Genomic DNA, 230,686 nt, shown 5'->3' on the forward strand with positions numbered 1-230,686 from the left:
CATTGTAAAACAACCTGAAGGTAGTATCAATTTACCTTTGCGAGTCGATTTAGATAATCGTCCGAATCAATTGGTTTGTTACGAATATGGAAAACCTGCCGAAACGCATTTTAAAGTCATTGAAATTAAAAATAAAAAAACACGCATTCACTTCTTTCCTATTACGGGACGAACGCATCAATTACGCGTTCATGCTTCGCATAGTTTAGGTTTAAATTGTCCAATTGTTGGCGATGATTTATATGGCATAAAAGCAAATAGATTACATCTTCATGCAGAAGAAATTACTTTTACCCATCCTGTTTCAAAAGAAATAATGACTATCTTTAAAGAAGCTGAGTTTTAACTTTTTATTTGAAAGTTTCATAGGTTTTAATTTGTTATTTTTGTTTTATTACATTTCGTTTAGTTGAAAATATCTCATAATATTTATAAAAATGACAAAAATATTTTATTTACTATTTTTTGTTTTCTCATTTAGCAGTTGTTCTTCTCAAAAAGAGAATGTAAATGAAAATTGGGGTGGAGGAGTTAATTGGCCTTACCCAAATGCTAGTCATAACTTAAAGGGACCTATTAAAAGAATAATACAGTATAAAGTAATTAATAGAACAGGAAGGCCTGAAGAGCGAAGGTATAGAAAGTTTTTTTTATGGGGTGAATATGATAATCAGTATTTATTAGCAGGAATTCAATTGCGATATGATAGAAAGGGGATGGTACCAGGAAAATTAAATACTTATTCAAATGACACAATATCGAATAATATTGAATATGATTCTTTGGTGCCAAAATTTTTAAAAAGTATAGACACTACGGTTTCTCCATTTCCAGATAATTGGCTTAGAGATACTATTGATATACAAGAAAAATATAATTATAAGCCTAAATACAGTTACAAACATTTTTTTGGAGGTGATTTGTATAAGTTAGAATTGAATCAATATCAAATTTATGAATGGGAGGAATTTGATCGTACCGATTTTGATGAGTATGTGAATTGGTACATAATAGATGATAAGGGAAGAATAAAAGAACATAGGAATTATATGTGTGATTCTATATATAGGCGAAAATGGAAAAAATTTCCTTTGCAACAAGAAAAAACTAAATATAAAGATTTAAAAGATGAAGATTGGAAAGAAACAACTTTTTATAAATATGATAATAAAGATCGTATCATAGAATTAACCTATGCCATGGCTGAGCAAAGTTTAAGATACCAATCTTTCGATTATGTGATTTTGGGTATTTCTAGAGAGCCTAAGGTTAATTTTAAGTACAACGATAATAATAGAGTAACTGAAGAAATAGTAAGTTGTATAGACCCAGAAGATGAAACTAAAAGAATTGCAGTACAAACAAAGAAGTTTACCTATCACCCTACCAAAGGGTATTTAGAAAAGCAAGAAATTTTTATAGATAATAGATTTAAAGACGAATTGTATCGACGTTTTTTAAACGATACAACAATAATAACTTACAACGAGCACGAAGATATAACGAGTAAAAAATATAAACACCCTCTATTAGGACCTCCAGAAGAGAGAAGTTTAGTTAATGGTAATAATGATAAATATTATAAGTATGAGTATGACAAGTATGGTAACTGGACAAAATGCAATATGTACTTAACTACTGATATAGAAACACCAACAATAATCGCAACAAGAATTTTTGAATATTATAAAGATTAATTGTAACGTATCTTTACAATTGACAACTAATATTTGAATTCATTTTTCGTCAGTTTGAGTGATTTTCAGAATGAAAATTGTATCGAAAACAAGAAAATTAATTCTCGATACATTTTTTGTAAACAAAAAACACTCGACACAAGTAAAGCGACTGAACGAAGTTAATTGACGAATTAAATAATTTATTTTTAATAATATGAAAAAACTAATCTACATATCAATATTACTACTTGTTTTCCAACAAATTTCTGCTCAAAACTTCACGCGAAGAGATTCTTTACACGGCGGTCTTCGATATGAGAGAGTTTGTTACGATGTTCTACGATACGATTTAAACATTACAATAAATCCAACGGAAAGGAGTATTGTGGGTTATAACGATATAACCTTCAAAATTGAAGAGGCTACTCAAAAAATACAAGTTGACTTATTCGAAAACATGAAAGTCGATTCTATTAAATGGAATGATAAAAGTTTAAAATATACTAGAGAGTTTGATGCTGTTTTTATTGATTTTGATCATTTATTACCTTTAAATTCAACTGAAAAAATTCGTTTTTATTACTCAGGAAATCCATTAGTAGCAAAATATGCTCCGTGGGATGGTGGATTTGTATTTTCAAAAGATAAAAATAATAAAGATTTTATTGCAGTTGCTGTACAAGGAACAGGTGCTAGTTTATGGTACCCTGTAAAAGATTCACAAACCGATGAACCTAACAATGGTGCTTCTATAAAAGTTGCAGTTCCAAATGGATTAATAAATGTTTCTAACGGTAGATTTAAGGGTTCTCAAGATTTAGGAAATGGTTATACACGATGGGATTGGGAAGTTAAAAATCCAATTAATAATTATGATATCACTGTAAATATAGCTGATTATGTTCATTTTCATGATACTTTTAATGGACTCGATTTAGATTACTATGTTTTACGTGAAAATGAAGAAACAGCTAAAAAACATTTTGATGAAGATGTTAAAACAATGTTTCAATGTTTTAATTCAAAGTTTGGAAAATATCCATTTTGGGAAGATGGCTATAAATTAGTAGAGACACCATATTTAGGCATGGAACATCAAAGTGCAGTTGCTTACGGAAATAAATACAGAAAAGGTTATTTAGGTAACGACTTATCAGGAAGTGGTATAGGCATGGGGTTTGATTACATTATTATTCATGAAACGGGTCACGAATGGTTTGGAAATAGTATTACAAGTAAAGACATTGCTGATATGTGGATTCATGAAGGTTTTACAACTTATTCGGAAACTGTTTTTGTAGAATGTACAAAAGGTTATGAAGCGGCTTTAAAATATGTTAATGGTCAAGCAAGAAGAGTTAGTAACGACAAACCTATTATTGGTCATTTTGGAGTAAATAATGAAGGAAGTGGCGATATGTATTACAAAGGTTCATTAATGCTAAACACACTTCGTCATGTTATTAACGACGATGAAAAATGGTGGGAATTAATATTAAAATACTCTGAAACTTTTAAAAAGAAAATTATTGATACCCCAACAGTAATTCAGTTTTTTAATAAAGAATCGGGAATGGATTTAACACCAATTTTCAAACAATATTTAGAAACAACTACTATCCCTACATTGGCATATAAAACTGAAAAAGATAATTTTTACTATTATTGGAAAGATGTAAATCCTGATTTTAATATGCCAATCGATATTGAATATGGCAATAAAATAGTGAGATTATATCCTACAACTAAAGAGCAAAAGATTAAATTAAAAAGACTAAAAAAATCGGATAGTTATCAAATAAACGACAATAAGTTCTTTATCAATATTGTTAAAATAGATTAAAAAAGGTAAAAATTTAGTTTAATTGTTTAATTTTTAGTAACTTAGAATAAATTTTAAACCATTTATTATGGCTACTATTAAACAGTTAAATAAATGGGCAAATGCAAACACTACGCTATCTTTAGACATTTTGCGTATTGCTTTTGGTGTATTTTTATTTATTAAAGGTATTTCATTTTTTACCGAACGTAAATATTTACATCAAATTTTCGATTCTTTAGGTGGTTTTGCTAGTGAGATGCTTTTAATACACTATGTAGCATTTGCTCATATGGTAGGTGGAGTTATGATTGTTATTGGACTCTTAACTCGTTGGTCGGTTTGGGCGCAATTACCCATTATTATTTGTGCGTTTCTAATTAATTTTATTGGAGATTTTAATGCAAACAACACATTTCAATCAGGTATTGCACTTATTTTATGTGTGTTCTTTATTTTCTTCGGTAGCGGAAAACACTCAGCAGATTATTATCTTAAAATGGAACAATAAGAAAATCCCATCAAATGATGGGATTTTCTTTTATTCTAATTTTCTTCTTTCTCTTTCTTTCTTAATAAGCGTTAGCTCTCTACTTGTTTGTCCAGCAACTGAAGTATTCTCTTCGGCTCTACGAATCAAATAGGGCATAACATCTCTAACTGGTCCAAAAGGTAAATATTTGGCTACATTGTATCCATTAGCTGCTAAATTGTAGCTAATATTATCGCTCATTCCATATAATTGACCAAAAAAGACTCTAATGTCATTCTTAGCAATTCCTTTTTCATGCATCAATTGCATTAATTGGTACGAACTATTTTCATTGTGTGTTCCAGCAAAAACTGCCATCATATCAATATTATCTAGCATGTAACTTACAGCAGCATCATAATTTTCATCTGTTGCTTGTTTAGAAGCGCAAATTGGAGTTGGATAACCTTTTTCTTCAGCTCTTTTATTTTCTTTTTCCATATAAGCACCACGAACTAATTTCATTCCAATATGAAAACCTTCAACTTTTGCTTCAGCATGTAATTTTTTTAAATAATCTAAACGATCCCAACGATACATTTGCAATGTATTAAAAATAACTGCTTTTTCTTTATTGAATTTCTTCATCATTTTAGCAACCAAATCATCCGCAGCATCTTGCATCCAACTTTCTTCTCCATCAATTAATAAAGCAACATCTTTATCATGAGCAATTTGACAAACTTTTTCAAAACGAGCCACTACTCTATTCCATTCTTCTTGTTCAGAAGCTGTCAATGTTTTTCCTTCGCCTAATTTTTCATACAAAGCAAAACGACCAAAACCAGTTGGCTTAAACACTGCAAATGGAATTGCAAGGCGTTCTTTAGCAAAATCTATCGTTCTAATTGTCATTTCTAAAGCAGCATCAAATTGCGCTTCTTCTTCTTTTCCTTCAACAGAATAATCTAGAACCGATGAAACACCTTTTGTAAACATCCTATCAACTACTGATAAACAATCTACTTCGTTTACACCACCACAAAAATGATCGAAAACAGTTGAACGAATTAAACCTTCTACAGGTAAATGTGCTTTTAAAGCGAAATTTGTAACGGCAGTACCAATTTTTACAAGCGGTTCACTTTCAATAAGTTTAAATAAAAAATAAGCTCTTTCAAGCTCTGTGTCACTTTTTAATGAAAAAGCAACGGCTGTGTTGTTAAATATTTTTTCCATGTGAGGATTATCAAAAAACTAGTGCAAATATACTTCAGAACTAGCAATTTTTAAATAAAATTTACCTTATTTTGCATAAAATTCATAGAAAGCCATGCAAACTATTCAAGCAATTAATTACAGTATCCATTTTAACGAATCTTGTTATAATTATTTGAACGAAATACTACAACCAAATGTATATTCTAAACTATTTATTTTAGTTGATGAAAATACATCAAGTTATTGTTTGCCAAATTTTATTGCTCAAATTGCAACAGAAGTTGAAATTGAAATTATTGAACTTGAAGCTGGTGAAGAATTTAAAAATATTGAAACTTGTGTTCAAGTATGGCAAAGTCTAATAGAACTTGGTGGCGATAGAAAAAGTATCATCATAAATCTTGGCGGCGGCGTAGTAACCGATTTAGGTGGATTTGTTGCTTGTACTTTTAAAAGAGGAATTGATTTTGTTAATGTACCTACAACATTACTTTCTATGGTCGATGCTTCTGTAGGTGGAAAAAACGGTGTTGACTTAGGTCATTTAAAAAACCAAATAGGTGTGATTAAAGAACCAAAAGCTGTTTTAATTGATACACAATTTTTAGAAACTTTACCCCAAAGTGAAATGCTGTCTGGTTTAGCTGAAATGATGAAACACGGATTGATTAGCGATAAGTCATATTGGGATAAATTCAAAAACCTAAACAACTTAAAATCAGAAGATTTAGATGGTTTAATTTACGAATCGGTTTTAATTAAAAATAAAATTGTTTCAGAAGATTTAACTGAAAACGGTATTCGAAAAGCTTTAAATTTTGGTCACACTCTTGGTCATGCAATCGAAAGTTACTGTTTAGAAAACACTTCAAAGCAAAACCTACTTCATGGTCATGCTGTAGCAATAGGTATGATTTTAGAGAGTTATATTTCTAAAGAAAAAGGGCTCATTACAAACGATGAATATCAAGAAATTAAATATTTCATCAACGAATATTTCGAAAAAGTCAATTTTGATGAAAACGACATCAATGAAATTATAGATTTAATGATTTTTGACAAGAAAAATGAGTTTGGCAAAGTTCAATTTGCACTTTTAAAAGGAATTGGAAACATACAAATCAACGAAACTTCTAGTAACGAATTGATATTCAAAGCATTTGAAGACTATAATTTATAATAATATTTTTTAGAAGTATTATATTATTTTATAATTTTGCTTCTAGATGAAAGAACAACTTATTGTAATCGATGAAAGCATACCTCCATCTGCTATTGGGAATAGCATTTTGGAGTCAAGTTCTATTAATTTAAAAATTGAGTTCATCGATTTATTTATGCTTTTTAAAGCTTTTCACGAAAAACTTCTAATCATTTTTGCTAATATTAGAGTTTGAAAATAAGACTTTTATAATGTTTACTTGACTAATAAAACTTATTTCAAACAAAAAAATATCAATATCTAAATGAAAACAAGCTATTCAGATCTAATAAACCAAACTTTTTATTTTCCACAAGAAGAATTTACGCTTAATAAAGATAATTTACAATTTCATGGTATCGACTTAATGAAATTAGTGGAAGAGTATGGAACACCATTAAAATTTACTTATTTACCTAAGATTTCTAAAAATATTCGTCAAGCGAAATTGTGGTTTAGAAATTCAATGGAAAAATTAGACTACGATGCTAATTACTATTATTGTTATTGTACTAAAAGTTCACATTTTAAATTTGTATTAGACGAAGCTTTAAAAAATAATATTCATATTGAAACTTCTTCTGCTTTTGACATCAACATTGTAGAAAGCTTAATTGAAGAAGGAAAAATCAATAAAAATACATTTGTTGTTTGTAACGGATTTAAACGCGATGCTTATATAGAAAACATTGCTCGTTTAATTAATAACGGACACAAAAACACTATTCCAGTAATTGACAACTACGAAGAGTTAGATTTACTTCAAGAAAAAATCAAGAGTAAAATCAAAATCGGAATTCGTATTGCAGCTGAAGAAGAGCCAAAATTTGAGTTCTATACTTCTCGATTAGGAATTGGATACAAAAACATTGTTCCTTTTTACAGAAAACAAATTCAAGAGAACAAGAAAGTGGAATTAAAAATGCTTCACTTCTTTATTAATACTGGAATTCGTGATACTGCCTACTATTGGAACGAATTATTAAAGTGTATGAAAGTGTATATTGCTTTGAAAAAAGAATGTCCTACACTTGATAGTTTAAATATTGGTGGTGGTTTCCCTATCAAAAATTCATTAGCTTTTGATTATGATTATCAATACATGATAGAAGAAATCTTAAATCAAATCAAAATTGCATGCGATGAAGCTGAAGTTGATGTGCCCAACATTTTTACTGAATTTGGTTCATTTACAGTTGGAGAATCTGGTGGGGCTATCTACGAAGTTTTATATCAAAAACAACAAAACGACCGTGAAAACTGGAATATGATTGATTCTTCTTTCATTACAACTCTTCCAGATACTTGGGCAATAAACAAACGCTTTGTAATGATGGCAGTTAACCGATGGAATGATACTTACGAAAGAGTTTTATTAGGTGGTTTAACTTGTGATTCTGATGATTATTACAATTCAGAACAACACATGAACGCGGTTTATTTACCTAAATATAATAAAGAAAAACCTTTATATATCGGTTTCTTTAACACAGGTGCTTACCAAGAAACAATTGGAGGTTTTGGAGGTTTACATCACTGTTTAATTCCACAACCAAAACACATTTTAATTGATCGCGACAAAAACGGTATTATTGCTACAGAAGTATTTTCTGAACAACAAAATGCTGATGATGTATTAAATATTTTAGGATATAATAAAAAATAATGAGTCATTTTGGCAATATGCCAATGAGTCAATTTTAAAAACAAAAGAAAATGAAAGGACCAATTAGTCAATTTGTAGAAAAACATTATTTACATTTCAATGCTGCTGCTTTAGTTGATGCTGCTAAAGGATATGAAGAGCATTTATTAGACAACGGTAAAATGATGGTAACTTTAGCTGGTGCAATGTCAACTGCTGAATTAGGAAAATCATTAGCTGAAATGATTCGCCAAGATAAAATTCATATCATTTCTTGTACAGGCGCGAACTTAGAAGAAGATATTATGAATTTAGTGGCACACAATTCATACAAAAGAGTTCCTAACTATAGAGATTTATCGCCACAAGAAGAATGGGATTTATTAGAAAACCATTACAATCGTGTAACCGATACTTGTATTCCAGAAGAAGAAGCTTTCCGTCGTTTACAATCTCATTTATTTGATATTTGGAACAAAGCTGATAAATCAGGTGAAAGATATTTTCCTCATGAATTTATGTACCAAATGATTAATTCTGGTGTTTTAGAACAATACTATGAAATTGATCCTAAAGATTCTTGGATGGTTGCTGCAGCTGAAAAAAACTTACCAATTGTAGTTCCTGGTTGGGAAGATAGTACAATGGGTAATATTTTTGCTTCATACTGTATTAAACAAGAATTCAAAGCTACTACTATGAAAAGTGGTATCGAATACATGATGTGGTTAGCAGATTGGTATAGAGATAATTGTGAAGGAAAAGGAATTGGTTTCTTCCAAATTGGTGGTGGTATCGCTGGAGATTTCCCTATTTGTGTGGTTCCAATGTTGTACCAAGATATGGAAATGCATGATGTTCCTTTCTGGGCTTATTTCTGTCAAATTTCTGATTCAACAACAAGTTATGGTTCTTATTCAGGAGCAGTTCCTAATGAAAAAATTACTTGGGGAAAACTAGATATTACAACACCTAAATTTATTGTAGAATCAGATGCAACAATTGTTGCTCCGTTGATTTTTGCTTACATTTTAGGTTGGTAATTTTTTTTGAAAAAAAAATTAAAAAGTGTTTGATTATATCGTTTTGGATATTACATTTGAAAAAAAAACAATACTAAAATAAACCCAATGAAAAGAGTAATTGTTGATTATGCTAAATTAACAAATGAAATCTTAACACTACTAGTTGAGAAGTTTCCTGACGGATATGACGAAACAGATATCATCCGTTTTAAAAACGCTAAAAATGAAACAATTGAAGCTGTAGAAGTTCGTACAGAAGATACTATTTACTTAGTAAAAGTTAGTACAAAACTTGCAGATAGAATTGAAAACTATGATGAAGATGATATCGATGAAACATCGGCAGACGACGATTCATTGGATGCATTAAAAGATTTAGAAATAGCTGATGAATCTCCTGAGGAAGATGAATAAAGCTTTAAAATAAAAAAAGTCCCGCAAATTGCGGGACTTTTTTTATTTTATTCTAATCGTTAAATTATTTAAGATACGTCATAACATTATCAAAAATTCTTTTTTCAATATTATGTATATCTGCTTTAACAAACTTTTCTCCAATAATATTTTCATAAAGTTCAATATATCTTTCCGAAACAGATGCTATATATTCTTCACTCATTTCTGGAATTTGTTGGCCTTCTTTTCCTTGAAAACCATTAGCAATTAACCATTGACGAACAAATTCTTTTGATAATTGTTTTTGAGCTTCTCCTCTATCTTGTCTTTCTTGGTAACCATCAGCATAAAAATAACGAGAAGAATCAGGAGTATGAATTTCATCAATTAATACAATTTTTCCATCTTTAGTTTTTCCAAATTCATATTTTGTATCTACTAAAATTAATCCTCTAGAAGCTGCAATTTCTGAACCTCTTTGAAATAAAGCTCTGGTATATTGTTCTAAAACAGCATAATCTTCTGGAGATACAATTCCATTTTCAAGAATAGCTTCTTTTGAAATATCTTCGTCATGAACTCCAAAATCAGCTTTAGTAGTAGGAGTTATTATTGGTTCCGGAAATTTATCATTTTCTTTTAAACCTTCAGGTAAATCTACTCCACATAAAATTCTTTTACCAGCATTATATTCACGTGCAGCATGTCCTGAAAGGTAACCTCTAATTACCATTTCTACTTTAAATGGTGTACATAAATGTCCTATTGCTACATTTGGATCTGGAGTAGCTATTAACCAGTTAGGAACAATGTCATCTGTTAATTGCATAAATTTTGTTGCAATTTGATTTAACATTTGCCCTTTAAATGGAATTCCTTTTGGCATTACAACATCAAAAGCTGATAATCTATCAGTAGCGATCATAACTAATATTTCATCATTAATATTGTATACTTCACGCACTTTACCTTTGTAAACTGATTTTTGACCGGGAAAGTTAAAATTGGTCGATGTAATTGTGTTCATTAATTGTCGTGTTGTTGATGTGCAAATGTAATTCGTTTACAAATGCTAAGCAATATTAAAAATAAAAAAGGAGAAATTACTTTCTCCTTTTTTATATGCATTTATAAATTTTATTTAAATCTAATATTATAGGTTACACCTACACCAACACTTTGTAGATTAAGATCATTCTCTGTGAAAGTATTTTGGTAATAACCATAAATATTCCAATCTCTATTATGGTAACCAATTTGAGGATTTACATATAATCCGCCTTCATTATTGTCAACATTTGTTAAGAAACCATAACCTAAATCAGAGCCAAAGAACAATCCACTTGGTGTGAAATAATATCTTACAAATCCTGCTAAAGGAATCATTCCAAAATCATCTACACCATCTTTTCCAAAATAATGATTATATCCTGATGCAACTCCTACTCCCCAATTTGGAGTAAATAGATGTTGAGCACGAACATCAGCTCCAACATTAAAACTTGCAAAATCACTTGCATCTCCTACAGGAACTCCTGCTGTTAATCCAGCCTTTAGCCATGAATTATCTGGAGTAATTTCTACATTTACTTCTTCTTGTGCGTTAACTGTGTTAAAACCAATAACACTAATACCTAAAATTAAAAATAACTTTTTCATAAGATTCTTTTTATTTGTTTACATGACAAAGTTCTTAAAGAATCATAAGAATAGTTTTATAAAATTTATTATAAGTTTTACAGAATTTAAATTAATCGTGATTTTCTATACTCTTGTAAGCATCAATAATTTTCTTAACTAATTTATGACGAACAATATCTTTATCATCAAGGTAAATTATACCAACACCCTCAACATCTTTTAATATTAAAATAGCTTCTTTTAGCCCTGAAATAGTTCTTCTTGGCAAATCTACCTGTCCAGGGTCACCAGTAATCATAAATTTTGCATTTCTACCCATGCGCGTCAAAAACATTTTCATTTGACTGTGGGTTGTGTTTTGCGCTTCATCTAGAATTACAAAGGCATTATCTAGAGTTCGTCCTCTCATAAATGCTAATGGCGCAATTTGAATTATTCCTTTTAAAATATAATCTTCTAATTTTTCAGGAGGAATCATATCACGAAGTGCATCATATAAGGGTTGCATATAAGGATCTAATTTTTCCTTCATATCACCCGGTAGAAAACCTAAATTTTCACCAGCCTCTACTGCTGGCCTAGTTAATATAATTCTTTTAACTTGTTTCTCCTTTAAAGCTTTTACGGCCATTGCAACACCAGTATAAGTTTTACCAGTACCTGCAGGACCAATGGCAAAAACCATGTCGTTTTTAATTACTGTATCAACTAATTTTTGTTGATTCAGCGTCATTGCTTTAATAAGTTTACCTCCTACACCATGCACTAAAATTTTATCTCTATCGTGCATGTGTTCTGTTGCATTTTGAGCATCGCTTTCAAGAACTCTCAAAATTACATTTTCATCGATACTATTATATCTCGAAAAATGAAACATTAAACGTCGGAATTTTGTTTCAAATTCATCCAGAATTTCTTCTTCTCCATAAGCTTTTAAAGTCGCTCCTCTAGCCACTATTTTTAGTTTTGGATAATACTTTTTAATTTCTTCTAAATGAACATCTTGGGCTCCCCAAAAATCTTTAGGAGTAATGTCTGTTAATTCTATAATTCTCTCGTTCAAACGCAGTAGTTTTTAAATTAATAGAAAGAAAATTCAACCTTCAGTATTCTTATGCTTTGAGCATGAATTAAAATTATGTAGGTTTGTATTCAAATTTAGCAAAAACAAGCTTTCGATTTAAATTAAGTTATAAACAAAATTATGTCAATAATTACCTTAACTACAGATTTTGGACACAAAGATTATTTTGTAGGCGCAACAAAAGGTAAAATTATTTCTGAATTTAAAGAGGCTACAATTATTGATATTTCCCACGATATTGATAAGTTTAATACTACAGAAGCTAGTTATTGTATTTCGGCTGCTTATAATAGTTTTCCAAAAGGAAGTATTCACATTATTTCAGTAGATAGCGAACGTGTTAATAACACGCAACATATTGCTATGCAATGGGATGATCATTATTTTATTTGTGCAGATAATGGCATTTTATCTTCCTTATTACAAAAGAAAATAGCCCAAAAAATTGTAGCTATAAATATTCATGATAGATTAAAGGGTAATGCAACCGATATGGATGTTTTTGTTACAGTTGCTTGTCATATTGCTAGAGGTGGATTACTAAATGTTATAGGAAAAGAAATTGACACGATTAAATTCACTCAAGAATTAACGCCGCAAACAATAAGTAATACAACTATAAGAGGAAATATTATTTACATTGATGATTTTGGAAACTGTGTAACCAATATTTCCAAAAAAATGGTAGAAGATATGGCAAAAGGAAGAAAACCTGTTGTTCAATTTTCTAATAAAACATTTGACCGAATTCATCGTTATTATGGTGATTTCATTTCGCAAGATGCAGAAGCATTAAAATTGAACGAAGGAAAAGGATTGGTAATTTTTAATGAAAACGGTCTTTTAGAAATTGCTATTTATAAAAGTAATAGCAATACAGTAGGTTCAGCCACAACGCTATTTGGGTTAAAATACAGAGATGTAGTAAGTATAACATTTACAGAATAAATTATGTTTATAAGAATAGTAAAAATGCGTTTTCAAGAAGATAAAATTGACGCATTTCTTAAAAATTTTAATGAAGTAAAAGAAAAAATTAGAGGTTTTGAAGGTAATCAACACTTAGAATTATATCAAGACAAAAACGATTCGCGTATATTTTTTACTTACAGTTTCTGGGAAACAGAAGAACATTTAGAGATATATAGAAAATCTGAATTATTTGGTGAGGTTTGGACCTATACTAAAACGCTTTTTAGCGATAAACCAGAAGCTTGGAGTGTTGATAGACTAGCAATACTTTAACAAATCTATTTTAATTGTATATTTTAACTTTTTAAAAAAATACAATACTTTTATCCAAAATTTACTTTAATTTATATGAAAGCATTATTGCTACGTGAAATAAAATCTTTCTTTGGTTCAACCATTGGCTATTTAGTAATAGGAATTTTCCTCTTATTAAATGGTTTATTTTTATGGGTCTTCGAAGGAGAATATAATATTTTAAATTCAGGTTTTGCTGATTTAAGTCCGTTTTTTAAAATTTCCCCGTGGATTTTATTATTCTTAATTCCTGCTGTAACCATGCGCAGTTTTTCAGATGAAAAAAAGCAAGGTACTTTAGAATTACTATTTACTAAACCACTTTCTATATGGGAAATGGTTAACGGAAAATTCTTTGGAGCTTTTATATTAATTGTAATTGCCTTATTACCAACTTTAGTTTATGTTTGGGTTATTTCATATTTTGGAAACCCAACTGGTAATATTGATCTTGGAAGTACGATGGGTTCCTATTTTGGTTTATTATTTTTAGTAGCCGCTTATTGCTCTATTGGTGTTTTTACTTCAACTTTATCTGATAATCAAATAGTTGCATTTATTGTAGCTGTACTAATTTGTTTTATTATTTACTACGGCTTTGAAGGTGTTGCAACGGCATTAAAACAAAATAATTCAATTGTATCAAAAATAGGTATGGATTATCACTTTAAGAGTATGAGTCGTGGCGTACTCGATACTCGCGATATTATTTACTTTGTAAGTGTAACAATTACCTTTTTATCTCTAACTGTATTTCAACTTAAAACTACTAAAGGTTAATGAAAAAAACAGCTTTAAAACAACTGCTTTTTACTATTGTAGTTTTAATCGCAATTAACTATGGTAGTCAATATATATTTAAACGTTTCGATTTAACTCAAGATAAACGTTATACGCTTTCACCTACTACACTAAATATTATTAAAAGTGTAGAAAGTCCGTTAGTAATTAAAGTTTATTTAGAAGGAAATTTCCCTGGAGAGTTTAGAAAATTACAGGATGAAACCAAGCAACTCTTAGAAGAATTTGCCGCATATAATTCTAATGTAAATTTTGAATTTATTAATCCTATAGAAAAGGAAGAAGAGCGAGTAGAAATAATGAAACAGTTTTATGAAAAAGGGATGCAACCTTTAAGTATTACTGTTGATGATAAAGGAAAACAATCGCAAGAAGTAGTTTTTCCTTGGGCAATTGCGAGTTACGGAGAAAAAGAAACCAAAGTAGCTTTACTAAAAAATTTAATGGGAGCTTCTACTGAACAAAAAGTAATTAGTTCTGTTCAGCATTTAGAATTTGCATTTGCGGAAGCTTTATCTAAAATTACGAAAGAGAAACAAAAGAAAATTGCTGTTATTAAAGGAAATGGTGAGTTAGAAGATCGTTATCTAGCAGATTTCCTACAAACTGTAAAAGAAAGTTATTATATAGGTCCATTTACATTAGATTCAGTTGGGAAACAACAACCAAATGAAACTCTAGAAGCCTTAAAAAAATATGATTTAGCTATTATTGCTAAACCAACAGAAGCTTTTAGTGAGGAAGAAAAGCAAGTTTTAGATCAATACATCATTAACGGAGGAAAAACTTTGTGGCTAGTAGATAACGCTTTAGTCGATTTTGAAGACCTAAATAACGAATATGGACAAACTGTTGCATTACCTAGAGAGCTTAATCTTACCGATATGTTTTTTAGTTACGGCTTCCGTTTAAATCCTTTGTTAATTAAAGACGAACAAGGAACTCCAATAAAATTGGCTTCTGGCAGACAAGGAAGTGAAACTCAATACGAACAATATATTTGGAAGTTTTCACCTTATATTTATTCTACTTCAAATCATCCATTAGTTAAAAACATGGAAGGTATAAAGTTTGAATTTGCTTCGCCAATTGAACTTTTAAATAACAAAATTAATAAAACAGTCTTACTTTCTACTTCTCAATACTCTAGAACAATAGGCTTACCTGCTGCAATTTCGTTAGAAATGGTTAACGAAGAAACCAAACCAGAAGATTACACAGGCAAAGGACTTTTACCAGTGGGTGTATTACTTGAAGGTAAGTTTAAATCAATGTATACAAACCGCGTGTTGCCTTTTACAGAAAAAGATTTTAAAGCAGAAGGTGTTGAAAATAAAATGATTGTTATTTCGGATGGTGATGTAATTAAAAATCAATTAGAAAAAGGTGTTCCGCTAGAATTAGGTTTCGATAAATGGACCAATAATCTCTATGGAAATAAAGAATTTTTAATGAATTGCGTAAATTATCTGCTTGATGATACCGGACTTATTAACATTCGTAATAAAGATGTAGAGCTGCCACTTTTAGATAAAGAAAAGGTTTATCAAAATTACAGTTGGGCTCAAATGCTAACTATCGGATTACCAATAGCTCTTTTATTAGTTTTCGGAATCGTATTTACCTACTTAAGAAAACGTATTTACAGCAAATAGATGTTAATAAATAACTTTTTGATTTTGGATAGATTTAAGATATATTTGTATTTCAAAATCATTAAAGATTTTAAATTATAGTGATAATGAAATGCTTTGCTTTCGTTTGACCAATAAAAAAACATAGAAAGAAGAACAAATGAAATTTATTGTATCAAGTTCGTACTTATTAAAACAATTACAAGTTTTAGGTAGTGTTATTAACAGTAGTAATACTTTACCTATTTTAGATAACTTTTTATTTGAATTAGATAATTCAAATTTAGTAGTTTCTGCTTCAGATTTAGAAACCACTATGTCGGCTACTTTAGAAATCGATTCTACAAGCCAAGGTAGTGTTGCTGTTCCTGCTAAATTATTATTAGATATTTTAAAAACTTTTCCAGAGCAACCTTTAACTTTTACGGTAGAAGATAATAACACTATCGAAATTAGTTCAAATTCTGGTAAATATGCTATTGCTTATGCTGTTGGAGAAGAATTTCCAAAAGCTGTAGTCTTAGACGAACCTTCTTCTACTCTAGTTCCTGCAGATGTTTTAGCAACTGCAATTAGCAAAACTATTTTTGCTGCTGGAAACGACGATTTACGTCCGGTAATGAGTGGTGTGTTTTTTCAATTTTCTCCAGAAGGTTTAATTTTTGTTGCAACTGATGCGCACAAATTAGTAAAATATGCACGTGCTGATGTTAAAGCATCTCAAGTGGCAGATTTTATTATGCCTAAAAAACCTTTAAACATTTTAAAAGGAATTTTAGGAGCTTCTGATGCTGAAGTTAAAATTGAATACAACGATTCTAATGCAACATTTTCTTTTGAAAACTATGTATTAACTTGCCGTTTAATTGATGGAAAATATCCTAATTATGAAGCAGTTATTCCAAAAGAGAATCCTAATAAATTATTGATTAACAGAACACAATTTTTAAGTTCTGTTCGTCGTGTAGCTATTTTCGCTAATAAAACAACGCACCAAATACGTTTAAAAATAGCTGGAACTGAATTAAATATTTCTGCAGAAGATATTGATTACTCTAACAAAGCAGATGAGCGTTTAACTTGTGATTATCAAGGAGACGATATTCAAATTGGCTTTAACTCTCGTTTCTTAACTGAAATGTTGAGCAACTTAACAAGTGACGAAATACAATTAGAAATGTCTATGCCAAATCGTGCTGGAATTTTAACACCAGTTGATGGTCTTGACGAAGGAGAAACAGTTACAATGCTTGTAATGCCAGTAATGTTAAGTAACTAATTAATAGTTTACAGTCGCAGTTTACAGTCGCAGTTTACAGTTTTCAGAATTACTGTTAACTAAAAACTGACTACTGTTTACTTAAGAACTATAACCAACCCTTAACCTAAAAACCGTAAGAACTGTAAAGTGATTACGGTTTTTTATTTGTAATTTCTTTTTATTATTTTATGGTTTGTGGTTGATGGTTTGTGGTTGATGGTTTATGGTTGATTGTTAGATTCTAAATTTCAACTGCGTGAAGGATGGAAACGGTATCCTTTTTGTTTGTTTTAAGATTGCCACGTCGTTCCGACTCGCAATGACAAACAAAAAGATAAAGTGGACAGCCTGACCGAATAAAATGAGGGCACGCCCAAAGTATAACTTTTGTATCTTTGCAATCGAATAAAATAAATCATATGATTCCACAAGAAACTATTGTTGCTTTAGCTACGCCTTCAGGTGCTGGTGCCATTGCTGTTATTCGTCTTTCGGGTAAAGACGCTATTACTATTGCTTCGCAAGTATTTCAATCGGTTTCTGGGAAAGATTTAAGTAAACAAAAAACGCATACCATTCACTTAGGACATATTGTTGACCCTTCGACAGGCTCAGGGCAAGTTGGAAAAGTTATTGACCAAGTTTTAGTTTCTATTTTTAAAGGTCCGAATTCGTATACAGGTGAAAATGTAGTGGAAATTTCGTGCCACGGTTCTACTTTTATTCAGCAACAAATTATTCAGTTATTGCTTCGTAAAGGAGCGAAAATGGCTCAGGCTGGTGAATTTACCTTGCGTGCTTTTTTGAACGGGAAATTAGATTTATCGCAAGCGGAAGCTGTTGCTGATTTGATTGCGAGTGATAATGAAGCTTCTCATCAAATTGCGATGCAGCAAATGCGTGGCGGTTTTAGTAATGAAATTGCGAAATTGCGTGAAGAATTGTTGAATTTTGCTTCGTTAATTGAGTTGGAGCTCGATTTTAGTGAAGAAGATGTGGAATTTGCAGATAGAACGGCTTTTCACGATTTATTAAACCGAATTGAGTTTGTTTTAAAACGTTTGATTGATTCGTTTGCTGTAGGTAATGTGATTAAAAACGGAATTCCGGTAGCGATTGTAGGCGAACCCAATGTAGGAAAATCGACTTTATTAAATGCATTATTGAACGAAGAACGAGCGATTGTAAGTGATATTGCTGGAACTACACGTGATACTATTGAAGACGAATTGGTAATTAACGGAATTGGTTTCCGATTTATTGATACGGCAGGAATTAGAGATACAGAAGATCATGTAGAAAGCATTGGTATTAAAAAGACTTTTGAGAAGATTGAACAAGCGCAAGTGGTTTTATATTTGGTTGACGGTTTACAGTTAACAGTTAACAGTCAATTAGATAATTTTATTACTGAAATTGGAAAAATTCAAAATCAATATCCGCAGAAATCTTTAATTGTTATTATTAATAAAAGGGATTTGTTATCTGAAGAAACATTTACTGCAATAAATACTCGAATTGATAATTATAAAGCTGAACTTTCAACAGTAAACCGAAAACTATTTACTCTGTTTATTTCTGCTAAACAAAATATTGGTATTGAGGATTTGAAAAACACTTTACTTTCGTTTGTAAATACTGGCGCTTTACGTAATAATGAAACTATTGTAACCAATACACGTCATTATGATTCTTTATTGAAAGCTTTAGAGGAAATTCAAAAAGTTAAATGGGGATTAGATGCGGGCATTTCTTCGGATTTAATGGCTATTGATATTCGCTCTGCTTTGTATTACTTTGGTGAGATTACAGGCGAAGTTACTAATGATGAGCTTTTAGGTAATATTTTTGCTAATTTTTGTATCGGGAAATAGAAAGAAAATTCTTGCTTTTTTACTTTACATAAATATTATCTTTAGTTCTAAAAAATAGCAACATTTTTGCAATATGTAAACAAATTTGTTTACATTTGTACTATGAGTTTTCAATTAGAAAAATATAAAGGCATTCATCCAGGAATTATTTTAGAGCGTTTATTAGCTAAAAAAGAGATTTCTCAGCGTCCTTTTGCCCTTTCTATAGGAGAGCATCCACAAACCATTAATGCCATTACAAAAGGAAGAAGAAGCCTCACTACTGCATTGGCTTTAAAAATAGAAGCTGCTCTGGGTTTAGAAGAAGGTTCATTAGCTTTTCTTCAAACCTATTACGAAATTGCTCAGGAAAAAAAGAAAGTACTTCACACTCCTAACCTATCTAATTTACGAAAATCACTTTTTTGGGATACTGATATTTCTAAAATTAATTGGGACAAACAATATAGAGCGATTATTCAACGTGTTTATGAAAGAGGTAATGAAGCTGAAAAAAAAGAGTTAAAAGCTTTTTATGGAGAAGATAAAATTAAAACAGCTCTTCGTAATACTAGAAGAAAACCTTACACTATCTATAAAAACAAACAAAAAGCATAATGCTCTATTATAATACCGTAAATGATTTACTAAAAAATAGTCTCATTACTTTAATGAATGCACCTATTTTTGAAAATTTCAGACTAGTAGGCGGAACTGCTTTGAGTTTACAAATTGGGCATAGAGAATCCATTGACATTGATTTATTTAGTGATGCTGATTATGGTACAATTAATTTTGAAGGAATTGAAAATTTTTTGAGAACTACTTTCAATCATGTTAATTCGTTAAATGCTCCACCTGCATTGGGGAAATCTTATTTCATTGGTGATGATGAAAACAATACTATTAAACTAGATGTTTTTTATACAGATACTTTTATCCAACCTTGTATGGAAGAAGAAGGAATAAGAATGGCTACCATTGAAGAGATTATTGCTATGAAGGTTGATGTCATTCAAAGAGGTGGAAGAAAAAAAGATTTTTGGGATTTACATGATTTGCTTGATTCTTATTCTATTAGTCAAATGATAGAACTACATGAAAAGAGATATCCTTATGACCATAATGAAGAATTAATTATTAAAAACTTCACTCTTTTTGACCAAGCAGATGATGATTTTGATCCAATTTGTTTCAAAGGTAAATACTGGGAATTTATAAAAGAAGATTTTGAAGAAATAATAAATAATAATTTTTAGGCTTTTTAATACCTATTTGTAACACCTTTTGTACACTTTTACCCTTTCAAACCCTTATAAATAACGATAAAAAAGATATTGTATCGGTAAATAGAAAGAAAATTCTTACTTTTTTTATTTGTGAAATTTAAAAGACAAATAAAATTTAAATTAATCGCTTTTTTCTAGCGAGTGCAATGGCTTCGGTTTTAGAGTGTACTTGTAATTTATGATAGATATTTTCGATGTGTCTTCGAATAGTTGACGGAGCAACGATTAAGTTTTCTGCTATTGAAGTGTAGGGAAGCCCTGTTGCTAATTGTTCCAACACTTCAATTTCACGGTTGGTGAGTTTAATAGTTTCATCCTCTTCTTCGGTTTTTGTTTCTAAAGGTAAACGAAGTAGATTAAGCGTTTTGAGTGCAATGGACGGCGTCATTACTGCACCTCCTTCTCTAGTTTGTAAATTAGCATTATATAATTCTTTTGGCTCGGTATCTTTTAGTAAATAGCCATCAGCTCCTGCTTGAATAGCATTAAAGATATTTTCATCATCGTCAAAAACAGTGAGTACAATAATCTTTATTTGCGGGTATTTTTGTTTGACTAAAGCAGTAGTTTCAATTCCGTTTAACTTTGGCATTTCAATATCCATTAAGATGAGATCAATTAGACGATTATCTGCTAATTTTTCCAAACATTCAATGCCGTTATTAGCGGTAAAGGAAATAGTTATTTCATCAAAAAATGAAAGTTTATCTCTAACACTTTTTATTAGAAAATTATTATCGTCTATTACAGCTATTTTTGTTTTCATAGCCATTTTATGTTGTTAAGCGATAGTCAAAATTATGGATTAAACTTCGAATTTAATTGATGTTCCTTTTCCTTTTTCAGAATTTATGATGAGTTCGTTACCTAATTCTAAGGCACGTTTTCTCATATTCAGTAATCCGTTTCCTGGTTCTACTTCTTGTTCTACAAACCCGTTTCCATTGTCGATAATTTCAAAATAAATTTGATTATTGGTTTTACTAATGTTAATTTTTATCTCAGTTGCTTCCGAATATTTTACGGCGTTGTTAGTTGCTTCTTGAATAATGCGAAAGATGTTTAATCCTTGTAGACCAGAAAAGGATTGCTCATCTGCAATATTAGCGTCTGATTTTAACAAGATTTGTATGTTTTGATGCGATCGTTTTGCTTTTTCCATGAAATTGGCAATACGACTTTTTAAATCATTTATGGTAATTGTTGGTTTATTCATGGCCCAAATAGTGTCGCGAAGCTCTTGAATGGTTTCTTTTGCAAATGTTCCAATACTAGTTAATTTATTACTTACTGGTTCGTTTGTGTCTGAAATATAGTATTTAATAGTATCGATTGCCGAAACGATAAATGATAATTGTGCGCCAATATTATCATGCAAATCTCTTGAGATGGTAAGACGTTGTTCTTGTAACTGGTTTTGACTTTCAATTTTTTCTAAAGCTAAAAGTAGTTCGTTGTCTTTTTGTTGTTTTATGTTTTTTAAGACTTGTTGCTTGTAAAGAATAAAACCTAACAAACCAATAATGATAGCTAATGCAATCAGTCCGAAAATCCATTGATTACGAATTTCAAGTGCTAGTTCTTTTTCAACAATTTTTTTTTCTTTTTCAGCTGTTTCGTATTTGGTTGCAATTTCTTCTACATCTTTGAGTTTTTGTACCGTATACAAACTATCGTTTAAGACGTTGAAATTTTTTAAACTTTCGAATGCTTTTTCGTAATTTCCTTGTGCCTGATAGTTGCCCGTGATTTGCTCGTAGTTGTATTTTTGAATATCAAGAAAGTTGATTTTCTTGGCAACAGCATTACTTTTAAGAAAATAGTCGTTTGAAGTTTTGTATTGTTTTGTCTCTTTGTAATATTCGCCAAGTGCTGTATAATTCAACATCGTAGCAAAATCGTCTTTTAATTTTTCCCGAATTTTTAACGCTTCTAATAAGTAGTTTTCTGATTTTTTGTAATCTTTGATTAATAGTTGATTGTATCCCAAAAATTCAAGAGCATAACCGATTCCTACACTATCCTTTCTTTCTTGTTGAATGCGTAATGACTTTTGAAAACGCATGTTTGCTTCTTTGTAATCTTGAAAATCATCTCTATAAACAACGCCGCTTTCGTTGTTAATACGAGCGATTCCTTCTAAATTGTTTTCAGCTTCATAGAGTTTTAATGCTTTATCATAAAATTCTAAAGCTCGCTTGGGTTGACGAAGTTTACGATACATACGAGCCATATCGTCGTACAGCAAGCCTAATTTTTCAACATTTTTAGTTGGTTCCAAGATCTTTAAAGCACGATAATAATATATAGAGGCACTATCAATTTTTCCTTTTTTAGCTAATGAAAGCCCAATAGTTCGTAAAAAATCACCTTTGTTTATGTTATCATTTTTTTTATAGGCAATGCTATATCCAAATTTTGCTAATTCAATAGTTTCGTCAAATTTGGTTGCATAGATTTCTTTAATGTTTTTTTGAAGTAAATCGATTTTTTGGTTGTAATCATTTTTCTTATTAACCAATTCTATTATACTATCTGATAAAGTTTGTTTTTGAGCAGTTGCATGTAATGAAAGTAATATTACACAAATTATCATTATAATTTGCTTAATTCTCATAAGGTACTGTTTTTGAATAAAAAATAATAGGCATAAATATATTAAAATTATCCAAGATTTTTCTTAGTACTATTTCATTTGATTAGATGTAAGGAAGTAGTAATTGCTTTTTTTAGTATGCTCTATAAATTTTAAAGGAATTTCATTTTCATTTGAACCTGAAGGAAATTTACGTTCAAATTCTGTTAAGCGATTGTGAATAACAGAATTAATTTCCTTTTGTATATCGATATTATTTTGGGCTTTACATTGCATTTGATTTCTTATTTCAATGGCTTTATTAAGTTCACTATTATCTAAATTAGCATAAGCTTCAAAATATTTTTGAATTAGATGTATCATTAGGAAAAGAAATCCTATTATAATTAAGTAAAAAATAGCTATAGCAATCATATTAGTTGATTTTCTTTTTTAATCGAATCCATTTAACAATTACCCAAATTGCAATTCCAATGCCAATAAACCCAATGATGAATGGTGCAAAAATCACAAATAGTGTCAGTAATCCAGGTAAAGTTCCTTCAATAGTACTTTCTACTTCATAAGGATTGCCCAATTCAATATTGGAATAAGTTAATGATTCAAATGATAATTGACTCATTTGATCGATTTTGGCAAACAGCTCATTGGTTTGTTTTATTACATTTTCAAAGGAAAAATTTTCGTTGAATTCTGAATAGTTGATAATAAGATTGTCTTTTGGTGTTGGTGAGAAATTTGTTTTTTGTCCTACAAAAATTTGATATTGCGTATTGAATTTAAAACCAAATCCGTTAGAAATACCTTGTACATTTTCAGGTGTTAAGCCATCCATTAATTGAATATAAAATTCCCCTTTTTCAATATTGTTTTTCCAAACACTTCCACTTTCTAATAAGTAAATGAAAGCGTTTCTTTTTTCAATGTTATATCCTTTTCTAATTCTGGCTTCATTTGTATTAACTATGAAATAAACTTCGACCTTTTGGATTTCATTGGGAGCAAACTGCATTTGCCATACTTTCCAATTGTCACTAAAAGCATTGATATTTTGAGTATTTGTATTTATTTCGGGATGATTTTCTTGTTCTAACAAAAGCCACTTGTTATTAGCTTTTATTTTAAACTGACTTAAAGAGTCTAAAATAATTTGGTTTAGATCGTTTTCTCCACCAGAATAAATTCCATTAATAGGATAGCCCATTTTGAATTGTAAATGTTCATTCGTTGTATTTTTAAAAACATAGGTCCCTTTTACAACTGCAAAACCTTTGTACAACTGAATAAAAATGCGCTCTTGTTGCATTTGTACTTTTTTAAAAGTGTTTGCATCTTCAGGATATAACATCGTATAAACTGTTCCTCCTGCATTCCATATTCCTGGTTGGGCTGCATTGGCGAAGGTTTTTTGAGCTAAGGTAATTGTAATCAGCAAAAATGCTGTACATAGAATTTTATGTAGTGTCATTTTCATACCCCTATTGTATTAAGGTAAAAATTGTTGTAAAAGTGCTTCAAATATGTGTATCTTTTTATGAAGAAAGTTTGTTGTACCAGTTGTACTTCCATCGACATATTCAATTTTAAAAAAACCAATTCCTACTATTGTTTTAGTTTTAACATCCACTTCGGCTTCGGTAATAATATTGTTGTGCTCATCTCTTAAAAACAATTTCATGTTGAAAGGAATGAGTTCGTCTTTGTTTTTATCATAAGCCTGAAAAGTCTGTTCGATATATTGTTTCAATCCAAATGGCAAGCTGTCTGTTGGTGCTTCCTTTTCAAACCGCTGAATACCTTTCATTAGCTTGCTTTGAGTTTTGCTGTTTTCAATTAACTTAAATTTTATTTCGCTAAACTCATTTCCCATTGCATCTTTAAGGTAAACAGTTGCATAAAAATAGCTTTGTGGCTCTACGTAAGATATAATTTCGCGGTCTTCGAGATAGAAATAGTTGGTTATAATATCGGCTTCGCCCGGAACTTTTTGTCGATGCATTTCTTTGTATAAATTTCCTTTTTGGCTGTAATGACGTTCCGTAATGGATTGTGTACCGTCAATATCGGCCTCTATTTCATTAAGTAAATTTTTCTTGTAATGGAATTTGATATGGCTTTTGCTTCCATCTTTAAATCGAATTTTTTCTTCAGTAATTTTTCCCTGTTTGTCGTAACGATACGAATATTTTCTGTTTAGATACGGATTGCTATGTTCCCAAATTTCTTGATGCAAGCGATTATTTTTATATACTGCTTTTGATTTTGCCCAACTTTCATCAAGAAAACTCTGGTTTTCATAAGAACTGATATTTCCGTCAGAGTTAAAACGATGTATTACTTTTTCTACTTTTTCAATACTATCGCCATCAATACTGTAGAAAATTTGTTCTACTTGTGACACCTGTTTTTTAAAGCCATAATCTTGATAAGTGATATTAGGTAACGATTGTCCTTTACTTCCCACAAAAGCAAAAAATATTAGGATTGAAAATACTGTTTTACATTTCATTTTCTATGGTTTATTGTTGTTGTTTATTGCTTGCTGAAATTCTTCCTTAGTAAATGTTTTCAGTGGATTTATTTTTTTGATTAATTCCATCACAAACCATTGGTACATCTTTTCGTATTGATTTTTAATGGTTGGATTGGAAAGATTTTCTGTATAATTTAACACATCGCCATTAGCTAAAATAACCTCCATTTTTTCTATTTTTATTCTAAAATAGGATTTCATGAATTGGTAATGAATTTGAATTTTAAGTGCGAACCCGTCTTCATATTTTTTTGAAAAAATCAATTTGTAATCTTGTTCCGAAACTTTTTCTGTTCTTGAGAAAATAAAGCCATTCCATGCCATTAAAGCTTCATAGTCCTCAATTTTAGGGTGAATTGTTTTAAAATTTTGCCCTTTTTGATAATAACCGTATAATTCGGTTGTAGACGAATAGTTTGATTTTTGTCCGTAAGAAAAAATGCTAATTAAATGTAAAAGAAGAAATACTATTATTAAGTTTTTATTCATTTTAACACGTTTCCTTTTTTGTCAAATTTTACTATTGTACCGTCCGGTTTTCTTGCGTGGATTGTGTTATCGTCTGCCCAATAGGTTTCCTCAAATTTTAACGGAATAATTTCTTTTCCGGTAGTATCTATATAGCCCCAGTTATCTCCAATGCCTACACACGCCAGCCCTCTATTAAAATCGTGAATGTCGTCATATTTTACCGCAATGATTTCTTTGCCTGTTTTGTCTATTGTACCCCATTTTCCTGCTAACGATACTTTTGCAAATCCGTCTTTGAATCGTCGTACATCATCGTATTTTGCAGGAACAATTTCTTTTCCGTTTTTATTCACAAAACCAAATTTATCCTCAAGTCTAATGCTTGCTAAACCATCACTAAATTCTCCAATAGAATGATACTTAAAAGGGACAATCTCTTTCCCGGTTTTATCTATGACACCGCATTTATAGCCAATGGAAACTACGGCTATTCCGTCATAAAAATCATATCCCAGACCATATACACCGTAAGGAGATGGCTCATCGTATTTTAAAGGAAAGACTTCCTTACCGTTTTTATCTATAAATCCCCATTTAAAATCGAGAAGCACACCAGCCAATCCGTCAGAAAAAGCGTTTATTTTTTCGTATTTCAGCGGCGTTAGCTCTTTGCCTGTTTTGCCGTCTATTAGTCCCCATTTCTCGTTAATGGCAACCCGGTACACTTCTTCATCTTTGGTTCGGGAAGCGTCTTTAGTTCTGTAATCATCATATTTTGGTTTTATGATAACTTTTCCATTTTGGTCTTTAAAGCCTGCTTTTCCGTTTTCTTTAAATATTACTAATTGCTGTGCCTGTACGGCTGTGGCTATAAACGTACATATAGCGATAGCTGTTGTTTTTAAGATTGTTTTCATTTTATGTTATTTATCGTTATAAAGTCTGTCGTATGCCTGATTTGCGAAAGTCTGATACTCTTCTTTCGTCATTAAAGATTTTACAATTTTTGTGATAGGAGCTGCGGCAGTAAGCTCTGTTAGAGGTAATAAATAAACCAATTCAAATGACATTTTTACATCTTTAGGGTAGAGATAATGGTACAATTGATAAAAATAGGTGGCAATTTGGGCATCATTTTTATTTAGATTCCGTTGTGCTTTCATTAGACTGTACAGTTGCTGTTGCCCTTCGGATTTACCTTTTTGAACGCTTCACTAAAAGAATTGGCGTCTGCTACATATTGACTGTTGGCATTTGAGCCTGTGGCTGGTGTGGTTTGCTTGGAAGTGGTGTTATTTTTTATCTCTAAATATTTAAAAAGGTCTAAAATGAAGTTTTCGATTGCAACATTGTATAAATTTCTTAATTCTTCTTTTGGATGTTTTTTTGAAATAGCCTGTGAACCAACCGTGAGGTATTTGAGTTTTATTGTTAAACTTTTGTCACCGATTTCATAATCCAAGCCTAAAACAATATTTCCTTGTGCCGACTTAACAGTCCAAGTTCCTGAAAGAAAGTCGGGTTTCTCTTCAAGTTTTAAAAAAGAGGCTCCAGCTTTACTTTTGATGTCGATGTAACTTTTTATTTTGTGTAAAACGACTTCTTTACTGCTCAATCCATTGGTGTAATCATATCGTCCGTTATAATATCTGGTTTCGGTAGTTTGCTCTGAAGTGGTTGATTTAGTTTGAGTGGTGGTTTTGGGGGAAGAAGTTGTTTCTTTAGTAATATTTTTATCAATATTCATAAATGCTAAAACATCGTGAATATGTGTATCTTCTTCAAACTTATAAAGTTTAACAATTTGCTGATCAACAGATTTTGGACGTAACATTATAACATTAGTTTCATCTTTATAATAGGTGGACAACAATAAATAAATCTCTATTCTATCAGAATAAAAGGTGTATTGCACATTAGAAACTACATAACCACTTCCCAGCAAAGTATTTTTCCAGTTTGCCTTGATTGTATTACCTTCCAATTTTCCATTGTATTGTAATTTATCATCTTTGTAAACCTTTAAAAATTCGTAAAATTTCTTTAATGCGGTTTCTTGGGTATATTTTCCATCATAATACCGAATCTCCTTAGTCTGACCAAAGGAAGAAATGCTCGTAAATAATATAAGGAAAAATGTGATTGCTAGTTTATAAATGTTTGCTTTGGCAAATCTAAATTTATAATAAGGTCTGAAGTATTTCATACTTTTAGGATTTGTGTAGTTTTATTTAATGTGTTTCACTTTCATATCAAAAATCAAGTCATATTCAGTGCTACCACTCTCGGTACCATCTGCATATTTTAGGTACTGAAAAACCATGCGTTTTTGTGAGCCAAACCTTCTGTTAAACTGAATTCTTTTAATCCAATCGCCTTGCTCATTACGAGCTTCTGCTGGAATATCAAACACAATTTTACTTGCAGTTTTTTTGAAAGTTTCTGCTAAGACTTTATTGTTTTTTTGGTAAGAGGTCCTTAATTTTAATGCATATTCAAAGGGATTTTCTATATCTTCCAACTCATATTCCATTCTTTGTATTTTGTCATAAAACGTAATTCTTTGTTTTTTGGAAATGGTAAAACTCGCAAATATATCATCGCCTTCATACATATAACAACTTTCAATAATACGACCTGATTTTTCAGTTGTTGTTTCCTTAATGTAGTTGTATTTGTGAACAAATTCTAAAAATACTTTAGTGCCCGTTGCATTTCTTCTTGTCATGGTTTGTATTGAGCCGCCATCATCATACGTGAACGTATCGGTAAACTCTGAGTATTTTCCATTAGACGTAATTTTAATTAAATTTCCTTTAGCATCGTAGTGCATTTTTTGAGAACTATTGAAGTTTTCTGCTGAGGCTATGGTATTGATGCTATCTAAAACACCGTTTTTATAAACATAATTTTTAGCCGTTTCGCTCGCAAACTTTCCATAAATTCGGGTGTATTTTTGTATAATATGTCCGTCTTTGTTAAACGAATACACTTCTGCCATTACGGGTTCGTATCCCAAACTGTCACTTTTGTAATAGGCAATTTTAGCATGATCGAGTTGTTTTTGAAAACCATACGATTGCCAATAGGTTTTGGGTGGCGAAATATGGTGGTAATCTTGCGCACTCACAAAAAAGCCCATTGATAATAGAAAAAAAATTACGCTTAATTTCATTGAATTTTGTTTTTAGTTACGGTATTCGATAGTTCTTCTGGTAAGGGTGTTAAACTCCCATTTGCCATTTTTCATTTTGTAGTTTTTGCGTTCTATCCAGTTGCCATTAGCATCATACGTATATTCAAAACGCTCTTTATCTTGACCATCAACAACAATTTTCTCCAAATCTTGGTAATCGAATTCATCACCGAAAACATCTACTTTTCTGGTTTTGTAATGGTATTTGGTAACGCTACTAATGTCAAAGTTGGTAATCGTTTTTTCTGTTTTCTTTCCGTTTTTATCCAATATTAGACTGTCTGTCTGGTCTAAAACATCATCTATAAATATTTTTTTTATGCGTAATGTTGTACCATCTGCATTCGATTTATACCAAAACTCAGATTTTTTACCTTCTGTATTTCCTGGAGCAAATACGGTTTCTTTGGTATAATCATCATCATTTCCTTCATATTTGACTTCAAAAACATCGGGTTGGGCTACATTCAATAAATAACGCGTTACTTTTATTTTTTCTACATCAAAAGAGCCATAAGTGTATTGCCATTCTTCAATGGTTTTTAGAGTGTTTGGATTTGTAATTTTTATTGATTTTAATTTTCTGGAATGGGCATCAGCATAATTAAATCTGATATCAAAATCAGCATAACTGTTATTGTAATTTACATATTGATAATCAGTTAACTGATAGGTACTGTTCCACTTTAAATAAATTTCTAAAATGGGAAATTCTTCGTTTTCATCAACTGCAATTTCTTTGGTTGTCAAACTTTTAACTTGTGAAAAATCAATTAAATCCACTTGATTTCTAAACTCCCATTCAGTTGGATAATACGGAATATAGTCTTGAGCAACTATGTTATTAATTGATGCTAAAAGTAATATTGAAAATAAGTATTGTATCGTTTTCATGGCTGTATTTTTCTGATATAATTATTTAAAATTGTGATTGTCTGATGAAAGTTTTTGATTGAGTATTTTTAAAAATAAAAAAGGAAGAACGATTAATACTGAACCCCATTTATTTTCAGGTGTAAAGGTTTCTGGGAATTGTTTTACCAGAAAAAATAGGATAACTCCACCTACAATTATAGAAACATGAAGCACTATCATATTTGGGTTAAATGCTCCAAAATAAATAGTTAAGGGTTGCTGTTTTCGATGTAAATAAATGCGTTCAACCAATACAAAAATCAAATTGATATTGAAAAACCAATTCTGAAAAAATAAAACTTCCATGTTAGTGAATATGATTTCACTATTACTAGATGCTGCTATAAACCCAAAAAAGACTACTAAGAAAACCCAATAAATACCCATTGAAAACAAGCCTCCAGTAAAATCAGATGATTTCCAATCTTTGTTACTCGCATTTGGATTTTTTTTAGCATAAAATTTGTCAATTATTATTCGAATGAGTTCATTGCACCAAAAGAAATACATCAAATAGAATACGGTGGTTTGCCCGTTTAGTACCGACAATAAGGTTAGTATCAAAAAGATGATAAAATCCCATTGTTGGTACTTTTTTAATTGTTGTTCAAGAATTGATTGTAACACAACTAATAATTTTCAATAAATTTATTTCTTATAAAATTTGGAATAGAATTCTTTAATATGATGTTCTAAAAATACATCTAAAGCTTCTGTTACTCCAGCTTCATATTTATTAGCGTCAGCAGGCACTAAAACAACTTTAGAACTAGTTGTGTTTTTTGCTGTGTATAGAGTTCCGAATGCTGTTTCCACTCCTTTATTATCATAATCGGATTGTGCATATGAAGTAATCTTTTCTTCTTTTATAACTCCATCAATCTCCAAGTCTTTTTTTATTATTCCTTGGTATTCTGCTAATGGAGAGCCTCCAATTTTATTTCTTCCTATTACAAAATGTATAATCGTATTTTGTTCAGACATAACCAAGTTAGTTTTTGCATTAACAGAAGCTCCAAAACCTTTGTTAAAATCACCCATTTTAACAAAATCAATATACACATCTACACGAATAACAGCGGCATCATTTAGTTCGGTAGATAGTTTTGTGTATGGTGCGTAAGACCCTTTTTCTTTATAATAAAAGCCCGTGTTTTGAGGATGCACAAGAACAGCACCTTCTTTTGTTGGTGAAGGAATCATAGCAAGGTAAGTACTATATTTGTAATCTTTATAATAATTAGTGTTTTTTGCAACCTCCGGATTTAAGATATTAAAACCTTGCGCCTTTAAATCGGCAACAAAATTAGCATAAGAATCATTGGTTATTTTTTCGATTGTTGCTGTAGGAATATCTAAACCAACAGCAAGAGATGCTTTGGCTTTTCCCATAATTCCTTTCACAAAACTTGTTCCTCCTTTATTTGTAGTTGATTCTTCTGCATAAACTTGAAAATGCACAGCAAAATCAGCTATGAATACTTCTTTTGAATCAAATTTTCTGCTTTCTAGAGTTTTAGGACCACTTTTTCCAGGTTTAAATTCACCTAATGTTTGAGCATTTAAAAGTGCTATATTTGAAAAAAGTAGCATTAAAATAATTAGTTTAGTTTTCATAATGTAATATTTTGAAGATGATACTGCAATATTATTTTAAAAAATATTTTATTGAAATAGGTCAGATGCACTATTTTTTAATTTAAATTTGAAAGATTTAAATTAAAAACTTAAAGTTATAATTCAACTATTACTTTCAATTTATTTCACGTTTGGGTAATATTTATACTTTGGACTAAAAAAAGATATCATTGGATATTAATATGATATTTTAACCTTATTTTTAACACCTCGAGCACACCTGTACCCTCTTTAACCCTTATAAATAAAGAGAAAAAAGATATTTTATTGGCAAATAGCTTTATTTCCAAAACTTTAATATGAAAATAATAAGGTTTTTGATTAAATTTTATATTTTAAATTACAGAATTATCTTTACTTATCTTGCATAGACCAAATAATTAGGTCTCGAAAATCTAATTTAGCACATTTAGTAAATTCTTTTACTTCTTCAACGTTTCCTTTTGCTATTTTTAAAATAGCCATTCTTGTATTTAACAAATTATATTCAGATTCAGCCATAACATCTTTTAACGTAATAGATGACAATTCGTCAATTACCAATTTCACTTCATTTGGTTTAAAATCTTTATAGATGGATATCAGTTAGAATTTTATCCATTTAAAACTATTTATATTCATTACCATCAAACTTTAAAACACTTGTTTCTCTTTTAATTTCTTCATTGTAATCGCAATCGCCAATTTCTGTTTCAAAATTTGTGGTTTTTGTAATCGTTTTTTTGACAATAATATCGTAATACTCATTGGTAATATCTGTCGTAAAGATAAATTTGGTTTTTTTATCCTGAAATTCGCCTTCACAAGCACCATTCCATTCTGCTAAATTTTCCTCAAAAATGTAATTATGTAGGATATTTATTAGCTTCTCATTTTCTTTAACAAATAACGATAGTAAATGCTTATGATATGGGTTTACTCTTGATGAACCAAAATAATCAACACTTATTCCAAAAGCATGTGTATTTTCTTTTACTCTATAATTCATTTTTTCGATGGTTATACCATCTAAACGAATAGCATCGGAAACCCAATCGTTTGTTTTGTGACTTTCAAAATATTTATGAGTGATTTTCTGAAGTTCGTTATTATAAATTACGATATGTGTGTTTAGACTAAAATACTCTTGGGTTTCTTCTACAATTTCTGGTATTACAATAATTGTTTCGTTTGAATTATTGATTAACTTTTGAGCAATTAGACTCTGTTTTATATTTTGCTTTTTAAGGCCTAATTGAGAAATAACATCATTTATAAGAACCTCATCTATTGTTTGAATTCTAATTTTTCCATCAACGTTTATTTTAAAAACATCTGTTGATTCATGACCTTCGTCTGTAAATTCTATATTTTTAATGGTTACTTTATTTTTCTCTAATAATGAAGTTGATCTGAAAAAACCTTCGGCAATTTCATCATAGGCGATTAATTTGAAATCTATTATATTTCCTTTTAAATCGTAATTAATTAAATTCGTTTCCATTTCATGATCGCCTTTTTTAACTGTTAAAACAACAGAATAAAACTCTTTTGACAAATTAATTCTATACCCTGAAATGGCTTTGAAATTATACCCTTTTACATACCAATTTTTATAAACAAATGATAAATTAAATGGTTCTGGATTTATATTTTTCATGTCTTCGGCTTCTATAAAACTATCAAATGAAGTGTTTTCAGTAATTGGCATTTTTTTAAGCGGTAAATTATTAAATTCATGCATAAAACTAGAACGCTCTCCTATTCTTTTAGCTGTTACCAAATATTCGACATAATCTAAGTGTGTAGGATCACCAGCCGGACGTAAGCTGTCAATTTTCCATTTAATTTCAAGTTGGTCGCCTTTTATAAATTTTGGATCATTATAGTTATAAATAAGTGCAATTGTATCTTTGCCTTTATTTACAATAACTAGAAAATCATCGTAATTATCATTAAATTCTACATATTGAACAGTATCTGTATAAATTACTCCAATTTCAATTTTACCGGCATTACTCAAAGCACTATTCTTAAATTTTGTTGGCGAGTTTTGAGAAGTTTCTATTTCTTCAACTTCAATAGTATCTTGTTCTTGTTTTTTACAACTTATAAAAAGCGTGAAAACTGATACTACTAAATATGTAATTATTTTTTTTCTCATTTTTCTATTTAATGATTTCTAAATTACAAATTGTATCTGTTTTTATAAACTCGCCTTCGTCAAACCAATTGAGTTCGCCACAAGTTGAATTTAATTCGTTTTCGGAAATTTTATAATAAAACTCAGCCATTCTATATTCTTGATACATTCCTAATTCTTCGGTTACAAATCCGCCTAAATCTTCTTCATGGTCTATAAAATAACTTGTTCCTGCTTCGCCCAAAAAACCGAATGTTCTTCCGCCAAGTTCATAAAAGTAAATGCATTCTGTTTCATTAGAATAGGAAAGCTTATTTTCTTGTTTATGATTGGCTTTAAGATGTTCTTTTATTTTATCTATGATTGCTTTTTTTACTTTTGAAGCATCTTTCTCTGGATTTTCTACAATATATAAATTGGAATAAACATTGGATTGAATAAATTCCATTTTTGTAAAAAAAACTCTTTTTACTGCAAACGCTACAACTAAAATACCAATAATAGAAATTACCCATTTAACTCTTGCTCTTTCTTTTAAAGTCCATTTACCAATTTTAAAAATCGCGAAAAGTAAGGCTAATAAAAGAATTAAAAAGAATAAAAGAAACAGAATTAGCATAAGTTTTAGCGTTTGAATTTTTCAAAAGTGGTTCCATTGAATTTAAATACTCCATTTTCATGTGTTCCAAGCCAAAGTTCTCCTTTATTATCTTTGTAAATACTAAACAAAGTAATGTCTTTTGAATTGTCTTTAACAGGAAAGTGAGTAATACTCTCACTGTCATATTTCCAAACGCCATCACGATACGTTACGAACCACAAATTATCATTATCGTCTTTTACACAAGAAAGATATTCGTCTAAATTACTATCCTTTTTTCCGTCTAAACCTCCTATACTTTCATGTCTTGTATAAAATTTATCGCTGTTTAATGTAATGCTATCGTAAATACTGTAACGGTTTTCGGTATTGAACCAAAAATCTCCATTTTTATCTTCTAAAATGGAACGTACACCATTAGCACCTTCGTTTCTAAATTCTGTTACATCTTCTTCGGTTATCCATTCAAATGTTTTTCCATCGTAGCGACAAACTCCAACAGGATTTGTACCAAACCAAATGTTTCCTTTCGTGTCTTTATAAATACTATAAATTCCAAAGGGATTGGAAAGTTTTGGGGGTTTTGTCAATATCAACTCATGTAGAGTAGTACCATCATACCGATACACTTTGTTTTCATATTCATAGGAATGTCTAAACCATAAATCTGTGGAATTAAGACGCCAATAATTACTAGAAAAAGTTGATAACACTTCAAAAGAATTTCCATCAAACTTGGTTACCGTAGCATTGGGACAACAACTTGAAAAGTAAATATTACCTTGTTCGTCCTCTTTTATTTCATCAATTCTTTTGCTTGGTAAACCATGTTTTGTGGTATAGTTTACTATTGAATTTCCATTATATTTATACACACCAGTTTCCCAACTACCAAACCAAAAATTATTCTTTTTGTCTTGATAAATTACCATGATACTTTTACCAAGTTCTTTTACCGTATCGCCTTTTACTAATAATTCTGTTGATTGATTATTGGGAATCGTTTTATTTACTGTTTGTCCATTACAAGATACAAACAATGATAAAATACTAAAGAATAAAAAAGTATAAAATTTCATAGTTGTCAGTTTATAATTAATATTTATACATTTCTAAACTATCAAAATCTTTGATTTCGGAAAGATTGAGTAGTTTATTAATTACAATTTTACTCCATGTTTCTTTAAAAACCTCATCATTCCCTTCTGATTCTTCATTGATGTTTTCTCTAGTTAATTTCTTTTTGGTTAAAAAATTAATACTTGTTTCGCTTCTTATTACAACTCCTCCATTGGTTTCATCATATCCAATTAATTTAAATTGTGAATCTTGAAACCTGAAGGTGTATTTCCACCAACCATATCTTCCATGAGCATAATGAATTACTAGATTGCCTCTTATAACTTCAAAAGAAAGTTCTGGAGCATAATAAACGCCTCCATCTTCATTTTCTGAAGAAAAACACTCTAAATTTTCGGTAACTTTTTGATAACCATTCGCAGTTTTAAATAAGATAATAATACCTTTACGATTGCGATCTACTATCTCATCAAAACGATTGGTTTCAAAATTATCTTTATTTGTTCCTTTTATGATAAGGATACAGTCTTCTTTATTGTCTTTATTTAAATCGCCAAAAACTGTATCATACAACACATAACCTTCTGGAATAAAATCTTCAATAGCATTTTGAGCTTCGATAGAAAAGCTTCCGAATGTTAACAATAAAAGTATCAGATTTAATTTTTTCATCTACTTGGCATTTTCAAATTAAATAATATCAATCGCTTTTTCTAAAAATAATGTAATATAAAAACTAAAAGACTAATTACCAATAAAACAGCTATTCTAACTAATGCTGATTTTGAATTGTTATCTAATCTCTTTCTTAAAAGAAAAACATCTGTACTAATAAAAAGTAGCGCAATAATTCCGCCAATTAGCAATCCTACATAAAATAAACCATAAGTAAAAAATAACTTTAGAAAAAAACCGAATCCGTTGTAATCGTTTTCATTTGGTATTTCGCCTAAAAGTAATCGCATGTAGATTATACCAATCGCTAAGGATAGGATTATCCAGAAAAAATAATAGAATATCCGTTTTACTACTTTCACGAAATTAATCTTGCAAATAAGGTAGAGCCATTTGTTTATAATATTCTTGGAATTCTTTCATTTCCAGGTTAGAAGCTGTCCAATACAATACTTTATACAATTCGTAACGATGCAAATTAGAATTATTAATTGGTGCGGCTTTAACTTCAGCCATTAGATTTGCTATTTTACCATCAGTATCTTGATAATCATGGAAATAATTTAAATCGAAATAATATTGGGATAATATTAACTGCTGTATAAATGGTGACCATTCGTTAATACGGTTGAGATAATTTTTATATTCTTCATCAGTAGCTCCCCATTTTGGAGATACGAATGACATATAACTTTTATGTAACTCGGCATCATTTGGAGCGTCTTTAACTGTATCTTCAAAAAGTTGGTGTACATACTCTCTATTTGCATCAATTGCTTTATAAATGGTAATTAAACAAGCTGCAGCATTCGATTTATAAGTTGTGTTGTTTTTGCTAAACGCAATTAACACTTCTTCTGCTTTTTTAAGTTGCTTCTTAAAAGAAACTTGTTTCTCATTTGAAACCGTATCAATTGTTCCGCTTCCACGAATTTCCCAAGCTTTATGAATTAATTGGTTTCCTTTAATAATCTTTGGTAAATCGTTTGAAGGTTCTCTTTTAATCCATTCGTCAGTAATTTTAGTGTCGCCATATTGACCTAAACTTTCAAAAGCAAATGAACGCTGACTCGCTGTCATACTTTTAATGCTTTGCTCTACATTACTGAACTGTTTCTTATTAAAATACTCAATGACTTCTTTTAATTTTGGTTCGTTTAAGTGAGCTTGACTTTTATATTTATAGCGGCCAATTAGATTTATAAGGTTATCTACTGGACTAAAAACACCGTATTTGTCTAAGATATATAAAATACCAAAACCTACTAAAATCCATTTTACTAATGGATATTCACTAATAAAGTTCATCATACTACTAAAATTGTAAATTTTCTATCAAAATATGAAATATAATTGAATCAGTAAAGAAATTATGAAATGACTCTTACTACTTCCGTTTCAATTTCATAAAATGCTTTTTCTTGAGCAGGTTCTAAAATAGCAGCTTTTATTTTGCCTGTTATAAATTCAATTACATTTTGATATGCTTTTTGACTTTTACCAAAATACGCTTGCATTATTTTATTTGGGATGATATGATTGGCTTTCAACGTATTTTCATTAATAAAAAATAGTTTAATTGCGTGCATATTATTCTTTTTTACAACTAGACATTGTGCTAAGTTTCCACTATTATCTACTCGTTGTTCTCAAATGTCGTATTCTTTTGAACATTGAAAATTTGGGTTGTTTTTTAAAGCACTATGTAATTGATCTAGTGAATTGTTTTGCCTATTTATTGTAATTAGATTTTCCATATTTTTTTATTTAATCAAAACTTTTTTAACTACAGAACCTTTATCAAAATTTAAGTTTACAATATAGATACCTCTTGAAAAAGAAGTTGTTTCTATTACAGTTTCAATACCTTTTACAACTTCTTGCCCTGATAAATTGTAAATCGTATAATTTTCTAATTGTAATCCGTTATTTGAAACGATATTCAAACCATTTTCAGTAGTGATTATTTTTATCTCATTTTCTAATTCAAAATTTGAAGTTGAAAGTGCATCTTCTGTAGTAGAAGCAAAACCAGTCCATAACGCCCCTGCATCTGTAACATAAGCTCCTGTGGTTCCTGGTGGAATGTGAAGATAAATTGTACTTCTGTCAATAGCAAAAGTATCAAAAATATCTCCAGACGTAGTAATAGTGGGTGGCGTTGTTGCTAGTGAAGAAACATTAGCAAGAGGATTTGCATTAAAAGCAAAATTTCCAATAAACGTTACATTTTCTGGAATTGTAACACTTGTTAGTTGGTTTGTATTAAAAGCATAACTACTAATATTTGTAACGCTACTAGGAATAGAAACACTTGTTAATTGATTACCAAAAAAAGAGGCTTGACCTATACTTGTTACTCCATTAGGGATAACAGCACTAGTTAACAAATTATTTCTAAAAACTTGATCTTCAATTATAGTTAAGCTCGTTGGTATATTGGCACTTGTCAATTGGTTATCTTGAAAAGCTGCAGTACCAATACTAGAAACTGTATTAGGAATAACAATATTAGATAATTGATTAGTAGCGAAGGCAAACAAACCTATGTTTGTAAGAGTTGAAGGTAAAGAAACTGAAGTTAAACCTTTATTCATAAAAGCCATTTGATTAATTGCTACAACAGTATATGTTACTGAATTATAGTCTATAGTTGCAGGAATTATAACATTAGCGCCTCCAGCTGCATCATAAGAATGAACCCTAACAGTGTTATTTGCAACAGAGTAAACTGTATAGGTAATAAAATTATCAGTAAATACCTGCGAGTATCCTATCGCAGATAAACAAAAAGTTAGTAAAAAAAGTAATTGTTTTTTCATAATATTAGATTTTAAATTATAGTTAAAAATACTATCAGAAAACACAATACGAAATAGCTAACCAATATCTGATATCTTTCAATCAATATTCGTTTAAGTACAGTAAAAATTTGATTTTATAGAATTAGGTTATTTCTTATTCCAATTGAATAATGAGGAAAGAAACGATTCTTTTTTTCGTGAAGAAACTGGAATTTTTGTTCCGTTTTTTAAATGAATAGTTCCCGCTTTATCGTACTTATCGACAAACTTCATGTTTATCATAAATGATTGATGCGGACGTTGAAAGTTTGCTTCTAACAAACGATCCTCATATTCTTTGAGTGTTTTGGAAACCAAATGCTTATTCCCATCACTACAATAAAAAGTGGTGTAGCCTTTATCGGATTCACAATAAATTAATTCGTCTAAATTAATGACTTGGTAACTATCGTGAAATGATAAAATAATATGATTGCCTTCGTTATTGAAAACCTGTTTTGTTTTAGCAATTTTAGCCTTTTGGTCTTCAGCTGAAAGTTTTTCTACTTTTTGCAGCGCCACTTTTAGTTCTTCTACATCAACAGGTTTAAGTAAATAATCAACTGCTCCTATTTTTAAGGCGCGTAAAGCATATTCTTCGTAGGCGGTAATAAATATGATTTTAAAATCGATAGATTCAATTTGATCTAAAAAATCAAAAGCCGTTCCATCCGATAAATTGATGTCTAAAAAGACCAACTCTGGTTTACAAGTTTTTGTAACTATTGTCGCTTCTTGAACAGATTCGCATTCTCCTATTACTTCGATATTAGAATCAATAATAGAAAGCAGGTTCATTAAACCTTTTCTGATGTATTCTTTATCTTCTACAATAATCGCTTTCATTATGCTGTTTTCTTATAAGGTATTTGGATAGTCACTTTAGTTCCTTGTTCCTCAAATTTACTTCTATCTTCAATAGTAACCGAAGCATCCATTTTAAAATCTTTTGACAAATATTGTAAACGTTCCGATGTGATTTTTGTTGCTAAGGATTTTTTGTTTTTATTCGAATTTCGTTCGCTCGAATCAATTCCTATTCCATTATCTAAAATTTCACATATCAATTTTCCTCCAACTAAGGTAAGCTTAATTTCTATTTCACAATCTTCTTTTTGATTTTTAAAAGCGTGCTCAATTGCATTCTCAACAAAAGGCTGAATAAGCATTGGTGGCACTTTTATATTTTTAGTATCAATTTCTTTATCAACATTTAAACTAAATGTGATTTTTTCGTTTTCTATATTTTGAAGTGATAAGTAATTTTCAACAGCTTCTAGTTCATGAGACAATAAAACCGTTTTATCACGAGAATTTTCAAGAGTAATTCGTAATAGTTTAGAAAACTTAGACAAATAACTAACCGATTTAGTTTCCTCTTTGTTTAATATCATACCTTGTAAAACAGAAAGCGAATTAAAAATAAAATGAGGTGTCATTTGGGTTCGCAATAACTTCTGCTCTGTAATTATATTTTGAGTTTTTGCTTTTGAATTTCTAAGTTTTAAAAAGAATATTATACTTCCTAAAACCATCGCAACCGCTAAAAAAGTAATAATTCCTAATAGTAAATTACGTTGTGATTTTTCTAAATCTTTTGAAGTGGTTTCTACAGTTTTGTTAAGTTTAGTTTCTCTTAATGCGGCTTCATCTAGTTCTTTTTTATATTTATACTCGTATTCAATTCCTGCAATTTTTTTAATATTTTCTTCGTTTAAAAGACTATCACTTAAAACTTTATATTGTTCATGACTTTCAAATGCACTTTTAAAATTACCTTTATTTTCATAAACTTCAGATAAAATACCATAAGCAAGCATTTCGTGTCTCAAAGAATTAGCTTCCTTTGATAAATTAAGCAATTCTTGGGCATGATCTAAAGCAAAGTCATATTTTAAAAGCTTTAAATAAGTATCAGCTAAACCTTGATAGGAATCTAATAAATCATACGAAAAATCATTTTCTAAATTAGTTTTTTTGGCTTCTTCAAAATAAGTTAATGCTTTTGAATATTGTTTGCTTTCAAAGTAAACAAAACCTAAACCATTAAGAGCAGTGGATAAATTTAAATTTTCTCCAATTTCTTTACTTAATTTAATAGATTCATTATAATAAATAATTGCTTTATCAAATTTGTTTTCTTCATAATAAATTCCTGCAATATTGTTTTTTAAAGCGGTTACATTTCTAACATTATAACTCGCACTCTTTATTGCTTGAGCTTTATTGTAATAATGTAATGCTTTATTTTTATCGCTTTTCATCCTGTAAACATTCCCAATATTAATATAAGCTTGAAATACACCAATAGAATCTTTACTACTTTTTGCTATATGTAAACTTTCGTTATAATACTTTAAAGAAACTCGATAATTTCCTTGTTCGTAATATGTTCCTGCAATAGTATTTAAGTTATTAATTATTCCTAATGTGTCTTTTTCTTTTTTATTTTGTTCCAAAGCATTATTAAAAACTACTAGTGCTTTGTCATAATCTCCCTTATTTGAATAAATAACACCAATATTATATAAATAAGTAAGTACAATATTTTCATCTTTACGCTTTTTAGCAATTGCCATTGCTTCTTCATAACACTTCAAAGCGTTTTCGTAATCTCCTTTGTATGTATACAAAACACCTAATGCATTTTTACATTTTTCTATTCCTTTTAAATCATTTAAAGAAGTATAAAATTGAATAGCTTTATCATAATTTGGTATAGCAATTGAAAAATTTGCTTGCTCTGTATAAACTATTGCTTTAATATAATGACTATGTGCTGTAAATTTTTTAACACCTAATTTATTAGCAAGTTTTATAGATTCTTCTATGTAAGCTACAGCTTTAGGCGGATCATTTCTGTAGTGATGAAAAGCTAAATGATTTAAAAGATTAACTCGAATAGTATCTTTTGCTTTATGATTTTGTAATTCAATCTTAAGACTATCAATTTTACTATTTTGAGAATTTACACATTGAACTATCAAAATAAAACTGAAAGCTAGAATACTTTTAAATTTGAATAAAGAGTCTTTTAAAAACATTAATTTTGGTTTGTAAGAATTCAAATTTAAGTTTTTTAAAATTAAAATAATTTTATTTTACTTAGTCTTTTACTTTGATTTCAATCGAATTATACTTTTTATTTAGAGTTTCTATTAATTTATTCAATTCACTTATTGGCAAAATGGCTGCACATTTAATAAATCGATTTTCAGAAACTATTAAACATAGTACTCCTTTTTCTTCATCTTCGAAACCTATTGATTCAAAATCAAAAACTATTCTCTCAAAATTTATCTTTTGTTGATTTCCTTTAAAGTAAATATAATCTGCATAATATTCTATCAAATTTTGACTAATAGTAATTACTTCTTTACCTCCAGTATTCCATAAATATAATCTTAGAAAATAGAAGCCAAAAAGAGAAAACATTCCAAGTCCTATAATATACCCAATATGAAATTCACTACCTTCACTTATATTATAAACCAAACCCGATAACGGAAGTAAAACCATTATAATTGATAGAAATAAAAAGAAAAATCTAACAACTAAATTAGCAGGTTTTACTCTTATCTCAAATGCATTATTGTCAATTTTAAATTGATTCATTCTATTTGATGTTAATTAAAACTTCTTTTATTTACTTTTAAATTGACGTAAACATCTTGATTTCCATGATATTTTTCACCAAACTTAATATCTATTTTGTAATCTATTCTATATAGTTTAAGAATATGATCTATTTGATTTTTCTTTTTGTTGCTATTTCTAATTCTTGTCTATAATTATTCAATGTTCCAAAAGCTAATCCTAATGGAGACAATCCAACTCCCATTATAATTAAAGGCGCAGTTGCTATTACTCCATTTTCTAAAATATATTTACCTAAAAGAAATCCTGCTAAAATTACTAGAAATCCAATAATTAAAAAAACTACAAAATATGTATAAGTAATCGCTTTTTCAGATCTTAACTTCTCATATTTAATATTAATTTCTTTTAATTTTCTTTCGAATTTTTCATTTAACTCAATTTTTAAACATGTTTTATTAAAAAAGGGTTTTCTTCCGTCTAAACCGCAAGTAGTCCCTTCTTTCAAATTTACTTTCTGATTATCACAAAGTTCACAATGTTTTGCTAAATCCATCTTTTAAAATTTCTAATCATTAAGCTATAAAAATACCATTCTAATTCATATAACAAATCTTATTTTAAATATTTTAAACTATTTTTATTCAACATTAATCTTGATAAAAATGAAAACCTACTCTATTGTCATACAACCAAGTGAAACTATAATTGAAGAAGTAAAACAAATGAAAGAATTATTAGCTTCTAAAATTGGTTGGTTTAATAGTAAAAACTCATTAGCTCATATTACAATAAACGAATTTGAACGAAACGAAAAAGAGTTGGAAAACATAAAAACCAAACTAACAGAAATTACTAGATACTTTAAACCACAAGAAGTTCAGTTTACCAATTTTGACACTTTTCCAAATGGTGCTTTCTTTCTAGCTCCTAATGAAGAATCAAAGCAATATTTGAAGCAAATCATGACTTCGATTCATCAAAAATTTCCTTATCCTGTAAAAATTAAAAGTAACGAACCTCATATTTCGATTGGTAGAAGAATTCAGCCTGAAAAAATTGAAATTGCTAAAAATCTATTTCCTGTAAATCCAAATATTACTTTTAATTGTCATAAAATTGCTTTGCGAGTTTTTAACGACGATAGAAAACAATTTGATATTATTGAGACTTTTCCATTTTTAGCTGAAGAATCACAAGAATTAATTCAAGGAAGTCTGTTTTAAAGAGTAATTTAAATTGTGTAATTTTGCCGTTCATAAAAATAAAACATGAGTACATCTAATCCTGAACTAGAGTTTCAACCAAATAATACTAAATTACTTTCTGCAATAAAAACATTTCAAAACAACCAAAATCAAGAAACTTTTTTGGCTGTTTTTAATGAACTACAAGGAAATAATGCTTTTTTGTTAATTCCTACAACTGAACCCATTGTTGGAAAAGATAGGAACGAAGAAGGTTGGTCAACTATTGAAAAAGGAACGCAAATGTCTTTCACTTCTGTTTTTGAAGTTGATGGTCAAAAAATATTAGGTGCTTTCACTTCGCAACAAACATTGATGAATTGGGCAAACGAAACGAAACCTTTTGCTTCACTTCCCGCAAGAGATGTTTTAGATATTGCTATGCAAAACGGAATTGAAAAAATTGTAATCGACAGCAATCAAGATACGATGTTTGTGTTGGGAAGAACTATTGCTAAATAATTAACCCCTTAACAAATTTATACTCACAGTTGCATAATCAGTATTTGGGAATTTCTTGAAATACAAACTATCTGGTTGCAAACCAGCTTCGGCTGCAATTTTATGTAAAACATCAATTTCTACTATAAATTGATCTGAGAATCCATGTGTAGCATCGTAAGCTGTTGCTGCTGTTTTACCAATGTTTTGAGCTGTTAATTCTGGTGAAATGGTATGTAATTCAATTATAAGTAATCCAAATTTCTCTACATAAGGCGACCATTTTTTGAAGTGTTCAAATAAGTTTTCTTCTACCAAACTGTTCGAAATTCTATTTCCTCTGTGTGCAAAAGCTCCGCTTGAAGAGGAAATTCTGCTTGGATTCATATTTTTTGGATTTTCCCAAATTCTATTATGATCTAAGAAAGTACGAACATTTAATAAATCACCCAATGAAATCTTATAATTTTCCATTAAATCAGAAGCTAATAAATCGGGATTTCCGATATCACCCCAAACCACTTTTGCCCAAATATCGGCCTTAATTAAATTCGCACGTGTTACTTTTAAAGCAGCCTGATTATAATCGGCTCCAACTAAAAATAAAGGATAATCATCAAGTAATTTTCCTCTTAAAGTCTGACGTTCAATCACTTCAAAAATATGTTGAAGAAAAGCGCCATTTCCACAACCCATATCTAAAATCCCTTTCGGTTGTAAATCAATGGGTTGATTAAATAGTTCGATTATGATTTCATCAATCACTTTGAAATATGTAGCGTGTGCTCCTCCACTTCCCCAAACATTCATTTCTCTGTTTACGTGTTTTTCTTCTTCATGAATAGCTATTTCACGCAGTGCAGAAGCATTGCCAAACAACATTTGATTTAGATTTTTAAACATTGGTAAATAGGAAACAGTAACTCCATAAGCCGTGGCTCTTTTTGCAAAAAACAATCCCGTTTCGGTAAACTGATAAAAACCATTTTTTTGGGTAAACCACCCTAAAAAGGTAAAGAAATCGAGAATCGCTCTAAAAGTTTCAGGTTCTTTATGAAATTCTTCCGCTTTAAATGAAGTTTCCATAAAATATTTATGAAACATTCCAGTCATTCCTAAACTTACTACAATTGGCGCAACTAAATAACCTTCAATATGCTTTAAAATTTGCTTTTGAATTTGAAATTCTTCCTTATTTTCTGAAAAGGAAATTCCGAAGTTATTTCTAAATTTTTCAAATAAACTTGCTATTCGTCCTATATGTTCACTATCAATTTGAACTGAAGTAAAAAAATCAGTCTCCTGAAGCATTTTTACAACATCTTCATATAAGTCGAAATTGGAAAAGGCAAATTCGCTTTTAGAATTTACTGAAACCTCTACAATATCGTTTTGGTTATCAATAAAATAATCAATAAAACCTTGAGAAGCTAAAACTCTTAAACCAACATTTAAATAACCTTCATTTGCTTTAAATTGCTCAGTAAGCTCATTTAAATTTACTTTTTGGTGTTGTAAGAGAAAATCTAATATTCCATTTTGCTTCAAATGAAAAGCCGTTGGAGCAACTACTAATCCATCTAAATGCAAAAATATTTGTTGGCGTAAATCAATTTTCTCAACAGTCATAAGAGTCGTTTTTAATTAATAATTATTCCAATTAACTTGCTTTTCATTGAAGTGTTGTTCGTCACTTCGAGTAGATTTTTTGAAAAAAAATCGTATCGAGAAGTTTAAAAACTTTGAATTAAAATTCTTGTTTTCGATACTTTTTCTTTCAGAAAAAACTCAAACTGACGAATTTTTCATATGATTTTCTATTTAAATCAATTTTAAAGTAGCGCTTCTATTTATTTTATCAGTTGGAGTCATTTTAAACTTTTTAACGTAAACAACTTCTTTAGGTTGCTCATGCTTTTCTAATCCGTCAAAAACTTTAGTATCCAAGATAGATTTTTCATTTCCTTCTACTACTAAAATTACTTTTTCGCCCAATTTATTATCTGGTTTTGAAGCAATAAAATACTTCTCTTGAATCTTATTCGATAATTTTTCTTCTATAACTTCAGGAATAATTTTAATTCCACCAGAATTAATCACATTATCGATTCGTCCTAACCATTTAAATTGATTTTTAGATTTAATTTCAACCAAATCATTAGTTACAATAGCTTCTTCGCTTATTCTTGGTGCGTTAATTACCAAACAATCTTTATCATTTAAGGAAATTGAAACACCTTCCATTAATTTAAAATACGATTTACCAATTTCTTTGGCGGCTATATGCGTTATGGTTTCGGTCATTCCGTAAGTTTCATAGATTTTTGTAGAAGGAAGTTTTTTTATTCTTTTTACCAATTCTACAGAAGGTGCAACACCACCAATGATTAACTTTTTAATGTGTTGCAAATTTTCAAGATTATTCTCAACTTGCAACGGAACCATGGCAGCAAAATCATATTCGGTATGTAATTTACTAAACATTTTACCAGCAGGATTAACCAAATCGATTTCTAATCCTAGAATTATTGCTCGAACTAACATCATTTTTCCTGCAATATATTTCGTTGGTAAACAATGCAACGCTTTATTTCCTGGATGTAAATCAAAAAAATTACCTGTTGCAATTGCCGAATTTACCATTGCTTGTTTTTGCATTTTTATAAGCTTTGGTTTTCCCGTACTTCCAGACGTTTCAGTTTCAATAAAATCTTTATTATCCAACCAATCTAATAGGAAATTTCCAATTTGTTTTTCAAAGTCTTCACCTTCTTTTATAAAACTATAAGAAAGCTGAAATAAAGTTTCTGTTGTAGGATGAAATCCGTTAATTTTGAATAAGTTATGTATGTTTTTATAATGCGGAATCATGATTTAATTTGTTAGTTTACCAAAAAGTTTTGCTTGCCAATTTTTCCATCCATAAATTTTTGAAAAAATGAAGAACAGTATCGGAAACACTATGAAAATTGGCGTAAAAATTTCAAATCCAGCGGAAGGTTCGGATACATCTTTAAAAATAGAATGTGTTTGAAAAGCTGTCCAATCTGCAGTTACTAATAAAGCACTTATTAAATTATTTGCCGCATGAAAACCAAGCGCTAATTCCAAACCTTCATCCATTAAAGTTATTATTCCTAAAAATAATCCAGTTCCGATATAGTAAATCATAATTACCCAACCCACTTTATCTACTTCAGGATTAGCAGCATGCATTATTCCGAATAAAAAAGAAGTTACTAAAAGCGGAATCAATCTTGAATTTGTAGCTAAACCAATTCCTTGCATCATGTGCGCTCTAAATAAATATTCTTCAAAACTGGTTTGCATGGGAATAAATATTATTGCAATTATTAGAAAAATTAAAAACTTATCGAGCTTTAAATTCCAAATAAAATTCTCAGGTGTGGTTAAATATGAAATATAAATCATGGTTGCGGTAATAGTTCCCCACAAGAAAAAAGAAAGAAAAACGCGTTTCCAGTCAATTTTTGGTCTCGATGTTGTTAGTGCTGTAATTGGAATTCGCTGAATAAATTTGGTCCAAATCAAAACAATAAATAATCCAATTGCCAGTGGACCAACCATAATTAAAAATGTTCCATTAACTCCTAACATACTAATAGATTGATGAATAACTTCATTAGTATCCATATCCATAGATGCTACATAATTCCAGGCCATTAAGGCTAAAAAACAAAACGGAACTATAAAATAAAGAAATAACTCGGGCTTAAACTTTTTAATTTGTTCAATATACATTTTAAATAAAATTTCTACTAATGTAGTATTTTTTAAATTTGTATAAAAAATTAAATATGATAACTATTTACCATAATCCGAGATGTACCAAATCAAGAGAAGGTTTAAGCTTTGTTGAAAATTTAAATGAAGAAATTGTGATACGTAAATATCTTGATGAACCTTTTACTAAAGCAGAACTAAAAGATGTTTTAAAAAAACTAAATTATAAACCTATTGACTTAGTAAGAACAAAAGAGAAAGAATGGACCGAAAATTATAAAGGAAAAGAATTAAGTGATGAAGAACTAATTGATGTTTTACTCAATCATCCTAAATTAATTGAAAGACCAATTGTAGTAAAAAACAATAAAGCTGTTGTAGCAAGGCCTTATGAGAAAATTAATGACATATTAAAATAACGAAAACGTTTTCAAAATTGGTGATTCCTTTTTTTAACAAAGATTTGTGATTTTAAGCTTAAACCAAGAGGTACTTTTGCAGTCTTAGATTGAAAAAATTGTTATGAACAAGATCACCAAGCTAACTGCTTTTTTATTTTTACTGATTACAAGTCAAATTTTTGCTCAGTATAAAACTGATGTCAAAAAAATTAAAATTACAGGTACTATCTTAGAAAAAGGTACCGATTTACCTTTAGAATATGCAACAATTGTCTTTGAAGATGCTAAAACCAAACAACTTACAGGAGGTGTTACCGATTTTGATGGGAAATTCAATTTTGAAGTACCAAGCGGTATTTACAACATTCGTTTTGAATTCATTTCATTTAAAACAATTGAACTAAAAAATCAGAATTTAAAAGACAATAAAGATTTTGGAACTGTTTACTTAGAAGCAGATGTTTCTCAGCTTGCTGGTGTTGAATTAGTAGCGGAAAAACCAACAGTAGAAATTAAATTAGACAAGCGTGTTTACAATGTAAGCAAAGATATGACGGTTAAAGGTGGTACTGCTGGTGACGTTTTAAACAACGTACCTTCTGTTACTGTTGATACTGATGGAACAATCGCTTTGAGAGGAAACGAAAATGTTACTATTTTAATTGATGGAAAACCTTCTGGTTTAGCAGGAATTAATGTTAGTGATGTTATAAAAATGCTTCCGGCTGATGCTATTGAAAAAGTAGAAGTTATTACAAATCCATCTGCAAGATATAACTCTGAAGGTAGTGGTGGAATTATCAATATTGTTCTTAAAAAAGGAAAAACTAATGGTTTAAATGGTTCAGTTGTATTATCAGCGGGTACACCAGAAACTTATACAGGAAGCACGAGCATTAATTACAAAACGGACAACTTTAATGTTTTCTCAAATTTTAGTTATAATCGTAGAACCAACAAAGGAAAGTCTTATGTTAACTCAACTTATTTCGATTCAGGTACTGAAAATATTATCGACGATATTACAGGTTATATGAACGAAAGTAGAAACAATAAAGATCAAGATAAAGGCTATAATGCAAATTTTGGTGCCGATTGGTATTTAACACCTTCGTTAACTTGGACCAACTCATTAACTTTTAGAGAAAATAAAGAAACCGATCCTGAAAATGTATTAATGGATTATTTCGATATTGATAGAACATTTCTTTATACAAGAAACCGTTTTAATAATCAATACGAAAAAAGTTTTGTTTTGGAATATGCTACAAATTTTACCAAAAAATTTAAAAAAGAAGATCATAAATTAACAGCAGATTTCTCTGTTTCTACTAATAGAAGAAATCAAAATTCAGAAATTACTGATTCGGTTTTAGGAAGTACAGATGCTCCAAACTATGAATATACTATTAATAATAATACTCAAGATAGAATTTTAGCTCAAACAGATTATGTGTTACCAATTGGTGAAAAAGGTAGAATTGAAGCTGGTTACAGAGGAAGTTTTGCAACAACATTAACGGATTTCCAAATTATACCAAATTCTGATTACAACAACTTATTAGAATATGTAGAAAACATTAATGCTTTATATTTTCAATACGGTAACAAGTATAATAAGTTTTCTTATTTCTTAGGTTTACGATGGGAAGATACTGATATCGAAATTAATTCATTAAATATCAATAATTACAACACAAAAAAATATAATAACTTCTTCCCTACTGCAACTTTAAATTATGAGTTCGACGAAAAAAGTTCGTTCACTTTAAGTTATAGCAAAAGAATTAACAGACCAAGAGGAAGATTTATTAATCCGTTTTCATCTTACAGCAGTAACGTAAATTTATTTCAAGGAAATCCTGATTTAGATCCAACTTATACTAATGTAATTGAAATTGGTTACTTAAAAAGATGGTCAAAATTAACTTTGAATTCTTCTATTTATACAAATCTTACTGATCAATCATTCCAATTTATTAGAAGAGAAACGGGTAACTTTGTTGAAAATGTTCCTGTAATTGTTTCGACACCAATTAACCTTTCAAAAGAAGTAAGAACTGGTTTTGAGTTTAATGTAAATTACTCGCCTTACAAATGGTGGAGAACTAATACCAACTTCAACTTATTTAGTGTTCAAACTCGTGGTGATTATACTTATACTGATTATCTAAACAATGTGGTAACACAAAATTTTGATAATGATGCCTTTGGTTTCTTTGCTCGATTAAACAATAAAATTACGCTTCCTTATAAAATAGATTGGCAAACCAATGTTTTCTATATGGGACCACAAAGAAATGCTCAAGGTAAACGATTATCGATGACCAATGTGAGTATGGCATTAAGTAAAGACATTATAAAAGACAAAGCTACAATTTCAGTAAATGCAGATAATTTATTTAATACCGCAAAAATGAGACGTGAAACGTATATCAAAGATTTAACCATGTCTGATGCTGAATTTCAAAGAAGAACAAGAACAATTTTATTCTCTTTCACTTATAGATTCAATAGAAAAAAAGAATCTGATAGAAATAAAAGAGATAATAACGACGACGGAGACGGAGAGTTTATGTAATAAAAAAAGGGAACCAATTGGTTCCCTTTTATTTTGAATCAAAGAAATTATTAATTTTCTTGTTCTTGTCTTTTCGCTCTTTTCTCTTTAATTAATTCAGAAATAGCACCACCTAACCAATAAGGTACAAATGAAGCTAAGAAAATCATTAACCAAAAACCAATAGTTAAAATGGTTAAGAAAAGTAAAAAGCCTAAATACTGTTGAAATTCAAACATGTTTTCCGGAATTTTATGAATTCAAGTCCAAAGATAGAAGTAAAATTTATTTTTTACAATTCTATAACACAAATTCTTTTAACAATTCCCTAAATTTAAAGAAAAAAACAAAAAATGGACTTTAGAATTGAAAAAGACACTTTAGGAGAAGTTAAAGTTCCTGCCGATAAACTTTGGGGTGCACAAACAGAACGTTCAAGAAATAATTTTAAAATTGGTCCAGCAGCATCAATGCCTTTTGAGGTTATAAAAGCTTTTGCCTATTTAAAAAAAGCTGCTGCTTTTACAAATACTGAGCTTAATGTTTTAGCAACTCATAAACGTGATTTGATTGCACAAGTTTGTGATGAAATTCTAAATGATAAACTAAACGAACATTTTCCACTTGTAATTTGGCAAACTGGTTCTGGAACACAATCTAATATGAATGTCAATGAAGTTATTGCGCACAGAGCTCAACAATTATCTCAAAAAACTTTTGAAGAAGAACCCGTTTTAAAAGAAAATGACGATGTCAACAAGTCGCAATCGTCAAATGATACATTTCCAACAGCCATGCATATTGCAGCAAGCATTCAGCTAATTCAACATACAATTCCGGCAATTGAATTGCTACAAAAAACTTTGGAAACAAAAGCAAACGAATTCAAAGATGTAATTAAAATTGGTCGTACTCATTTAATGGATGCCACTCCCCTAACCTTGGGACAAGAATTTTCTGGTTACGCTAAATTATTAGAAAACGGATTAAAATCTTTACAGCAATCATTGGAGCCAATTTCAGAGCTAGCACTTGGTGGAACAGCCGTAGGAACTGGCTTAAACACACCTAAAGGCTATGATGTTTTAGTTGCAAAAAATATTTCAATATTTACAGGAATTCCGTTTAAAACTGCTCCTAATAAATTTGAAGCACTTTCAGCTCATAATGCCATTGTACAAAGTCATGCTGCTTTAAAACAACTAGCGGTTTCGTTAAATAAAATTGCAAATGATATTCGTTTATTAGCTTCTGGACCTCGATCGGGAATTGGTGAAATACTTATTCCTGAAAACGAACCTGGATCTTCAATTATGCCAGGAAAAGTAAATCCAACACAAAGTGAAGCCTTAACAATGGTTGCTGCCCAAGTAATGGGTAATGATGTAGCCATTACAATTGGAGCAACTCAAGGACACTATGAACTAAATGTTTTTAAGCCTTTGCTTATTGCTAACTTCTTACAATCGGCTCAATTATTAGGCGATGCTTGTATTTCTTTTGCTAAACATTGTGTTGAAGGTATCACTCCAAATTATAAAAGAATTGAAGAATTATTAAACAATTCACTAATGTTAGTTACTGCTTTGAATACAAAGATTGGGTATTACAAAGCCGCTGAAATTGCGCAAAAAGCACATCATGAAGATACTACTTTAAAGCAAGCTGCAGTTGCATTAGGCTACGTTACTGAAAAAGAATTTGACGAATGGGTAAATCCTAAAAATATGATTTAAGGTTTATTTTCAATCTTTTTGATAATATCATTCATCATATCAATTTGAACTTTCTGAATTTCTAATAAAGATTGTTCTTGATGTAAAATTAAATGATCAATTTTTTCATGCAACATTCTGATCTCAAGTTCCGATTTTAAATTAATCATATAATCGTTTTTAGCACGTTCTCTGTCTTTTTCTTCTTGACGATTTTGACTCATCATAATTACAGGAGCTTGTAAAGCCGCTAAACAAGATAAAATTAAATTTAGTAAAATAAATGGATAAGGATCAAAACCTTTATTTAATAAAAAGAATGCATTTATAAATATCCAAATTAGCAAGAAAATCATAAACGAAATTATGAAAGTCCAACTTCCGCCAAACTCGGCTACTTTATCAGCGACTTTTTGTCCTAAAGTATATTTTGTTCTTTCCTCTAATTGCTGACTTAAATTATTTTTATTGGTAACCGAATCTAAAACAACTTTTTCTAATTCCGTTAATTCGCCTTGTTCATTAATTAAAAGTGAACTGATGTATTTTTCGCGATATAAATTAAGTTCAGAAATAGAAATGTAATCATTCTTATTACAATTAGGATAATCTTTAAGAATTAAATCAAAAATAGGCTTTCTAACTGATTTAAGACTAACTTTTTCAGAAGTAGAAAAATCATTGCCAGAAATAGCACTCGTAAATATTCCTTTCATATTAAAACCATTTTTTACGTTTAAAATAAATAAGCATTGAAATTGCAATAATGCTCATTAAACCAAGAATTGTATAGTAACCTAATCGATATTCTAACTCGGGCATGTATTTAAAATTCATTCCATAAATACCTGCTATAAAAGTAAGTGGTAAAAATAAAGACGAAATCACCGTTAAAGTTTTCATTACTTCATTCATCTTATGATTTTGAGTAGTGTAATAAAAATTACTTGCACTATCAAGCGAAGTCATATCATAATCTATTTGTTCTAGTAACTCTATTGTTTTTTGATGTAATCTACTGAAATACACAAAATTTGACGGTTCAATACTATTAAAATCATCATCTTCCTTAATGGTCTTAATAGTGTAAAGTGCTTCTTTTAATGGGGACAAAGAGCGCTTAAGCATGTAAAATATTTCTCTGTATTTTTCAATTTCTTCAATAATTTTTGGATCATCGGAAGTTTTAGACAAGGTTTGCAATCGTTCAATTTCAGTTTCTTTATTTTCAATAGTAATGTAGAAATTTTCTAAAATAGAATCGAGCATTAAATACAATAAATAATCTACTTTTTTCTTTCTTACCACACCAGTATTTGTTCGCAATCGTTCTCTAATATGTGTAAAGAAATCGCCTCTTTTCTCTTGAAACGAAATCAGTAAATTATCATGAATTAAGAAACTAATTTGTTCAATTCTAACCAAATCTTGTTTATCGTCATCTGAAGGTAAAATCGATTTTATACTAAAAAAAACACATTCGTCAAGCTCATCAAAACGTGTTCCTCGAGAAATATTTAAAATATCTGAAACGATTAAACTGTTAATATTTAACTTATCTGTTAAGTCTTTTATTAAATCGATATTAGTTAAACCATGAAGATTGAGCCAGTTGTTTTCGATTTCGCTTCTTTCTTTTATAAAATTTTCAACAGAAACATCTTCAATTTCTTTTACATTTTCTTCGTTATACACAAACAACTGCATTTCAGTTTTCATATGTGTATAAACACCTGTATATTCGTATGGCTGGTATTGAACTTTGCGTCCTTTCTTGTATCGTATCTTTCTCAAAATGTATAATTTTTACTATAAAGATAGGAGTTTTTAAAATTCAGACTTATTTTTACCAAAAATTATTTTATGCAAACCATCTACATTAATATAAAAGAATTACTACAAGTTAGAGAAATTTCAGTTGAAAAAGTATCTGGTAAAGAAATGTCTATTTTACCAAAAATTGACAATGCTTTTTTAATTGTAAAAGATGATCGTATTGAAGGTTTTGGAACAATGGAAAACTGTCCTTCACTTGAAAATTTTAATGTTATTGATGTTGAAGGAAAAGTAATTTTACCAACTTGGGTTGATAGTCACACACATATAGTTTATGCTGGGAACAGAATTCAAGAATTTGTAGATAGAATAAACGGATTATCGTATGAAGAAATTGCAAATCGTGGTGGCGGAATTTTAAACTCGGCGAAACGATTAAATGAAACTTCGGAAGAAGATTTATACGAACAATCAAAAAAACGCTTAGAAGAGGTTATTTTACAAGGAACTGGAGCTATCGAAATTAAATCGGGTTACGGATTAACAGTTGAAGGCGAATTGAAAATGCTTCGCGTTATAAAACGTTTAAAAGAAAATTACGCAATTCCTATAAAAGCCACATTTTTAGGAGCTCACGCCTTCCCTACTCAATACAAAGAAAATCATTCAGCTTATATTGATTTGATTATTAATGAAATGTTACCCAAAATAGCTGAAGAAAAACTAGCCGATTATATAGATGCTTTTTTAGAAACAGGATATTTTTCTGTTGAAGAAACTGAACGTATTATGGAAGCTGGAAAAAAATATGGTTTAACTGCAAAAATTCACGTAAATCAGTTCACTGCAATTGACGGAATTAAAGCTTGTGTACACCACGGAGCGCGTTCGGTAGATCACTTAGAAATTGTAACCGATGAAGATATTGAAGTTTTAAAAAATTCGGAAACAATTCCAGTTGCTTTGCCAAGCTGTTCTTATTTTATAAGTATTCCTTATACGCCTGCTCTTAAAATGATAAGCGCGGGATTGCCTTTAGCTTTAGCTACCGATTACAATCCAGGAACTACTCCGTCGGGAAATATGAATTTTGTTGTGGCAACTGCTTGTATTAAAATGAAAATGACTCCAGAAGAAGCTATAAATGCAGCCACAATAAATGCAGCTTTTGCAATGGATGTTTCAAACGAAGTGGGAAGTATTACAAAAGGTAAAAAGGCAAATTTTATAATTACAAAACCTATTCATTCATATTATCAAATTCCGTATGAATTTGGTTCCAACTTAATCGAAAAGGTTGTTATAAACGGAAAATATATTTAATAAAAAAGCCACTTTAAAAAGTGGCTTTTTTTATTTATTCTTTACAAGAAAATTATCTTAAATTGAAACTAGTTTTAGAAACGTTTTCTCCTTTTTCGTTAAATACATTTACAAAGTAAGTACCCGCTTGGAAATCTTTACCAGAAACTTCTTCGTTTACTTGAACAGTTTTATTTTCATACTTAACAGAAGTAATAAAGCTATAAGTTAACGACATTCCTTCTCCACCTAATGCAATAGTTTCTTTATCTCCAAGAATATTGTTTTTGCTATCAATAACTTGAACATAATATTTTCTATCGCCAGATTTTGCAATTTGGTTTTCAGCGATAATAAAGCTAATTTTTAATTTATCTGCTCTACTTGCTTTATCTGTTTCAATTTGTTTACCAGAACTTCTTTCTTTAACTGCTAAAACATTTAAGTTTAAAACTGAAAGTTTAGAACCTTTCTCAACTGTTTTAGTTAAGTTGTCGTTTTGCATTACTAAAGTATCATTAAAACGCTTCGCATCGTCTAAAACCACATTTGTGCTATCTAAATTAGATTTTAAAGTAACATTTTGTTGCTTTAATAATTCATTTTCAGCTTTTAAATTTTCAAACTCTCTGTTTAATTTTGCATAAAGTCCTTGATATTTTCTCATAGATGCAGAATCATCTTTTGCTTTTTGTAATTCACCTAAAAGCTTTTCCATTTCAGCCTTCTGTGCATCAATATCACTTTTTAAAGCATTGTTCTCATTAGACATTGATTCTAATTCAGCAATTTTAGCTTTAATTTCATTTTCTAATGACGTTTTTTCTGTAGTTAATTCAGTAACTTGTTTTTTGTTGTCTGAATTCAATTTGAAAATATAGCCTAAACTTCCTAAAAATAATAAGGCTAATACTACCACAGCTGCTTTTAATCCAGAATTGTTTTGTTTATTTTCCATAATTGGGGTGTAATTGGTTTTTAACAAACATACGATATAAAAAGTATTTTTTCAACATGTAGATAAATTTATTGTTTAATTCTTATTTTTGAAAAGCTAATACCTACAAAAAATGAACAATATTAAACTTCTTACAGCTAATGAGTTAGCTAAATTAACAAATCATAGAAGTGGTGAAATAAAATTTGGTGAAAAAGTAGAAATAATCCCAGATGGCGTTGATATTTGGAAATTTATTAAAGAATCTTCGGCTAAATTTGTCTTATTTGGAATTCCCGAAGACATCGGAGTTAAAGCAAATCATGGAAGAACTGGTGCTTCAACCGCATTTGAAAGTGCTTTAAAAAGCCTTGTAAACATTCAACATAATAAGTTTTGTAAAGGAAACGATTTACTAATTTTAGGTGAATTAGATGTTGCGGAAGAAATGGAAAAAGCAAGTCATTTGAGTATTTCTAACAAAAACGAAAAAAAAGAACTTTTCGATCTAGTTTCTAAAGTAGATAAAGAAGTTTCTCATATAATTCATCAAATTGTTAGTACTGGAAAATTTCCGATTATTATTGGTGGCGGACATAATAACGCTTACGGAAATATTAAAGGATTAGCTCTAGCTAAAGGAAAACCTGTAAATGCTGTTAATTTTGATGCCCATACCGATTTTAGAATCATGGAAGGTAGACATTCTGGAAATGGTTTTACTTATGCATTTGAAGAAGGTTTCTTAAAAAATTATTTCATTTTTGGTTTACACGAAAATTTTGTCTCAAAAAGTGTATTTAATACTATAAAAACTTTACAGGAGCGTGTTCGTTATGTAAGTTATGAAGAAATTGAAGTTCGTAAAACAAAAGATTTTAATATTGAACTTAATAATGCCTATCAATTTGTAAAAACTGATCCTTTTGGAATTGAGTTGGATTTAGATGCAATTCCAGGAATTTATTCGAGTGCCATGACATTAACAGGTTTTAGCGTTCAACAAGCCCGACATTACATTCATTTTTTTGGTAAAAATAAGAATGCCGCTTATTTGCATATTTGTGAAGCTGCACCAAATTTAGACGATAATAAAACCAATAATCATTTAACAGGTAAGTTAATTGCCTATCTAATTACAGATTACATAAAAAGTAAAAGTTTAGATATATAATGGAAATTATTGTTATTGCTATAGTTGCTTTCTTTGCTTCTGGATTAACTTTCTTTTCAGGTTTTGGTTTAGGTACCCTTTTACTTCCTGCATTTGCTTTGTTTTTTCCTTTAGAAATAGCCATTAGTTTAACAGCAATTGTTCATTTTTTGAATAATATTTTTAAACTATCATTAGTTGGAAAAAATATTCATTGGAAAACAGTTTTGTTATTTGGAATTCCAGCAACTGTTTTTGCTTTTGTTGGAGCCAAAACTTTAAATCTATTAACCGAAGTTCCAACTGCAATTGAATTTAATTTTTTAGGAAAAGTATTGGTTACCAATTGGATGAAAATAATAATTGGTTCTTTACTAATTCTTTTTTCGTTTTTTGATATTATTCCGGGTTTAAAAAGAATGAAATTCAATGAAAAATTGTTGCCAATTGGTGGAATTTTAAGTGGATTTTTTGGTGGATTATCAGGTCATCAAGGCGCTTTACGTTCTGCATTTTTAATGAAATTACCCATAACTAAAGAACAATTTATTGCATCCGGAATTTTTATTGCTTGTTGTATTGATATTAGTCGGTTAAGTGTTTATAGTAATTCTAATGTTTTTGCACATTCTTCTATAAACATAAACATACTTGCTATTGCAACAGTTGCTGCTTTTACAGGAGCCTTTTTAGGAAATAAATTGGTTAAAAAAATAACAATAGACATTCTACACAAAATTGTAGCACTACTTATTGTAATTTTTTCAATTTGTATGATTTTAGGAATTGTTTAGTTTGGTAATTAATTCGTGAATAATTTGAAATAATTTAGAAGCTTCAAATGGTTTTACCACCACATCATTTATTTGAGCATCTTTTGCTTTATCTATAATTTCTTCTTTTTCGAATGCTGTAACAGCAATAATTGGCGTTGTTATACCTTTTGCTCTAATTAGTTTAGAAGTTTCAAAACCATTAATTTTAGGCATATTAATATCCATTAAAATTGCATCATAACTTTTTGATTCTAATTTACTTAATGCAGCAAAACCATCATCAACAATGTCACAAATAAACTTATGGTTTTCTAATAATCTTTTTGTTACAACTTGGTTAATCTTGTTATCTTCAACTACTAAAATATTGTATGGTTTAAATTGCGTAAAATCTACCTCAACGTTTTCAATAAAATCTTGATTTTTAGAATTTCCGTTTTTAAATGGAATAATAAATGTAATTGTAGTTCCTTTTCCCTCTTCACTGTGCAAATCAATAGAACCTTTAAATAAACTTATAAGTTTCTTTACGATAGTTAATCCTAAGCCTGTTCCTTGATAATCGTCTTCTTTTCGTTCTATTTGAACAAATTTTTCGAAAACAGCTTGTTGGTATTTTTTAGGAATTCCAATTCCAGTATCGATAACTTTAAACTCTATAAAATAGTCTTCATTTATTATTTTATTTAAACTGGTTATTAAAGTAACCTTACCATTTTGAGTAAATTTTAATGAATTACTCATTAAGTTTATTATAATTTGTGATAATCTAATTTTATCACCAATTAAAAATTCGGGTATTTTACTGTCTAAATCAATATAAATTTTATTATTATTTCTACGAGCAATTGTTTCAAGTGCCTCTTTAATATTTTCTACTGCATCTTCGAGACAAAAAATTTTATTTTCAAGAATTACTTTATTTTCTTCAATTTTGTAAACTTTCAAAATATCATTTACTAATGATAATAAATAATTTGCGGAAAACTTGAGTGCTTTTAAATGCGGACTGTTTTTAAGTTCTGGATGTTCTTCTTCAATTATATCAGTAGTACCAATAACACCATACAAAGGAGTTCTTAATTCGTGACTAATTGTTGAAATAAATTGAGATTTTATATTTGAAGCTTCCTCAGCTTGTTCTTTTGATTTTTGAAGTTCATTGTTTGCTTTTTGCAACTCCAAATTCTTCTCGACACGCAATCTATTATTTCTAAACATTGAAATTAATAACAATATTAAAATGGAAAAAATAACAATAAAAAGTGTTACAATAATCTTTGTATCTTCAAGCTTCTCCTCATTAAGTAATTTTTCTTTTTTAACCTTTTGTAAGTCTCGTTCAACTTCATTTTTATCAACTTCATTACTTACTTGGGCAACTTTACTAATTCGTTCCGAATTGTAAATATCAGTTTTAAGAGAATCGGCTTTATTTAAAAACAAAAATGCTTTATCAAAGTTTTCATGTTTAGAATAAAATTGAGCAATATCTTCATATAAATTAGCAATATGCGATTTTATAAACTCGGTTTCATTCGACTTAGATATTTCGAAAGCCTTAGCATAATATTCTTCTGCTTTTTCAAAACTATTTGAAGCATTATTGTAATAATCGGCATAAAGAGAATAAAATGAAATTTTGGCTTCAATATCGTCATTATTCTCTACAAAATCTTTTGTATCAATCAAATAGACAATTCCTTCTTGATAATTTACCACTCTAAATAAAGCACTTGCAAGATTTAACTTCGTAAACGCAATTTCACTCTCGTTATTAAGTTTTTCGGCGTATTTTAATCCTAATTTATAATATTTAACGCCTTCATTAAAATCAATTTTATTGTAACAATAAGCGTTTGCTAAATTGTTTGTTAACCAACTTTTAATGGTGTCATTTTCAGTAATGTTTGCATGTTCAAGTCCTTTTTTGTAAGCTTCAACTGCTTTATTTACATCAGAAAAATCGGCGTAGTTTAATCCAATTAAATTATAAGCCTTTGCAGCAAATTCATTATCCTTATTATCAATGGCTAATGATAGTGCTTCATTTGCAAAACGAATAGATTCGTCATTTTTTAGATCGAGAAAATTTTGACCAGATTTAGATAATAAATCTTTACAAACAACTTTATAGGAAACTTGGTCTTGAGAAAAGACAAAATTACTAAAAACTAAAAGAATTAAAGTAAAAAGTTGTTTCACTTGATTATTTAAAAAAGAAAACACTAAAATAAATAAAATCCTGATTAAAAATCAGGATTTTATTACATTTTTTATCTAATTAATTTTTTGTATTTTATTCTTGTTGGCGTTACTTCTTTTCCAAGACGTTTTTTCTTATTTTCTTCATAATCAGAGAAACTTCCTTCGAAGAAATATACTTGAGAATCACCCTCAAAAGCTAAGATATGCGTACAAACTCTATCTAAAAACCAACGATCGTGAGAAATAATTACTGCACAACCAGCAAAGTTTTCTAAACCTTCCTCTAAAGCTCGTAATGTGTTAATATCTAAATCATTTGTTGGCTCATCTAAAAGTAAAACGTTTCCTTCTTCTTTTAATGTCATTGCCAAGTGTAAACGGTTACGTTCACCTCCAGATAATGTAGAAACTTTTTTGTTTTGCTCGCTTCCACCAAAATTAAAACGAGAAAGATACGCTCTTGAATTTACTTGACGACCACCCATCATAATCATTTCTTGTCCGTCACAGAAGTTTTCCCAAATTGATTTTTCAACGTCAATATCTTTGTGAGATTGATCTACATAAGCAATTTTTACCGTATCGCCTATTGTGAATTCACCACCATCTGGTTGTTCTTCCCCCATAATCATTCTGAAGATGGTAGATTTACCAGCGCCATTTGGACCAATAATTCCCACAATTCCCGCTTGAGGTAAAGTAAAGTTTAAATCTTCATATAATAGTTTATCGCCAAAAGCTTTTGAAACATGTTTCGCTTCAATAACATTTGTACCCAAACGAGGTCCATTAGGAATATAAATTTCTAATTTTTCTTCTAATTGTTTTTGATCTTCATTTAACAATCGGTCATAATTTTGTAAACGTGCTTTTTGTTTCGTTTGACGACCTTTTGCACCTTGACGAACCCAATCTAACTCGCGTTCTAATGTTTTTCTTCTTTTAGAAGCTGTTTTTTCTTCTTGTTCTAAACGTTTTGCTTTTTGGTCTAACCAAGAAGAATAATTTCCTTTCCAAGGAATTCCTTCTCCTCTATCCAACTCTAAAATCCAACCTGCAACATTATCTAAGAAATAACGATCGTGTGTTACTGCAATTACAGTTCCTGCATATTGTTGTAAATGTTGCTCTAACCATAATACAGATTCAGCATCTAAGTGGTTAGTAGGCTCATCTAATAATAAAACGTCGGGCTGTTGTAATAATAATCTACATAAAGCTACACGACGCTTCTCTCCTCCCGATAATACTTTAATTGGAGTATCTGCTTCTGGTGTGCGAAGTGCATCCATTGCAACTTCTAATTTATTATCGATTTCCCAAGCTCCAGCTGCATCAATTTTATCTTGAAGTTCTGCTTGACGATCCATCAATTTTTGCATCTTATCAGCATCTTCATAAACTTCTGGCAAACCAAAATCGTCATTTATTTTATTAAATTCATCTAATAAAGCATAAATTTCAGCCGCTCCTTCACGAACAATTTCAATTACGGTTTTATTTTCGTCTAATTGTGGTTCTTGTTCTAAATATCCTACAGTATAACCTGGAGCAAAAACAACATCTCCTTGATAATTTTTATCAATTCCTGCTATAATCTTTAATAAAGAAGATTTACCTGAACCATTTAAACCTAAAATACCAATTTTTGCTCCATAAAAGAAACTTAAATAAATATCCTTTAAAACCTGTTTATTTGTACTTGAGTAAATTTTGTTTACTCTCGACATGGAGAAAATTACTTTCTTATCGTCTGACATTTTATTATTGTTATTTTATTTGATTATAATTTATGGTATTTTCTTAACTAATAATAAACCATAAACACTAAGTTTATACTCTTCCTTTTAAAGCATTAAAAACCCAAGCATTAGCAAAAAAACCAACTCCAACTGCTCCAAACCCCCATCCTGCAACATCATCATATCTAAATATTGCTAATGAAACTAATAATAACCCCATCAATATCATTATGAAGGTAGCCCAAGCCAGTACTGTATTTTTATTCATTCCCATAATAATTTATTTAAAATTTGAGGACCACAAATATCGACATTTCAAATTAATTTTTTATTTTCTCATCTAATTTAATTAAAAATAAAAATCAGCATTTCTTTCATTAAATCATAATCGGTAGTTGAAGTCGCACCAACACCTTTACTTTTAACATCAATATCTCTCATTTTAGAAACAATACCACTCACCTTTTTCATAGGATATCTTTTTGCTGCCAATTCGTAATCACCTACAAAAAATGGATTTACTTTTAAAACTTTGGCAACATTTCCTTTAGATTTATCTTTTAAACCATGATATTGCAACAATTGGGAGAAAAAAGAAAATACTTGTCCAACTGTAAGAACTAATGGATTGTCTTTTGGATTTTGAGAGAAATACTCAATAATTTTATATGCTTTTAATTGGTTTCCATCACCAATAGCTTTTCTTAATTCAAATACATTAAAATCTTTACTAATTCCAATATTTTCCTCTACATCTTGAGCTGAAATTGTATGTCCTTTAGGTAAAATAATTTTTAGCTTATCTAATTCGTTACTAATTTTAGATAAATCGGTTCCTAAAAATTCAACTAACATGGCTGCAGCTTTTGGTTCAATGGCATAACCTTTACCACTTAAAACTCTCTTTATCCAATCGCCAACTTGATTCTCATAAAGTTTTTTGCTTTCAAAAACCAAACCTTTCTTTTCTAAAACTTTCGTTATCTTCTTTCTTTTATCTAGAGTTTTGTATTTATATGCAAATACTAATACAGTTGAAGGCTGGGGATTTTCGGCGTAGGCTTCTAATTTATCAATAGTTTTTGCGAGTTCTTGTGCTTCTTTCACAATAACAACTTGTCTTTCTGCCATCATTGGGAAACGTTTTGCATTAGAAACGATATCTTCAATTGTAGTATCTCTACCATACAAAACCATTTGATTAAAACCTTTTTCGTCTTCGGTAAGAATATTATCCTCAATAAATTCTGTCAATTTATCAATGTAATAAGGTTCTTCACCCATAAAAAAGTAGATAGGCTTTATATTTCCCGCTTTAATATCTTTTGTAATTTGAATGACTTCGTCCATAATTTAGTATTCAGTTGACAGTTGACAGTTCATTATAATTATTTATTTTTGAACTATGCAAAAACTCAATTTTTCCAACTATTCCTTTCGCTTCAAAAATAGTGAAAATAAAACCTACATATTTGATATTATCAGAAAAAAATTTTTGTTGCTAACCCCTGAAGAATGGGTTCGCCAACATGTTCTAAATTATTTAATTGAAGATTTAAAATATCCCAAATCGCTTATAAATGTAGAAAAACTTGTCAATGTTAATGGATTGAAAAGAAGGTATGATATTGTAGTATTTAATACCGATGGAAGTTTCTTTTTATTAGTAGAATGCAAAGCTCCTGAAGTACAAATTACACAAGGAACTTTTGATCAAATTGCTCAATATAATTTTGTTTTAAAAGCAGAAAATTTAATGATTACTAATGGACTGAATCACTATTTTTGTCAGATGGATTTTGAAAATGAAAAATATGTTTTTTTAAAAGAGTTACCAGAATTTAGTAAATAGTGATTAGTAAAAAGTAATTAGTATTTTTGAACTTATAATAGACTTTGATTTTGAATAAAATAGCAATTGTTATACTAAACTGGAATGGTGCCGAATTGTTGCATCAATTTTTACCAACAATTATTCAGTATTCTACGAATGCAACTATTTATGTAGCTGATAATGCTTCGACTGATAATTCTATTGAAGTTTTACAAACCGAATTTCCGGAAGTAAAAATTATTTCAAATACAAACAACTTTGGTTTTGCGAAAGGATATAATGAAGCTTTACAATATGTTGAAGAACCTTTGTTAGCATTAGTAAATAGTGATATTGAAGTAACTGAAGGTTGGCTAAACCCGATTTTAGATCAATTTAATAATGAAGCAAATACTGCTATTATTCAACCTAAAATTTTAGATTATAAAAATAAAGCTTTATTTGAGTATGCCGGAGCTGCAGGCGGCTTTATAGATAAGTATGGTTTTCCATTTTGTAGAGGCCGAATTTTTGAATCTATCGAAAAAGATACTTATCAATACAACGACATTAAAGATATTTTTTGGGCTTCAGGCGCTTGCTTTTTTATTCGAAATGAAGTCTTTAAAAAGCTACAAGGTTTTGATGAAGATTTTTTTGCACATCAAGAAGAAATCGATTTATGTTGGCGTGTAAAAAACTTAGGTTACCAAATAAAATACAACGGAAATTCTACAGTTTATCATGTTGGCGGAGCCACTTTAAAAACTGGAAGTCCGTATAAAACATTTTTAAATTTCAGAAATTCTCTTTGGATGCTCACTAAAAACCTACCAAAGAAAGAGTTAATCTCTACCCTATTCATTAGATTAACTTTCGACGGAATAGCAGGTATAAAGTTTCTTTTAGAAGGAAAACCTTTACACTTATGGGCGGTTTTAAAATCACACTTTTACTTCTATTTAAATTTGAATAAAAATTTAAAAAAACGAAATCCCAAAACTGGCTTAAAAAAATACTATACTGTAGAGAGTATTGTTTATTTGCACTATATCAAGAAGAAAAAGTACTTTTCCGAATTATTTTAACAATAGTTTAGCTATCTTTTTAACGAAACTAAACACTATTGTTAATAATTTTGCGTTGGAATTATATAGGAACGAAAAAAACTAAAAAAGAAAAAACTTATGAAAAGAGTAATTGTCCCAACGCTTGCTTTGGTATTAACTCTAACTTCTTGTGTATCGAAAAAGAAGTTTGCTGAATTAGAAGCCAAACAAAAGGAAACGCAAGATTTATTAAACACAGCTACTGTAAAATTGAATTCTTGTTTAACAGAGAAAGATGCTTTAGCAAATCAAATCGATTATTTAAAGAAAAACAACTCTGACTTAATTAACAGTTCTAAAGAATTAACTGTTTTAACTCAAAAAGGAGCTGAAAATCTTGAAAAATCATTAGAAAGTTTAAAAGAAAAAGATTTAAAAATATCGCGCTTACAAGATGCTTTAACTAAAAAAGACAGCGTTACTTTAGCATTAGTTACAAGTTTAAAACGTGAAGTGGGAATTGATGATCCAGACATCAATATTAATGTTGAAAAAGGAGTAGTAATGATCTCGATTGCTGATAATTTATTATTCAAATCGGGAAGTTATGAAGTAAGCGACAACGCAAAATCTGTATTAAGCAAAGTTGCTAAAGTAATTAACAGTAAACCAGATTTTGAATGTATGGTTGAAGGTCATACAGACAATGTGCCTATTAAAAATGCGGTATTATTAGACAACTGGGATTTATCTGTTAAAAGATCAACTTCTATTGTGAGAGTTTTACAAAAAGATTTTAATGTAAGTCCTAAACAATTAATTCCAGCTGGTAGAAGTTTCTATATTCCATTAGTAGAAAATGATACTCCGGCAAACAGAGCTAAAAATAGAAGAACTAGAATTATCATTATGCCAAAAATTGATCAATTCTACGACATGATAGAAAAGAAATGAAAAACATGAGTAAATAAGTTTTTCAAAATAATAAATAAAAAAGCCACCAAAAAGGTGGCTTTTTTATTTATGTAATAATTTGCGTTTTAAAGAAGCTAAATTAGTATTTGAAGTTAACAATTCTTGTATTAACCAATTTCTAGTTGTTTCTAAATCAGTAATTTCTAAATATTTCGACCAATCATCGGTTTGTTGAACCATTTTAAGTTCTTTCATTATTTTAGAACATTTGCTCGCATTTCTTAACGCAAATTCATCTTCAAAAAAAGCATGTTCTTTATGATAAAAATCGAAATTGTTTGCTGCATCTTGGTAAATAAAATACAAAGGTTTGCTTTCTTCATTATTGAAAAACTCATTCCAATTTGCATAACCAATTTGTGGTAAATGATTATTTATCTTTTCTTGAGAACTTGAAACTAATTTCCATCTACAGTTGGCAACTCTTCCCCAATGATTCGACTTTCTATAAACTCCTTCATTTGTAAAAAAATACTCACTTCCCGATTTACTTTTATGAACAAATTCAATTTCAGCTGCTTCTTCCAAAGTAAGATGTTTAAACACACAAAATGTGTTTTTATGAAAATTACTTCTGTTATACTGATTCATTCCTAACTTGTTTTAATCTTCAGTAAATCTTCTAAACCAAGCTCTTTAATAGATATTTCACGCATTTCTACTTTTCTAATTTTTCCAGTAATTGTCATTGGAAAAGTATCTACAAATTTCCAAAATTTCGGTACTTTATAATGCGCAATTTGATCTTTACAAAACTGTAATAATTCATCTTGAGAAAGTTCTACATTTGCTTTTAATTTTACCCAAGCCATTATTTCTTCACCAAATTTTTCACTTGGAACACCAATAACTTGCACATCTTCAATTAAATCGTGTGTATATAAAAACTCTTCAATTTCTCTTGGCGAAATATTCTCTCCGCCTCTAATGATTACATCTTTTATTCGACCTGCAATGTTAATATAACCTTCTTCGTCCATTACAGCTAAATCGCCACTGTGCATCCAACCTGCATCATCTAAAACATAATGAGTTGCTTCCGGATTTTCCCAATATTTCAACATAACCGAGTAACCGCGTGTACATAATTCACCTGGAAGTCCTCGTTCTACAATTTCGCCAGTATCAGGATTAACAATTTTAATTTCTAAATGATCTTGAATGGTACCAACAGTACTCACTTGTTTTTCTAATGGAGCACCTATTAACGTTTGGGTTGAAACAGGAGAAGTTTCTGTCATTCCATAACAAATTGAAACTTCTTTCATGTACATTTTAGATTGTACTTGTTTCATAACTTCTACGGGACAAGGAGAACCTGCCATTACTCCTGTTCTTAAACTTTTTAAATTAAAAGAATCAAAATTTGGCAGTTGCAACTCGGCTATAAACATAGTTGGTACACCATAAAGCGAAGTACATTGTTCTTTTTCAACAGCTTCTAAAGTCAATTGAGGATCAAAACTTTCTGCAGGAATTACCATAGTTGCGCCTGATGTAGTACAAGCCAAATTTCCAATTACCATTCCAAAGCAATGATAAAATGGCACTGGAATACAAACTTTATCTTTTTCGGTGTAATTCAATCGTTTACCAATGAAATAACCATTATTTAAAATATTATGGTGAGACAAAGTAACACCTTTTGGAAAACCTGTTGTTCCCGAAGTATAATGAATATTAACCGGATCATCAAACTGAACTTTAGCTTCAACAGTTTCCAATTGTTCACCGGAAATAGAAGACGACAAAGCCATTAATTGTTCCCAATCTTGGTCTAAATACATGGTTTGCTTTAACTTTTTACAAAATTTCTCCGATTTTTTGACAATCTTTTTATAATCACTCGTTTTAAATTGTAAAGCAGAAATTAAAAACTTTGTTCCAGACTGGTTCAACACATAAATTAATTCATTGGAACGATAAGCGGGATTTATATTCACTAAAATAACACCAATTCGAGCTGTTGCATATTGTAATAATGTCCATTCAAATCGATTTGGTGACCAAATTCCTACTCTATCTCCTGAATCTATTCCCATTGCTAAAAGCGATTTTGCTAATTGAGTGGTTTGATCCCAAAATTCTTTGTAAGTAACCTTATAATTTTGTTGAAGTGAAACTAATGCAATATTATCGGGATAATTTTCAACCGTTCTTTTTAAGTTTTGTCCTATTGTTTCTCCTAGTAAAGGTGTTGAAGAAGGACCGCTTACGTATGAAATTGATGTCATCCTATTTTAATTTTTAAGGATAACAAATTTATAGTAATTTAACTAAGTTGCACAAATATTAACAGTTTTTATCCAATTACAATTATAAAAAATTAACTAAAATTCAAAACCATTAAATATATTCTCGCGCAAGCTTCTTTTTTTCAATTAGTTAAAGTCTGATTTAATTTTATTTATAAATCATATTCTTTTTTTAGGTAACTTTTGTTACATACACCTTATGTTTTAAAATCCTATCTTTACAGTATTAATTCTTTGAATAATTACAACTATAAAAAATGAAAGAAATTTTACAACAGGCTTACGGATATATTTTTGAAGAAGAACTTATTGATGAAATAAGTAAAGTTGCAGTTTATAAAGAATTTAAAGCCGATGACTATTTAATTGAAATTGGAGATTATATCAAAACAATGCCTTTATTATTAGAAGGCGCGATAAAGATTCTTCGCGAAGACGATAACGGAGATGAACTGTTGTTATACTTTTTAGAACGTGGCGATACTTGTGCCATGACTTTAACTTGTTGTATGGGACAATCTAAAAGTAAAATAAGAGCAATTGCCGAAACAGATGGTACTTTACTTATGATTCCTGTAGAAAAAATGGAAGAATGGTTAACCAAATATAAAACTTGGAGAAACTTTGTATTTGACAGCTATAATATACGTTTAAAAGAAATGCTAGAAGCTATAGATACATTAGCTTTTATGAACTTAGACGAAAGGTTGTATAAATATTTAACAGATAAAGCTAAAGTTATTGGTAATACAGAAATTAATAATACTCATCAGCAAATTGCATACGAAATGCATACGTCAAGAGTTGTTATTTCAAGATTATTGAAAGCACTAGAAATGCAAGGCAAAATTAAACTACACCGAAATAAAATTGAAATTCTAGAATTTTAATGGAACTACTTGGCTACATTGGAGCTTTATGCGTTGGATTAATTTTAGGTTTAACCGGAGGTGGTGGATCTATGCTTACAGTGCCAATATTGGTTTACATAATGTTTGTAAATCCTGTAACTGCAACAGCATATTCGCTGTTTATTGTAGGAACAACATCTATATTTGGAGCATTTCAAAATTTTAAAAAAGGTTATGTAGATATTAAAAAGGGATTACTTTTTGCGGTACCATCTTTCATAGGGGTTTATTTAACTAGGAGTTTTATTGTACCAAAAATTCCAAATGATATTATAACCATTTCAAATTTTACGTTAACAAAAGGTACTTTCTTAATGGTTTTTTTCGCTGTAATTATGTTTTTAGCAGCAATTTCAATGTTAAGAGAGAAAAATTCAACTAATACAGAAAACTTAACTAAAGAAGTACCAAACTCTGTAATTGTTTTACAAACTTTTTTAATTGGAGTCATTATTGGATTGGTTGGTGCTGGTGGCGGATTTTTAATTATTCCTTCACTTGTCTTTTTTGCAAAACTTCCTATGAAAAAAGCAATTGGCACATCGCTATTCATTATAGCAATCAATTCATTAATTGGTTTTTTAGGCGATGTTCAAAACATTCATATTGATTGGAATTTTTTACTAATCTTTACTTCAATTTCCATTTTAGGAATATTTATTGGAACTTATTTAAGTAAGTTTATCAATGAAAAACAACTTAAAAAGCTATTTGCAATCTTTGTTCTCATTATGGCTTTTGTTATCCTTTTTAAGGAATTATTGTAACAATTGTTACTATAAAAACAATAATTTTAAGTAACTTTGATACACAAATTTTTTATAAAAAATAGTTATGAAAATTGAACAAATATATACTGGGTGCATTGCCCATGCTGCTTATTATTTAGAAAATAACGGAGAAGCTGCAATTTTTGATCCGTTACGTGAAGTTCAACCTTATATTGATAGAGCAACAAAAGATAATGCTAAAATTAAATACATTTTCGAAACTCATTTCCATGCAGATTTCGTTTCGGGACATTTAGATTTAGCTAAAAAAACTGGTGCTCAAATTGTTTACGGTCCAACAGCAAAACCTAATTTTGAAGCTATTATTGCAGAAGACGGACAGGAGTTTAAAATTGGTAATTACACTATTAAAGCTTTACACACACCCGGACACACATTAGAGAGTACAACTTATTTACTGATTGATGAAAACGGAAAACAACACGGTATCATCACTGGGGATACTCTATTTATTGGAGATGTTGGTCGTCCCGATTTAGCTCAAAAATTAGTAGAAGATTTAACTCAAGATGTTTTAGCAGAAAAATTATATTACTCTTTACGCAATAAGATCATGCCTTTATCAGATGATTTAATTGTGTATCCAAATCACGGAGCAGGAAGTGCTTGTGGTAAGAACATGAGTAAAGAAACTACTGATACTTTAGGAAACCAAAAGAAAACAAATTATGCACTTCGTGCAGATATGACTTTAGAGGAATTTAAAAAAGAATTACTAGATGGTTTAACTCCTCCTCCAGCCTATTTCCCTCAAAATGTTTTGATGAATATTAAAGGATATGATAGTTTAGAGGATGTAATGGCAAAAGGAAATAAACCATTAACTCCAAAAGAATTTGAAACGGTTGCCAACCAAACCGAAGCATTAATTGTTGATGTTCGTCACGAAAATGATTTTGTTAAAGAACATATTCCAGGTTCTATTTTTATTGGTCTTCACGGACAATTTGCTCCATGGGTTGGCGCTTTAATAAAAGATGTAAAACAACCTATTTTATTAGTCGTTCCAGAAGGAAAAGAAGAAGAAACTATTATGCGTTTATCTCGTGTAGGATTTGATAATACTTTAGGGTATTTAAGTGGAGGAATTGAGGCTTGGAAAGATGCAGGCTTTGAAGTAGATTCTATATCTTCAGTTAGTCCAGATGAATTTGCAAATCACTACAAGGATGCTATTGTAATTGACGCAAGAAGACCAGGAGAGTTTACAGCAGAAAGAGTTGAAAATGCGGTAAATATTCCTTTAGATTATATCAATGATCATCTTGCTGAAATACCAAAAGAAGAAACTTTTTATGTGCATTGTGCTGGTGGATATCGTTCTGTAATTTGGGCTTCAATTATGAAAGCAAGAGGTTATCATAATATGATTAATGTTGAAAAAGGAATGAGCGGTATTAGAGAAACTTCAATTCCTTTAACAAATTATGTTTGTCCTTCTACACTAAAATAAAAGTAAGTACATATATGAAATCAAAATCAGGCAATTGCCTGATTTTTTTATGAAAAAATTAATATCAAATCTTTAATAAATAAGAGCAATATTGAATACATTTGCGTAAATTTTAAAAAACAATGAGAAAATTAACAATTTTATTTAGTGCCCTAATTACACTTGTTTCTTGTAACAAGAATTCAGATGGTTTTACCATCTCTGGAGAAGCTAATGGTGTAGGTAACGGTACAAAAGTATTTTTACAAGTACAAGGAGAAAACGAGCTTATTGCTAAAGATACTGTAACTGTAGAAAATGGTAAATTCACTTTTAATGGTGCTGCCGATTTGCCAGAATTAGGTTTCCTAACTATTGAAGGAAATAACGGAATTCCTTTCATTTTAGAAAATGGAGAAATTGTAATCAAATTCAACAAAGACTCAATCCAAAATACAAGCGTTGGTGGTACACCAGAAAATGAACTTTTTGAAAGTTTTTCTAAGAAAAACAAAGAAGTTAATGAGCGTATCAACAAATTTAAAAACGATAATGGTGAAAAATATATGACTGCTCAAACTAGCAATGATACTGCTACTATGAACGGTTTAATGAAACAATTGAATGTAATTCAAGACGAACTTAAAAACATCCCATTAGGCATCATTAAAAATAATCCAAAAACATATTTGAGCATTATTTTAACTCAAAATGCTTTAATGCAACAATTCATTACTTCACAAGAAGCACAAGAATTCTTTAATAATTTTGATAAAAAATTCGCTGAAACAAAAGCTTACAAATCATTAAATGATATTTTAAAAGCTGCTAATGCTGTAGAAGTTGGTAAAAAAGCTCCAGATTTCTCTGCTCCATCTCCAGAAGGCAAAACATTATCTTTAAAAGAATCATTAGGAAAAGTAACAATTATAGATTTTTGGGCTTCTTGGTGTGGACCATGTCGTATGGAAAATCCAAATGTTGTAGCTTTATACAATGAATTACATGCTAAAGGATTAAATATCATTGGTGTTTCTTTAGATAAAGACGAAGCAAAATGGAAAGAAGCTATTGCTAAAGATGGTTTAACTTGGAATCATGTATCTAATTTAAAGTTTTGGCAAGATCCAATTGCTGAAATGTATAATGTAAAAGCAATTCCAGCTACTTTTATTCTAGATGCAAATGGCGTTATTGTTGCCAAAGATTTAAGAGGTGAAGAACTAAGAAATAAAGTTGAAGAACTACTAAATAAATAGATTTTCTCTTAAAAATAAAAAAGCTCCGTAATGGAGCTTTTTTTATTTTTTTCATTACCAATTACTTATAAAATTTATTGAAAATTTATTGATTTTTCGTTTGCAACTAACAAAAACAATTCTATATTTGCAACCGCTTACAAGATAAGCACAGGCTGGGGAGATACTCAAGCGGCCAACGAGGGCAGACTGTAAATCTGCTGGTTTTCACCTTCGCAGGTTCGAATCCTGCTCTCCCCACAAAGAAAAAATCTCAGAATATGTTAAAAGTTTACTTTTATAAATATTTTGGGATTTTTTATTTGAGTAAGATTCATCTTACTCGGGATGAACGTAGTTAATCCTGCTCTCCCCACAAGATATAAATTAAAAAAAAGCTCAAGTTAAACTTGAGCTTTTTTATTTTTATAAACTTATGACTTTCTATAGTAATTCAAAAACAATGCTTACTGAAGTCGTAATCTCAATTTCTCCAATAGCTAATGTTTCTCTATTCATTCCTGCATCAGCAGATTCTGCTGCCATTGCATATGTTTTGTACATTGGTCTGGGATAATTCGCCTGCGTATTATCTGAAATTGTAATTGCCTTACCAACTTTTTGATTTAAAACTGATACAAAATCTTCTGCTTTCTTTTTAGCATCTAAAATAGCATCTTTTCTGGCTTGAGATTCTAATTCTTTAATTTTTGAAGATTTAAATTCTACATTCTGAATAGCATTAACACCAGCATCAACTAAATCCATCATTAAACCATCATACTTATTCAAATCTTTTAAATGAATAGAAATATTTTGACTCGCTTGAAATTGATTTTTCTTAGTATTATAATCATATGTTTTAAACAAAGAAACTCTTTCTGTTTGAAAATCTGCAACAGGAATTTTATGTTTCTTAATTACTTTTAAAACTTTATCTACAATTTCGTCGTTTTTCTTTTTTACTTCAGTAGCATCTTTACCTGAATTTTCTACACCAAATGAAATTATTGCCTCGTCAGGCGTTACTTTAATTTTTCCTTCACCAGTTACACTAATTGAAGGAACTTGCTTTACTTCTTGTGCTTGTACCATTGCTGTTATAAATGTTAGTACTAAAATTAACTTTTTCATATAATTATTTTTTTAGTTTGAACTTTTACAATAACAATGCCAAACTACAGCTTGTTTTTCTTTTGAAGGTAAAATAAAATAACTATTGGTATTAAAACTAAAACCACAATTAGGGATTCATTATAAATAATACTTGGATCTTTTATTAGTGTTATTACATAACCTCCTATTGCACCTCCAAAATGAGCTGTATGTCCAATGTTATCGGTTCTTGATTTCATGCCATAAATTGAATACAACAAATATCCTATTCCAAAAATATAACCTGGAATGGGTAACACATAGAAAAGTAAAATTTGCATTTCAGGATATAATAAAATTGAACTATATATTATACCTGAAACTGCACCTGAAGCTCCAACTGCTCTATAGTAATATTCATCTTTATGAATGAACAATGTAAGTAAACTACCCGCTAATAAACTCCCAAAATAAATAACTAAAAAATAAGCGCTATCAAATTGATTGATTACAACAGGTGCAAAAAAATAAAGTGTAAGCATGTTAAAAGCCAAATGAGCTATATCTACATGTAAAAAACCAGAAGTTAACATTCTTATTTGATCTCCTGCTTTAATACTTCCTATATGAAACTCGTATTTTCTAAAAAAACTTTGGTCGTCGAAACCTTTTAAACTTGCTAAGACATTTGCAATAATTAATACGATAAGAACTAAACTCATACTCTTAAATTTTAGTAAAATTACAAATACAAAACAGATTTATAAAGTATATTTGTAAAAATAAAATTACATGCAGCGAATAGCTTTTTATTTAGTTTATGCTTTTTTATGGCTAATTTCTATATTGCCATTTCCTATATTTTACTTTGTATCCGATTGTATTTTTGTTCTAATTTATTATATCATTGGATATCGTAAAAAAACAGTTCGATCAAACATACAGCTTACATTACCTCATCTTTCTAAAAAAGAACAATTAGAAGTTGAAAAGAAGTTTTACAGACATATGTGTGATATGTTTATGGAAATGATTAAAACGATGTCTATTTCGAAAAAAGAAATTCAAAAACGTTTTGTTTTTAAAAATATTGAATTATTCCATGAATTTGAAAATAAAAACAAAAGTATCATTCTTTTTTATGCGCATTATGCCAGCTGGGAATGGTCTCCAACACTAGGTTTTTATACAAAATTTAAAGGATATGGTATTTATAAAAAAATTAGAAATCCATATTTTGATAAAATGGTTAGAGATATTCGTTCTAAATTTGGAGCTACTTTAATTGATACTAGAGCAACTACTAAAACTGTAACAGAGAATCAGCATAAGGGGATTCTTGGTGTTTATGGTTTCATTAGTGATCAAACTCCTGCGAAACAAAAAGCTAAATATTGGGACACTTTTATGGGACATGAAGTACCTATTCATACTGGTGGTGAAAGTTTAGCTAGAAGCTTAGATATGAATGTTCTTTATATGAAAGTAAGCAAGGTAAAGAGAGGTTATTATGAAGCAACATTTATTCCTATTACTGACAATATAAAAGCTGAACCTGAATTTGAAGTTTCTAAAAAATTCATTAGAGAAGTAGAAAAACAAATTTATGAAGCACCAGAATATTACTTTTGGACACACAAACGTTGGAAACATAAAAAAGCTCAGTAATTACTGAGCTTTTTTTATTAAAATTGGAACCAACTATCTACTTTTTCTTGAATTGTATTTTGTTGGCTTATGTGCGTAAATTCATTTGTTTTATTACTATATGTATAATCTTTACTCCATTCTTTAAAATTTGAAGCTAAATCAAGAATAGCATTACAAACATATTCGATTTCTTTATTAGTTGTTGTAGGATGAATTGACATTCTAATCCAACCTGGTTTCTTCTCTAAATCACCATCTGAAATTTGACAAACAATAGAATTAGAAGTTTCCTGATCTACATGCAATAAATAATGACCGTAAGTTCCTGCGCAACTACAACCGCCACGTGTTTGAATTCCAAAACGATCGTTTAGTAGTTTTACACCTAAATTATAATGTAAACCATCAATATAAAAGGAAATCACTCCTAACCTATCTTGATGTTGTGGAGCCAATATATTTATATTTTCAACATTACTTAATTTGCTAAAAATATAATCGACTAGTTCATGTTCACGATCCAAAATATTTTGAACACCCATTTGTTCTTTTAGCTTAATTGCCAAAGCGGTTTTTATAACTTGTAAAAAACCTGGAGTTCCACCATCTTCACGCTCTTCAATATTGTCGATGTATTTATGTTGACCCCAAGGATTTGTCCATTTTACAGTTCCACCACCTGGACAATCGGGTACATTATTTTTATATAAATTTTTATTAAAAACCATTACACCGCAAGTTCCGGGTCCACCTAAGAATTTATGAGGTGAAAAGAAAACTGCATCTAAATAAGCTTCTTCATCATCTGGATGCATATTAATCTCTACATAAGGACCAGAGCAAGCAAAATCTACAAAACACACACCTTTATTTTGATGCATAATTTTAGCCACTTCATAATAAGGCGTTTTAATTCCGGTTACGTTAGAACAAGAAGTAATAGAAGCTATTTTAAAAGGTCGGTCTTTATATTTTTCGACAAGATTTCTAAAATTTTCCAAGCAAAATAACCCTTCATCATTTGCAGGAACCACCTCAACATCTGCAATTGTTTCTAACCAAGAAGTTTGATTAGAATGATGTTCCATGTGCGAAATAAACACAATTGGTTTTATATGTTCTGGAATAGCTGTAAAATCTTTTAAATTTTCTGCGATACGAAGTCCTAGAATTCTTTGTAACTTATTTACAACTCCTGTCATTCCAGTTCCATCAGTAATCAACACATCATTATCGTTAGCATTTACATGTTTTTTGATAATATGACGTGCTTTGTGATAAGCCATAGTCATTGCAGTACCTGTTACAGAAGTTTCAGTGTGTGTATTGGCCACAAATGGACCGAATTCATATAGCATTTTTTCTTCAATTGGCTCATATAAACGACCACTTGCCGTCCAATCGGTATAAATAATTGGTTGTATACCATAAGGTGAATCAAATGTTTCATTTAATCCAACAATGGCTTCTCTAAACTTTTGAAAATACTGTTCTAGTTGTGTCGTTTCAGTAGTTATCATAATTGCCTTAATCTTCTTCTTCAAATTGTTGTGCTTTCGAATATACTCTCCATTTCTCGATACAATCTTGTATATCTTGTGGAATTTCACATTCAAAACGCATAAATTCTTTAGTTATTGGATGTTCAAAACCTAAAGTTCTTGCATGTAATGCTTGTCTTGGTAAAACTTTAAAACAATTATCTACAAATTGCTTGTATTTTGTAAATGTTGTTCCTTTTAAGATTAAATTTCCACCGTAACGTTCATCATTAAAAAGAGTATGTCCAATAAATTTCATGTGCACACGAATTTGGTGTGTTCTACCAGTTTCTAATTGGCACGAAATAACTGTAACATAACCTAATCGTTCTAAAACTTTATAATGTGTAACTGCATGCTTACCTCTATCTCCATCAGGATAAACAGCCATTTGCATACGATTTGTTATATGACGATCTATATTTCCTTCAATTGTTCCTTCGTCTTCTTCTAAATTTCCCCAAACTATTGCAACATATTCTCTTTCAGATGTTTTTTCTGCAAATTGTTTCGATAAATAATCCATTGCTAATTCCGTTTTAGCAACGACTAACAATCCAGAAGTATCTTTATCTATTCGATGAACTAATCCTGGACGATTAGAACTATTCATTGGCAAATTATCAAAATGATAAGCCAAAGCATTTACTAAAGTTCCGCTGTAATTTCCGTGACCAGGATGCACCACCATTCCAGCAGGTTTGTTTACAACAATAAGTTGGTCATCTTCATAAACAATATCCAACGGAATATTTTCGCCTTTAAGTAAATGTTCATAAGGCGGATGTTCCAACATCATTTGAACTACATCACCAGGTTTTACTTTGTAATTAGATTTTACAGCAACATCATTTACTAAAATATTTCCGTTATCGGCAGCTTTTTGAATTTTACTACGTGTAGCATTTTCAATAAGATTCATTAAAAATTTATCTACACGAAGAGGCTGTTGCCCTTTTGTTACTTCAAAACGATGGTGTTCATATAATTCTTCGTCTAATTCTTCAATACTATTGTGCAGCATCTTCTACAGGTGTTTCCGTTTCAGGTTGTGTTGGGGTTGAACTTTCTTCTTCAAAAGTATCTGCGCTGTATAATTCTTTTCCGTCGCCCAAAACAAAATCAAGCGTAGAGTTCTTTTTTACTTTATCTCCAGCTTTTAAGCGTTTTCCGTTTTGAGACACTTCTAGTACTACATCTTTAGCAATATGTTCTTTGTAAGTAATTTTACCTTCATTTAGTCCAAGCGCTTTAATATTTGCACTAACTTGTCTAAATGTTTTATCTTTTAAAGCAGGTAGTGTAACATCCATAAATTCTCCAGCATTTACTTTAACATAAATCTTTCTACCATCTTTAACTTTGATTGCAGCTTTTGGATCTTGCTCGACTATAGAAAAAGGAGGCATGTCTTTTCTAAAATCTACAGTATCTAATAAAATTAGTTCTAATCCTAGTTCATCTATTTTTTCTATAGCTGCTTGAACTTGCATTTTAGACAAATCGGGTACTTCAATTTCTTCACCATGATTGGTTCTAAAATCTAAAAATTTCAATAATAAAAAACTTAAAATCAACAAACTAACTAGAGCTATTGCCAGTTGTATAAAAAAGGTTTTGCTGGTTAAAAATTTACGTAAACTCATAAACTAGTGTTTTGGCAAAGATAACATTTATAGTTATCAATAAATAATGTAATTTTGTTTTTATTTAATAACGTATTTTAATGACAAATGTTGCTATTGTAATGGGGGGTTACTCGAGTGAGTATCAAATTTCCTTAAAAAGTGGAAATGTTGTTTATCAGCATTTAGACCAAAACAATTATCGTGTTTTTCGTGTCCATATTTTACCCGAAAAATGGGTTTATGTCAACGATAGCAATGAAGAATTTACTATTAATAAAAATGATTTTTCTGTTGAAGTGAACGGTTCAAAAATAACTTTTGACGTTGTTTTTAATGCTATTCACGGAACGCCCGGAGAAGACGGATTATTACAAGCTTATTTTGAGTTATTAGGAATTCCGCAAACATCTTGTGACTATTATCAAGCTGCTTTAACTTTTAATAAACGTGATTTACTTTCGGTATTGAAACCTTATGGCATAAAAACAGCCACTTCTTTCTATCTCAATTTAGGAGATCCTATTGATGCAAATCAAATTATTGAAAAAGTAGGTTTACCTTGTTTTGTAAAACCAAATAAATCGGGGTCTAGTTTTGGAATTTCAAAAGTAAAAACATTTGAAGAATTATTACCTGCAATTGAAAATGCTTACAAAGAAGATAATGAAATAATCATTGAAAGTTTCTTAGATGGAACCGAAGTTTCTGTTGGTGTTATCAATTTTAAAGGAGAAACAAAAGTATTACCCATGACAGAAATTGTTTCAGAAAATGATTTCTTTGATTATGAAGCCAAATACTTAGGAAAATCTCAAGAAATTACTCCAGCTAGGATTTCTGATGAGACTAGAATTAAAGTAGAAAAAGCTGCTAAAAAAGCTTACGAAGTTTTAAAAATGAAAGGTTTTTCGAGAAGTGAATTCATTATTGTAAACGGAGAACCTCATATGTTAGAAATGAATACAGTTCCAGGAATGACTGCAGAAAGTATTTTACCTCAACAAGCAAAAGCTGCCGGTATAACTTTACCTGAACTTTTTGGAAACGCCATTGAATTAGCCCTAAAAAAATAAAAAATCTACATGAAAAAATCAATTTACTATTTCGCATTTGTTTTAAGTTTTGTGACTCAATTTGCAATAGCTCAAGTTAAAATTTTAGAAAAAGGAAAAGCAAACGAAACAAATTCTATTAAAAAAGAACAAGTAAAATTAGAAATTCCGCAAAATCAATTGGCAACTATAAAAGAAACTTACAATTGGAACAAAGAAAAGTTCTTAATTGTGAATTTTAAAGGCATGCGCCATGCTTGTAATTATGATATTTATGACGATTTAGTAAACGCATACAACCAATATGAAAAACCAGCTTTTGCTAAAATGGATTTAACAAATTGCCGAAATGTATTTTTATATGCCGATGTGCAATATGCTAAACCAATTTTAGATAAAAAAACACACTATGAAGATGTAGGACATTATTTTTTAAAGCATTATTTTAATGATTTATCTACTTGTACAGGCGTTATGGTAATTAACCAAAAAGGGCAATATTTGCTTGCTAATGAAGAATATAGTACTTTTACTATTACTAAAATGATTGAAAATTTAAGCAAATAATGACAAGAAAAGCAATATTTCCAGGTTCGTTTGATCCTATTACAAATGGCCATTATGATATTATAAAAAGAGGCGCTTCTTTATTTGATGAAGTTATAGTTGCTATTGGTGTTAATGCCGAAAAAAAATACATGTTTTCTTTAGAAGAAAGAAAACGTTTTATAGAAGAAGCATTTAAAGATGAACCCAAAGTGCGAGTAATTACTTATACAGGATTAACTATTGATTTATGTAAAAAAGAAAAAGCTGATTTTATATTAAGAGGTTTACGAAATCCTGCTGATTTTGAATTTGAAAAAGCAATTGCACATACCAACAGAAGTTTGTCTCAAATTGAAACCGTTTTCCTATTAACAGCTGCTAGAACTTCATTTATTTCATCTAGTATTGTGCGAGATGTTTTAAGAAATGGTGGCGAAATTAAAAAATTAGTACCCGAAGCTGTTTGGGCTAGTATCGATAAGTAAAAATTAGAATTACCAATTATAAAAATTAAGAGTTATGAGTTTTTGTAAACTTGTAACTCTTTTTTTCTTTATTGCTCATTATTAATTATTTAATTCATTTATCACTTTATAATTATAAAGGCTTCGACAAGCTCAGCCTGACTATGTATACATTTTGTCATTAGCATTAGAGATTGCCCCGAGTCAGTCGAAGTGTCACTATTAGAAAACGGCTTTTAATCGTTGTTCCAACATTAGTTTTATGGATAAATAAATTGTTTAATTACGAATAATTATTTATATTTGATGTATTATTTATACGCCTTTTTATTATGATTATTCGCCTAGAAAAGATTTGGCATCGCAATGCCTATCATATTGGTTTGTTCTTTAGTTATGAATCTGATTTGGTTCAAGCTGTAAAAGCATTTGGTGCAACTTACAGTAGATCGTTAAATTGTTGGTATTTTCCTTATGATAAAATTTGGTACCAAAAATTCAAGAAAGCCTTTCAGCATATAACTTTAGAAATAAGTACTTCAAATGAAACGGTGGCCGACAGTAACGTTCGTGAGCTTCCACCCATAGTTTCTCAAAACAAATTTCAGTTAGAATCGCGTGCGATTAAACCTGAACATAAGCCTAAATTAAATTGGGCTGAAAAACTTCGATTTAAAGTATTAGAACCAGTTGGGAAATATTGGGTTTTTAAAATGCATTATCACGATGTATTTACTCCTGAAATTTTAAAAATAAAAGGAGTTTTTTGGAATAAAACACAAAAAGTTTTCTTTGCAAAGAGAGTTCCGCTTGTTAAAGAAAAAATTGAAGCTTTATTTGAACAAGAAGGTTTGTTGCCTGATAATTTTTATTTTAAAGAACAGCATAATCTTGAAGGAACATTGGTACTAAAAATTCATCCTGAAGATTTTCAGTGGATGCAAGTTTATGTACCACAACATTTTGCATTGAGAGAGCAAATTAAACGTTTTTCGATGGTGAAATTTAGCAAACCTTTTGGTTGTTTTTTATTACCCGCTGCTCCACAAATTTTGGAAACATTAGCGATACATTTTGAAGTTTACGGCATTTCGATTGACAATCAGTTGCCCAATAATTATTTAAAAAAGCAACATTTACCTAATAGAAAACGTTATTTCCTAGAAAAAGCGAAAACCCAATTATTAGAAGTTGTTCCGTTTAAAGCAGAAGCTTTGATTTCGGAATATGTGGATATGTTACTAGCCATGAATTATAGCGAATCGACTTTAAAAACCTATACGCAAGCGTTTATCCAGTTCTTAAGACATTTTGATTTTGAAAGACCCGAAAATTTGGAACAAAAACAAATTGTTAAGCATTTGGGCGACTTAATGTTACAAGGATTATCGGCAACAAGTGGGCATTCGCTAGTAAATGCATTACATTTTTATTACAAATACATTTTGAAGCGACACGATGTACAATTTGTATTGCCAAGACCAAAAAAAGAAAAGAAATTACCTGTTGTTTTTACAATGGAAGAATGTTTACAAATTTTTAGAGTGGTAGATAACCCTAAACACAAATTGTTATTGCTTGTAGGATATGGTTCTGGACTGAGAGTTAGTGAAATTGTAAATTTAAAATGGGAAGATATTTATTTTGAAGAGCAAAAAATACATATTAAAAATGCCAAAGGTAAAAAAGATAGAATGGTGATGTTGCCCTACTCTATTTCGCAGTTTTTGACTAATTATTCGAAGCTTTACAAAAAAGGCACTTATGTTTTTGAAGGACAATTTGCAGGCGAACCCTACAGTACAACGACGGTACAAACTGTTATGCGAAATGCGATGCAGAAAGCAGGATTGAATAAAAAAGGATCGGTTCATAGTTTACGGCATAGTTTTGCCACACATTTACTTGAAAGTGGAACTGATATAAGATATATTCAACTATTACTGGGACACAACGATATAAAAACTACAATGGTTTACACACATGTAAGAAATGAGGCGCGAGATAAAATTATGAGTCCGCTTGATAAAATTGTGGAAATAAATAAAAAAATAGATTCGTAATTTAAAAAAAGTTATATATATTTGAACATATTTACTAGTTGTGTGCAAGCTTAGACAACCGACACCGAGAGCATAAACCGACAGAAAGAGAAATAAGAGAATAAATGAATTTGAACTTAAAACTGTTTTATAGAATTGCATTTTGGATTAGTCTGATAGGACTGATTGCTATTATATCGGACTTTGGATTTTATCAAAACGACTTTTCTCAACGACTTTTAGACACGTTTTACTTTGTTGTACTTGGAATTGGCTTGATTTCAACTTTTGCCCGATACATACAGGACAGAAAATTATTTAAACGAAAGGCGTTTATTTTCGACCTTATATCCGTTGGGTTTACAATGTGGCTGTATTATATGTATCTGTTTGTTGGCGTGCCGTTTGAAACAGACTTGATACTTGAAAATCCCATTTGGGTAAAAATTGCGGTGCTATTCACGTTCATACGAGAATTTTCAGAACTCAAAATAAATTTCAATAGAACTTTTCTAAATCCTGCCCAACTTTTCATACTGAGTTTTTTGGTTATCATACTTATAGGCTCATTCTTATTGATTTTACCCAATGCCACTTATGACGGCATTTCTTACTTGGACGCATTATTTACTTCAACAAGTGCAGTATGTGTTACAGGATTAGTGGTAGTTGACACAGGCACACATTTTACATTGTTCGGTCAGACCATCATAATGATTTTGATACAAGTAGGTGGATTGGGAATTTTGACTTTTGCGAGTTATTTCAGCTATTTCTTTAAAGGTGGCACAACCTACGAAAACCAATTGGCATTAAGTGATATGACCAGTTCAAGAAAATTGGGAGAAGTATTCTCAACCTTGAAATACATTATTCTCATTACATTTGGAATAGAGTTTTTTTCAGGAGCTTTGATTTACACGAGTATTGACTCCAGTAATTTTGCTTCGCAATCTGACCAACTTTTCTTTTCCGCTTTTCACTCAATTTCCGCCTTTTGCAATGCGGGTTTTTCCACATTGAACGATAGTTTATATGATACAGGTTTTCGCTTTAATTATTATCTGCAATTGGTTGTCATTTTGACGTTTGTCTTAGGCGGTTTGGGCTTCCCAATTGTTGTAAACATTCTTAAATTCTTAAAATACAAAATAATAACCCTGTTTTCGCCACGCAAAAGCAAATACAGACCTTGGGTGCTAAACTTAAACAGTCGAATTACATTAATTACAACCCTTTCCATTTCATTAGTCGCTTTTATAGTTTTCTATTTTCTTGAATACAACAACACCTTAGCCGAACACAGTGGATTTGGAAAAGTAGTTACGGCACTTTTTGGAGCAACCACACCAAGAACGGCAGGGTTTAACACTATAGACACAGCTGCAATGGCGTTTCCAACTTTGATGATGGTTTTTCTTTTAATGTGGATAGGGGCTTCGCCCCAATCTACAGGTGGTGGTATTAAAACCAGTACTTTTGCAATTGCAACATTGAATATTTTGAGTTTGGCGAAAGGGAAATCAAGAATTGAAATTTTTAGACGTGAAATAGCTGAAATTTCTGTGCGTAGAGCATTTGCTATAATTTCATTGTCTTTAGCTGTAATCGGCTTTGCCATAATGTTCATATCAATTTTTGACCCCGAAAAACAATTATTAGACATTGCATTTGAGTGTTTTTCGGCATATAGTACCGTTGGGCTAAGTTTAGGGATTACAGGAGATTTGAGCAGTGCCAGCAAATTTGTAATAATCGTAGTAATGTTTGTGGGTCGTATCAGTATGTTATCGTTGGTAATTGCGGTATTCAAGAAAATCAAACATAAAAACTATAGTTACCCAAAAGAAGAAATCACAATAAATTAAAAATATTTAAAGATGAAATATATCATATTCGGACTTGGAAATTTTGGAGCCTCATTGGCTCAAAAACTCACCGAACAAGGAAACGAAGTAATTGGAATTGATTCCAGTATGGCAAAAGTAGATGCCTTCAAAGAAAAAATTTCACATACGATTTGTATGGACGCAACAGATGAATTTACCGTTTCAGGGCTTCCATTAAAAGAAACAGACATTGTACTTGTTGCCATTGGAGAAGACCAAGGTGCAAATATTATGGCAACGGCACTATTGAAATATTTTGAAGTAAAAAGGTTAATCAGCCGAGCTATAAATCCACTACACGAAAAAGTTTTACAAGCTATCGGAGTAGATGAAATTGTACACCCCGAAGAAGAAACAGCCGAAAGGTGGGCTAAAAAACTTTGCCTTAGTAATGTAGTAGATTCATTTGAACTGAATGACGATTACAGCATCATTGAAGCAAAAGTTCCGAGCGACTATATTGGAAAAACAGTCCGTGAAGTCGGTTTTCGTAGAGAGTTTGATTTATTGGTGCTAACAATCATCAAAAAAGTTGAAGTGAAAAGCATTGTCGGCAAATCCAAAATTGAAACTCAAATACAAGGTGTAGCATCAGCAGACAATCAACTTGAAGCAGACGATATTTTGGTTCTCTATGGTTCAAACAAGGATTTGCAAATATTCCTAAAACAAAAATTGAGATAATGAAGAAAGTAGCGACAATAATCTTGCTTTTGGGTTTGTTCACATCTTGTAATTTACCAGACGATAAAACAGAGAATGACAATTTTGAAAAGAGTTCGATAGAACAAGAAATTAAAAATATTCCTGAAAATAAATTGTCTGTAATTGTCATTGATGACTGCGAATACATCATTTACAAGGAAGACAAAGACGCAAATTCTTCTTATGGTTTTATGGCTCATAAGGGTAATTGTTCAAACCCATTTCATCAATGCAAGTAAGAAGTTATTTGATATTACTTTTTGCCTGTGTGAGCAACATTGTTCTGGCTCAAAATGACAGCATTTGGCATCAAAAACCAAATTTGAATGTTTCAGGTTTTTTAGATGTGTTTTATGTTTATGATTTCAACCAACCACAAGGCACAGAAAGACAACCATTTCTATTTAATCACAACCGACATAACGAGTTTAACCTGAATTTAGGATTTGTAAAACTTGGCTTGGAACATTCAAAATATCGGGCAAATTTGGCTTTACAAACAGGTACATATTCAAACGACAACTATTCAGCCGAACCCGGACTATTGAAAAATATCTTTGAAGCAAACGTTGGTTTATCGCTTAACAAGAAAAATAATCTTTGGATAGATGCAGGAGTTTTTGCCTCATACATTGGTTTTGAAAGTGCTATTTCCACCGACAATTTGACAATGACACGTTCTATATTGGCTGAAAACTCCCCTTATTTTTTATCAGGAGCAAAATTAACCTACAACCCAAACGACAAATTGGAAATAGCAGGATTAATTGTTAACGGTTGGCAACGTATCCAGCGACTTGAAGGAAATTCTTTACCCTCATTTGGCACTCAAATAAATTTTAGTCCGACAGAAAAAGTAACTTTTAATTGGAGTACGTTCATTGGCACAGACGACCCAGACACGACAAGGAGAATGCGTTATTTCAACAATTTTTACGGACAGTTTCAATTCACAGACAAATTTGGCTTAATCGCAGGTTTTGACATTGGGACACAACAGAGAGCCAAGAATAGTGCAGTTTACGACCTTTGGTTTAGTCCAGTTCTTATTGGGAATTTTTCCATAAACAAGACTTGGAAAACCGCAATTAGAGCAGAATATTACCAAGACGAAACAGGAATCATCATCTCAACAGGCACACCAAACGGATTTAAAACAACAGGACTTTCATTAAACTTTGACTACTCACCGACAGAAAACATTATTTGCAGACTTGAAGGACGTTGGTTAAACAGCAGAGACCAAATTTTTGAGACTAAAACCGCTTTGACAGACAACAATTTTATCATAGCGACATCAATAGCAATCAGATTTTCAGAGACAATAAAGAAGTAAAATGCAATTCTATAAAACAGACGGAAGAAGAAAGCCAGCACACAACAGCGTGTATGAAAAATAGCGGGTTTAGTGGTATATCAAAGGTAAGTGCTTTTTATGAACTTTTGTACCAAACTGAAAGTGAAGTGCTTTTAAGTCCGCTACTTCTCATACACGCAAAACGTTATAGCCAATGGTATGACATCAGAACCGCAAACAAAAATGACAAATATGGGACAACAATTTAGACAAATTAGATTAGGTCTTTTAATGATTATTACTTCAATATTATTGACTTCTTGTCAATTAGGACGCTTTGTTTTTTACAACTTTGCTGACATAAAAGACCATAAAAAATTTCAGTCAAGACCACTAACTGCTAATGCATCGTCTTTCCATTTTCAAACCACAAACAAAGGTAAATTTCCAAAAGAGTTAAATAATATACCTTTTGACAAATATCTGGAAGATAATAAAACAGTCGCTTTTATAATTATTAAAAACGACACAATCCAATATGAAAAATATTTCAAAGGTTATGATAAAGAAAGTATTGTTCCTTCTTTCTCGATGGCAAAATCTGTTACATCAATTTTGATTGGTTGTGCCATTGATGAAGGCTTAATAAAGTCTGTTGACGAGCCGATTACAAACTATATTCCCGAATTGAAAAAAAACGGATTTGACAAAGTGACTATTAAACACCTTTTGCAAATGACATCTGGAATTAAGTTTAATGAAAGCTATGTAAACCCATTTGGCGATGCAGCTTCATTTTATTATGGACTTAATCTTAGAAAAGAAATAGGAAAAATGAAGCTAAAAACTGAACCTGGTAAAAAGTTTGAATACGTAAGTGGTAACACACAACTTTTAGGTTTAGTTTTAGAACGTTCATTAAAAGAAAAAACAATCACTTCATACTTGCAAGAAAAAATATGGACACCTCTTGAAATGGAATATGACGCATCTTGGAGCATTGACAGAAAAAAGAATGGACTTGAGAAAACATTTTGCTGTTTAAACGCAAGAGCAAGAGACTTTGCCAAAATAGGACGACTATATAAAAACAAAGGCAACTGGAACGGAAAACAAATTGTATCTCAAAAATGGGTTGAAGAATCTACAAAACTCGACACATCCGAAGGAAGTGTAAACTTTTATCAATATCAATGGTGGTTGCCGAAACCAAATGAAGATTTTATGGCGGAAGGTATTTTAGGACAATTTGTTTATGTGAACCCATCAAAAGACTTAATTATAGTGAGACTTGGAAAGAAAGAAGGTAAGGCAGACTGGTGGACAATTTTCACCTCATTAGCAAAAGCATATTAAAAATAGTAAGAACCACTGGCTATAACACGGGTTTTGCGTCAGGCGGGGTGACGTGCAAACTTCAAACTTTGTGCTACTATTCAAGTGCAGTGCTAGTTGACAGTTTTGCACTCCGAAACCCGCCCGAACGCAAAGCCCGAAACCGTTATCTGCAAGCATATCCGAACCCATTTCATAGAAGGAATTTCACAAAAAAACTATCTAAGAATTTAAATTATAGTAATTTTATCTTAACAAAAAGTAATAACAAACAATGAAATATTTATATTTAGCATTAGCGATTGTTCTTGAAGTTTTAGGTTCAAGTTTTATGAAAGCATCTGACGGATTTTCAAAACTTTTACCCACGACAATAACAATAATAGCATATATTGCTTGCTTTTTCTTCCTTTCTCAAGCATTAAAATTAATACCTTTAGGAATTGCTTATGCGATTTGGGGAGGTTTAGGAATTGTCTTAACTGCATTGATTTCAGTAATTATCTTTAAACAATCTTTGGATTTACCAGCAATTATTGGAATTATTTTAATTGTTGCAGGTGTTTTTGTTATGAACTTTTTCTCTAAATCTTCAACACACTAAAAAATGCCTGCAGATAACATGGGTTTTGCAAGATGCGGGGTTGAAGTAAATCTCAGAAAATTTGTAGAAAATACCCGCAAACAACTTTTCCATTTTTTAGTTTTTTCGTAATTTTAAAAAATGGAAAAAGTTTTTGCTAGAGATTGGTTCTCCTCTCCACTTTCGGTTGCAGTAGTCCGCACCTCGCAAAGCCCTTTTCCGTTATGGGCAAGGCTAATACGACACAAACGACAATGACAGCAATATGAATTTTGACGAAACAAAAGACAAAATATATCCTTGGATAAAGGTCGTTTACGAGCCTGACGAAGAAGTTCCTAATTCGACACGGGAAATTGAACTTAAAGACGAAGAACAACCAGTTATGCAAAATTGGCTTGGAAACTTGGCAATCTTTTACGCAGTTGATGAAGGTGAACAATTCAGCCTAATATTAAAAAGAGACTTGCCTCAAAATATTTCAATTGAAGACCTTCACGAAACTGCAACAACAAATCTGGACAGAGATGTTGAATTTACTTTTAATGAAACAGGTTTTGGTGGACACGGCTTAATTGCGGGTGGAGACCACGAAACTGGCTCTTTGACATTGACAGGGATTTGGGAGTGGTGTGCTGACCAAATTAAAGACAATTTAATTGTTGCAGTTCCAGCAAAAGACTTGATAATGATGGTGCCAGAAAATGACAAAGAGAAAATAAATTCTCTTAAAAATTTTGTGACAGAAATATTCAAGGACGGTGAACGACTTTTAACAAAGCAATTATATCGTTTCGACAAATCAAATAATAAATGGACACTATGGGGACAAGCGGACTGAAAAGAAGCCCAGCCCATAACAGGCGTTTGGCAAAAAAGCGGGTTCAGTGCTTAAATGAAGCTTTGTGCTTCGTATTAAGTTCAGTGCTGGCAGACAGTTTAGTGCTTCGAAATCCGCTTCTTCGCCAAGCGCCAAAACGTTATGGGCAAGGCTAATACGACACAAACGACAATGACAGCAATATGAATTTTGACGAAACAAAAGACAAAATATATCCTTGGATAAAGGTCGTTTACGAGCCTGACGAAGAAGTTCCTAATTCGACACGGGAAATTGAACTTAAAGACGAAGAACAACCAGTTATGCAAAATTGGCTTGGAAACTTGGCAATCTTTTACGCAGTTGATGAAGGTGAACAATTCAGCCTAATATTAAAAAGAGACTTGCCTCAAAATATTTCAATTGAAGACCTTCACGAAACTGCAACAACAAATCTGGACAGAGATGTTGAATTTACTTTTAATGAAACAGGTTTTGGTGGACACGGCTTAATTGCGGGTGGAGACCACGAAACTGGCTCTTTGACATTGACAGGGATTTGGGAGTGGTGTGCTGACCAAATTAAAGACAATTTAATTGTTGCAGTTCCAGCAAAAGACTTGATAATGATGGTGCCAGAAAATGACAAAGAGAAAATAAATTCTCTTAAAAATTTTGTGACAGAAATATTCAAGGACGGTGAACGACTTTTAACAAAGCAATTATATCGTTTCGACAAATCAAATAATAAATGGACACTATGGGGACAAGCGGACTGAAAAGAAGCCCAGCCCATAACAGGCGTTTGGCAAAAAAGCGGGTTCAGTGCTTAAATGAAGCTTTGTGCTTCGTATTAAGTTCAGTGCTGGCAGACAGTTTAGTGCTTCGAAATCCGCTTCTTCGCCAAGCGCCAAAACGTTGTACAACATTTAACCAAAGATTATGAAAAAAGCAATATTTTTATTTACGACGGGAATTTTAACTTTGTCATGTTCATCAGATGATGACTCAACGCCAAACTACACTAACGACAATATTGTAGGTAGTTGGAAAATAATTGATTACCACGACAATTATTTTAATAATATACAAGAAGTTGAAGAAAATGATGAACCTTGTTTTTCATTACAAACAAAAGATTTTAATTCAAATTTGACATTAGACTTTAATTATAAGTATGGAAATAGTTGCCAAAACTCAGGCACAACAAACAATACCTTTTCGATTAACGGAAATATCTTAACAGAAATAGAACCAAATGGAGGTTATGAGCCAAATACTGATTATGTAGTAAAATATTATATTGAAGAATTAAATGACAATACTCTAAAACTCAAAGGATTTTATGTTGATGAAGGAGTTAGCGGCGAAAACCCAGAAAATGGCGAATATTTTTATGAAACTTGGCAAAAAATTGAATAAAAAACATTGTACAACAATGTATAACCGCAATTACGGCGGATTCGACTACGTCCGAATCCACTCGGAATTGCTAACGTCAGTGCTAAACCGAAAATTAACTCATATTAACCCGTAACTGACGGTTATACGAGACCGTTGTACACAAGCTAATGAAAACAAAGTTACACATATTCAAAACTGTTGCTAAACACTTAAGTTTCACAAAAGCTGCCGAGCAATTATATATTTCACAACCTGCCATATCCAAAGCAATTAAAAATTTAGAACAAGAATACGAAACAACATTTTTTGTTAGAAAAAGGAACTCCATTGAATTAACAATAGAAGGAAAATCGTTCCTCATATATGTAAATAAAATATTAGCTATCTATTCTGAAATGGATGAGCAATTTCTACATAAAAATGAAACCTTTCCAGAATTAATAAATTTTGGAGTAAGTACAACCTTATCCAATTATGTCATCCCTAAAGTAATTGCGAAGTTTAGAATGCAATTCCCTCAAACAAAGTTTGATATAATTAGTGATAATTCAGAAAATATTGAAAATTTAATTTTAAATGAGGAAATCGATTTTGGAATTACAGAAGGGAATTTTTCTAACCCAAAACTACATTTTGAAAAATTTATAAAGGACGAAATTGTTTTAATAACAAATATTAATAATTCTTCATTTAAAAAAGGAAGTATTGATATAAAAACGCTACAAAAAATTCCCATAATTGAACGTGAAAAAGGCTCTGGAACTAGAGAAGTAATAGACAGTTTTTTAGTTGAAAATAAAATCTCAAAACTAAATTGTGTAGTAACATTGAACAGTACAGAAGCTATTAAAAATTATTTAAACAACTCTAACGATTTTGCACTTCTTTCAATCAATGCTATTAATGATGATTTAATAAATAACAACCTCAAGGTAATTGACATACAAGGCTTGAGTATTGAAAGATGGTTTTATTTTGTAAAAAGAACAGGTTACCTTTCAAGTTCTTTGGAAAAATTTGAAAAATTTATTCGACTTAATCATAACCTTTAGTTATCTATGATAACAAATTAATTTGCTTATAAGTTATTAATTCGATCTACTTTTGTATCAAATAACACGAAATGATATGAAAGATATATTTTCCAAAACTGTTTACTTCCTTATAATTATTATTGCACTTTTAGGTGTAATAAACAGTCCCACAGCATTGTTACTTGGTTTTGTATATACCATTATTTTCAATAATCCGTTTAAAGAATCCAGCCATAAAGCAATCCATTATTTTTTAAAAATTTCGGTTGTTGGGTTAGGATTTGGAATGTTTATTAAAGAAACTTTAGAAACAAGTAAAGAGGGATTAAGTTTAACTATTTTTTCAATACTTTTAACTGTAACGCTAGGTTTGCTAATAACAAGACTTCTAAAATTAGATTTAAAACTAGGTCATCTAATCACTTCTGGAACAGCAATTTGTGGCGGAAGTGCCATTGCTGCAATTTCTCCAGTTATTAAAGCTAAAAGCAAAACGATAAGTATTGCTTTAGGTATTGTTTTTCTACTAAATTCTATTGCGTTGTTCGTGTTTCCAGCAATTGGACATTTTTTAAATTTAACGCAAGAACAATTCGGTTTATGGTGTGCAATTGCTATACACGATACAAGTTCAGTAGTTGGAGCTGCACTAGGTTATGGAGACGAAGCATTGAGAATTGCAACAACAGTAAAACTATCTAGAACTTTGTGGATTATCCCTTTATCCATTTTTTCAATGTTTTTATTCAAAACAAAGGGAGAAAGAATAAAAATCCCTTACTTTATAGTTTTATTTATTATTGCAATAATAATTAATAGCTACCATATTTTACCTGAAACAGCTACTAACTTTATTGTATTGATGGCTAAACGTTTATTAATAATAACTTTGTTTTTAGTAGGCTCAACCATTTCTATAAAAGATTTGAAATCTACTGGAATGAAACCTATTGTGTTAGCACTGATATTGTGGATTTTTATTTCAATTTTTTCATTAATTTATATTTTGAGTTAAAGCCAGTGTACAACAACGTATATAAAAAATTGCTTGTAAGTGCTTAATTCAAAGAGGTTTTTGTATTTTAAATGTCAGTACTAAACCGAAAAGTTTCCGTTTATTTATACGCAACTTTTCATATACAAAACCGTTGGCAATAATTAAAAACATGTACTTTCCTGAAATAGGTTGACTAAAAATTAATCATTTAATTACAGTCACTTATGAAAACAAAAAAAGAACACTGGCTAAAAAAAAGCTACCAAAAAGCAACCTTAGAGACTAAACTTTTAGTCGTTGATCAAATCTTAAACGGGCAGATTTCTACAAACTCTGCTTCCAAGAAGTACGATGTTCCCAGAACCACCATTACCTATTGGTTAAAAAAATACAGTACCTTAGTGCAACAAAACACTGGTATGAGTAAAAACGATGAGATTAAAAAACTAAGGGAACGCATTGAAGAACTGGAGTTTGTAAAAGACTTCCAACAAGATATTATCGCTGATATGGAACTTATTACAGGCGTGGATATGTCAAAAAACTCATTGCCCAAAACATTAGCAAAAGAGATAGCGCTAAAGAAGAAAAACCGTTTAAAAGAAAATGGCTCTATCAATGTTTTGGGATTAGCAAACAAGCCTTCTACAAACGACTCAAGACCCAACAAAAGCAACAAATAGACCATCAAAAACTAATCACAATGGTCAAGGACTACCGTAAAAAAGTAGGCTCCAAAACGGGTGGGACAAAGCTTTACAATGCTCTTAAACAAGACTTTATAAACGCTGATATCAAAATAGGCAGAGATAAGTTTTACCACTTTTTAAGGCTACAAAACCTATTAGTGCCCAAATCAAAAAACTACATCACAACAACAAACTCAAATCATATGTTTAAAAAATATAAAAACTTAGTAAAAGACCAAGTACCTACAAGGCCGGAACAGCTCTGGGTAAGTGATATCACCTATATTAAAACAGAAAACGGCCATAATTACCTAGCATTGGTAACGGACGCTTATTCAAAGCAAATTATGGGCTATAACCTGGACAACCATATGAGAACATCACTTTGCACAAAGGCACTCGCTATGGCTGTTAAAAACAGGAGATATCCCAGTAAAAAGCTCATCCATCACTCAGATAGAGGGTTTCAATATTGCAACCCTAAATACACCGAGTTTGCTGAAAACAACGGCATTACAATAAGTATGACCGAACAATACGATCCTTACGAAAATGCTGTAGCTGAACGTATTAACAGAACACTCAAATACGAATATGGACTTAAACAAACAATCAAAAATACGGATTTAGCGCAGAAAATGACAAAGCAAGCTGTTGCTATTTACAACAATCTAAGGACCCATTTTAGCCTGGACTTAAGAAAACCAGCAGAGGTGCATTTAAATCCAAATATCAGATACAAATCATATCGAAAAAATAAAGTAAATTTACCTAAATTAACAATTTAGCAATAACCTCGGAATGTTGGCAACTTTTTTAAAACCCGAAGGGAATTTTTGAAAAAAGTTGTCAATGTTCCGACCAAATGGAAACCTAAAAAAGGTCAACCTATATCAGTATAATACAACAAACCAAAAAACAGAATGAAAAACATTAAATTTTTATCAGTCTTTACATTATTTTTTATTCTGTGTTCGTGCAATGAAAAAGTATCGAAAGAAAAACCAAAACCAGACGGAATTTGGAAACAAATTGGATATGGGAATATTATCGAATTGAACGACACACTTATAAGCGTTTATAATATTTCAAAGCAAGATTGTAATTTATCCTTTAAAGAACATATTTTAGATTTTGGAAAAGTCAAAAAATATTCTAAAGATACATTAACAATTCAACACGGAAATGATGATTGGTTATTTACGAGATTAGATAAATTGCCAAATCTCTGTAAAACTGCGAGCGAATTAAATCACGACCCAAAAATTAACTTTCAAGTGTTTTGGGACACTTTCAATGAACATTATGCATCTTTTGATATTAAAAATATTGATTGGAACGAAATCTATAAAAAATACGAACCTAAAGTAAACGAGAACACGACTGATTTAGAGCTTTACACAATCTTTAGGCAAATGATTGAACTTCTAAATGATGGACACGTCAAAATGGAAGTGCCTGAAAAAATTGAAAACGAGTTTAAAAATCAAATAGAAGAACAAGAAGAAAAGTATTCTAAATTGGACGAATTTAATCTCAACAAAGAAATTGCAGAATTTTATGTTGACAGTTTACGCAATTACAATGCAGGAATGGTTCGTTACGGACTTATCGAAGAAAACGTAGGCTACATTCAAATCAATTCTATGCTAATGTTAGCGGATTATGACTTGGAGAAAGATTTAGATTTAAGAAATTTCTATGGTCAATATTGGGAAAAAGCAGAGAACAGAAAAGATGAAATACAAAGACAAGACGAAGTTGACGGAATCGACAAAATATTGAATTCAATTATTAAAAACTTGCCACAGGCAAAAAGCTATATTTTAGATTTGCGTTTTAATGGTGGCGGAAAAGATGCTGTTGCACTTAACATTTTAAACCACTTTTCAAATAAAGAAAAATTGGCTTACACAAAGAAAGCAAGAATAGAAAAAGGATTTGCAAATCCTCAAAAATTTAAAATTATTCCGTCAGAGAATCATTTTAGTGGAAATGTATATTTACTAACAAGCCATCTAACAGCAAGTGCTTCTGAAATTCTTGTTTTAGCATCTTTAGCTAATTCCAATTTCAAAAGAATTGGCTCGACAACCGAGGGAATTTTTTCTTCGACTTTAGATAAAGAACTTCCGAACGGTTGGGAATACGAGTTATCTAATGAAGTTTATCAAGATTTAAATGGCAAAAATTATGAAAATGTGGGAATTTCCGCAGATTATCCATTGGAATATTCAACAAATAAAGATGAGTTTTTAGACCAACTAACAAATGATTTAAAAAACAAAAAAGACAAAGCAATTGAATTAGTAATAGAACTTGAAAAGAGAAATCAGGAAAATAACTATTGCCAACAATGTATAAAAATAATAGCGGTTTAGTCGCTAAACCGAAAGTAAGTAAATATAAAAAAGGTCTGTGTTAACCGAAAAGTTAGTGCGTGAAAATCCGCTACTATTCTTATACTAGACCGTTAGCAAACATATGTCACAAAAAATTATAAAGAAAAGAACAAGGTTTTACAATTTTTTAATTGACTTATTAATATTTTATATATTTGTTCTTATCTTTTCAAAGATTATGAATATTTATTTTGAAAAACATAAATTAAAATATTTAATGATTTTATTTTATTATCTATATTATTTTATTTTAGAATTGATTTATGGTCAAACAATTGGAAAGATGATTACAAAAACTAAAGTTGTAAATACAGATAACGATGAAAATCCAAATTTTACAAGAATTTTTATTAGAACAATATCAAGATTAATACCAATTGACTTTTTATCCTATTTGATAACAAAAAATGGTTTACACGATATTTTATCCAAAACAGAATTAAAAAAGAGTGACTAATATTGTAAATTTTAAAAAATGAAAAAAATGAAAAATCTTATTGTTATTGGATTAGTTTCAATAATGCTAACAAGTTGTGCTACTCTTTTCGGAGGAAGAGTAACAGAACACCAAAAAACAAAACCAAAAGCAGGTGAACAACAACGGAAAGTCCGCGTTGGGGCCTTAATTGCTGATATTCTGTTGTTTTGGCCATCACTTGCTGTAGACTTTGCAACTGGAGCGATATATAAGCCTCTTAAGGCTGAAGAGCTAACGCCAAAAAAAGTAGAAACAAATAAAAAAATGTATTAATAAAACAACAAAAATGAAAAAAACTTATTTAACTCTCGTTGTAATCTTTTCTTTAACATCTTGCTCAGTACTTAAAAAAGAGGTTGAATACAACAAACTATCAGCCCCACAAGTAACAGCTAACGCTAAAGAACTTGTTAGAATTACAAATGATGTTGTTGGTGAATACCAACCTTGCTTATCGCCAAATGGAGAAAAATTACTTTATGCTATAAGGGATGATTCTAAAATAGGGTCTAAAAAATTTAGTATTAGATTAAAAAATAATTTAAAAACTCCTGGTTTTACACCTTTAATTGGAGATGGTACTGATGGAGCTTCTTGGATGAATAATTCCGAAGATATTATTTTTACCTACTGGGCTTCAAAACCTGTAATAGTTACGAGTAATATAAATAAGTTAGGCATAAAATATATTGGTCAAAATGCATATGGGGATTATGATAATTCACCAAAATTATCTCCAAAAGGTGACAGAATACTTTTAACAACTAAATTACAAGGGACTAATAGTATCTGTCTTGTTAATAAAGATGGAAGTGATTTTACAGTTTTATCAGATGGAGAAAATCCTATTTGGCATCCAAATGGAGAAAAAATTATATATTCAAAAAATTCTGGGGATTATTCACAATTGTTTGAATTAAGTCTCGATAGTTTTCAAAGTACGCAAATAACTGTTGGAGAATATAATTCTTTCAACGGAGTTTATTCGCCTGACGGTAAATACATCGCTTTTATTTCTTCAAAAGACAATGAATTCAATCATCTATTTGTTATGAATACTTCAACAAGAGGTGTTTCTCAGTTAACAGGTGGTAATTCATCTGAAATTCAACCCTTTTGGGGTATAGATGGATTTATTTATTTTTCATCAAATGCAGGTGCTAAAACACCAGACGATACTGTTATCAATCCAAAAGATTTAACTTTCTCTGATATATGGAGAGTTAAACCACTAATTAAATAGGTTCTAGAGAAACTAAATACGTTTGCTAACAATGTATAAAAGTAATAGCGGTTTGGGTGAATACTCAAACCGTTTTTACATTTAATTAAGTACCTTTCTTTCCGAAAAGCAGGTATCTTTTATCCGCTACTACTCTTATACCAACCGTTGCCATCAATTTTAACCCAAACAATGAAAATTTCAATTCTTACAATATTATTCCTTTCAATAAATTCAGTATTCGGACAAAATAAAAGTGTTGAATACAACGAAATTATTCCTGAATATATAATTTCAATTTGGGAAAATAATGGAACTTCATCGGACTCAAAGTTTGACTCTACTGACCTAAATGAAACAAAGGCATTTTTTTCGGAACTGAGTAAAAGAGAAAATGCAATTACTTCAAACCAATTCTTGAAGAAACCGACTGATAATACACTTGTTGCCAATTATTTGAACACAAAACTTAAATGGAATTCATTTAATGAACCTCACGTTGGATTAAAAAAGGAATTAACCAAAAAAGTTGTAGAGAATTCTTTAAAAAAATTACCCGAAAGAAATGAACTTTTGGCATTTTATTATAGCTCTATTTTCATTGACGTTTTGAACAAACAAAAACCAATGAATTTATCTGACACTAATATTGACCTTGAGAACCTAAACCTTGATAACGATACAGAAAAAGCAATCCTTTTTTTAACGGCAATGAGACACGTTGGAAATCAACTAACATCTTATGCTACCACCAGATTTCCAAATAATTGTTTTAGAGCAATAGAATATTTAGAGAATATGCCAAAATTTAACGGTAAACCATTTTACGAATTTGACTTACCAGAGTTTGAGGATTTTGAAATAGAAGTAGACAAGAGGAAACCAAAAATGAGTTTTAAGGAAAGATATATTCCAGAATTTGAGAATGCTAAATTAGGTATAGAAAAATGTTTAGCGGAAGAAAAAAACTAATGGCAACAATGTATAACCGCAATTACGGCGGATTCGACTACGTCCGAATCCACTCGGAATTGCTAACGCCAATTCTTAACCGAAAATTATTAACTTTAAAACCGTAACTGACGGTTATACGAGACCGTTGTGTTTAATTGTCGAAAAAACTTAATTAATATAAAATGGAACAAAAGAAAAAAAAGAGTTTAATTGGAACAGCTATTACTGTTGCAATAATGGTAATTGCTGTGAACTTCGGTTCAAGATTATTCAAGTCTAAAAAAGAGCTGACTTTGAGCAATGAAAACACTATTGCGGAAAGAGCCGAAATTATGAATAAAGACTGTCCATTTACTTTTGACTCAAATACAAGACTTGATAGTGTCACTTCGCCTGAAAAGAATGTTTTAAGACAAAATTACACACTTCTGAATGACAGCAAATCTGATATTGACACACAGGCTTTTGAGGATTTATTTAAGCCTGAATTCAAGAAAAATCTGCAAAACCAAAATCAAGCTGAATATTTCAAAAAATATAATGCTAAATTAGTTTATAGATTTTATGATAAAGATAAAAATCACGTAACTGACATCGTTCTTAACTCAAATGAATATTAGAACCGAAATCTGAATTGAACAATCTGAAAAAACAACTAAAACACAACACCGGCTATAGTTCATTGCTTCTGACTTTCCTAATCGGAAAGTCCTCGCAAATTTGCTATCTTCGTTTTACGGCGGAAAATCCTCGCGGATTTTCACGCAACGAAACCATAGCCAAACACGTTGCCAACAATTTAAACCGACCAAAATCAATGGGAATATTTGACTTTAATAAATCATCCGAAAAAAGTTTAAAAACGCTTTTTGAATTGGATTTTGACAATTCCCCAAACGCCGAATTTTATGAGCAAGGCGAACCGACTGAATTTGACGGACAAACAGTTCGGACTTTTTCAAAAAGTTTCATCGAAGAATATGAATTTGAATGCGGACTTTTTGACGTTATTGACATAAAAACTTTCGAGGGACTACCAAATAAAAACTTCATTTTCACGAATGAGGCAATTGCAATCGGACAAGAAGAAATTGACCTAATTCAAAAACTGACAAACGGAATTCATAGCTGTTACGGAAAAGATGATGACGGAAATAAATCCTTTTCTCAAAAGACATTGAGGATATTGAATTTGGGTATTGGCATCGGAATTGGTCTGACCGAAAAAACCCAGCAATGTTGAATTTTGATTCCGAAACTGGATTGGCATTGACAATATGGATAACCGAATAAAAAAACTGTTGGCAACAATGTATAACCGCAATTACGGCGGATTCGACTACGTCCGAATCCACTCGGAATTGCTAAAGTCAGTGTCAAACCGAAAATAAACGCATATAAACCCGTAACTGACGGTTATACGAGACCGTTGTAATTCAGTGTTGTTGGAACGTGTAAACTTTGCGGAATAACGAAACTTCTACTCTATTTTTAAACCAAATGTTTGCCGAATAACTTTCCGCAGAATTTTGCCGAACTTTGCGTCGAAAGTTTCGCGAAATCTGAATTGATTTTCTTTGCTTCGAAATTTACCAAACTAAGCACAGAATTTACTTTCTGAACCGAATTTTGAAAAACTTTACGGAATTTCTTTGCGCTTAAAAACACCGAAATTACAACAACAGTTTACACTCAGCGCTTAGTTCGCGCATTTTTGCCGAAAAAATTCTTCCCGAATTTTTTCTAATCGGAATTTTTGCTATCTTTACCATAAGGTTTGCGCCGAAGTGTAAGCCGCGACCGTTAGCAACAATTTTAAGAAATACTAAATGAAATCTATTAAATTACTTACCATTTTGATATGCTTCTCTACTTCTATTTCGTGTGGAACTTTTAACAAAACATCTAAAATAGATAGTAAAACTGGATACTTTCCAGCTAAAAAAAACAAAGCTGTAACAGTGATTAAAGAAGAAAAAATTAGTAAAGACATTCTAAAAAAATTAATAATTGTTCCAAACGATGAGTACACACTTGAGATGGTTAAAAATTTGAATTTTTTTGACAAAATAATGACGTTTGAAGAATTTCAAAAAGATATTATTTCTAAAAATTTAGAAGATAAAATTCCAAGTGTTTCTGATAGAATTGGTTTAAAAAACGCTTATAATCATTATGGTTCTTTTGTAATACTTCACTTTACAAAAGAAAGAAAAGAAACTAACAACAATACTTCTTTATACACTGGAATATCTATTTATGACCCAAGCAAAGCTGATTTTATTTATCAAAATGAAATTTATGTAAATTTAATGTGGGACGGTTGGACAGACCAGGGAACTATGTATCCTTTATATAATTCACTAATTGATTATTTGAACAAGCAAGAATAAAAACTGTTGCTAACAGCGGTTTAAATCAATGGCTTGGTTTGTGTTTGTTCCGAAAATTCTCCGAATTTTCTAAAGTTTGTGTATATTTGGAATGGCTTAGGTAAACACAACGCCACTAATTTAAGCCACAAAACGTTGCCAACAATTTAAACCGACCAAAATCAATGGGAATATTTGACTTTAATAAATCATCCGAAAAAAGTTTAAAAACGCTTTTTGAATTGGATTTTGACAATTCCCCAAACGCCGAATTTTATGAGCAAGGCGAACCGACTGAATTTGACGGACAAACAGTTCGGACTTTTTCAAAAAGTTTCATCGAAGAATATGAATTTGAATGCGGACTTTTTGACGTTATTGACATAAAAACTTTCGAGGGACTACCAAATAAAAACTTCATTTTCACGAATGAGGCAATTGCAATCGGACAAGAAGAAATTGACCTAATTCAAAAACTGACAAACGGAATTCATAGCTGTTACGGAAAAGATGATGACGGAAATAAATCCTTTTCTCAAAAAGACATTGAGGATATTGAATTTGGGTATTGGCATCGGAATTGGTCTGACCGAAAAAACCCAGCAATGTTGAATTTTGATTCCGAAACTGGATTGGCATTGACAATATGGATAACCGAATAAAAAAACTGTTGGCAACAATGTATAACCGCAATTACGGCGGATTCGACTACGTCCGAATCCACTCGGAATTGCTAAAGTCAGTGTCAAACCGAAAATAAACGCATATAAACCCGTAACTGACGGTTATACGAGACCGTTGTGTTTAATTGTCGAAAAAACTTAATTAATATAAAATGGAACAAAAGAAAAAAAAGAGTTTAATTGGAACAGCTATTACTGTTGCAATAATGGTAATTGCTGTGAACTTCGGTTCAAGATTATTCAAGTCTAAAAAAGAGCTGACTTTGAGCAATGAAAACACTATTGCGGAAAGAGCCGAAATTATGAATAAAGACTGTCCATTTATTTTTGACTCAAATACAAGACTTGATAGTGTCACTTCGCCTGAAAAGAATGTTTTAAGACAAAATTACACACTTCTGAATGACAGCAAATCTGATATTGACACACAGGCTTTTGAGGATTTATTTAAGCCTGAATTCAAGAAAAATCTGCAAAACCAAAATCAAGCTGAATATTTCAAAAAATATAATGCTAAATTAGTTTATAGATTTTATGATAAAGATAAAAATCACGTAACTGACATCGTTCTTAACTCGAATGAATATTAGAACCGAAATCTGAATTGAACAATCTGAAAAAACAACTAAAACACAACACCGGCTATAGTTCATTGCTTCTGACTTTCCTTGCGGAAAGTCCTCGCAAATTTGCTATCTTCGTTTTACGGCGGAAAATCCTCGCGGATTTTCACGCAACGAAACCATAGCCAAACACGTTGGCGGTAATTTAAAAAAACAAATGAAGTACATAATAATAGGCGTAATCGCAATTGTAATTATTTTAATTTTTTTCAATCAGCTTGGAGGAAAAAAGGGAAATAATCCAAGTAGTCAAAACACTAATAGTTTTGAGACTAAAATAAATACAGTTGAACAAGAAAAGTCGACTCTCGGAACATTAAAGAAAATAAAGAGTGAAGATTACAACAGATTCATACTTACAAAAAGTACAACTGAAAGTTACATTCTCAAAGGAATAAAAGAATATGGAGAACTTTCAGGAAATGAAGAATATAAAATATACAATTTCGGAATTGCGGAATACGGAGATTGGAAAATAATCAAAGTTGACCAATCGATTAGTTTTTATGTTTATCACAATCTTGTTGGTTGGTTAAGTGGATATGAGGAAAATACAGCGATTCCCGAACTTTCAATTGGATTTTCTAAAAATAAAACTGACACGCAAGAAGACTACTTATTCTTTTTAGACCCTAAAAACGAATACGGAGACACGCAAATCGGAACTTTTAGAAACGGAAAATCATTTTCAATCTATTTACCAGAAGCCTATGAAGAATATGGAAATTTAACCGTTAAAAAAGAAATTCAAGTTTCAATGAAAGAAAATGTGGACTATATTTCTGAACAAGGTTTTAGTATTTCGGACATTGAATCTTTGAAATATACTGAACACAAAATAAAAATGAACGAATAAAAAACTACCGCCAACAATGGCTATAAGTAATTGCTCGTTCTCGCCTATTTTGGAAATTCCTGCGGAATTTCCAACTTGGTGCGTACTTGCAAAGTTAAGTGCTAATCCACGCAACTACTCATAGCCGAGACCGTTAGTGGCAAGACTACAGAAAATCTGCAAAAAAGAAAACAAAATGAAATACGGACTTTGGTTTTTATTCTACTTTTTAAGTTTAAATTGTTTCTCTCAAATAAAAATAGAGCTGACAAAAACAAAAGATAATAGGAAAGATTACATTTTCAATAAACCGAGTGATAGCATTTATCTCAAAGTTGGGCACCATGAAGATATGGGCGCTTGGTATGGGTTTTACTTTGAATTCAAAAAAAGCGTTCCCGATGACGAGTATGAAGTATATATAAATGATAAAATAAAAAGTAAAGGATTAATAAAAGGTTACCATAAACAAGGTTTTTGGAGAGAATATAATGATTTTGGTGAATTAGTTGTTATATACAAATTCAAAAATGGAAATCTAAACGGTAAAACAATCCGCTATCACAAAAACAAAAAGAAAAAGCGAATCTCTAAATATAAAAATGGAAAAGCGATTTGGTATGAAGACTATAATGAAGATGGAAAATTAGTTTCAAAAACATATTTCTATGAATAAATATGCTTTAATATTTTGCTTTCTTTTTTGGGGCTATTTCGCAATGGCTCAAACTAATGATATTATGGAGTTTCAATCCATTCGATTGCACGACACAATTAAAACTAAACAAACATTTAAAACTATAAATGAAGTAGATAAAATTAACGATACTTTTTTCTTTACAACAAAGTATCTAAAAGAAGAAGGTTTGTTTTTAATTGAAAAAAGAGAAAGTTATTGGATTGTTTATGATTATAATGATTTTGCTTCTAATTATGTTGTTGGTAAACATCATAAATTAAATAATCAATATGTATCAATTGAAATTAATGTTTCACGTTCAGGATATGGGATAAACCTTTACAGTTGGTATCTAATATTTGATTTAAAAAATAAAACTTACTTGACTTTAGACAAATCGTCATATAATGCTGATGAAAAAAACATAGTTTTAAACAAGTGCGAATCAATGATAAAGTTCAAAAATAATACTTTCACAGTTATACGAAATTGCCTTCCAAAGAATGAATGTGGAAATTGCATCGAAAGTGGAATTTATAAAGTCAAAAATGGAAAGTTTATAAAAATTAAGTCCAGCCACTAACAGCGGTTACAAGTAATGGCTAGTTCAGTATTATTCCGAAAATTCTCCGAATTTTCTAAAATAAGTTTATATTTGTTATGGCTTGGTAATGGTTTACGCCACTACTTGTAGCCGCAAAACGTTAGCAAATATTATAAACAAAAAAAACGATAAAATGAAAAAAATTTTATTACCGTTAGTCTTCTTATTTTTTAACAATCTTTTTTCTCAAGAAAATATTGTAAAAGCAAGTTCAATCGTTGGAAATATAGGAGTTCAATATGAACGCTCTTTGTCTCCTCATTTTTCTGTTGTTGGACAAGTAGGATATTCAATGACAAGAATATTTATAAACGACAACGACTATTCATCAACAGGAATCGGGTATTATGTTGAAGGTAGATATTATTTTTCAAAGAATAATGCGTTAATGGAAGGTTGGCATATTGGACCATATTATAACAGTATTAATACAAAATCTAAAGAATTGAATGATGCGAAAACTACTATGACTTCATTAGGCATAACAGCTGGTTATCAATGGCAAACAGATTCTGGTTTTGCTTTTGGTCTAATATTTGGTGGCGGTAATTTAGATTTCAAATCAGACATTCCTCAAGCAGAAAGTTTTTTGGGTGACATCAATTTCTTACCAAATTTAGGTTTAACACTAGGATATAACTTTTAATTATTTATTATGAGAAAATTATTTATTTTATTATTTACTTTATCAAATTTCATTGTGTTTTCACAATATAGCAAGGGTAAAATAACCTTTAACAATGGTGATGAACTAATAGGGCTAATAAAAATAACTAAAGGTGATGATGTAAAATTCAAAAGTGATAATGATTCAAAAGTTATTGAATATGATGATGATTTGATAAAATCTTTTGAGTTTACTGAAAATGGTATTTTAAGAAAGTATATTTATAGCGAAACTATTCATCTTGATAATGAAAAGAGTAGAACTGATAAATGGAATAAACTTTTAGAAGTTATCGTTGAAGGAAAAGTTTCATTATTCAGATATGTTACATCAGTCAACAATATGGGACATGTATCTTACTATCTTAAAAAAGAAAGCGATAAATTACCTGTATTTTATTATGGAGAAGGATATTTTTATAAACAAAAATTTATTCCTTTTGTTTCAAAATATTTTTCTGACTGCAAAAATCTTGTTGCAAAAGTAAAATCAAAAGAATTAAAGCATAAAGAGTTTGAAAAAGTTGTTGAATTTTACAATAATGAATGCAAATAACGTTTGCTAACAACGGTTACAAGTAATGGCTAGTTCAGGAATATTCCGAAAATTCTCCGAATTTTCTAAAATAAGTTTATATTTGTTATGGCTTGGTAATGGTTTACGCCACTACTTGTAGCCGCAAAACGTTAACCACAACGTGATTTTACTTCGTAAAAAACCAATTGGAACGTTATCTTTCGCACGTTCATAAAAATAGTCTAGAAAGCTTTAGTTATGTTTTGCTTACGAATTGGCTCAATTTGGTGGAATGCTTTCTGTTTGCTGATTTTCGCTAGTCAACTTTTGGAATTTGATTGGTTAAATTGAACCGAATATTTTGCATTTGGAAAATTCTAGCTTTTTTTCGGTTTTAAACTATTTTCATTCTCTACAGCAAACGCTGTTGTTAACAACAGTTTACACTCAGCGCAAGGTTTTGCTCTTTTGCCGAAAAAATTCTTTCCGAATTTTTTCTAATCGGATTTTTTGCTATCTTTGGTTCATAAGGTTTGCGCCGAAGTGTAAGCCGTGACCGTTGTACAACATTATGGGAATCCTATCAAGCATCTTCGGAAATAGCAAAAAATTACCTTTCAAAAAGACTGTTCGTTTTGAAAGAGTAAAATCTGACTTTGAAATAAATGTTGGAGACGAAATTAATATTTGGAATAAACCGAATACAAAACAAGTGAATTTATACGCAAAAGGTTCTGTGGGTGGAAATGGACTTGTAGGAACCAAAATTGATTCCACTATAAGTTATCATTTAGACAAAACGGAAAACCTATTTGTTGAGAATAAAATTGTTGGAATAACGAATAATTCAATTGACTTATTTGTCAATATGTACGCTGATAAAAAAGCAGTTCAACAAATCGAACAGAATTATAAAACTGAATGGATTGAAAAACTAAATAAAAAATATAACCCAAAATCAAGTTGGGAGCTACGTTTTTTCTCTGAAAATAAAATTGGAAAAAATGATTTTCAAATTCAGACAATCGATAAAAGTCAAATTGAGGAATTTTATCAAAAAGACGAACAAACAATTTGGCTGACTGATAAAAATGGGAATAAACTTCCAGCAGAAAATAGAATACGTTCTGGTGGAACTGAAAAAACTTTAAGAGCAGTTTTTACTGGACACGAACTTGAGGTTGTAGATTTTAAAAAAGAAAATTATTGGTATTATATAGAAATCGGAATAAAAAAATAACGTTGTACAACACCGGCTATAATTCATTGCTTCTGACTTTCCTTTCGGAAAGTCCTCGCAAATTTGCTATCTTCGGTTTACGGCGGAAAATCCTTGCGGATTTTCACGCAACGAAATCATAGCCAAAACCGTTGGCAGCAATTTGAAAAAAACCTAAAATCGTAATTATATGAAAAATATAATTTTAACAACCATTTGCTTTTTAGCAATATTCTCGCTTTCATTTGGACAAGAGACAGAGAAAAGTAAATTTAGTTACGGACTGAATTTTGGTGTAGGAAATTCTACATTGGAAAACAATCAAATCGGAGTTTTAAGTGGCAATCTAATCGCTATCGATTTTAATGTCGATTATAGCTTTACCGACAGCGATAAGACCAAACTAACTTCAGGCGTCAATATTTTAGACTTCAATTCCAATTTTTATAATGGAACTGACCAAAGTCGATTAAAAAATGAATATTTTCAGATTCCATTTAAATTATCCCATCGAGTTAACTTCGACAAAGAAGAAAAACTGAATTTGGTTGCTGGAATTGGTGCGTATGCGAATTTCTTATTGCGCTCAAAAATCTTAAATTTAAACGAAGAAATTAATACAAAAAGTGGTGGATTTAATTTTGGATATAGCATATCAATGGGAGCAGAATATAAAATTAACACAAACACTTCATTTGGATTAATGCTTGACTTAATGAACGAAATAAGCGAAATAAAAAAAAATAATTACGAACAAAAACAAACTGAAATCATATTGTTAAGCATTGGATTTTCAACAAGATTTTAGCGAAAAAAAACTGCTGCCAACACCGTGTATAAGCCATTGCTTGGTCTGTGCTCATCTTGAAAATTCCTGCGGAATTTCCAAGCGCAGTTTTTTGTTTGGCAAGGTTCGGGAAATCCCACGCAACGGCTCATACACAAAAACGTTAGTAGATATTGTAAATTAAAAACCTTAAATAAATATACAAAATGAAAAAATTTTACTTTTAGGAACTTTTATGAGTTCTTTTATAGCTTTTTCTCAAGATGGTACATTAGATTTATCTTTTGGCTCTGGAGGTAAAGTTATTACATCAATTAATTCAGGAGAAGATAAGGCCAGAAGTGTTTCATTACAAAACGATGGGAAAATAGTTGTAGTTGGATATACATATAATCCTGTTTTTGGCTATGATTTTGCATGTGTAAGATATAATTCAGACGGTAGTCTTGATAATACATTTGGAGCAAATGGTAAAGTTTCTTATGACTTACAAACAGGTAGTGATGATAAAGCATATTCTGTAGATATTCAAATGGATGGGAAAATAGTAATTGCGGGATATTCTGATGATGGTAGTGATAGAGCTGGAGCAGTTATAAGATTAAACACAAATGGTACTTTAGATACCACTTTTAATTCAACTGGTAAAGTATTAACTAATTTTACAATTTACAATTCAAACCCAAGAACAGATGTTTTTAGAGTTGTAAAAATTCATCATGTTACAGGTAATATAGTTGTGGGAGGTGAATGTATTTGGAATTCAGACGAATCACGAGGAATTTTTGCAAGATATACTTCTTCTGGGCAACTGGATACAACATTTGCAGATAATGGAAAATTGATTGATTTACCATTTCCAGAAAGCAACTCAATCGGATTTATGTTTTCAATCGAAGATTTAAAAATAAAATCAAATGGTAAAATTACTGCAATTGGATGGAGCGATATTCCAGGAAACGGGTCTTTACTTTATGCCAGACAATATGTCTGTAGGTTAAATAGTAACGGAACATTAGATACAACATTTTCAACAGACGGTTTTTCTTCTAATTCATTTACAACAAGTGATAATAAATCGTATTCAATTTTGTTAAATCCAGATGACTCAAGTCTTTTTAGTGGTAGTAGTCGATGGTCTTCAACTGATTACAAATATTATTTTGGGACTGTAACTAGTGGCGGAACTGTAAATTCACAAGGTTCGATTGATTTTTCGTCTAATACAATTGATATGTGTTATGGAATGGCAAAAGCAGGTGATGGAAAGATTTTACTATCTGGTTCTTCTATAAATAACAGTTCTTCTACTTCTACTTTTTCAATGGCGAGAATTAATACTAATTATTCTACAGACACTACATTTGGTACAAATGGTTTAGTGATTACTGATTTTGGAACAAATACATATAGTGAATCATTTGATATTGCAATACAACCTGACGAAAAAATAATACTGGTAGGATACACTGGCAATGATTTTGCAATTGCGAGATATACAGGTAATGTTTTATCTACCGTATCATTTGATTCTAGTACTTTAAAATTATATCCAAACCCTACTACCTCAATATTAAATGTTAAAGGACATTTTGAAGATAAATCATATCAGATTTTCGACATAAATTCAAAATTGGTTAAAATTGGGGAATTAAATACAATTGAAGAAAATGCAATATCAATTGAAGACTTAAAAAGTGGGATATATTTAATTGTTATAGATAATATTGTATCTAAGTTTATTAAAAAATAAACAACATCTACTAACACAGGTTTTGCAAGATTGCGGGTTTTGGACTTAATTTAAAGTTGGTTTTGTATCTTTGAGTTCCGTGATTAACCGAAAGTTTCGGGTTATTTAGTTCGCAACCTCGCAAAGCCTGGGAACGTTAACTACAACGTGATTTTACTTCGTAAAAAACCAATTGGAACGTTATCTTTCGCACGTTCATAAAAATAGTTTAGAAAGCTTTAGTTATTTTTTGCTTCCGAATTGGCTCAATTTGGCAGAATGTTTTCTGTTTGCCGATTTTTGCTAGTCAACTTTTGGATTTTGATTAGTTTAATTCAACCGAATATTTTGCGCTTGGAAAATTCTAGCTTTTTTTCGGTTTTAAACTATTTTCATTCTCTACAGCAAACGCTGTTGTTAACAACAGTTTACACTCAGCGCTTAGTTCGCGCATTTTTGCCGAAAAAATTCTTCCCGAATTTTTTCTAATCGGATTTTTTGCTATCTTTGGTTCATAAGGTTTGCGCCGAAGTGTAAGCCGTGACCGTTGCCATTCATTGTAAAAAAACACTTATTGTAAAAATATGTTTGATTTAATTAGTACAAATTAAGATTACTTAGTAAGTAAAAAAAGATTTAAAAATGATTGGTTAAGTTCTGTATAAAATATCAAATAACTCTTTAATAATTTTAAAAATGAAAAAAACATCTTATTTTTTGATCGCTCTCAACATTATTTCAATCGGTTTAATTGTTTATGTTAGTTCGTTTGGAAACATAACAAAAGATTTAACTCAAAATGGAGAAATAATCGGAAAAGAAACTTTGAAGTCATTTAATATTTTTGCACTTCCTTTTATGATTTTTATCTTGAATATAATTTATATTTTTAAAACTAGTCTGAAATTAAAGAATCTATAAAAACAAAGATTATATTTGGTACCAGCTCTACTTTCGATAAAAAACAACGAAATGGCAACATCAGTTTGCGTTCAGCGCTAGGCTTGTGCATTCTTGCCGAAAAAACTTCGTTCCGAATTTTTTCGTATGTTTTTTTGCTATCTTTGAGCTTAATTCAGCGCCGAATCGCAAGCTGAGGACCGTTAGCACCAATATAAACTCAACCTTGAACAAAAAAACATTATTCCGAATATTATTATCGACTGGAGCCATTTTATGGGTTTTATCTTGGATTGGCGACTTAAATGGAAAGTTACCTGAATCAACTTACGGAATGATTTTATCAGTTATAGTAACGGGATTTGGAATTTATTTTTGGTTAAAATCCTACAAAGAAACAAGAGGACATTATCCGAACTTTTACAAAAAATATCAGGAAATGATTAAATCAATGAAAAAGAATCCATTTAATGGATTTTTCTTCTTGGTAAAAAACTTACTCAAATTTTACACTTTCGTTCTTATCTTCTCAATGATTTTAGTTCTTATTGGATATTTGACAATTGGACAATCTGAACCAGTAAAAGTGACTCAAAAATATTGCGAAAACAACATCGATATTCAAAAAATAACTGGAGAAATCAAACACTATGGAATTTTAAGAAATGTAAGTTCTAAATGGAATTCCGAAACTGGAAGTTCTCATTTATCCCTAATTTTTGTCGCTGAAAATGGAGTTTTCAATATTTCCTCAAAATTAGAAAAGGAAAATGGAGAATGGGAAGTAAAAGAATATGAATTAATAAATAAAAATACTGGTGCTAACAATGGCTATAAGTAATTGCTTGTTCTCGCCTACTTCTGAAAATCCTCGCGGATTTTCAGTTTGGTGTGTACTTGCAAAGTTAAGTGCTAACCCACGCAACTACTCATAGCCGAGACCGTTGTAGTTAAGTGTTGTTGGAATCTATAAATTGATTTTTGACACTTAGAATTTCCAAATTTGATGCGTGAATTTTCTCAGGCGGAATTTTGACAAAACTGTGCGTGACTTTTCACATTCTACACGTTGACTTTTTTCCAAACTTGCGTCGAATTGAATTGCTTTGCGTTCAGATTTTTTCAAAATAACTGAATTACGACACATTACTTTATGTTGAAAAACACCTAAACTACAACAACAGTTTACACTCAGCGCAAGGTTCTCGCCTATTTGCCGAAAAAATTCTTCCCGAATTTTTTCTAATCGGATTTTTTGCTATCTTTGGTTCATTAGGTTTGCGCCGAAGTGTAAGCCGAGACCGTTGTGCGATATGCTAAAACTTAGATACAAAAAGAAGGAAATATTACCATAATAAAAACACTATTTATGAAACTTTTTAAACTTTCACTTTTTTTATTAGTATTATTCGTTTTAGTTGGTTGCCGTTTTGAAAACGCACCTAAAGGCTTAATGATTGATGAACCATATTTTATAACAACGGAGTCAATGATTATTAAAAAAATAACAGTGCCAAAAGGAACAAAATTAGTCTATAAATCAGATTTAATCTATGAAGTGGGTTCTTCTAATCAAGGAAAGCAAATACAAATGATGGATGAAAAGCTGCTCAAGAGTATCGAATTCAAAAACGGCAATACGATCGATTGGGGGGTGTTCCTGTCAATGAAATTGAAATTTTTTTTAACGAGGAAATGCATGGTTTTACAGTTTACGCAGACTTTGGAAAATTAAGCAAGGATAAAAGAACCAAATTTTCCGAGTTGTGGGAAAGTTGCAATGATGGCTTAGGGATTATTGTCAAAAATATTGATGATTGGTCTTTTAATTTGAAAAATATTACTGACATCCAAAGTTGTAGCGTAAACTATCAGCGATATTTCAAAGAAAATGCAGAACAGCAAAAATTTTTAGATTCCATTTATATTGAAATAAATAAAATAGATTTAAAATAAAATTTACTTGAAAGCACATCGCACAACAGCGGTTTGCTTCAATGGCTACTTCCGGATTTTCCTGCTGAAAATCCGCTGCTGAATGGAATGTTTTATTATATTTGTAATGGCTTGGTGTTGGTTCAAAGCCACTGAAAGCAAGCCACAGAACGTTAGCAGCAAGCTTAACGCAGACTCAAGAACCAAATAATAAATTAAGCCAAAATGAAAATCTTTACAATTATTTTATTTTTTACATCGTTATCATATTCCCAAATAACTAAAAATAATTGGTTAGTTGGCGGAAGCGGTAATTTTAAAACAACGAAAACTGAAAAATTATCAGATGGAACTAAACCTTATGATGACAGAACTATATTTTCTATTTCACCGAATATCGGTTATTTTTTTTATGACAAATTAGCTGGTGGAATTAGTTTAAGTTATACTTATGACAATATATTTGAAGACTATCAATATTTTGGAGTTGGACCTTTTGTTAGATATTACTTTTTAAATTCAGAAAAAAGAATAAACATATTTTTACAAGGAAATTATAACTATTACGAAGGTGGTTCAAAAACAGTTGATGGTAATGATAATGGAAAGTTTCACAACAATGGATACGGATTCAAAGCTGGATCGGCAATTTTTTTAAATAGTAGTGTTGCTGTAGAACTATCATTAGACTACATTTCTAATAAATTAAATAGTACATTAAGAGAAGAAACATTTATGATTGGAGTTGGCTTTCAAATTCATTTAGAAAAATAAAGCCAGCTGCTAACAGCTTTTTGCTTCAATGGCTACTTCCGGATTTTCCTACGGAAAATCCGCTGCTGAATGGAATGTTTTGTTATATTTGTAATGGCTTGGTGTTGGTGCAACGCCACTGAGAGCAAGCCGCAGAACGTTAGCGGTAATGTTCACACACATCTAAAAAACAGACGAATTGAAAATAAATATAATATCTATACTAGCATTTTTAATTTTACCTCATGGACTTTTTGCTAGTCCACAAGTTCCAGATTACATTATTTTCAAAAATGATACAATACCAACCTACAATCTAATTGTGGAACAATTCCTTCAACAAAAGGAAAAAGACAATGGTCAATTATTTGGGTTAAGTTTTAGAAATTCAGTTGATGGAAGTTTAGGAACTTCATTCAATTGTTGGCGTGGCTATCAAGCAATCTATAAATTTGAAAATGATAGTTTATTTGTCATTGATATTATTAATTGTCATTCAATAAAGAATTTCAATAAGCAAACTTCAAAAAAATTTCTAACCGAAATTTTTGGAGAAAAAATAAAAAACAATAAAGTTTTTGTTGATTGGTACACTGGAATTATTAGCTTTCCATCAAAAAATGACAAAAACACAATGCTTCGGTGGGATGGCGTATTTGAAAGAATTTTTCTTTATGAGACAGTCATAAAAATTGAAAACGGAAAGGTTATCAAAATTAGTGATGAGGAAAATTATACTGATATTGAAAATGGAATTGAAAGATTAGAAAGAGACTCAATCAAGAATATTTTGTTTGATAGAGTAAAAAATTACAGTTGGAAAAAACTTGATAAATTTGATTGTTCTGACAAATATATCATAACGATTAATGAAGATGGAAAAGTCGGTGATATAAGGATGGCTTGGAGTGATGAGGAAATAAAAGAGTTCTTTACTAAAAGAGAATATAATCATTGTATAAAATCAATGAAAAACGCATTATCAACCTTACAATTTGACATAATTAAGAGAAAAGGAATACCAATCAGGGAAGATATTATAATTGAAATTTGGATTGAAGAGAATGGAAATATTGAAAATTGGTCCGATTAAAAAACACTACCGCTAACAGCGGTTACAAGTAATGGCTAGTTCAGTACTATTCCGAAAATTCTCCGAATTTTCTAAAATAAGTTTATATTTGTTATGGCTTGGTAATGGTTTACGCCACTACTTGTAGCCGCAAAACGTTAGCAGTAATATTATTTTAAAAAACGAATAAATGAAATTTATAATTTTAACATATATTACATTATTCTCTTTAAATTTATTTTGCCAAGAATATAATATAAATAAAAAATATCTATTTTGGACATTTCATACACAGAACACTACAATAAATGGAATCTCATTAGGTGCTTTTCCTCAATTGAATGACAAAGATAGATTTGTAAGGACAAATGGAATTCGATTAGAAATTCCTGGATTTGGATTTCTTGCACCATTAGGAAATGGAAGTCCAATTTCAAGAATTGATAGTGTAAGTGGAAAATTTGAAAGAAACAAATATAAGTTTGATGAAATTATTAATGGAATAAATATTTCATCAGGAACAGTTGGAAAAATAAACTACAATGGAATTACCATAGCAGCAATAGCACAATTTTGAGAATTAAATAATGGAATTGCTCTTGCTGGACTTTGGAATGCTATGGATAAATCAAATGGTATCCAAATTTCTGGTTTAGTAAATGAAGCTTTATATAGCAGTGGAGTACAAATTTCGTTGGCGAACTCAGCAATAATTATGAGTGGAATACAAATTGGAATAAATAATTACTCAAATGAAATGTATGGAATTCAAATTGGTTTATTAAATAAAAGTAAAAAGACTAATGGAATTCAATTGGGACTTTGTAATGTAAACGAAAAACGGAAATTTCCAATATTTAATTGGAATTTTGGGATATAAAATACTACTGCTAACATTGGTTAGCTGTTATTGTGGCTGCTCGCCTACTTCCGAATTTTCTCCGAAAATCCGAAAGTTTATTTATATTTGTTTTAGCTAGTAATGAAAACCACAACAGCAGCTAGCCAAGGACCGTTAACTACAACGTGATTTTACTTCGTAAAAAACCAATTGGAACGTTATCTTTCGCACGTTCATAAAAATAGTTTAGAAAGCTTTAGTCATGTTTTGCTTCCGAATTGGCTCAATTTGGCAGAATGTTTTCTGTTTGCCGATTTTCGCTAGACAACTTTTGGATTTTGATTGGTTTAATTCAACCGAATATTTTGCGCTTGGAAAATTTTAGCTTTTTTTCGGTTTTAAACTATTTTCATTCTCTACAGCAAACGCTGTTGTTAACAACAGTTTACACTCAGCGCTTAGTTCGCGCATTTTTGCCGAAAAAATTCTTCCCGAATTTTTTCTAATCGGATTTTTTGTTATCTTTGGTTCATAAGGTTTGCGCCGAAGTGTAAGCCGTGACCGTTAGCAGTAACTTTAACCAAAATCGAAATATTCGAATGAAATACAAAATTTCAATTTTCTTGATAATTCTGAGTCAATTTGCTAAAGCGCAGGTTTTCTCAGATTATGTTGACAGTTCAAATTTAAACATTAAAAAAGCAGTAGATTTTTATAAGCAATATTTATCAGAGTTTGAAGGAACTTCACTTCCAGATTATAGTAAATATTGGTCTAAAGATGATTGTAAAAGATTCAAAACACCTGACCCTATTGTTTATTCAATAACATCCGATTATCCAACCTATAATTTTGGTGCTCAAAAAACTATTTTTTATGCACGAGAATATACTAATTATGTTCACTTAAAAACATTAATGACTCAAACTGATTCATTAAATAACATTTCAGTATATGCTATTACCAACCATTATATTTCAATAAACGACAATTCTGAAAAAATCCATTTTATTTCTCCAATTAAAATTAATTCTCACCTATACTCTACCGAAAAAAATGGTAATATTAGGTACTATTTTCTAAAAACACATCAATTCAATAAAGCTAAAAGTGATCAACTAATCACTTTACTCAAAAAGTTTGAAAAGGATTGGGGTTTTGAACCAATACAATTTGATTACTACTTCTCCAATACTCAAGATGAATTAGGTGCAATGAAAGGTTTAGACTATTATTACGGTATGGAACAAACTTATCCTTCCGGTATTGCTTTTCCTGAAGACAAAATAGTTTATTGCAACGGTTATGATGAAAACAATTTACATGAAGTTCTACATCTATACCTTAATCCTACACATGAAAAATCTCCAGTTAATCATGGACTGATTTATTATTTGGGTGGCTCAATAGGTCAAAACTTCAACTATTTAATCAACAAGATGAATGAGTATTTATCAAAATATCCTGATACTGATTTGAGTACGTTTGAAACTTTAGAAACAAAAGACATAACATTACATATAAATCACACCGTAATTGGTCTTATTTGCAAAATAATTGATGAAAAAGAAGGTGTAAATGGATTGAAAAGACTTTTAACATATAATGATATAAATACTTTGTTTAAAAAAGAATTTGGTTTGGACAAAAAAGAATGGGATAGTTTTCTAAAACGAAAATTCAAAAAATATAACACTTTAAAAAAATAAAAAGCTACTGCTAACATCGGTTATAAATTATGGCGGCGTTTGCGCATATTTTCCGAATTTTCTCCGAAAATTCGAAATTAAATTTTATATTTGGAATCGCTCGGTCTGCGGTTTTCCGCCACAATTTTATAGCCGAGGACCGTTACCTGCAAGTTTATACAAAATTGTGTAAATAAACTATTGAGAAAAAATGGAAGATTATACAAGTCAAGAAATGAAAGCGTGGTATGAGAATTTTAGAGTCAATTCAAAAACCAAATCTGAAAACGCAAAAGTAAAATCTATTTATGACATAATTCTCAGAAACGAATATACGGATAGTGATTATTGGTATATGGGTGGTGGTGCAGATGAGTTTATTAAATATTTACAAAACTTTAATGTTGAAGATATAAAAGATTTAGAAAATGATATCCAAAATTGGACAAGTGATCAATTATGGATTTTAAGAGAATGCTTAGTATATGGTTACAGATATGATGATAACCATAAAAAATCGAATACATTTAAAAATCAAAGTTATCTATTAACATTTTTATTCTCAGCAACAGAAGACGAGGATATAAAAATCGATATTTTTGAAAACGCAGAATTAATAAACGATGGAGATTCTAAACCTTTAGAGCTATTATTAAATATAAAAAAATGGGCGGAAAATAAAATCCATAATTCTGAAAATTTAGATAAAATTCATTTTGAACAAATTGAGGAAGCAATAAAAAAAACCAGCAGGTAACAGCGGTTAAAGTAAATGGCTTGGTCAAGAATTTCCCGAAAATTCTCCGAATTTTCTAAATTTTGTCTATTTTTGGGTTGGCTTGGTTTTGGCTCACGCCACTTTCTTTAGCCGCGGACCGTTACCTGCAAGCTTAAAAAATTGAAAATGTTAAAAAAAACAACGCTTCTGATTTTAATATTTATTTTATCAAGTTGTTCTTCACAAGAAAACGATAAAAATTATTACTATCAAATTGGAAAAGAAAAAAAGGTTCAAATTTTTAAATTTGTTGACAAGAACAATCTAAAGAATATAGAATATTGGAAAGTTACTTCAAATCCTCAAACAAATAAAATTCTAACTGAATCTTTCACATCTGATTTAAGACTTTATAATTTATTTGAGGAAGAATTTAAAACTGATGGTACTGAAATAATCCGTTACGCAGATTTTGAAGTAAATGAGAATGGACAAAATATTAAAATAGAAGGAATAATTGTCGATGATGATGTTTATAAATGGTCTGACAATAATAAATACAGCTATTCCGTAAAATATACAAATCCAAAATACGGAAATGAACTATTCACAAAAAAAAGAACAAAAAACAAGTTTGAAAATATAAATATTAATGGAATTGTATACTCAACTTTAAAATTTAAAGATGAATATGAGATTAAATCTCTCGAAAAGAATCAGAAATATGAATTTTATCAATATACTTATTATGCAAATGGTATTGGAATGGTAAAGTATCTAAGATATCATCCAGACGGAACAATAATTGAATTAGAATTAACAGAAACCCTAACTGAAACGGAATTTGATAAATTAAAAGAAAAAGCCAGCAGGTAACAGCGGTTAAAGCAAATGGCTTGGTCAAGAATTTCCCGAAAATTCTCCGAATTTTCTAAATTTTGTCTATTTTTGGGTTGGCTTAGTTTTGGCTCACGCCACTTTCTTTAGCCGCAAAACGTTAGCGGTAATTTTAACATCGTTCGCTTAAATTCGAGAATACAACGTAATCATTTATAAGAAATTTGAAACCGTTAAACAATGAATAAAATAGATTTCAATTTAGCCATGCAAGGCGTTATTGATGAAAACTTAGATATGCCAACTGAAGAATTAATTATGAATGTTACTGCATCTCGTTGGGAATATCATGATTGGGAAGTTGCTGGATTTGAAAAAATTCTTGAGGAACGAAATTTGCAATTTAATATATATACTGAAAGCTTTTTTAAGAAAAAATTCATTGAAAAGTTCTCCAAATTATATCCCGGTTGGATTATAGATATTAAAAAAATGATGACTCAATTGATTGAAAATGGATGGAATTTATCAATTCCCATAAGAGCTAAAAATTATCATGGCAGTTTCAAATGTTACATTTCTACTGACGATATTATTTTAAAACAAATAGTGGAATCAAACTGCGAAACTATAAATTTGAAATGTTCATTATGTGGAAATTCAGAAGACGAGAATTATGATGGAATTTGCGAAAAATGCCGTATATATTAAAAAACTACCGCTAACAGCGGTTAAAAAAAATGGCTTGGTCAAGAATTTCCCGAAAATTCTCCGAATTTTCTAAATTTTGTCTATTTTTGGGTTGGCTTGGTTTTGGCTCACGCCACTTTCTTTAGCCGCGGACCGTTAGCCACAAGTTTAAAACCAAAACGAAATGATTGAATTTGATTTTACCGAATTAAACTTACTAAATAAACTTTTGAATAAAGTCAAATATACGGAATTGGACTCTTATGATTTGAATCAATTTGCAAATAGTCCGATAACAAATAGGATTATGGAAAAAATCCAAACTGAATTTAAACCGTTGGCAGAAAAAACTCCTAGAATTCATAACAACGGAATACCAAAATTTGAATTCAAATTGGAAAATTACGTTGGAAAAGCGATTACGAATCGACTTGAGCATATGGATTTGAGTTCTTTTCGGACAATTGCCGAATGGGACAAATCACAAACAGAAAAATTTGCTAAAGATATTCTCGGAATTATTGACTTTGAGGAATCTGAATTGAATAAACTGACTGAATATATAACTGAAAAAGCAAAAGAAAAAACCAGTGGCTAACAATGTATAACCGCAATTACGGCGGATTCGACTAGGTCCGAATCCACTCGGAATTGCTAACGTCAGGGTTTAATCTGAAAATTAACGCATATTAACCCATAACTGACGGTTATACGAGACCGTTAACCACAACGTGATTTTACTTCGTAAAAAACCAATTGGAACGTAATCTTTCGCACGTTCATAAAAATAGTTTAGAAAGCTTTAGTTATGTTTTGCTTCCGAATTGGCTCAATTTGGCAGAATGTTTTCTGTTTGCTGATTTTCGCTAGTCAACTTTTGGAATTTGATTGGTTAAATTGAACCGAATATTTTGCATTTGGAAAATTCTAGCTTTTTTTCGGTTTTAAACTATTTTCATTCTCTACAGCAAACGCTGTTGTTAACAACAGTTTACACTCAGCGCAAGGTTTTGCTCTTTTGCCGAAAAAATTCTTTCCGAATTTTTTCTTTAGGATTTTTTGTTATCTTTGGTTCATAAGGATCGCGCCGAAGTGTAAGCCGCGACCGTTGTGTGTAATTATGAAAATGACATTCAGAACAATAAATATCATTCTATTCATACTTTGTTTTAATCCAATTTTTGGACAAACAAATGTGCTTATTCCGAATAAAGGAATTGAAGGAATACCTATTGTGATTGACTCATCAACAATTTCGGATGTAATTGAAATTTATGGTACTGATTACACTCTGTCCGAAAAGACTTTAATTACAAACTATCGTTTTGACAAAATCGGACTGACATTTCAAATTGACCCTTATGACAAAAATAAAATTGTAAGGTCAATTTCAGTTGAATCGCCATTTAAGGCTAAAACAGAAAACGGAATTGTACTAAATGAAAGTACAATGAAAGATGTCTGGAATACATACAATGACAAAGGCTGTTTCACATCAAAGACTTATGCTTGGAACACTCAAAATGGAATTTCTTACTATATCAAAAAAGACCCAAATGAAAAAGGATATGATACAGAAGAGAAAATATTCAAAATAGAAATAAATAATAATGGCGATTTTGGAATTTCTTCGAGAACAAACTTCGAGTTTAACGATGAACCTGTAAAAGAAAAATTAAACAGCTTGATAGCAATTCTTAAATCGGAAAATTTCAACTTTAAGAAATTGGACAGTTTTTGGAGTACAGAAAAAATTACCGAAAAAGAACCTTATGGCCTTGAAAAACGGACAAGCTTAAATAGAAAGATTGAGAACAATTTAACTCAAGAAAGCTCTGAATTATGGCTTGTAGGTAGCACTTATAATCTAAACATAATTAAATCATCAAATAATCAATTGGTTTATTTAAAACTAACGGATAATAACGAACAAAAGACATTATTTGAAAGAATTGAAAACTCGAACTTTGAGAAAACCGACTTTGATGTTTACACATACGGAACTTTTTGTGGAATTGCAGGAACACCACCAGACAAATGTCAACAAATGCTTGACCTAGTTAATAAAAAGACTTTAATGAATTGGCAAAATGGTTAAAATCAATAAATCCCGAAATCGCTACTTACGGTTACATCGGACTTGAATTTTTAAAGAGAAAAGGAAAAACTATCGAAAAAATAGAATTGCAAAGAATGACGGAATTAAGTGAATTTGAAATACAACTTAATACTTGTCAAGGTTGCATTTTTGGAGTTACTGAACAGGTAAAAGACGTTTTAAAAAATAAAAATATTAACCAAATATATCGTTCGTTTCAACAAAGCGGATGGATAAAATAACTACACACAACAATGGCTATAAGTAATTGCTTGTTCTCGCCTACTTCTGAAAATCCTCGCGGATTTTCAGTTTGGTGTGTACTTGTAAAGTTAAGTGCTAAACCATGCAACTACTCATAGCCGAGACCGTTACCAGCAAGCTTAAAAAATGACAAAAAACTAAAATATGAAAAAAATAAATCTTTTAACATTCTTTTTATTTCTAAATTTCGCATCATATGCTCAAGAAAGAGAATTAGAAACATTCAGAGACAAAGTTTATACTTATGTAAACTATGACAAAAACAATAATAGTGAAATAAAATCAATACAATTACAAAAAGACAAATTATTAAAAGAATTAGAAAAATCTTTTTTATCATTTATTCTTAATGAGAAAAGTCATAATTTCGATACAATTAAAAAAAATGCAGCTTCAATTGGGAAAGGAATTCGTTGTACTGAAATAAGAAAAGATTATTCAATAAAAAGTAAAGAACATAATATAGATATTTTAGTTTCTTTAAATGGTATTTATGACTTTGGACGACCAGAATTTGTTTCATTTTTTATACAGCCTTTTCATATAGAAAATGAAGATTATATTGTATATTATTACAAGTTAAATGGAAAAGGAAAATACTACATAAAAAATTTAAAAGACAACAAACTGCTTTTAGAAAGTGAAGCATTTTCAAGCCATAGAGCAATAGCTAATATGTTTCAAATTGATGAAAATCACTTGTTAATAATTGAATATATGGATAGCAAAGGACAAAGAGCTTATGTTTTAAATAAGTCAAAAAACAATTTAGAACAAGCTTTATCCTTTAAAGGAAAAACTTTTATTAAAAACACTACAAACTATACTAAATCAACTAAACTTACTTACGAACCAAGTAGAAAATATTTGCATATTGCAGGAAATGAAAACATAATAGACCATAATAATTTATATAAAAAGTTTATATTTTATGACAAAGAAAGTCAAACAATTTCTTATGTAATTAATAATAAAGGAGAGCTATCTTCTGCAAAATGGATAAACAATTCATTTGAAATAGATGACTTCTATTTAGGAAATTATATGCACGACGAACCAATGCCAATGCCAGAACCTTTAAAAACTGATTGATTAAATTAAAAAGCCAGCAGGTAACAACAGTTTGGCAAAATGGCGGGTTCAGTGCTAAATTGAACATTTGGTTTTCAAATAAACATTAGTGCTAAATTGAAAGTAAGTGCTTCTAAATCCGCCACTTCGCCAAGCTGGAAAACGTTGTACCTCATTGTGAAAATACAATATCGTTCATAAATAATTAAAAAATGCTAAATTATTACATTTCAAAGAAAGGGAATTTTACTCATCAAGAATTCAATAATGAAATTGAGCTTGCTATAGCATACTTTTCTGAAAATTTGAAACCTAATAAAGTGATTTTTAATAAAACCAGACATTCAATCAATATTTGCTACACAATAAATGATATTGAATACGAAGGTACTTATATTAGTATTCAGATAACTATTAAAGAAAAAACAATTGGTGTAATTGATTGTTTTCTAGATAATAAAAAAATATTTATGGAACTATCTTATACATCCGTATAACTTTTTAAAAAATAAAATATGAATAAATTTAAATTAAATAAAATAATCATTCTTATATTTTTTCTATTCAATATATCTACTTTTTCTCAAACAAGAATTGAAATGGAAGAAGTTAATGGTGTATACATGATACCATGTAAGGTAAACGGTCTTCCTTTAAAATTCATTTTTGATACAGGAGCTTCAGATGTGACCATTTCAAAAACCGAAGCCTTATTTATGATTAAAAATGGTTATTTAAGAAACGAAGATATTGGTGACAAAGAATATTATACTTTAGCAAATGGTAATACTGTTGAAGGCATCGTAATAAATTTAAAAGAAATTGAAATTGGAGGTGTTAAAATTGAAAATATAAAAGCTTCAGTAGTTCTTGAACAAAAAGCCCCTTTATTATTAGGGCAATCTGCTTTACAAAAGCTAGGAACCTATAAAATTATAGGCAGTACTTTTGTTTTAGAAGATTATTCTTCTAATACAGTTTTATCAATTTTAGATAAAAAAAATGGTTTTAAAACTCTAAAACTTGGTACTAAATTCAACGAACTTCCTTATTTTTTTAAAACAGCTGAGTTTGCTGTAAATAAAAAAGAAAATTTAGCAATTGGTATAATCAAAGACGCTCCGGATGAATTCAAAACTATTTTTGATATAAAAATGGATTTTTTAGTGGTTACAATTGATTTAGATACGAAAACACTTAATGGAATACAACTTCTTAAAGTTTATAGTACAATCATAGAAGATGATAAAACAGTCTTACCTTCAGTAGAAGATTATAAATATTTAAATTATATGTATTATAGAGTTTTAGGCGTAAAACCCAGCTTTTTCAAACAAGATTTTCTAGACTCAAAAAAAATAGCTTCAACAGAAGGAGGCTATTCCTATTGGAAAGGTGAAAATGTTTTATTAAGCGTAGGAAATGAGTTATCAGAAGTTAAATTAACGAAGGATTACAAACCTGCTTCTATATTTAATCTTAAAATTACATATACAAAAAATGAAAATCAATCCTTGGATAGCCTTTTTGATAAATTTTAAATAAAACTTAAAAACAACAAGGTACAACAGCGGTTAAAAAAAATGGCTTGTTCAAGAATTTCCCGAAAATTCTCCGAATTTTCTAAATTTTGTCTATTTTTGGGTTGGCTTGGTTTTGGCTCACGCCACTTTCTTTAGCCGCGGACCGTTGTGGTGCATTATGATGAACGATAAAGAAAAAGCTATACGAATTACAAAGACCTTTCTCGAAAAGAATGAGATATATAAGGATTATATTGTTGACTCTTCTAATATTTTGGAACGAGAATCTCTTTGGTACATCCCATTTAAAGAATTAAATCCTGACTCAAACAATTTTTTAGTTGGAGCTTATAATGGAATTATTGTTGACAAAAGTTCATCTGATTTTCTTCAACCAGGAAGCGCTTTGAGTCTTGACGAATGGATTTACGGATTTGAAATAGGAATTAGAGGAGAACGATATGATTTGATAATTGAAAAAGTAATCGACTTCCAAAAAACTTTAGATATTTTAAGTAAAATTGGACTAAGCTACGTGGAAATAGAAATTGAAAACGGAACGGAATGGAAAATTCCTAAAAACTTCAAGCAGAAAGAAATAAAAAGCCGACTTGACAAACTGCCATGTAAATTTAAGAATCAATCGTTTACTTATTCAATTAATGAATTTAAAAAATAAGAAGTGAACGAATATTTGAATATAAACTCGTAACAACAGAAAATACAGACTCTTCAATACTTGGAGAATTGTTAAATTAATAAAATAACGACACCACAACAATGGCTATAAGTAATTGCTTGTTCTCACCTACTTCTGAAAATCCTTACGGTTTTCAGTTTGGTGTGTACTTGCAGAGTTTAGTGCTAAACCACGCAACTACTCATAGCCGAGACCGTTACCTGTAATTGTAATAAAAACTTTTAATTATATAAATTATGAAAACAAAAAAACAATCAATTTTAATCTTATTAATTTTCATCACAGTATTTGCTGGAAAAACATTTTTTGGTAAAGGAATAGATAGCGGAATTGAAAATTGGAGATTTTATGTTTCTCTTATAGGATTTTTGATTTTACTAACCACTTCAATTATCTTTTATAAAAATTTAAAAAAAGACAGCCAATAATAAAAAGAATTAGTTGTGCTAAGCATTTAATAGAATTTGGCGAAAATTAAAATTTTATGAGAGATTAAATTCTGGAAATTCTAAACTGTAAAAAAACAACTACAGGTAACAGCGGTTAAAAAAAATGGCTTGGTCAGGTTCATTCCGAAAATTCTCCGAATTTTCAGAATTTTATTTATTTTTGGGTTGGCTTGGTTTTGGCTCACGCCACTTTCTTTAGCCGCGGACCGTTGTAGTTCAGCTTATTCGTGATGTTCTTCTTTAAATTTAAAATCTAGTATTTGAACTAAAGATTTTAAAATTGTTGCGTGAATTTTTAACTTGAATTACGAACTTAAAAAAACTTTACGCTGACTTTTGATAAACTATGATTACTGAATTGCGTTGTGTTGAATTTTGACTAACGTTGCGGAAAAGCGTTGTAAATAATAAAGCCGAAACTACAACAACAGTTTACACTCAGCGCAAGGTTCTCGCCTATTTGCTGAAAAAATTCGTGCCGAATTTTTTCTAATCGGATTTTTTGTTATCTTTGGTTCATAAGGTTTGCGCCGAAGTGTAAGCCGTGACCGTTAGCAGTAATAATAAAAAACATACACAATTAATGAGAAAATATTTTATTTATAATGGTGAAACTGAAGTTGGACCATTTGATTTTGAACAATTAAAATCCTTACAAATAAAAAGTGACACGCCAATTTGGTATGAAGGATTAGAAAATTGGACAACTGTAGATAAAATAGATGAACTTAAAACAATAATTGTTTCTACTCCACCGAAATTTGAAAATACAAAACAAAATTTTTCAAATCCACCTAAATTTTCAAATTACGAAAAACCAACGAAAAAGAATAACGTTTTACGAAACGTTTTAATTGGTTTAGGTATTTTACTAATTAGTGTTTTGGTTATTTCTGCCATTAACTCTGAACCAAGTGAAGCAGAATTAGAATTAATGGATATTAAGGCTGACTCTATAATTCAAAAATCGGAGCGTGAAAGAATAAATTCTGAAAAAACAATAAAGAATAGAAATTACAGAAATAATTGGCAAGATTTCTTAACAGTAACTACAAATAAATATTCTTATTACGAAATTGGTGGAATTGAGAATCTGCAAATTATTGTTACAAATAAAACTGAATACAAAATAGACGAATTTAAAGTAAATGTTTGTTATGTTATTGACAATGGAGATTGTTATAAAAATGAGCAAATAACAATTTACAATATACCAGCAAAATCACAAAAAAGTGAACCTGCACCAAATTCGAATAGAGGAAAACGTGTTGACCTTTTTGTTGAAGAAATTTATAGCGATGAATTAAATTTTGGATATGCTCCAGGAAATTGGTCGAAAAATTCTGATGACCCATTTTTTACAAAGGAAAAACGATAAATTACTACTGCTAACAACGGTTACAAGTAATGGCTAGTTTAGGAATATTCCGAAAATTCTCCGAATTTTCTAAAATAAGTTTATATTTGTTATAGCTTGGTGTTGATTTACGCCACTACTTGTAGCCACATACCGTTGTACACCATTTGAGCAACACGCTCGAAAAGAAAAATGAATTAAACATTATGAAAGAAAATAGCATACCGAAAATTTATCAGATTACAGGATTGATTGCATTCATCTATTCAATATTATTAGTTGTATATGCAATTTATAATCAATTTTTCTATGTAGATGGTACTTGGTTTCACGGATTTACAGCAAATGGATTTGCAGTTTTGAGCGGATTAATTTGGTTTGGAATTCTATTTATTTTTAAATGGTTTTTAAACAGAGTTCTTTATTATTCAAAATCTAACTTACTTATAAATGCTTATCTGATTTTTTTAGGAATTTCAACCTTATCTACAGCAACAGTTTTGTATAAATCAATAAAAGTTTACTCATCACTCGAAGAAGGTGATAAATTCAACTCTTTGACTGCTTTTGCTACTTCATCAATTTCAGGTGCAATATTTCTTTTTATCTCAAGCTTTGCAATTATTCTAATAAGTGTACTGTTAGGAAATCAAATAAGAAAAATAGATATAGTTCAAAAACAATTATTTCAAATACTTGGCTTTACATTTATTGGTTATGGTGTTGTTTCTGTATTAGGAACATTTGGACTATTAGGAACTGACGTTTTTCAATTCTTAACAAAAGCTGGCTTATCAATTTTAATCGGACTAATTATTAAAAAAGTATTTAGTATGGACTATTCAGACCTAATTACTTTGACCGATTTTGAAAATCGAACAGAAAAATCAGCACCTAAACCTAAACCTGAACAAAGAAAAGAATATAAAACGCCTGAAATAACAACTACTTATAAAAATACGGTTGTCAAAGAAAAACCGAAAGAAACCTTTTCACACAATGAGGAATTACCAAAAATAAATTTAGAAGAACTTGAAGACAAAGATTTAATTCTTTCGTATTTCGAAAATTTACCTGAAGTAGAATTAAACCGATTGGAAGCTTTAATACAGAATAAATACAAACAGGTTTTGACAAAAGAACAAAAACAGAATTTAGTTTTACATTATATTTCAGAAAAAAAATTATACGACCATCAACGATTTTTACCAAAATAACTGAATAAAAAAACGGTGTACAACAATGGCTATAAGTAATTGCTGGTTCTCGCCTACTTCTGAAAATCCTCGCGGATTTTCAGTTTGGTGTGTACTTGCAAACTTAAGTGCTAACCCACGCAACTACTCATAGCCGAGACCGTTGTGTGTAAGCTAAAAAAAGCATCGTAAATGACAAAAGAAAGTGCTGAAAAAATTGGAATTCGAGTCGCGACAATTTCTGTGTCAATTGGAATTGTTTTAGCTTATTTGATTCCGACTTGGATATTTTGGGACGGAACTTCAAAATCATTCACGTGGATTTTTGATATTGGATTTTGGTTTAATGTGATTATGGGAATCGCATTCTTTTACGGAATGGGATACTTTTTCGGTAAAAAAGCAGGAATTGAAATTCTCGTAAAAAAACGGAATTATATTCTAACTGGAATAAAATACGGAATTCTGACTTTGATTACAGCTACTTTTTTGACAAGTCTAATCGGATTTTTCCAAGAGGGAATTGACAATATTGGCGGATTTAGCAATCCTTTTTACGATTACATTTTTAAACCAATGTATTGGATTTTAATGTATGGAATTATTCCAGCTATTATTGTTGGAATTTTATTCGGACTGACAATAAAACTAAATGGAAATAAAAAGCCTACACACAACAATGTATAACCGCAATTACGGCGGATTCGACTACGTCCGAATCCACTCGGAATTGCTAACGCCAGTTCTTAACCGAAAAACATTATCTTTAATCCCGTAACTGACGGTTATACGAGACCGTTAGCAGTAATTTAAAACAAATGAATATATTTAAGAAAATATTCAAGAAGACTCAAATAAAGGAAATTGATTCTCAAGAAAATAAAACGGAGACACTTCAAATTAAGCATATTCCATTTCCTGAATTTGCTATTGAGGGTATTGAACAAAATGACTTAATTAAAATTTTAAATTTTGACATTGAAGATACTTTGGATTTAGAAGATGCTGAACGTTTTATTTGGCCATACTGGAATAAACCAAATCAAGAAAATAAAATAAGAACTATAATAAGCGAAAAATTAGATAATTGGATTTTCATTTATGGATACAATTATAATCCAATTGAAATAATAAAAATGCTAATTAAACATTCAAATTATAGAATTAATTATTATTCTGCAGATTCACAGACTAGTGATTATGAATGGATTATTGCAAATAATGGAAAAATAATTCGTGAATTTTATAGCTGTTGGAATATCGAAATCAATAAAGGTGAACCTTTAACAGAACTAGAAAATAAATTCGTTAAGAGTTTTAGCAACAAGGAATTTGTTTTTGGCGAAGAAGTTTGTATATCAATTTATAATCACACTTGTGGTTTAGATTTTAAAAAATATACAGCAGAAACAAAATTCAAAGTTGGAACCATACCTATAACTTCAAACTGATTAGAAAAACTACTGCTAACAACGGTTAAAGTAAATGGCTTGGTCAAGAATTTACCGAAAATTCTCCGAATTTTCTAAATTTTGTCTATTTTTGGGTTGGCTTGGTTTTGGCTCACGCCACTTTCTTTAGCCGCGGACCGTTAGTGGCAACTCTAAAAAGACGATAGTGAAACTATTCAACTTCATAAAAAGACAACCTAAAATAGACTTCTCGTCTGAGGAGACTATAAGACGTTTGGTTGATTATATGCCTAAATTTTATAGAACACACAGACAGTTTATTAATTGCGTTGAATTTTTAGAGAACAGAGAATGGGACCTTGCACTTGACAGCTTAATTGAACTTGCTGACGAAACGGAACATTATTTTTCTGAAGACTTTTGGCGTGGGCTTGCTGACTCTGCCGAAAAAATGAACTTAACAGACAAAGCAAATTATTGTAGAAAGCAAATCAAGCGAAACGCAGAAGATATAAAATCAACGACACCATTTGGTTGGACTACTATAAAATTTGACGACACACATTTTCAACATCACATCTCGGAGAAACTTAAAGAAGAATGGGCGACAGACAGACGTGAGAAAGATAAAGTTCAAGAATTACTAACAAAAGAAGGAGTTCATTTAAAATCACACGGACGTAGCGGATTTTTATACATTACTGACAATGGGAGAAATGCCGAAGTTGAGTTTGAATTAGGAATGAATGGACTTATCCTCTATTTCAGTAGCTTGAAAAATTGGTCATTACCGACAAAGCAAACACTGACGGTTGATGATAAGCAGAAAGTAAGAAATGATATTATTAACTGGGCGACAAAGACAAAAAATGCAATCGAATTTGACGACTGAAAGAAGAGCAGCCACTAACACGGGTTTTGCGTCAGGCGGGCTGACGTGCAAACATTGAGCTTAGTTCTTCGAATAAACTTTGGTAATAAATTGAAACTTTGTGCTCCGAAACCCGCCCGAACGCAAAGCCCGAAAACGTTGTGGTTAATGTTGAAAAACCAAGAAACTTAATGAATAAAACAATATTTGAGATTACCAAAATGGACTGTCCTTCAGAGGAAAATCTAATTCGAATGAAATTGGACGGAATTTCAAGTATTGCGAATTTGGACTTTGACATTCCCAACCGAAAATTGACCGTTTTTCACATCGGAGAAACTGACCAAATTGAAAAATCAGTTCTTGAACTAAATTTAGGCGGAAAGAAAATATCGACTGAACAAACCGAACAAACAGAATTTAATGAAAATGCAAACCAAAAAAAACTACTCTGGTCTGTACTTGCCATAAATTTTGCGTTTTTCATAATTGAAATGACAACAGGAATAATCTCAAAATCAATGGGATTGGTTGCCGACAGTTTAGATATGCTTGCGGACAGTTTCGTTTACGGAATTAGCTTGTTTGCGGTTGGCGGAACAGTAATAAAGAAAAAACGGATTGCCAAAATTGCTGGATATTTTCAAATAACACTTGCAATTATTGGATTTGTAGAAGTTTTAAGGAGATTTTTCGGAGACGAGAAATTACCCAACTTTTCGACAATGATTATAGTTTCAATTTTCGCACTTATTGCAAACGGAATTTGTCTTTACATTTTACAAAAATCAAAAAGTAAAGAAGAGGCACATATGAAAGCAAGTATGATTTTCACATCAAACGATGTGATTATAAATTTAGGAGTAATAACAGCTGGACTTTTGGTAAACTGGTTGAGTTCAAGCAAACCTGATTTGATTATCGGAACAATAGTTTTTGTTTTGGTAATTCAAGGAGCTTTTAGAATTTTAAAATTGAGTAAATAAATAAAAAACACTAACCACAACAATGGCTATAAGTAATTGCTTGTTCTCGTCTACTTCTGAAAATCCTCGCGGATTTTCAGTTTGGTGTATATTTGCAAAGTTAAGTACTAACCCACGCAACTACTCATAGCCGAGACCGTTACAAGTAACCTTATGAAAATTGGAACGCAAAAAATAGTAGAAATTTTAACAAAATGTACAGAAAATCTGTAACCAAAATAAAATAAAAAATAATATTTTAGCGTTTTAACATTTGTAATATTTTTAATCGTGTTAATTTATATGATTAAACACTTTTCAATTAAGCAAGGAAGTATTTTAACTTCCTTGCTACTTTTCTCTTTCATATTATTAACTTCATGTGTTCAGGGTAGTTTCAAAGGGTTATATAGTTATTATGACAGGTCAATAAAAGAAAAACCAGAAATTTTTATTAATACTAAGAATTTAGACACAATCAATGGTAAATTTTCTAAATTAGAAAACTATGTTTTTATAATTAATGGTAACGATTTAAAAAAATGTTTAAAAGAAAACGACAAATCCTTCATATATATTTGGGGAGCAAAATGTAGTAGTAAAATCTGTTATCCTTTAGAATTAATAGACAATCATTGTAAAAAAAATAATGTTTCTCTTTTTATAGTTGCTGAATATTATGATTCAGAAAACATGTCATATGATTATGAACTAGACAAAAATATATTGGCTATAGATACTAAACATTACAATACAAATTTAACTTCTAAATACTTAAATTTATTTTTAAAGGACATTGATAATAATTTAAATTATGATAATATTCCTGAAAGATATTTATATTTTGAAAAAGATAAATATATTAAAAGTTATGAATCGATATATGATTATAATGATGAAAAATAAATTCTTATTTTTTCTTCTATTAATTCCTACAATTAATTACTCGCAATCCGATGTTGATAAAATCTTAAAAGGTGGAGAAATAATTATTAATGGGTTATCATTTCTTAAAAAAGATAAATCAGAAGTCAAAGAAAACAATTCTAAAATAATTGAAAGTATTTGTATAAAAAACAAACTTACAGACAAAATAACTTTTATCATTGTTGGAAAAGACGAGGAAGATAATACTATCAAAAAAGAAATGGTCATTCAAAAAGACGGAAAAGAATGCGTTTTTGACATTCCAAAAGGCATTTATACATATGAAATTGTTTTAGCCAACAAAGAAATTTATAAAAAAGGTGAATACAAATTCAATGACGAAATTACTATAACAGTGAAGCCCGAATAAAAGGCTACTTGTAACATTGCATATATTCAATAGCGGTTTTTGGGTAACACCAAAAGCCGTTTTTGCACTTGTAATGTAATGTAAAAAACAAATAATATAGTAAATTTGTCCGCTACTAGAGTATATGCGGAACCGTTAGCTGCTATATTACCCAACAGAACGAATAAACAATGTTTAAAAAAATCTTTTCAATATTTAGTAAAAAACTGGAACTTGAAAATTTTGACGCTCTGCATCAAATTGAAAATATTGGAGAGAGAAAAAAGATTGATTTATTAATTGGAGATAAAATTCTGGAAATAAAAACCCATTTTGAATATAGAAAAATAAATGATTGGCTTGATACAAGCATTGCGTTCATACGTTTGGAGCGAAATGGAATAATTTGTTTTCCATATTCTGGAGATGAGGATTTTGAAAATGTGAATATTGAAATTAAAGCTGAACCAATTCTTGAGAAATTCCAAAACATAATTTACGGAACCACAATTGAGGATATATATTATATTGTTGATGGCAATGAAGAATTTGATGAAATGCAAATGGGATATTTTCTATTAAATAACGATTATATTTTAGAAGAAAACAGAATGTCCCCATCTGGAATTGGTGGAGCGGACATGTTTTGCAAAACTTCAGCAGAATTTGAAAAAGAAATACTTGAAAATAATATTTCAATTTATTCAGTAAAAAATAAAGCTATAAAATACAGCAGCTAACAGCGGTTTTGTGAAAGCGGGGTTTTAGGATTTATCGGTAATGGTCAGTGTTTGCACTTCGCTCCTATTTTTGAGCTTTTTTCTTTCAATCTTTTCGGTATATTTGTAAACATCAGTAACAAAAATCCCCGCCTTCACAAAGCCGGCGGGACGTTATAAGCTATTTTATGAAAAACTTGATAATCAAATTATTAAGTTTGTTTTTTTCAATTTGTTTTTTAAGTTGTAATCCAAATAAAAAAATTGATCGAGAAAACGAACCAACAATCTACAATATTCAAAGTGATGATTCTGAAATGAATCAAGCAATTGAAAATGCAAAACAAACACTAGATAGTTTTGACTTTGCTTTGAATAATAATACTCGAATTTTTACTTTTTTTGGATTAAAAAAAAGAGTTATTGAAAATGGATTTGTTGAACATATTTGGATAGGAAATATCAAAAAACTTGATAATGAAAATTATATTGGCATTGTAGATAACTTACCAGAAAAAATAGAAAACATAAAATTAGGTGATACAGTACAAATAAATAGAAAAGAAATAAGTGATTGGATGTACATAAAAAATTCAAAACTTCATGGCGGATTTTCAATTAAGCTACTAAGAGATAGAATGACAAAAGAAGAAAGGGAAAACTTCGACAGAGAAAGCGGAATGAAAATCGAATAAAAAAAACAGCTTATAACATCGGCTATAAATCATGGCTAGGTTTGCGCATATTTTCCGAATTTTCTCCGAAAATTCGAAATTAAATTCTATATTTGGAATGGCTCGGTTTGTGGTTTTCGCCACAATTTTATAGCCGAGGACCGTTGTGCGTAATACTAAAAAAACAAAACGATGAAAAATAAAATAATCTTTTTTATCCTTTTTTCAATTTTATTTTCAAGTTGTGAAAGTGATCCTATTGAAGCAAACATTCAAACGACTGTTCAAGGTGTAATTTTTGATAATGTAAATCAAGAGCCAATAGTAAATCAAGAATTAATTATTTCTGAATATAAAAAACGATTTGTTTCTGATGGAGGAACTGCTTATGACTTCATACAAAATGTTGGTTCTACAATCACGGATTCAAACGGTAATTATCATTTAACTTTTTCAACTTCTGGTAAAGGAGATTACTATACAATAAGTCCTTCTCATAATAATTTAATATGGAATTATTATCAAGATAAACTTGAAATAGGAAATATTGGCTCAAACAATGTATTTAACTATAATTTTTTAAAACTTTACCCTTGCATCCTGACAATAAACACAAATAACATTCAAAATATTCCATTACATATTAGTCATTTTTTAACTTTAAATAGTGAATTAAGTAATATTACTGAATATAATGGAACAGAAACAAGAACAATCTACATTGACAAGAATACAAATCAAGAAGTTAAATTTTACAGAAACATTACTCCAAATAATTCTCAAATTGCAACCATAGTAATTCCAGCAACTAATATTAATCAACAAACTACTTTTGAAATTAATTTATCAGATAGTGATTTTCAATAAGTACTACGCACAACAGCGGTTAAAAAAAATGGCTAGGTCAAGAATTTCCCGAAAATTCTCCGAATTTTCTAAATTTTGTCTATTTTTGGTTTGGCTTGGTTTTGGCTCACGCCACTTTCTTTAGCCGCGGACCGTTAGCAGAAATTTTAAGAATAATATTATGTTTGAAAATGAACCTAATGATTTTTTACTCCATAAAATTATGAATAGTGAAAATTATTCACATGAATATATTAAAGAAATGCATAATGAATTGGAAAAAAGAAGAATTAAAAATTCTTCAAATGAAATGCTGATATTTGAATTTATATTTTCTGAAAAATATTCTAAAGAGAATTTAACAAATGTTGGATTAGAACTTAAAAATAGAGGAATAGATACATCAAAATTTGACGATTTTACTTATATTGATTGTGTAGTGTTTCAATTTCCTAGTGGTTGGGAAAGTCTTTTAAAAGAGATGTTTTTAAAATTAAAAGACAATGGTTGGAATGCAGAAAACAGATTACATTTTAATTTTTCATTTGGTTCAATTAATATTGAAGGATTAAGAAACAAGAGTAATCCTGTTCTAAACGATATTGTAGAAGATTATATTAGTGACCTTTTTAAAACTTGTTGTCATTGTTCTTCAACAGATAAAGTAGAATATTTTGAAGATTTATATTTATGTCCAAGCTGTATGCTTGAAATAATTAATAAAAGAGAGATATTAGAAATTTCTAAATTTGGGTTTGTTTATTATAATGGACCAATTTACGAGAATGAAATAGGCAGATTTGACAAAATAAGATGGAGTGAAATTAAATATGTAGCTTTTGAACAAAATCTTGAATTAGATATAATAAAAGTTGACTTAAATAAATTAACTGAAGAGGAATTGTCATCAAATGAAGAAACATCAAACTCATTTTTTAGAGATAACTATATTTCATTTAGTAGTGATTATCACATCAATTTTTTTGAATTATTAGGACATATTCCACAAAATATTTTATCAACTAAAATAAAAGAAGAAATAAATTATGTTTTAAAAAAAATTAAAAAATGTAAAGTTTGTGAAAAAAAAGCAATAATTAATGATAAATGTCTATTGTGTGGTAATTACAGCTCACAGATTGAAAAACCAAGAGAAATTTGGATAAAAAGGTTTGGAAGTAAAGAAAATTATTTACAATATTTAAAAGATAATTATTTAAATTTTACAAAAAACAATTATTCTCATAATTATATATTAGAAAATGACAAATCTTTCAAATAAAAAAAACTTCTGCTAACAGCGGTTTGTTGTAATTACGCCTGTAAAGTACTATATTTATTGATATTTTTAGTTTTCAAACATTCATTAGTACAACATAAGTACAACAAATCAGAACTTTTTTACATGCTTGTAAATACCTCTTTTTTTAAGTTGTGCTTTGCGATTCATTTTTTGAAATTCTGCTAATCGTCCACAATAATATTCGTCTGTTGCTTTTGCAAATCCATTGATCAAAAGCAAATCATTCAAACACTCCCCTCCTGGCAAGATTACATATCCTAATTGTCGGTTCCAATAATCATAAAAGTTATCCTGTTCTGTAATTATCGTTACAACCGTTTTAGGCGGTGCCACTTCCAAAACATAATGTAAGGCTTCCAATCCTAATTGGATTAAAAATTGAGCAGCTAAACGTGTTTTCTGTTCGTCCTCTTTCATCTTTCTATTGTACTTTACTTCTGGTGCATCTAAACCATATAGTCGTATCTCTTTTCGCAAACGAGTGAAAAGATTGCTAATGATTATGCTGTCCCCATCTTTGACTTCATCTATTTGCCAATGGGTTTCCACTAAATAGGGTGCTTTTGCGTTATATTGCATTGATTTTCAGTATTTTAAGTTATTGTAAATCAAAGATAATGAATGATATTTGAGTATAAAATTTCACTTAAATATTAACTTCTAAAATCTTTACAAAATGGCTAGACAGAAAGGCGTTTTAAAGTATGTGGGGACTCTTGGAGATGTTCGCCACTTTAAAATTAAAGGGCAAGAAGGTTACTTTGCCGGAATGGTAGGTGGACCTTCAGGGGAGCAAGTATTAACTGCTCCAGAATTTGAAAGAACTCGTGAGAACATGAACGAGTTTGGTGCTTGTGCTAAAGCAGGAAAATCAGTTAGAACTGGTCTATCACAAATCGTGAAGCAAATGTCTGATACGCAAGTAGCAGGGCGTTTAACCGCTATCATGAAGAAAATCAATTTGGAAGACCAAACCGAAGCCAGAGGGTATCGAAAAATTGAGATTACCACTCAAAGAAATTACTTGGTAGGTTTTGAGTTTGACAAAACACTTCCTTAAATGGTATTTTCAATGCTCCTTACAGTGTTACGCATGACCCAGCAAGAAACACTGCTGATTTTGTAATTCCTGCGTTTAATCCAGCGAATTTGATTAATGCTCCTGCAGGTGCTACTCACTTTAGATTGATTCACACGCTTTCTGTAGTGAGTGACTTTGCTTACAATGCTGTAACGAATAGTTATGATCCTATTGACACAGCACAGAATGAAGTGAGTGATGTTCAATTCAGCACTTTCTTGGACTTGTATGCTCCTGCAACTGCTACTACCATTACAGCAACTTTGCCAAATGGTATCACACCATCTGCAGATGTTACCGTTCTTCAAGGTATTGGAATTGAGTTCTACCAACAAGTAGGTTCAAACTATTACTTATTTGCAAGTGGAAACTGCTTGAAAATTGAGGACGCATTTTAAGAATCCTACTTACAAATCCCTCAGCAACTCTGAGGGATTTTTTGTTTTAACTTACTAATTCAATTCCCATGGAAACAAAAATCATTCGCGTAGCACAGGGCAAACAAAGTACATTAAGCCAATTATATATCAATGGAGTATTTCAATGCTATTTACTAGAGGATAAAATACGAACTGAAAAAATCAAGGAACAAACTGCCATACCTACTGGAACCTATTCACTGCAGCTTAATACTTGGGGTGCAAAAAATGTGAACTACAAAAAAGCATTTGGAAAAGTTCATGAAGGTATGATTGAAATTACAGGATTACCAAATTTCAGTTATGTGTATATCCATACAGGAAATACGATTGAAGATACCGCAGGATGTCCGCTTTGTGGATTTGGGTTCCAACTTATCCAGGGCGATTACCGCGTTACGCAAAGTGTTATGGCTTACCAAATGATTTATCCTAAGCTAGCTGCATTAGCAAAGAACAAAGCAAACAAGATTAGTATCGAAAACAATTTTCAATTTTAAACTTGTAATGCCATGGCATTATTAATTAAAACCGAGTTTAAAAGTAGCAGTGATTTACTGAACCAAAAAGTAGATTATTTAGAACACCGAGTACAAAAATTAGAAATGCTTTGCATTCACGAACACCAAAGCGAAACAATTAAAAAAAATAAGTGAGTAATTATCCATCTTTAAAAATCACGAACATGAAAAGTAATGAAATGAATATCGTTCAAAGAGTAAAAGCTCCAACACCAAAGTTTTTCAAAGTATTGAGAACAATTGGTTTAGCCTTGGCAACCGTTGGAGGAACTATCATCGCTTCACCAATTGCATTGCCGGCTGGATTAGTTGCAGCTGCAGGTTATTTGGTTTTGGGCGGTGGTGTATTGTCGGCAGTATCGCAAACCGCTGTACAAGATGAAGAAGAACCGAGAGTTCCACAGGAAGACAAGGTTCAATAAAACTAAAATTGCTTACAAGTTGCAATCAAAAGCTCCTATTTCAGGGGCTTTTTTTTGTTTTATACTCAATTGCATCACTTTTTCCAATTTTATTTAATTGGTGCGTTTATATTGCCGTTATGTATTGTTTTGCTTCGGGATAGGGATTGTTTTTGTAAATTTGATGAAATGAAAAAACCTAGCCCATCGGGGCAAGGTTTGTGTTATTTGTTTCTGTAACGGAGTAAGATGGCGTTACGGATTTCGTTGATTAAGTGGATGTTTTTTGCGTGGTGTGCTTCTTGTTCTTGCAGCAGCTTGAGCGCTTGGATGTTTTTATGGTGCAGCTCGTGTTCACGCATTAATCGGGTGGCTTTTGGATTGAATTCTTTTTTGAATTCATAGAGGGATAAGAACGGAATAACCGAACCGCGAAGAAAAGGCATCCAGAATTGGGATTTCCATAGGCTCATGGCTATCCAAAAAATGTCTTCTTTTTGAGCTTCGGTTTGAAATACTAGTACAAAGCTGTTTGTAAAGGGTTCTATTTGTGGTTTGCCGCTATTAAATCCTTTGTTTGTAAATCGTCAGCAAAAAGTGGACTGATTTAATACTCACGGAATTCATCCAGAAATAGGTAAAGCCTTGAAACCTGTCACTAAATACATCATTAACAAGTATGTAAAATAATAATTATGAAATTCTATAGAATTATTTAATTCAAGAATAAAATTATAATATTTAGAAAACTTTTAGTTTCTTTGAAAAAAATATAGATGTACGGATTTCCGTATTGAATAGTCCCCAATTCAACCTATTTTTACTCACACCTTTTTCTGTAATAAAAAGATGTATATTGATTTCATTTACAATCGGTTTATTTGGTGCTGCAACATAGAAAATGTTGTAGAAAATTGAATTAAGTTAAAATATATTATCATGGGAAAATTTTACAAGATTTTACTTTTAAGTTGCTTTTTTGCTTTAACTAGCTTTAATCTTTATTCACAACAAATTAATCTTATTCGTTTTAACAACTCGGCAAGCTACACTCCTGGCTCAGGAGTTTCTGTAATTATTAACCCTACTGGTGTATTTGATTTGAATAACCAGTTTATTTTAGAATTGTCTAATCCTGGAGGAGTATTTACTACACCAACGGTCTTAAACACTTTAAATGAGTTTTATGTACCAGCTATAAATGGAGTATTACCTAATGGCTTAGCTGCAGGAACTTACAAATTAAGAGTTCGATCGACAAATCCTGTTTTGAGTGTTGAGACTAATAGTTTTAATGTAATTAATGGAAGTGCAATTCAAGTTCCAAAAGCTTTATCTGCAATAACTGCAAACAGTAATTTTATTAATTGTATAAATTGTAGTAATGAGTTTACTATATTCGGTAGTTTAAACAGAAGTGATATTGCAACAGTTGGAAGTACTGGTGGTAACGGTATTAATCTCCCACAAAGAGACATATCAATTTGCAATTATGATAATAATTTTAGTTATACAATAAATCTTGTAAGTAAAATTGATGTACCAACTCCCTCAATTACAACAACTCCAATAGCTCATACAAATGGTATATTCAGTTTACCAACTAACTTAGGAATTGGTACTTATATTTTTGAAATCCAAAAAAGCAATGTTAATTCAACATCTATTTACTCAATTGTATTTTTATTTCACGGAAATGCAACAAGTTTAGGGAACTCTTCAAGTGAACAAATATGTGTAAATGAAAATGTAACATTTGCAATTGACAAAACAATTACTGGAATTGGAAGAAATTATTATGGCTCAAAATACACTATTGATTTTGGTGATGGTACTGTCAATGAATACACTCATGCTCAATTACTCGAATTAATAACTATTGACCATACTTATACATCAGTCTCTTGTAATGAACCAAATGGTTCATATCTAATAAAAAAGGATTTATTTAATAAAGGTTTAAATAATACTTGCGCAACTTATACTGTCAATGGTAATGGAGTTTCAAAAAATGTAAATACAAGTAGTCCTCCTACAGCAAATTTTGAAATTCCTGAAAAACAATGTATCAATACAAACATTTTTGCTCAAAACACAACTATTCCAGGATCTTATGGTACAAATGGTTGTCTAAATGATGTTTTATATTATTGGTATTACAAAAGACCAAATGAGACTTCCTTTACATTAGTTCCTGCAAATAGCCCTTGGATAAATTCAACTTTTGATCTAACAATTCCAGCTACAACAGTAACAATCCCAGGTTGTTGGGAAATAAAACTTTTAGCAGTTAATCCAGATTTTTGTCAGATAGTTTCTGAAATGATCAAAACTATAAAAATTGAAGCTACCCCTACTCCTACATTCACCAATACACCACAATCTCCAATTTGTGCAGGTACTTCAGTTTTATTTACCAATACGTCTAATATTTTAAATATCCCTTGTCAGGAACCAGTTTATTCATGGTCGGTTACACCTGTTACTGGAACACCTGCCACTAGTACCGGTTATCAATTTATTGCTCCTACTAATACATCTTCGCAAAACGCCAACATATTATTTACACAACCAGGATCGTATTCAGTTGTTTTAAATGTTACCAACTCTTGTGGGACTTTTTCTTCAACTCCACAAATTATTGAAGTTTTTGGAGATCCTACTGTAAGCTTTAATCCTAATACATTAACTATTTGTGATACTGCTCCTGCTGGTTACACAATAGATTTTAGTCAAGTAGGTACTACTCCTACTTATAGTGTGGCACCATATGCTCCAACAAATTTTACATGGACAGTATCTGGTCCTGGTGTAACACCTGCTGATTATTCTTTTGTTGGTGGAACAAATGCAAATAGCCAATATCCTCAAATTAATTTTACAGCTTATAAAACGTATATTATAACTGTGCAAGTAAATGGAAATTGTGCAGGTTCTAATCAAGCTTCTTTTACATTCACATTAAAAGAAATGCCTACTATTACGAATACAAACTTGACTCAAACGATTTGTACAGGGGGAACTACTTCTCCTATAAATCTTACTTCAAGTATGGCTTCTGGAACTATTTTTAATTGGGTAGTAACCGCTACAAATGGAATAACTGGTTTTACAACTCCGGGTACAGGAAACACAATACCTGGCGCTACTTTGGTAAATCCTAGTAACACTTCTGGTACGGTAACTTATACTGTTACTCCATCTAATAATGGATGTGTTGGAACTCCTATAGATTTTGTGATAACTGTAAATCCATCTCCACTGGTTCCAGCACAAACTTTATCAGTATGTTCAGGCAATGCTTTTACAGTTTCTTTAAGCAATAATCCTCCTAGCGTAATTTTACCTTTGGGTACTACTTTTACATGGACAGTTACAAGTCCTGTTGGGATTACAGGCGCTTCTAATCAAACTACACCTGTTAGTTCTATTGGGCAAACATTGGTTAATACAACAAATGCTCCAATCGATGTAATCTACACAATTACTGCAAGTACTGGTTCTGCACCTTCTATTTGCACTAGCAACTTTACATTGACCGTAACAGTTAATCCTAGGCCTCAAATACCTAATCAAACATTATCTGTTTGTTCTGGAAATGCTTTTAACCTTTCCTTAAGTAATAATCCACCAAGTATAATTCTACCATCAGGAACTACTTACACTTGGACAGTAACAGCACCTGCAGGAATAACAGGTGCTTCTAATCAAAACACCCCTATAAGTAATATAGGCCAGACACTTCTCAATTCAACTAGTAATCCAATAAATGTAGTTTATAATATCACAGCAACTTCTGGATCAGGTAGCAGCGTATGTACCAATAATTTTACCTTGACTGTAACAGTAAATCCAGCTCCAAGCGCAACAATTTCAGGAAATGCGAGTGTTTGCCAAAATTCTAATTCAGCTGTTATTACATTTACAGGTCTTAATGGAGTTGCTCCTTATACTTTTACTTATAGTATTAATGGAGGTGCTAACCAAACCATAACCACTATTTCTGGAAATTCTGTTACTTTAACCGCACCTACCTCTTCATTAGGTACATTTGATTATTGTTTACTAAGTGTTGTCGATTCTAGTACTTCATCATGTTTGAATACAAGTAACTCATGTGTTTCTGTAATTGTCAATCCATTACCTACGGTATCTACTCAACCAACAACAACACAATCTATTTGTGTGGGCGGAACTATTGCTCCATTAACAGTAGCATATACAGGTGGTGTGGGAACTCCAACCTACCAATGGTATAGTAATACTACTAATAGTAACACTGGTGGTACTCTTATTGCTGGTGCTACTAACGCAAGTTATACTCCTGCTGCATTTACTGCTGCTGGAACCTATTATTTCTATGCAACTATTACCCTTAGTGGGAATGGCTGTGGTAGCACTACTTCGGATACCGCTGAAGTTATTGTGGTTGCTGACCCTATTGTAGATACACAAGCTTTAGCTACTCAAACACTATGTCAAAATAGTACTCCAACCGATTTAACGATTACTGTGTCTGGTGGTATTGGAACTTTTGCTTACCAATGGTACAGCAACACTACTAATAGTACTACTGGAGGTACACTTATTCCAGGTGCTACAAACGCAACATTTACTCCTCCTACTGCAACCGTAGGTACTCAATACTATTACTGTGTGGTTACTCAAAGTGGTGTAGGTTGTAATGTTACTAGTGCCGTGAGCACTGTAATTATTGTACCTGCTCCAGCTATTACTACACAGCCTGCTTCTAGTTCGGTTTGTGAAAATGGAACTCCTACTCTTCTAACGGTAGCTTACACTAACGGAACCGGAACACCAACATATCAATGGTTTAGCAATACTACTAATAGTACAATTGGTGGAACTGCAATTGCTGGTGCTACTACCGCTTCTTATAATCCTCCTGCTACTACAGTGGGTACTTTATACTACTATTGTGAGATTACTTTTTCTTCTGGTGGTTGTACTAGTGTACTTTCTAATACAGCGGAAGTAGTGATTAATCCTTTACCAACAGTATCTACTCAACCGACAACAACACAATCTATTTGTGTGGGCGGAACTATTGCTCCATTAACAGTAGCATATACAGGTGGTGTGGGAACTCCAACCTACCAATGGTATAGTAATACTACTAATAGTAACACTGGTGGTACTCTTATTGCTGGTGCTACTAACGCAAGTTATACTCCTGCTGCATTTACTACTGCTGGAACCTATTATTTCTATGCAACTATAACCCTTAGTGGTAATGGTTGTGGTAGCACTACTTCGGATACCGCTGAAGTTATTGTGGTTGCTGACCCTATTGTAGATACACAAGCTTTAGCTACTCAAACACTTTGTCAAAATAGTACTCCAACTGATTTAACGATTACTGTGTCTGGTGGTATTGGAACTTTTGCTTATCAATGGTACAGCAACACTACTAATAGTACTACTGGAGGTACACTTATTCCAGGTGCTACAAACGCAACATTTACTCCTCCTACTGCAACCGTAGGTACTCAATACTATTACTGTGTGGTTACTCAAAGTGGTGTAGGTTGTAATGTTACTAGTGCCGTTAGCACTGTAATTATTGTACCTGCTCCAGCTATTACTACACAGCCTGCTTCTAGTTCGGTTTGTGAAAATGGAACTCCTACTCTTCTAACGGTAGCTTACACTAACGGAACCGGAACACCAACATATCAATGGTTTAGCAATACTACCAATAGTACAATTGGTGGAACTGCAATTGCTGGTGCTACTACCGCTTCTTATAATCCTCCTGCTACTACAGTGGGTACTTTATACTACTATTGTGAGATTACTTTCTCTTCTGGTGGGTGTACTAGTGTACTTTCTAATACAGCCGAAGTTGTGATTAATCCTTTACCAACAATATCTACTCAACCTACAACTACACAATCTATTTGTGTGGGTGGAACTATTGCTCCATTAACAGTAGCATATACAGGTGGTGTGGGAACTCCAACCTACCAATGGTATAGTAATACTACTAATAGTAACACTGGTGGTACTCTAATTACTGGTGCTACTAACGCAAGTTATACTCCTGCTGCATTTACTGCTGCTGGAACCTATTATTTCTATGCAACTATTACCCTTAGTGGGAATGGCTGTGGTAGCGCAACTTCGGATACCGCTGAAGTTATTGTGGTTGCTGACCCTATTGTAGATACACAAGCTTTAGCTACTCAAACACTTTGTCAAAATAGTACTCCAACTGATTTAACTATTAATGTGTCTGGTGGTATTGGAACTTTTGCTTACCAATGGTACAGCAACACTACTAATAGTACTACTGGAGGTACACTTATTCCAGGTGCTACTAACGCAACATTTACTCCTCCTACTGCAACCGTAGGTACTCAATACTATTACTGTGTGGTTACTCAAAGTGGTGTAGGTTGTAATATTACTAGTGCCGTGAGCACAGTAATTATTGTACCTGCTCCAGCTATTACTACACAGCCAGCTTCTAGTTCGGTTTGTGAAAATGGAACTCCTACTCTTCTAACGGTAGCTTACACTAACGGAACCGGAACACCAACATATCAATGGTTTAGCAATACTACCAATAGTACAATTGGTGGAACTGCAATTGCTGGTGCTACTACCGCTTCTTATAACCCTCCTGCTACTACAGTGGGTACTTTATACTACTATTGTGAGATTACTTTCTCTTCTGGTGGTTGTACTAGTGTACTTTCTAATACAGCGGAAGTTGTGATTAATCCTTTACCAACAATATCTACTCAACCGACAACAACACAATCTATTTGTGTGGGTGGAACTATTGCTCCATTAACAGTAGCATATACAGGTGGTGTGGGAACTCCAACCTACCAATGGTATAGTAATACTACTAATAGTAACACTGGTGGTACTCTAATTACTGGTGCTACTAACGCAAGTTATACTCCTGCTGCATTTACTGCTGCTGGAACCTATTATTTCTATGCAACTATTACCCTTAGTGGGAATGGCTGTGGTAGCGCAACTTCGGATACCGCTGAAGTTATTGTGGTTGCTGACCCTATTGTAGATACACAAGCTTTAGCTACTCAAACACTATGTCAAAATAGTACTCCAACTGATTTAACTATTAATGTGTCTGGTGGTATTGGAACTTTTGCTTACCAATGGTACAGCAACACTACTAATAGTACTACTGGAGGTACACTTATTCCAGGTGCTACTAACGCAACATTTACTCCTCCTACTGCAACTGTAGGTACTCAATACTATTACTGCGTTGTTACTCAAAGTGGTGTAGGTTGTAATGTTACTAGTGCCGTGAGCACTGTAATTATTGTACCTGCTCCAGCTATTACTACACAGCCTGCTTCTAGTTCGGTTTGTGAAAATGGAACTCCTACTCTTCTAACGGTAGCTTACACTAACGGAACCGGAACACCAACATATCAATGGTTTAGCAATACTACTAATAGTACAATTGGTGGAACTGCAATTGCTGGTGCTACTACCGCTTCTTATAATCCTCCTGCTTCAACAGTGGGTACTTTATACTACTATTGTGAGATTACTTTCTCTTCTGGTGGTTGTACTAGCGTACTTTCTAATACAGCGGAAGTAGTGATTAATCCTTTACCAACAGTATCTACTCAACCGACAACAACACAATCTATTTGTGTGGGCGGAACTATTGCTCCATTAACAGTAGCATATACAGGTGGTGTGGGAACTCCAACCTACCAATGGTATAGTAATACTACTAATAGTAACACTGGTGGTACTCTTATTGCTGGTGCTACTAACGCAAGTTATACTCCTGCTGCATTTACTACTGCTGGAACCTATTATTTCTATGCAACTATTACCCTTAGTGGGAATGGCTGTGGTAGCACTACTTCGGATACCGCTGAAGTTATTGTGGTTGCTGACCCTATTGTAGATACACAAGCTTTAGCTACTCAAACACTATGTCAAAATAGTACTCCAACCGATTTAACGATTACTGTGTCTGGTGGTATTGGAACTTTTGCTTACCAATGGTACAGCAACACTACTAATAGTACTACTGGAGGTACACTTATTCCAGGTGCTACAAACGCAACATTTACTCCTCCTACTGCAACCGTAGGTACTCAATACTATTACTGTGTGGTTACTCAAAGTGGTGTAGGTTGTAATGTTACTAGTGCCGTTAGCACTGTAATTATTGTACCTGCTCCAGCTATTACTACACAGCCTGCTTCTAGTTCGGTTTGTGAAAATGGAACTCCTACTCTTCTAACGGTAGCTTACACTAACGGAACCGGAACACCAACATATCAATGGTTTAGCAATACTACCAATAGTACAATTGGTGGAACTGCAATTGCTGGTGCTACTACCGCTTCTTATAATCCTCCTGCTACTACAGTGGGTACTTTATACTACTATTGTGAGATTACTTTCTCTTCTGGTGGGTGTACTAGTGTACTTTCTAATACAGCCGAAGTGGTGATTAATCAGATTCCTGTTGTAAATAGCGTTTCTGCTATAATTTGTAGTGGAGAACAATACATTTTTAATTCAACAAATTCAAATGATGTATTACCTGTTGGTTTACAATATAGTTGGAATTTAGTTTCAATGACACCTTCTGGAACAGTAACAGGATCGGTAAATAATGGAACATTACAAAATCAATTTATTCAACAATTAGTGAATAATTCTAATGCTATTTCAACCTTAGTATATGAAGTTACACCTATTGCAGGTATTTGTACGGGTAACACATACACAATTACAATTGAAGTTTACCCTAGACCTGATGTTACTTTTGACCTTCCAAATCAAACCATTTGTAATGAAACCAACACATCATTAGTTACTCTAAATTCAACCCTTCCAGGAAATATTACTTATGAATGGAATGCTACAATTCCATCAGGAATTACTGGTGCTATTAGTAGTGGAACCAACATAATACCTGTTCAAACTTTGGTAAATAGTACGAATGCACCATTAACAATTACTTACAATGCAACCGCTACTTTTAACAATAACGGTTCTTCTTGTGAAGGTAACGTGTTTACGTACAGTATAACCGTAAACCCTACGTTTTCTTCTTCTGGAGTGTTATCAAATTATAATGGATATAATGTAAGTGTTTTTGGTGCAAACGATGGGGCAATTGACCTTACGACAATAGGAGGTTCAGGAACTTACACTTATAGTTGGACTGGACCAAATGGATACACTTCAACTAATGAGGATATATCAGGATTATTAGCTGGGACCTATACTGTGACCATAAATGATGGTTACTGTGCGCCAATAATTTTAACTTTTATATTAACCCAACCTCCTGAATTACTTATTCAGCAAGATTTAAGCCTTACGATAAACCTGATTTGTTTTGGAGACAATAATGGTGCTGTAGGAGTATTAATCACTCAAGAATCGGTTCCTCCTTATGATTATGAATTATATGATAGTAATGGCAACCTAGTCACATCAATTATAAATTCTACGAACTTAAACCCTCAATTTACAGGATTAGTCGCTGGAGTATATTCACTAACAGTTATAGATGCTAATGGAGGAGGAAAAACAGTAACAGGACTTACTGTTACCCAACCAGATGATATTATAATTACAGCAACCACAACACCGATTACTTGTTATGGCGCTAACAATGCTTCAATTACATTAACTGTAACTGGAGGAACAGGTCCATATCAAGCGCAATGGGATAATTTAGCTACTGGGTTTTATCAAAATAATTTAGCTGCTGGTAATTATTCAATTTTAGTGACTGATAGTAATGGTTGTACTAAAACAATTGTAGTAAATATTCCTGAAGCACCAATATTTACAATCAATCCGGTAGTCGTTAATATTTCTTGTTATGGTGCTAACGATGGAAGCATTAATCTAAACTTAGTTGGTGGAATACAACCAATCTCTTTAACTTGGAGTGATGGAAGTACTGCAGGTTTAGTTAGAAATAATTTGGCACCTGGGACATACACTGTTACTATAGTTGATTCAAAACCATGTACCATTGTTAGAACTTTCATCATTGTTGAACCACAACCACTTGTTTTAAGTGCAAATATTCAAAATGCTTTAGATTGTAATAATGCGAATAGTGGTTCTATTAATCTATTAGTATCTGGAGGTACTCCTCCATTTACTTATAGTTGGTCAAATGGAGCAACTACTGAAGATTTAAATACTATTTCATCAGGAAATTATGCTGTTTTAGTGACTGATTCAAGAGGATGTACAAAATCAGCACAATATAGTGTAAACCGACCACAACCATTAACATTGAATGTAGAAACTGATACTAATGTTAATTGCGAAACAAGAGACATCAGTCAGATTTTTGAAGCACAAGTTTCTGGAGGTGTACCGCCAATACAATTAAGTTGGTCGAGCGGAACTGTTAGTGGCGCTAACAATGAATTTATGACCACTGATCAGGATGGTTTAGTGATTTTAACAGCTACAGATGCCTTAGGTTGTACCACTACTTACAGCTTAAACGTTGATATACCTGTTATAGGAAATGCATCTTTCGATCAAAATTCTTATGGATACACTGCCTATGGAATATATTCAATTTTAGATCCTATACAGTTTACAAATACGGCTACTGGTGATTATGTGAGTATATTATGGAACTTTGGTGATGGAACATTTTCAAACGAAGAAAATCCAATTCATACTTATGTACTGGAAGGAAACTATGTAGTAACTCAAACTGTTACTTATCCTTTTGGTTGTGTGTATGTTCATACAATAAGCTTACTAGTTGAAAAAGGATATTTACTTGTAGTTCCAACTGCATTTACACCAAATAATGACGCACTAAACGACACTTATAGACCTGTTACAAAAGGTTTAAAAATGTTCGTATGGATGTTTATGACACATGGGGTTCTTTAATCTATTCAGAAACTGGAGATGTACTTCGTGGCTGGGATGGCACAATAAAAGGTGTTAATGCTGAAAACGGAAATTACCATTGTAAGGTAAGCGCTGAAACGTTTTATGGAAGTATAATAAGAGCTGAAGAAACTTTTGTCTTAATTAAATAAGAATTAGAAAAAAATGAAATTTAAATTATATATATTACTAGTCTTTGTTACCCATTTTATTGAAGTTAAGGCACAAGACCCTGTATTTACACAATTTTTAATAGTTCCTGAAACATTAAATCCGGGATTTACTGGATCTGCAAGTTCATGGAATGCAGGGATAATCCATAGGAGGCAATGGCCAGAAGGTAATAGACGAATTGATACCCAATATGGATTTGCTAATAACTTAGTGACCGACAATCTAGGCGTTGGGATAACTGTCTTAAATCAAAAAGAAACTTTCACAAATTATAACTATTTTCAATTTAATGGAGCCGTTTCTTATCGAATAGATTTAAATTATAACTGGCGTCTAAGATTAGGTTTAGAAGGAGGTTTTGGACGTAAAGATTTCAACTTTGGTAATTTACTATTAGAAGATCAGATAAACATCAATGATGGTTCAATCTCAGGAAGTAGTATTGACCCAGGTTTTCTTAGATATAATAATCAAATCAATTTTGTAGATTTTTCTTTTGGAGTTTTAGTTGATGAAGAAAATGCATGGTTTGGAGCTGCCTTAAAACACTTAACTCGTCCTGACATTTCTTTTCTTGAAAATGGTAATGTGCCTTTAGATTTGTTCTTATCAGTACATGGTGGCTATTATTTTGCTTTAGATAATTCGCCAACTATGATTTTGCCTGCAGATACAGATTTATTAGTATCTTTTAATTACATGAGACAATCTCAATTTAATCGATTAGATATTGGTGCCTCTTTAGAAATGAATATGTTTTCGTTTGGAGTTATTGCAGCTACCAACCCAGAAGGAAGAAGTACAAATAGTCATCTTGTTACTTCTCTTAATCCTTTTGTCTCTATGAGAGCTGGCGAATTTAAATTTGGATATTCGTATGATATTAATACATCTAGATTTGGACAAAATCAAGGAGTTCATGAACTTACTCTAACTTGGCAATCTAAATATACTTGTAGAGATTGTGATAATTATCGAATGAAACTCAAAGATATTAGATGGTAAAAAATAAAGGCTAAAGAAACAATAGTTTTCTTTAGCCTTTAAAATTTTGTAGAATAGCAAGATAAAAATTTTCAACAGAAGGTCCTTCTAAATTCCCTAGTTTAAAATTTGCTGTTCTTTTAACTCTTCCAATAGAATCGTAATTTGTCAACAAACCCTCTATTTTTCCATCTTTTAAATTGTAAGTTGAAATAACATTTCCATTCTCATCATAATCCTTTTTAAATCCATTATTAGGATCATACACTCCTCCCTTTTTATAAATGCTTACTTCATAAACTGTGTAAGTTTTTTTATTGGAGCCACCATAATAATAATCATCATCATTATCACTATCCTCTTCACGATTATAAGCTATCTTTAAATAGAATAACTTATTCTCATAGGATGCTACAACACGATTATCTAATATTTCCTCATCTGTTAATTTATAACCATTTGAAGAAACTTGTTGAATTATCGTATTGTAAAACTCTTTTTGCCTAAAACGATACATAATCTTATTTGGTAACCCCTCATAATTATAAACATAAAACCATCCTTTAGCTTTTGCATTGTCATATAGGTTTCTTCCATGCGCCCAGGAAATTGTATTATAACCAATACCATCACTTTCAGATGAATCATAATAATCCCAACCTTTGCTAATTAAAAACTTGTTTGTGGTTTCCCAATTTTTATAGCTGGCCATTGTATGTAACTCGTTAAGAGTTATTTTTTGGGCTGATAAATTTTGTACTGCGACTAAAGAAAATATTGAAATTATAAATTTTAAAAATTTCATAATTAAATTAAGATTTGTTTTTTTAATTAGTATACATATCTAATAAACGAAAGCAAAAAAAATCTGCGTAAAAGCTTCATAACAAATAAAATTACTTACCCTCCAAAATTGTAATTACTTCCACAATTTTTGCCACTTGTTGCTCTTCTGTGGCTACATCTTTTATGGCTTGTAAAAGTTCTTTTTGATAGGTTTTATCTTGTTTTTGAAAAACAGACAAAACATTAGCTTCGGCAAAACAATCTAAAATGGCTTGCTCGTTAGTCTTTTGGGTGTCTTCTAAAAATAAGGTAACCAATACTTTATCGCCACCTGTTTTTTGAATGGCATTTCGTATTTCAGAATTAACAGCCAGCTTTTTATCTCCATTTTTAACCGGTCCTAAATTCTTATGTTGAATAGCATAACCATCAATGGTACCTGATACTTTTAAATCGCCCCATTTACCTTTAATGTCTTTAGTATTGGGAATAATCAATTGGTACGTCCAAGCGCCATTGCCTGGAATATACTGCAATTCTAAAAGTTCGTTTTCTATGATCATTCGCATATTAAATTACTATTTACACATACAAATACTTTTGATACTCTATAAAATTATTTCTGATGGTTTTTAAATCTCCAAGGATTGGTTTTGCATCTGCGATGGTTTTGTATTTTAATTGGAGGAATGTTCCTAATTTTTCATCGTCTAGTTCGTAAACTCCGTTTAATATGTATTGGTTTAATACAAATTCTAAAAATTCTTGGTGATTAGCATTTAACTCTTTGAAATGTTCTCTCATTTTAGCCGCTCGTTGTTCTCTTTCTAGAATTTCTGATTGGTATGCTACATAGGATAGTACATCGTAAATATCACTATTTTCTGCACTGAGTATTTTTTGAAACTCCGATAATTGTTCTTTTGTATAGCCTTTTTCTTCTAACTTACCTAACAAACTTTTGCGGGTTGCCGGTGTACTCCATTGTGTTTTTAAATCTTCTTCTGATTGAAATAAATCGGGAATTGTACCGTAAAGACTTTTTAAAAATTCTGTTGCTGTAATGGGTTTACCCTCTGGACTCCAAAAAGTAGTAGTTGTCATAGATTGTAACTGACGAACTTTTCCATCTGATAATACTACTTCGATTATTTCTTTTGATTGTCGCAACGGCAATCAATGTAACCGCACATTTCACATGGCTCTTTATCTGGTTTTGGACAAATGCATGGTTTTTGACCGCAAACGGAACATTCTTTTAATGGCCCTCTAGGTTCTTTTGGTTCCGGTTCAAGTGGTTCGCCATCCCAAGCTGGGTCATTGAAATGTTTGTAAGCTTTTACAAAATCGTAAATGGTGAAGTAATCTTTCCCTTCAAATAAACGTGTTCCACGCCCTACAATTTGCTTAAACTCAATCATAGAGTTAACCGGTCGCATTAAAACAATATTGCGAATTTCAGGAGCATCTACACCTGTACTTAACTTTTGCGAGGTCGTAAGGATTGTAGGTATCGATTTTTCATTGTCTTGGAAATCTCTTAAATGTTTTTCTCCTATTTCACCATCGTTTGCTGTTACTCTTTGACAATAATTAGGGTTTTTACTATCGCAGTGTTGATTGATTAAATCTCTTACCGCTAAAGCATGGTCTTGTGTTGCACAGAAGACTAAGGTTTTTTGATTTTGATTGATCATTTTCAAAAATTCCTTTACACGGTATTCTTCTCTGGCTTTTATGGTTATGATTCTGTTGAAATCGCTTTCTGTATATTCTCTTCCTTCTTCGACCATTCCTGATATTACATCATCATCTGAAGTGAATTGGTATTCATCGATATTGGTTTGAATTTGTTTTACTCGGAATGGTGTTAAGTACCCATCGTTGATTCCTTCTTTTAATGAATACACAGAAACTGGCTCGCCAAAGTATTTATAGGTATCGCCGTTTACATCGCGTTTTGGTGTAGCGGTTAATCCTAATTGGGTTGCGGGTTCAAAGTATTCCAAAATAGCTCTCCAAGTACTTTCGTCATTGGCACCACCACGGTGACATTCGTCTACAATAATAAAGTCGAAGAAGTCTTTTGGATATTGACCGAAATTTGGCTCTTCTCCTGACATGAAGGTTTGGAAAATGGTAAAAAAGATACTTCCGTTTGTGGGTACTTTTCCTTCTTTTTTTATCTCTGATGGTTTAATTCTCTTTAATGCATCATCTTCAAAAGCACCGAAAGCATTAAAGGCTTGGTCTGCTAAAATGTTTCTGTCGGCAAGGAATAAAATTCGTGGGCTACGGATTCCATCTTTGTTGATGTTCCATTTGGCTTGAAATAATTTCCATGCAATTTGAAATGAAACTGCTGTTTTTCCTGTACCGGTTGCTAATGTGATTAGTATTTTCTTTTGGTCGTTTGCAACCGCTTTTAATACTTTATTGATGGCATTTTGTTGGTAATACCGTAGTTCCCAACTACCACCTTTGGTTTCGAAGGGTACATTAAAAAAGCGTTGTTCCCAATTAAAGGCTTCTTGGTTTTTCTTTTGTTCTTCTCCATACAATTTTTCCCATAATTGTTCTGGAGTAGGTACTTCTGTAATGTCCCCTTCATGTCCTTGAAGGTCTGCCATGTAATATTTTACACCATTAGTACAAATGGCATATCTCAAATTTAAACGAGAGGCGTAATCTTTAGCTTGTGCCAAACCTTCGGTATAATAACAGCCTTCTGCTTTTGCTTCTAAAACGGCTACATTACGATTGTTGAATTGCAGAATGTAATCGGCTTTATCTGGCATGGCACGTTTGCCACTGCCTATAAGACGCCCTTTTGTAATGGGATATTCTCTGCGAATTCTACTTTCAGGAACAATTGCCCAGCCTTGTTGTTGCAAGTGTGGGTCAATTAATTCGGCACGGGTTTCGGATTCGTTTCTCATTTGTTTCTATTTAATACACTTATCACTAATTTTTTAACAGTTTCCATTTCTTCTGCTTTACTAGAAGCAATAAACAACGTTAAACTAGCCAAAGTATCATTGCTAATTATGGGTTTATTTTCATTAGTATACAACATTTTGTTTTGCTCTAAGAATTTAAGAAAACAAGCCGCTGCAATTCGTTTATTGCCATCTACAAAAGCATGGTTTTTTACAATTAAATACAACAATGTTGTTGCTTTTTCTTCTAAAGTTGAGTAAAAATCTTGGTTATCGAACCCTTTTTCGATTTGTGCAATAGCACTTTTAAATCCACCATCTTTTTCGATACCAAAAATAGCACTATCAAAATCTTGTAACATACTTTTTAGTACGTTTTGATAGTCTGACAAAGTAGGATAAACGGCTTGTTTTTTGGTTAAACCTTTCGTATCTAAACGTTCGTGGTCGTAGTCATCTAATAGCGTTAACCCTTTTGCAAAGGTTTCTAGAAAACTAGCGTTATTTTCTTGATTTTCGATAGCTTTACCAACGCTTCTTGCTAAAATTTGAATACCGTTTTTAAGTATTTTTATTTCTTGTTCTTTTTGTTCTAGGCGTTTTTCGTTGAGGGTATAACCTTGAACTAATAATTCTTTCAATCGTTTTGTAGCCCATTGACGGAATTGTGTACCTTGTTTTGATTTTACTCGATAGCCTACCGAAATGATTACATCGAGATTGTAAAATTCAACTTGATAGGTTTTTCCATCATTTGCAGTTGTCGCAAATTTTGCGACAACTGATTTATGTTCTAATTCTTGATCGTTAAATATATTGCTGATATGCTTACCTATGGTTTTTATGTCTCTGCCAAAAAGTTTAGCCATTTGCTCTCTATTTAACCATACGCTATCACTTTCAAATTGAACTATAATTTCAACTTGATTGTCTGATGCTTTGTATATTTCGATTTGGCTATCCATGGGTATTGAAATTTACATTTTTCATTACGCTTTTTATGATTTATACATAAGTTGAGATACTGTTTTACTTTTTAAAATTTTTCTTTTTGAACCGTGGCATTTTTTGCAACAGTTGTAAAATAATCTAATTCATTTTCTTTAAATTGCTTAATTGGTTTGTGCAAAATTTGCACATACCTCTTTTACATTTAATTCGTTTTCCTTAAATATGTTTTTTAAATGTCTACCTATTACCGTTCTATCTCTGTTAAATAATACTCCTAACTGGCTTTCATTCAACCAAACAGTATCGTTTTCAAATTGAACAATAACTTCAACTTGATTGTCAGATGATTTGTATATTTCTATTTGGTTTTCCATCACTTGTTAATATTTTCAATTTCGAAACACTATTTATTATGATGTAATCATAAAATTATGCTATTCTTTTTATTTTTTTAAACTACTTTGCAATACACCATTACACCAACTCCCCTTTAAACGCTTTTTCTAAAATACTTTTTTTAAGTTCTTCTAAGTTTGATAGATTCTTTTCTAAAATTGAATTTGATTGTTCAATAAAACCTAATGTTTGATTAAGTTTTGATACAATTGCTAATTGTTCATCAATTGGAGGTATAAATATTGGACATTCTAAAATATCATTTTTTCTTAAATTGGTTTGATTCTCACCATTATCAAAATTCAAAAAATATTGATTTCTATTTATTTGAATTAAAAAAAAATCTAAATCTAAATCGTTAGTCCTTAATGCACAAACACGTTGATTTAATGTATATTTATTATCTTCATCTATCTTAAAACATTTTGCTAAAGTTTTACCATTTGGTACATCACTCATTACTAATACAATGTCATTTTTAAATAATGGTAATAATTGAGAGTTACTTTTTTGTATATTTTACCATTACTCGAAACAAACTTTGAATTAACAACTATATACTTACCATTTTCATCAATTATTTTTTCATGACCTTTACCATTTATAAACTCGCAAATTTCACCTACTGTCTTTATTTTCCAATTACTTTTCATTATTCTCTATTAAGGTATTTAATAAATTCATTATTTCATTATTCTCTTCTTGAAGAGTAAAAATTTCATCTAATATAATTTCAGGCTCTCTTAACTGATTTAGTTCTGTTTTGTTAGGATTTTTTACAGATAAGTCACAAAATTTTTCATCAAAAGCTGAAATACTTATTTTCCAAGATTTTTCTGTAACACATTTAGTCTTTGAAAATTCAATAAAATCTTTTAAATCATTATCATTAATTGGATTTTTTTTTCCTAAACTTCTTCCTGCATCTAACTGATAATACCAAATATCTTTGGTGGGTTCACCTTTGGTAAAAAACAACACTACTGTTTTAACCCCTGCTCCCGTAAAAGTTCCAGCAGGCATATCAAGAATTGTATGTAAATTACAAGTTTCTAATAAGTGTTTTCTTAAGGAAATACTACCATTATCTACATTACTCAAAAACGTATTCTTAATTACTACCGCAGCACGACCGCCTGCTTTTAAAGACTTAATAAAGTGTTGCATAAATAACGATGCTGTTTCTCCTGTTTTGATGTCGAAGTTTTGTTGCACCTCGATACGTTCTTTTCCTCCAAATGGTGGATTAGCCAGGATGATATCGTAACGGTCTTTTTCTTGAATGTCGCGTATGTTTTCGCCAAGGGTATTGGTGTGCACAATGTTTGGTGCTTCGATGCCATGCAAAATCATGTTCATCGTACCGATGATGTAGGCTAAGTTTTTCTTTTCTTTTCCGAAGAAGGTATTGTCTTGCAACTGCTCTAAATTGGCAGCTGTTTTTTCCATTTTATCATATAGATACTCGTAGGCTTCACACAAGAAACCTGCAGAACCACATGCTGGATCGTATATTTTTTCTCCAATTTTCGGGTTCATTACTTTTATCATCGCACGAATCAATGGTCGTGGTGTATAATATTGTCCACCATTACGACCGGCATTGCCCATGTTTTTAATTTTGGTTTCGTACAAATGTGATAGTTCGTGTTTGTCTACACTGGTACCAAATGGTAAACCATCGACCATGTTGATGATTTCACGCATATTGTAGCCCGATTTGATTTTGTTACTCAATTCGGAGAAGATTTCGCCAATTTTATATTCGATGGTTTTTGGGTTATCGATGTGTTTTTCTTTGAAACTAGCTAGGTATGGGAATAATTCGAATTCTACAAACTTTACTAAATCGGGTCCAATAAGTGCTTTGTGAATGTCGATTTCCCCTTTTTCATTCTTAGGAGCTGCCCAAGTTTCCCATTGGAATTTTGGTTCTAAGATAGGTGTAAAGTTTTTACCTTCTAGTATGGCTTCGTCTTCGCGGTTTTTGTCAAAACTGTCTAAGTATCTTAAAAACAATACCCAAGAGGTTTGCTCGATGTAATCGATTTCTGAATCTGCTCCTGAATCTTTATATAGTAAGTCGTCAATGTTTTTGAATGTTTGCTCGAAATTGGCCATTGTATTTTTGTAAGTTTATTAATTGGTAAATATAGTGAAAAGCGTTAGAAAGAAAAATGAGGAAAACCGTATTTACGTTAAAAAAGAAGAAAAGTAAAGCAGATGAGATCCTGAATCAAGTTCAGGATGACAAGGGTGTAGGGTGTAGGGAAAAAACGTGTAAAAGATTTTTATTTTTTCAGAAATAAAAAAAACAGATTTATTTGAGGAATTGGGTGCAAACTTCACGTACTAGTTTATTGATTTGCTTTTAATTGTGCCGATGTTGCTAGAAAATTTGAAAAGTAAAAAAACTCAAAATGTTTGTGTGGAAATTTGGTTACACCCCTTACACCCCGAGCCCCCTAACCCCAAAGGGGGAATAAAAGGTGGTCAGTTGGCAGAAAAAAAAGTGGCAACTTGCGTTTACCACTTTTGATTTTTTTGGGTTTATATTTCGGATTGTCGGTTGGTTTGATCTACTTCTTCGTAGGTAAATTCTTTTACTGCGTAAACTGGACTCCCTTTTCGCATTAGTCTTGTGAAATTGTGTTTTTTTAAAGCTTTTCCTATTTTGTTTATTGTTCCATCGGTGATGGTGATTTTTGCTCTTTCGGCTAGTTTTGCTGCTATTTGTGAGGCGTTTAAATAGTGCAGCCCCCACCAACTCCCCCCGAAGGGTGGAGAGCCACAACGTTACCTTCATTATCTATATATTCATTTCTTTCGTTTTTAGTTACTGGTGAAAACCATGTTAAAAGCAATTCTTCTTCTGGGCTTCGTAGTTGGTATTGTTCGTTGTTTTCGGTGATGTTTTTGATTTCTTCTTGGTCGAACCAATGTCTGAATCCTGTTTTAAACAAATACAAGGCTTGTGATAATACATTGTCAATATTGATTTCGTGTTGGTATTGAATGTTTTCCACTTCAAAACAAAGGAAACGTCTACTACCTGTACTGTCGTTTAAGAATTGCGCTGTGTTGACACTTCCGGCAAATGATGCGCGTCTTGGCATGGTTTCGTTGTTGTGTCCGTAGGCTTTTCTCATTCTGATTTGTGTCTTTGTGATGATTTCTTTTAAGCTTCCAATTTCGGAACGGTTTAGGTTTTCTAATTCGTCCAGGTTGATTAACATACATTCTGAAAGCTGCACTAAAGTGTCTTTGTTGTTTGGGTTTATGGTTCCAGAGAACAAATACTCTTTTAATTTTCTAGGTACTAGTTTTTCTACCCAAGTGGTTTTTCCTAATCCTTGTTTTCCACTGAATACAATTACCGTGTGATTGATTACTTTGTCATCCAATACACAACCCACCATTGCTACAATCCATTTTTTAAAACACTGTTGCCAAAGTTCTTGTTTTGTTGTAGTTATCGTATTTGCCAATTCTAAAATGTAATCTGTTTTTTCATCATACGATGGTAGATTGTAAAAGTAATCTTCGAATGGATTGTATAATTCACAGAAATCGGAATACAATAGGTTTCGCAACGAAGAAAGGTTTGTTTTGATTCTTCCTTTTAAACATTCGCGAAGCATTGAGTTTTCAATGAAGTCGTTCATTACATGCCATTTTTTTTTGGCCCCACCCGACCTCCCCGAAAGGGAGGAGCTTGAAAGCTGTTGATATTCTAGTTTACCTGATACTATGTTGTGACGGAAATTGTATCGAGATGTTAGAAAATTTTCTAGTTTGTCGATTGGTGTTATTCTTGTTTTTTCTTCTTCTTCGTCCTCATAGAAGTCGCCTCTCGACTCCGCTCGAGGTGACAAGTTTTGATTGTCTGATTTTTTTGTGTTGTTTTTAGTGTTTCTGTTCTTTTCAAAGTTTTCATCTTTACCAAATTCGTGAATGTTACCGTAGGCGCTGTGAACGGTTTGTGTTACTTCTTTTTCGTCATAGCCAAAGTCTGTTAGTATGAAGCTTAGTGCTTCGTTTAATGATATGCCTTTTCGGTTTAGGTTGCACGCGAGTTGGTGTACGAATACGTTTCGGCTACCTGTCGCATATTGCACTTTTTTTCGGTGAAGCGGACGCAGTGATTATAAACAGCTTCGCTGTTAGTCGCAGTCGCAGTCGCAGTTGGCAGTTGTGTCACTTCGACAGGCTCAGTGTGACTGGATTGCTTCGTTTCACTCGCAAAGACGATAGCAGCTTCGTTTTGATAGAGGTTATCATCGAATGAGTAGAAACATAGTCGGGTTATGTCTTTTCCGGATTTGTCTATTTCATGGTTTAATAGGTTTTCATAGTGTTTTTGGATGGCCAAAAAGGTTTCTTTATGGTCTTCTTTTGTGGTGTTTACTTTTACTAAAATCTTTAATCCATTGCCTGATGGACTTATGAAACTTGAATAGGTGTATTCAGATTGATTGGCTTTGTGTTTTGCGTTTTGTAAATCGGTTTGACTTAATTTATCGATGTCTAGGATTATGAAATTGGAGTATGCTTCCAGAAATTCCATTTTTCTTCCACCCACGAATTTTCCTGAAGGAGTGAATGCAGGTAATGATTTTTTGGCTTTTTCATAGGCTTCTAGTTTGTTTTCGGCTAATGATTTACGCAAATACGTTATCCCAGGTCTGTACTTTCCTGTTTTGATTTCGTGCAGGATTTCGGGAATTGTTTTGTGTTCTATTACTTCGTTGAAGTTTTTGAATATCGTTATCATGTTTGAGTGATTAGTGAATAGTGATTAGTGAATAGTCTTAGTGGTTGTCCCTGTTTTACAGTCACAAACCTCACATGTTCCATTACATTTTTTCATACTATTTTCCTTTGAATGATTTGTTGTAGTGTTCTTGTAGTAGTTTTTCAACATCAGAAAGTTTGTAGTAGATTTTACTTCCAACTTGACTGAATGAGATTTTACCTTCATCTCTCCAGGTTTGTGCGGTGCGTTTTGAGACTTTCATGAGCATGATGAACTCTTGATTGTCTAAGAAGGTTTCTTTCTTTGGGTCTGGCTTGGCGTTTAGTTGGCTTTGAATTGCATCTAATTTTGCCATTAAGTCATTGTACTGGTCTTTTGTTAAAATAATTGCTTCCATTTTCGTAGTTTTTAAAAGTTTATGGAGCAAAATTGTGAAGTAAAAAAAGTCCCTTAGTCCCAATCGGGTCCCAAGGGACTATTATTTTTTAGAGTAAGTTATCGAGGTCTATTCGTTTGTGGGTCTTTGGTCGTTTATCGCCTCTTGATGGTTTGAGGATGGTTTCGACTGTTTGGGGACTTATTTCGTTGTTGTCTTTGTCGATAAAGTTATTGACGATCATATTTACGATTTCGCCATTGGAAGCATCAATAAAAGATTTTCCATCAACAAATAGTTCACGACTTAGTTGGTAGAATATGTCTACTAATTGGTTTAGATTTCCGTTAAATTTTAGTTTTTTAGTTATTAGTTTTTTCTCCAATTCTAGTTCTTTTTCCTTCTCAATTTCCGAACGCATTTTACGAAGCGTTTGTAATTTTTCAATGAATTGAGCGCATTGCTGGTCATAAGCTTGCAGCTTGTTATTGATTGAAATAATGTCGGCTTGTTTATATTCGAAAATTTCTTCGTTTAAAAACAAGATTTGATCATTGAACGATTCCATTTTTTCAACCTGATGTTTGATTTCAAAAAACGAAAAATAACGATCTTCCGATTCGGCATTGATTAACCTTTTTGGAGTACTTTGTTTGGTTTCTTTTACGCTCGAAGATTGCAGCTCCGTTCGTTTTTTCTCAATAATGTTGTACAATTTGTTGAATCTACTCAGTGCCTTTTGACTAAAGAATAGTTCTTCATTATTGCTAATAATTTTTCGAATTTGTTTAACCAGGTGTTTCCGTCTTGGGCAATTTGGAGTTGGTAGTTAATGAATTCGGGTAGTTGGGATTGTGGGATTGTAAATACTTTTTCGAGTAAAGCAATACAATAGTTTTCCAGTGTGGGTTCCTGGTCGTGCGTAATGTCAAAAATAGAAGCTGCACTTTGTGCTGTGTCGATGGTTCTCCATTCTGAGAACAATGATTTTTTGATGTTTTGCCCTTTCAAGTTCACGTTTTTTGCCGGTGTTAAATTTGTTCATTATTTGTTATTTGGTTACACTTTTTCCAATGTCACGACTTGAAATGATATAGTCGCTTGAAGTTCAGGTATACTTCAAGTAAATTTCAATATGATTTTGGAAGTTTTTTACTATTTGGGATGCCTAAAATTAGAACAAATTCAGTACCTGTTTGCGTTGTTTTTCGTACAAGTTTTTTACAAAATTGCGAAGGCTTGTATTTGCTAGGGTTTTGGATTTAGAAAGTAAAAAAGAGTGAAATTTACCTTCGAAAAAGAAAACGAGAGTAATTTTTTGAAGTAATTACTCTCGTTCTGTTTTAATTTATGTATTGGTCTACTGCTTTGTCTAATTCTTCATTTATGATTTTTGCATAGATTTGAGTAGTACTGATATCGTTGTGATCCATTAGTTTTGATACGTGCTCAATTCTCATTCCGTTATTTAAAGCATTGGTTGCAAATGAATGTCTACTTACGTGAAATGAAACTGGTGTTTCTATTTTTAGTTTTTTAGCAATTCTTTTTAATTGAAAATTAGCAGAATGATTTTTACTTTTTATCATTTCATAACGATACTCTTCACTTCTTAAAAACAATTCTGTATTTGGAATTACATTAAAAATTAAATCCTCTGGGTTAGAATCTTCATTTATATATTTGGTAATAATATCAAAAGCAATTTGTCCAATTTTAAACTGATGTAATCTACCCGTTTTATGTATTACTTTTTTAATTCTTTTTTCTTCCCAATTAAAATGTTTTGCTTGTAAACCTAATACATCTCCAAATCGTAAACCACCAGCATAAATTGAAAATACAAACATATCTCTATAAATATCTTCTAAATGTCCGGGTTTAGCTTTGTAATTTACATACGCTTCTATTTGTTCTTTTTTTAAAAAGTGCCTTTTACTTTTTTCTTTTTTTAAACTCAATTTACTAAATGGATACATTGTTGATGGAATAACATCTTCTTTTATTGCTTCTTTAAAAACAATCGCCAAAATCATAACTGAATATCTTTGAGTTGTATGATTATTTTTCAAAACATTACTCATATAACTCATGTATTCATTCAACATTTGAACTGTTATATCATCAAAATAAACATCTTTATTTCCATGCCAATTTTTAAATTTATTTATTAATAAATCATAATTATTATAGGTACTTAATGATTTATTTCCTTTGATTCTAGCAAGATATTTTGTTGAATAATCGAAAAAGTTAGGCACATCTTTTCCTTTAATGGCTTCTTTTAATTTTCGAACTGAAATAGACTTTACCTTTCTTTCCATATCGGCAATTTGCGCTTCAGCATCAGCAATCTTCTGAGCCAAAGCTGCATTCATTCTAGCACTATTCGGATAGCTTTTCTTAACTCTCTGCTTTGCTTCATCCCAGTCACTTTCTTTAAGCTTGAGTCCGGCTGTGATAAATTTCGTTTTTCTATCTTTTATAATTCTAATGTACAAAGGGCTTTTGCCTGTTTGATCTTGCTGATTTGAGCGAAGAACTAATTTAATTGATGCCATAAAGAAGAATTTAATGTATTGTTGTACTATATTTGTAAAGTGGTGCAAACGAGTGAAAGTGTTGATTTTACTAGCATTTCAATCTAGTGCAACGGAGTACTAAGGTACAACAATTGGTACAACAAATCAAGTATTTTATTGCTTTTTTATGCTTAAATTTGCTTTAGTATTTTTTATAAAGTCAATAAATACAGTACTTTAAGTGCAAACGAGTTCATACAAAAATATAATGCCTACAACAGCGGTTTGCTTCAATGGCTACTTCCGGATTTTCCTACGGAAAATCCGCTGCTGAATGGAATGTTTTGTTATATTTGTAATGGCTTGGTGTTGGTGCATCGCCACTGAGAGCAAGCCGCAGAACGTTGTGCGTCATTTAAGAAAATCCGAAAGACAATGACAAGAATAGAATTTATTGAGTTTTTAAAAGAATTTAAAACTGACTTTGACCAAAACAAAGAAAATTGGGAAAACATCAATCTTTCTGATTTTTTAGAAAGTATGATTGCTTACACAGAAGATATTCAAGGCTTTTATGACAATATGGGAATGAAAATAAATGCAGATAATCCAACTTGGGAAAATTTCAGTCATATCTTAAAAGGTGCTTCAATTTATGAGTAAATTATACAAGATAACTTTAAACGGAACTCAAATCGGAACTTCTAAATTGGAAAAAGCCGATGCACCTATGGGAGTTGCATTTGGACAGTTAGAATTTAACGGAATTGAATCGCCCTACAAATTCCTCAAAGAATATTGTTTTAATAATGAAATCGAACTCGCCTTTGATTATCCAGAAGTCAAAATGATTTCAACTATGAGTATTTCAGAAATTAAAATCACGAGTGACAAAGGAATTGAAATTAAAGGAGTTGGAAATCAAATAACAGGAATGGATGAAGAAGAATACGAAATATCAATATTCGGAATTCCGTATCCATTTTACGAAGAAGAATTTCCAAATCATGTGGCTGAATACCGATCAATGTTTGATGAAAAATAAAAACGAACGCACAACATTGGTTAGCTTTTATTGTGGCTTCTCGCCTACTTCCGAATTTTCTCCGAAAATCCGAAAGTATTCGTATATTTGGTTTGGCTAGTAACAAAAACACCACAACATCAGCTAGCCAAGGACCGTTACAAGTAATTTTGTGACAAGCAAATCGTAAAATATTCCGAAGTATTTTACAAAAGGATAATGTTACTGCTTTAACCGAACGGTTTAACAAATCCTTTTCAACCGTCAGTTTGTAAACTGAAAAGGTTTAAATTACAATTATGAAAAAAAATTCAATTAAAAGATTTTATTTTTTAGTCATTGCTCCATTCCTACTCTTAAGTAGTTGCTTAAATGAAGATGCGCTAGAAAAAGTTTCTCACGAACACAAACACAGGTTCAATCAGGAAATTGTTTCTTTCTCTAAAGTCAATTATTTAGAACCTCAAATCAACAGTTTTTATCAAGCTCGAAATCAAAATTTGAGAACCAGCTCTACAGATTCTCTCAATCTTGATTTAAACCGAGTTTTAGTAATTGAAGACTCACAATCTAACTATAAAAGTTATTCAATCGTTATTAATAATTCAATTCCTGAAAATTCAACATATTTCTTTGAAAATTATCATATTATAGAAGAAGATGATATCATTCTTGATTCTTTTATATTTAGATGGACTTCAGATAATCCACAAGATGATTTTAACTTAAAAACATTTTCAGGAACTGTTCAAAAATTCGACATCAATTATAATTTGATTACTCAAAGTTTTTATATTAATGGTGTACTACAACAACAAAACTATAATGGAAATAAAAATATAGCTAGTAATAATGATACATTCGAGTATTATATGGCTTGTGATGTAGTTACTACTTGTCCTTGTCAGGGGACAGGAAGTGGATACTGTAGTTGCGACCCTACTTCAGGTAGTTATACTGATAGCTGTGGAATGACCGTAGGTATTGTTTGCTATTTAACAGGTGGTGGCTCAGGTGATGGTGGTTCTGGTGATTCTGGTAGCGGACTTGGTGGTGAAGGTGGCGGCGGTGGTTCTAGTAATAATGGACAAAATGACGATAATATTGGTGATAATGGTGACCCACTTCATCCTGTTGTGCCTCTAGAACCTTTAGAAGATACCGATTTTCTAGAAGAAGTTGTTACTGACCCTTGTGATAACTTGGAAACAAAAACTTCCAAAAAGTTAAATTATATGGCTAATTTTAATAACCTAAATCAACCTAATAAATATACTTTTCCTGAAGAAAGTGGATTTGTAGAAAAAAAAGTAAATGGGATGAGTCAATATCAATATATAGAAGGTGTTAATGGGAAAGCATTAAATTTTCCAGCAGGATCATTAAATTTTACTCATGTTCATAATAATAAGCCTGCCGTTAACTCTGATGGACAAAATTATGATGAAGCTATTAAAATGTTTTCACCTAGCGATTTAAGTGGACTTTTAGGAAATTGTAAACGTTCATGTGAAATGGTAGGATTATCCTCAACAGATGCATTTGGAGTTCTGATTTCTAATGAGGGAATCTTTTGTATTTCTATAATTGCTAATATAACTCAAACAGAAATTGATTTTTACAATCAAAAATGGAATAAATTTCAAAATAGATATGAAACAAAATGTGTAAATCTTATGGTAGATTTTAACACATATACTCCTAACCAAAGAAAAGAAATATTACAAAAAATGTTTTTAAAAGAATTAGAGAAACTTCAGTTAAATGATAAAATTGGTTTTTTTGAAGGAGAGGTTTTAATTGAAAATGGAATAGAAAAACTAAAATGGAAAAGAAAAACATTAAATAACTCAGGCTCATTAGTAGAAACTCCATGTTAATTTATAAATTTATAATATGAAAAGAATAGTAAACATAATTATACTTTTTTTGATATTCTCAACGAATTCAAGCTGTCAAGTTACAGCAACGCTGCCATTAAATAGTTATGATTATCCTAATGGAGCATACCTTAAAGATATTAACAATCAATTGCCATTTTATGTTGGTACTTGGGAGGGTATTCAAAATAATAAACAATATACTTTCCAATTTACAGTTTTTAACCAACAAATGATTGACTTTGGTAATGGTCATTATGAATACTTAGATGCTTTGGTTGCAAAATTTAAAGTTGTTGATTTATCCTCTTCAGAAGTGTTGTATGATAATTTATCAGCTGTAAATTATGATGATTATGAAATATTTTTAGGTTCAATACAACTTGGAACGTTTTTTTGTCTTGATAAGAATAATTGTAATAACTTAGCTAAGTTTAAGTTATATAAAGTAACTGGAACAACTAATCAGTTAAATTATAATGATTTTAGACTAGTAGAATTTGGAAGTATAGATGAATGTCCTTATACAAATCAAGAAGATATCCCAATATTTTTACCAACAGGTGATTTTATTTTAACAAAACAATAAAAACTACTTGTAACATTGTATATATTCAATAGCGACTTTTGTTTCAACATAAAAGTCGCTTTGTGTTTTTAAAGCTTGTAATAAAAGGAAAGTTTAATTACTTTTATTCCGCTACTGTAATATATACAAAAACCGTTAACAGCTAGTATACGAAACGAACAAAACAGATATGAATAAAAATGTTTAATTCCGTAGAATTATATTTACTCAACAAACTACTCAACAAAATTAAATATTCTGATAGAGATCCATATGAATTGAATGAATTTGCATTTAGTCCAATAACAAATCAAATTATAGAGAAGCTCAAAATAGAATTAAAGTTGAATGAACAAATAAAAAAGTTGTCTTCACAAAATCCAAAATTTAAAAACCTTACTTTTGAGTTTGACAATTATATAGGAAAAAACATAAAAGAAAATTTAATTTACCAAAGCGATTCTTCCTTCGAAGTAATTTCAAAATTTAACGATAATGAACTTGAAACATTTACTATAGATATAATTGGACCTATTGATTTTGAAAAAACTGAATTGGAAAAATTAAAGAAATATATAGAAGAATTAGCTAAGAAAAATACCAGCAGTTAACATCGGCTATAAATTATGGCGGCGCTTGCGCATTTTTCCGAATTTTCTCAAAATATTCGAAAGTATTTTTCTATATGTAAACATCAGTAACGAAAAACTCCAACTTCTTAAAATCAGCATATCGTTGCAGTCTATCTCTGCTAAAAATCAGATGCTTTAAAATTTCTACTCTACCAATTTTCAATTAATTGTATTTTTGAATGTCCATTTTTAAATCATTACCTTTGCGCTTTTAAGCCAAAAATGGACATTTAAGATGCAAAAAGTATTCAACTTATTCGATTTTTCTCAAAAAGTAAATTATAAAACTGAAATTTTAGCCGGACTTACGGTAGCAATGACCATGATTCCCGAATCGTTGTCTTTTGCAATACTAGCAGGCTTCCCTCCTCTTGTAGGTTTATATGGGGCTTTTATCATGGGATTAATTACCGCTATTTTTGGTGGTCGTCCAGGATTAATCTCCGGTGGAGCTGGAGCAACAGTAATTGTATTAATTGCTTTAATGAAATCTCACGGTTTAGATTATGTCTTTGGAGCTATTATTATTGCAGGTATTCTTCAAATACTGGTTGGAATATTTAAACTAGGTAAATTTATTCGCTTAGTTCCTCAACCTGTAATGTATGGTTTTGTTAACGGATTGGCTGTCGTTATCTTCATGTCGCAATTAGAGCAATTTAAAACGGTTATCAATGGCGAAACTACTTGGTTAACTGGTAATCCAATGTTTGTTATGTTAGGATTAGTTGCTTTAACTATCGGAATTGTTTACATATTTCCAAAAATCACAAAGGCAATTCCAGCTTCATTAGTAGCAATTATGGTTGTTTTTGGTCTTGTTTTAGTTTTCGGAATTGAAACCAAACAAGTAAAAGATATTGCTTCTGTAAGCGGAAGCCTTCCTCCTTTACACATTCCTTCAATTCCATTCAATTGGGAAACTTTACAAATCATTTTTCCTTACGGATTAGTAATGGCTGCTGTAGGTTTAACCGAAGGTTTATTGACGTTAAATTTAGTTGACGAAATTACAGCAAGCAAAGGAAATAGTAACCGCGAATGTTTAGCACAAGGAACTGCTAATATTGCTAACGGCTTCTTCTTTGGAATGGGTGGTTGTCCAATGATTGCTCAAACCTTAGTGAACTTATCTGCTGGTTCTAGAGCTCGATTATCAGGAATTATTGGTGCTTTAACTATTTTAATCATCATTTTAGTTGGTGCTCCAGTTATTGAATTGTTACCAATGGCTGCATTAACAGGTGTTATGATAATGGTTGCCATCGGAACTTTTGAATGGACGAGTTTTAAGACCTTCAACAAAATGCCTAAATCGGATATTTTTGTAATGATTATTGTTACATTAATTACGATTTTCATGCATAATTTGGCTTTGGCTGTTTTAATTGGAGTAATCATTTCTGCTTTAGTTTTTGCTTGGGAAAATGCAAAACGTATTCGTGCGCGTAAATATTTAGATGAAAATGGTGTAAAACATTATGAGATTTTCGGACCATTATTTTTTGGTTCCACTACAGCATTTGCAGAGAAATTTGATATTCGAAACGACCCAAAAGAAATTATTATCGATTTTGCTGAAAGTAGAATTGCAGATATGAGTGCAATAGAAGCAGTAAATAATATTACAAGCAAATATGCGAAACTAGGTAAAACAGTTCATTTACGACATTTAAGTAGCGATTGTATTGCATTATTAAAAAACGCAGAAGCAATTATTGATGTCAACATCCTAGAAGATCCTTCTTATAATGTTATGCAAGGGAAATAAGAATTTCAATTTTTAATAAATTATAATTAGCTTTACTTTTTGTAAAGCTTTTTTTATGCGAAATTTATCAATACTATTCGTTTTTTGTGTCCAATTTATTACAGCTCAAAACCTAAAAACACCTTTCGAATTAGGCAACGGAAATCAATCGACAACCTATGCAGAATGTATATCATTTTATGAAAAATTAGATCATCAATTCGAAACGATACTGATGCAAAAAATGGGGTTGACAGATAGCGGCGAACCGTTACATATTATTAGTTTTTCTTCAGATAAGAACTTTGATTACAACTCAAATAAAGCAGTCATTTTGGTCAACAACGGAATTCATCCTGGCGAGCCAGATGGAATTGACGCTACCATGATGTTCATGCGAGATTTAGCGACCAATAAAATTAAAGTCCCAAAAAATACAATTGTAGTGGCAATTCCTGTGTATAATATTGGCGGAATGTTAAATAGAAATTCGCATTCACGCGCTAATCAAAACGGACCAGAAGCATACGGATTTAGAGGAAATGCTCGCAATTATGATTTAAATCGAGATTTCATTAAATCGGATTCAAAAAACTCTAGAAGTTTCCAAGAAATTTTCCAATTGGTAAATCCAGATATGTTTATCGATAATCACGTTTCAAACGGTGCCGATTATCAATATACTTTTACTTGTATTGCCACTCAGCATCAGCGCTTAGGTGGAAAATTAGGCGAATTCTATAAAAACGAAATGCATCCTGCAATTATGCAAAAACTGAAGCAAAAAAATATTGAAAGTGTTCCTTATGTTAACATTCATGGCGATATGCCCGACAACGGATTTGCACAATTTATGGATACTCCTCGTTATGCTACTGGTTATACAACTCTTTTCAATTCCTTAGGTTCTGTTCCAGAAACGCATATGTTAAAACCTTTTAAAGATCGTGTAAAAGTTACTTACGAATATATGGTAGAAACAATAAATTATGTAGACCAAAACGTTTCAAAAATTAAGGCTTTAAAAAATCAAAACTTAGAAAATTATAAAGCAGGAATGCAATATCCTTTAAAATGGGAAATAGATTCTGCAAAAGTTTCTTACATCGATTTTATGGGTTATAAAGGTGGTTATAAACCAAGTGATGTTTCAGGAAAACAACGATTATATTACGATAAAAAACAACCTTTTACCAAGAAAATTCCGTTTTATAATGATTATAAAGCAACAAAAGAAGTTACAATTCCGAGTTTTTATGTTATTCCACAATCACAATGGCCCGTTATTGAGCTATTAAAACTGAATAAAATTGAAATACAACCATTAGCTCAAGATACTGAAATTGAAGTAGAAAGTTATAAAATTGCTTCATATGAAACGACTAAACATCCTTATGAAGGTCATTACGGACATTATAATACTTCGGTTTCAAAATCAACCCAAAAAATTAAGTTTAGAAAAGGAGATTTCATGGTTACAACCAATCAAAAAGGTGTAAAATTTTTATTGGAAACACTAGAACCTGAAGCTGTTGACAGTTATTTTAATTGGAACTTTTTTGATCCAATTTTACAACAAAAAGAATATTTTTCAGCTTATGTTTTTGAAGATTTGGCGAAAGAATTATTAGATAAAAACCCTGATTTAAAGACTGAATTTGAAACTAAAAAACAAAACGATACAAAATTTTCTGAAAATGCTGAGGCACAACTCGATTGGATTTATAGTCATTCAGAATATTATGAAAAAGCACATTTGCAGTATCCTATCTACAGAGTTTTATAAAAAAGAAAAGCCATTGCAAATTGCAATGGCCTTTCAAAAAAAAACCTAAAAAATTAATTCCAGCCACCGCCTAAAGCGCGATACAAATTAATAGTAGCAATCATTTGATCTCTACGAGTATCAATTAATGCTGTTTTTGCTTCTAATACATCACGTTGCGTTAACAAAACTTCCATATAATCAGCACGAGCCGATTGGAATAATTGATTTGCAATTTCTACAGATGCATCTAAAGAACTAACTTGATCATTCTTTAATTGGTAGTTGTTCTGTAAATTATCTATTTTAGACAATTGATTAACTACCTCAATATAAGCGTTTAATAACGTTTGTTCATATTCGTATGCTGCTTGAACTTGTTTAGCATTTGCATTTTTATAGGTTGCTTTAATAGCATTTCTATTTACCAATGGCATTAATGCTTCACCAGCAACAGAGTACAATAATGATGCTGGAGATTCTAATAAAAACTCAGGATTGAAAGCTTCAAAACCTACACCAGCTTTTAGACCTAAAGAAGGATAAAAATTTGCTTTTGCTACTTTGATATTCAATTTTGCAGCTTGCATTTCTAATTCTGCTTTTCTTACATCTGGTCTATTTTCTAATAATTGAGATGGTAAACCTGAGTTAACAAACTTAGGTTGTGTGTTCATAAAATTATCAGATGTTCTTATTACAGCTTGTGGAGTTCTACCTACTAAAAAGTTAATTCTGTTTTCAGTTTCTACAATTTCTTGCTTTAAACTATACATTTCACTTTTATTCTTTTGAACTTCAGCTTCAAATCGTTTTACTGCTAATGAAGTGGTCCTTGCAGATTCCTTTAGCAGTTTTACAATTTCTAATGCATTGGTTTGAATAGCTATATTTTGTTCTAAATTTTTTAATTGGTTATCTAGAGCAACTAATTCATAATAAGATGAAGCAATTTCGGCTACTAAGTTAGTTACTAAGAAATTTTTTCCTTCTTGAGATGCCATATATTCCATTACTGCAACTTTTTTTGCATTGCGTAATTTTTTCCAAATATCTAGTTCCCAATTACTATAAAGTCCATATTGATAATTTGTAAGAGGTTCAGGAAAAGCTTTTCCATCTCTAATTGGAAGATTTTTCTCAACTGCTCCGTTACGTGTAAACTCACCTACTTTATCAACATCTGCACCAAGTCCAAGATTTACACTTGGTAAATACTCACCTTTTCTAGCTTGAATTTCATTTGCAGCCATATTAACCTTCTGCATTAAAATATTAAGCTCTTTATTGTTTACTAAAGCTGAATCGATTAATTGATTTAAGTTCGCATCATCAAAAAATCTTTCCATTTAAGTTGCGCAACACTAGTGGAATCCACAGAGTTATTTGCATAACTCGATGGTAAATTCACACTATTTTCTTTTGTAGTTACTTTAGGTATTCCACAAGAATACACTAGAACTACAAAAGCACTCGCTAGTATTCCTTTGATTATATCAGTGGTTTTCATCTGTCTTTTCTTCTTTATTCTTAACTTCATTATACTTGTAATCTTCCGTTAAAGGAGTAAAATCTTCATGTTTAATTAGTTTTCTACCTTCAGCTAGTTTACCAAAAATGTAATATAAACCAGGTATTAATAAAACTCCGAAAATAGTACCAAACAACATTCCTCCTAATGCAGAAGTACCAATTGTTCTGTTACCAATTGCACCAGCTCCTGTAGCTTTTACTAGCGGAATTAATCCGGCGATAAATGCGAACGAAGTCATTAAAATTGGACGGAAACGTACTTTTGCACCTTCAATAGCCGCATCTAAAATCGACATTCCTTGTTGGTTTTTCTGGACGGCATACTCGACAATTAACACGGCATTCTTACCGAGTAATCCCACGAGCATTACAAGTCCAACCTGAGCATAAATATCATTTGCTAAACCAAATAATTTTAACAATAAGAACGTTCCAAAAATACCAGCTGGCAACGATAGTACTACAGCAAACGGTAAAATGAAACTTTCATATTGGGCAGCTAATACAAAGTATACGAAAATTAATACAATAATAAAGATTACAATAGCTTCATTTCCTCTTCTTGCTTCATCGAAAGTTAAACCTTCCCAATCAATGTCGTAACCTGTCGGTAAATGAGTATCAGCAACTTCTTTAATTGCAGTAATAGCATCAGCAGTTGTGTAACCTTTTGCTGGTACTGCTCTAATTGCAGCCGAATTATACAAGTTATAACGTGTAATCTCATTTGGCCCTTGACGTTTTTTAAGTTTCATGAATGCTGAGTAAGGAACCATTTCTCCTTTATCATTTTTTACATAATAGCTTAACAAATCGCTTGCGTATCTTCTATATTGTGGATCGGCTTGAACATACACTTTAAAGAAGTTATTGAAACGAATAAATCCTTGTTCGTATGTACTACCAATTAGAATATTAAGGTTCTCCATAGCATCACCAATTGAAACACCTTTTTGCATTGCTGCTTGGTTATCAATTTCAATTTCATATTGAGGATAATTTGCCGCATAGAATGTAAATAAACCTGTTAACTCTTTACGTTTACCAAGTTCGTTCATAAAATCTTTATTGATTTTATCGAAAGCATGATAATCTTCGCCATTTGTTTTATCTAACATACGTAAAGAAATACCTCCAGCTGCACCATAACCTGGTACTGCAGGTGGCTCGAAATACTCAATTACAGCACCAAAGTCTTTAGATTTTTCTTCTAATTCTTCAATAATTTCAGTAACTGAATGATGACGGTGTTCCCAACTTTTTAAGTTAATTAAACATGTACCGGCATTTGAACCACGACCTTCTGTTAATACCTCATAACCTGCTAATGAAGAAACTGATTGAATTCCATCAATTTTTTCTGCTAAACCTTGTAATTTACGAGCAACTGCATTTGTAGCTTCTAATGTTGTTCCTGGAGGTGTTTGAATGATGGCATAAATCATCCCTTGATCCTCACTTGGAATAAATCCGGCTGGTAATGTTTTATCTATAAAGAATGTTCCAAAAGCAAATCCTCCTAAAACTAAAACTGTAACTAATCTTCTACTTACAATTTTGGTTAAAATATTTGTGTATCTACCTGTTAACTTCTCGAACCATCTATTAAAAGCGTCAATAAAAATATTGATAGGTGATTTCTTTCTTGGTTTACCATGATTGTTTTTCAAAATCATAGCACACAATACTGGTGTTAACGTTAATGCTACAACCCCAGATAATACAATTGACGAAGCCATGGTAATGGAGAACTGTCGATAGAAAACCCCAACAGGTCCAGACATAAAGGCTACTGGTATAAATACCGATGTCATTAATAACGTAATGGCTACTACTGCTCCACCAATTTCACCTAATACTCTTTGTACAGCCTTATACGGTCCAATGTGATCTTCTTCCATCTTGAGGTGGACGGCTTCTACCACAACTATGGCGTCATCCACAACAACTCCAATCGCTAATACTAGGGCAAAAAGGGTAATTAAGTTGATTGTTAAACCAAACATTTTCATAAAAATGAAAGCTCCAATTAACGAAATAGGTACGGCAATAATTGGGATTAATGTTGAACGCCAATCTCCTAAGAAAATAAATACTACTAAAGCAACTAATACGAATGCTTCACCTAAAGTGTGTACCACTTTATCTATAGAAGCATCTAAGAAAGTAGAAACGTCATAACTTACTTCATATTCCATTCCTGGAGGGAAAGACGTTTTAAGTTCTTCCATTTTATCTTTTACTCTATCAATTACATCACTCGCATTACTTCCATAAACTTGTTTTAACTGAATAGCTGCAGAAGGATGTCCGTCTTTATTTGAATAGATATCAAAGAATTCACTACCAAAAGCTACTTTACCAATATCTTTTAGTTTTATAATTTCACCATCGGAGCTAGCTCTGATAATGATGTCTTCATACTGTTCTGGTTTATTATAACGACCTTGGTAAACCAATACATATTCTAATGATTGTGCTTTAATACCGGTTGCTTGTCCTAAACGTCCTGGCCTACCAATGATACTTTGCTCTGCCATGGCTTCCATCACTTCATCGATAGAAACTTTATAAGCTCGCATTCTATCTGGATTTAACCATACACGCATAGCATAGTTACGGTTACCTAAGATTTGAGCTTGAGAAATACCATTAATACGCTGAATTTCAGGAATAATATTTACGTTTGCGTAGTTATAAAGGAATTTTTCATCGGCATGTTTATCGTTACTGTATAAGTTAATATACATCAACATACTTGGCTGTACAACATTTACAATAACCCCTCTAACTGAACTAAGTGTGGTAAATTATTAATTACCTTATCTACACGGTTTTTAACGTTAACAACTGCTTGATTTGGATCGGTTCCTAATTCGAAAATAATTTGAATAGTTGCCTCACCAGCACTGGTTGCATCGGAAACCATATATTTCATTCCAGGAACACCATTAATAGAACGTTCTAGTGGAATTAAAGCAGATTTTACTAATACATCTGCACTTGCTCCAGGATAAGCTAAAGTTACAATTACCCTTGGCGGTGCAATTTCTGGGAACTGAGAAATAGGCAATGTTTTGATTGATAACATTCCTAAGAATACAATAATGAGCGACACAACGATCGCCATTACTGGTCGTTTGATAAAATTCTTAAACATAATTTTTTCTTTTTATGTTAATTATTCAGCATAAAGCTCTAAAGAAGACAATACTTTTTCAGGTTTCTGGAAATCAACTTCAATTTTTTCTCCATTTTTAACCTTACGTATTCCCTCTAAAAGAATTCTATCATTAGGTGTTAAACCTTTAGTAACAATAAAAAGATAAGGAAGTTCCTCTTTAGCAATTGTAATTTCTTTTTGGTGTACTACATTATTTTTATCTACAACAAAAACAAATTTTTTATCTAATACTTCAAAAGTTGCTTTTTGAGGAATTAAAATTGCATTTTTATATGGATTTTTAACTATAACATTACCTGTTTCCCCGTGTCTTAATAATCTATCAGGATTATCAAACGTTGCTCTAAATGCAATGTTACCAGTTTCGTTATCAAATTCTCCTTCAATTGTTTCTACAATTCCTTCATGATTAAAGAATTGACCATTAGCCATCTCTAAATCTACTTTTAAAGGTTCATTTTTAGCTTTACTTATCATGTAAGTTAAATATTCCGCTTCTGGAACATTAAAATAAACCCACATTTTGCTATTATCTGAAAGTGTTGTTAATAATTCACCTTCTTCTAATAAACTTCCTTCTCTTACATGTAAATGGTCCATAATTCCAGCAAATGGAGCATTAATATTTGTAAAACCTAAATGTGTTTGAGATAATCTAACCTCTGAATTTGCTTTTTCTAATTTTGCTTTAGCTAAAGCTAATTCGTTTTGAGATACAACATTTTTATCTGCAAGTAATTTTGTGTTTTTATATTCAATTGCTGCAGTTTGAGCTTCAGCTTGAGCAATTTGTAACTCAGACTCATATACATTCGGCATAATTTTAAACATGGGCTGACCTAATTTTACCGCTTGTCCTTCATCTACAAATATTTTTTGTAAATAACCTCTTTCTAAAGCTCTTAATTCGATATGACGAATTGAATGTATTTGAGATACATATTTTCTTGAAATTAATGTATCTTTTTGTATTGGACTTGTTACTAAGAATTTAGCAATTTCTTCTTTTTCTTCTTTTTTAGATTGGCAGCTTGTTAAAACTATAACAGAACACAAGCTAAGAAGCATAAAAAATCTTTTAGCCATAATATTTTTTAATTAATTTTTTAAGTTTGATTTATTTTGTGTACACAAACAAATGCATACAAATATGCTTGTCTCATTTTAGAATTTAAAAATGACTACAAACAAAAAAACGATGACAAATTAATGCCGTCTAAAATAAATCAAAGCCTAAACACTCTAAAAGCGATATAGAGTGCATCTAAAGAAGAATAGTAATTGAAGTGACTTCTACTAGGTAGAACATCATGTTTTAAAGTCTTTAAATTGTTTAAAAACGAATAACCAGCTAAGAAGTGAGAATAGAAATTAAAATATTCTACTTGAAATATTTCGCTCTCACTTTGTTCAGAATCTTCTCCTTCATTTTCACCATCTTGATCATTAGACTCCGATTGAAATTTAATAATTAAATTGTGATTTGAACTAAAAGATCGTTTTTGAGGTCCGTTTTGTGTTGAGCTATTGATACTAATTAAATCTCTAATAATATAGTTAGCTCCTGTTGTGTAAAACAAAAAGTTTACACACAACAAAGTAATGCATAACGATAATAGATATTTAAAGTTCTCTTTTCTCATTTTCAGGACAAAAGTAGATAAAGAATAGATATACGCAAATTAATTTTTGCTTAAAGTATTGTTAAAGGTTAAAATTTTACTCGCAATTCTCTAATTCAAACAACAATTTAATGTTTTCATAAGAGTTTTCAAGTATCGATTCTATTTCCGATGGTTTAATCCATGCTACTTTTTCTATTCCCTCTTCAATTTGACCTTCAGGAGTGCCATCAAAATTTGTTTGCATTTCAAACCAATAGGTTTGTTTTAACTTATAACGACCATTTCGTTTAAAAACATGATACGTTTTAGTAAGTTTTTTTACAATTTTTAATCCGTTAACACCAGTTTCTTCCTCAACTTCACGCATGGCAGTCTCTTCCATTGTTTCTTTTTTCTCTGTGCCTCCTTTAGGTAAATCCCACTTTCCGTTTCTGAAAATAAAAAGTACTTCTCCTTTCTTGTTAAAAACTAATCCACCACCTGCTTTAACAACTGGAATTTTAGCTTTTAATGTTTTCATAATCAGCTTTTCATCAGGATGATACAAAAATGCCTTTTGTATTTTATTTTGAAACATTTTAACTATAAGCTTCTTAATATCAACACTTTCTAGTAGAAAAAGTTGAAAATCAGTTTCCTTTTGAACCTCATTGGTCAAAAAAAGTGGTTTATCGTTGACAAAAACTTTATACATTTGTATTATGATTTTTGATAACAACACAGCAGAAAAAACAGCCGAATTGCTTTTACAAATAAACGCAATTAAATTAAATTCTAAAAATCCTTTTACATGGGCTTCGGGCTGGAAGTCACCAATTTATTGTGATAATCGCATAATCCTTTCATTTCCAGCGGTTAGAAATTTTGTTCGCGAAGCATTTGCAAAGCACATTGAAGAAAAATTTGGTAAACCAGATGTCATTGCTGGTGTAGCAACTGGCGCAATTGGAATTGGTATACTTGTTGCAGAATACATGGGATTACCTTTTGTTTATGTACGTCCTGAGCCTAAAAAGCATGGTCGTCAAAATCAAGTAGAAGGTTTTTTACAAAAAGGTCAAAATGTAGTAGTTGTTGAAGATTTAATTAGTACTGGTGGAAGTAGTTTACTTGCAGTTGAAGCTTTAAGAAACGAAGGTGCAGTTGTAAAAGGAATGGCGGCGATTTTTACTTATGGATTTGATATTTCTGAAACGCGCTTTAAAGATGCTAATTTAGAAGTATTTACTTTAAGTAATTACACTACTCTATTAAAACAGGCTGTTGTAAAAAAATATATTTCTGAAAGTGAATTGCTAACGATAGAAGATTGGGGTAAAAATCCTTCAGAATGGAATGTTGAAGTTAATTAATAATACACTATAAATGAATTTAGAAAGTCCAAAAGTAACCGTAGAAAAATCGGCTGAATATATTTTTAATGCATTAACTGATATTAAAAATTTTGAAAAACTAATGCCAGAAAATATTGCTAAATTTGAAGTAATTGATGAAAATTGTTTTGAATTTGGTTTAAAAGGAATGCCTGAAATTAAATTGGTAAAAAAAGAAGCAATCCCTAATGATAAAATTGTTTTAGGAGCCGCATCTAGCAAATTACCATTTACTTTAACTGGAAACTTAAATGAAGTTGAAGCAGGTAAAACTGAAGTTCAATTATTATTTGAAGGTGACTTTAACCCTATGATGGCAATGATGGTTAAAGGTCCAATTGGTAAGTTTATTGAAACACTTGCTAATAACATGAATAAATTATAATTTTTTTTTACTTTTATAAACGAACTCCTGTTTTACAGGAGTTTTTTATTTTAAAAACAATCTTATGTTCCAAAAAGTTAGCATTCTATTTCTATTTTTGTCGTTATTAGCGGAAATTATTGGTACAGTTGGAGGATTTGGTTCTTCAGTATTTTTTGTGCCTATTGCTAACTTCTTTTTCGATTTTCAATCTGTATTAGGACTAACTGCATTGTTTCATGTTTCTAGTAATTTGAGTAAAATTGCGCTTTTTAGAAAAGGTTTAGATAAAAAATTGTTACTCACTATTGGTATACCTTCAGTCATATTTGTAATTATTGGCGGACTTCTAACTAACTATGTAAATACATTGGTACTAGAAATTGCATTAGGTATCTTTTTAGTAGCTTTTAGTTTATTATTTCTAATTAAAAAAGATTTAGTTATAAATCCAGAACCAAGAGAATCTATTATTGGCGGAGCAATTTCGGGTTTTAGTGCAGGTTTATTAGGAACTGGTGGTGCGATAAGAGGAATTACTATGGCAGCATTTGATTTAGAAAAAAGTGTTTTTATTGCAACCTCAGCAGCGATTGATTTTTCGATTGATGCTACTAGAACTATAGTATATTTTGAAAACGGCTTTATTCACACACACGATTTAATTTATGTTCCGTTTTTGATTATTATAAGTTGGATTGGGACTTATATAGGGAAATACATCTTACAATTTATTCCTCAAAATAAATTTAAGCAAATTGCTTTGTTTCTAATTCTGGGAATTGGTTTACTGATGCTTATTAAAAGTATTATAAAATAAAAAGCTCAGATAAATCTGAGCTTTAATTTTTAGGGTGAAAGACGGGTCTCGAACCCGCGACCTTCGGAACCACAATCCGACGCTCTAACCAACTGAGCTACAATCACCGTTTGTTATACAAAACAGTATTATTCCGTTTTGCGAGTGCAAATATAGATGTTTCCTACAATCTAACAAAGATTTTTTTTGTTTTTTTACTTCAAATCTGCTAAACTATTGACAGCCAAATATCTTTCAGCAGTAAAACCTTCTGCAAAATCTACTCCAACTAACCTTCCTAGGTCTTGTGCACGATAAGTAATACTGTCTAAAAAGTTTTTAGAAGTAATTGGAGTTGCTGGTTCATTAGAATTTGGAATATAAAATTGAGATCCATAAGCAAGAACAGCTTCCATCTTTTTATCCATAAAATCTGAAACATCTACCACAAAATCAGGTTTAATGTTTTGCCATTGAATATAATGATAGACTACTTTTGGACGCCAAGCTGCTTGTTTTTCGTTATTCAATTCGGTTTCAATTTTTGTTAAACCCGATAAAAAACAAGCATCGCTAACCAATTTACTTCCTTTTCCATGATCTATGTGGCGGTCTTGTATTGCGTTACATAAAACAATTTCTGGTTGGTATTTGCGAAGCATTTTAATAATTTCTAGTTGATGCTTTTCATCGTTTGCAAAAAATCCATCTCTAAATTGTAAATTTTCTCTAACAGAAACACCTAATATTTTTGCAGCAGCGGCTGCTTCCTTGTCTCTAATTTCTGCAGAACCTCTTGTTCCTAATTCGCCACGAGTTAAATCGATAATCCCAACTTTTTTACCTTGAGCAATTTCTTTAGCTAATGTTCCGCTACACCCTAATTCTACATCATCGGGATGTGCTCCAAAAGCTAAAATATCTAACTTATTCATTATAATATTTTTTTATCGTTTCCGATTTATTTACTGTTTCTATAAATTCTAATTCTGGGTTGCTATCTTCCGTTATACCACAACCAATGAAAATCTTAGCAACTTGATCTTCAATTTTACAACATCTTAAATTTACAAACAAATCTGTATCAGTTGTATGCTTTTCGTTTATTTTAAAATTCCATTCTCCTAAAAATCCAGCATAAAAATCTCTAGCATAACCTTCATTCTTTATAATGAAATCTCTAGCATAATCTTTTGGGAAACCGCAAACTGCTGGTGTTGGATGTAAAACTTGAACAACTTTATCTTTGTGGTTATTATCTTTTAAAATAGCTTTTATATCAGTTTTAATATGTAATAATTTACCTGCTTGATAAGTGTAAGGTTCAGACAAAGTTAATTTATCTACAAAAGGTTCTAGGCTTTCACTAATAAAATTAGTTACCAATTGTTGCTCAATTTTTTCCTTTTCTCCCCACTCTTTTTCTAATTCATTTATTGTTTTAGTACCCGCAAGTGCAACTGTAGAAATTTCGTTATTATTAACTTTTAAAAGTTGTTCAGGAGTTGCGCCTAACCACATTCCTATTTCAGGATGAAAAAAGCAATATTTAAAAGCTGTAGGATACAAATAAACCATTCTTTTAAAAGATTTTTCTACATCAAAATCTTTAAGCTCGAATTTTTCACATCGAGAGGCTACAATTTTTGAGCAGGAACCACTTCTAATCTCTTTAACAAATAGACTCACTAAATTTTCAAAATCAGTTTTTGCTTCTTGCGTAAATGATTGTTCAAACTCGTTATATTGAACTTCCTTAATTGTATTTTCAACTGAAATCAACTCCGATTCAGCAATTGGAATAATATAATTTACATCGTTATAAAAAGACGCAAAAACAAAACCTGAACTATTTTCACTTTCTAATTCATGTAACGTATCATTTTGTTGAAACAAACCATTTGAAACGTGATCATTTGGTTTAGAATAAATTACAAAAGGAAGATTTTGCTCAAGTTGTGAATATAATTTAGAAAATAATTCGGTCATTTTATCTTCTTCTTGGTAATACCATATTCGTTAACTTACAAAGCGAAATTAAAGCTCCTTGTTCGTCAACAATTCTAATTTCCCACAAATGAATACTTTTTCCTTTATGAATAACTTTTGCAGTAGCATAAACAGTTCCTTCTCTTTTACTTTTCAAATGATTGGCACTAATTTCTATACCTCTCACTTCAGTAACTTCAGGGTTTATAAACATAATTGATGCGGCACTACCAACACTTTCTGCTAAAGCAACACTAGCACCACCATGTAAAAGCCCCATTGGTTGATGTACTCTAGGATTTACAGGCATTTTTGCCGTTAGAAAATCTTCACCAGCATCTATAAATTCAATTTCTAATGTTTCCATTAATGTATTCTCAGAAAGCTTTGCACAAAGCTTCAAAAAAGCATCTTTATCAAACATGATTATTTTTTTTGTAAAATTACTATTTTCTGCTCGAAAGAAATAAACTAAAACTTACAATATTTCGTTATGTAAAAAATAGTAGTATTTTTACCTAAAAAAGATTCTAAATGAAACATTATATCATTGCCTTTTTAACCATATTTACCATATTAACTACATCTTGTCGAAATGATTTTGATTTTGAGCCTAATGTTGGCAACCTTAAATTTTCTAGAGACACTATTTATTTAGATACCGTTTTTACAACAATTGGGTCCAGTACTTATACTTTAAAAGTTTATAATAAATCAGATAAAAACATTTCTATTCCTAATTTACGACTTGGTAAAGGTGAAAGTTCAAAATACAGACTAATGGTTGATGGAATGCCAGGAAAAGTTTTTGAAAACGTTGAACTTTTGGCAAAAGACAGCATGTTTATTTTTATTGAAGTAACAGCCGATGTTGCTGATGCAAATCCGGGAGACTTCCTTTATACTGATCAAATACAATTTGGAAATAATTCTGAATTTCAAACAGTTGAATTAGTTACTTTAATTCAAGATGCCTATTTTATTTTTCCGCAAAGAACTTTAAATCCTGATGACACTTATACTTATGAATCTTTAACACTAGGTCTTGACGAAGAAGGAAACCCTATTACGATCCAAGGGCAGTTTTTAGATTCAGCTGATCCTGATAATGGTAATGAATTACATTGGACCAATGAAAAACCCTATGTAATTTATGGCTATACTGCAGTACCTCCTAATGAAACTTTGGTTGTTGATGCTGGCGCTCGCATTCATTTTCATGCCGAATCGGGTTTGATTGTCGCAAACAATGCTTCTTTACATGTTGAAGGAGATTATTCAACAACAGAAGCATTAGAAAATGAAGTTATTTTTGAAGGAGATCGTTTAGAACCAAGTTTTTCTGACGTTCCAGGTCAATGGGGAACTATATGGTTTACTCAAGGTAGTACAAATAATATCATTTCTAATTTAACAATCAAAAACGCAACAGTAGGAATGTTAATTGAAGGAAATGATGGAACTACATCTCCAACAATTGATATGAAAAATGTTCAAATTTACGATTGTTCCAATGTAGGCGTTTTGGCAAGAACAGGAAATATTGTTGGAAAAAATATGGTTGTAAACAATTGTGGTCAGGCAAGTATTGCTTGTACATTAGGCGGAAGTTACGATTTTACACATTGTACTTTTGCAAACTATTGGCCAATTCCTAAACAATATTGCGTTGTAATTAACGATTATTTAGAAACTTCAGATCAAACAATTGTAGAACCATTAGTAAAAGCAGATTTTAAAAATTGTATTTTATATGGTTCACCAAATTTATCTTTATCTATAGACAAACAAGGAAATGGACCTGATATAAACGATCCAAACTTCAATTATTCTTTTGACAGTAGTTTGATAAAATTTGTTGATTTGTCACATATATACAGTTCACATCCCTTATATCAATTTACTGGAGCTAATTATACAAATTGTTTAATTGCAACGAATTCAACAAATAATAGACCCGACTTCAAAGACCCAAATAATAATGAATTAATCATTGGTGAAGATTCTTCTGCAAGAGGTTTAGCAAATAGTTCTTATGCTACATTTAATGATATACTAAACAATCAACGTAATTCAACAGTTGGTTTCGACAGTGGAGCATATAATTGGATAATATTTGAATAGAATAAAATATTACTTTGAACTTCTGTTTTTTTGAGATAAATTTGCATTTTCAACAACACACTAACTTATACATACAATGATTCATTTCTTCGGAAACCAATCCAATGTAGTTTATGCGGTACAATCGCAAAACGAATTATCGACTGAAGATATCAACAAATTAAACTGGTTATTCAACTCGCAACTAGACAACATTTACACGAAAATAAATACTAAAGAGGCATCGCTTGATGCTTTTTTTGTTGGACCTCGTGCCGCAATGGTTACACCTTGGAGTACCAATGCTGTTGAAATAACTCAAAATATGGGGATTTCTGGAATTATTCGAATTGAAGAATTCCAAAAAGTGGATAGTGCTTTTACTGATTTCGATCCGATGTTATCACAAAAGTATTCTGAACTAAATCAAGAAATTTATACAATCAATATTCAACCAGAACCAATTTTAGAAATTGAAGATATTGATGCTTATAACCAACAAGAAGGTTTAGCACTTAGTGCTGAAGAAGTTGAATACTTACATAACTTATCAAACAAAATTGGAAGAAAATTAACAGATTCTGAAATCTTTGCTTTCTCACAAGCGAATTCAGAACACTGTCGTCACAAAATTTTCAACGGAACGTTTGTTATTGATGGTGAAGAAAAACCAACTTCCTTATTCAAATTAATCAAGAAAACATCGGAGACGCATCCAAACGATATTGTTTCGGCTTATAAAGATAACGTAGCTTTTGTAAAAGGTCCGAAAGCTACACAATTTGCTCCAAAAAGCGCTGACAAACCCGATTTTTATCAAGAAAAAGAGTTTGACTCGGTTTTATCATTAAAAGCGGAAACACACAACTTCCCTACTACGGTTGAGCCTTTCAATGGTGCTGCAACAGGTTCTGGTGGTGAAATTCGTGACCGTTTAGCTGGTGGACAAGGTTCGTTGCCATTAGCGGGAACTGCTGTTTACATGACTTCATACTCAAGACTTGAAGAAACTCGTCCTTGGGAAAAAGGCATGGAAGAAAGAAAATGGTTGTACCAAACACCAATGGATATCTTAATCAAAGCTTCGAATGGTGCTTCTGATTTCGGCAACAAATTTGGGCAACCGTTAATTACAGGTTCTGTTTTAACTTTCGAACATGAAGAAGAAGCTCGCAAATTAGGTTTCGATAAAGTAATCATGTTAGCAGGTGGTGTTGGATATGGAAAATTAGATCAAGCGATAAAACACGAACCTAAAGAAGGCGATAAAATCGTTATTCTAGGTGGTGAAAATTATAGAATTGGTATGGGTGGAGCTGCGGTTTCATCTGCAGATACTGGAGCTTTTGGTTCTGGAATTGAATTAAATGCGATTCAACGTTCGAATCCTGAAATGCAAAAACGTGCTGCTAATGCTATTCGTGGTTTAGTGGAAAGTGATAACAATCCTATTGTTTCAATTCACGATCACGGTGCAGGTGGACACTTAAACTGTTTATCTGAATTAGTGGAAGCTACTGGAGGTTTAATCGATTTAGACAAATTACCAGTTGGTGACCCAACGCTTTCGGCTAAAGAAATTATTGGTAACGAATCGCAAGAAAGAATGGGATTGGTTATTGGTGAAAAAGATATCGATACCTTACAAAGGATAGCTGAAAGAGAGCGTTCTCCAATGTACACTGTTGGTGATGTTACTAACGACCATAGATTTACATTTGTAACCCGCAATGAAAAATATTTTTTACCAAAAGACGAGCGGGTTCTTGACTTCCAAAATTCAAATAATACTGAGGAAAAATCGAAAACTACTGGGGCAAAACCAATGGATTATGCTTTAGAAGATTTCTTCGGAAGTTCTCCAAAAACCATTATGAACGACAAAAATGTAGCTCGTAATTATGCAAATCCTGATTATTCGATTTCAGAAATTCCAAATTACTTAAACCAAGTTTTACAGTTAGAAGCGGTTGCTTGTAAAGATTGGTTAACGAATAAAGTAGACCGTTGTGTGGGTGGTCGCGTTGCAAAACAACAATGTGCTGGACCGTTACAATTGCCTTTAAATAACGTAGGTGTAATGGCATTAGACTTCAAAGGAAAAGAAGGAATTGCTACGACTATCGGACACTCACCTGTATCAGCTATTGTTGATCCAGTTGCGGGTTCTAAAAATTCAATTGGTGAAGCCTTATCGAACTTAGTTTGGGCACCATTAAAAGATGGTTTACAATCGGTTTCGTTATCAGCAAACTGGATGTGGGCTTGTAAAAATGAAGGTGAAGATGCTCGTTTATACGATGCAGTTCAAGGTTGTTCGGAATTTGCTATTGAATTAGGAATCAATATTCCAACTGGAAAAGATTCGTTATCCATGAAACAAAAATATCCAAACGATGAAGTAATTGCTCCGGGAACGGTTATTATTTCAGCTATTGGAAATTGTTCAAATATTACAAAAGTAGTAGAGCCAGTTTTAAAAAGAAATGGTGGTAATATCTACTACATAAACTTATCACAAGATTCTTTTAAATTAGGTGGAAGTTCATTCTATCAAATTTTAAATAAAGTGGGTTCTGAAGTTCCAACCGTTAAAAATGCTGATTATTTCAAAAAAGCGTTCAATACGTTACAAGATTTAATCAAAGAAAGAAAAATTAAGGCTGGACACGATATTGGAAGTGGTGGTTTAATCACAACTTTATTAGAAATGTCTTTTGCTGAAGTTGGTGTAGGTGCCAACTACGATTTATCTGTTTTAGGAGAATCGGATTCTGCAAAAGCGTTATTTAATGAAAATATTGCTGTTGTTTTCCAAGCAGATGCTGAAGTTGAAGCCGTTTTCAAAGCAAACGGAATTGAAATATTCAATATTGGTTCGGTTGTAGAAGGTGATTTCGTTTCTATAAAAAATGGAAATGACAACTTCAATTTCTCAGTTACTGAAACGAGAGATACTTGGTACAAAACATCGTATTTATTAGATACAAAACAATCTCGTAATGGTATGGCAGAAGCGCGTTATGCGAACTATAAAAACCAACCATTAGAATTTACTTTCCCTGCTAACTTTGATGGTACCCTTCGACAAGCTCAGGGTGACGTTGCTCCTATTGGTTCTAGACCAAAAGCAGCTATTATTCGTGAAAAAGGAAGTAATTCGGAACGCGAAATGGCAAATGCTATGTATTTAGCTGGATTTGATGTAAAAGACGTTCACATGACGGATTTAATTTCAGGTCGTGAAACATTAGAAGATATTCAGTTTATTGGTGCTGTTGGTGGATTCTCTAACTCTGACGTTTTAGGTTCTGCTAAAGGTTGGGCTGGTGCTTTCTTATACAATGAAAAAGCCAATACTGCATTGAAAAACTTCTTCAAAAGAGAAGATACACTTTCTGTTGGAATTTGTAATGGATGTCAGTTACTAATGGAATTAGAATTGATAAATCCAGAGCATGAAGTTCATGGAAAAATGCACCACAATACTTCAAATAAACACGAAAGCGGATTTACTTCAGTAAAAATTCAAAAGAATAATTCTGTAATGCTATCTTCTTTAGAAGGATTAACGTTAGGCGTTTGGATTTCACATGGAGAAGGTAAATTCAAATTACCTTATGCTGAAGATAAATATAACATTGTAGCAAAATATGCTTATGAAGGTTATCCTGCAAATCCTAATGGTTCTGATTTCAATACAGCTATGATGTGTGATACAACAGGAAGACATTTAGTAATGATGCCACATATTGAACGTTCAACTTTCCCTTGGAACTGGGCAAATTATCCAGAACGCGGACAAAAAGACGAAGTTTCACCATGGTTAGAAGCATTTGTAAATGCCAGAAAATGGATTGAAAATCAAAAATAATTAAACAAAAGAGCCATTCGTTCGAATGGCTTTTTTTATATTTTAAATTAAAATTTATTTCACAGAATCTTTTCTTGAAATATACGAATGAAGAAAATCTCCTTTTGGTTTTCCTAAATCAAATGAAGACCATTTTGTTAAGAAACGAGTTGAAGTACGCGCTTCATCTCTATCCATTCCTTCATATTCTATTCTGTAAATTGCTGAATACATTTCTGCTCTACCTACTCCGTGATAACAATGAATTAAAACAGGATAATTGGTAGAATCATCCATAATCTTGAAGAAGTAATCTAAATTGTGTTTCTTTGGTACTTGATCAGAACCGTTATTATAGTAATTAACACCAGGAATTTTAGCAATTGCTTCCTTTTCTGCGATCAATTCTTCAGGAACTTCAGGATTGTTTTCTAAATCTCCAGTTCCAGGAAAACGTAAATCAACAACACTTTTAATGTTATTTTCTTTGATGTAAGCTTCTAACTCGTCTGGAGGAATAACTCCCGATTTATAAACTTTTCCTTCTGTAATTGTTTCAAAATTGTGGTTAATATGCATATCATACACATATTTTCCCCCGAAAATAGCTCCTGCAACTAGTACTGCTATTAAAATTTTTTTTACCATGGTTTATCTAATTTTTGGTCAATTATTTTTTCCATATAATCTTGAACAAATGCTTTACAAGCTTCACCTACTTTCTCCATCTCAGGAGTTTTTTTGTCAATTAAATTATGTTCAAGCCCTTTATCTTTTATATCGTAATAACCCGTTATGTTTTTACCATCAAAATTACAAATATAATTCCCCATTTGTAATTGATAACCTCCACTATTATAACTAATAACAAATGGTTTTATTTCATAATCTCCAACTAAACTTCTTCCCCAACTTCTAAATGGCTGTTTATAACCAATTAAATCCATAATTGTTGGATAGATATCAATTTGTTGCGCTAATTCTTTATGTACTCCTACTAAATCACTATTAGGTTTGAAGATTAAAATTGGAACGGCATCGCGATTCAATACTTTTTTATATTCGTCGTAATATTTTAAATTACCATGATCAGCAGTTATAATAAAAATTGTATTGTTATACCAAGGCATTTTTTTAGCTTCTTCGAAAAACTTTTTAAATGCATAATCAGTATAACCTACACATTTATGAATAGCAATATCGCCTGCAGGAAACTTATCCTTGTACTTTTCAGGAACTGTGTAAGGTTCGTGAGAAGATACTGTAAAAATGGTGCTAAAAAATGGCGCTTTCTTTTTGTCTAGAGTTTCTTTCATAAAATGGAAAAAAGGTTCATCCCAAATTCCCCAAGAACCATCAAACTCATCATCATTGTTAAACTCAGTTTTACCATAATAATGATCAAATCCTAAAATATTTGAAAAACCTAAAAATCCCATTGAACCATTTGGCGCTCCGTGGAAAAAAGATGTATCATAACCCAATTCGTTCAAAATTGAAACAATAGATTGAATTTTTTGTTTCGGATAAGGCGATGATGTAAACGCATCTTTAAAAGATGGAATTCCACTTAAAACAGAAGACATTCCGTGAATTGATTTTCTTCCATTTGCATAAGCATTCGTATAAATTAAACTATGCTGTGCTAGAGAATCAATAAACGGTGTATATCCTTTGTAGTTTGGAATATTCATATCTTTATTAAAAGAACCTAAATATTCTCTTCCGTAGCTTTCTGTAATAAACAAAACAATATTTGGTCTCGATTCAGGAAAATTAGCATATTGCTTTTTGGGTTTAAAATATTGATTAACCAAAGTAGAATCTACTAAATTTATTTTTTTAAAACTCGTTTGATTAATTGTTCTAATAATTGAAAACGGAGTATTTAATACTATATCAGCATGTTGTGGTTGTTTAACATGTCGATTCGCATCAATCATATTAATTGGTCGCGTACTTTTTTTAAAATCGCCTCTAATGCCACCAACAACTAATAATCCTGCGATAACAAATCCAATTGCAGAAAAAGAAAAATATTTTACTTTAGAACTTGGAACTTGCTCTTTTACTTTTACTTTTTTGTATAGATATATCCACGCAAAAGCACAAACAACAAAAGCTAAATAAACATGCCAATAGCTTACTAAGAATCTAAAAAACATATTTGCTTTATTAGTTTCATTTTCTAGAACACTATAAACAGCTACGGTTGTTCTTGAAAAATATACTTGTAATATATAAAATCAATGAAGTTTGTAGCAAAAGCAATTAAGTTTAAAGTAAAATACACATAGGTTAAGAATTTTTGATAACCTTTACTAGTGTTGTACCAAATAGGAATTATGGAAAGTACAATAAATAAACTATTTGCATATAAAATAGCCGCAGTATCAAAAGCTAATCCATAGTACGCCAGTTCAAAAAACTCACCTATCGAATTTACTTTTAAAAGACTATAATTGTATATAAAAAATAAAACTCTAACTATAAAGTAAAAAACGTAAGCTAAAAGTAATCGATACAATAAAACAGAATATTCTTGAAATCGAAATATCTTATTGAATTTGTTCATGTTGCAATTTTGAACGACAAAAATACAAAATCTAATAGTTTAAAAATTGTTAAATAATTTTTATAAAATATTATGCATGCATAATATTCAGAAAATCAACACAATAGCTTAAAAATCAAGGTTTTTCAAATAAGAAGATGCTAAAAAATGTCCTAAATATTTAAAAATTCCTTAATTTGCAGGCACTAATTTTCTGAAAAAATGAATAAAATTACTAGGATTTTTGATTTTCCTTACTATCAATTAGAAAACTACAATCTTAAAGATGCTTTTGTTTCCAAAGTAGATGGAATTTGGGTAAAAACATCAACATCAGAATATATAGAAAAAGCAAATGCTATTTCAAAAGCATTATTACATCTTGGATTAAAAAAAGGAAGCAAAATTGCCCTAATTTCTTCTAATAATAGAACAGAATGGAACATTATGGATATCGGAATTTCTCAAATTGGTGCTGTTTCTATTCCAATTTATCCAACAGTTTCTGCTGAAGAATTTGATTATATTTTTAACCATTCTGAAGCCGAACTTTGTATTCTTTCAGATGAAATTTTATTCGAAAAAATTAATGCAATTAGAAGTCAACTTCCTTTTGTAAAAGAAATTTATTCTTTTGATGTTGTTAAAGGTTGTAAAAATTGGAACGAATTATTAGAATTAGGAAACTCTTTAAATAATTTAGACCAAGTTGAAGAAGCAAAAAATAAGGTTGACACAAAAGATTTGGTAACCATTATTTACACTTCAGGAACAACAGGAAAACCAAAAGGTGTAATGCTTTCTCATGAAAACTTAGTAAGTGATACATTGGGTTCGTTTAAAAGAGTTCCACTTAAATTTGGTGATAGTAGAGCAATGAGCTTCTTGCCTATTTGCCACGTTTTCGAAAGAGTATTAACTTACATCTATCAATATTCAGGAATTTCAATTTATTATGCCGAGTCTATCGATAAAATTGCCGAGAATATTAAAGAAGTAAAGCCAAATGTAATGACCGTTGTACCAAGACTTTTAGAAAAAGTTTACGATAAAATTATAGAAAGAGGTTCTGAACTTTCAGGAATAAAAAGAGCACTTTTCTTTTGGTCAGTTAAAATTGGTGAACAATATCAACCTTATGGTGCTAATGGTTGGTTTTATAGTTTAAAATTAGCAATTGCAAACAAATTAGTTTTAAGCAAATGGAAAGAAGGTCTTGGTGGAAATCTTGAAATTATTGTTTCCGGAAGTGCTCCTTTACAACACCGATTAATAAAAATATTTACAGCGAGTAAAATTACAGTTATGGAAGGTTACGGTTTAACTGAAACTTCACCTGTAATAGCTGTTAACGACATGAGAAATGGCGGATTCAAAATAGGAACTGTTGGTAAACCTTTAGATAATATTGAAGTTAAAATAGCTGAAGATGGTGAAATTCTTTGTAAAGGACCAATTGTAATGATGGGCTATTATAAAGATGAAGAAAAAACAGCAAGTATTATTAAAGATGGCTTTTTTCATACAGAAGATATTGGCGAACTAGATGCTGAAGGCTTTTTAAAAATTACAGATCGTAAAAAGGAAATGTTCAAAACATCGGGTGGCAAATATGTGGCACCTCAAGTCTTAGAAAACGACTTTAAACAATCGCGTTTTATAGAACAAATTATGGTAATTGGTGAAGGTCAAAAAATGCCAGCCGCTTTTATTCAGTTAGATTTTCAATTTGTAAAACAATGGGCAGAAAAAAAGCATTTAAACATTGGAAATACAAACGAAGAAATAATTAATAATCCTCAAGTTAGAGAACGTGTTCAACATGTTTTAGATTCTATTAATCCGAAATTTGGAAAATGGGAACAAATAAAAAGATTTGAATTAACTCCTGAAGTCTGGTCAATTGAAGGCGGCGAACTAACTCCTACTTTAAAAGTAAAAAGAAAACAGATATTAAGTAAGTATAAAGACTTGTACGATAAGATTTACAATTAGAACATTTTAACATATTTTGAAAAAATATTAATATAAGTTCTGCAAATAATGTTAATATTTTTTATCATCTATAAAAAAATTTGGGTTTAAAATACAAATTCACTAATTTGCTACTCTTAATTATAAAAAATAATGAACGAAATTACGCGCTTATTTGATTTTCCTTATTACCAATTGCAAAAATATAACTTAGATGCTGCTTTGGTAACTAAATATAATGGAAAATGGGTAAAAACTTCAACCCAAAAATACATCGATGAATCTAATAAACTTTCAAGAGCTTTATTAAGATTAGGAGTCGAAAAAAACCAAAAAATTGCCATAATTTCTTCTACCAACAGAACAGAATGGCACATGTGCGATATTGGTATTCTTCAAATTGGAGCACAAACAGTTCCTATTTACCCAACAATCGCTGCAGATGATTATGAATATATTTTAAATCACTCAGAATCTAGCTATTGCTTTATTTCTGATGCAGAAGTGTTTGAAAAAATAAATTCTATAAAACACAAAGTTCCTTCATTAAAAGAAATTTATTCTTACGATGAAATTAATGGTTGTAAAAACTGGAATAAAGTTCTTAGTCTTGGTGAAGATCAATCGAACCAAAATGAAGTAGAAAATAGAAAGGATAGTATTGTAACTACTGATTTAGCTACAATTATTTATACATCTGGAACTACAGGAAGACCAAAAGGTGTTATGTTAACTCATGAAAATATCGTTTCTGATGTTTTGATGAGTGCACCACGCGTTCCATTTGAACCAGGCGCTTATAAAGCATTAAGTTTCTTGCCTATTTGTCATATTTTCGAAAGAATGATTACTTATTTGTATCAGTATCTCGGTGTATCAATATATTTTGCTGAAAGTATTGAAAAAATATCAGACAATTTAAAAGAAGTGCATCCAAATGTAATGACAGTTGTACCACGTCTTTTAGAAAAAGTTTATGATAAAATTTATGCTAAAGGTGCCGAGTTAACCGGAATTAAAAAGAAACTTTTCTTTTGGGCTACAGGTTTAGGAATTCAATACAAACCTTATGAAGAAAATGGTTGGTGGTATGAATTTCAATTAAAAATTGCACGTAAATTAATTTTCTCTAAATGGCAAGAAGCTCTTGGTGGAGAATTAAAATTACTTGTTTCGGGTAGTGCTGCATTACAACCAAGATTAACAAAAGTCTTTACAGCTGCCGGAATTCCCGTTATGGAAGGTTATGGTTTAACTGAAACTTCTCCTGTTATTTCGGTAAATGATATGCGAAATAGAGGTTTCAAAGTTGGAAGTGTTGGTAAAGTTTTAAACGGAGTTGAAGTTAAAATTGCAGAAGACGGCGAAATTCTTTGTAAAGGACCAAATGTAATGATTGGTTATTATAAAGATGAGGAAAAAACCAATGAAGTTTTACAAAATGGATATTTTCACACTGGTGATATTGGAGAAATCGACGCTGAAGGTTTCTTAAAAATTACCGATCGTAAAAAAGAAATGTTCAAAACTTCTGGTGGTAAATATGTAGCACCTCAGTTATTAGAAAATACATTTAAACAGTCTCGTTTTATAGAACAAATTATGGTTATTGGTGAAGGCGAAAAAATGCCTGCTGCTTTTATACAACCAAGTTTTGAGTTTGTTCAAGAATGGGCTTCAAGACATGGTAAATCAAACATTGGTACAACAAACGAAGAAATTTGTAAAAACGAAGAAGTTATTCAAAGAATTCAAGAAGAAGTAGATCACTACAATGAAAAGTTTGGTAATTGGGAAAAAGTTAAAAAGTTCGAATTAACTCCCGATGTTTGGGGAATCGATTCTGGACATTTAACGCCAACCATGAAACTGAAAAGAAAAATTATTCTTGAAAAATATAAAAATCTATACGAAAAGATTTACGGAAGTCAAGAATAAAAAAGAATAACTTTTTTATAGTATAACAATTGTATAAATGTTAACTAAAATCATGTAACACATTTTTTTAAGCAATTACTGAAATTTGTACCATTAACATTAAAAACAATTTGCTATGAAAAAGTTATTTTTATTTTTAGGTTTAATCTCACTAGGTCTAGTATCATGTAACGATGATTCAAATTCAGATCAATCTTACACTTACAAAGTTAGCATGACAGATGCTCCTGCTCCTTATGATGCAGTTTTTGTTGATGTTCAAGGTGTAGAAGTAATTACTTCTGATGGATCTAGTTTTGCTTTAGAAACTGAAGCTAATATTTATAATTTATTAGAATTGTCGAATGGTTATAGTATTCAAATTGCATCAGATATTATTACCGAAGCTAATGTTTCTCAAGTGCGTTTAATTTTAGGACCTAATAATTCAATTGTAGTAGACGGACAAACTTACCCTTTAAGCACTCCAAGTGCGGAACAATCGGGATTAAAACTAAATGTTCACCAACAATTATTAGCTAATGTAGACAATACATTATTAATTGATTTTGATGCACACCAGTCTATTGTTGAACAAGGAAATGGAAGTTATAGTTTAAAACCCGTTTTAAGAGTTGTCGATGTTCAAGTAACAGGAACAATTAGTGGATCAATCTCAATTTTAGGAGTTAATGCTACAATTACAGCGATTTCATCTACAGGCGAAGAATTTACAACAATTACTAATGAAGAAGGTGCATTTCAATTATCTGGATTACAATCAGGGACTTACACACTAATTATTACACCCGAAACTCCTTACCTACCATTAACAATAGATAATGTTATCGTTCAAACCGGATTAACAACCGATTTAGGAGTCCAAGTGTTATAATAATATTAAAAAAAATAAAATAATTTATAAAATACTATGCATGCATAGTATTTTTTTTATATTTGAAAACGTTTTAGTTAATTATTCATGAAAGATAAAACAATAGATTATGCTTTAAGAGCAACTTGGCAAGCTGTTTCAAGAATGTATAACGAAGAAGCAACCAAATATGGTGCTACAATGGCTACAGGTTTTGCTCTTTTAAGTATCGATAAAGAAGATGGAACACCTTCTACTACTTTAGGACCTAGAATGGGAATGGAACCTACAAGTCTTACCAGAACTTTAAAATCAATGGAAGAGAAAGGTTTAATTACCAGAAAAAAAAATCCAGAAGATGGTAGAGGCGTTTTAATTTATTTAACCAAAGAGGGTAAAGAAAAAAGGGAATTATCCAAAGCAACAGTTTTAAGATTTAACGACACTATAAAAAATAATATCAGTGAAGAAAAAATAAATCATTTTATGGAAGTTATAGAACTGATTAATGAAATGATTTCCGATAAAAAAATTTTTACTAACGAACTAGAAACTAAAATATAATATAACCATTAAGTATGAAACGTAATATTAAAAAAGTTGCTGTTATTGGTTCTGGAATTATGGGAAGTGGCATAGCTTGTCACTTTGCCAATATTGGTGTCGAAGTTTTACTTTTAGACATCGCTCCAAGAGAATTAACAGAAGCTGAACAAAAAAGGGTTTAACCCTTGAAAGCAAAGCGGTTAGAAACAGAATTGTTAACGAACACTTAGCTAATGCTTTAAAATCTAAACCTTCTCCTATTTATCATCAAAGTTTTGCTAGCAGAATTACCACTGGTAATACTACTGACGATATGGCAAAAATCGCTGATGTAGATTGGATTATCGAGGTGGTTGTAGAACGTTTAGATATTAAAAAAACGGTTTTTGAACAAGTTGAAAAATATAGAAAACCTGGAACATTAATTACTTCTAATACTTCAGGTATTCCAATTCAGTTTATGAGTGAAGGAAGAAGCGAAGATTTCCAACAACATTTTTGTGGAACGCACTTCTTTAACCCAGCGCGTTACTTAAAATTATTCGAAATTATTCCTGGTCCCAAAACTTCACAAGAAGTTTTGGATTTCTTAAATGGTTATGGCGAAAAATTCTTAGGAAAAACTTCAGTTGTAGCAAAAGATACTCCTGCTTTTATTGGTAACCGTATTGGTATTTTCGGAATTATGAGTTTATTCCACCAAGTAAAAGAAATGGGATTAACTATTGAAGAAGTTGATAAATTAACGGGACCTGTAATTGGTCGTCCAAAATCGGCTACTTTTAGAACCGTTGATGTTGTTGGTTTAGATACATTAGTTCACGTGGCTAACGGTATTTATGATAACTGTCCTAACGACGAAGCGCACGAATTGTTCAAACTTCCAGGTTTCATCAATACTATGATGGAAAACAAATGGTTAGGAAGCAAAACAGGCCAAGGTTTTTATAAAAAAGAAGGAAAAGACATTTTATCATTAGATTTAGATACTTTAGAATATCGTGCTAATAAGAAAGCTTCTTTCGCTACTTTAGAATTAACAAAAACTATTGATAAACCAATTAATAGATTTAAAGTATTAGTTGGTGGAAAAGATAAAGCCGGAGAATTTTATCGTAAAAATTTCTCAGCAATGTTCGCTTACTGTTCAAACAGAATTCCTGAAATTACAGATGCATTTTACAAAATTGACGACGCTATGAAAGCTGGTTTCGGTTGGGAAAATGGTCCATTCGAAATTTGGGATGCTGTTGGTGTAGAAAAAGGTATAGAATTAATGAAAGCTGAAGGTTATGAGCCAGCTGCTTGGGTTACTGAAATGTTAGCTTCTGGCACTAAATCTTTTTATTCAGTAAAAGATGGTGCAACGTACTTCTACTCTATTCCTTCTAAATCTGCTGAAAAAATTCCTGGACAAGACGCCTTTATCATCTTAAATAATATTCGCGAAAGCAAAAAAGTTTGGAACAACAACGAATCTATAATTACTGATTTAGGCGATGGTGTTTTAAATTTAGAATTTACTTCTAAAATGAATTCTATTGGTGCTGGTGTACTTCAAGGAATCAATAAAGCTGTCGATATGGCTGAAAAAGGCTATAACGGATTAGTTATTGGAAACCAAGATGCAAACTTCTCAGTTGGTGCCAACTTAGGAATGATTTTTATGTTAGCTGTTGAACAAGAATACGATGAAATGAACATGGCTATCAAAATGTTCCAAGACACTATGATGCGTTGTCGTTATTCAGCTATTCCTGTTATTGCTGCTCCACACGGAATGACTCTTGGTGGTGGTTGTGAATTAACAATGCATGCCGACAGAGCTGTAGCTGCTGCAGAAACTTATATCGGATTAGTAGAATTTGGTGTTGGTTTAATACCAGGTGGTGGTGGTTCTAAAGAAATGGCATTACGTGCTGCTGATACTTTCCGTAAAAATGACGTTGAGTTAAATGTTTTACAAGAGTACTTCTTAACTGTTGGTATGGCAAAAGTTGCTACTTCTGCATACGAAGGTTTCGATACTGGAGTTTTACAAAAAGGTAGAGATATTGTTGTAGTAAATAAAGAACGCCAAATTGCAACTGCAAAACAAGTAGCATTACAAATGGCAGAACAAGGATATACACAACCTGCAAAAAGAAAAGATATTAAAGTGCTAGGAAAACAAGCTTTAGGTATGTTCTTAGTAGGAACAGATAGTATGGAAGCTGGTAAATATATCTCAGAACATGATAAGAAAATTGCTAATAAACTAGCTTATGTTATGGCCGGTGGTGATTTATCTGAACCAACATTAGTAAACGAACAATACTTATTAGATCTAGAAAGAGAAGCTTTCTTAAGTTTAACTACAGAACGTAAAACTCTAGAGAGAATTCAACACATGTTAACTAAAGGAAAACCATTAAGAAACTAAAAACATGAAAACAGCATATATAGTAAAAGCATATCGAACAGCGGTTGGAAAAGCACCAAAAGGTGTATTCCGATTTAAAAGACCTGATGAACTAGCTGCAGAAACTATCGAACATATGATGAGTGAATTGCCAAATTTTGACAAAACACGAATCGATGATGTTATGGTTGGTAATGCTATGCCCGAAGCAGAACAAGGATTAAATGTAGGTCGTTTAATATCATTAATGGGATTAAAAATTGACGATGTTCCTGGTGTAACGGTAAACAGATATTGTGCATCAGGTTCGGAAACTATCGCAATGGCAACTGCAAAGATTCAAGCTGGAATGGCAGATTGTATTATTGCTGGTGGTGCAGAAAGCATGAGTTATATTCCAATGGGTGGATACAAACCAACTCCAGATTATAAAGTTGCTGCACAAGGTCACGAAGACTACTATTGGGGAATGGGATTAACTGCAGAAGCTGTAGCAAAACAATTCAATGTTTCTCGTGAAGATCAAGATGAATTTGCTTACAATTCGCACATGAAAGCTTTAAAAGCTCAAGCTGAAGGGAAATTCGACAAACAAATTGTTCCCATTACAGTTGAAAATACTTTCGTAAACGAAAACGGAAAAAAAGAAACTACTTCATATACAGTTACTAAAGATGAAGGTCCAAGAGCTGGAACTTCTGTACAAGCATTATCTGGATTAAGACCAGTATTTGCTGCTGATGGTAGTGTAACCGCTGGTAACTCTTCTCAAATGAGTGATGGCGCTGCATTTGTATTGGTTATGAGTGAGGAAATGGTTAAAGAGTTAAACCTTGAACCTATTGCTCGTTTAGTGAATTACGCTGCAGCAGGTGTTGAACCAAGAATTATGGGTATTGGACCAGTAAAAGCGATTCCAAAAGCATTAAAACAAGCGGGTTTAAAACAATCAGATATTGAGCTAATTGAATTAAACGAGGCGTTTGCTTCACAATCATTAGCTGTAATTCGCGAATTAGATCTAAATCCAGAAATTATTAATGTTAATGGAGGTGCAATTGCACTAGGTCATCCTCTTGGATGTACAGGAGCGAAATTAGCAGTCCAATTATTTGATGAAATGCGTTTACGTAATAATAAATATGGAATGGTAACGATGTGTGTGGGTACTGGACAAGGTGCTGCAGCCATTTATGAATTCTTAAAATAAGATTACAGAACAAAGAAAATAGAATATAGACTAACCGAAAATGAAAATACTGAATCTTGAAAATTCTTTTTTCTATTCTCTATTTTCTTTTCTCAAAAAATTAAAACTATGGCAGATATATTAAGAGGAGGTCAATTCCTTGTAAAAGAAACAAAATGTGAAGATGTTTTCACACCAGAAGATTTTTCTGAAGAGCAAATTATGATGCGTGATTCAGTTATCGAATTCGTAGACAAAGAATTATGGCCAAATAAAGAGCGTTTCGAGAAAAAAGATTATGCACTTACAGAAGAAGTAATGCGTAAAGCTGGTGAATTAGGTTATTTAAGTGTTGCCGTTCCTGAAGCTTACGGCGGAATGGAAATGGGCTTCATCAATACCGTTTTAGTATGTGATTACATTTCAGGAGCAACTGGTTCATTTTCAACTGCTTTTGGTGCACATACTGGAATTGGAACCATGCCAATTACATTATACGGAACTGAAGAACAAAAACAAAAATATGTACCAAAATTAGCTTCAGGAGAATGGTTTGGTGCTTACTGTTTAACAGAACCAGGTGCTGGATCTGATGCAAATTCAGGAAAAACTAAAGCTGTTTTGTCAGAAGACGGAACACACTACAAAATTACTGGTGGTAAAATGTGGATTTCTAATGCTGGTTTCTGTAATTTATTTATTGTTTTTGCTCGTATTGAAGATGATAAAAATATTACAGGTTTCATCGTAGAAAATGATCCATCAAACGGAATTTCTTTAGGCGATGAAGAACATAAATTAGGTATTCGTTCTTCTTCAACTCGTCAAGTTTTCTTTAACGATACAAAAGTACCTGTAGAAAATATGTTAGCAAGTCGTGGCGAAGGATTCAAAATCGCAATGAATGCTTTAAACGTAGGACGTATTAAATTAGCCGCAGCTTGTTTAGAAGCGCAAAGAAGAACAATTTCTACTGCAGTTAATTATGCTAATGAAAGAGTTCAATTTAAAACTCCTATTTCAAGTTTTGGAGCTATCCAATCTAAATTAGCTGAAATGGCAATGAATGCTTATGCTGGTGAAAGTGCTACATATAGAGCTGCTGCAGATATTGAAAAAAGAATTAACATTCGTGTTGAAGAAGGAAATACACACCAAGAAGCAGAATTAAAAGGTGTTGAAGAATTTGCAATTGAATGTTCTATCTTAAAAGTTGCTGTTTCTGAAGATGTTCAAAATTGTACAGATGAAGGAATACAAATTTTTGGTGGAATGGGATTCTCTGAAGATGCACCAATGGAAAGTGCGTGGAGAGATGCTCGTATTGCTCGTATTTACGAAGGTACAAACGAAATTAACCGTATGCTTTCTGTAGGTATGTTAATCAAAAAAGCGATGAAAGGTCATGTTGATTTATTAGGTCCAGCTATGGCTGTTGCTGAAGAATTAATGGGTATTCCTTCATTTGATGTACCAGATTACACTGAATTATTTGCCGAAGAAAAAGAAATGATTACTAAATTGAAAAAAGCATTCTTAATGGTTTCTGGTGCAGCTGTTCAAAAATTTGGACCCGATTTAGACAAACACCAACAATTATTAATGGCTGCTGCCGATATGTTAATCGAGATTTATATGGCAGAAAGTACACTTTTACGTACTGAAAAATTGGCTAAAAAAGTTGGTGAAGCTAATGCTCAAGAACAAATTGCAATGGCGCAATTGTATTTATACCATGCGGTAGATACTATTAGCCAAAAAGGAAAAGAAGGAATTGTTTCTTTTGCTGAAGGCGACGAACAACGTATGATGTTAATGGGATTACGTCGTTTTACTAAATATGTAAACATGCCAAATGTTGTGGCATTAAGAGATAAAATTGCTGCTAAATTAATTGCAGAAAACAAATATTGCTTTTAATAACGGAAGCAAGTTTTTGGTTTAGTTTGTTTAATAAAAAGACTGTTTTTTCAAACAGTCTTTTTTATTTATTGTACGTTATCGTCGTTTTCTAATTCGTCAAACTTTACCTTATTTTCATCTGGTTCTTGCTTGTTAAAAATAAGTCCAATCATCATTATTAAAGCCGAAATTACAATTACTTGAATAATAAGTGCTTTATTTACCAAAGGAATTTTACTTTCTAATGGAATACTTAAAAATAATAAAATCGTAATTAAACCTCTTGGTGCTATAAATAATAATGGCATTAATTTTACTTTAAAAAGCTTTAATTGAGCTGCTCTTACAAGATATATCAAAATAATAATTCCTACGGCTAATTCAAGCGTATGCGGATTTAATACATCTTCCGTTTTCATTAAAAAACCAAATAACAAGAAAAATAACGAACGAACTAAAAAAGCGGCCTCAATAATAAGTTCTTTAAATTTACCAACTTCTTTATCAAGCATTCTGGGTTTGAGTTTCTGAATGATTTTAAAGCGTTCTAATTCATCAAAATTACCCATGAAAAGTCCAAACAACATAATAAAAATTAAAGCTGGTAAATGGTAAATTTCTGATATTGCAAAAATTAAAATAATGAAAAGAATAATGGGAATAAACTTTACATGATGATCAATTCTACTTAATAAAAATGCTAAAAATGCTGTCGCAATAAAAGATATAACAAGCATAATTAAAATTTGTAGCGCGAAATGTCCGACAGTTTCAATTGAAATAACGGCATTTAAAGCAAGGAAATTAAAAAATAAAACTCCAATAATATCAGACAAACTCGATTCGTAAATGGCAAATTCTTTATTAAATACATTTAAATTACCAACGCTAGAAATTGCAATAGCACTACTTATTATACATAAAGGAATCGCATTAATTAATCCATTTTTATAAGTCGAATCTAAAAAAAATAGAAAAAATGCCCTATTGCAAAAGCTGTAATAACTAAAGGAACAATTGCCGTTACAAAAGTTTTCCCTACAAAAGGCAATTTTCGCTTATTTAAATCTAGTTCAAGTGAACCTTCTAATACAATTAAAACTAAACCAATAGTTCCAAAAATGGTAGTAATGGATTTAAGTCTGGTACTAAAATATGTAAAACTTCAGTAGATTGCCTAACAACCCAACCTAATAATAGCAATAAAATCACCGAAGGAATTTTTGTCTTTGATGAAGTTACTGTAAAAAAATAAGCTAATAGTAATAACACACAAATAGTGCTTATAATAGCAAAGTTCATAGTTTGTCTTTTTAGGCAAGATAAAAATAGTTTCGCAAATTTAACATGGATAGTTGAAGTTTTTTTTAAATTTGTTTCAACATTTAGATAAACATGATAAACCCATCTATAAACGGCTGGATTGATAAATTTTTTATTGAGAACAAAGATAATTTCATTGATTTCAATAAAGATTATAAAGCCTATTATGAGCAATTAAGAACCTCTGGGTTTATCTATGGTCATATTGTAAGTATTCCTTTAAAAGAAGAAATTTCTTTAACTGAATATTCTCAAGATGAAATTACTAAAATAGCACTGCTCAATGCTTTATACAATGTTTATTGCATAACTGAAGAGGATACAAATGAAGCTAATTTTATTATTGCGGTTAAAGATTTTTACAAGATTATTCAGCATGAAAATTATAAATTTTTAAAGAACTTATTACCTGAAGGAAACATTGCAGGAAAAGTTGAAGCTATTATCAACAATAGAATTCAAACTAATGCTAATTTCATTAGTAAAAACTTTACGCACATTATTACAAATGCACTTCTGTTTATAGATGTTTTAGCATTTCATTACTATTTAATTCACAAAACCATTTCTTCAAAATACATAAAAGATTTAGAAATGTGTTGTATTCAAATAGTTACATTAGCATTTCAAGTAAAAGAAAACAAAAGCAAATACGACGAATTACTTATAAAAGTATTTGAAAATTCTTTGCGTTTCAATAAAATTTCAATTTTAGAAAATACCGAAATTGAAGATTTAAAGTTTGAAAACTTCAGCTATTTAATTGAAAAATTGTATCTGTTAGATTTAACAGAAATGGCACTTTGGAGCGATAAAAAATTAGAAGAAAAAGAAGTTGTTTTCTTAAATAACATTTCTAAAAAACTAGATCTACCTCAGGATAATTTAACGGAAAGTTGTGCCAATATTGATCGTTTCATTGAACAATACAAGGACGAAATTCCTTATTTCAATTACTCAAATCCGGTTAAGCATTTTTATGACCAAACCAATAGAACTGTTGCAAAACTTATAACTAGAAATAAAAATAGGTTAATAAAAGAAATTTCTGAAAGTAAAGAATTGATGTTATTATTAGCGCAATCTACAACAAGAGATTTAGATGCTAACGAAAAAAAGAAAGTAAAAAAACAGCTACTTGATATTTGTAAAACCATACCATCGTTAACCATTTTTTTACTTCCAGGCGGAAGCATTTTACTGCCAATTTTAATAAAATATATTCCGCAATTATTACCTTCTGCTTTTAATGAAAACTTAGAAGATTAATTATTTTCCAAAATATAATTGGTACACTTCGTCTAAATCTTCGTTTGAACTAAAATTCACATTTAAATCGGTAACATAGCCCGAATTTAACCCATAAACCCAACCGTGAAGGTGTAATTTTTGTCCGTTTTTCCAAGCAGATTGCACTATTGATGTTTTGGCTAAATCTAGCACTTGTTCTCTAACATTTATTTCAACAAAACGATTAAAACGTTCTTTTTCATTTTCTACAGCATCTAACTCATCTTTATGCAATCTATACACATCTTTTATGTGGCGAATCCAATTATCAATAATTCCAATTGAACTATTTCCCATAGCTGCTTTTACTCCACCACAACCATAATGTCCACAAACAATTACGTGTTGCACTTTTAAAGCATTTACTGCATAATCTAAAACACTCAACATATTCATATCGCTATGTACAACCATATTTGCAATATTTCTGTGTACAAAAACCTCTCCTGGTTCGGCTCCAATAATTTCATTTGCTGGCACTCGGCTATCTGAACAACCAATCCAAAGCAAAGGTGGTTGTTGCCCTTCCGCTAAACGCGCAAAGTAAGTTGGATTAACACTAAGCTTCTCCTCTACCCACTTTTTATTATTTTCAAGTATTTTTTTGTAAAATTCCATGGTGTTTTATAATTTAGTTTGTTGACTGTTTTTTTAATTTTAAAATTTCTACTATACTTTTTGGATTGTCGAATGTACCTCTTTCTGAGATTAATTGAAAGTGTATATTTTTATTTCTAGCTTGAACAATAAAGTCTTCTAGAATTTCAACCACATCATAATCTAAATACCTTGTTTTTCTGATATCCAATTCTAATTTGATGTTTTGATTTAATTTGAAAAGTTCTTTTTGCACAGAAGCCTTGTTTAAAAATGTAATTTCTTCTGCTAATTGAATTTTCACAACATTACTTCCGTTTCCTTCTTGTTTATTCAAAAACATTGAATTTTGATAGCTTTTTACCAAGATTACTATAATTCCGATAAATAACCCTGTAAAAATTCCCCATAATAAATCTTTTAGAATAATTACAATTACCGTTACTATGAAAGGGACAAACTGTGTCCATCCTAATTGATACATTTTTTTGAATAAAGTGGGTTTTGCCAATTTAAAACCAACAATAATTAAAATAGAAGCTAATACCGACTTTGGAATATGATTTAACAATATAGGAATCGTAACCACAGAAACTAATAATAAAACTCCATGCAAAATAGCCGACATTTTAGTTTTTGCATTTGACTGAACATTTGCCGAACTTCTTACTATTACTTGTGTAATTGGCAAACCTCCTATAAAACCAGATGCTATATTACCAATTCCTTGAGCAAACAATTCTCTGTTTGTAGGCGTTATGTTTTTATCGGGGTCCAATTTATCTGTCGCTTCTACACTCAAAAGTGTTTCTAAACTCGCAACTAATGCTAAAGTAAATGCAATAACAAGTACCTCATTTGTAAAAACTTTACTAAAATCGGGAAAACTTAAAAAATCAACATAATTCGTTAAACTATCAGGAACAGGAACTTGTACTAAATGTTGATTGGCAATAACTAATGTTTCATTTGAACTAAATATAACTTGCAAAATTGTACCTATAACAACAGCAACTAGCGAACCTTGAATGAGCTTAAAAATATGATGCTTTTTAGACAAAATATTGTCCCAAAAAAGAATAATAACCAATCCTAATACTCCTATTACAAAAGAACCTAAAGTAATATTATCTAAAATATGCAGAATAGCCGAAAATGTATTTTCACCAGTTTTTTCAATAAAACTATCGGCTCCTTCTGGTTCGGCATCATAACCAAAAAAATGTGGAATTTGCTTTAAAATAATTATGATCCCTATTCCAGTTAACATTCCTTTTATAACACTATTTGGAAAGAAATAACCAATAACTCCCATTCTAATAATTCCGAACAAAATTTGAATAAATCCCGCTAAAACTACAGCCGAAAGAAATACTTCAAAACTTCCTAATGAACTAATGGCTGAAGCCACAATAGCCGCTAAACCAGCAGCCGGACCACTTACCCCAATTTTTGATTTACTAATGGTTCCTACTACAATACCCCCTATAATACCTGCAATTAACCCCGAAAGTGGAGGTGCATCACTAGCTAAAGCAATACCTAAACACAAAGGTAATGCTACAAAAAATACAACGATACTTGCAGGAATATCGTTTTTTAAATATCTAAACATTTTTTAAAAGAATTTAATTTAAAATTTAATAATCACTAAATTTTAAACTAACTCGGGTGGTGGTAAAAAAATGGTAACTAATATTGAGTTAAAACCTATATTTTTTGTCGAAAAAATTGAAATAGGTTTCTTTATAATAGAAAAATTAAAAACAAGTTGAGAAACTGTAAAAGCAACCATTTTTATTTCGTTAAAACAAGAATGATTTTCTTCCTCTTCGGCCATATTATAAAAATAGGAAACATCAATGGTACTGTCAACAAATTTTACAATTGTTGGCGTTGCCAAAAAAAGAAAAAATAAAAGTAAAACTATTTTTGTTGCCCATTTCATGTAAGCAAATATAGAAATTCTAGACAATTAATTTTGGGTACCAATAAAAAAATCCCTTAAAAGGGATTTTATAATTTATATTTCTTGCTCTAACCAAGCTTTCAACATCCAAATAGTTTTCTCTTGCTCTTTTATGAAGTCACTCATCATAGAATTGGTTCCTTCATCCCCTATTGTACCAGCTGCAATCAATATTTCTCTTTCTATTGGTAATAAATTAATTAACGATTCCACCACTAAACCAACTGCAATTTCATCTTGACTAATATTTTTACCAACTTTTAACTTGTTGTGTTCTATATAATCTTGAAAAGTATGTAACGGAACTCCACCTAAAGTTAAAATACGTTCTGCAATCATATCAATTTTAAGTTGAGAATCATTATACAATTCTTCAAATTTTACGTGTAAATCAAAAAATCTTTTCCCTCTAATATTCCAGTGTAAACCTCTCAAATTTTGGTAATATACTTGAAAATTAGCTAACAATATATTTAAATTATCAATTAATTCGTTTGTTTCTTTTACGGGTAATCCAATTGTGTTTGTTTTCATTTGTATCTATTTTTGGTTGTTTATACAACAGTTATTATTCGATGTCTAAATTTATTAACACGAAATTACATAAACATTGACTTTTATCATTATAAATCAAATTGATTGTTACTATATTTGCATCAAAATAATTTATTATGACTATTACTCAACTTCACTATGTTTTAGCAGTTGCCGAGCATAAAAATTTTACGCTTGCTGCTGAAAAATGTTTTGTTACGCAACCTACTTTGAGCATGCAAATACAAAAACTTGAAGAGGAATTAGATATTTTAATTTTGATAGAAGCAAGAAACCCATTTCATTAACAGATATTGGCGAAAAAATTGTAACGCAAGCCAAAAATATTGTTAACGAAGCTGGAAGAATTAAAGATATTGTCGATCAGCAAAAAGGATATATTGGTGGCGAATTTAGAGTAGGAATAATTCCAACTGTAACGCCTACACTTTTACCGATGTTTTTAAATAATTTCATTAATAAATATCCTAAAGTCAATTTAATTATTGAAGAGTTAACTACCGAAGAAATTATTCTAAAGTTAAAAAATGGTCATTTAGACTGTGCCATTGCAGCAACTCCGCTTGATGAGGTTAATTTAAAAGAAATTGTGTTGTATTATGAGCCTTTTGTCGCTTATTTGAACGAAAATCATGAGGCTTCTTCAAAAAAGAATTAGAAATAAACGATTTAGACTCAGATCATATTTTACTTTTACAAGACGGTCATTGCTTTAGAAATGGAATTTTAAATATCTGTAAGAACAATAAATTTATTTCGGAAAACCATTTCCAAATTGAAAGTGGAAGTTTTGAAACGCTAATAAAATTAGTAGATGAAGGCTTAGGAATAACACTACTGCCCTATTTACACACGCTCGATTTAAATGATAAAAGTAAATCAAAATTGAGACATTTTATAGACCCAAAACCAGCTCGAGAAGTAAGCTTAATTTATCCTAAAAACGAACTAAAAATTCATATTATTGAAGCATTAAGAAGCACCATTAATGGAGTTGTAAGAGGCGCAATTGCTTTTCAAGATGTTGAAATTATTAGTCCAAAATAAAAAAGGAGCTTAAATAGCTCCTTTTATTTTTATTAATTAATATAAATCATACATTGCCTTAATTCAGGTTTTTCTTCTGTAAACTGTAACAACCAATCTCTCAATTGGTCTATTTCATAAGGTAACAGACTTCTTACTGCTTTTTCAAGTTCCTTACAAAATAGTTTGGGGTCAAAACTTACTCTTTCAAGTATAGATTTTGTGTACGAATACATCGATCTTGGCATACTTAACTTAAATCAAAATTGGTTAGACTAAATAAGAACATTATGTAAAAATATAAAAAAAACTTTTACGAAATCGTTTTCGATATATAATATTTTGTTAATTATAATTTGGTAGCTCTCAACATCTCTCTTTTACCAGGCGCACCAGGCAATTTTTCAATTTTAAAGCCTGCTTTCAACATCGCATTTTTAATACTCGTTCTACAAGCATAGGTTACTAAAACTCCTTTTGGTAGTAATGCTTTATACATTTTTTCAAAAATAGCTTCACTCCAAAGTTCGGGTTGTATTGTAAAACCAAAAGCATCAAAATATATTAAATCAAAAGCTGCTTCATCATTGATGTCTTGAAAAAACTGTTGACGTTTCGTGAATTCAAATGTTTCATCAAGCTGCATGTTTTGGTTCCAAGGCATTTTATGCATTGTTTTAAAAACTTCCTTATATTCTAAAGCTTGTAACTGTCCCACATAGTTAAGTTGGACTACTTCATTTTCTTGAATAGGAAAAGCTTCTACTCCAACATACTTTATCTTTAAACCTCGCTTAAGATGTTCTAAATAAGTGATAAAAGCATTTAAACCTGTACCAAAACCAATTTCTAAAATCGCCAATTCATTTGAAAATAAATCGAGTCCGCTTCTTATAAAAACATGATAAGCTTCTTGTATGGCACCATGTTTAGAATGATAACTTTCGTCTAAATCTTCTATATGAATGGTTACCGAACCGTCTTCTGTGGTTATAATTTTTCTATTCATTTACATTTTTTTATCAAAGATACATTTGTATATTTTTTGAAATCGTCAATTTGAGTGAAATTCTTATAGAATTTTGTATCGAAAATACGATTTTAAAAAAGTTCTCGATATTATTTTCTAACGAAAATCACTCGAACTGACTAAAAAAAAAGTTTAAGATTGCTCTTAAACTTTTTACTAATTATTGAATGTATAATTTCTTAATTTTCGGAATAGGTCCGCCGCATTTAACTTCATGACATTTTATACAAGCATCAATTCCGTTATTGAAATGCTCTTTTGCATTTTCAGGATCTTTGTAAATTAATTCCTGAGCTTCAATAAACTTTTTAGCTTGTTCATTAAAAAACTGATCTTTATCGGTTTCATCGGTTAAAACAGCTTCATGAATACGCATAAAATGTTGCGGAAACTTACCAATTGTATCACCTTTTAAGATTCTATCTTTTAATCTTTGATTGTCTACATACATTTGTTCCATTAAAGCCGCCATTTCACTCATTTCATACATATCGAAACCTTCTTCGGTTTTAGTAGAATCTGATGCACAAGCTGCTTTATCTTCAGTTTTGGCTTCTTCTTTCTTACTTTGACAAGAAACTAAAACAAATGCAGTGATTACTAAATATAAAAAATGCTTCATTATTGTTTCGCAATTAAAACACCATCAGCCATGAAAGAGTAAGTAACTTTTGGCTCTACAATACTATCAATTGCTTCTTGAGATTTTCCTTCGTCTTTTGCATAATGTTTTAACTCATCTACACTCACTACACTAACAAAAGCTTTTCCGTTTACCACAACATCTTTATCTTGAGCATTTTTTGGAACGAAAAATCCGTAATCTTTAAACTTAACAAAAGCTTGTTTATCGCCTTCTAAACCAAGTGTCATCCAACAACCTTTCTTTTGACAAACTTCGTTAATTGTAGAATGGAATTTTACATCAACTGTATCGCCTTCTTTTAAGTTATTAAACTTCTCCATCATTTCTGCATTTGATAAAGCGCCGTCAGCCGAAATTAAATCGCCAAAAGTAGCATATTCTACTAATGGTTTTTCTTCTTGAGTTGTTTCTTCAACTTTAACATCTTTACAACTGAATAAGCTAAGTAAAATCGCAACAGCAAATATGTGTTTCTTCATGTCTTTATTTTTTATAGTTCAAATAATTTTGTAAAATTATCTATATCTAGATTACTAAAAAAGAAATTCGCAAAAAAATATCACCAAACTAACTAAATAATTGATTTTTAAGCCAAAATTTTACTATTCTCAGAAAAACTTAAAATAGTTTGATAAAATCTGATTTTAAGTTATAAAAATTATTGTTTTTTTGCTTACTTTTGAAACTCTCAACCCTTTAATGCAATTACTAAATGGAAAACAAAACTCTTAGTGATATTAAAATTAACTTAGTAGAACATTCTAAAATTAATGATATAGATTTTGAAAACTTAAGTTTTGGAAATGTTTTTACTGATCATATGTTAGTTTGTGATTATACAAACGGAGAATGGAATACTCCTGAAATTAAAGCGTATGCTCCATTTACTATAGAACCATCGGCAAGAGTTTTTCATTACGGTCAAGCAATTTTTGAAGGAATGAAAGCTTATAAAGACGAGCAAGATGATGTGTGGCTTTTTAGACCCGATCAAAACTATGAGCGTTTTAATAAAAGTGCTGTTCGTTTAGCAATGCCTGAAGTTCCGCAAGACGTTTTTATTGATGGTTTAAAGAAATTACTTCAAATAGAAAAAGACTGGGTAAAACGTGGTAATGGAAAATCGTTATACATTCGCCCTTTTATGATTGCAACAAGCTCTGGAGTGATTGCATCGCCCTCTTTAAATTACAGATTCTGTATTATTTTATCGCCAGCAAAATCTTATTACTCTGGTGAAGTAAAAGTGGTAATTGCAGATCATTACAGTAGAGCCGCAAACGGAGGAATTGGTGCAGCTAAAGCAGCTGGAAACTATTCGGCGCAATTTTACCCAACAAAATTAGCTAACGAAAAAGGATTCCAACAAATTATTTGGACGGACGATGCTACGCATACAAAACTAGAAGAAGCAGGAACTATGAATGTTTTCTTCCGTATTAACGATACGCTTTACACAGCGCCAACAAGTGAAAGAATTCTTGATGGTGTTACTCGTAAAAGTTTAATTGAATTAGCAAAAAGAGAAAATATAAATGTAGAAGTAAAATCGGTTTTAGTAGAAGAATTAATTGCAGCTGCTAAAGATGGTTCGTTAAAAGAAATTTTTGGAGCTGGAACTGCTGCTGTTGTAAATCCAATTGCTGGTTTTGGTTACAAAGATGAATATTTTGAGTTACCAAAACTTGAAAAATCGTTTGCATTACATTTAAAAGAAAAATTGACTAATATTCAAACTAAAGTAGAACCCGACACTTTTGGTTGGACTGTTAAAATATAGTTTACAGTACTTTGATTTAGAGTAAACAGATGAAAGGCTTCCAAATGGAAGCCTTTTTTATTTTTATTAATAATGAATTAATATGTTAAAGAAATTTAGTATATTTGAGCCGTTAAATTAAAATTACCCTACCAAGTTAATTTAAAGTTTTATTATGAAAAAATTATTACTTATTGGAGCTTTTATAAGTTCTATTTATTCCTATTCTCAAGATGGTTCATTGGATTTATCTTTTGGTACAAACGGTAAAGTTGTAACATCTATAAATAATGGATCTGATATAGCTTATTCAATAAAATTACAACAAGATGGTAAAATTATAGTAGCAGGTATGACTACTAGTAGCATTACTGGAAAAGATTTTGTTTGTATTAGGTATAATTCAAATGGTTCATTAGATTCAACATTTGCTAATGGGGGTATTTTTACTTATGATTTGCAAACAGGGAGTGATGATGTGGCTTATTCAGTAGATATACAATCAGATGGGAAAATTATTTTAGCTGGATATTCAGATGATGGGTCTAATAAAGTTGCAGCATTGGTAAGATTAACTAGCGATGGTATTTTAGATACTACATTTGGAAGTTCAGGAAAAGTTTTTACAGATTTTATAACAGGTCGTGCAGATGAAATTAAGGTTGTTAAAATTCATCAACTAACTGGGAATATTGTTGTAGGAGGAACGTCATCTGTTACTTCAACTAATTCTCAGGCTGTCATTGTAAGATATAATTCTTCAGGTGCTTTGGATAATACTTTTAATTCAACAGGTAAAGTATTATTGCCAAATGCATCAGGTAATGGTACTTATTATTATGTTATTGAAGACTTAGCAATAAAATCAAATGGCAAAATTTCTGCAGTGGGTTGGATAAACCAACAAGGTTTATCATGGAGTGCTAATCACTATGGATGTAGATTAAATAGTAATGGTACTTTAGACACTTCTTTTTCGACGGATGGTGTTATCGTAACTAATGGAGGCTTTAACGGTGATGATAAATCATTTTCGATGATTTTAAATTCAGATGATAGCTTTTTATTTGCAGGTGGTGGTTATTTAACAGATTTGCAATATGATTTCTTTTTAGGCTTATATAACGCTACTGGTTCTACAGCTCAGGGTAAAGCATCATTTAATTTTGCTACATTAAATAAAGATATTATTTATGGTACAGGTGTTGATAGTGCAGGAAAGATTGTATTAGTAGGATCAAGTGTTGCTTCAGTTAGTAGTTCAACATTTGGCTTAGCTAGAGTAAATTCTGATTACACGGTGGATAGTTCATTTGGGACTTCAGGTAAAGTAACAACTACTTTTGGAACTAATACAACTAATGAAGCTTTTGATATGGCAATTCAATCAGATGATAAAATTATTGCAGTTGGGTACACAGGTAATGATATAGCTATAGCTAGATACAATGGAAATGTTTTAAGTTCTGAAAGTTTCCAAAATGATAGAATTTCAGTTTTTCCTAACCCAACAAGTCAAATTCTTTACGTAGAAAGTAATTTAGGTATAGAAGAAATAGAGATTTTCGATAGTTTAGGTAGAAGTATAAATAGTTATAAATTAGAAGGTAATAAAATTGATGTTTCCTTTTTGAGTAATGGAATTTACTTTCTGAAAAGTAAAAATTATATTATAAAATTCATTAAAAATTAACTTAATAAGTTTATCAACTTTACTTTCTAATAAATACTTAATAAACTATATAATAAATAAATTGTTAAGTTTATCTTTAGGTACAATTTTTTTAATTGTACCTTTTTTTATTTATCCCGATAGCGCGGATTTATAATCCGTGCCTCTAAAAAACAAAAAGCGCGGAAAAAATTTCCGCGCTTTTTGTTTTTAAAAACTATTTTACTTCAAAATCTCTTCAAAATTTGGTTTAAAGTAATTCGGTCCTTTCATTACTTTACCATCTTCGCGGTAAATAGGCTTTCCATCTTCGCCAAGTTTACTCATATTAGAACGTTGAATTTCGTCAAAAACTTCTTCTATTTTATGTTGTAAGCCGTGTTCTAAAATTGTTCCACATAAAATATATAACATATCGCCCAGTGCATCTGCAATTTCAACCAAATCATTATTTTGAACCGCTTCTAAATATTCTTCATTTTCTTCTTTCATTAAGTTAAAACGAAGTTCATTTTTTAAAGCGCCTAAATCGGCTTTCATGTCTTCGCTAACGCCTAAACCATAGGTTTCGTGAAACAATCTTACAGCATTTAATTGTTTTTGCATAATCGTAATAATTTTTACTAAAAATAACATTTATACAAACTTCAATAATTACTTTTGTATAAAATTTATCAGCATGTTTTCAACAGGTCAATTATATTTTGCCATATTTTTTGTAATCGTCTTCATTATTGCCATGATTTTTGTTTACAAGAAAGATTTAAAAGAAATGAAAAATCAGTACAATAAAACGTATTTAATTTTAATTGGTTTTCTTTCTTTCATTGCTTTACTATTTGTTATAAAAATCTTTATAAAAGATTAAAATAACTTTTTATTATATTTTTGAATTTTTTAAATAAAAAATGTATTTTTGAGAGAAATCTCTTATGCCCCAATGAAAATTGCAAAGTATTTATTTCTTCTATTACTCTTAATTTGCGTAGCCGCATTTGTATTTATAGCTACACAACCTAATAACTTTGCTTTTTCTAAATCGTACACTATTTCAAACAACAAAGAACAGGTTTATGATTATGTGGCAGACGTTAAGAGTTGGCCCAATTGGTTTCTTGGTTTTAAAGAAACACAAACAAGTTTTAAAGCAGATAGTACTTCCGTTTTTTGGGAAAGATCGCCTTTAAACAAAATTTCAAAAAGTAATGTTCATGCTAAAGATTCTATTGATTTTGAAATTACCTATGAAGATTTTGATGCTACAAGTCAAATTAAATTCTTGAATCAGAAAAAGGAACAAACCGAAATTGTTTGGAAACTTGAAGGCAAACTAAATTTTAAAGCTAAACTTTTAGCTTTTTTAAATGGCGGCGCTGAAAATATGTACGGTTCGCAAATTGAAAAATCGTTACAAAACATCAAAGAAAACTTAACTTCAACTTTTAATCAGCATACCATTACAATTAATAGTTTTGTGACCAAACACGAAACAAATTACATTAGTATTAAAGATTCTATTACTTCAGCAAAAGTTGAATCTACAATATTGAGCAATATCAACAGACTGAAAAGTTTTATAAAAGATAATGCATTACACACTAAAGCAGAACCGTTTACTATTTTCCACCAAATTACTAAAGACAAAGCAGTAATTGAAACTTGTTTCCCAATTGAAGAAGAAGTAGTTACATCAAGTGAAACTTCTTTTACTTCAGGAAAATTAAACGAGTATTTTGCTTTAAAAGGTACATTAAAAGGAAATTGGACTTATAAAGACAAACTTTGGGCAGAAGCTAAAAAGTCGGTAGAAAAGAGTTCGTATAAAGAAAAATCTTCAATTCCTTATTTAGAAGTTTACAAAAATATTGATACTAAAACTCCAGCAAATTCGGTAACGGAACTTTATATTGCGGTTTCAAAACCTGTGATGGAGCAAGAAGAAAACGATAGTTTAAAAACTTCGACAGATTCGATACAATAATAAAATAATGAAAATTTTTCTCTATAGTTTATTAATTGGCTTTTTATTAAGTTGTTCTAATATTTCACAACAAAACGATTCAATTCCACAGCATGATACTTTTATAATAAAATCTAATTTTGTTAATGAAGATAGAGTAATTAATGTTTGGAAACCAATAAACTATAATAAAGACATTGATTCTTTACCTGTAATGTATATGGCTGATGGAGGAATTAAAGAAGACTTTCCACATATTGCAAATACATTATCAAAATTAATTCAAGAAAAAAAAATCAAACCTTTACTTCTTGTTGGGATTGAAAACACGGAAAGAAGACGAGATTTAACTGGATTTACTGAAGTCGAAAAAGACAAAGAAGTTGCACCTATTGTGGGTGGTTCAGAAAATTTCAGAAAATTCATAAGAAACGAGCTTATACCTGAAATAAGTAAAAGGTACAGTACAACAAATGAGAAAAGCATTATAGGAGAATCTTTATCAGGTCTATTTGTGATGGAAACATTTTTTTTAACACCTGAACTATTTGATAATTACATTGCTTTTGACCCTTCGTTATGGTGGAACAATCATTATTTGGTAAGAACTGCTAAAGATAATTTAAAAGATTTACCTAAAACTAAAAAACGTTTATGGTTTGCAGGTTCGAGTGCTACAGACATATTTACTTACACACAAAAACTTCAAGAAATATTTAAAACAGAAGAAAATGCAAATTTGATTTGGAAATATTCCGATGAACCAAAAGAATCGCACAGTACTATCTTTAGGGCTACTAAAGAAAAAGCAATCATATGGACTTTGAGTCATTAAAAAAAATGGCTGTTTAAAAAACAGCCATTTTTTTATATATCCACTTATCATTTTACTTTTCTTTCTATAATGTGCATTACCACAGTTTGAGCAGCATGTAAACCAAATAATGCGGGCATCCAACTGTTAGTCCCATAAAACGACTTTTTAAAGTTGGTTCCATCTGTCATTTTAACGCTATCATAATCTGGTCTTTCATCAGAATATACCACTTTTACACCGCCGCTAATTCCTTCTTTTTTCAATCTTCTACGAACTTGTTTCGCTAACGGACAGTATTCGGTTTTACTAATGTCTCTAACTTTTACTTTTTCAGAAAGGAACTTCCCTCCTGCTCCCATATTACTAATAATCTTAACTCGTTTGCGTTTTGCGGCAATAATTAAGTTTAATTTTGGTGTTAAACTATCGATACAATCTAAAACGTAATTATAGTCATCAGAAATTAATTCAAAAGCACGCTCAGGCGATAAAAATTCTTCTAAACGAGTTAACTTTAGTTCTGGATTAATATCCATTAAACGATCTCCTACAATTTCTACCTTTGGTTTTCCTACAGTTGAATGTAATGCCGGTAACTGACGATTCACATTTGTAATATCGACCACATCGCCATCTACAATTGTCATTTTTCCTACACCTGCTCGAGCCAAAAACTCAGCAGCAAAACTTCCTACACCACCTAGACCTACAACCATAACATTTGCATTGGTTAGTTTTTCTAACCCTTCTGGTCTAAATAAAAGCTCTGCACGCTCTTGCCATTTTGCCATACCTAATTACCGTTTATTTATTTTTAGTTTATTTGTTTTGGTTAAAAACTTTTGCAAAGTTACCATGAACTTGTTTTTTTAGCAAATCTAAAGGCATTTCTTTTATAGAAGCCGCTTTTTCATAAACTTGCTCAATAGTTTCCTCTATAGTATCTGTTTCTAAAAAAAACATATCATTGGGTACAAATTTAAAAACCTTTTCTAAATCAGGATTTCGTAATAAGTATTTCCCAAATGATAAATAAAAATGGTTGTCTAGTAATGATTTGGCAACTTGTTCGTTTTTAGAAAATCCGTGAATTATTATTGGGTTTTCGATATTCATTTCTTTCTTGATAGCAATAACTTCTTGGTAAGCTGCAACACAATGTAAAATAATAGGTTTAGTTGTTTTTTGTACCAATTCTAATTGTTGTTGAAAAACTTCAATTTGTTCATTTAAAGGAATTTCAATTCGCTTATCTAAACCACATTCGCCTAAAGCTAAACAATTCGTTTCGTGTAACTTATTAGCAATAATATCTAAATCGCCAGACAATCGTTCTTGATTGAAATACCAAGGATGAATTCCAATAGAATACTGCGGAATTGCACCGGAAAACTCCCAAGGATATTGGTTGACAACTTCCAAAATAGTTTCCTGATTTTTAAAACTATGTGTATGTAAATTAATGTAATTCAATTAGTCGTGAAATTTTTTAACACCCGCTTCAATAGCAATATCTAAATCATTTTCTAAAGGAACAATAGGACAAGAATACTTGTAATTATAAGCACAATAAGGATTGTAGGCTTTATTAAAATTTACAATTACTTTATTTTCCGTTGGAATTCTCATGTCTAAATATCTTCCGCCAATGTAAGTTTCTTTGCCATTTGTAGTATCTGAAAAAGGTAAAAACAAATAATCTTTAAAGCCCGGTCTTTTGATGAGTTCTAAATTTTGATAGACATTTAAAACACACTTTTTACCTTTTATTTCAAAATGAAGCGTTCCATACTTTTTATACAATGGAGTTCTACTAGTAGAAGTTTTCATGCCAAAAGGCTTTTCCTTTTTAGCTTTTACAAAAGTTGCTTCTACAATAAAATCATTTGAAATAGGATAAAAATCTAATGATTCAAAAGTCTTTAAATCTTCCGTTAATAATGGACTATGGAGAGAATCTTTGTATTCTTCGTTTAAATTTTCTTGATATTTTTTTGCTTCTTCCCATTCGCTAGTTTGAGAAAAACCAAAAAAAGAAATTGATATAAAATGTACTACTACAATTAACTTCTTCATGAATTTTATTTCACTATAACTTTATTTAATGAACTACCCACAGCATTTTTCGATTTTACGTAGTAAATACCCGCTTCTAAATTAAAATGGATTTGTGCTGTTCCAAAAATTGTTTGTTCCAAAACTTTTTGTCCCGTAATATTATAAATTTCAACTTGAATATTTCCAGTAAATCCGTCTATTACTAAATAATTAGTTGTTGGATTTGGATACACTTTAATAGAAGAAGTAGTAAATGATTCGTTTACTAAAGCATTATTCCATTCATCTCCATAATGAGAACCAAAAACATAATCTGCTAATAACGGCATATCGATAAAAGGATTTCTATTGTGTTGCCAATTGTAAATAACGTTATTTCTATTCATTTCATAATCATCTGCAGGATCTTGAGTATTCCAATTCAACAAAGTAGCCAAATCGCCAATTTCTCCAGATGGAGTTACTCCATCAGCCATATATTCGCTTGGATCTCCATTTACTACATTTAATCCGTTAAAACGAACTGCCATATAAAATAAAGCACGAGCAACATCGCCTTTCCAAGAACCTTGTGTTCCTGTTGGCCCAGCATAAACAGTTCCTGTTGCAACTTCACCATAGTTTTTATTATTTCTAGAAGAATTTTCTTGTCCGTTTACTGCTCTAATATGGTGCGCATCCGAAACTCCATCACTAGTACTATTTGGTCCTGTTGAATTCCAAACATTTATGCCATCTGCAGTATCGCCTAGAGCTACTTCAAAACCACCTCTCGACTGACAAAAAATATGTTCTCTGTTCCATTTACCCACAATACTACTAGTATTTTGTTGGTCTAGTTTAGCCATTGGTTCTTCACGATAAATCGTCCAAACCTGGTTATTATTTTCTGGATTTCTATCTGCTTCTTTTAATATATCCCAAATATCAGCATAACTTTGTAAGCGAACTTCAGCAGGATCTGCAATAATATCTTGAATTGCTTGTTTAAGAGTTGGACCAGATAATCCGTTTAAGTTATCATAATAACCCGCTGGAATTTGAGGTGTACAATCTCCATAGGTAGGATTTAATGGAGTTCCCCAAGGATCAGTAGAAAAGTTAACATCATAAACTCTGATTATAAAGTTATCGTTATTAGCTAAATAACCTGAAGGCAAAGCAGCAAATTGAAACAAAGCTTCTTCATCACCTTCATCTGAACCATCATTATATATAGTAATTGCTGTTTGACCTGTTGTTTGTCCTACTGGAATTGAAACAGTTGTTCCTCCTCCAAAATCTCCAACAGAAAAATTTCCATTCGTTAAAGAAAAATTCATAATTAACGTCTCATTCTCTACAGGTTGACTAGTAGTAAACGTTATATTAAAACTATCCCCTTCATTATAGGAAGTTTGAGAAGTAGTTACTGTTAAATAATTAAATACAATTCCACTTCCGTCATTAGGAACACCGGGTGTAGGTATTTTTACCTCATAAGTTCCATCATTTTTTCTTTGAATTGATTTAGATGTTGATGTTGATGTCTCTATATCAGGTGTACTAACTGTGATATTTAAAGCCGACATTAAATTAGTTGCTGTAGTGGTATTACTGCTTGAATAAGCAATTGCATCTACTAGATTTACAGTTGTAGGTGCCGTACCGTAAGGAAAATCTAAAGAACTCCCCATATACAAAGCAGCAACATCTGGACCATTTTGAAAATAATTAGACGATAAAATGATACTGGGTGATGGAACTACCGCAGAATTTCCAAAATGAACAATTCCATTCGCATCTGTTGTATATCCATCTAAATCAAATGCATTATAACTTGCTACAGTTCCTTCATTGTATAAAACAATAACATATCCATCCAAAGAGAAGTTTGGTGTCATTGATCTTAATTCGATAAATTCTTTAGTATCTGAACTAGGATTATCTGCATCAATCTCATTTATAACTATAGTTTGAGAAAATGAAAAAGTACAAGATAATAAAATTAAAAGGTTAAGTAATTTTTGGGTCATTGCAATAATAATTAGAATCAAATTTAATTAATTAAAACTATTAACCTTCCTGTACTAGCAAATAATTAACATATATGCTTCAATTTGTAAAAAAATATGGACATTAATCAAGTTTTAAGTTTTTCTTAAGCAACTTTTTACTAAACTTGTAATCTTTAATAAAAAGCATAATTGAAGCACCTTTTTAAAATACTATATTTTTTTGCTTAATTTCATTAGGCCAAAATCATCAGCAAAATATCACTGCAACGGTTGATATTGAGAATCATATTGTAAAAATTAAGCAAGAAGTTTTGTATTTTAATAGTTCGTCAGATGAATTAAGTCTTATAAAATTTCAAGATTGGAATAATGCTTTTTCTTCCAAAAAATCAGCAATTGCAAAACGCTTTTCGGATGAATTCATTCGTTCGTTTCATTTAGCAACTGAAAAAGATAGAGGTTATACTGAAATTAAGGCTTGGACAGACGAAAGTTTTACCAATTTAAATTGGGAAAGAGATGAAAAAAACATTGAAATCATCAATTTAAAATTAGACAATCCGATCTTTCCATTTACTTATAGAAAATTTACGATTACTTATTTAGTTAAAATTCCGAATGAGAAATTTACCCGCTATGGATTTAATGGTGATACTAAATTGTATTTAAAAGACTGGCTTATTGCTCCTGCTCGTTATGAAAACAAAGGGTTTATTGCTTATCCAAATGAGAATATAGACGACCAAACTAACGCTCTTTCCGATTTTAAAATTAATCTTACTTTACCTAATAATTATTATTTAAATTCAAATCTTCCAATTACTGAAAATGAAGGAAATCATTTTGTATTAGAAGGCGAAAAATTTTTAGATGCTACTTTAGTTATTTCTAAAGAAAATGAATTTACAAAATATAAAAATGAACTAATTGAAGTTTCAAGTAGTTTAAAATCAGATAGAATAAGCGATTTACAAAAAGTTTTAGCCGTAGATAAATTAACGCGCTTTGTTCATGAAAAACTAGGAAATTCAAGCGTTTCTAAGATTTTGGTTACCGAAGAAGATTATGATAAAAATCCATTTTACGGATTAAATCAATTACCTGCTTTTTTAAGCCCTTTTCCTGACGATTTTTTATACGAAATTAAATTTTTAAAAACGTATTTAAACAATTACTTAAAAGCAAATTTACATTTGAATTTAAGAAAAGATAATTGGATTTACGATGGCATTCAAGTATATGTTTTAATGCAATATATAGAAGAAAATTATCCTGATATGAAAATGATGGGTAACATTTCTAAACTCAAAATTTTAAAGTCATATAATGCTGTAAATATTGACTTTAACCAACAATACAATTATTTATATATGCTAATGGCTCGAAAAAACTTAGATCAAGCTGTTGGTGAACCTAAAAATAGATTAATAAAATTCAATGAAAAGATTGCAAATAAATATCGTTCTGGATTAAACTTCAAATATTTAGACAGCTATTTAGGAAATAATATTGTAGAAAATTCGATAAAAGAACTTATCGAAAACAATAGCAATTGCGCTTGTAACCAATATGAATTAAAATACATTTTAACTAAAAACAGTCCCAAAAAAATAGATTGGTTCTTTGATACTTTAGTGAATTCTAGAGAGTTAATAGACTTCCGATTTGGTAAAGTAAAAAAGAATGACGATACAGTTGAAGTAAACATTATTAACAAAACAAAAACGAATGTTCCTATCTCTTTTTATCAACTAAAAAAAGATAGTATTGTACATCAAGAGTGGATTGAAAATATAAAAACTGATACTACTTTGGTTTTCCCAAGAAATGAAGCCGATAAATTAACTTTAAACTATTTTAATGAAATTCCCGAGTATAATTTACGCAACAACTGGAAATCATTAAAAGGATTTTTCTCTAATAATCGTCCTTTAAAATTTAACTTTTATAGAGACTTAGAAGAGCCTTATTATAGTCAACTTTTTTATGTGCCCGAATTTGAATTCAATATTTATGATGGACTTGCATTCGGCATGAATATTAACAATAAATCACTATTAAATAAACCATTTACATTTAGCGCTACACCATTTTATTCTTCTAACACACAAAGTGCCGTAGGTAAATTTACTTTTATGTATGACAGTAATGTGCGTACCGAAGGAAAATTATACAAAGTAAGATATATAGTAAAAGGAAGTCAGTTTCATTATGCGCCCGAAGCTCGCTATACAAATTTCAGTCCCATTATTCAGTTCTTTTTTAGAGATCCAAATTTCAGAGTCAACAAATCTGAATTTATCCAACTAAAACAATTATACATTAACCGAGAAAATTCGCCTTATATTCTTGAACAAAACACTGAAAACTATACCGTTTTTGATGCTAAATATGGAAATTATCAATCGGAAGGAACGAAACATTATAGCTTTTTAACAGATTTACAAGTAGCAAATTCTTTTGGAAAGTTATCAGGTGAAGTGCATTATCGTAAATTATTTGAAAACAATCGTCAAATAACTCTCCGCTTTTTTGCTGGAACATTTTTATATCGAGATACAAAATCTGATTTTTTTAGTTTTGGATTAGATCGACCAACAGATTATTTATTCGAACACGATTTATTAGGACGTAGTGAAACAACAGGAATTTATAGCCAACAATACATATATGCCGAAGGTGGCTTTAAATCGATGTTTGACACTAGATATGCAAACCAATGGATGGTTACCACTAATGCGGCTTTTAATATTTGGAATTGGATTCAAGTCTATGGCGATGTGGGACTTTTTAAAAATGAGTATTCAAAATCAAAATTTGTTTATGACAGTGGTTTTCATTTAAATCTTGTACCCGATTATTTTGAGCTCTTTTTCCCTGTATATTCTTCAAATGGATTTGAGTTGAAAGAACCAAATTATGGCGAAAAAGTTCGTTTTGTTGTTACACTAACTCCCAAAACACTTATTTCTTTATTTACTAGAAAATGGTTTTAATATAATTTTGATGATATTACTAACAATAATTCAATAAAAATATATTTTAACAAGGTCACAATGAAATATCTGTATTTTATTCTTTGAATTTTTGATAATAATTAAAAAATCAAGTCTTCTTAGGTTGTATTTTACTCTCCAATTTATTATATTTGTGACAATTCAATTCTTTTATTTATGAATAAAGCCACAGAAACAGGAGTTTTGTCTTTTGAAGATTTTAAAAAAGAAGTAATCAATGATTACAAAATTGCGGTTGTAAGTAGAGAATGTAGTTTACTTGGACGTAGAGAAGTACTTACAGGAAAAGCTAAATTCGGTATTTTTGGAGACGGAAAAGAAGTTCCGCAATTAGCAATGGCTAAAGCTTTCAAAAATGGTGATTTCCGTTCGGGTTATTACCGTGACCAAACTTTTATGATGGCAATTGGCGCTATGAACATCGAGCAGTTTTTTGCTGGTTTATACGGTCATACTGATATAAATTTTGATCCCATGAGTGCTGGACGCCAAATGGGTGGACACTTTGCAACGCACAGTTTGGATGAAAATGGGAATTGGAAAAACCTTACACAACAAAAAAACTCAAGTGCCGACATCTCTCCTACTGCAGGACAAATGCCACGTTTGTTAGGATTAGCACAAGCTTCAAAAATATTTAGAAACGTAAAAGGCTTAGAAACTTTTACAAATTTTTCAAATAAAGGAAACGAAGTCGCTTGGGGAACTATTGGTAACGCATCTACTTCTGAAGGTTTATTTTTTGAAACGATAAATGCTGCTGGTGTTTTACAAGTACCAATGGTAATGAGTGTTTGGGATGATGAATATGGAATTTCGGTTCACGCACGTCATCAAACTACAAAAGAAAATATTTCGGAAATTTTAAAAGGTTTCCAACGCGATGAAGATACTAACGGATACGAAATTCTTCGTGTTAAAGGTTGGGATTACCCTGCTTTAGTTGAAACTTATCAAAAAGCTTCTGATATTGCTCGTAATGAACATATACCTGTTTTAATTCACGTTCAAGAATTAACGCAACCCCAAGGACATTCAACTTCTGGAAGTCATGAACGTTACAAAAGCAAAGAACGTTTAGAATGGGAAACAGAATTTGATTGTATTGCAAAAATGAAGGAATGGATGCTAGCCAACAACATCGCAACCGAAGAAGAATTAAACGAAATTGACAGCAACTCTAAAAAAGAGGTTTTAGAAGGTAAAAAAGCAGCTTGGACAGCATTTACTGCTCCAATTAAAGCGGAACAACAAGAGTTAGTTGGTTTATTAAATTCAATTGCAGCTACAAGTCCAAATAAAGTTTTTATTGAAAAATATGCTAATGATTTAGCTTCTATAAAAGAACCTATTCGCAAAGATATTATTACAAATGCTCGTAAAGTTTTACGTTTAATTGTTCAAGAAAACGGAAAAGGTCAATTAGCTAGTTGGATTAAAGGTTATTTCACTAAAGTTCAACCAAAGTTTAGTTCGCATTTATTCTCAGAATCAAACAAAAATGTTACTTCAATTGAAGAAGTAAAACCACAATATGACAATACTGCTGAAGATGTTGACGCTCGTTTGGTAATTCGCGACAATTTTGATGCAATTTTCTCAAAATATCCTGAAGCTTTAATTTTTGGTGAAGATTCAGGAAACATTGGTGACGTAAACCAAGGTTTAGAAGGAATGCAAGAAAAATATGGCGAATTAAGAGTTTCTGATGCTGGAATTCGTGAAGCTACCATTTTAGGTCAAGGTATTGGAATGGCAATGCGCGGACTTCGTCCAATTGCAGAAATTCAATATTTGGATTATTTGTTGTATGCTATTCAAATCATGAGTGACGATTTAGCTACGCTACAATATAGAACGAATGGAAGACAAAAAGCTCCTCTAATTATTCGTACACGCGGACATCGTTTAGAGGGAATTTGGCATTCTGGTTCGCCAATGGGAATGATTATCAATGCAGTTCGCGGTATTCATGTTTTAGTTCCTAGAAATATGACTAAAGCTGCTGGTTTCTATAACACTTTACTAGAAGCAGACGAACCTGCATTAATCGTTGAGTGTTTAAATGGTTACCGTTTAAAAGAAAAAATGCCAACGAATTTAGGTGAATTCAAAACCCCTATTGGAGTAGTCGAAACCATAAAAGAAGGTTCTGATATTACGTTAGTTTCTTATGGTTCTACATTACGTTTAGTAGAACAAGCGGCAAACGAATTAGAATCTTTTGGAATTAGCGCAGAAGTAATAGATATTCAATCGCTTTTACCTTTCGATATTCATCATGATATTGTAAAGAGTATTGCTAAAACTAATCGTTTATTAGTAATTGACGAAGACGTTCCTGGTGGCGCAAGTGCTTATATTTTACAAGAAATTGTAGAAAACCAAAAAGCATACAAACATTTAGATAGCGAACCACAAACATTAGCTTCTAAAGCACACCGACCAGCGTATGGAACCGATGGTGATTACTTCTCAAAACCAAGCGTAGAAGACATTTTTGAAAAGGTTTACGCTATAATGAACGAAGTAAATCCAACAAAATATCCAAGTTTATATTAACAAAAAAGCGGCTTAAAAGCCGCTTTTTTTATGTTTTGTCATTAGCTAAACTCTGTTAGGCTTTGCCTCGAGTCCGAATTTATTTAACTTCGTAGAATCTTTGATTTCGGAATCTATTTTTAGAATCTGAAACAAGTTCAGATTGACAATAAAATTTACACTGCTTTCAACATTTCAATCAAATAATCAATCTCTTCTTTGGTGTTGTAATGACTTAGAGAAATACGTAAGCTTGGTTTTTGTATGTCTTCTAAATTTAAAATTTCTGCTAAAACATGAGAAGGTCGAACACTTCCACTTTGGCAAGCACTTCCGCGAGAAACTGCAATTCCTTTCATATCTAAAGCAAACAAAATCATTGATGTTTTATCTGTTGAAAACGGCAGCATAACATTTACCAAATTATAAAAAGTTTCATTAGTAAAGCTTCCGTTAAACTGTTCGCCATTAAAAACCACTTCCGGAAAAGCTTCTAACAATTGTTCGCGCAAATAGTTTTTTAAATTTTGAATATGATTTCGTTCTTCTGCTAATTTTTGGTACGAAACTTCCAAAGCTTTAGCCATCCCAGCAACTTGATGAACAGCTTCTGTACCGGCACGCCAACCTTTTTCTTGTTCGCCACCAAAAAGCAAAGGCTGCAACACATGATTTTTCTTTACAAACAAGATACCAACACCTTTGGGTCCATGAAATTTGTGCGCACTAGCCGTTATAAAATCCACCGGAAGTTCTGCTAAATTTATTTCCATTTTTCCAACCGATTGTACCGTATCCGAATGAAATAAAGCATTATAATTTTGGCACAAAGTCCCTACTTTTTCTAAATCGAGAATCGTTCCAATTTCATTGTTTACATGCATTAAACTCACTAAGGTTTTCCCTTGAGTTTCTTCAGATAAAATATTCTCTAATTCATGGTAATTTATTGCTCCATTGATCTCTAATGGAACAAATTCTACAGAAATACCATATTCGCTTTGCAATGCCAAAACAGTATATAAAACCGCATGATGTTCAATTTTACTAGTAATAATACGCTTTACGCCAAAATCTTTTACTGCCGAACGTAAAACCCAATTATTAGATTCTGTTCCACATGAAGTAAATAAAATTTCGCTTGATTTAGCACCAATTAATGAGGCTATTGTTTTTCTTGACGTTTCTAAAATTACTTTTGCACTGCGTCCAAAACTATGAGTGGAAGAAGCGTTTCCAAATTCCTGACTCATTACCTCTGTCATATGAGTAATTACTTCTGGGCGAATTCGCGTTGTAGAAGCGTTGTCAAGATATACCTTTTCCATGTATCTTTTTTTTGCAAAGATACGAAACACCAAAAAACTTGTTGGAAACATTGCATAAAAAAAGCCACTTCGTTAAAAGTGGCTTTTCATTTTTTATTTTGTCTTAGTGTCCTCCACTAACTTTTTTATCAAAACTAATTCCTTGTTTAGTTAAAATATCTTTTACTGCATAAGCATAAAAAGCTAAATAAGCAAAACAAACAATACCTACGATATAACTAAAATGCGGAGAAGTAAAATCGGCAACAAAACCTTGAATCCAACTTACAATTCCTCCACCCATAATCATCATAATTAAGAAGTTACTTCCTTGCGTTGTATGTTTTCCTAATCCACTAATTGCTAAAGTAAAAATACATGGCCATAATGTAGAACAGAACAAACCAACACTTGTAAATGCATAAACACTCACCATTCCGCTAGTTGCCATACCTGTTGCTAAAGCTAAAATTCCTAAACCAGAAAATATCAATAACATATTTGCAGGATTTCCTTTACTCGCAAAATCAGCCACAATTAAAACTAAAATAACTAAAGCATATACATAAAATGATTGTAACTCTTTTCCAGCTAAGTAACTTGCTAATAAAAACACACCAAAAGCAATATATGGCATAATTAACTTCATAATTTTTTGAGAAGCTTCTGACAATCCTAATGCTTCTACAGCACCTGTCCAACGACCAATCATTAAACTTGCCCAATATAATGAAACATAAGGAGCCACATCACTAATTGACATTCCTAAACCTGACTCTAAATAAGCAGGCATATTACTTGCCGTAGATACTTCTACACCCACATATAAGAAAATAGCTAACATTCCCAAAACTAATTGTGGATATTTTAAAGCAGAAGAACGAACATCCTTTACACTACTATGATTTTCTTCTTCTTCTTGTTCTTCAATTTTATTTGGCAAACTAGAAAACTTTAATAAAATCGCAACTAAAGCAAACGCTAATCCTAAAATTAAATAAGGAACTTTTACTGTTGCAATATCAATTACATGATCTGCTGCTGGTTTTGTACCAAAAATCGCAAGTGTCACAATTAACGGTCCAATTGTCGTTCCGAAGTTATTAATACCTCCAGCCAAAGTTAAGCGCTGAGAACCTGTTGTAATAGGTCCTAACACAATAGCTAAAGGATTTGCTACTGTTTGCTGTAAAGAAAAACCTAAACCTACAATAAATAATCCCGATAACATTAAAGTAAAAGAACCTGAATTTGCCGCAGGATAAAATAATAACGTTCCTAAAGCAGAAATCAACAAACCTAGAGACAAACTATTTTTATAACCCAATCTTTGAACAATATCTACTTTCATCATTTTTGAAATGAGCATGTATAATATTGCTCCAACAGTATATGCTACATAAAAAGCAACTGAAACCAATTGACTTTGCCCTTGGGATAAATCAAATGCTTTCTTAAAAACGGGAATTAAAATATCGTTACTAGCTGCAACGAATCCCCAAAAGAAAAATACAGAAACTAATGGTATAAATTGAGCCCATTTAGTTTGAACATTAGTTGTACTCATATAAGTTTGTTTGTTTTTAGTTGATTTAACTTGAAATTACATGAAATATAAATCAAGCCCATAAAAGTCGATATTTTTAATGAATTTAACGAAAATAAATCAAAGTTTTTTTTTCACAAAATCATAAATATATGTTTTACAGACTTTAAAATATATGATTTTAATAAAAAGAAATACCTCTGTTTATAAATATTGAATATTAACCTTATTTTTGTTTTTTAAAATTTTATTTCAATGAAAAAAATCTTAGGTTTATTACTATTGTCAATTTCATTACACTCATGTGATGATGGAGATATGCAATTAAAAACATTCAACTTTGATAATGAAACAGTTCAAGAATGTAATTCGTTATTATATATTATAAACGGAAAAGAAGTAATGATTTTAGACATTCCAGGATCTAATTTCTTGCAAACTCCAACCGAACCCGGAAACCCTATAGTATACACTTTAACCTCATCAGATAATTTAATTTATAGATTATACTCTGACAATGTAACCTCATCGACTATTTGTTCAACTATTCCACCTGCTTCTCCTACTGTAAAGGAAGAATACGTGGCAAATCCAGGCGGACAAATTCAAATCATTACAAATGTCTTAACTGAAGTTAACAGCACTACAAAATCAACCAAAATTAGCTATACACATCAAATTAGATTGATTAACTGTCAATTCTCAAATGGGGACCAAACAAACACTTATACTGACTTTTTGTTTGGAAACTATATTTCTGAAAACAATACAATGAGTTACAACTTTAGTATAAGTACTGATTCTTGCGATTCTAATACCATTTACAGAAATAATTCAAATCAAGCTTTAATTTTAGACTTTAACACATTTAATTTCCCTACAGCTACTGGAACAACAACGGTAACATTAGATGCAGATAACAGAGTTATTTCACGATTATATACTGGTGGAAGTTTAAGTAATTCTAGCATATGTACTGCAACACTTCCTTCACCATTAGAATTATTAGAAGAATGGATCGCAGAAGAAGGTACTGCTGAAATTACAACTGCTTTAACCGATATTAACGGAACCACTTATTTTGAACATACCATTACACTTTTAAATTGTAATTATACGAAAGACGATTTAAGCTATTTTCATGACCAATTCACATTTGGAACTTATCTAGTTCCGAACTAAAAATAACAACATTTTAAACCAAAAAAGAGGCGCAATAAGCGCCTCTTTTTTTATCTCTATTCATCAAGAATTTATCTATTTGCATTTTGTTTAAAATAAACTTCAGTTGCTCCTAAACCATATTTTCGATAGCTAGCATCTTGAAAAACTATGTTGTCATACCTACCTAATAAAAACTCAATTTCTGACTTTAAAACACCCTCGCCAACACCATGAATTAATACCAAACGAGGCAATCTATTTTTGATACAGAAATCCATCTTTCTTTTAACTTCTTCCATCTGAATATTGAGTATATCATGATTAGACATTCCTCTTGTAGAAGGGACTAATTTTTCAATATGCAAATCAACTTCAAGTACAAAATCTTCCTTTTTAGAAGGTTTAATTTTTACAGTTTTGTGCTTTTTTGGTGAATTTTTATCACTCAAAACTTCAGTTAAACTTTTTGAAGAGAAAATATCACCTAAATCATTCATTTTATTTATTTTAACTAATTCGTTGACAAAAAATGTCATCGTAAAATTATCATTAGTTTCAATGGTAATTTGATCATTTTTAATTTGTTTCACTACACCTTCAATCACATCATCTAAAACCGCAACTCTATCTCCTATTTCAAAAAAATTATTCTTCATTTTCTTCCTCTTTACTTGGTATTTTTTTCATCAATCTGTACAACCCTACCACTAAAATTTCTACGCAAAAAATCATTAAAAACTTGTTTGGTTCAGGTTTACTTTGCTCCCATAAAGCATAAAATCCGCAACCAAAAAAAACTATTATTAATAACCAATTTTTCATCTTAAAAAATATTTTTTCCAAATATACTAAATCAAAAAAACTATTTTAATAAAGTATTTTTTTGTAAAATTGTATTCAATCAATTTTATAAAAAATGGAAGAATACATGTTACCTTGTATGAGCAAAAAACTTTTTGGTGTTGAGTGTATAGGATGCGGTACGCAAAGAGCTTTAATATTGCTTTTGAAAGGAGAATTTGTAGAAGCTTTTAAAATGTATCCTCCTATTTATACTTTAGTCATTTTATTTTTATTTTTATTTCTTCACATTGTGGACAAATCAAGAAACTATACTCGTATAGTTATTTCACTTGCTATAATAAATCTAATTATAATGATATTATCTTACGCCTATAAAATGTATAATTACTAACCTTTAAACTATATTAAAAAATGGAAAATCAAAAACTACCTAATGCTACCCCTGTTCTTGTTCTTGGTATTATTTCAATTATTACATGTTGTTGCTACGGAATTGTAGGAGCAATTGCTGGAATCGTTGGTTTAGTTCTTGCAAAAAAAGATTTAGCACTTTACAACGAAAATCCTTCTGCTTATAGCAACTATAATAACTTAAAAATTGGTCGCATTCTTTGTATCGTGGGAATTGTATTAAGTATATTATATATTGTTTATATCATAGCTTTGATTTCAATGTTTGGAATGGAAACACTTCAAGATCCTCAAGTATTACAAGAAAAAATAAGAGAGATGATGGGAAAATAATCTTATAAAAATATTTTTACAAAAAAGAGAAGCATTGCTTCTCTTTTTTTATTTTACTAAAAACCAATACTTTACAATATAATTTTATTCAATATGAATTTTTGGCACGTAAAT

Annotated in this window: 223 protein-coding genes, 2 tRNA genes and 6 pseudogenes (1 of these 231 cut by a window edge); 137 read left to right on the forward strand and 94 right to left on the reverse strand. The window is 31.0% G+C overall.

Annotation, left to right across the window (positions count from 1 at the left end; translation table 11 throughout):
* The 4 genes from GCU34_RS04510 to GCU34_RS04525 form a co-directional block, all read left to right on the forward strand.
* Positions 1-346: the 3' portion of an RluA family pseudouridine synthase gene (locus GCU34_RS04510; RefSeq protein WP_072783697.1), read on the forward strand. Its footprint begins 1,316 nt before the window's first position; only the last 346 of its 1,662 coding nucleotides appear in the window; the start codon falls outside the window, past its left edge; it ends in the stop codon at positions 344-346.
* Between the two features lie 91 nt (positions 347-437).
* Complete coding sequence (locus GCU34_RS04515) at positions 438-1,697, forward strand: hypothetical protein (protein ID WP_072783696.1); 1,260 nt, start codon at positions 438-440, stop codon at positions 1,695-1,697.
* A 196-nt stretch (positions 1,698-1,893) separates the two neighbouring features.
* The gene (locus tag GCU34_RS04520; RefSeq protein ID WP_072783695.1) at positions 1,894-3,522 is read left to right on the forward strand and encodes a M1 family metallopeptidase; all 1,629 of its coding nucleotides are present in this window, start codon (positions 1,894-1,896) and stop codon (positions 3,520-3,522) included.
* Positions 3,523-3,589: 67 nt separating this feature from the next.
* Positions 3,590-4,012 (forward strand): DoxX family protein, encoded by a 423-nt coding sequence (locus GCU34_RS04525; RefSeq protein WP_072783694.1) that lies wholly within the window; start codon positions 3,590-3,592, stop codon positions 4,010-4,012.
* Between the two features lie 30 nt (positions 4,013-4,042).
* Here GCU34_RS04525 and GCU34_RS04530 read toward each other — a convergent pair whose 3' ends face one another.
* The gene (locus GCU34_RS04530) at positions 4,043-5,212 is read right to left on the reverse strand and encodes a proline dehydrogenase family protein (protein WP_072783693.1); all 1,170 of its coding nucleotides are present in this window, start codon (positions 5,210-5,212) and stop codon (positions 4,043-4,045) included.
* A gap of 94 nt (positions 5,213-5,306) precedes the next feature.
* Here GCU34_RS04530 and aroB point away from each other — a divergent pair, with 94 nt between their 5' ends.
* From aroB to GCU34_RS04550, 4 genes are all read left to right on the forward strand, one after another.
* Positions 5,307-6,374: a 3-dehydroquinate synthase gene (gene aroB, locus GCU34_RS04535; RefSeq protein WP_072783692.1), complete on the forward strand. Its 1,068-nt coding sequence runs from the start codon at positions 5,307-5,309 to the stop codon at positions 6,372-6,374.
* 286 nt (positions 6,375-6,660) lie between these two features.
* Complete coding sequence (locus GCU34_RS04540; protein WP_072783690.1) at positions 6,661-8,061, forward strand: type III PLP-dependent enzyme domain-containing protein; 1,401 nt, start codon at positions 6,661-6,663, stop codon at positions 8,059-8,061.
* 50 nt (positions 8,062-8,111) lie between these two features.
* Complete coding sequence (locus tag GCU34_RS04545) at positions 8,112-9,083, forward strand: deoxyhypusine synthase family protein (protein WP_072783688.1); 972 nt, start codon at positions 8,112-8,114, stop codon at positions 9,081-9,083.
* 87 nt (positions 9,084-9,170) lie between these two features.
* A complete protein-coding gene (locus GCU34_RS04550; RefSeq protein ID WP_072783687.1) occupies positions 9,171-9,479 on the forward strand; it encodes a hypothetical protein in 309 nt (102 codons plus the stop codon).
* Positions 9,480-9,543: 64 nt separating this feature from the next.
* Here GCU34_RS04550 and GCU34_RS04555 read toward each other — a convergent pair whose 3' ends face one another.
* The 3 genes from GCU34_RS04555 to GCU34_RS04565 all read right to left on the reverse strand — a co-directional run bounded on the left by GCU34_RS04555 (position 9,544) and on the right by GCU34_RS04565 (position 12,165).
* Positions 9,544-10,488, reverse strand: coding sequence for a phosphoribosylaminoimidazolesuccinocarboxamide synthase (locus GCU34_RS04555; RefSeq protein ID WP_072783685.1), 945 nt, complete (start codon positions 10,486-10,488; stop codon positions 9,544-9,546).
* A gap of 110 nt (positions 10,489-10,598) precedes the next feature.
* The gene (locus tag GCU34_RS04560; protein ID WP_072783683.1) at positions 10,599-11,120 is read right to left on the reverse strand and encodes a hypothetical protein; all 522 of its coding nucleotides are present in this window, start codon (positions 11,118-11,120) and stop codon (positions 10,599-10,601) included.
* A 91-nt stretch (positions 11,121-11,211) separates the two neighbouring features.
* Positions 11,212-12,165: a PhoH family protein gene (locus GCU34_RS04565; RefSeq protein ID WP_072783682.1), complete on the reverse strand. Its 954-nt coding sequence runs from the start codon at positions 12,163-12,165 to the stop codon at positions 11,212-11,214.
* A 141-nt stretch (positions 12,166-12,306) separates the two neighbouring features.
* On the opposite strand from GCU34_RS04565, the gene GCU34_RS04570 reads away from it, so the two are divergent.
* From GCU34_RS04570 to GCU34_RS04605, 8 genes are all read left to right on the forward strand, one after another.
* On the forward strand, positions 12,307-13,134 hold the full coding sequence (locus GCU34_RS04570) for an SAM hydrolase/SAM-dependent halogenase family protein (protein WP_072783680.1): 828 nt from the start codon (positions 12,307-12,309) through the stop codon (positions 13,132-13,134).
* A gap of 3 nt (positions 13,135-13,137) precedes the next feature.
* Positions 13,138-13,431 carry a putative quinol monooxygenase gene (locus GCU34_RS04575; RefSeq protein ID WP_072783678.1) on the forward strand — a complete coding sequence of 98 codons (294 nt, stop codon included), beginning with the start codon at positions 13,138-13,140 and terminating at the stop codon, positions 13,429-13,431.
* 75 nt (positions 13,432-13,506) lie between these two features.
* Positions 13,507-14,232: a gliding motility-associated ABC transporter permease subunit GldF gene (gldF, locus tag GCU34_RS04580; protein WP_072783676.1), complete on the forward strand. Its 726-nt coding sequence runs from the start codon at positions 13,507-13,509 to the stop codon at positions 14,230-14,232.
* Entirely contained in the window at positions 14,232-15,908 is a 1,677-nt protein-coding gene (gene gldG / locus GCU34_RS04585; RefSeq protein ID WP_072783674.1) for a gliding motility-associated ABC transporter substrate-binding protein GldG, read from the forward strand. The genes gldF and gldG overlap by 1 nt, the downstream gene beginning before the upstream one ends.
* Before the next feature lie 139 nt (positions 15,909-16,047).
* On the forward strand, positions 16,048-17,166 hold the full coding sequence (gene dnaN, locus GCU34_RS04590; protein WP_072783673.1) for a DNA polymerase III subunit beta: 1,119 nt from the start codon (positions 16,048-16,050) through the stop codon (positions 17,164-17,166).
* A gap of 401 nt (positions 17,167-17,567) precedes the next feature.
* A complete protein-coding gene (gene mnmE / locus GCU34_RS04595; RefSeq protein ID WP_072783671.1) occupies positions 17,568-19,022 on the forward strand; it encodes a tRNA uridine-5-carboxymethylaminomethyl(34) synthesis GTPase MnmE in 1,455 nt (484 codons plus the stop codon).
* A gap of 102 nt (positions 19,023-19,124) precedes the next feature.
* The gene (locus GCU34_RS04600) at positions 19,125-19,619 is read left to right on the forward strand and encodes a helix-turn-helix transcriptional regulator (RefSeq protein ID WP_072783670.1); all 495 of its coding nucleotides are present in this window, start codon (positions 19,125-19,127) and stop codon (positions 19,617-19,619) included.
* Complete coding sequence (locus GCU34_RS04605) at positions 19,619-20,260, forward strand: nucleotidyl transferase AbiEii/AbiGii toxin family protein (RefSeq protein ID WP_072783668.1); 642 nt, start codon at positions 19,619-19,621, stop codon at positions 20,258-20,260. The genes GCU34_RS04600 and GCU34_RS04605 overlap by 1 nt, the downstream gene beginning before the upstream one ends.
* 145 nt (positions 20,261-20,405) lie before the next feature.
* On the opposite strand, the gene GCU34_RS04610 is transcribed toward GCU34_RS04605, so the two are convergent.
* The 26 genes from GCU34_RS04610 to GCU34_RS04735 form a co-directional block, all read right to left on the reverse strand.
* The gene (locus GCU34_RS04610; RefSeq protein ID WP_072784142.1) at positions 20,406-21,056 is read right to left on the reverse strand and encodes a response regulator; all 651 of its coding nucleotides are present in this window, start codon (positions 21,054-21,056) and stop codon (positions 20,406-20,408) included.
* A gap of 39 nt (positions 21,057-21,095) precedes the next feature.
* A complete protein-coding gene (locus tag GCU34_RS04615) occupies positions 21,096-22,907 on the reverse strand; it encodes a sensor histidine kinase (protein WP_072783664.1) in 1,812 nt (603 codons plus the stop codon).
* A gap of 69 nt (positions 22,908-22,976) precedes the next feature.
* Positions 22,977-23,300: a hypothetical protein gene (locus GCU34_RS04620; protein WP_072783662.1), complete on the reverse strand. Its 324-nt coding sequence runs from the start codon at positions 23,298-23,300 to the stop codon at positions 22,977-22,979.
* Between the two features lies 1 nt (position 23,301).
* Positions 23,302-24,354 carry a hypothetical protein gene (locus GCU34_RS04625; protein WP_072783660.1) on the reverse strand — a complete coding sequence of 351 codons (1,053 nt, stop codon included), beginning with the start codon at positions 24,352-24,354 and terminating at the stop codon, positions 23,302-23,304.
* An 18-nt stretch (positions 24,355-24,372) separates the two neighbouring features.
* Positions 24,373-25,395, reverse strand: a complete 1,023-nt coding sequence (locus GCU34_RS04630; RefSeq protein ID WP_143146208.1) for a hypothetical protein — start codon at positions 25,393-25,395, stop codon at positions 24,373-24,375.
* Positions 25,396-25,398: 3 nt separating this feature from the next.
* Positions 25,399-25,908 (reverse strand): hypothetical protein, encoded by a 510-nt coding sequence (locus GCU34_RS04635; RefSeq protein WP_072783657.1) that lies wholly within the window; start codon positions 25,906-25,908, stop codon positions 25,399-25,401.
* Complete coding sequence (locus GCU34_RS04640) at positions 25,905-26,807, reverse strand: WG repeat-containing protein (RefSeq protein ID WP_072783655.1); 903 nt, start codon at positions 26,805-26,807, stop codon at positions 25,905-25,907. The genes GCU34_RS04635 and GCU34_RS04640 overlap by 4 nt, the downstream gene beginning before the upstream one ends.
* 6 nt (positions 26,808-26,813) lie before the next feature.
* Positions 26,814-27,053: a hypothetical protein gene (locus tag GCU34_RS04645; protein WP_152378355.1), complete on the reverse strand. Its 240-nt coding sequence runs from the start codon at positions 27,051-27,053 to the stop codon at positions 26,814-26,816.
* Positions 27,053-28,096: a hypothetical protein gene (locus GCU34_RS04650; protein ID WP_152378356.1), complete on the reverse strand. Its 1,044-nt coding sequence runs from the start codon at positions 28,094-28,096 to the stop codon at positions 27,053-27,055. Before GCU34_RS04650 ends, GCU34_RS04645 begins: the two co-directional genes overlap by 1 nt.
* A gap of 21 nt (positions 28,097-28,117) precedes the next feature.
* Complete coding sequence (locus GCU34_RS04655) at positions 28,118-29,065, reverse strand: hypothetical protein (RefSeq protein ID WP_143146207.1); 948 nt, start codon at positions 29,063-29,065, stop codon at positions 28,118-28,120.
* Between the two features lie 12 nt (positions 29,066-29,077).
* Positions 29,078-29,980, reverse strand: a complete 903-nt coding sequence (locus tag GCU34_RS04660) for a hypothetical protein (RefSeq protein WP_072783650.1) — start codon at positions 29,978-29,980, stop codon at positions 29,078-29,080.
* 21 nt (positions 29,981-30,001) lie between these two features.
* Complete coding sequence (locus GCU34_RS04665) at positions 30,002-30,628, reverse strand: hypothetical protein (RefSeq protein ID WP_143146206.1); 627 nt, start codon at positions 30,626-30,628, stop codon at positions 30,002-30,004.
* 21 nt (positions 30,629-30,649) lie between these two features.
* A complete protein-coding gene (locus GCU34_RS04670) occupies positions 30,650-31,618 on the reverse strand; it encodes a hypothetical protein (protein WP_072783646.1) in 969 nt (322 codons plus the stop codon).
* Positions 31,619-31,993: 375 nt separating this feature from the next.
* On the reverse strand, positions 31,994-32,188 hold the full coding sequence (locus tag GCU34_RS04675; protein ID WP_143146205.1) for a hypothetical protein: 195 nt from the start codon (positions 32,186-32,188) through the stop codon (positions 31,994-31,996).
* Between the two features lie 58 nt (positions 32,189-32,246).
* Positions 32,247-33,782 carry a PA3715 family protein gene (locus GCU34_RS04680; protein WP_072783642.1) on the reverse strand — a complete coding sequence of 512 codons (1,536 nt, stop codon included), beginning with the start codon at positions 33,780-33,782 and terminating at the stop codon, positions 32,247-32,249.
* 4 nt (positions 33,783-33,786) lie between these two features.
* Positions 33,787-34,380 (reverse strand): hypothetical protein, encoded by a 594-nt coding sequence (locus GCU34_RS04685; RefSeq protein ID WP_072783640.1) that lies wholly within the window; start codon positions 34,378-34,380, stop codon positions 33,787-33,789.
* Between the two features lie 5 nt (positions 34,381-34,385).
* Positions 34,386-35,441 (reverse strand): ligand-binding sensor domain-containing protein, encoded by a 1,056-nt coding sequence (locus GCU34_RS04690; protein ID WP_072783638.1) that lies wholly within the window; start codon positions 35,439-35,441, stop codon positions 34,386-34,388.
* A 16-nt stretch (positions 35,442-35,457) separates the two neighbouring features.
* On the reverse strand, positions 35,458-36,114 hold the full coding sequence (locus GCU34_RS04695; protein ID WP_072783636.1) for a hypothetical protein: 657 nt from the start codon (positions 36,112-36,114) through the stop codon (positions 35,458-35,460).
* 41 nt (positions 36,115-36,155) lie between these two features.
* Positions 36,156-36,407, reverse strand: coding sequence for a hypothetical protein (locus GCU34_RS04700; protein ID WP_152378357.1), 252 nt, complete (start codon positions 36,405-36,407; stop codon positions 36,156-36,158).
* Between the two features lie 76 nt (positions 36,408-36,483).
* Positions 36,484-37,428: a hypothetical protein gene (locus tag GCU34_RS04705; RefSeq protein WP_072783632.1), complete on the reverse strand. Its 945-nt coding sequence runs from the start codon at positions 37,426-37,428 to the stop codon at positions 36,484-36,486.
* Between the two features lie 59 nt (positions 37,429-37,487).
* Positions 37,488-37,706, reverse strand: coding sequence for a hypothetical protein (locus GCU34_RS13830; RefSeq protein ID WP_227658733.1), 219 nt, complete (start codon positions 37,704-37,706; stop codon positions 37,488-37,490).
* A gap of 174 nt (positions 37,707-37,880) precedes the next feature.
* Positions 37,881-38,939, reverse strand: a complete 1,059-nt coding sequence (locus GCU34_RS04715; protein ID WP_072783630.1) for a leucine-rich repeat domain-containing protein — start codon at positions 38,937-38,939, stop codon at positions 37,881-37,883.
* A 129-nt stretch (positions 38,940-39,068) separates the two neighbouring features.
* Positions 39,069-39,806, reverse strand: coding sequence for a LytR/AlgR family response regulator transcription factor (locus GCU34_RS04720; RefSeq protein ID WP_072783628.1), 738 nt, complete (start codon positions 39,804-39,806; stop codon positions 39,069-39,071).
* Positions 39,806-42,004: a DUF2225 domain-containing protein gene (locus GCU34_RS04725; protein ID WP_084656913.1), complete on the reverse strand. Its 2,199-nt coding sequence runs from the start codon at positions 42,002-42,004 to the stop codon at positions 39,806-39,808. Before GCU34_RS04725 ends, GCU34_RS04720 begins: the two co-directional genes overlap by 1 nt.
* A 61-nt stretch (positions 42,005-42,065) precedes the next feature.
* Positions 42,066-42,575 carry a hypothetical protein gene (locus tag GCU34_RS04730; protein WP_072783627.1) on the reverse strand — a complete coding sequence of 170 codons (510 nt, stop codon included), beginning with the start codon at positions 42,573-42,575 and terminating at the stop codon, positions 42,066-42,068.
* A 130-nt stretch (positions 42,576-42,705) separates the two neighbouring features.
* Complete coding sequence (locus GCU34_RS04735; RefSeq protein ID WP_152378358.1) at positions 42,706-43,113, reverse strand: hypothetical protein; 408 nt, start codon at positions 43,111-43,113, stop codon at positions 42,706-42,708.
* Positions 43,114-43,222: 109 nt separating this feature from the next.
* Here GCU34_RS04735 and GCU34_RS04740 point away from each other — a divergent pair, with 109 nt between their 5' ends.
* Both GCU34_RS04740 and GCU34_RS04745 read left to right on the forward strand, forming a co-directional pair.
* Entirely contained in the window at positions 43,223-43,783 is a 561-nt protein-coding gene (locus GCU34_RS04740) for a 2'-5' RNA ligase family protein (RefSeq protein WP_072783623.1), read from the forward strand.
* A 45-nt stretch (positions 43,784-43,828) separates the two neighbouring features.
* Entirely contained in the window at positions 43,829-44,266 is a 438-nt protein-coding gene (locus tag GCU34_RS04745) for an SseB family protein (RefSeq protein ID WP_072783622.1), read from the forward strand.
* Here GCU34_RS04745 and GCU34_RS04750 read toward each other — a convergent pair whose 3' ends face one another.
* The 3 genes from GCU34_RS04750 to GCU34_RS04760 form a co-directional block, all read right to left on the reverse strand.
* Positions 44,267-45,874: a class I SAM-dependent methyltransferase gene (locus GCU34_RS04750; protein ID WP_072783620.1), complete on the reverse strand. Its 1,608-nt coding sequence runs from the start codon at positions 45,872-45,874 to the stop codon at positions 44,267-44,269.
* 192 nt (positions 45,875-46,066) lie between these two features.
* Complete coding sequence (locus GCU34_RS04755) at positions 46,067-47,116, reverse strand: AMP-binding protein (RefSeq protein WP_072783618.1); 1,050 nt, start codon at positions 47,114-47,116, stop codon at positions 46,067-46,069.
* 3 nt (positions 47,117-47,119) lie between these two features.
* Positions 47,120-48,007 carry a CPBP family intramembrane glutamic endopeptidase gene (locus GCU34_RS04760; RefSeq protein ID WP_072783617.1) on the reverse strand — a complete coding sequence of 296 codons (888 nt, stop codon included), beginning with the start codon at positions 48,005-48,007 and terminating at the stop codon, positions 47,120-47,122.
* 56 nt (positions 48,008-48,063) lie between these two features.
* On the opposite strand from GCU34_RS04760, the gene arsC reads away from it, so the two are divergent.
* Positions 48,064-48,408 carry an arsenate reductase (glutaredoxin) gene (gene arsC / locus GCU34_RS04765; protein WP_072783615.1) on the forward strand — a complete coding sequence of 115 codons (345 nt, stop codon included), beginning with the start codon at positions 48,064-48,066 and terminating at the stop codon, positions 48,406-48,408.
* 103 nt (positions 48,409-48,511) lie between these two features.
* On the forward strand, positions 48,512-50,971 hold the full coding sequence (locus tag GCU34_RS04770) for a TonB-dependent receptor domain-containing protein (RefSeq protein ID WP_072783613.1): 2,460 nt from the start codon (positions 48,512-48,514) through the stop codon (positions 50,969-50,971).
* A 50-nt stretch (positions 50,972-51,021) separates the two neighbouring features.
* Here the strand turns inward: GCU34_RS04770 and GCU34_RS13595 are convergent, their stop codons facing one another.
* Positions 51,022-51,189 carry a hypothetical protein gene (locus tag GCU34_RS13595; RefSeq protein ID WP_178138348.1) on the reverse strand — a complete coding sequence of 56 codons (168 nt, stop codon included), beginning with the start codon at positions 51,187-51,189 and terminating at the stop codon, positions 51,022-51,024.
* A 114-nt stretch (positions 51,190-51,303) separates the two neighbouring features.
* On the opposite strand from GCU34_RS13595, the gene fumC reads away from it, so the two are divergent.
* Positions 51,304-52,686: a class II fumarate hydratase gene (gene fumC / locus GCU34_RS04775; protein ID WP_072783611.1), complete on the forward strand. Its 1,383-nt coding sequence runs from the start codon at positions 51,304-51,306 to the stop codon at positions 52,684-52,686.
* On the opposite strand, the gene GCU34_RS04780 is transcribed toward fumC, so the two are convergent.
* Both GCU34_RS04780 and corA read right to left on the reverse strand, forming a co-directional pair.
* Positions 52,683-53,381: a DUF1003 domain-containing protein gene (locus GCU34_RS04780; RefSeq protein ID WP_072784138.1), complete on the reverse strand. Its 699-nt coding sequence runs from the start codon at positions 53,379-53,381 to the stop codon at positions 52,683-52,685. The two genes, fumC and GCU34_RS04780, sit on opposite strands and share 4 nt — an antisense overlap.
* A gap of 1 nt (position 53,382) precedes the next feature.
* The gene (gene corA / locus GCU34_RS04785) at positions 53,383-54,459 is read right to left on the reverse strand and encodes a magnesium/cobalt transporter CorA (RefSeq protein ID WP_072783609.1); all 1,077 of its coding nucleotides are present in this window, start codon (positions 54,457-54,459) and stop codon (positions 53,383-53,385) included.
* A gap of 69 nt (positions 54,460-54,528) precedes the next feature.
* Here corA and hutI point away from each other — a divergent pair, with 69 nt between their 5' ends.
* Positions 54,529-55,764, forward strand: coding sequence for an imidazolonepropionase (gene hutI / locus GCU34_RS04790; RefSeq protein WP_072783608.1), 1,236 nt, complete (start codon positions 54,529-54,531; stop codon positions 55,762-55,764).
* A 52-nt stretch (positions 55,765-55,816) separates the two neighbouring features.
* Here the strand turns inward: hutI and GCU34_RS04795 are convergent, their stop codons facing one another.
* The gene (locus GCU34_RS04795; protein WP_072783606.1) at positions 55,817-56,701 is read right to left on the reverse strand and encodes a hypothetical protein; all 885 of its coding nucleotides are present in this window, start codon (positions 56,699-56,701) and stop codon (positions 55,817-55,819) included.
* A gap of 112 nt (positions 56,702-56,813) precedes the next feature.
* On the opposite strand from GCU34_RS04795, the gene GCU34_RS04800 reads away from it, so the two are divergent.
* Positions 56,814-57,854, forward strand: coding sequence for a formimidoylglutamase (locus GCU34_RS04800; protein ID WP_072783604.1), 1,041 nt, complete (start codon positions 56,814-56,816; stop codon positions 57,852-57,854).
* A complete protein-coding gene (locus GCU34_RS04805) occupies positions 57,854-58,627 on the forward strand; it encodes a sulfite exporter TauE/SafE family protein (RefSeq protein WP_072783602.1) in 774 nt (257 codons plus the stop codon). Before GCU34_RS04800 ends, GCU34_RS04805 begins: the two co-directional genes overlap by 1 nt.
* Here the strand turns inward: GCU34_RS04805 and GCU34_RS04810 are convergent.
* The 4 genes from GCU34_RS04810 to holA form a co-directional block, all read right to left on the reverse strand.
* The gene (locus GCU34_RS04810; protein ID WP_143146204.1) at positions 58,613-60,814 is read right to left on the reverse strand and encodes a response regulator; all 2,202 of its coding nucleotides are present in this window, start codon (positions 60,812-60,814) and stop codon (positions 58,613-58,615) included. The genes GCU34_RS04805 and GCU34_RS04810 overlap by 15 nt on opposite strands.
* Before the next feature lie 71 nt (positions 60,815-60,885).
* Complete coding sequence (ettA, locus tag GCU34_RS04815; RefSeq protein WP_072783598.1) at positions 60,886-62,577, reverse strand: energy-dependent translational throttle protein EttA; 1,692 nt, start codon at positions 62,575-62,577, stop codon at positions 60,886-60,888.
* Between the two features lie 73 nt (positions 62,578-62,650).
* Positions 62,651-62,833 carry a CAL67264 family membrane protein gene (locus GCU34_RS04820; RefSeq protein ID WP_072783596.1) on the reverse strand — a complete coding sequence of 61 codons (183 nt, stop codon included), beginning with the start codon at positions 62,831-62,833 and terminating at the stop codon, positions 62,651-62,653.
* Between the two features lie 71 nt (positions 62,834-62,904).
* The gene (holA, locus tag GCU34_RS04825) at positions 62,905-63,909 is read right to left on the reverse strand and encodes a DNA polymerase III subunit delta (RefSeq protein WP_072783594.1); all 1,005 of its coding nucleotides are present in this window, start codon (positions 63,907-63,909) and stop codon (positions 62,905-62,907) included.
* 55 nt (positions 63,910-63,964) lie between these two features.
* Here holA and GCU34_RS04830 point away from each other — a divergent pair, with 55 nt between their 5' ends.
* From GCU34_RS04830 to GCU34_RS04840, 3 genes are all read left to right on the forward strand, one after another.
* Positions 63,965-64,411, forward strand: coding sequence for a type I restriction enzyme HsdR N-terminal domain-containing protein (locus GCU34_RS04830; protein ID WP_072783592.1), 447 nt, complete (start codon positions 63,965-63,967; stop codon positions 64,409-64,411).
* Positions 64,412-64,461: 50 nt separating this feature from the next.
* Positions 64,462-65,460 (forward strand): glycosyltransferase family 2 protein, encoded by a 999-nt coding sequence (locus GCU34_RS04835; protein ID WP_072783591.1) that lies wholly within the window; start codon positions 64,462-64,464, stop codon positions 65,458-65,460.
* 99 nt (positions 65,461-65,559) lie between these two features.
* Positions 65,560-66,375: an OmpA/MotB family protein gene (locus GCU34_RS04840; RefSeq protein WP_152378359.1), complete on the forward strand. Its 816-nt coding sequence runs from the start codon at positions 65,560-65,562 to the stop codon at positions 66,373-66,375.
* Between the two features lie 63 nt (positions 66,376-66,438).
* On the opposite strand, the gene GCU34_RS04845 is transcribed toward GCU34_RS04840, so the two are convergent.
* A complete protein-coding gene (locus tag GCU34_RS04845; protein ID WP_143146202.1) occupies positions 66,439-66,987 on the reverse strand; it encodes a hypothetical protein in 549 nt (182 codons plus the stop codon).
* 2 nt (positions 66,988-66,989) lie between these two features.
* Positions 66,990-68,630 (reverse strand): AMP-binding protein, encoded by a 1,641-nt coding sequence (locus GCU34_RS04850; protein WP_072783585.1) that lies wholly within the window; start codon positions 68,628-68,630, stop codon positions 66,990-66,992.
* A 278-nt stretch (positions 68,631-68,908) separates the two neighbouring features.
* On the opposite strand from GCU34_RS04850, the gene GCU34_RS04855 reads away from it, so the two are divergent.
* The 5 genes from GCU34_RS04855 to GCU34_RS04875 all read left to right on the forward strand — a co-directional run bounded on the left by GCU34_RS04855 (position 68,909) and on the right by GCU34_RS04875 (position 73,284).
* Entirely contained in the window at positions 68,909-69,541 is a 633-nt protein-coding gene (locus GCU34_RS04855; RefSeq protein WP_072783583.1) for a Crp/Fnr family transcriptional regulator, read from the forward strand.
* Positions 69,541-70,329: a sulfite exporter TauE/SafE family protein gene (locus GCU34_RS04860; RefSeq protein ID WP_072783581.1), complete on the forward strand. Its 789-nt coding sequence runs from the start codon at positions 69,541-69,543 to the stop codon at positions 70,327-70,329. The genes GCU34_RS04855 and GCU34_RS04860 overlap by 1 nt, the downstream gene beginning before the upstream one ends.
* A 67-nt stretch (positions 70,330-70,396) precedes the next feature.
* Entirely contained in the window at positions 70,397-71,806 is a 1,410-nt protein-coding gene (locus GCU34_RS04865; RefSeq protein WP_072783580.1) for an MBL fold metallo-hydrolase, read from the forward strand.
* A 122-nt stretch (positions 71,807-71,928) separates the two neighbouring features.
* Complete coding sequence (locus tag GCU34_RS04870) at positions 71,929-73,044, forward strand: TlpA disulfide reductase family protein (RefSeq protein ID WP_072783578.1); 1,116 nt, start codon at positions 71,929-71,931, stop codon at positions 73,042-73,044.
* Between the two features lie 157 nt (positions 73,045-73,201).
* Positions 73,202-73,284, forward strand: a tRNA-Tyr gene (locus GCU34_RS04875).
* 183 nt (positions 73,285-73,467) lie between these two features.
* On the opposite strand, the gene GCU34_RS04880 is transcribed toward GCU34_RS04875, so the two are convergent.
* A complete protein-coding gene (locus tag GCU34_RS04880) occupies positions 73,468-74,157 on the reverse strand; it encodes an SIMPL domain-containing protein (protein ID WP_072783576.1) in 690 nt (229 codons plus the stop codon).
* A gap of 44 nt (positions 74,158-74,201) precedes the next feature.
* Positions 74,202-74,840: a rhomboid family intramembrane serine protease gene (locus tag GCU34_RS04885; protein ID WP_072783574.1), complete on the reverse strand. Its 639-nt coding sequence runs from the start codon at positions 74,838-74,840 to the stop codon at positions 74,202-74,204.
* A gap of 70 nt (positions 74,841-74,910) precedes the next feature.
* On the opposite strand from GCU34_RS04885, the gene GCU34_RS04890 reads away from it, so the two are divergent.
* Positions 74,911-75,786 (forward strand): lysophospholipid acyltransferase family protein, encoded by an 876-nt coding sequence (locus tag GCU34_RS04890; RefSeq protein ID WP_072783572.1) that lies wholly within the window; start codon positions 74,911-74,913, stop codon positions 75,784-75,786.
* Between the two features lie 17 nt (positions 75,787-75,803).
* On the opposite strand, the gene GCU34_RS04895 is transcribed toward GCU34_RS04890, so the two are convergent.
* Genes GCU34_RS04895 through GCU34_RS04905 form a run of 3 tightly spaced genes read right to left on the reverse strand, consistent with a single transcriptional unit; the run spans position 75,804 to position 78,955 of the window.
* Positions 75,804-77,288 (reverse strand): aminotransferase class V-fold PLP-dependent enzyme, encoded by a 1,485-nt coding sequence (locus GCU34_RS04895; protein WP_072783570.1) that lies wholly within the window; start codon positions 77,286-77,288, stop codon positions 75,804-75,806.
* 7 nt (positions 77,289-77,295) lie between these two features.
* The gene (locus tag GCU34_RS04900) at positions 77,296-78,333 is read right to left on the reverse strand and encodes an RluA family pseudouridine synthase (protein WP_072783568.1); all 1,038 of its coding nucleotides are present in this window, start codon (positions 78,331-78,333) and stop codon (positions 77,296-77,298) included.
* Positions 78,320-78,955, reverse strand: a complete 636-nt coding sequence (locus GCU34_RS04905) for a PASTA domain-containing protein (RefSeq protein WP_072783566.1) — start codon at positions 78,953-78,955, stop codon at positions 78,320-78,322. Before GCU34_RS04905 ends, GCU34_RS04900 begins: the two co-directional genes overlap by 14 nt.
* Positions 78,956-79,035: 80 nt before the next feature.
* Here GCU34_RS04905 and GCU34_RS04910 point away from each other — a divergent pair, with 80 nt between their 5' ends.
* From GCU34_RS04910 to GCU34_RS05240, 65 genes are all read left to right on the forward strand, one after another.
* Entirely contained in the window at positions 79,036-80,010 is a 975-nt protein-coding gene (locus GCU34_RS04910; protein WP_072783564.1) for a D-alanine--D-alanine ligase, read from the forward strand.
* A gap of 9 nt (positions 80,011-80,019) precedes the next feature.
* Complete coding sequence (locus tag GCU34_RS04915) at positions 80,020-80,556, forward strand: hypothetical protein (RefSeq protein WP_072783563.1); 537 nt, start codon at positions 80,020-80,022, stop codon at positions 80,554-80,556.
* Complete coding sequence (coaD, locus tag GCU34_RS04920; RefSeq protein WP_072783561.1) at positions 80,556-81,023, forward strand: pantetheine-phosphate adenylyltransferase; 468 nt, start codon at positions 80,556-80,558, stop codon at positions 81,021-81,023. The genes GCU34_RS04915 and coaD overlap by 1 nt, the downstream gene beginning before the upstream one ends.
* A gap of 311 nt (positions 81,024-81,334) precedes the next feature.
* Positions 81,335-83,065 (forward strand): tyrosine-type recombinase/integrase, encoded by a 1,731-nt coding sequence (locus tag GCU34_RS04925; RefSeq protein ID WP_072783559.1) that lies wholly within the window; start codon positions 81,335-81,337, stop codon positions 83,063-83,065.
* Positions 83,066-83,169: 104 nt separating this feature from the next.
* Entirely contained in the window at positions 83,170-84,912 is a 1,743-nt protein-coding gene (locus GCU34_RS04930; RefSeq protein WP_072783558.1) for a TrkH family potassium uptake protein, read from the forward strand.
* A gap of 12 nt (positions 84,913-84,924) precedes the next feature.
* Positions 84,925-85,617 carry a potassium channel family protein gene (locus GCU34_RS04935; protein WP_072783556.1) on the forward strand — a complete coding sequence of 231 codons (693 nt, stop codon included), beginning with the start codon at positions 84,925-84,927 and terminating at the stop codon, positions 85,615-85,617.
* A complete protein-coding gene (locus GCU34_RS04940; protein WP_072783554.1) occupies positions 85,617-85,877 on the forward strand; it encodes a hypothetical protein in 261 nt (86 codons plus the stop codon). The genes GCU34_RS04935 and GCU34_RS04940 overlap by 1 nt, the downstream gene beginning before the upstream one ends.
* The gene (locus GCU34_RS04945; protein ID WP_072783552.1) at positions 85,868-86,974 is read left to right on the forward strand and encodes a porin; all 1,107 of its coding nucleotides are present in this window, start codon (positions 85,868-85,870) and stop codon (positions 86,972-86,974) included. The genes GCU34_RS04940 and GCU34_RS04945 overlap by 10 nt, the downstream gene beginning before the upstream one ends.
* Before the next feature lie 213 nt (positions 86,975-87,187).
* Complete coding sequence (locus GCU34_RS04950; protein WP_143146214.1) at positions 87,188-88,291, forward strand: serine hydrolase domain-containing protein; 1,104 nt, start codon at positions 87,188-87,190, stop codon at positions 88,289-88,291.
* A gap of 253 nt (positions 88,292-88,544) precedes the next feature.
* Positions 88,545-88,874, forward strand: a complete 330-nt coding sequence (locus GCU34_RS04955) for a DMT family transporter (RefSeq protein WP_072783550.1) — start codon at positions 88,545-88,547, stop codon at positions 88,872-88,874.
* A 244-nt stretch (positions 88,875-89,118) separates the two neighbouring features.
* Positions 89,119-89,694, forward strand: coding sequence for a DUF1444 family protein (locus tag GCU34_RS04960; protein ID WP_072783549.1), 576 nt, complete (start codon positions 89,119-89,121; stop codon positions 89,692-89,694).
* Between the two features lie 182 nt (positions 89,695-89,876).
* Complete coding sequence (locus GCU34_RS04965; RefSeq protein WP_072783549.1) at positions 89,877-90,452, forward strand: DUF1444 family protein; 576 nt, start codon at positions 89,877-89,879, stop codon at positions 90,450-90,452.
* A 163-nt stretch (positions 90,453-90,615) separates the two neighbouring features.
* Complete coding sequence (locus tag GCU34_RS04970) at positions 90,616-91,095, forward strand: lipocalin family protein (RefSeq protein ID WP_072783547.1); 480 nt, start codon at positions 90,616-90,618, stop codon at positions 91,093-91,095.
* Between the two features lie 149 nt (positions 91,096-91,244).
* Positions 91,245-92,129 carry a LysR family transcriptional regulator gene (locus GCU34_RS04975; protein ID WP_072783546.1) on the forward strand — a complete coding sequence of 295 codons (885 nt, stop codon included), beginning with the start codon at positions 91,245-91,247 and terminating at the stop codon, positions 92,127-92,129.
* Between the two features lie 76 nt (positions 92,130-92,205).
* Positions 92,206-93,126 (forward strand): YeiH family protein, encoded by a 921-nt coding sequence (locus GCU34_RS04980; RefSeq protein WP_072783544.1) that lies wholly within the window; start codon positions 92,206-92,208, stop codon positions 93,124-93,126.
* A 206-nt stretch (positions 93,127-93,332) separates the two neighbouring features.
* Complete coding sequence (locus GCU34_RS04985; RefSeq protein WP_072783542.1) at positions 93,333-93,791, forward strand: helix-turn-helix domain-containing protein; 459 nt, start codon at positions 93,333-93,335, stop codon at positions 93,789-93,791.
* Positions 93,737-94,585, forward strand: a complete 849-nt coding sequence (locus GCU34_RS04990; protein ID WP_072783541.1) for an IS3 family transposase — start codon at positions 93,737-93,739, stop codon at positions 94,583-94,585. The genes GCU34_RS04985 and GCU34_RS04990 overlap by 55 nt, the downstream gene beginning before the upstream one ends.
* A 135-nt stretch (positions 94,586-94,720) precedes the next feature.
* The gene (locus GCU34_RS04995) at positions 94,721-96,178 is read left to right on the forward strand and encodes a S41 family peptidase (protein ID WP_152378360.1); all 1,458 of its coding nucleotides are present in this window, start codon (positions 94,721-94,723) and stop codon (positions 96,176-96,178) included.
* Positions 96,179-96,281: 103 nt separating this feature from the next.
* Complete coding sequence (locus GCU34_RS05000) at positions 96,282-96,656, forward strand: RDD family protein (protein WP_072783538.1); 375 nt, start codon at positions 96,282-96,284, stop codon at positions 96,654-96,656.
* A gap of 27 nt (positions 96,657-96,683) precedes the next feature.
* Positions 96,684-96,950: a hypothetical protein gene (locus GCU34_RS05005; RefSeq protein WP_218587733.1), complete on the forward strand. Its 267-nt coding sequence runs from the start codon at positions 96,684-96,686 to the stop codon at positions 96,948-96,950.
* 13 nt (positions 96,951-96,963) lie between these two features.
* Positions 96,964-97,920, forward strand: coding sequence for a TolB family protein (locus tag GCU34_RS05010; protein ID WP_072783534.1), 957 nt, complete (start codon positions 96,964-96,966; stop codon positions 97,918-97,920).
* Positions 97,921-98,091: 171 nt separating this feature from the next.
* Entirely contained in the window at positions 98,092-98,871 is a 780-nt protein-coding gene (locus GCU34_RS05015; RefSeq protein WP_072783532.1) for a hypothetical protein, read from the forward strand.
* 164 nt (positions 98,872-99,035) lie between these two features.
* On the forward strand, positions 99,036-99,473 hold the full coding sequence (locus GCU34_RS05020; RefSeq protein ID WP_072783530.1) for a hypothetical protein: 438 nt from the start codon (positions 99,036-99,038) through the stop codon (positions 99,471-99,473).
* A gap of 14 nt (positions 99,474-99,487) precedes the next feature.
* Positions 99,488-100,096 (forward strand): hypothetical protein, encoded by a 609-nt coding sequence (locus tag GCU34_RS05025; RefSeq protein ID WP_152378361.1) that lies wholly within the window; start codon positions 99,488-99,490, stop codon positions 100,094-100,096.
* 586 nt (positions 100,097-100,682) lie between these two features.
* Positions 100,683-101,246 carry a hypothetical protein gene (locus tag GCU34_RS05030; RefSeq protein ID WP_072786025.1) on the forward strand — a complete coding sequence of 188 codons (564 nt, stop codon included), beginning with the start codon at positions 100,683-100,685 and terminating at the stop codon, positions 101,244-101,246.
* A gap of 164 nt (positions 101,247-101,410) precedes the next feature.
* Complete coding sequence (locus GCU34_RS05035) at positions 101,411-101,887, forward strand: hypothetical protein (protein ID WP_072786023.1); 477 nt, start codon at positions 101,411-101,413, stop codon at positions 101,885-101,887.
* 173 nt (positions 101,888-102,060) lie between these two features.
* The gene (locus GCU34_RS05040) at positions 102,061-102,498 is read left to right on the forward strand and encodes a hypothetical protein (protein WP_152378362.1); all 438 of its coding nucleotides are present in this window, start codon (positions 102,061-102,063) and stop codon (positions 102,496-102,498) included.
* Between the two features lie 190 nt (positions 102,499-102,688).
* Positions 102,689-103,387 carry a hypothetical protein gene (locus tag GCU34_RS13600; RefSeq protein ID WP_072783528.1) on the forward strand — a complete coding sequence of 233 codons (699 nt, stop codon included), beginning with the start codon at positions 102,689-102,691 and terminating at the stop codon, positions 103,385-103,387.
* Positions 103,388-103,562: 175 nt separating this feature from the next.
* Positions 103,563-104,042 carry a hypothetical protein gene (locus tag GCU34_RS05055; RefSeq protein WP_072783526.1) on the forward strand — a complete coding sequence of 160 codons (480 nt, stop codon included), beginning with the start codon at positions 103,563-103,565 and terminating at the stop codon, positions 104,040-104,042.
* Positions 104,035-104,628 (forward strand): hypothetical protein, encoded by a 594-nt coding sequence (locus GCU34_RS05060; RefSeq protein ID WP_143146200.1) that lies wholly within the window; start codon positions 104,035-104,037, stop codon positions 104,626-104,628. Before GCU34_RS05055 ends, GCU34_RS05060 begins: the two co-directional genes overlap by 8 nt.
* Positions 104,629-104,782: 154 nt before the next feature.
* The gene (locus GCU34_RS05065; protein ID WP_178138347.1) at positions 104,783-105,295 is read left to right on the forward strand and encodes a DUF3575 domain-containing protein; all 513 of its coding nucleotides are present in this window, start codon (positions 104,783-104,785) and stop codon (positions 105,293-105,295) included.
* 9 nt (positions 105,296-105,304) lie between these two features.
* Entirely contained in the window at positions 105,305-105,871 is a 567-nt protein-coding gene (locus GCU34_RS05070; protein ID WP_072783521.1) for a hypothetical protein, read from the forward strand.
* A gap of 532 nt (positions 105,872-106,403) precedes the next feature.
* On the forward strand, positions 106,404-107,072 hold the full coding sequence (locus GCU34_RS05075) for a hypothetical protein (protein ID WP_072783519.1): 669 nt from the start codon (positions 106,404-106,406) through the stop codon (positions 107,070-107,072).
* Positions 107,073-107,241: 169 nt separating this feature from the next.
* Positions 107,242-107,859: an outer membrane beta-barrel protein gene (locus GCU34_RS05085; protein ID WP_072783517.1), complete on the forward strand. Its 618-nt coding sequence runs from the start codon at positions 107,242-107,244 to the stop codon at positions 107,857-107,859.
* 193 nt (positions 107,860-108,052) lie between these two features.
* Positions 108,053-109,591 carry a T9SS type A sorting domain-containing protein gene (locus tag GCU34_RS05090; protein ID WP_227658774.1) on the forward strand — a complete coding sequence of 513 codons (1,539 nt, stop codon included), beginning with the start codon at positions 108,053-108,055 and terminating at the stop codon, positions 109,589-109,591.
* Positions 109,592-110,696: 1,105 nt separating this feature from the next.
* The gene (locus GCU34_RS05095) at positions 110,697-111,311 is read left to right on the forward strand and encodes a hypothetical protein (protein WP_072783509.1); all 615 of its coding nucleotides are present in this window, start codon (positions 110,697-110,699) and stop codon (positions 111,309-111,311) included.
* 528 nt (positions 111,312-111,839) lie between these two features.
* Positions 111,840-112,205, forward strand: coding sequence for a hypothetical protein (locus GCU34_RS13835; protein WP_227658734.1), 366 nt, complete (start codon positions 111,840-111,842; stop codon positions 112,203-112,205).
* 425 nt (positions 112,206-112,630) lie between these two features.
* The gene (locus GCU34_RS05105; RefSeq protein WP_072783505.1) at positions 112,631-113,179 is read left to right on the forward strand and encodes an outer membrane beta-barrel protein; all 549 of its coding nucleotides are present in this window, start codon (positions 112,631-112,633) and stop codon (positions 113,177-113,179) included.
* A 178-nt stretch (positions 113,180-113,357) separates the two neighbouring features.
* Positions 113,358-114,251 (forward strand): hypothetical protein, encoded by an 894-nt coding sequence (locus tag GCU34_RS05110; RefSeq protein WP_072783503.1) that lies wholly within the window; start codon positions 113,358-113,360, stop codon positions 114,249-114,251.
* Positions 114,252-114,420: 169 nt separating this feature from the next.
* On the forward strand, positions 114,421-114,807 hold the full coding sequence (locus GCU34_RS05115; protein ID WP_072783502.1) for a hypothetical protein: 387 nt from the start codon (positions 114,421-114,423) through the stop codon (positions 114,805-114,807).
* A gap of 42 nt (positions 114,808-114,849) precedes the next feature.
* Positions 114,850-115,110: an LA_2272 family surface repeat-containing protein gene (locus tag GCU34_RS05120; RefSeq protein ID WP_072783500.1), complete on the forward strand. Its 261-nt coding sequence runs from the start codon at positions 114,850-114,852 to the stop codon at positions 115,108-115,110.
* 560 nt (positions 115,111-115,670) lie between these two features.
* Positions 115,671-116,780: a hypothetical protein gene (locus tag GCU34_RS05125; protein ID WP_072783498.1), complete on the forward strand. Its 1,110-nt coding sequence runs from the start codon at positions 115,671-115,673 to the stop codon at positions 116,778-116,780.
* A gap of 190 nt (positions 116,781-116,970) precedes the next feature.
* On the forward strand, positions 116,971-117,516 hold the full coding sequence (locus GCU34_RS05130) for a hypothetical protein (protein WP_072783496.1): 546 nt from the start codon (positions 116,971-116,973) through the stop codon (positions 117,514-117,516).
* A gap of 147 nt (positions 117,517-117,663) precedes the next feature.
* On the forward strand, positions 117,664-118,353 hold the full coding sequence (locus tag GCU34_RS05135) for a hypothetical protein (RefSeq protein ID WP_072783494.1): 690 nt from the start codon (positions 117,664-117,666) through the stop codon (positions 118,351-118,353).
* A gap of 201 nt (positions 118,354-118,554) precedes the next feature.
* Complete coding sequence (locus tag GCU34_RS05140) at positions 118,555-119,025, forward strand: hypothetical protein (protein WP_072783493.1); 471 nt, start codon at positions 118,555-118,557, stop codon at positions 119,023-119,025.
* A gap of 163 nt (positions 119,026-119,188) precedes the next feature.
* Entirely contained in the window at positions 119,189-119,602 is a 414-nt protein-coding gene (locus tag GCU34_RS05145; protein WP_072783491.1) for a hypothetical protein, read from the forward strand.
* A 528-nt stretch (positions 119,603-120,130) separates the two neighbouring features.
* Positions 120,131-121,102 carry a hypothetical protein gene (locus GCU34_RS05150; RefSeq protein ID WP_152378364.1) on the forward strand — a complete coding sequence of 324 codons (972 nt, stop codon included), beginning with the start codon at positions 120,131-120,133 and terminating at the stop codon, positions 121,100-121,102.
* Positions 121,087-121,344 (forward strand): hypothetical protein, encoded by a 258-nt coding sequence (locus GCU34_RS05155; RefSeq protein WP_152378365.1) that lies wholly within the window; start codon positions 121,087-121,089, stop codon positions 121,342-121,344. The genes GCU34_RS05150 and GCU34_RS05155 overlap by 16 nt, the downstream gene beginning before the upstream one ends.
* A 166-nt stretch (positions 121,345-121,510) precedes the next feature.
* A complete protein-coding gene (locus GCU34_RS05160) occupies positions 121,511-122,458 on the forward strand; it encodes a hypothetical protein (protein ID WP_072783487.1) in 948 nt (315 codons plus the stop codon).
* 191 nt (positions 122,459-122,649) lie between these two features.
* Positions 122,650-122,934: a hypothetical protein gene (locus tag GCU34_RS05165; RefSeq protein WP_072783485.1), complete on the forward strand. Its 285-nt coding sequence runs from the start codon at positions 122,650-122,652 to the stop codon at positions 122,932-122,934.
* 18 nt (positions 122,935-122,952) lie between these two features.
* Entirely contained in the window at positions 122,953-123,978 is a 1,026-nt protein-coding gene (locus tag GCU34_RS05170) for a retropepsin-like aspartic protease family protein (RefSeq protein ID WP_084656904.1), read from the forward strand.
* A 160-nt stretch (positions 123,979-124,138) separates the two neighbouring features.
* Complete coding sequence (locus GCU34_RS05175) at positions 124,139-124,639, forward strand: hypothetical protein (protein ID WP_152378366.1); 501 nt, start codon at positions 124,139-124,141, stop codon at positions 124,637-124,639.
* 257 nt (positions 124,640-124,896) lie between these two features.
* Entirely contained in the window at positions 124,897-125,088 is a 192-nt protein-coding gene (locus GCU34_RS05180) for a hypothetical protein (protein ID WP_072783479.1), read from the forward strand.
* Positions 125,089-125,692: 604 nt separating this feature from the next.
* Positions 125,693-126,487, forward strand: a complete 795-nt coding sequence (locus GCU34_RS05185; RefSeq protein ID WP_072783478.1) for a DUF4339 domain-containing protein — start codon at positions 125,693-125,695, stop codon at positions 126,485-126,487.
* Between the two features lie 185 nt (positions 126,488-126,672).
* On the forward strand, positions 126,673-127,683 hold the full coding sequence (locus GCU34_RS05190) for a hypothetical protein (RefSeq protein ID WP_072783476.1): 1,011 nt from the start codon (positions 126,673-126,675) through the stop codon (positions 127,681-127,683).
* A 171-nt stretch (positions 127,684-127,854) separates the two neighbouring features.
* Positions 127,855-128,349: a hypothetical protein gene (locus tag GCU34_RS05195; RefSeq protein ID WP_072783475.1), complete on the forward strand. Its 495-nt coding sequence runs from the start codon at positions 127,855-127,857 to the stop codon at positions 128,347-128,349.
* A gap of 131 nt (positions 128,350-128,480) precedes the next feature.
* The gene (locus tag GCU34_RS05200) at positions 128,481-129,113 is read left to right on the forward strand and encodes a hypothetical protein (RefSeq protein ID WP_072783473.1); all 633 of its coding nucleotides are present in this window, start codon (positions 128,481-128,483) and stop codon (positions 129,111-129,113) included.
* Between the two features lie 166 nt (positions 129,114-129,279).
* A complete protein-coding gene (locus GCU34_RS05205; protein ID WP_178138346.1) occupies positions 129,280-129,966 on the forward strand; it encodes a hypothetical protein in 687 nt (228 codons plus the stop codon).
* A gap of 170 nt (positions 129,967-130,136) precedes the next feature.
* On the forward strand, positions 130,137-130,931 hold the full coding sequence (locus tag GCU34_RS05210) for a cation transporter (RefSeq protein ID WP_072784133.1): 795 nt from the start codon (positions 130,137-130,139) through the stop codon (positions 130,929-130,931).
* Between the two features lie 282 nt (positions 130,932-131,213).
* Complete coding sequence (locus GCU34_RS05215) at positions 131,214-131,816, forward strand: hypothetical protein (RefSeq protein WP_072783471.1); 603 nt, start codon at positions 131,214-131,216, stop codon at positions 131,814-131,816.
* Complete coding sequence (locus GCU34_RS05220) at positions 131,803-132,207, forward strand: hypothetical protein (protein ID WP_143146199.1); 405 nt, start codon at positions 131,803-131,805, stop codon at positions 132,205-132,207. Before GCU34_RS05215 ends, GCU34_RS05220 begins: the two co-directional genes overlap by 14 nt.
* Before the next feature lie 170 nt (positions 132,208-132,377).
* The gene (locus GCU34_RS05225) at positions 132,378-132,926 is read left to right on the forward strand and encodes a hypothetical protein (protein ID WP_072783467.1); all 549 of its coding nucleotides are present in this window, start codon (positions 132,378-132,380) and stop codon (positions 132,924-132,926) included.
* A 197-nt stretch (positions 132,927-133,123) separates the two neighbouring features.
* Entirely contained in the window at positions 133,124-133,600 is a 477-nt protein-coding gene (locus tag GCU34_RS05230) for a YegJ family protein (RefSeq protein ID WP_193702258.1), read from the forward strand.
* 171 nt (positions 133,601-133,771) lie between these two features.
* The gene (locus tag GCU34_RS05235) at positions 133,772-134,446 is read left to right on the forward strand and encodes a hypothetical protein (RefSeq protein ID WP_072783463.1); all 675 of its coding nucleotides are present in this window, start codon (positions 133,772-133,774) and stop codon (positions 134,444-134,446) included.
* 160 nt (positions 134,447-134,606) lie between these two features.
* Positions 134,607-135,707 (forward strand): hypothetical protein, encoded by a 1,101-nt coding sequence (locus tag GCU34_RS05240; protein WP_072783462.1) that lies wholly within the window; start codon positions 134,607-134,609, stop codon positions 135,705-135,707.
* A gap of 108 nt (positions 135,708-135,815) precedes the next feature.
* On the opposite strand, the gene GCU34_RS05245 is transcribed toward GCU34_RS05240, so the two are convergent.
* The gene (locus GCU34_RS05245) at positions 135,816-136,307 is read right to left on the reverse strand and encodes a thermonuclease family protein (protein WP_072783460.1); all 492 of its coding nucleotides are present in this window, start codon (positions 136,305-136,307) and stop codon (positions 135,816-135,818) included.
* 97 nt (positions 136,308-136,404) lie between these two features.
* On the opposite strand from GCU34_RS05245, the gene GCU34_RS13840 reads away from it, so the two are divergent.
* The 5 genes from GCU34_RS13840 (at position 136,405) to GCU34_RS05265 (ending at position 138,171) form a co-directional block, all read left to right on the forward strand.
* Positions 136,405-136,788, forward strand: coding sequence for a hypothetical protein (locus tag GCU34_RS13840; protein WP_152378368.1), 384 nt, complete (start codon positions 136,405-136,407; stop codon positions 136,786-136,788).
* Positions 136,789-136,877: 89 nt separating this feature from the next.
* Positions 136,878-137,207, forward strand: coding sequence for a hypothetical protein (locus tag GCU34_RS13845; RefSeq protein WP_152378369.1), 330 nt, complete (start codon positions 136,878-136,880; stop codon positions 137,205-137,207).
* Positions 137,208-137,275: 68 nt separating this feature from the next.
* The gene (locus tag GCU34_RS05260; RefSeq protein WP_072783447.1) at positions 137,276-137,728 is read left to right on the forward strand and encodes a DUF5675 family protein; all 453 of its coding nucleotides are present in this window, start codon (positions 137,276-137,278) and stop codon (positions 137,726-137,728) included.
* Between the two features lie 12 nt (positions 137,729-137,740).
* The gene (locus GCU34_RS13610; protein ID WP_218587732.1) at positions 137,741-137,884 is read left to right on the forward strand and encodes a hypothetical protein; all 144 of its coding nucleotides are present in this window, start codon (positions 137,741-137,743) and stop codon (positions 137,882-137,884) included.
* 29 nt (positions 137,885-137,913) lie between these two features.
* On the forward strand, positions 137,914-138,171 hold the full coding sequence (locus tag GCU34_RS05265) for a hypothetical protein (protein WP_317040812.1): 258 nt from the start codon (positions 137,914-137,916) through the stop codon (positions 138,169-138,171).
* 203 nt (positions 138,172-138,374) lie between these two features.
* Here GCU34_RS05265 and GCU34_RS14380 read toward each other — a convergent pair.
* A pseudogene (locus GCU34_RS14380) lies at positions 138,375-138,716 on the reverse strand (DUF6943 family protein); the annotation flags it as partial.
* Between the two features lie 373 nt (positions 138,717-139,089).
* Here GCU34_RS14380 and GCU34_RS05275 point away from each other — a divergent pair.
* From GCU34_RS05275 to GCU34_RS05285, 3 genes are read left to right on the forward strand one after another with little or no spacing between them, the layout of a single operon-like run.
* Positions 139,090-149,067: a PKD-like domain-containing protein gene (locus tag GCU34_RS05275; protein WP_152378370.1), complete on the forward strand. Its 9,978-nt coding sequence runs from the start codon at positions 139,090-139,092 to the stop codon at positions 149,065-149,067.
* Positions 149,037-149,219: a hypothetical protein gene (locus GCU34_RS05280; RefSeq protein ID WP_152378371.1), complete on the forward strand. Its 183-nt coding sequence runs from the start codon at positions 149,037-149,039 to the stop codon at positions 149,217-149,219. Before GCU34_RS05275 ends, GCU34_RS05280 begins: the two co-directional genes overlap by 31 nt.
* A 13-nt stretch (positions 149,220-149,232) precedes the next feature.
* Positions 149,233-150,246, forward strand: a complete 1,014-nt coding sequence (locus GCU34_RS05285; RefSeq protein ID WP_072785631.1) for a PorP/SprF family type IX secretion system membrane protein — start codon at positions 149,233-149,235, stop codon at positions 150,244-150,246.
* Between the two features lie 31 nt (positions 150,247-150,277).
* Here the strand turns inward: GCU34_RS05285 and GCU34_RS05290 are convergent, their stop codons facing one another.
* The 13 genes and pseudogenes from GCU34_RS05290 to GCU34_RS05345 form a co-directional block, all read right to left on the reverse strand.
* On the reverse strand, positions 150,278-150,937 hold the full coding sequence (locus GCU34_RS05290; RefSeq protein WP_152378372.1) for a toxin-antitoxin system YwqK family antitoxin: 660 nt from the start codon (positions 150,935-150,937) through the stop codon (positions 150,278-150,280).
* Between the two features lie 184 nt (positions 150,938-151,121).
* Positions 151,122-151,580, reverse strand: coding sequence for a DUF1905 domain-containing protein (locus GCU34_RS05295; protein ID WP_072785634.1), 459 nt, complete (start codon positions 151,578-151,580; stop codon positions 151,122-151,124).
* Positions 151,581-151,593: 13 nt separating this feature from the next.
* Positions 151,594-153,950: pseudogene (gene hsdR, locus GCU34_RS05300) on the reverse strand (EcoAI/FtnUII family type I restriction enzme subunit R).
* Complete coding sequence (rhuM, locus tag GCU34_RS05305; protein ID WP_072785638.1) at positions 153,947-154,915, reverse strand: virulence protein RhuM/Fic/DOC family protein; 969 nt, start codon at positions 154,913-154,915, stop codon at positions 153,947-153,949. The pseudogene hsdR and the gene rhuM overlap by 4 nt, the downstream one beginning before the upstream one ends.
* A 147-nt stretch (positions 154,916-155,062) precedes the next feature.
* The gene (locus tag GCU34_RS05310) at positions 155,063-155,275 is read right to left on the reverse strand and encodes a hypothetical protein (protein WP_072785640.1); all 213 of its coding nucleotides are present in this window, start codon (positions 155,273-155,275) and stop codon (positions 155,063-155,065) included.
* Between the two features lie 100 nt (positions 155,276-155,375).
* Entirely contained in the window at positions 155,376-155,756 is a 381-nt protein-coding gene (locus GCU34_RS05315) for a restriction endonuclease subunit S (protein WP_152378373.1), read from the reverse strand.
* Between the two features lie 2 nt (positions 155,757-155,758).
* Positions 155,759-155,950, reverse strand: a complete 192-nt coding sequence (locus GCU34_RS14060; RefSeq protein WP_152378374.1) for a restriction endonuclease subunit S — start codon at positions 155,948-155,950, stop codon at positions 155,759-155,761.
* The gene (locus tag GCU34_RS05325) at positions 155,940-157,418 is read right to left on the reverse strand and encodes a class I SAM-dependent DNA methyltransferase (protein WP_072785644.1); all 1,479 of its coding nucleotides are present in this window, start codon (positions 157,416-157,418) and stop codon (positions 155,940-155,942) included. Before GCU34_RS05325 ends, GCU34_RS14060 begins: the two co-directional genes overlap by 11 nt.
* Positions 157,419-158,041: 623 nt before the next feature.
* A complete protein-coding gene (locus tag GCU34_RS13855) occupies positions 158,042-159,415 on the reverse strand; it encodes a VapE domain-containing protein (RefSeq protein ID WP_227658738.1) in 1,374 nt (457 codons plus the stop codon).
* Positions 159,358-160,071: a BT4734/BF3469 family protein gene (locus GCU34_RS13860; protein WP_227658739.1), complete on the reverse strand. Its 714-nt coding sequence runs from the start codon at positions 160,069-160,071 to the stop codon at positions 159,358-159,360. The genes GCU34_RS13855 and GCU34_RS13860 overlap by 58 nt, the downstream gene beginning before the upstream one ends.
* Before the next feature lie 97 nt (positions 160,072-160,168).
* Positions 160,169-160,450 (reverse strand): helix-turn-helix domain-containing protein, encoded by a 282-nt coding sequence (locus GCU34_RS05335; RefSeq protein WP_023572038.1) that lies wholly within the window; start codon positions 160,448-160,450, stop codon positions 160,169-160,171.
* Between the two features lie 88 nt (positions 160,451-160,538).
* Positions 160,539-161,144, reverse strand: coding sequence for a hypothetical protein (locus GCU34_RS05340; protein ID WP_072785648.1), 606 nt, complete (start codon positions 161,142-161,144; stop codon positions 160,539-160,541).
* A 628-nt stretch (positions 161,145-161,772) separates the two neighbouring features.
* Complete coding sequence (locus GCU34_RS05345) at positions 161,773-162,990, reverse strand: site-specific integrase (protein WP_072785650.1); 1,218 nt, start codon at positions 162,988-162,990, stop codon at positions 161,773-161,775.
* Positions 162,991-163,386: 396 nt separating this feature from the next.
* Between GCU34_RS05345 and GCU34_RS05350 the strand changes: the two genes are divergently transcribed.
* The 7 genes from GCU34_RS05350 (at position 163,387) to GCU34_RS05380 (ending at position 170,591) form a co-directional block, all read left to right on the forward strand.
* The gene (locus tag GCU34_RS05350; protein WP_072785652.1) at positions 163,387-163,614 is read left to right on the forward strand and encodes a DUF7660 family protein; all 228 of its coding nucleotides are present in this window, start codon (positions 163,387-163,389) and stop codon (positions 163,612-163,614) included.
* A complete protein-coding gene (locus GCU34_RS05355; protein ID WP_072785654.1) occupies positions 163,607-163,996 on the forward strand; it encodes a hypothetical protein in 390 nt (129 codons plus the stop codon). The genes GCU34_RS05350 and GCU34_RS05355 overlap by 8 nt, the downstream gene beginning before the upstream one ends.
* 278 nt (positions 163,997-164,274) lie before the next feature.
* Positions 164,275-165,855 (forward strand): hypothetical protein, encoded by a 1,581-nt coding sequence (locus GCU34_RS05360; RefSeq protein WP_072785656.1) that lies wholly within the window; start codon positions 164,275-164,277, stop codon positions 165,853-165,855.
* Between the two features lie 16 nt (positions 165,856-165,871).
* Positions 165,872-166,444: a DUF6705 family protein gene (locus GCU34_RS05365; RefSeq protein WP_072785657.1), complete on the forward strand. Its 573-nt coding sequence runs from the start codon at positions 165,872-165,874 to the stop codon at positions 166,442-166,444.
* A gap of 179 nt (positions 166,445-166,623) precedes the next feature.
* The gene (locus GCU34_RS05370; RefSeq protein WP_072785659.1) at positions 166,624-167,034 is read left to right on the forward strand and encodes a hypothetical protein; all 411 of its coding nucleotides are present in this window, start codon (positions 166,624-166,626) and stop codon (positions 167,032-167,034) included.
* 256 nt (positions 167,035-167,290) lie between these two features.
* Positions 167,291-168,826 carry a SulP family inorganic anion transporter gene (locus GCU34_RS05375; protein ID WP_072785661.1) on the forward strand — a complete coding sequence of 512 codons (1,536 nt, stop codon included), beginning with the start codon at positions 167,291-167,293 and terminating at the stop codon, positions 168,824-168,826.
* Between the two features lie 55 nt (positions 168,827-168,881).
* Positions 168,882-170,591: a M14 family zinc carboxypeptidase gene (locus GCU34_RS05380; RefSeq protein WP_072785664.1), complete on the forward strand. Its 1,710-nt coding sequence runs from the start codon at positions 168,882-168,884 to the stop codon at positions 170,589-170,591.
* A gap of 53 nt (positions 170,592-170,644) precedes the next feature.
* On the opposite strand, the gene GCU34_RS05385 is transcribed toward GCU34_RS05380, so the two are convergent.
* From GCU34_RS05385 to GCU34_RS05405, 6 genes and pseudogenes are all read right to left on the reverse strand, one after another.
* Positions 170,645-171,919, reverse strand: a complete 1,275-nt coding sequence (locus GCU34_RS05385; RefSeq protein WP_227658740.1) for a TolC family protein — start codon at positions 171,917-171,919, stop codon at positions 170,645-170,647.
* Positions 171,889-172,080, reverse strand: coding sequence for a hypothetical protein (locus tag GCU34_RS13865; protein WP_227658741.1), 192 nt, complete (start codon positions 172,078-172,080; stop codon positions 171,889-171,891). Before GCU34_RS13865 ends, GCU34_RS05385 begins: the two co-directional genes overlap by 31 nt.
* A pseudogene (locus tag GCU34_RS05390) lies at positions 172,067-175,263 on the reverse strand (efflux RND transporter permease subunit). Before GCU34_RS05390 ends, GCU34_RS13865 begins: the two are co-directional and overlap by 14 nt.
* Positions 175,264-175,284: 21 nt before the next feature.
* A complete protein-coding gene (locus tag GCU34_RS05395) occupies positions 175,285-176,373 on the reverse strand; it encodes an efflux RND transporter periplasmic adaptor subunit (RefSeq protein ID WP_072785668.1) in 1,089 nt (362 codons plus the stop codon).
* A 140-nt stretch (positions 176,374-176,513) separates the two neighbouring features.
* Positions 176,514-176,930 (reverse strand): hypothetical protein, encoded by a 417-nt coding sequence (locus GCU34_RS05400; RefSeq protein ID WP_143146239.1) that lies wholly within the window; start codon positions 176,928-176,930, stop codon positions 176,514-176,516.
* Between the two features lie 76 nt (positions 176,931-177,006).
* Complete coding sequence (locus tag GCU34_RS05405) at positions 177,007-177,606, reverse strand: NUDIX hydrolase (RefSeq protein WP_072785671.1); 600 nt, start codon at positions 177,604-177,606, stop codon at positions 177,007-177,009.
* Between the two features lie 7 nt (positions 177,607-177,613).
* Between GCU34_RS05405 and pyrE the strand changes: the two genes are divergently transcribed.
* The 3 genes from pyrE to GCU34_RS05420 all read left to right on the forward strand — a co-directional run bounded on the left by pyrE (position 177,614) and on the right by GCU34_RS05420 (position 179,469).
* Entirely contained in the window at positions 177,614-178,264 is a 651-nt protein-coding gene (gene pyrE, locus GCU34_RS05410; RefSeq protein WP_072785672.1) for an orotate phosphoribosyltransferase, read from the forward strand.
* A gap of 13 nt (positions 178,265-178,277) precedes the next feature.
* Positions 178,278-178,670, forward strand: a complete 393-nt coding sequence (locus GCU34_RS05415; protein ID WP_072785674.1) for an orotate phosphoribosyltransferase — start codon at positions 178,278-178,280, stop codon at positions 178,668-178,670.
* Between the two features lie 64 nt (positions 178,671-178,734).
* A complete protein-coding gene (locus GCU34_RS05420) occupies positions 178,735-179,469 on the forward strand; it encodes a sulfite exporter TauE/SafE family protein (protein WP_072785676.1) in 735 nt (244 codons plus the stop codon).
* 32 nt (positions 179,470-179,501) lie between these two features.
* On the opposite strand, the gene GCU34_RS05425 is transcribed toward GCU34_RS05420, so the two are convergent.
* The 4 genes from GCU34_RS05425 to GCU34_RS05440 all read right to left on the reverse strand — a co-directional run bounded on the left by GCU34_RS05425 (position 179,502) and on the right by GCU34_RS05440 (position 181,861).
* Positions 179,502-179,577: transfer RNA gene (locus GCU34_RS05425), tRNA-His, on the reverse strand.
* 86 nt (positions 179,578-179,663) lie between these two features.
* Positions 179,664-180,383: a bacillithiol biosynthesis deacetylase BshB1 gene (gene bshB1, locus GCU34_RS05430; RefSeq protein ID WP_072785678.1), complete on the reverse strand. Its 720-nt coding sequence runs from the start codon at positions 180,381-180,383 to the stop codon at positions 179,664-179,666.
* Complete coding sequence (locus GCU34_RS05435) at positions 180,376-181,437, reverse strand: isochorismate synthase (protein WP_152378375.1); 1,062 nt, start codon at positions 181,435-181,437, stop codon at positions 180,376-180,378. The genes bshB1 and GCU34_RS05435 overlap by 8 nt, the downstream gene beginning before the upstream one ends.
* A 1-nt stretch (position 181,438) precedes the next feature.
* Complete coding sequence (locus GCU34_RS05440; RefSeq protein ID WP_143146240.1) at positions 181,439-181,861, reverse strand: PaaI family thioesterase; 423 nt, start codon at positions 181,859-181,861, stop codon at positions 181,439-181,441.
* Positions 181,862-181,971: 110 nt separating this feature from the next.
* Between GCU34_RS05440 and GCU34_RS05445 the strand changes: the two genes are divergently transcribed.
* Together GCU34_RS05445 and purL are read left to right on the forward strand one after the other, a co-directional pair.
* Positions 181,972-183,561 (forward strand): hypothetical protein, encoded by a 1,590-nt coding sequence (locus GCU34_RS05445; RefSeq protein ID WP_072785683.1) that lies wholly within the window; start codon positions 181,972-181,974, stop codon positions 183,559-183,561.
* Between the two features lie 76 nt (positions 183,562-183,637).
* Positions 183,638-187,414 (forward strand): phosphoribosylformylglycinamidine synthase, encoded by a 3,777-nt coding sequence (gene purL, locus GCU34_RS05450; RefSeq protein WP_072785685.1) that lies wholly within the window; start codon positions 183,638-183,640, stop codon positions 187,412-187,414.
* Between the two features lie 54 nt (positions 187,415-187,468).
* Here the strand turns inward: purL and GCU34_RS05455 are convergent, their stop codons facing one another.
* On the reverse strand, positions 187,469-188,041 hold the full coding sequence (locus GCU34_RS05455; RefSeq protein ID WP_072785687.1) for a dual specificity protein phosphatase family protein: 573 nt from the start codon (positions 188,039-188,041) through the stop codon (positions 187,469-187,471).
* A pseudogene (locus tag GCU34_RS05460) lies at positions 188,035-189,968 on the reverse strand (LTA synthase family protein). The gene GCU34_RS05455 and the pseudogene GCU34_RS05460 overlap by 7 nt, the downstream one beginning before the upstream one ends.
* 201 nt (positions 189,969-190,169) lie before the next feature.
* Between GCU34_RS05460 and GCU34_RS05465 the strand changes: the two are divergent.
* The 7 genes and pseudogenes from GCU34_RS05465 (at position 190,170) to GCU34_RS05495 (ending at position 200,768) form a co-directional block, all read left to right on the forward strand.
* Positions 190,170-191,942 carry an AMP-dependent synthetase/ligase gene (locus GCU34_RS05465; RefSeq protein ID WP_072785691.1) on the forward strand — a complete coding sequence of 591 codons (1,773 nt, stop codon included), beginning with the start codon at positions 190,170-190,172 and terminating at the stop codon, positions 191,940-191,942.
* 132 nt (positions 191,943-192,074) lie between these two features.
* Positions 192,075-193,859 (forward strand): AMP-dependent synthetase/ligase, encoded by a 1,785-nt coding sequence (locus GCU34_RS05470; protein ID WP_072785693.1) that lies wholly within the window; start codon positions 192,075-192,077, stop codon positions 193,857-193,859.
* A gap of 115 nt (positions 193,860-193,974) precedes the next feature.
* Positions 193,975-194,733, forward strand: a complete 759-nt coding sequence (locus tag GCU34_RS05475; RefSeq protein ID WP_072785695.1) for a DUF4382 domain-containing protein — start codon at positions 193,975-193,977, stop codon at positions 194,731-194,733.
* Positions 194,734-194,820: 87 nt separating this feature from the next.
* Positions 194,821-195,276, forward strand: a complete 456-nt coding sequence (locus tag GCU34_RS05480) for a MarR family winged helix-turn-helix transcriptional regulator (RefSeq protein ID WP_072785697.1) — start codon at positions 194,821-194,823, stop codon at positions 195,274-195,276.
* 14 nt (positions 195,277-195,290) lie between these two features.
* Positions 195,291-197,680: pseudogene (locus GCU34_RS05485) on the forward strand (3-hydroxyacyl-CoA dehydrogenase NAD-binding domain-containing protein).
* Between the two features lie 4 nt (positions 197,681-197,684).
* A complete protein-coding gene (locus GCU34_RS05490) occupies positions 197,685-198,869 on the forward strand; it encodes an acetyl-CoA C-acyltransferase (RefSeq protein WP_072785701.1) in 1,185 nt (394 codons plus the stop codon).
* A 108-nt stretch (positions 198,870-198,977) separates the two neighbouring features.
* On the forward strand, positions 198,978-200,768 hold the full coding sequence (locus tag GCU34_RS05495) for an acyl-CoA dehydrogenase family protein (RefSeq protein WP_072785702.1): 1,791 nt from the start codon (positions 198,978-198,980) through the stop codon (positions 200,766-200,768).
* A gap of 68 nt (positions 200,769-200,836) precedes the next feature.
* Here the strand turns inward: GCU34_RS05495 and GCU34_RS13870 are convergent, their stop codons facing one another.
* Together GCU34_RS13870 and GCU34_RS13875 are read right to left on the reverse strand one after the other, a co-directional pair.
* The gene (locus tag GCU34_RS13870) at positions 200,837-201,487 is read right to left on the reverse strand and encodes a hypothetical protein (RefSeq protein WP_227658742.1); all 651 of its coding nucleotides are present in this window, start codon (positions 201,485-201,487) and stop codon (positions 200,837-200,839) included.
* Positions 201,488-201,851: 364 nt separating this feature from the next.
* Complete coding sequence (locus GCU34_RS13875; protein WP_227658743.1) at positions 201,852-202,052, reverse strand: hypothetical protein; 201 nt, start codon at positions 202,050-202,052, stop codon at positions 201,852-201,854.
* Between the two features lie 93 nt (positions 202,053-202,145).
* Here GCU34_RS13875 and GCU34_RS05505 point away from each other — a divergent pair, with 93 nt between their 5' ends.
* The gene (locus GCU34_RS05505) at positions 202,146-203,342 is read left to right on the forward strand and encodes an LETM1-related biofilm-associated protein (RefSeq protein ID WP_072785704.1); all 1,197 of its coding nucleotides are present in this window, start codon (positions 202,146-202,148) and stop codon (positions 203,340-203,342) included.
* On the opposite strand, the gene can is transcribed toward GCU34_RS05505, so the two are convergent.
* Genes can through GCU34_RS05525 form a run of 4 tightly spaced genes read right to left on the reverse strand, consistent with a single transcriptional unit; the run spans position 203,343 to position 206,463 of the window.
* Positions 203,343-203,981 carry a carbonate dehydratase gene (gene can, locus GCU34_RS05510; RefSeq protein WP_072785705.1) on the reverse strand — a complete coding sequence of 213 codons (639 nt, stop codon included), beginning with the start codon at positions 203,979-203,981 and terminating at the stop codon, positions 203,343-203,345.
* A 13-nt stretch (positions 203,982-203,994) separates the two neighbouring features.
* The gene (locus GCU34_RS05515; RefSeq protein WP_072785707.1) at positions 203,995-205,575 is read right to left on the reverse strand and encodes a SulP family inorganic anion transporter; all 1,581 of its coding nucleotides are present in this window, start codon (positions 205,573-205,575) and stop codon (positions 203,995-203,997) included.
* A 42-nt stretch (positions 205,576-205,617) separates the two neighbouring features.
* Positions 205,618-205,935 carry a hypothetical protein gene (locus GCU34_RS05520; RefSeq protein ID WP_143146241.1) on the reverse strand — a complete coding sequence of 106 codons (318 nt, stop codon included), beginning with the start codon at positions 205,933-205,935 and terminating at the stop codon, positions 205,618-205,620.
* 48 nt (positions 205,936-205,983) lie between these two features.
* Positions 205,984-206,463 (reverse strand): Dps family protein, encoded by a 480-nt coding sequence (locus tag GCU34_RS05525; protein ID WP_072785711.1) that lies wholly within the window; start codon positions 206,461-206,463, stop codon positions 205,984-205,986.
* 137 nt (positions 206,464-206,600) lie between these two features.
* Here GCU34_RS05525 and GCU34_RS05530 point away from each other — a divergent pair.
* Positions 206,601-207,531, forward strand: a pseudogene (locus GCU34_RS05530) (LysR substrate-binding domain-containing protein).
* Positions 207,532-207,563: 32 nt separating this feature from the next.
* Here GCU34_RS05530 and GCU34_RS13880 read toward each other — a convergent pair.
* The 4 genes from GCU34_RS13880 to GCU34_RS05550 form a co-directional block, all read right to left on the reverse strand.
* A complete protein-coding gene (locus tag GCU34_RS13880; RefSeq protein WP_072785715.1) occupies positions 207,564-207,758 on the reverse strand; it encodes a hypothetical protein in 195 nt (64 codons plus the stop codon).
* A gap of 101 nt (positions 207,759-207,859) precedes the next feature.
* Positions 207,860-208,519, reverse strand: a complete 660-nt coding sequence (gene mnmD, locus GCU34_RS05540; RefSeq protein ID WP_072785717.1) for a tRNA (5-methylaminomethyl-2-thiouridine)(34)-methyltransferase MnmD — start codon at positions 208,517-208,519, stop codon at positions 207,860-207,862.
* 181 nt (positions 208,520-208,700) lie between these two features.
* The gene (locus GCU34_RS05545; RefSeq protein ID WP_072785719.1) at positions 208,701-209,162 is read right to left on the reverse strand and encodes a hypothetical protein; all 462 of its coding nucleotides are present in this window, start codon (positions 209,160-209,162) and stop codon (positions 208,701-208,703) included.
* Complete coding sequence (locus tag GCU34_RS05550; protein WP_072785721.1) at positions 209,162-209,665, reverse strand: DUF4920 domain-containing protein; 504 nt, start codon at positions 209,663-209,665, stop codon at positions 209,162-209,164. Before GCU34_RS05550 ends, GCU34_RS05545 begins: the two co-directional genes overlap by 1 nt.
* A 233-nt stretch (positions 209,666-209,898) precedes the next feature.
* Between GCU34_RS05550 and GCU34_RS05555 the strand changes: the two genes are divergently transcribed.
* Positions 209,899-210,966 carry a branched-chain amino acid aminotransferase gene (locus GCU34_RS05555; protein ID WP_072785723.1) on the forward strand — a complete coding sequence of 356 codons (1,068 nt, stop codon included), beginning with the start codon at positions 209,899-209,901 and terminating at the stop codon, positions 210,964-210,966.
* Between the two features lie 154 nt (positions 210,967-211,120).
* Positions 211,121-212,638, forward strand: a complete 1,518-nt coding sequence (locus GCU34_RS05560; protein WP_072785724.1) for a T9SS type A sorting domain-containing protein — start codon at positions 211,121-211,123, stop codon at positions 212,636-212,638.
* Positions 212,639-212,839: 201 nt separating this feature from the next.
* Here GCU34_RS05560 and GCU34_RS05565 read toward each other — a convergent pair whose 3' ends face one another.
* On the reverse strand, positions 212,840-213,223 hold the full coding sequence (locus tag GCU34_RS05565; protein ID WP_072785874.1) for a pyrophosphohydrolase domain-containing protein: 384 nt from the start codon (positions 213,221-213,223) through the stop codon (positions 212,840-212,842).
* A 73-nt stretch (positions 213,224-213,296) separates the two neighbouring features.
* Here GCU34_RS05565 and GCU34_RS05570 point away from each other — a divergent pair, with 73 nt between their 5' ends.
* From GCU34_RS05570 to GCU34_RS05580, 3 genes are read left to right on the forward strand one after another with little or no spacing between them, the layout of a single operon-like run.
* Positions 213,297-213,485, forward strand: coding sequence for a hypothetical protein (locus GCU34_RS05570; protein ID WP_072785726.1), 189 nt, complete (start codon positions 213,297-213,299; stop codon positions 213,483-213,485).
* A 48-nt stretch (positions 213,486-213,533) separates the two neighbouring features.
* Positions 213,534-214,598, forward strand: coding sequence for an SRPBCC family protein (locus tag GCU34_RS05575; RefSeq protein WP_143146242.1), 1,065 nt, complete (start codon positions 213,534-213,536; stop codon positions 214,596-214,598).
* 7 nt (positions 214,599-214,605) lie between these two features.
* Positions 214,606-215,412, forward strand: a complete 807-nt coding sequence (locus tag GCU34_RS05580) for an alpha/beta hydrolase (protein WP_072785730.1) — start codon at positions 214,606-214,608, stop codon at positions 215,410-215,412.
* Positions 215,413-215,459: 47 nt separating this feature from the next.
* On the opposite strand, the gene GCU34_RS05585 is transcribed toward GCU34_RS05580, so the two are convergent.
* Genes GCU34_RS05585 through GCU34_RS05600 form a run of 4 tightly spaced genes read right to left on the reverse strand, consistent with a single transcriptional unit; the run spans position 215,460 to position 219,467 of the window.
* Positions 215,460-216,185, reverse strand: a complete 726-nt coding sequence (locus GCU34_RS05585) for a tRNA threonylcarbamoyladenosine dehydratase (protein WP_072785731.1) — start codon at positions 216,183-216,185, stop codon at positions 215,460-215,462.
* A gap of 28 nt (positions 216,186-216,213) precedes the next feature.
* Positions 216,214-216,867 (reverse strand): TatD family hydrolase, encoded by a 654-nt coding sequence (locus GCU34_RS05590; RefSeq protein WP_072785733.1) that lies wholly within the window; start codon positions 216,865-216,867, stop codon positions 216,214-216,216.
* Complete coding sequence (locus GCU34_RS05595; protein WP_072785735.1) at positions 216,868-217,470, reverse strand: DUF1684 domain-containing protein; 603 nt, start codon at positions 217,468-217,470, stop codon at positions 216,868-216,870.
* 5 nt (positions 217,471-217,475) lie between these two features.
* Complete coding sequence (locus GCU34_RS05600) at positions 217,476-219,467, reverse strand: endonuclease (protein ID WP_072785736.1); 1,992 nt, start codon at positions 219,465-219,467, stop codon at positions 217,476-217,478.
* Between the two features lie 293 nt (positions 219,468-219,760).
* Between GCU34_RS05600 and GCU34_RS05605 the strand changes: the two genes are divergently transcribed.
* Both GCU34_RS05605 and GCU34_RS05610 read left to right on the forward strand, forming a co-directional pair.
* The gene (locus GCU34_RS05605) at positions 219,761-222,445 is read left to right on the forward strand and encodes a gluzincin family metallopeptidase (protein WP_227658744.1); all 2,685 of its coding nucleotides are present in this window, start codon (positions 219,761-219,763) and stop codon (positions 222,443-222,445) included.
* Between the two features lie 177 nt (positions 222,446-222,622).
* A complete protein-coding gene (locus GCU34_RS05610; protein ID WP_072785738.1) occupies positions 222,623-225,028 on the forward strand; it encodes an alpha-ketoacid dehydrogenase subunit alpha/beta in 2,406 nt (801 codons plus the stop codon).
* Between the two features lie 155 nt (positions 225,029-225,183).
* Here GCU34_RS05610 and GCU34_RS05615 read toward each other — a convergent pair whose 3' ends face one another.
* Entirely contained in the window at positions 225,184-226,335 is a 1,152-nt protein-coding gene (locus GCU34_RS05615) for a cysteine desulfurase family protein (RefSeq protein WP_072785739.1), read from the reverse strand.
* A 103-nt stretch (positions 226,336-226,438) separates the two neighbouring features.
* Positions 226,439-227,881, reverse strand: coding sequence for an MFS transporter (locus GCU34_RS05620; protein ID WP_072785741.1), 1,443 nt, complete (start codon positions 227,879-227,881; stop codon positions 226,439-226,441).
* 234 nt (positions 227,882-228,115) lie between these two features.
* On the opposite strand from GCU34_RS05620, the gene GCU34_RS05625 reads away from it, so the two are divergent.
* Positions 228,116-229,042 carry a hypothetical protein gene (locus tag GCU34_RS05625; protein ID WP_072785743.1) on the forward strand — a complete coding sequence of 309 codons (927 nt, stop codon included), beginning with the start codon at positions 228,116-228,118 and terminating at the stop codon, positions 229,040-229,042.
* A 71-nt stretch (positions 229,043-229,113) separates the two neighbouring features.
* On the opposite strand, the gene GCU34_RS05630 is transcribed toward GCU34_RS05625, so the two are convergent.
* Both GCU34_RS05630 and GCU34_RS13615 read right to left on the reverse strand, forming a co-directional pair.
* Positions 229,114-229,680, reverse strand: coding sequence for a Smr/MutS family protein (locus GCU34_RS05630; protein ID WP_072785745.1), 567 nt, complete (start codon positions 229,678-229,680; stop codon positions 229,114-229,116).
* Entirely contained in the window at positions 229,670-229,846 is a 177-nt protein-coding gene (locus GCU34_RS13615) for a hypothetical protein (RefSeq protein WP_178138364.1), read from the reverse strand. The genes GCU34_RS05630 and GCU34_RS13615 overlap by 11 nt, the downstream gene beginning before the upstream one ends.
* A gap of 94 nt (positions 229,847-229,940) precedes the next feature.
* Between GCU34_RS13615 and GCU34_RS05635 the strand changes: the two genes are divergently transcribed.
* Together GCU34_RS05635 and GCU34_RS05640 are read left to right on the forward strand one after the other, a co-directional pair.
* On the forward strand, positions 229,941-230,219 hold the full coding sequence (locus GCU34_RS05635) for a DUF2752 domain-containing protein (protein ID WP_072785747.1): 279 nt from the start codon (positions 229,941-229,943) through the stop codon (positions 230,217-230,219).
* Between the two features lie 20 nt (positions 230,220-230,239).
* The gene (locus GCU34_RS05640) at positions 230,240-230,572 is read left to right on the forward strand and encodes a CCC motif membrane protein (protein ID WP_072785749.1); all 333 of its coding nucleotides are present in this window, start codon (positions 230,240-230,242) and stop codon (positions 230,570-230,572) included.
* Positions 230,573-230,686 lie beyond the last annotated feature (114 nt).

Source organism: Flavobacterium haoranii (genome assembly GCF_009363055.1).
GTDB classification, from domain to species: Bacteria; Bacteroidota; Bacteroidia; order Flavobacteriales; family Flavobacteriaceae; genus Flavobacterium; species Flavobacterium haoranii.

What these genes read in the sequence shown, in the direction of transcription:
- GCU34_RS05505 (WP_072785704.1), top strand. Translation starts at nt 202,146, where the DNA reads ATGATAAACCCATCTATAAACGGCTGGATTGATAAATTTTTTATTGAG.
- GCU34_RS13880 (WP_072785715.1), bottom strand. Translation starts at nt 207,758, where the DNA reads ATGCCAAGATCGATGTATTCGTACACAAAATCTATACTTGAAAGAGTA.
- GCU34_RS05345 (WP_072785650.1), bottom strand. Translation starts at nt 162,990, where the DNA reads ATGGCATCAATTAAATTAGTTCTTCGCTCAAATCAGCAAGATCAAACA.
- GCU34_RS05445 (WP_072785683.1), top strand. Translation starts at nt 181,972, where the DNA reads ATGAAACATTATATCATTGCCTTTTTAACCATATTTACCATATTAACT.
- GCU34_RS04760 (WP_072783617.1), bottom strand. Translation starts at nt 48,007, where the DNA reads ATGTATATTGAACAAATTAAAAAGTTTAAGCCCGAGTTATTTCTTTAT.
- GCU34_RS05000 (WP_072783538.1), top strand. Translation starts at nt 96,282, where the DNA reads ATGTCACAAAAAATTATAAAGAAAAGAACAAGGTTTTACAATTTTTTA.
- GCU34_RS05220 (WP_143146199.1), top strand. Translation starts at nt 131,803, where the DNA reads ATGATGAAAAATAAATTCTTATTTTTTCTTCTATTAATTCCTACAATT.
- GCU34_RS05545 (WP_072785719.1), bottom strand. Translation starts at nt 209,162, where the DNA reads ATGAAGCATTTTTTATATTTAGTAATCACTGCATTTGTTTTAGTTTCT.
- GCU34_RS05355 (WP_072785654.1), top strand. Translation starts at nt 163,607, where the DNA reads ATGAGTAAATTATACAAGATAACTTTAAACGGAACTCAAATCGGAACT.
- GCU34_RS04755 (WP_072783618.1), bottom strand. Translation starts at nt 47,116, where the DNA reads ATGATTCCGCATTATAAAAACATACATAACTTATTCAAAATTAACGGA.
- GCU34_RS05400 (WP_143146239.1), bottom strand. Translation starts at nt 176,930, where the DNA reads ATGAGAAAAGAGAACTTTAAATATCTATTATCGTTATGCATTACTTTG.
- GCU34_RS04975 (WP_072783546.1), top strand. Translation starts at nt 91,245, where the DNA reads ATGAAAACAAAGTTACACATATTCAAAACTGTTGCTAAACACTTAAGT.
- GCU34_RS04625 (WP_072783660.1), bottom strand. Translation starts at nt 24,354, where the DNA reads ATGACACTACATAAAATTCTATGTACAGCATTTTTGCTGATTACAATT.
- GCU34_RS04925 (WP_072783559.1), top strand. Translation starts at nt 81,335, where the DNA reads ATGATTATTCGCCTAGAAAAGATTTGGCATCGCAATGCCTATCATATT.
- GCU34_RS13865 (WP_227658741.1), bottom strand. Translation starts at nt 172,080, where the DNA reads ATGAAAACCACTGATATAATCAAAGGAATACTAGCGAGTGCTTTTGTA.
- GCU34_RS05435 (WP_152378375.1), bottom strand. Translation starts at nt 181,437, where the DNA reads ATGACCGAATTATTTTCTAAATTATATTCACAACTTGAGCAAAATCTT.
- ettA (WP_072783598.1), bottom strand. Translation starts at nt 62,577, where the DNA reads ATGTCAGACGATAAGAAAGTAATTTTCTCCATGTCGAGAGTAAACAAA.
- GCU34_RS05560 (WP_072785724.1), top strand. Translation starts at nt 211,121, where the DNA reads ATGAAAAAATTATTACTTATTGGAGCTTTTATAAGTTCTATTTATTCC.
- can (WP_072785705.1), bottom strand. Translation starts at nt 203,981, where the DNA reads ATGGAATTTTACAAAAAAATACTTGAAAATAATAAAAAGTGGGTAGAG.
- GCU34_RS05175 (WP_152378366.1), top strand. Translation starts at nt 124,139, where the DNA reads ATGATGAACGATAAAGAAAAAGCTATACGAATTACAAAGACCTTTCTC.
- GCU34_RS04910 (WP_072783564.1), top strand. Translation starts at nt 79,036, where the DNA reads ATGACAAATGTTGCTATTGTAATGGGGGGTTACTCGAGTGAGTATCAA.
- GCU34_RS04905 (WP_072783566.1), bottom strand. Translation starts at nt 78,955, where the DNA reads ATGAGTTTACGTAAATTTTTAACCAGCAAAACCTTTTTTATACAACTG.
- GCU34_RS04850 (WP_072783585.1), bottom strand. Translation starts at nt 68,630, where the DNA reads ATGACATCAATTTCATACGTAAGCGGTCCTTCTTCAACACCTTTACTA.
- GCU34_RS05365 (WP_072785657.1), top strand. Translation starts at nt 165,872, where the DNA reads ATGAAAAGAATAGTAAACATAATTATACTTTTTTTGATATTCTCAACG.
- hutI (WP_072783608.1), top strand. Translation starts at nt 54,529, where the DNA reads ATGCAAACCATCTACATTAATATAAAAGAATTACTACAAGTTAGAGAA.
- GCU34_RS05595 (WP_072785735.1), bottom strand. Translation starts at nt 217,470, where the DNA reads ATGAAGAAGTTAATTGTAGTAGTACATTTTATATCAATTTCTTTTTTT.
- GCU34_RS05240 (WP_072783462.1), top strand. Translation starts at nt 134,607, where the DNA reads ATGTTTGAAAATGAACCTAATGATTTTTTACTCCATAAAATTATGAAT.
- GCU34_RS13835 (WP_227658734.1), top strand. Translation starts at nt 111,840, where the DNA reads ATGAAACTTTTTAAACTTTCACTTTTTTTATTAGTATTATTCGTTTTA.
- GCU34_RS05315 (WP_152378373.1), bottom strand. Translation starts at nt 155,756, where the DNA reads ATGAGTGATGTACCAAATGGTAAAACTTTAGCAAAATGTTTTAAGATA.
- GCU34_RS05150 (WP_152378364.1), top strand. Translation starts at nt 120,131, where the DNA reads ATGACATTCAGAACAATAAATATCATTCTATTCATACTTTGTTTTAAT.
- GCU34_RS04530 (WP_072783693.1), bottom strand. Translation starts at nt 5,212, where the DNA reads ATGGAAAAAATATTTAACAACACAGCCGTTGCTTTTTCATTAAAAAGT.
- GCU34_RS04715 (WP_072783630.1), bottom strand. Translation starts at nt 38,939, where the DNA reads ATGAAAAAACAATTACTTTTTTTACTAACTTTTTGTTTATCTGCGATA.
- GCU34_RS04980 (WP_072783544.1), top strand. Translation starts at nt 92,206, where the DNA reads ATGAAAGATATATTTTCCAAAACTGTTTACTTCCTTATAATTATTATT.
- GCU34_RS05185 (WP_072783478.1), top strand. Translation starts at nt 125,693, where the DNA reads ATGAGAAAATATTTTATTTATAATGGTGAAACTGAAGTTGGACCATTT.
- GCU34_RS04635 (WP_072783657.1), bottom strand. Translation starts at nt 25,908, where the DNA reads ATGAATAAAAACTTAATAATAGTATTTCTTCTTTTACATTTAATTAGC.
- GCU34_RS04650 (WP_152378356.1), bottom strand. Translation starts at nt 28,096, where the DNA reads ATGAAATACTTCAGACCTTATTATAAATTTAGATTTGCCAAAGCAAAC.
- GCU34_RS05160 (WP_072783487.1), top strand. Translation starts at nt 121,511, where the DNA reads ATGAAAAAAATAAATCTTTTAACATTCTTTTTATTTCTAAATTTCGCA.
- GCU34_RS05285 (WP_072785631.1), top strand. Translation starts at nt 149,233, where the DNA reads ATGAAATTTAAATTATATATATTACTAGTCTTTGTTACCCATTTTATT.
- GCU34_RS14060 (WP_152378374.1), bottom strand. Translation starts at nt 155,950, where the DNA reads ATGAAAAGTAATTGGAAAATAAAGACAGTAGGTGAAATTTGCGAGTTT.
- GCU34_RS05555 (WP_072785723.1), top strand. Translation starts at nt 209,899, where the DNA reads ATGGAAAACAAAACTCTTAGTGATATTAAAATTAACTTAGTAGAACAT.
- GCU34_RS05610 (WP_072785738.1), top strand. Translation starts at nt 222,623, where the DNA reads ATGAATAAAGCCACAGAAACAGGAGTTTTGTCTTTTGAAGATTTTAAA.
- GCU34_RS04940 (WP_072783554.1), top strand. Translation starts at nt 85,617, where the DNA reads ATGAAGAAAGTAGCGACAATAATCTTGCTTTTGGGTTTGTTCACATCT.
- GCU34_RS05580 (WP_072785730.1), top strand. Translation starts at nt 214,606, where the DNA reads ATGAAAATTTTTCTCTATAGTTTATTAATTGGCTTTTTATTAAGTTGT.
- GCU34_RS13610 (WP_218587732.1), top strand. Translation starts at nt 137,741, where the DNA reads ATGGCATTATTAATTAAAACCGAGTTTAAAAGTAGCAGTGATTTACTG.
- GCU34_RS05280 (WP_152378371.1), top strand. Translation starts at nt 149,037, where the DNA reads ATGGATGTTTATGACACATGGGGTTCTTTAATCTATTCAGAAACTGGA.
- GCU34_RS05515 (WP_072785707.1), bottom strand. Translation starts at nt 205,575, where the DNA reads ATGTTTAGATATTTAAAAAACGATATTCCTGCAAGTATCGTTGTATTT.
- GCU34_RS05600 (WP_072785736.1), bottom strand. Translation starts at nt 219,467, where the DNA reads ATGACCCAAAAATTACTTAACCTTTTAATTTTATTATCTTGTACTTTT.
- GCU34_RS04880 (WP_072783576.1), bottom strand. Translation starts at nt 74,157, where the DNA reads ATGAAAAAGTTAATTTTAGTACTAACATTTATAACAGCAATGGTACAA.
- GCU34_RS05130 (WP_072783496.1), top strand. Translation starts at nt 116,971, where the DNA reads ATGGAAGATTATACAAGTCAAGAAATGAAAGCGTGGTATGAGAATTTT.
- GCU34_RS05065 (WP_178138347.1), top strand. Translation starts at nt 104,783, where the DNA reads ATGAAAAAAATTTTATTACCGTTAGTCTTCTTATTTTTTAACAATCTT.
- GCU34_RS05145 (WP_072783491.1), top strand. Translation starts at nt 119,189, where the DNA reads ATGATTGAATTTGATTTTACCGAATTAAACTTACTAAATAAACTTTTG.
- GCU34_RS05030 (WP_072786025.1), top strand. Translation starts at nt 100,683, where the DNA reads ATGAAATCTATTAAATTACTTACCATTTTGATATGCTTCTCTACTTCT.
- mnmE (WP_072783671.1), top strand. Translation starts at nt 17,568, where the DNA reads ATGATTCCACAAGAAACTATTGTTGCTTTAGCTACGCCTTCAGGTGCT.
- GCU34_RS04610 (WP_072784142.1), bottom strand. Translation starts at nt 21,056, where the DNA reads ATGAAAACAAAAATAGCTGTAATAGACGATAATAATTTTCTAATAAAA.
- GCU34_RS05350 (WP_072785652.1), top strand. Translation starts at nt 163,387, where the DNA reads ATGACAAGAATAGAATTTATTGAGTTTTTAAAAGAATTTAAAACTGAC.
- GCU34_RS04735 (WP_152378358.1), bottom strand. Translation starts at nt 43,113, where the DNA reads ATGGATTTAGCAAAACATTGTGAACTTTGTGATAATCAGAAAGTAAAT.
- GCU34_RS05420 (WP_072785676.1), top strand. Translation starts at nt 178,735, where the DNA reads ATGTTCCAAAAAGTTAGCATTCTATTTCTATTTTTGTCGTTATTAGCG.
- GCU34_RS13595 (WP_178138348.1), bottom strand. Translation starts at nt 51,189, where the DNA reads ATGTTTGAATTTCAACAGTATTTAGGCTTTTTACTTTTCTTAACCATT.
- GCU34_RS04960 (WP_072783549.1), top strand. Translation starts at nt 89,119, where the DNA reads ATGAATTTTGACGAAACAAAAGACAAAATATATCCTTGGATAAAGGTC.
- GCU34_RS04820 (WP_072783596.1), bottom strand. Translation starts at nt 62,833, where the DNA reads ATGGGAATGAATAAAAATACAGTACTGGCTTGGGCTACCTTCATAATG.
- GCU34_RS05640 (WP_072785749.1), top strand. Translation starts at nt 230,240, where the DNA reads ATGGAAAATCAAAAACTACCTAATGCTACCCCTGTTCTTGTTCTTGGT.
- GCU34_RS05275 (WP_152378370.1), top strand. Translation starts at nt 139,090, where the DNA reads ATGGGAAAATTTTACAAGATTTTACTTTTAAGTTGCTTTTTTGCTTTA.
- GCU34_RS05335 (WP_023572038.1), bottom strand. Translation starts at nt 160,450, where the DNA reads ATGGAAGCAATTATTTTAACAAAAGACCAGTACAATGACTTAATGGCA.
- GCU34_RS04970 (WP_072783547.1), top strand. Translation starts at nt 90,616, where the DNA reads ATGAAAAAAGCAATATTTTTATTTACGACGGGAATTTTAACTTTGTCA.
- GCU34_RS05115 (WP_072783502.1), top strand. Translation starts at nt 114,421, where the DNA reads ATGAAATTTATAATTTTAACATATATTACATTATTCTCTTTAAATTTA.
- GCU34_RS04885 (WP_072783574.1), bottom strand. Translation starts at nt 74,840, where the DNA reads ATGAGTTTAGTTCTTATCGTATTAATTATTGCAAATGTCTTAGCAAGT.
- GCU34_RS05615 (WP_072785739.1), bottom strand. Translation starts at nt 226,335, where the DNA reads ATGGAAAAGGTATATCTTGACAACGCTTCTACAACGCGAATTCGCCCA.
- GCU34_RS13600 (WP_072783528.1), top strand. Translation starts at nt 102,689, where the DNA reads ATGAAGTACATAATAATAGGCGTAATCGCAATTGTAATTATTTTAATT.
- GCU34_RS05060 (WP_143146200.1), top strand. Translation starts at nt 104,035, where the DNA reads ATGAATAAATATGCTTTAATATTTTGCTTTCTTTTTTGGGGCTATTTC.
- gldF (WP_072783676.1), top strand. Translation starts at nt 13,507, where the DNA reads ATGAAAGCATTATTGCTACGTGAAATAAAATCTTTCTTTGGTTCAACC.
- GCU34_RS04725 (WP_084656913.1), bottom strand. Translation starts at nt 42,004, where the DNA reads ATGTTTTTAAAAGACTCTTTATTCAAATTTAAAAGTATTCTAGCTTTC.
- GCU34_RS05020 (WP_072783530.1), top strand. Translation starts at nt 99,036, where the DNA reads ATGGAACAAAAGAAAAAAAAGAGTTTAATTGGAACAGCTATTACTGTT.
- gldG (WP_072783674.1), top strand. Translation starts at nt 14,232, where the DNA reads ATGAAAAAAACAGCTTTAAAACAACTGCTTTTTACTATTGTAGTTTTA.
- GCU34_RS05195 (WP_072783475.1), top strand. Translation starts at nt 127,855, where the DNA reads ATGACAAAAGAAAGTGCTGAAAAAATTGGAATTCGAGTCGCGACAATT.
- GCU34_RS04855 (WP_072783583.1), top strand. Translation starts at nt 68,909, where the DNA reads ATGAAAGAAATTTTACAACAGGCTTACGGATATATTTTTGAAGAAGAA.
- GCU34_RS05565 (WP_072785874.1), bottom strand. Translation starts at nt 213,223, where the DNA reads ATGCAAAAACAATTAAATGCTGTAAGATTGTTTCACGAAACCTATGGT.
- GCU34_RS05125 (WP_072783498.1), top strand. Translation starts at nt 115,671, where the DNA reads ATGAAATACAAAATTTCAATTTTCTTGATAATTCTGAGTCAATTTGCT.
- GCU34_RS04680 (WP_072783642.1), bottom strand. Translation starts at nt 33,782, where the DNA reads ATGAGAAAAAAAATAATTACATATTTAGTAGTATCAGTTTTCACGCTT.
- GCU34_RS13615 (WP_178138364.1), bottom strand. Translation starts at nt 229,846, where the DNA reads ATGAAAAATTGGTTATTAATAATAGTTTTTTTTGGTTGCGGATTTTAT.
- GCU34_RS04845 (WP_143146202.1), bottom strand. Translation starts at nt 66,987, where the DNA reads ATGAATCAGTATAACAGAAGTAATTTTCATAAAAACACATTTTGTGTG.
- GCU34_RS05070 (WP_072783521.1), top strand. Translation starts at nt 105,305, where the DNA reads ATGAGAAAATTATTTATTTTATTATTTACTTTATCAAATTTCATTGTG.
- GCU34_RS05140 (WP_072783493.1), top strand. Translation starts at nt 118,555, where the DNA reads ATGAATAAAATAGATTTCAATTTAGCCATGCAAGGCGTTATTGATGAA.
- fumC (WP_072783611.1), top strand. Translation starts at nt 51,304, where the DNA reads ATGGACTTTAGAATTGAAAAAGACACTTTAGGAGAAGTTAAAGTTCCT.
- GCU34_RS05465 (WP_072785691.1), top strand. Translation starts at nt 190,170, where the DNA reads ATGAATAAAATTACTAGGATTTTTGATTTTCCTTACTATCAATTAGAA.
- coaD (WP_072783561.1), top strand. Translation starts at nt 80,556, where the DNA reads ATGACAAGAAAAGCAATATTTCCAGGTTCGTTTGATCCTATTACAAAT.
- GCU34_RS05480 (WP_072785697.1), top strand. Translation starts at nt 194,821, where the DNA reads ATGAAAGATAAAACAATAGATTATGCTTTAAGAGCAACTTGGCAAGCT.
- GCU34_RS05395 (WP_072785668.1), bottom strand. Translation starts at nt 176,373, where the DNA reads ATGGCTAAAAGATTTTTTATGCTTCTTAGCTTGTGTTCTGTTATAGTT.
- GCU34_RS04945 (WP_072783552.1), top strand. Translation starts at nt 85,868, where the DNA reads ATGCAAGTAAGAAGTTATTTGATATTACTTTTTGCCTGTGTGAGCAAC.
- GCU34_RS05170 (WP_084656904.1), top strand. Translation starts at nt 122,953, where the DNA reads ATGAATAAATTTAAATTAAATAAAATAATCATTCTTATATTTTTTCTA.
- GCU34_RS04895 (WP_072783570.1), bottom strand. Translation starts at nt 77,288, where the DNA reads ATGATAACTACTGAAACGACACAACTAGAACAGTATTTTCAAAAGTTT.
- GCU34_RS04900 (WP_072783568.1), bottom strand. Translation starts at nt 78,333, where the DNA reads ATGCTGCACAATAGTATTGAAGAATTAGACGAAGAATTATATGAACAC.
- GCU34_RS04720 (WP_072783628.1), bottom strand. Translation starts at nt 39,806, where the DNA reads ATGAAAGCGATTATTGTAGAAGATAAAGAATACATCAGAAAAGGTTTA.
- GCU34_RS13830 (WP_227658733.1), bottom strand. Translation starts at nt 37,706, where the DNA reads ATGCACGCAATTAAACTATTTTTTATTAATGAAAATACGTTGAAAGCC.
- GCU34_RS04660 (WP_072783650.1), bottom strand. Translation starts at nt 29,980, where the DNA reads ATGAAAACGATACAATACTTATTTTCAATATTACTTTTAGCATCAATT.
- GCU34_RS05470 (WP_072785693.1), top strand. Translation starts at nt 192,075, where the DNA reads ATGAACGAAATTACGCGCTTATTTGATTTTCCTTATTACCAATTGCAA.
- GCU34_RS05570 (WP_072785726.1), top strand. Translation starts at nt 213,297, where the DNA reads ATGTTTTCAACAGGTCAATTATATTTTGCCATATTTTTTGTAATCGTC.
- GCU34_RS05630 (WP_072785745.1), bottom strand. Translation starts at nt 229,680, where the DNA reads ATGAAGAATAATTTTTTTGAAATAGGAGATAGAGTTGCGGTTTTAGAT.
- GCU34_RS05360 (WP_072785656.1), top strand. Translation starts at nt 164,275, where the DNA reads ATGAAAAAAAATTCAATTAAAAGATTTTATTTTTTAGTCATTGCTCCA.
- GCU34_RS04695 (WP_072783636.1), bottom strand. Translation starts at nt 36,114, where the DNA reads ATGAAAAAATTAAATCTGATACTTTTATTGTTAACATTCGGAAGCTTT.
- GCU34_RS04615 (WP_072783664.1), bottom strand. Translation starts at nt 22,907, where the DNA reads ATGAGAATTAAGCAAATTATAATGATAATTTGTGTAATATTACTTTCA.
- bshB1 (WP_072785678.1), bottom strand. Translation starts at nt 180,383, where the DNA reads ATGAATAAGTTAGATATTTTAGCTTTTGGAGCACATCCCGATGATGTA.
- GCU34_RS04525 (WP_072783694.1), top strand. Translation starts at nt 3,590, where the DNA reads ATGGCTACTATTAAACAGTTAAATAAATGGGCAAATGCAAACACTACG.
- GCU34_RS04965 (WP_072783549.1), top strand. Translation starts at nt 89,877, where the DNA reads ATGAATTTTGACGAAACAAAAGACAAAATATATCCTTGGATAAAGGTC.
- GCU34_RS05295 (WP_072785634.1), bottom strand. Translation starts at nt 151,580, where the DNA reads ATGCGAATGATCATAGAAAACGAACTTTTAGAATTGCAGTATATTCCA.
- GCU34_RS04770 (WP_072783613.1), top strand. Translation starts at nt 48,512, where the DNA reads ATGAACAAGATCACCAAGCTAACTGCTTTTTTATTTTTACTGATTACA.
- GCU34_RS04930 (WP_072783558.1), top strand. Translation starts at nt 83,170, where the DNA reads ATGAATTTGAACTTAAAACTGTTTTATAGAATTGCATTTTGGATTAGT.
- GCU34_RS13840 (WP_152378368.1), top strand. Translation starts at nt 136,405, where the DNA reads ATGGCTAGACAGAAAGGCGTTTTAAAGTATGTGGGGACTCTTGGAGAT.
- GCU34_RS04670 (WP_072783646.1), bottom strand. Translation starts at nt 31,618, where the DNA reads ATGAAAACTAAACTAATTATTTTAATGCTACTTTTTTCAAATATAGCA.
- GCU34_RS05310 (WP_072785640.1), bottom strand. Translation starts at nt 155,275, where the DNA reads ATGGAAAACCAAATAGAAATATACAAATCATCTGACAATCAAGTTGAA.
- GCU34_RS05370 (WP_072785659.1), top strand. Translation starts at nt 166,624, where the DNA reads ATGTTTAATTCCGTAGAATTATATTTACTCAACAAACTACTCAACAAA.
- GCU34_RS04690 (WP_072783638.1), bottom strand. Translation starts at nt 35,441, where the DNA reads ATGAAATTTTATACTTTTTTATTCTTTAGTATTTTATCATTGTTTGTA.
- holA (WP_072783594.1), bottom strand. Translation starts at nt 63,909, where the DNA reads ATGGACGAAGTCATTCAAATTACAAAAGATATTAAAGCGGGAAATATA.
- GCU34_RS04955 (WP_072783550.1), top strand. Translation starts at nt 88,545, where the DNA reads ATGAAATATTTATATTTAGCATTAGCGATTGTTCTTGAAGTTTTAGGT.
- GCU34_RS05120 (WP_072783500.1), top strand. Translation starts at nt 114,850, where the DNA reads ATGGATAAATCAAATGGTATCCAAATTTCTGGTTTAGTAAATGAAGCT.
- GCU34_RS05210 (WP_072784133.1), top strand. Translation starts at nt 130,137, where the DNA reads ATGAATAAAACAATATTTGAGATTACCAAAATGGACTGTCCTTCAGAG.
- GCU34_RS05260 (WP_072783447.1), top strand. Translation starts at nt 137,276, where the DNA reads ATGGAAACAAAAATCATTCGCGTAGCACAGGGCAAACAAAGTACATTA.
- GCU34_RS04890 (WP_072783572.1), top strand. Translation starts at nt 74,911, where the DNA reads ATGCAGCGAATAGCTTTTTATTTAGTTTATGCTTTTTTATGGCTAATT.
- pyrE (WP_072785672.1), top strand. Translation starts at nt 177,614, where the DNA reads ATGATTTTTGATAACAACACAGCAGAAAAAACAGCCGAATTGCTTTTA.
- dnaN (WP_072783673.1), top strand. Translation starts at nt 16,048, where the DNA reads ATGAAATTTATTGTATCAAGTTCGTACTTATTAAAACAATTACAAGTT.
- GCU34_RS05235 (WP_072783463.1), top strand. Translation starts at nt 133,772, where the DNA reads ATGAAAAATAAAATAATCTTTTTTATCCTTTTTTCAATTTTATTTTCA.
- GCU34_RS04630 (WP_143146208.1), bottom strand. Translation starts at nt 25,395, where the DNA reads ATGAAATGTAAAACAGTATTTTCAATCCTAATATTTTTTGCTTTTGTG.
- GCU34_RS05035 (WP_072786023.1), top strand. Translation starts at nt 101,411, where the DNA reads ATGGGAATATTTGACTTTAATAAATCATCCGAAAAAAGTTTAAAAACG.
- GCU34_RS05290 (WP_152378372.1), bottom strand. Translation starts at nt 150,937, where the DNA reads ATGGCCAGCTATAAAAATTGGGAAACCACAAACAAGTTTTTAATTAGC.
- GCU34_RS04685 (WP_072783640.1), bottom strand. Translation starts at nt 34,380, where the DNA reads ATGCTAATTCTGTTTCTTTTATTCTTTTTAATTCTTTTATTAGCCTTA.
- GCU34_RS04750 (WP_072783620.1), bottom strand. Translation starts at nt 45,874, where the DNA reads ATGACTGTTGAGAAAATTGATTTACGCCAACAAATATTTTTGCATTTA.
- GCU34_RS04570 (WP_072783680.1), top strand. Translation starts at nt 12,307, where the DNA reads ATGTCAATAATTACCTTAACTACAGATTTTGGACACAAAGATTATTTT.
- GCU34_RS05040 (WP_152378362.1), top strand. Translation starts at nt 102,061, where the DNA reads ATGGAACAAAAGAAAAAAAAGAGTTTAATTGGAACAGCTATTACTGTT.
- GCU34_RS05325 (WP_072785644.1), bottom strand. Translation starts at nt 157,418, where the DNA reads ATGGCCAATTTCGAGCAAACATTCAAAAACATTGACGACTTACTATAT.
- GCU34_RS04515 (WP_072783696.1), top strand. Translation starts at nt 438, where the DNA reads ATGACAAAAATATTTTATTTACTATTTTTTGTTTTCTCATTTAGCAGT.
- GCU34_RS05635 (WP_072785747.1), top strand. Translation starts at nt 229,941, where the DNA reads ATGGAAGAATACATGTTACCTTGTATGAGCAAAAAACTTTTTGGTGTT.
- GCU34_RS05265 (WP_317040812.1), top strand. Translation starts at nt 137,914, where the DNA reads ATGAAAAGTAATGAAATGAATATCGTTCAAAGAGTAAAAGCTCCAACA.
- GCU34_RS05165 (WP_072783485.1), top strand. Translation starts at nt 122,650, where the DNA reads ATGCTAAATTATTACATTTCAAAGAAAGGGAATTTTACTCATCAAGAA.
- GCU34_RS13870 (WP_227658742.1), bottom strand. Translation starts at nt 201,487, where the DNA reads ATGCTTGTTATATCTTTTATTGCGACAGCATTTTTAGCATTTTTATTA.
- GCU34_RS05625 (WP_072785743.1), top strand. Translation starts at nt 228,116, where the DNA reads ATGAAAAAAATCTTAGGTTTATTACTATTGTCAATTTCATTACACTCA.
- GCU34_RS04700 (WP_152378357.1), bottom strand. Translation starts at nt 36,407, where the DNA reads ATGCGATTACTTTTAGGCGAAATACCAAATGAAAACGATTACAACGGA.
- mnmD (WP_072785717.1), bottom strand. Translation starts at nt 208,519, where the DNA reads ATGAATAGAAAAATTATAACCACAGAAGACGGTTCGGTAACCATTCAT.
- GCU34_RS04840 (WP_152378359.1), top strand. Translation starts at nt 65,560, where the DNA reads ATGAAAAGAGTAATTGTCCCAACGCTTGCTTTGGTATTAACTCTAACT.
- GCU34_RS04860 (WP_072783581.1), top strand. Translation starts at nt 69,541, where the DNA reads ATGGAACTACTTGGCTACATTGGAGCTTTATGCGTTGGATTAATTTTA.
- GCU34_RS05200 (WP_072783473.1), top strand. Translation starts at nt 128,481, where the DNA reads ATGAATATATTTAAGAAAATATTCAAGAAGACTCAAATAAAGGAAATT.
- GCU34_RS13860 (WP_227658739.1), bottom strand. Translation starts at nt 160,071, where the DNA reads ATGATAACGATATTCAAAAACTTCAACGAAGTAATAGAACACAAAACA.
- GCU34_RS04655 (WP_143146207.1), bottom strand. Translation starts at nt 29,065, where the DNA reads ATGAAATTAAGCGTAATTTTTTTTCTATTATCAATGGGCTTTTTTGTG.
- GCU34_RS04575 (WP_072783678.1), top strand. Translation starts at nt 13,138, where the DNA reads ATGTTTATAAGAATAGTAAAAATGCGTTTTCAAGAAGATAAAATTGAC.
- GCU34_RS05475 (WP_072785695.1), top strand. Translation starts at nt 193,975, where the DNA reads ATGAAAAAGTTATTTTTATTTTTAGGTTTAATCTCACTAGGTCTAGTA.
- GCU34_RS05620 (WP_072785741.1), bottom strand. Translation starts at nt 227,881, where the DNA reads ATGAGTACAACTAATGTTCAAACTAAATGGGCTCAATTTATACCATTA.
- GCU34_RS05105 (WP_072783505.1), top strand. Translation starts at nt 112,631, where the DNA reads ATGAAAATCTTTACAATTATTTTATTTTTTACATCGTTATCATATTCC.
- GCU34_RS04865 (WP_072783580.1), top strand. Translation starts at nt 70,397, where the DNA reads ATGAAAATTGAACAAATATATACTGGGTGCATTGCCCATGCTGCTTAT.
- GCU34_RS04550 (WP_072783687.1), top strand. Translation starts at nt 9,171, where the DNA reads ATGAAAAGAGTAATTGTTGATTATGCTAAATTAACAAATGAAATCTTA.
- GCU34_RS05385 (WP_227658740.1), bottom strand. Translation starts at nt 171,919, where the DNA reads ATGGAAAGATTTTTTGATGATGCGAACTTAAATCAATTAATCGATTCA.
- GCU34_RS05075 (WP_072783519.1), top strand. Translation starts at nt 106,404, where the DNA reads ATGGGAATCCTATCAAGCATCTTCGGAAATAGCAAAAAATTACCTTTC.
- GCU34_RS05490 (WP_072785701.1), top strand. Translation starts at nt 197,685, where the DNA reads ATGAAAACAGCATATATAGTAAAAGCATATCGAACAGCGGTTGGAAAA.
- GCU34_RS05380 (WP_072785664.1), top strand. Translation starts at nt 168,882, where the DNA reads ATGCGAAATTTATCAATACTATTCGTTTTTTGTGTCCAATTTATTACA.
- GCU34_RS04520 (WP_072783695.1), top strand. Translation starts at nt 1,894, where the DNA reads ATGAAAAAACTAATCTACATATCAATATTACTACTTGTTTTCCAACAA.
- GCU34_RS04800 (WP_072783604.1), top strand. Translation starts at nt 56,814, where the DNA reads ATGAACAATATTAAACTTCTTACAGCTAATGAGTTAGCTAAATTAACA.
- GCU34_RS04545 (WP_072783688.1), top strand. Translation starts at nt 8,112, where the DNA reads ATGAAAGGACCAATTAGTCAATTTGTAGAAAAACATTATTTACATTTC.
- GCU34_RS05455 (WP_072785687.1), bottom strand. Translation starts at nt 188,041, where the DNA reads ATGGTAAAAAAAATTTTAATAGCAGTACTAGTTGCAGGAGCTATTTTC.
- GCU34_RS05375 (WP_072785661.1), top strand. Translation starts at nt 167,291, where the DNA reads ATGCAAAAAGTATTCAACTTATTCGATTTTTCTCAAAAAGTAAATTAT.
- GCU34_RS04935 (WP_072783556.1), top strand. Translation starts at nt 84,925, where the DNA reads ATGAAATATATCATATTCGGACTTGGAAATTTTGGAGCCTCATTGGCT.
- arsC (WP_072783615.1), top strand. Translation starts at nt 48,064, where the DNA reads ATGATAACTATTTACCATAATCCGAGATGTACCAAATCAAGAGAAGGT.
- GCU34_RS05440 (WP_143146240.1), bottom strand. Translation starts at nt 181,861, where the DNA reads ATGTTTGATAAAGATGCTTTTTTGAAGCTTTGTGCAAAGCTTTCTGAG.
- GCU34_RS13875 (WP_227658743.1), bottom strand. Translation starts at nt 202,052, where the DNA reads ATGAACTTTGCTATTATAAGCACTATTTGTGTGTTATTACTATTAGCT.
- GCU34_RS05010 (WP_072783534.1), top strand. Translation starts at nt 96,964, where the DNA reads ATGAAAAAAACTTATTTAACTCTCGTTGTAATCTTTTCTTTAACATCT.
- aroB (WP_072783692.1), top strand. Translation starts at nt 5,307, where the DNA reads ATGCAAACTATTCAAGCAATTAATTACAGTATCCATTTTAACGAATCT.
- GCU34_RS05495 (WP_072785702.1), top strand. Translation starts at nt 198,978, where the DNA reads ATGGCAGATATATTAAGAGGAGGTCAATTCCTTGTAAAAGAAACAAAA.
- GCU34_RS04870 (WP_072783578.1), top strand. Translation starts at nt 71,929, where the DNA reads ATGAGAAAATTAACAATTTTATTTAGTGCCCTAATTACACTTGTTTCT.
- GCU34_RS05225 (WP_072783467.1), top strand. Translation starts at nt 132,378, where the DNA reads ATGTTTAAAAAAATCTTTTCAATATTTAGTAAAAAACTGGAACTTGAA.
- GCU34_RS04620 (WP_072783662.1), bottom strand. Translation starts at nt 23,300, where the DNA reads ATGATTGCTATAGCTATTTTTTACTTAATTATAATAGGATTTCTTTTC.
- rhuM (WP_072785638.1), bottom strand. Translation starts at nt 154,915, where the DNA reads ATGGATAGCCAAATCGAAATATACAAAGCATCAGACAATCAAGTTGAA.
- GCU34_RS04645 (WP_152378355.1), bottom strand. Translation starts at nt 27,053, where the DNA reads ATGAAAGCACAACGGAATCTAAATAAAAATGATGCCCAAATTGCCACC.
- GCU34_RS04915 (WP_072783563.1), top strand. Translation starts at nt 80,020, where the DNA reads ATGAAAAAATCAATTTACTATTTCGCATTTGTTTTAAGTTTTGTGACT.
- GCU34_RS04830 (WP_072783592.1), top strand. Translation starts at nt 63,965, where the DNA reads ATGCAAAAACTCAATTTTTCCAACTATTCCTTTCGCTTCAAAAATAGT.
- GCU34_RS04950 (WP_143146214.1), top strand. Translation starts at nt 87,188, where the DNA reads ATGGGACAACAATTTAGACAAATTAGATTAGGTCTTTTAATGATTATT.
- GCU34_RS04560 (WP_072783683.1), bottom strand. Translation starts at nt 11,120, where the DNA reads ATGAAAAAGTTATTTTTAATTTTAGGTATTAGTGTTATTGGTTTTAAC.
- GCU34_RS05085 (WP_072783517.1), top strand. Translation starts at nt 107,242, where the DNA reads ATGAAAAATATAATTTTAACAACCATTTGCTTTTTAGCAATATTCTCG.
- GCU34_RS04795 (WP_072783606.1), bottom strand. Translation starts at nt 56,701, where the DNA reads ATGGAAAATAAACAAAACAATTCTGGATTAAAAGCAGCTGTGGTAGTA.
- GCU34_RS05190 (WP_072783476.1), top strand. Translation starts at nt 126,673, where the DNA reads ATGAAAGAAAATAGCATACCGAAAATTTATCAGATTACAGGATTGATT.
- GCU34_RS04745 (WP_072783622.1), top strand. Translation starts at nt 43,829, where the DNA reads ATGAGTACATCTAATCCTGAACTAGAGTTTCAACCAAATAATACTAAA.
- GCU34_RS04640 (WP_072783655.1), bottom strand. Translation starts at nt 26,807, where the DNA reads ATGAAAACAATCTTAAAAACAACAGCTATCGCTATATGTACGTTTATA.
- GCU34_RS05005 (WP_218587733.1), top strand. Translation starts at nt 96,684, where the DNA reads ATGAAAAATCTTATTGTTATTGGATTAGTTTCAATAATGCTAACAAGT.
- GCU34_RS05525 (WP_072785711.1), bottom strand. Translation starts at nt 206,463, where the DNA reads ATGAAAACAAACACAATTGGATTACCCGTAAAAGAAACAAACGAATTA.
- GCU34_RS04995 (WP_152378360.1), top strand. Translation starts at nt 94,721, where the DNA reads ATGAAAAACATTAAATTTTTATCAGTCTTTACATTATTTTTTATTCTG.
- GCU34_RS05405 (WP_072785671.1), bottom strand. Translation starts at nt 177,606, where the DNA reads ATGTATAAAGTTTTTGTCAACGATAAACCACTTTTTTTGACCAATGAG.
- GCU34_RS04705 (WP_072783632.1), bottom strand. Translation starts at nt 37,428, where the DNA reads ATGATGAACTTTATTAGTGAATATCCATTAGTAAAATGGATTTTAGTA.
- GCU34_RS05215 (WP_072783471.1), top strand. Translation starts at nt 131,214, where the DNA reads ATGATTAAACACTTTTCAATTAAGCAAGGAAGTATTTTAACTTCCTTG.
- GCU34_RS04600 (WP_072783670.1), top strand. Translation starts at nt 19,125, where the DNA reads ATGAGTTTTCAATTAGAAAAATATAAAGGCATTCATCCAGGAATTATT.
- GCU34_RS05585 (WP_072785731.1), bottom strand. Translation starts at nt 216,185, where the DNA reads ATGGCAAAATGGCAAGAGCGTGCAGAGCTTTTATTTAGACCAGAAGGG.
- GCU34_RS05135 (WP_072783494.1), top strand. Translation starts at nt 117,664, where the DNA reads ATGTTAAAAAAAACAACGCTTCTGATTTTAATATTTATTTTATCAAGT.
- GCU34_RS05055 (WP_072783526.1), top strand. Translation starts at nt 103,563, where the DNA reads ATGAAATACGGACTTTGGTTTTTATTCTACTTTTTAAGTTTAAATTGT.
- GCU34_RS05245 (WP_072783460.1), bottom strand. Translation starts at nt 136,307, where the DNA reads ATGCAATATAACGCAAAAGCACCCTATTTAGTGGAAACCCATTGGCAA.
- GCU34_RS04555 (WP_072783685.1), bottom strand. Translation starts at nt 10,488, where the DNA reads ATGAACACAATTACATCGACCAATTTTAACTTTCCCGGTCAAAAATCA.
- GCU34_RS04605 (WP_072783668.1), top strand. Translation starts at nt 19,619, where the DNA reads ATGCTCTATTATAATACCGTAAATGATTTACTAAAAAATAGTCTCATT.
- GCU34_RS05015 (WP_072783532.1), top strand. Translation starts at nt 98,092, where the DNA reads ATGAAAATTTCAATTCTTACAATATTATTCCTTTCAATAAATTCAGTA.
- GCU34_RS04985 (WP_072783542.1), top strand. Translation starts at nt 93,333, where the DNA reads ATGAAAACAAAAAAAGAACACTGGCTAAAAAAAAGCTACCAAAAAGCA.
- GCU34_RS04740 (WP_072783623.1), top strand. Translation starts at nt 43,223, where the DNA reads ATGAAAACCTACTCTATTGTCATACAACCAAGTGAAACTATAATTGAA.
- GCU34_RS05415 (WP_072785674.1), top strand. Translation starts at nt 178,278, where the DNA reads ATGAATTTAGAAAGTCCAAAAGTAACCGTAGAAAAATCGGCTGAATAT.
- GCU34_RS05550 (WP_072785721.1), bottom strand. Translation starts at nt 209,665, where the DNA reads ATGAAGAAACACATATTTGCTGTTGCGATTTTACTTAGCTTATTCAGT.
- GCU34_RS04730 (WP_072783627.1), bottom strand. Translation starts at nt 42,575, where the DNA reads ATGAATCAATTTAAAATTGACAATAATGCATTTGAGATAAGAGTAAAA.
- GCU34_RS04540 (WP_072783690.1), top strand. Translation starts at nt 6,661, where the DNA reads ATGAAAACAAGCTATTCAGATCTAATAAACCAAACTTTTTATTTTCCA.
- purL (WP_072785685.1), top strand. Translation starts at nt 183,638, where the DNA reads ATGATTCATTTCTTCGGAAACCAATCCAATGTAGTTTATGCGGTACAA.
- GCU34_RS04780 (WP_072784138.1), bottom strand. Translation starts at nt 53,381, where the DNA reads ATGAAAGGAATATTTACGAGTGCTATTTCTGGCAATGATTTTTCTACT.
- GCU34_RS05180 (WP_072783479.1), top strand. Translation starts at nt 124,897, where the DNA reads ATGAAAACAAAAAAACAATCAATTTTAATCTTATTAATTTTCATCACA.
- GCU34_RS04805 (WP_072783602.1), top strand. Translation starts at nt 57,854, where the DNA reads ATGGAAATTATTGTTATTGCTATAGTTGCTTTCTTTGCTTCTGGATTA.